Origin of the sequence: Micromonospora sp. NPDC005254 (assembly GCF_042872525.1) — a bacterium.
In the GTDB taxonomy this organism is placed as follows: Bacteria; Actinomycetota; Actinomycetes; order Mycobacteriales; family Micromonosporaceae; genus Micromonospora.
Genome location: NZ_JBIAKM010000001.1, coordinates 56298 through 281223 on the forward strand (window position 1 = coordinate 56298; position 224926 = coordinate 281223).

Genomic DNA, 224926 nt, shown 5'->3' on the forward strand with positions numbered 1-224926 from the left:
GCGAAGGGATCTCCGAGCCGACCGACGGCGGCGACCACAAGCGGTCGGACGCCGCCGGGCAGGTCGAGTTCGGTGGCGAGGCCGGCCCGGTCGAAGCGGACGAGCTGGCGGACGTGCAGACCGAGCGCGGTGGCCTGCAGGGTCAGGTGGGCGATCGCCTGACCGAGGTCGTACGCGGCCCGCTCGGCGTCGCCGCCGGTGTGCGCGCCGACCACCAGGGTCGCGGCGTGCCGGGCCCAGCCCTGGTCGTCGGCGGGAAGGTTGATCAGGATCCGTTTCCAGTTCTGGTCGTCCCGGTGGCCGAGGGCGAACCGCCAGGGCTGCCCGTTGTCCGCCGACGGCGCCCACCGCGCGGCCTCCAGCAGCGAGGCCGCCTCGTCCGAGGTCAGGGTGGCGCTCGGGTCGAAGGCCCGAGGGCTCCAGCGGAAGGCGAGCAGCGGGGTCAGGTCAGCCATGCCGAGAATCGTCCTGTATGGGTGATTCGCCACTCAACGTGGGCCTGCGGGATGTGGGCAAAAGCACCCGTAACGGGATGAAGATCAGGACGTTCCCGCGCTCGGGCTGAGTGTCGGATCGGGCGTCGGAGGGGCCGCCGTGTCGAGGGGTTCCGCGTCCACCACCGGCCCGGCGAGCTGCACGGTGGCGGGCGCCGGGCCGGGCGGGGCCGCCAGCCGCAGCGTGCCGGCGTCGGTCCGGACGCCGGTCGGCGTGCCGTCGGTGTCGTAGCAGTAGATGCCGACGTCCAACGGCGCGTTCAGCGAGGCGGAGGTGGAGTCGACCGAGTAGCAGGTGCCGGTCAGCCCCTTGGGCGTGGCGGCCAGGGCCACCGCGAGCGGCGCGCGCCGGTCGGTCAGCACGTCCAGCCAGTCGGTGAGCGGATGCTGGATCCGGGGGTCCAGCCGGCGCGGGAGGGCGTCGTCACGTTCGCCGAGGCGTACGCAGCGCGCCGGCTCCGGGTGACCGGTCGAGGGCAGCGCGCACTGGAACAGCCCGTCGCCGGTCGCGGCCAGCGAGACGTCGGCGGTGCCACCCAGCGCCCCGCCCGGCACGTCGACCCGCCAACTGCCGTCGTTCGCGCTGGTGAACACGATGCTGCGGTCCGGTTGGCCGGTCCGGGTGAACACGTAGCGCGCCACCAGGTGGCGATCCTGTGCGGCGGCGGCCAGGGCGGCCAGCTCGTCCCGGGTGGCGTCCACCTCGACCGGGCCGGGGTCGGCTGGCGGCGGAGGCGGAGGCCGCTCGCTGGTGCAGGAGACCAGGACTGCCGGCAGGGCGAACACGAGCGGCCCGAGCACGCGGCCGGCCGAGCGAAAGAGGACGGGCACCGGCCCATTCTGGTGGGTGCGGGCCAGGCGCGGGCAGCGGCGGGCAGCCGTCCGCCCCGGCGTGTCGGGCGCGGCCTTTCGGCGTACCGCCCGAACTCGCGGACCTGGCCGCCCGCGTTGCCCGCACGGCCGCGCGGGCCGGATCGTGGGATCACCCGACCCGCCGCCGTGGCCCGCCCGATACCCTCATGGGGTCTGACACGCGCCGCCGGCCCCGGTTCCGGCGGCGTCGGCACGCTCAGGGTCACTGGGAGGGAGTGCACCGTCGTGGCACTCGTGGTGCAGAAGTACGGCGGGTCCTCCGTCGCCAACGCCGAGCGGATCAAGCGGGTGGCCGAGCGCATCGTCGCCGCCCGCAAGGCCGGCGACGACGTGGTGGTGGTGGTCTCCGCGATGGGGGACACCACCGACGAGCTGCTCGACCTGGCCAACCAGGTCAGCCCGCTGCCGCCGGGCCGCGAGCTGGACATGCTGCTCACCGCCGGGGAGCGGATCTCCATGGCCCTGCTGGCCATGGCCATCCACAACCTGGGGTACGAAGCCCGCTCGTTCACCGGCTCGCAGGCCGGTGTGATCACCACCTCGGTGCACGGCCGGGCGCGGATCATCGATGTCACCCCGGGGCGGCTCAAGGGCGCGCTCGACGAGGGCTCGGTGGTCATCGTGGCCGGTTTCCAGGGCGTCTCGCAGGACACCAAGGACGTCACCACGCTGGGCCGCGGCGGCTCGGACACCACGGCCGTCGCGCTCGCCGCCGCGCTGCACGCCGATGTCTGCGAGATCTACACCGACGTGGACGGCATCTTCACCGCCGACCCGCGGATCGTTCCCAACGCCCGGCACATCAAGGACATCACCTACGAGGAGATGCTGGAGCTGGCCGCGTGCGGCGCGAAGGTGCTGCACCTGCGTAGCGTGGAGTACGCCCGCCGGGCGGGGTTGCCGATCCACGTCCGTTCGTCATACTCGACCAACACCGGCACGATGGTCACCGGATCGATGGAGGACCTTTCCGTGGAGCAGGCACTGATCACCGGGGTCGCGCACGACCGCAGCGAGGCCAAGATCACGATCGTCGGGGTGCCCGACGAGCCGGGTGCCGCCGCGCGGATCTTCGACACCGTCGCCGGCGCCGAGATCAACATCGACATGATCGTGCAGAACGTCTCCACCGAGGGCACCGGCCGTACGGACATCTCGTTCACGCTGCCCAAGGCCGACGGCCCGACCGCGATGGCAGCCCTCAGCAAGATCCAGGAGCCGGTCAAGTTCAAGGGCCTGCTCTACGACGACCACGTCGGCAAGGTCTCCCTGATCGGCGCCGGCATGCGCTCGCACCCCGGCGTGGCCGCCGGCTTCTTCGCCGCGCTGGGCGCCGCCGGGGTCAACATCGAGATGATCTCCACCTCCGAGATCCGCGTCTCCGTCGTCTGCCGGGACACCGACCTCGACGCCGCGGTCCGCGCCATCCACGATCAGTTCGAGCTGGGCGGCGACACCGAAGCCGTGGTCTACGCCGGGACGGGTAGGTAGCGCCGATGACGGCGCTGCCCACCCTCGCCGTGGTCGGAGCGACAGGTGCCGTCGGCACCGTGATGTGTGAGCTGCTCAGCGGACGTCGCAACGTCTGGGGTGAGATCCGGCTCCTCGCCTCCGAGCGCTCGGTCGGGAAGCGGGTGCGCTGCCGGGGCGAGGACCTCGTCGTCCAGGCGCTGACCCCGGAGGTGTTCGACGGGGTCGACGTGGCGATGTTCGACGTGCCCGACGAGGTCTCCGCCGAGTGGGCGCCCATCGCCGTCGCCCGTGGCGCGATCGCGGTGGACAACTCCGGCGCGTTCCGGATGGACCGGGACGTCCCGCTGGTCGTTCCGGAGATCAATCCCGAGCAGGTCCGCAACCGGCCTCGGGGCATCATCGCGAACGCCAACTGCACCACCCTCGCGATGATCGTCGCGGTCGCGCCCCTGCACCGCGAGTACGGTCTGCGGGAGCTGGTGCTCGCCTCCTACCAGGCGGTCTCCGGCGCCGGTCAGGCCGGCGTGGACATCCTGCACGACCAGCTCGCCAAGGTCGCCGGGGATCGCGCGCTCGGCTCGCGTACCGGCGACGTCCGCCAGGCGGTCGGCGACGACCTGGGCCCGTTCCCGGCGCCGCTGGCGCTCAACGTGGTGCCCTGGGCGGGCTCGTCGGCCGACGGCGGCTGGTCGTCGGAGGAGATGAAGATCCGCAACGAGTCGCGGAAGATCCTCGGCCTGCCCGACCTCAAGGTCAGCGCCACCTGCGTGCGCGTGCCGGTGGTGACCGGCCACTCGGTGGCCGTGCACGCGGTCTTCGCCACCGAGGTCGACGCCGAGGGCGCCCGCGAGGCGCTGCGCAACGCCCCCGGCGTGATCCTGGTCGACGACCCCGCCGCCGGTGAGTTCCCGATGCCGATCGACGCGGTCGGCACCGACCCGTCGTGGGTCGGCCGGATCCGCCGCGCCCTGGACGATCCGCGCGCCCTCGACTTCTTCGTCACCGGCGACAACCTCCGCAAAGGCGCGGCCCTCAACACCGCCCAGATCGCCGAACTCCTCGCCAAGGAACTCCGCACCGCCTGACCCCGCGCTGCGGCGATCTCGCGGTTTCTGCGCCGGCACGAGGGATCAGAGCGACAAGACGACGACCGGAAGCGCAGGATCGGCGGGAGGTTTCACGCCGCGGCCAGGTGGACTCCGTCCCGGCCCTGGCGCTTCACCGCGTAGAGGGCCTGGTCGGCTCTTCGCAGGGTGCCATCGGGGGATTCGCCGGGGCGGGGCAACGCGACGCCGACGCTGATCGTGCGACCGGTCCGTCGAGCCGCCTCGGTCAACCGCTCGGCGATCCGGACCGCCTCCTCCGGACGGCTCACCTCGATCACCGCGACGAACTCGTCGCCGCCGATCCGGTACAGCTCGTCGCCGTGCCGCAACGCCCCCTCCAGCGCCCGGGCGAGCCCGACCAGCACCTGGTCGCCAGCCTGATGGCCGTACGTGTCGTTGACCGTCTTGAAGCCGTCCACGTCGATCGCCAGCAGAGCCGTACGCCCCGGGGTGGCCGCCGCGATCCGCTGCCCGAACGGGCCGGTGTGCCGCAGCCCCGTCAGCGGGTCCGAGCTGGCCTGCTCCCGCAGCCGGACGAGCGTGCGCAGCCGGTCCAGGCTGGTCCACACCTGCCCGGCGAGCAGCTCCATGAGGCTGACCGTGGTCGGGTCCGGCCGCAGCGCCCGCTCGTCGGCGACGAGCAGCGCCCCACCCGCGTCCGGCGGACCCACCGGAACGGCGATCAGCGTGCGTACCCCGGCCCGGGTCAGCGGCCGGTAGTCCTCGGTCGGCGGGTGCCCCGCCTCGCCCAGCGTGTACCCGGCGCCGTACCGGTGCGCCCGCTCGATCATCCGGCCGAGAGCCTCCGGCCCCGCCTCAGCCAACTCCGCCCGGATGCGGGTCTCCAACTCGCACCCGGCCAGCGGCGGCGGCCCGAGCTGGGCGCCCTCCGGGCCGCCGGTCAGCAGCACCGCGGTGGAGAGGGTGGACACCTCCCGGGCGGCGGAGGTCGCCGCGCCGATCACGGCCTCCTCGGTCGGCGCGGCGGAGAGCGCGGCGGCGTGCCGGAGCAGCTTCTCGCTCCGGCTCTCTGACGGAGGGCCGCCCACTGCGGCGATGCGGGCGCCGAGTCGGGCCGCCAGCCGCTGCGCGGTCTCCCGCCACGGCTCCAGGTCGACAGGCCCACTCCACTGCAGGTCCAGTACGCCGATCACCCGGCCCGCCGGGTCGCGCACCGGCACGCACAGCTCAGCTGTCACGTCCGGGCGTACCGGAAGGTAGTCCGGGTCGGCGGTGACGTCCGGGACCACCGCCGCGACGTCTGTGGCGTACACCCGGCCGACGATCCCGGTGCGCGCCGGGACGGTCGCGAAGACCTGCCACGCGCCGGTCGCCGCCACGCAGCGCAGCCGGTCGTGGGCCTCGAGCAGCACCGAGATGGTGGCCGGGGTGTGGCGCGACAGCGCGGCGACCGTCCGCCGACAGGCCTCCGGCGCGGTCGACGCCATCGACAGGCGGACGGTGACGTCACGGATGACTCGCTGATGATCCACTCGCACGTCGTTCCAGGTAGGGGAGGGTCTGCGCGATCAAGCGTACCCACGCTGAGGGAACCCTCCGGGCTTCGTACACATGTGCTATCCACAGGCTGTGGACGCAGCCTGTGGGAAGAGGCGGCGGGCGATAGCGTGGAACTCCCGTCGCCGAGGAGGCGAGCACTCATGCTCATCGCCCAGCTCAGTGATCCGCACGTGACCACCGGCCTGCTCGCCGCCGAGCCCGCCGCCGGGCTGCACCGGGCGCTCGGCCGGGTGCTGGCCCTGCGCCCGCGACCCGACTGCGTGGTCATCACCGGCGACCTGGTCGACCACGGCCGACCCGACGAGTACGCCGCGCTGCGCGACCTGATCGGCCGGTTCCCGCTTCCGGTGTACCTGGCCGCCGGCAACCACGACGACCGGGAGTCGCTGCTCGACGCGTTCGGCGGCACGCCCTGGCTCGGCGGCGGGTTCTCCGCTTACTACCACGTCGACCACGAGGCGGCGACAGTCGTCGTGCTCGACTCGCTCACCCCCGGCAGCGGCGGCGGCAACCTGGGCGAGGAGCAGCTCGGCTGGCTCGACGGCGTGCTCTCCGGTAGGCCCGACGTGCCCGCCGCGATCTTCCTGCACCACCCGCCGGTCGCGGTCGGCATCCCGGCGGCGGACACCATCCGGCTCGCCGACGGGCCCGCGCTGGCCGAGGTGGTCGGCCGGCACCGGCACGTCGTGCGGGTCGCCGCCGGGCACCTGCACCGCACGGTCACCGTGGGGTACGCGGGCACGGTGCTCACCGTGGCGCCCAGCACCTGGAAGCAGAGCACCCTCACGATGGCCACGGACGAGGTGATCGGCTGGGTCGCCGAGCCGACCGCCTTCCTCCTGCACCGCATCGAGCCAGGCGGCTGCGTGACCCACGTCGTGCAGGTCAGCCACTCGGCCGGCCAGACCTGCGGCTTCTGAGCGCACCGCCCATGCCCGGCACCGTCTGGTACGTCGCGTACGGCTCGAACATGCACGCCGCCCGGCTGGCCTGGTACATCGTCGGCGGCTGCCCGCCCGGCGGCCGGCGGACGTACCCGGGTTGCCGCGACCCTCGCCCACCGAGCCGGTCGGCGCCGGTGTGGCTGCCCGGCGGGATCTACTTCGCCGGCGAGTCCGGCGCGTGGACCGGCGGGATGGCGTTCTATGACCCGCAGCTGCCGGGCGAGGCCGCCGCACGGGCCTACCTGGTCACCATCGAGCAGTTCACCGACATCGCCGCTCAGGAGATGTACCGCCCGACCGGCGACACCGCCGACCTCGTCCCGGCGGCCGGCGCGGCAGTCGACACCGCCGTCGCCGAGGGGCGGGCGACGCTCGGCCCCGGCCGCTACGAGACCCTGATCTGCCCCGGCCTGCGCGCCGGCGTCCCGCTGCTCACCTTCACCGCCCCCGAGCCGGCGTCGGCCGTGCGGTGCCGGCCACCGGCACCGGCCTACCTGCGCATGATCGCCCGAGGGCTGCACGAGTCACACGGCTGGGCCGCCGAGCGGATCGCCGACTACCTGGCACAGCGCCCCGGAGTCGCGGACGGCTGGCCCCTCGACGCGGTGACGACTCTGGTCCGCGACGCACTCACCACCGGCTGACCGGCCAAGCCCGGCTTCCGCCCGGATCGGCGGCGATGATCCACCGGCCGGATCGACCGACGAGATCATCGGACCGGATGGACGGGCCGGTGAGAGTCCGGACGCGTCCGAAGGTCGACCGGTCCGAACTGCCGGGCAGCGTCGCCGCGCACCGACCGGCGCACCACGCTCCACCGCCCGGATCGAGTTGGCGACGCGTCCTCCTCGCTGGCCACGCCCGCCCCGTCCCGCCGCTAGCGTCAGCGCTCCACGTCACACGTGGAACGACTGCGTCGGCGTTCGTCGGCCGGCGCACGGAGTGAGGAGACGGAATGACGAAGAAGATGATCGGTCTCGCGCTCGCGCTCGCCGGGACGCTCGCTGCCACGCTGGCCACCGCCGGACCGGCGCAGGCCGCGACTCCGTCGGTGCAGATCACCAAGGTCTACTACAACTCGCCCGGCAGCGACAACCGCTCGAATTCCAGCCTGAACGCGGAGTACGTCCGCCTCACCAACCGGCGGTCGAGCACCATCAACCTGAAGTCCTGGACGCTGCGGGACAAGGCGCGCCATGTCTACACCTTCAGTGGCGACGTCCGCCTCGCCGCCGGAGCGAGTGTCTACATCCACACTGGAAAGGGCAAGAACACGTCGACCCACCGCTACTGGGGGTCCGGCGCGTACATCTGGAACAACACCGGCGACAGCGCGTACCTGCGCGACTCGGCCGGGAAGCAGATCGACTCCTGCTCCTGGGGCAGCAAGGGCAGTTACACCTCCTGCTGAGCAAGCGGACGCCGCCGGTCGACCGCCGGCGGCGTTCGCCGCGGACGTCGATCGACGAGATGTGGTCGGTGACCGATGGTGGACCAATCGGTGTATTCGCAGCTCTGCTGTGCTGCTCGGCTCGACCTGTGAGCGTCCGGATGAGAGGCTGGCCGGGCGGGCGACGCCCCAACCGCCCGCAAGCGTGATCGATCCTTCCGACGGCGTCGACGGCGGCCGCTCGACCCACAGGCCGGCCACCGCACGCGCCGATTCTCACGAGGAGTTCCATGTCCATACCCGGGATGCGTCGGGCCGCTGTCGGCCTGACCGCGCTCGCGGTGGCAGCGCTCGGCGCGGTCGCCACCACCCCCGAGCAGGCCGACGCGCGACCGAAGCCGGTCGACGTCACCCTGCTGGCGCTCAACGACTTCCACGGCAACCTCGAACCCCCGAGCGGCTCCAGCGGCACCATCGCCGGGCAGACCGCCGGAGGCGTCGAATACCTCGCGACCCACCTGGCCGAGCTGCGCGCCGCCGCCAAGAAGAAGAACACCATCACCGTCGCCGCCGGTGACCTGATCGGCGCGTCCCCCCTGCTCTCCGCCGCGTTCCACGACGAACCGACCATCGAGGCGCTGAGCATGGCCGGGCTGGACTACGCCAGCGTCGGCAACCACGAGTTCGACGAGGGCGCCGCCGAGCTGCTGCGGATCCAGAACGGCGGCTGCCACCCGGTCGACGGCTGCGCCGACGGCACCCCGTACCGGGGCGCCGGCTTCCAGTACCTGTCCGCCAACGCCTTCAAGACCGCCACCGGCAAGCCGCTCATGGCGCCGTACGCGATCCACAAGGTGCAGGGCGTCAAGGTCGGCTTCATCGGGATGACCCTGGAGGGCACCCCGCAGATCGTCAGCCAGCAGGGCGTCGCGGGCCTCACCTTCGCCGACGAGGCGGAGACCGCCAACCGGTACGCCCGCGAGCTGCGCCGCAAGGGCGTGGAGACGATCGTCGTGCTGCTGCACGAGGGTGGTGCCCAGGCGGCGACCGGTGGCATCAACGACTGCGTCGGCATGACCGGGCCCATCGTGGACATCGCCAACCGGATGGACCCGTCGATCGACGTGGTCGTCAGCGGCCACACCCACCAGGCGTACAACTGCAACATCAACGGCAAGCTGGTCACCAGCGCCAGCTCGTTCGGCCGCCTGGTCACCGACATCGACCTGAAGATCGACCGCCGCTCCGGGGACGTGCTCTCGGCCTCCGCGAACAACGTCGTGGTCACCCGCGACGTCGCCAAGGACCCGAAGCAGACCGCCCTGATCGACAAGTACAAGACGGTGCTCGGCCCGGTCGCCGGCCGCCAGGTCGGCGAGACCACCACCGCGATCACCAAGACCCAGGAAACCCTCTTCGGTACGACCCTGGGTGAGTCGCCACTGGGCAACCTGATCGCCGACGCGCAGCTCGCCGCCACCGATGACGAGCAGAATGCGGTCGCCGCCTTCATGAACCCGGGTGGGGTCCGGGCCGACCTCAACGCCGGCCCGGTCACCTACGAGGAGGCGTTCACGGTGCAGCCGTTCGCCAACAACCTGGTGACGCTCGACCTGACCGGTGCGCAGCTCTACTGCGTACTGGAACAGCAGTTCGTCACCGGCCGGACGCTGTACCCGTCGTCGACCGTCGGCTATGTGGTCGACCCGGCCGGCACCACCGGCACCGTCGCCGACCCGTGCGCCGGCACCCGCGTGGTCCGGGGCAGCCTCACCATCGGCGGCACCGCCGTCGACACCGCCGCCACCTACCGGGTGACGGTGAACAACTTCCTGGCCGGCGGGGGCGACGGCTTCAGCGCCCTCACCGCCGGAACCAACCAGGTCACCGGCCAGATCGACCTGGACGCGTTCGTGGCGTACCTGACCGCGAAGTCGCCGGTCTCCGCCCCGACGCTCGACCGCATCCGCACCACCGCCGAGGTCCCCGCCGCCTGACGGCGTACCCCGCAACGATCGGGCCCTGGAGCACCCGCTCCGGGGCCCGACCCGTCCCCGGGCACCGGCCGCTGCTGCAAGGGACGCGGGACGCGGGACGGGTCGTCAGACGGGGGTGGGTGCCGGGGCGGGCGTGGTGATCGTCGGGCGGCCGTCCTGGTCGACGGTGAGCAGTCGGCGCAGCGAGAGCGCGATGAGCGAGGCGATCAGGCAGCCGCCGACCACCACCGCGACCCAGACCATGCCGTTGGCCGCGCCGATGAGCGGGCCGGCGGTCACCGGGCCGATCACACCGCTGATCCCGAAGATCATGGAACTCATGGCGTTGTACCGGCCGCGCAGCTCGTCGGTGGCGAGCGCGTTGGTCAGCGCCGGCATCACCGGCGACAGCAGCGTCTCACCGAGGCCGAAGATCGCCGAGCAGGCCACCACGCACAGGGCGGCCACCAGGGCGTTGCCGGTGCTGATCACGCCGGCGACGCCGAGGACCAGCCAGGCGACGGCGAACACCGCCCCGACCACGGCGAGCGCGCCGGTGCGGCTGCGCCCCTCGATCCGGCGGATCACCAGCAGTTGAGCGAGCACGATCATCACGGTGTTGGCCGCGAGCGCCCACGCCACCACCCGGGGGTTCACCTCGGCGACGCGCACGGCGTACGCGGCGAAGCCGACCTCGACCTGGGCGTACCCGCAGGTGGTGAGGACCAGACCGAAGATCACGAGCCGGCGGAACGGGCGGTCCCGGAGCACGGTCAGGTAGCCGCCGCTCGACGGCCCGTCGCCGGCTAAGCGGTGGCCGAGTCGGTGGCCGACGCCGGGCAGGGTCAACAGGATCAGGGCCGGCATCAGGTAGCTGACCGCATCCAGCAGGTAGATCGTCTGGAAGGTGCCGGGCCGCGCCGTGTCGACGATCGCGCCGGACGTCATGCCGCCGATGCCGATGCCGAGGTTGAGCAGCGCGAAGTTCAGTCCGAAGACCCGTTGCCGCTCACCGTCGTCGGTGAGCGAGGCGAGGATGGTGTTCTGCCCGGACCAGATCGCCGAGCTGCCGACGGCGATCACGGTCATCACGAGCAGGGCCGAGCCGGTCGAGTGGACCAGCGCCAGCGAACCGGTGCCGATCGCCTCGATCACGAAGCACGGCACCACCACCCGGCGCGCGCCGAACCGGTCGATGAGCGTCCCGCCCAGCGGCGACAACGCCAGGGTGACGACGCCGTACCAGCCGATCACCAGACCGGCGCGGGTGTCGGTGAGCCCGCGCACGTCGGTGAGGTAGATGAACAGGAACGGCAGGGTCAGGCCCCGCCCGATCGCCGACAGCAGGGTGCCGAGGAGGATCCGGCGGGCTTCCGGACGACGGGGCAGGGATCGACGCAGCATGTCCGGCATTCTGTTCGGTGGGTGTGACGCCCCGCGAACCGTTTTGCAGCGGCGACGCTGTTCCCGGGCCGCCGGGTGACCAACCCCACGGCGATCGTCGGTGTCCGCCCGGTCTGCGATGCTGGCCCGATGACCGGCACCTGGCGACACCTGCCCGCTACCGCCCGCGCCATCGCGGTGACCGCCACAGCGGCCGTCGCCGCCGCCCAGGCCCGCGACAATCAGGCGTACGACGAGGCGGTCGCCGATCTCGCGGCTGACGACCGGTCCGGTCTGGTGCTCGGTACGGTGGTTCGGCTCCTGCTGGAGGAGGGCCACCCGGAAGGGCTGGCCGGCGACGACATCCGCCAGGTGCTGACCCGCTGCGTGCAGGACGCGATGCGGTGGCGGTCGGACGTCGACCCGCACGTGGTGCTCGTCCTGCTCGCCGGAGCGCTCGGGGTGTACGACCCCGAGGGCGACGAGTCGCGGCCGGACGCGCCCGCCCTGGCCCGGCATGCCCCGTTGCTCGTGGCCGACCTGTTGGCGGTGACGGGCGTGCCGTTGAACGACTATCTGGCCGCCGCGTTCACCGAGATCGAGCGCACCGAACGGCAGGACTGATCCGCGGGGGCGGCCACACCGGTGGCCACCCCCGCGGGGTACGTCAGGAGGCGGAGGCCGCCACGTCGAAGTAGTACCAGTTCGGGTAGTCACTGACCGTGCCGTCGGCGCGGACGGCGTAGACGGTCAGGTCCATGAACCCGCTGGCGGTCGGCGTCCAGGTGATCGTGGCCCGGCCGTTCGCGTCGGCCGCCACCTCGATCGCCTCGGCATTGTTGAAGCTGTACCGGTAGGCCGCGGTGTCCGTCCAGCCCGGCGGCGGGGAGAAGGTGAAGGTGCCCTCGACCCCCACCCCGCCGACCGGCGAACCGTCCGGCGAGTAGTAGACGTCGGACTTCACCCCGGGGCCGGGGTCGAAGTACGTGGACCAGTTGCTCTCCGGTGAGACGAACCCGTTGTCGCTGAGGCTGCGGACCGTGATGTTGTGCCCGTCCACCCTGTTGGCGACGAAGCTGAAGTAGCCCGTGCCGTCCTCTTGGGCCGGCCGCTTCTCCGGGTCCCCGCCGTCCAGGGTGATCTCGTACTCACGGACGCCGGTGACACCGGGTGCCGGTACGAACTTCAGCACCACCTCCTGCCCCCACTCGGGCTGACCACTCTCCACCTGGATCTCAGGTGCGGTCCACGGCACGAAGGTGCGGTACTCGACGGTCTGCGAGACGTTGCCGGCGAGGTCGATGGAACGGACGGTCAATGTCTGTGGCCCGAAGCCGATCGGGTTGACCGTCACGGTCGCGGACCCACCGGCGGTGTTCGCCTTGACCGCCCCCGAGCTGCTGAACGGATCGAAGCAGACCAGTTGACCGTATTCACCGCTGGCCGAGCAGGTGTTGACACCCAGGCCGCGCCAGGAGTACCGGAAGCCGGCCACGTCCTTGTTGCCGTTGCCGGAGAAGGTGAAGACGGCCGGCACGCCGGCCGGCGCATGCTCTCCGGTGCCGTCCGCTGGGTAGTTGGACGAGGTGACGGTCGGCACGCCGGGCGCGGTGCTTGCGTAGGTGAAGAAGCACTTCTTCGACCACGCCGAGGTGTCGGCGCCGTCGGTCACCCGGGCCTGCCAAGCGTACGACTCGCCGTCGGTGAGGGTGCCCTCGGGCAGGTTGACCGTGTTGGCCCGACCGGAGATGCCGTGCTCGCCGATGAACGTCTGGCGAGCGTCCGGCGTGGCCTTGGGCCAGATGGCGACCTCGGTCTTGACGGCGCGCTCGTCGTCCCCGTCGGCGTCGGAACCGACGGCCTGTAGCACCGTGGCGAACCCGCTGATGCGCGGATACGGCTTCAGTTGCGTGCAGGCAAGACCACCGTTGTAGAGGTGGGCGCTGTCGATCTGTGGCACGGAGTTGAACTGGGTGGTCAACTTGACGCCGCGGTACGGGTGCAGCCCTCGGCCGTAGGAGGCGTCACTCTCGAACTGCTCCGGCACCCGGATCTCGAAGGTGATGTGACGCTGCCGGTGCGCCACCGCATCCTGCACCGCCGCGCCGACGTCGAAGGTGATGGAGGCCCCAGGGCAGAACTGTACCGGGGTGAGGACCTCGCCGAGCTTGGTGAGCGGTTCGGGTGCCCGGTTCCAGGTCGGCGTCGCGGTGACCGGCTTCGTCCGCCAGATTTCGACGGCCCGTTTGCTGCAGTCGGCGGCGCTGCGCTCGTCGAGGAACACATTCGCGCCGTAGATCTTCTTGCCCTCGTAGGCGGAGAGGTCGTACGTGGCGTACACCCGGGAGGTGTGGCTCTTGCCCGCGTCGTCCTGCCAGGTGCCGAGCGGAATGTTGGTCTCGCTGTCGATGGGGTATGCCTTCTTCGGCGTCGCCGAGTCGGTCCAGCCGACCTGCACGGCCGGCGGGCCGTCGTAGTGCGGTGCCGCGACGGCGGCGCTCGCGGTGGAGATGAGACTGAGCCCGCTGACGCCCATCGCCAGCGCGAGTGTGCCGACGACGGCACGGCGCGGCCTTGATCTGATCACAGTGGAATGTTCCTCCCCGTGTGCCATCCGCTCCGCTGAACGGATGATCAAGCGCATCAAACCCTGGGAGGTTGACGGGCGGCAACCCCCGTTCGGGCGGCCGGGGAGCCGCCCGAACGGATTGATGATCTTTCAATGGCGTACGCCGCGGAATGTGCAGAGGGCACATCCGTCGAGCGGATGTGCCCTCTTACCTCTGGTCGGGGTGGCCGGATTCGAACCGACGACCTCTTCGTCCCGAACGAAGCGCGCTACCAAGCTGCGCCACACCCCGAGGCGTGCCGACAAATAGTAGCCCACCCGCTCCGATGGTCAAACTCGGTACCCCCGCCGCCCGACCCGGCCGAATCGCGCTCGGAGCCGCCAAGATCCGCACAACTTCCCCGATGTTGCTGCCTCCCGGCACAGCGAGGCAGCAACATCCCCGATACTGCGCGGATCTTGGGGCGACGGCGGGGCGGGCGGGGCGACGGCGGGGCGGGTGGTCAGGGGCGGCCGGGGAGGCGGGGCACGACAGGTCAGCGGGGGATGAGGGTCAGGATGCTCGCCTCCGGAGGGCAGGCGAAGCGGATCGGTGCGGTCGGGTGGGTGCCGAGGCCGGCGGAGACGTGCAGCCAGGAGTCCGACCCCGGCCACCGGTGCAGCCCACGTGCCATCGAGCGGGGCAGGCCGCAGTTGGTCACCAGCGCGCCGTACCCCGGGACGCAGACCTGTCCGCCGTGGGTGTGCCCGGCCAGCAGCAGGCCGAAGCCGTCGGCGGCCATCTGGTCGAGCACCCGTGGCTCGGGGGAGTGTGTCAGCGCGATGGACAGGTCGGCCGAGGACGAGACCGCGCCGGCCACCGCCGGGTAGTCGTCCCGGTTGATGTGGGGGTCGTCCACGCCGACCAGGTCGAGCTGCCGGCCACCGGCCTTGAGGGTGGTCCGGGCGTTGTTGAGGTCCGCCCAGCCGGCGCCGGTGAACACCTGACGCAACTCCTCGTAGGGCAGGTCGACGCCCTCGGTGTACTCCCGGTCGGGCAGGAAGTAGGTGAACGGGTTCTTCAGCACCGGCCCGGTGTAGTCGTTGGAGCCGAACACGAACGCGCCCGGGTAGTCCAGCAGCGGTTGCAGCGCCCGCAGCACGCCCGGCACCGCGCCCGGGTGCGCCATGTTGTCGCCGGTCACCACGACCAGGTCCGGGTCGAGGGCGGCCAGCGACGCCACCCAGCGCTGCTTGCGCGCCTGGTCGGGCATCATGTGCAGGTCCGACAGGTGCAGCACGCGCAGCGGCTCCGCGTCCGACGGCAGCACCGGCACGTCGTACCGTCGGAGGGTGAACATGTTGCGCTCGACGAGCGACGCGTACGCGAGTGTGGTCGCGCCGACCGCGGCGGTTCCGGCGGCGAGGCGGAATAGTGTGCGCTTTCGCATGGCGTTCAGGGTAGTTTGACCGTCCATGAGCACGCTGAAGGACCGCCTCACCGCCGACATGCGTTCCGCCCTCAAGGCGCGCGACGAGTTGACCACCTCCACGCTGCGGATGGCCCTGGCCGCCGTCGGCACCGCCGAGGTGGCCGGCAAGGCCAAGCGCGAGCTCACCGACGACGAGGTGCTCGCGGTGTTGACCAAGGAGGCCAAGAAGCGCCGGGAGGCGGCCACCGCCTTCGCCGACGCGGGCCGCGCCGAGCAGGCGGCGAAGGAGACCGCCGAGGGTGAGGTGCTGGACCGCTACCTGCCCAGGCAGCTCTCCGACGCCGAGCTGACGGAGCTGGTCGCGGGGGCGCTCGCCGCGGGCGGCTTCACCGGCAAGGCCCAGATGGGCCCGGCCATGAAGGCGGCCCAGGCCGCGGTGGCCGGCCAGGCCGAGGGCGGTCGGGTCGCCGCCGAGGTACGCCGACAGCTCGGCCTCTGATCTGCCGGTTCGGACCGACGAAAACGGGCGGGCACCCGCAGTGGGTGCCCGCCCGTTCGTGTGTCCTGCTCGTCGGCTCAGCCGTTCGGGCGGCCGCCGGGTCGACCGGGCGTGCCACCGGGAGGTGCCGGCTTGTTGCCGTCCGGCGGGGTGCCGCCACCGCTGCTGATCTGGATGGTGACGGGGCCGCCCTTGATGGTGCGCCCGTCCGGGTTGGTGCCGGCGGCGGTGCCCGCCGGGCAGGGGGACGCGACCTTCGCCTCGGAGACGATCGGCTCGAAGCCCGCGCCCTTGATCCGGGACTTGGCGGTCTCCACCGGCTGGCACTTCACGTCCGGGATGCTGCGCTGGTCACCCTCGGAGATCTTCTGGCCCGGGGGCTCGAAGTTGATCCGCGGCTTGCCCTTCATGGCGTCCCGCAGCGTCTCGTACACCGGCGGGTTGATGCCGTCCTTCTCGGCGTGCTTCATCTTGACGTTGGTCTGCGGCCAGTCCGGGTCGGCCATGATGCCGGCCACCGCGTACTGCTTGGTCATCGCGACCAGCGCGGCGGTCTTCTCGGAGTCGGTGGTGCCGGACTTGCCGGCCACCGGCGCGTCGACGATGCCCTTCACGACCGCGGCGGTGCGGCTGCTGCCGCACTTGCTGGTCTTGGAGTTGTCGCCGACCGGGCAGCGGGCGGCGTCCACGGCGGCGCGGGCCACGTCGGTGCTGAACCGCTTCTCGCAGCGCGGGTTGGCGATGTCGAGCTTCTTGCCCTCCGGGTCGCGGATCTCCTGCACCGGGATCGGCTCGCAGTACTTGCCGTCCGCCGCGAGGGTCGCGTACGCGTTGGCCAGGTCCAGCGGCGTGGTGGAGGAGACGCCCAGGGTGAAGGCGCCCCACTGGTGGGCCGAGTCCTTGGTGGCGGCGAACTTGGCGTCGTTGCTGGCCCGGAACTGGATGCCGGCCCGCTTGGCGACGTCGACCACGTTCTCGGCGCCGACCTGCTGCTGCAGCGGCACGAAGTAGGTGTTGATCGACTGGGCGAAGGCGCTCCACATGTTCTGCACGCCGCCGGCCTTCTTGCCGGAGTTGGTCGGGCAGTAGAAGTGGGTGCCGGGGCAGGCCGCCGGGCTGCTGCTGTCGATGATGTATTCCGACTTGAACTGCTGCGGCGCGTTGAACGAATAACTGAGCGGGATGCCCTTCTCCAGCGCGGCGACGATGGTGAAGATCTTGAACGTCGAGCCGGCCTGGTAGCCGGCGATGCCGTCGCCGCCGGTGAGCAGCGGGTTGACCGTCGCCGGGTAGTTGCCCTTGATGCCGCGCCTGCTCTTCGCCGGGTCGCTGGAGATCTTGTTCTTCGGGTTCTTCGGATCGTCCAGCTTGAACTGCCGGTTGACCGCGAGCGCCCGCACCCGCCCGGTGCCCGGCTCCACCACGGCGACCATGGCGGCTTCCTTGCTGGTCTCCTTCTTGGCCCGGCGAACCGCCGCGTCCGCGCCCTTCTGTGCCTGGACGTCGATCGAGGTCACGACGGTGTAGCCGCCGCTCTTCAGGCGCCGCTCACGGTCGTACGAGGTCGAACCGAACGTCTCCTGCTGCATCCACCAGCGGTAGAAGTAGTCGCAGAAGAAGCCCCAGCTGTTGACGTTTGTGGCGACGCAGCCGTTCGGGGTGCGCTTGTCCTGCACCTTCAACTTGACCGCCTTGGCGGCGTCGGCCTCCTGCTGGGTGATGGCCTTGGTGTCGACCATGTTCTGGATGACGTAGTTACGCCGGTCCAGCGCCAGCGGGTAGCCGCTCTTGGTGGTCGGGTCGTTGGTCGTCGGGGCCTTCACCATGCCGGCCAGCAGCGCGGCTTCCTCGATCTTCAGCTTGCTCGGCGGCTTGCCGAAGTAGACCTGGCTGGCGGCGTAGATGCCGTACGCGCCGTTGCCGAACGAGGCGAGGTTGAGGTAGCGGGTCAGGATCTCGTCCTTGGAGAACTCCTTGTCGACCTGCAGGGCCAGCCGCATCTCACGCAGCTTGCGGGCGCTGGTGTCCTCGGTCGCGGCGACCACGTCGGCCGGATGCGTGGCCGAGTAGGCGATGGCCAGCCGGACGTACTGCATGGTCAGCGTCGAGGCGCCCTGACGCCCGGCGCCGTCGCTCTGGTTGTTGACGAACGCGCGGGCGACACCGTTGATGTCGACGCCGTTGTGCTTGTAGAAGTCGTGGTCCTCGGCCGCGATGATGGCCTTGACCATGTACGGCGAGATGTCGGCGAGCTTCACGTCGCGGCGGTTCTCGTCGTACATCGTCGCCAGCGGCGTCTTGCCGTCCGACGCCAGCAGGTAGCTGATCTGTGGCGCGCGGGCCACCGTCAGCTCCGTCGGCAGGTTGCCGAATGTCTCTGCGCCGGCCTTGGCGGCCAGGCCGGACATCGCCACCGCGGGGAAGGCCGCCGCAGCGACCACCACGCCAGCCAACAGGCCACATATGAGCAGCGATGCGGCGTTGGTCAGCACATTGTGGTCACGTTTCCGCATCCAGGTCACCTCGGCATGGTACGCGAGTAGGGAACGAGGGGCGCTGGGGCGTTCTTTCCCCATTTCCTGCGTGCGCTGCCCTCGTTGTGCTAAACGCATGACCCCCCGTACGAGGTTGCGTGTGACCTGGCGCGAGTCTCCACCGTTCGGCGGAGGCTCCGCAGCGTTTTCGCCGACCTCGGCGGGGTAACCGGCGGTCGAGAGCCCGGGAAGCCGGGAGTGTCCGGAATGATGGATTTCGCCGACAACGTTGCGTAATCAGCCGACTACAGAGCATGATGATGGCGGCGACAGCGCCACATGTCGTCCGCACCGCCTTGGGGAAGGCGGCCGGGCGACCGGGGGGAAATTGCCGGCTGCCGTGCAACGAGGTCGGTAGGTACTGCAAGGGGGGACGTGTACACATGGGCATGATCACTGACTGGCCGTCGCTGGCGGCGTGTCAGAACGGGGACCCGGACGCGTTGTTCGTACAGGGCGCCGAACAGAACGTGGCGAAGCGGATCTGCCGGAGCTGCCCAGTTCGGTACGAGTGCCTGGCCGACGCGCTGGACAACCGGATCGAGTTCGGTGTGTGGGGCGGTATGACCGAACGCGAACGCCGGGCGTTGCTGCGTCGGCACCCACAGGTGACGAGCTGGCGCAAGATGTTCGAGGCAGCGATGAAGAAGAACAGCAAGGACAAGGCTGGCAAGGACAAGATCCTCGTCAGCGCGGCCACCTGACGCCGGTCACGACCGGCCGATCGCCGCGCCGATCGTCCGCAGCCCGTCGACGTCGTGCACGTCGGCGGGCTGCGCCGTCACCGACACCGCCGGCACCGCCGGGAACGCCTCGGTGAACCGCGCGGCCACCTGCTGCTCGCGTACCGCCTGACGGGCCAGCGCGGCGTGCGCCCGCAGCACGTCGGCGGTGGCCTCGTGCCCACCCAGCTCGGCCAGCCGCTCCGCGGCGGCCCCACTCTGCTCGGCGTCCAGCTCCGGGACCACCGGTCGGTGCACCCGGTTGAGCACCAGGCCGGCCAGCGGCATCTTCTCCTCCCGCAGCCGGCCCGCGAAGTAGGCGGCCTCCCGGACCGCGTCCGGCTCCGGCGCCGCGACCAGCACGAAGGCCGTCTCCCGCGCCTGCAGGATGCGGTACGTCTGCTCGGCCCGCTGCCGGAAACCCCCGAACATCGAGTCGAGGGCGGCCACGAAGCCGGACAGGTCGGTGAGCAACTGGGCGCCGAGCACCTTCTGCACCACCTTCGAGAACATCCCGAACGAGGCCGTGACCAGGCTGAACATGCTCCGTCCGCCGCTGCGCGCCGGTGCCAGCAGCAGACGCAGCATCCGGCCGTCGAGGAAGCGGGACAGCCGGGCCGGCGCGTCCAGGAAATCCAGCGCCGAGCGGGACGGCGGAGTGTCCACCACGATCAGGTCCCACTCGCCCCGGGCATGCAGCTGGCCCAGCTTCTCCATCGCCATGTATTCCTGCGTGCCGGCGAACGTCGAGCTCATCGCCTGGTAGAACGGGTTCGCGAAGATCTCCGCGGCCTTCGCCGGGTCGGTGTGCTGGAGCACCACGTCGTCGAAGGTGCGCTTCATGTCCAGCATCATGGCGTGCAGCTCACCGCCGCTGGCCTCGACGTCGATGCCCTTGACCTGACGGGGTGTGTTGTCCAGCTCGGTCAGGCCCAGTGACTGGGCCAGCCGGCGTGCCGGGTCGATGGTGAGCACCACCGTGCGCCGGCCATGGTGCTCGGCGGCCCGCAGCGCCAGCGCCGCGGCCGTGGTCGTCTTACCCACCCCGCCGGCACCGCAGCACACGACGATCCGCACGCCCGGGTCGGCGAGGATCTGGTCGACGTCCAGCTGCGGCGCCGCGTCTTCGGAAGGCACCAATCGAGCGTATCGGGCCGCGTCGGTCCATGCGCCCGTGCCGAGCTCAGGTGTGAGTCAATCGGCGCTGACGAGGGCGCGGGCCAGTGCCGTGAGGGCCGCCCGGTCCACCCCGTCGGGCAGCAACGGCAGCTCGACCATCGGCAGCCCCAACTCCACCAGGTCGGCGCGGAGCGAATCCTCCAGTTCGCGTCGGATGAGCTGGTCTCGCGCCTCGTCGTGCAACCCGGCCACGATGTCCTGATCGGCCGGCAGCCCGGCGGCGACCAGGCCGCGCCGGAGTTCCGCGGCGGTGACCGCCGGGCCGGCCGGCACCGGAGGTCGGGCGCCGTTGACGATCACCTTCCCGATACCGAAGCCGAGCGAGGTCAGGTCGGCGATGGCGTCCACCGTCTCCTGCACCGGCATCTCCTCCAGCAGCGTGACCACGTGCACGGCGGTCATCGGGGAGCGCAACAGCGCGGACACCCCCTCGCTCTGGGTCTTGATCGGGCCGACCTTGGCGAGCCGCGCCGTCTCGGCCGTGACGTTGAGGAAGCGGCCGATCCGACCGGTGGGCGGCGCGTCCAGCACCACCGCGTCGTACGCGCGCCGCTGCCCCGACGTCCGGGTGGTGGCCTCCTTCACCTTGCCGGTGAGCAGCACGTCACGCAGACCCGGGGCGATGGTCGTGGCGAAGTCGATGGCGCCGAGCTTGCGCAGGGCCCGGCCCGCCGCGCCCAGCTTGTAGAACATGTCGAGGTACTCGAGCAACGCCTCCTCGGCGTCCACCGCGAGCGCGCGCACCTCACCGCCGTCCGGCGTGTCGGCGAGGTGCCGCTCCTCGTACGGCAGCGGTTCGATGCCGAAGAGCTGGGCGATGCCCTGCCGGCCCTCCACCTCCACCAGCAGGGTGCGCCGGCCACCGGCGGCCAGCGCCAGGGCCAGCGCCGCCGCCACGCTGGTCTTGCCGGTGCCGCCCTTGCCGGTCACCACGTGGAGGCGGGCCGACCATCCGGTACCGGCCGGGTCGGACGGCCGCTCAGCTGCACGCACCCGTCGAGCCTATCCAGGCTTGCCGGTCAGGCGACCTCGCAGACCCACCAACCCGTCTTCTGCACCACAGTGAAGCGCAGGTCCTGGTCGGCCACCTTCTCGTCGGCGGTGGTCATGGTGATGCGCGTGGAGACGGTGGCCCGGTCGCCGGTCTGGTTGTCGACCTTCGGGGTGGTCCACTTGAACCGGGGGTTCTGGTACTCGGACGCGTACTTCTGCACCTCGGCCACCTTCGCCGCGATCTTCTTGTCGTCCCGAGAGGCGGCGCAGACGTGACTGGCGGCCTTGGTCGCGTCCCGGTCCTTGTAGACGGCGGTGAGGAACTCGTCGACGGCGACCGCCGGCTCCTTCGCGCCCTCGCCGGATTCGGCGTTGCGCAGGGTCAGGAACGCCACGACGCCGCCGCCCACGCAGAGCACCATGATCACGACCAGCGCGATGGCGGCGATCAGCAGGCCGCGCTTCTTCTTCGGCTCGACGGTGCCCTGGTACGGCGGGTAGCCGGGCGGGGGTGGTGGGATCGCACCCGGGGCCCCGGGGGACTGCGGCGTGCCGGCCGGGTCGTCGGTCTGCGGGACGCCAGCGGGCGGGCCGGGCTGGGTCGGCACGCCCGGCTGCGCGGGGAGCGCCCCCGGCGCGGGCTGTCCGGGATGAGCGGGCTGCCCGGGAAGGGCGAGCTGGCCTGGCTGGGCGGACGGGCCCGCAGCGGCGAACGGGCCCGCAGGGGCGGCCGGGCCGGGAAGTGCGGGCTGGGCGGCCGGGCCGGGTTGGGTGGCGGTCGGCGAGCCGGGACGCTCCTGGACGGTCGCCCCGTCGGACTCCCTCAAGGGGGCGGTCGGGTCGGGTTGCCCGGAGATCGGCTGGCCGGAAGGCGCCGGATCGGACTGGCCGGAGGCCGTCGGGCCGGGCTGTCCGGGGATGGTCGGCGTCTCGGGCTGACCGGCGGAATCCGGGGGCGCCGACGGAAGAGCGCGCGGGCCGGCCTGGTCGCCGCTGGGCGGTTGGGTCATCTCGTTCCCCCGGGGGTGCGGCGCCCGGCCGCCACCCCTGGCGCCGAGCGAGATCGAGCGGGCGGCCGGGCGCTGTGCGACCGTCCGACCGGAAGGGTAGCGGCCAGCCGCCGGTTCGGTGTCGCCCCTACCGCGCGGTGCTTGGCATCGCGCGCACGTCCAGACCGTGAGATCACTCGCAGTCGGGATTCCTGCCCAACATCTGTCGCATATGTGACTGCCGGTGACTGATCGTGCGCGTCCTGTTGGCGGGACTGTCGCCGTGGACCTACCTTCGTCCGGTGCGGGGGCCGGAACGGATGAATGGTCCGGGCCGGAAGCGTGGTCCGAGAGGTACGACCGGAGGCAGTTCATGCGCGATGCGGACAACATCCCTCGCACCCAGTTCCCGACGAACGAGCGGCAACGCCGGCCCGGGTCCGTGGGAGAGGTGGCCGGCGGGCCGTTCGGCAGCCTGCCCATCAACGAGCGGTCGTACCGTCGGGTTCCGGAGCCCCCGGAGGTGATCCGGGGGTCGAGCCGGCCCGGCGAGCGGCTGCGGGACGACGACGAGCCCGGGTTCGTCATCCACCTGCCGATCCGGGTGCCCGACCTGGCCTCGGCGACCCTGCTGGCCGGTCGAGTCGCCGAGTCGCTGGGCTTCCTACCGGAGCTGGACGCCGGCGAGACCACCGTGTCCAACGCCGACGACCAGAACAACCGCCACCGGGTCTTCTGCGACCTGCTGCTGCCCGACCGGTCGCGCTGCCCCCAGGGGTACGAGCACCAGGGGCCCTGTGGAGAGCTGCCGGCCACGCCGGAGCAGCGTCCCGCGCCTCGTCCGGCCAGCGGACCGTAGGCTGTGCCCGACGAAGTCCGCACCACGAGGGAGCCCTCCAGCGATGCAGAAGTGGGAATACTCCACGGTCCCTCTGCTGGTCCACGCGACCAAGCAGATCCTCGACAACTGGGGTGAGGACGGGTGGGAACTCGTCGCCGTGGTCCCCGGCCCCAACCCCGACCAGCTGGTGGCGTACCTGAAGCGGCCCAAGGCATGAGCAACGGCCCCCACGCGAAGCTCGCCGAGCTGGGCCTCGAACTGCCCGACGTGGTGCCGCCGGTGGCCAGCTACGTGCCGGCCGTGCAGTCCGGGCAGCACGTGTACGTCTCCGGCCAGCTGCCGATCGCCGAGGGCAAGCTGCTGGCGACCGGCAAGGTCGGTGCCGGCATCTCCGCCGAGCAGGCCAAGGACCTGGCCCAGCGGTGTGCGCTCAACGCGCTGGCGGCCGTCGACTCGCTGGTCGGCCTGGAGAACGTGGTCAAGGTGGTCAAGCTGACCGGGTTCGTGGCTTCGGCCCCCGGCTTCATCGGCCAGCCCGCCGTGATCAACGGCGCCTCCGACCTGTTCGGCACCGTCTTCGGCGAGGCCGGCCGCCACGCCCGCAGCGCCGTCGGGGTCGCCGAGCTGCCCCTGGACGCCCCGGTGGAGATCGAACTGATCGTCGAGGTCGCCTGACCGCACCGCCACCGTCCCGCGATCGTGCGCCGTCGCGCCCGGAGGAAAGCCCTGAACAGGGATGAATCAGGGGCTGGACCTGCATGATCGCGGGCCGTGGCGGGCGGGGTCGTACGATCGCAGCCATGAGCGGGCACGTGACGGGGGCGACTGCGGCGCTGGCCGACAGGCTGCCGAGCTGGGTGACACTGCTGCGCGCGCCGAACCCCGGCCCGATGACCCTCGACGGCACCAACACCTGGCTGCTGCGCGCGGCACCGGGTGAACCGGCGGTGGTCGTCGACCCCGGGCCGGCCGACGAGGGGCACCTGGCGGCGATCGCCGCGCACGGCCCGATCGCGCTGATCCTGATCACGCATGGCCACCCCGACCACACCGAGGGCGCCGCCCGGCTCAGCGAACTGCTCGGCGGGGTGCACGTCCTCGCCGTCGACCCGGCGCACACCATCGGCGGTACGCCCCTGACCGATGCGCACCTGGGCGGCTTCGGCCTGGGCATCCGACTGCTGGACACCCCGGGGCACACCGCCGACTCGGTCTGCTTCGTCGTCGAGCACGGCGACGAGCGGGCGGTGCTCACCGGTGACACCATTCTCGGCCGCGGCACCACCGTGGTGGCCCACCCCGACGGGCACCTCGGCGACTACCTGAGCAGCCTGGAGCTGCTGTCCGCGTACACCGGAATTCCGGCGCTGCCCGGGCACGGCCCGGCGCTGGCCGACTGCGCCGCCGCCGCCACCTTCTACCTTGCCCACCGCCGGGCCCGCCTCGACCAGGTCCGGGCGGCGGTCGCCGCCGGCGCGCGGACACCGGCGGACGTGGTCGCGGCGGTCTACGCCGACGTGGACCGCTCGCTCTGGTGGGCCGCGGAATGGTCGGTCCGTGCTCAGTTGGAGTATCTGGGCGTCGACACCGGGGAATCCGCGCCGGGGGTCAGTGGGTTGGAGCACATGTGACCTGCCCGGTGTGCGGAACTGTCGCTGTCCCCGGCGCACGGTTCTGCCACAACTGCGGTGCCGCGCTGCCGGCCGCCGCCACGTTGCCGGCGGCCGAGCGTCGGGTCGTCACTGTGCTCTTCGGTGACCTCTCCGAATTCACCTCCTGGTCGGAGGACCTCGACCCGGAGCGGGTCGGAGCGGTCACCGACCGGGTGCTCGCCTCCCTCGCGGGGGCGGTGAAGACGTTCGGCGGGCACGTCGACAAGCTGACCGGCGACGGGATCATGGCGGTCTTCGGGGCGCCGGTGGCACACGAGGACGACGCCGAACGGGCCGTCCGGGCCGCTTTGTCCATGCAGCGGGCCGTGCGCCGGGTGCTCGACGACGAGCGCGGCGGCGGTGCGCCGCTCGGCCTGCGGGTCGGCCTGAACACCGGCGACGTCATCGCCGGCATCCAGGCGGCCATCGAATACACGGTCATCGGCGACACGGTGAACACCGCAGCCCGGCTGGCCGACGCCGCCGCGGTCGGCGCGGTCTACGCCGGCGGACGGACCGCCGCCGCGACCCGGCACGTCGCCTCCTGGCGCGCGCTGCGCCCGCTGCGGCTCAAGGGCAAGCGCGAGCCGGTCGAGGCGTACGAGCTGCTGGGCCTGCTGGACGCGCCGGGCACCCGGTCGGGTCTCGGCGACGAGGCGCCCTACGTGGGCCGGGAGACCGAGATCGGCCGGGTCGCCGGCCGACTCGCCGAGGTGATCGACCAGGGTGACCCGAGGGTGCTGCTGATGACCGCCGAGGCGGGCATCGGCAAGTCCCGGTTCGCCGCCGAGGTCGAGCGCCTCGCCGCCGGGTACGACGTGGGCGCCGGCCGGTACGCCGCGCACACCGGCGCCCGGGTGCTCTCGGTGCGGTGCGCCGCCTTCGGTGAGCGGCGCAGGCTCGCGCCGTTGGCCGACCTGGTCCGTGCTGCGGTCGGTCTGCCCGGTGACGCGGCAACCGCGCTGACCCGGCCGGCCGTGGAGGAGCGGCTGCGGCGGCTCGGTCAGCGGCTCGCCCGCTCCGCCGGCGAGACGCCCGCGATCGCCACCGACCAACTGCTCACCCTGCTCGGGTACGCCGAACTGCCCGTGCACGGCGGCACCGACAACGGCGAGTGGGGCAGCACGACCGCCTCGCCCGCCGATGCCGAGGCGGTGCCGAACGCCGTCGCCGACCTGCTCAGCGGGCTCGCCTCGGAGGCGCCCCTGGTGATCGTGGTGGACGACCTGCACGACGCCACCCCCGAAACCATCCGCGCTCTCGGGGGGACCCTCTCCCGACTCACCGGCCCGGTGCTCGTGCTGCTGCTCGGCCGCCCCGAGCTGGTCCGCACCGCCGGTGCGCTGACCCGCGTCGCGGACGCCGAGGTGCACTCCCTGCCGCCGCTGCGGGGCGCCGACGCCGCCCGGCTGCTCACCAGCTACCTCGGCGGCGGGAAGCTGCCACCGGCCGACGCGGACCGACTGCTCGCCACCGCCCAGGGCAACCCGTTCTACCTCGCGGAGCTGGTCACCCTGCTGATCGAACGCGGCGCGCTGACCGCCGAGCGGCCCGCGTCCGGTGACCCGAGCACGCCGGCCGGCTGGCGCCTCGTACCCGGTTCCCTGGGCAGCCGGCTGCTCTCCCGGGACCTCGCGGCCGTCCTGGCCGCCCGGATCGACGCGCTGCCACCGGACGCCCGTTCCGTCCTGCGGGACGCGGCGGTGGTCGGTGACACGGTGCCGACCGGCGCGCTGGAGGCGCTGCGCGAGCAGCGAGCCGGCCGCGACGGGAGGCCCTCGGCGGTGGTCGCCGTGGAGTTCGACCGGGCCGTCGAGGAGCTGCTGCAACGCCGCATGCTGCACCGCACCCGCGCCGGCTACGCGTTCGCCACCCCGCTCATGCGAGAGGCCGCGTACGCCGGGGTGAGCAAGGCGGAACTGGCCGAGCGGCACGCCGCGCTGGCCCGCTGGGCGGCGCCCGTCGACGGGGTCACGACCGGCGGGGTGGGCGGGTTCACCGAGGAGGCACGCGACGACTTCGTCGCCATGCACGTCCAGCGGGCCGCCACGCTCGCCGACGCGGTGAAACTGCGACCGGACGCGCCGGCCCGCGCCGTGGTCCCGCTCGGGGTCGCCGCGCTCGGCCGGGCCGCCCGCCGGTCGCTGTCCGCCGGGGAGCCCGCGCTCGCCGTCGAGTACGCCGAACGCGCCAGCGAGCTGGCCCGCGACGGGATACCGGCGACCGACCGGGTGGTGCACGCCCGTGCGCTGCTGCAGATCGGCCGGGTCGCCGACGCGCTCGCCTTCGCCGAGAAGATCGCCGCCAACGCGGGGGACGAAGCCACCCGTGCCAGCGCCCTGCTGCTCGCCGGGCAGGCCCAGCAGACCCTCGGCGACCAGGGTCGGGCGGAGGCCGCCTGGCAGGAGGCGTTGCAGGTGGCCACGGCCGGCGGGCTGCCCGCGCTGCGCGCGTCCGCCATGCGTCGGCTCGGCATGGGCGACTTCGTGGCCGGTCGGCTCAGCCAGGCGAGCAGCCGGTTGGCTGCCGCCTACCAGGTCAGCCTCAGCGCACAGGATCGGCGTGGGCAGGCCTGGTCGCTGCAGAACCTGGCCTGGGTGACCACGACCCGGGGTGACTTCGCCGGCACCGATGCCGTCCTCGGCCGGGCCGCCCGGCTCTTCGCCGAACTGAAGGACCCGTACGGGCGGGCCTGGCTGCGGGGCACCACCGCGTTCGCCCGGCTGCTCGCCGGTCGGCTGCGGGAGGCGTGCCGGATGGCGCAGGTCTTCCTGCCCTTCGGCGAGCGGGTCGGCGAGGCGTGGGCGGTGGGCACGCTGCGCGCGGTCGCGGCGTTCGCCACCGCCGAGTTGGGCGAGCTGGCCGAGGCGGACCGGGAGGCCCGCCGGGCGTACCGCGAGTTCGCCGCCGCGTCCGACGACTGGGGGCGCGGGTTCGCGCTGGTCGTCCGGGCCGTCGTGGCCCGTGGGCTGGGCGAGCCGGAGCACGCGGCCGACCTGCTCACCGACGCCCTGGCGTACGCCGACCAGACCTCACACCCGCTGCTCACCGGAATGGCCGGCACGCTGCGCGGCTTCGTGGCGCTGGACATGGGCGACCACGAGACCGCCGAGCAGGCCGCCCGAGCGGTGCTGACGGCCGTCGAACCGCACAACCCGCAGGCGCCGGCGCAGGTCGCGCCCCGGGTGCTGCTGGCCACCGCCCGACTGGCCGCCGGTGATCCGGCGACCGCGGTCGGGCTGCTCGCCCCGGTGGCGACGGCTGCCGCCAACGCGCCCTCCCTGCTCTTCTCCCGCCGCCAGACCATGGCCCGGTACGCGTCGGCGCTGCTCGCCCACGGTCAGCGGGAGCAGGCGCTGGACTGGGCCCGACGGGCGGTCACCGCGCCCGCCGAGGACGTGCGCAGTCAGGTGATCGCGGCGAGCGTGCTCGCCGAGGCGCTGGCGGCCTGCGGCCACGCGGCGGAGGCGCGGTCCTGCGCCGACGAGGCGGTCCGCCTCGCGTACGTCACCGAACAACGCAGCGAACGAACAGCAGCCAAAGCCCTCCAAACCCGCCTAACCCTCCCCTAACCCCTCCCCCGCCCCGGGCCCCCGCCCGGGGTCTCCCGCCCGTTGATCACGAAGTTATTGCGCCGACACGCCGATATCGGTGGCAATAACTTCATGATCGCCGCGGTGGGTGGCGGGTGGGGTGGGGTGGGGTGGGGCGGTTTTGGCGGTTCTGGGGATGTGGTGGTCGGGGTGAGGGGCTAGCGTGTCACCACCGTGCGGTGGTCCACAGTGGCGACCGTCGCCGTGCCTGGGGAGGCCCTCATGAAGCTGCCGCGTTCCGTCGCGGGGTGGACCATCGCGGTCTTCGGCGTACTGGCGCTGGTGATGGGCGCGGTCGGGTTGCTCTGGCCGGAGGCGCAGCTGCGCCTGCTCGGGTTCGAGGTGCCGGCGACGCGTGGCGCCGGCGACTACACCGGCACGTTCCTGCTGGCGTCCTCGATGGCGTCGTTCAACATGGGCGTCTACTACCTGCTCGCGACGGTCACCGAGTGGCGGGCGTTCTACCGGTTCACGGTGGTCTTCCGGCTGGTCACCTTCACCGTGTTCAGCATCGCCGTGCTGGCCGACATCGCCCCGGACCGGTTCTTCGGCGTGGCCGCCTGGGAGGGGTTGGGCGCGGTGGCCACCGCGGTCGGATTGCGGATGGACGCTCGCCGGGGCACCCCGGCCGCCGCCGACACCGCTGCCGACACCGCTGCCGTGTCTCCCGCCCCTGCCGCTCCCGCCGCCTCCACGTCGGCCGATGTCGACGTGCCGGGAGGCGCCGGAGAGGCGCCCGGCGCGGCCGGTGCCGCTCCGGCGGACGCGGCGCGCTGAGCCGCCGGCCGGGTTGGGTATTTTCGAGCGGTGACCGACACCCCGACCGGTGGCTTGCCGGTGCCGATCGTGCCCGGTCTGACTGATTTGCGGGTCTTTGCCCGAGGCGGCTACGCCACCGTCTACCAGGCCACCCAGATCTCGGTCGGCCGAGAGGTCGCCGTCAAGGTCGAGAACCGCACGCTGGACAGCGAGCGCGACCAGGCCCGTTTCCTGCGCGAGGCGCGGGCCGCCGGGCGGATGTCGTCGCACCCGCACGTGGTGGACCTCTTCGACGTCGGCGTCACCGTCGACCAGCACCCATACCTGATCATGGAACTCTGTGACGGGTCGTACGCCGAGCGGATGCGCAGCTCGCCGCTCGGCCCGGTGGAGGCCCGCGATCTCGGCATCAAGATCGCGGATGCGTTGGCGCACTCGCACGGGGCCGGGGTGCTGCACCGGGACGTGAAGCCCGCGAACATCCTCTACTCGCACTTCAACTCGGCGGTGCTGGCCGACTTCGGGCTGGCCGTGCTGGCCGAGGCGCGCGACGCCTCGGTCACCCTGGAGGTGCTCACCCCGGCGTACGCGCCGCCGGAGATGTTCAGCCACAGCCCGCCGTCGCCGGCCGTCGACGTGTACGCGCTCTGCGCCACCCTCTACGCGGTGATGCACGGCCGGCCGCCCCGCTGGCAGTCCGAGCGCAACCCCAGCCTGGTGACCGTGCTGGAGATGTTCAACCAGCCACTTCCCGGCCTCCCGGGCGTACCGGACGAGCTCATCGACGTGCTGCGCCTCGGCATGGCCAACGACCCGGCCGAGCGACCGTCCGCTCTCGAACTGCACGACCTGCTCGCCAACCTGCCGTTCGGCTCGCCGGCCGCCCCGGTGAGCGGCGTCCCGACCAGCGGTGCCCCGGTCAGTGGCTCTCCGGTCAGTGGTGGCCCGAGCCGGTCCGGCCTGTACGGCACCGGTCAGCCAGTGCCGCGCCCCCCGGTCGAGGACTCCCGCCCCAGCATCCCCGGCGGCCGGCGCTGGCGGCGGCGCTGGTTCCTCGGCGGCGCCGGAGTGCTGGCGCTCGCCGCCTCGGCCACCACCGGGGCCTGGCTGGCGAGCAGTGGTTCGCCGCCCGACCCGTCACCGTCGGTGACCCAGGTCGCGGCACCGGCGACCGGGCCGCTGCCCGGCTGCGCGTCCGGCGCCGGGGCACCGACCGCGCTGCCCAGCGGTGCCCGTTGCCTCCCCGAGCTGGAGTGCTTCGGCCCGGTGCGCATCCGCGGCGCCCGCGCCGAGGCGGCCCGGGTCCCCTGCGACGGCCGGCACACCTGGGAGACGTACGCCGAGGGCATCCTGCCGGTGCCGCTCGTCGGCGCGGCCTACGACGAGGTGATCGCCGCCGAGCCGGTACGGCAGGTGTGCAGCGCCACGACGTTCCGACTGACCACGAAGATCGCCGAGCCGGTCGGCTGGCACCTGGAGGTGTTGCCGCCGGTGGACGGCAACGTCGACCGGATCTACCGGTGCCTGGCGGGGCGGGGCGTCGACGCGCTCACCGCGCCCACGCTCACCGGTCGCTGAACCCGCCGCGCGCCCGTCCCCGGTCACGCACCGCACGCAACGCGTCCCGGCTGTCCAGGGCGTCGAGCGTGTCCGCGTCGATCCCGTACGGCATCAACTCCGGCGGCGCGGTGGCGTGCGGTTGGTCCGCCGGCTCTGGTTCGGCGCGCTGGCGGGCGGCGGACACGGCGACCGCGGTGACCATGGCCAGCAGCACGCAGAGCAGTGCGAGAACGACACCGAGAAGGTCCTGCCGGCGCAGAACGACCAGCAGGGCCAGCAGCGCGACGGCACCGGGCGCCGCGACCGCCGCCACCATCCGCGCATCGATCCTGGACAGTCGATTCACCCCTCCAGCATGTCCTGACCGGGCCCGCTGTCAACCGGAGACGCGATCCGCCGCGCCGATCGGCGTTGATCGAACGGACCAGCCGACCCGACCGGTCGGCGTGCACACGCAGTGGACCCAGCTCGCTACTCTCGGTGTCCCGCAGGCTGCTCCGTCAGCGAGGTCGCCCATGAACGTCCACAGTTCCCAGTCCCGGCTCCGCTCGGTCGCGACGACGCTGGCGGTTGCCCTGACCCTCACCCTCTCCGCCGCCGCCGGCTGCGACAGCCGCAAGGAGCCGGACCTGCCGTCGGTGCAGGAGAAGCTGCGCGAGTCGCACATCTACGGGCAGTCGAAGCTGCGCATCGGTGTCGCCACCAACGAGCCGTTGATGGGCGACCTCCGCAACGGCCAGCACGTCGGCTTCGACGTCGAGATCGGTAGGTACATCGCCGCCTCCCTCGGTTACGAGGGCGACCAGCAGTTGGAGTTCGTGTCGGCGGCCACCGAGGACCGGATCCCGTATCTGCAGGGCGGCACCGTCGACCTGGTGGTGTCCAGCTTCTCGATGACCGAGGAGCGCAAGAAGCTGGTCAGCTTCGCCGGGCCGTACTTCGTCACCACCCAGGAGGTGCTGGTGCCGGTCCGGCTGAAGGACAAGATCCGCACCATTGAGGACCTGCGCGACCCGGCCTACAAGGTCTGCACCACCGGCGGTTCCACCACGGAGGGCGAGCTGGAGAAGCGCCAGGTCAAGGCGTTGGTGGTGAAGGACGTCTGGGATTGCGTGACAGGCATCCGCGCCGGCCGGTACGACGTGGTCAGCTCGGACGAGACGATCCTCGCGGGCTTCCTGGCCACGTACCCGAAGGAGTTCGAGATCGTCGACCTGCCCTTCGGCACGAGCGAGCTGTTGGGCATCGGCGTGCCGATCGGCGATCCGGCGCTGCGTGACCTGGTCGCCTTCTTCCTGCAGAAGAGCTACCAGCAGGGCCGCAACGGGCAGGCCAGCCCGTGGCTGACGGCGTACAACCGGACCCTGGGCCCGTGGCTGCGCGTCGAGAAGACTCAGCCGCAACCACTTGAGGTTCCGAAGCTGGTCGACTTCGACGACAAGGCGCCCCGGCGGTGAGCACGGTGCCGACCGCCACCGGTGACGCGAGCGCCGGCGGCGGGGTGCCGCCACCCCGGCCTTCCGTGCCGACCGACCACGTCGAGGTGGACGCCGTTGGGTGGCCGACCGGGGTGCCGCGGGCCGAACCCGCCGTGCCGGTCGCCGACGTCGAGCAGGTGCCGGTGCGGTGGGAACCGGCGGAGCGGCGGGCGCGGGCCAGCCAGTCGTTCTGGACGGCGGTCGTGGGCGTGCCGGCGATCTTCTCGGTGCTCCGGCTCGGCGTGGAGGCGGGTGGGGAACTCCAGACCACGCTGCTGCTGGTCGCCAACGTCGGTCCGGTCAACCTGCTCGCCGGGTTCCTGACCACCGCGGCCCGGCTGCTCTCCACCGGGCTGGTCGCCGTCTTCGCGCTCGGCGCGGTGCTGGCCGTGAGCGTGGAACGACTGCCGCCGGGCACCCGTCGCCGCCCGCTCTTCGCGCGCTGGGCGGACCTCACCCCGGCCTGGGTGGTGGTGGCGAGCTTCCTGCTCGCCCTGCTCACCTGGCCGCTGCTCTACTTGCCGCTGCTGCTGCCGGCGTTCGCTGCCGCGTTCCAGCTTCGTCCGGACCGGCTACACGAGTGGGTCGTACCCCGGTTGTCGGCGATCGTCGCGTTCTTCGCCGGGTACGGCTGGCTGCTGCTGCCGACGCTGCGGGACGCGGGTGGGCAGGGTGAGCTGCTGGTGCTGGCACTTCTCGTGGTGCCGCCGGTGTTGGCGCTCTTCATCGCCGGGCCGCTACCCGGCGTGGTGATCCGACCGCTGGCGTCGCTGACCGAGGTGGCAGTGCTGGCCATGCTGGTCTGGGCCGCGCTGCCGGTGATCAGCACACCGGTGCTCCCGCTCACCGTCACCACTGTGGGCGCCGAGAACGGCCCGACCGAAGACGTACGGGGGCACGTGGTGACCACCGACGACGTCAACATGGTGATCCTGCAGGAACGGGGTGGAGTCCGGTACGTGCCGGTCGGCCTCGTCCGCGCGCAGGTGCTCTGCCCGAGCGAGGAGGAGCTGCCCCGGCACCGGCTGCGGATCCACGACTTCCACATCGAGGATTCGCTGCTGGAGGGGATGGGCCGCCGCGTCCGCCCGGTGCACCGCATCGACGCCGCCTGCCGCGCCCCCGGCTGACCGCTGCTCAGTAGGACTTCTCCTGACCGAGGACGTGTTGGGCGACGAAGTTCAGGATCATCTCCCGGCTGACCGGGGCGATCCGGCCGGCCCGGACCGCGCCGAGCAGGGTGGCCACCCCGTACTCGGTGGTCATGCCCGCCCCGCCGAGGGCCTGCACGGCGGTGTCCACGGCGAGCGCGGCGGCCTCCCCGGCCGCGTACTTGGCCATGTTGCCGGACACCCCGGCCTCCAGGTCACGGCCGGCGTCGTACAGGGTGGCGGCCTTCTGGATCATCAGCCGGGCCAGCTCCACCTGCACCGCCGCGTGGGCGAGCGGATGCGACACCCCCTGGTGCGAGCCGATGCTCCGGCCACCCCACACCTTGCGGGTGGCGGTGTACTCGCTGGCCCGCTCGATGGCGTACCGGCCGGTTCCGGCGCCCATCGCGGCGACCGTGATCCGCTCCGGGTTGAGCCCGGCGAAGAGCGCGGGCAGGCCGGCGTCCAGGGATTCGCCGACCAGCGCGTCGGCGGGCACCCGCACGTCGTCGAGGTAGAGCAGGAACTGGTTCTCCGGAGAGACGATCTCCATGTCCAGCTTGGACCGGGTCAGCCCGGCCGCGTCGGTCGGCACCAGGAACAGCGCGGGCTTCAACTTGCCGGTGGAGGAATCCTCGGTCCGGGCCACCACCAGGACGTGCCCGGCCTCGTCGACCCCGGAGATGTAGCACTTGCGGCCGTTGAGCAGCCAGTCGTCGCCGTCGCGGCGGGCCACCGTGCCGAGCCGGTGGAAGTTGGAGCCGGCCTCCGGCTCGGTGATCGCGAAGACGATCTTCTGCGAGCCGTCGGCGAGGCCGGGTAGGTGCCGCTTGCGCTGCTCCTCGGTGCCGTGCCGGTTGATGACGGTGGCCGCGATGGCGGGGGAGACCACGAGCAGCAGCAGCGGGCAGCCGGCCGCCGCCAGCTCCTCGCAGACGATGGCCAGCTCGGTGATGCCGCCGCCCCCGCCGCCGTACTCGGTGGGGATGTTGACTCCCAGGTAGCCGAGCCGTCCGGCCTCGGCCCACAACTCGGTGGTGTGCTCACCGGCCTTCGCCTTCTCGACGAAGTAGCCGTGGCCGTACCGGCGGCCCAGCGCCCGCACGGCGTCGCGCAGCTGGTCCTGCTCGGGGGTGAGGTCGAAGGTCATCGGGGGTCCTCCTCGGGGTTCGACGGCTCCAGGTCGCCGCTTGCGGGGGAGCCGTCGATGACGGCCAGGACGGTGCCGGTGCGCACCTGACCGCCGGCCGGCACCGGCAGCTCGGTGACCACGCCGTCGGTCGGGGCCAGCACGGGATGTTCCAGCTTCATCGCTTCCAGCGTGAGCAGTGGATCGCCGGCCGTGACCCGCTGGCCGACCTGGACGTGCACCCGGGTCACCGCGCCGGGCAACGGCGCGAGCAGCGACCCGGCCGCCACCGCCGCCGTGGGCAGCGGGAGACGCGGCAGCTCGACGAGGCTCGCCGCCCCGTCCGGGCCGTCCACGAAGACCTCCGACCCCACCCGGTGTACGCGGTACGCCTGCCGAACCCCGTCGACGTCGAGCACCACCCGGTCGGGGGTCGCCTCGACCAGCGCCACGGTCGGCGCGCTAGCCGATTCGGAGGCGTCGCTGACCTTCGGCCGCTCGACGGAGTCATCGGTTGGCAACGTGCTGGACCAGTCGGCGAGCGCGCCGGTCCGGTCCAGGCGGTAGCGGATCTCGATCTTGTCGCCGTCCGACCCGACGAAGCGGGTGGTCTGGGGGACCGCGGGCACGTTGCGCCAGCCACAGGGAAGTCCGGCGAGGACGGGCGCGTCCGTCCGACGCTGCGCGGCACCGGCCAGCGCCGCCGCGAGCGCGGCGACCGGGAGTCGGTCGGCGGGGAGCAGCGGCGCGAAGACCTCCGGGTGCCGGTCCAGGAATCCGGTGTCGATCTCGCCGGCCGCGAACTCCGGGCTGCGCAGCACCCGAACCAGCAGATCGCGGTTGGTCGCCACCCCGTGCAGCTCGGCCCGCGCCAGCCCGCCCGCCAGCGCGCGGGCCGCCTCCGACCTGGTCGGCGCCACCGCGATCAGCTTGGCGAGCAGCGAGTCGTAGTGCACACCCACCACCGAGCCCGCCACGACGCCGGAGTCGAGCCGCAGGCCCGCCCGCTGGATCCAGCCGAACTCGCGGTCCACGCCGGGCACGTCGAAGCGGTGCAGGGTGCCGGTGGCGGGCCGCCAGCCCTGCGCCGGCTCCTCGGCGCAGAGCCGTACCTCGATCGCGTAGCCGCGCGTGGCGGGGTAGTGGTGGTGCTCGGGCAGCGGGGCGCCCTCGGCCACCAACAACTGCATCCGGACCAGGTCCAGCCCGACCGGGGTGATCAACTCGGTGACCGGGTGCTCCACCTGGAGCCGGGTGTTCATTTCGAGGAAGAAGAATTCGCCGGTCGGTGCCAGCAGGAACTCGACCGTGCCGGCCCCCACGTAGTCGACAGCCCGTCCGGCAGCCACGGCGGTCTCGTGCAGCCGCTCCCGCAGCCCCGGCGGGAGATCCCCGGGCGCCTCCTCGATGATCTTCTGGTGCCGGCGCTGGATCGAGCACTCCCGGACACCGAGGGCGGCCACCGTCCCGTGGTTGTCGCCGAAGATCTGCACTTCCACGTGCCGGCCGCGCTCGACGTACCGCTCGATGAAGACCGTGCCGTCGCCGAACGCTGCAGCCGCCTCGCGGCGCGCGGAGGCCACGGCCTCGGGCAGCTCGGCGGCGGCCCGGACGATCCGCATGCCCCGCCCGCCACCACCCGCGGACGCCTTCACCAGCACCGGGAAGCCCGTGACCTCGTCGGCGTCGGTCCAGCTCGGCAGCATCGGCACACCCGCGTCGGCGAGCAGCGCCTTCGCCGCCAGCTTGTCGCCCATCGCGGCGATCACCTTGGCCGGCGGCCCGACCCAGGTCAGCCCGGCGTCGGTCACCGCCGCCGCGAATTCGGCGTTCTCGGCGAGGAAGCCGTAGCCGGGGTGGACGGCGTCCGCGCCGCTGCGCCGGGCCGCGTCCAGGATCAGGTCCACCCGCAGGTACGTCTCGGCCGGCGTGTTCCCGGGCAGCCGCACCGCCTGGTCGGCCTCGGCGACGAACGGCGCGTCGGCGTCCGCGTCGGAATGCACGGCGACGGTCTGCACACCCATCGCGCGGCAGGTGGCGAAGACCCGGCGGGCGATCTCGCCCCGGTTGGCCACGAGCAGTCTGTTGATCATGAGTGGCCCCTCTACATCCGGAAGACGCCGAAACCGTCGGCGCCCTTCACCGGTCCGTTGTGGATCGCCGAGAGGCAGAGCCCCAGCACGGTGCGGGTGTCCCGGGGGTCGATCACCCCGTCGTCGTAGAGCCGGCCGGAGAGGAAGAGCGCGCCGGACTGCGACTCGATCTGCTGCTCGACCATCATCCGCATCGCCGCGTCGGACTCCTCGTCGAAGGAGCGCCCCCGGGCGGCGGCGGCCTGCCGGGCCACGATGGAGAGCACCCCGGCGAGCTGCGCCGGGCCCATCACCGCCGACTTGGCGTTCGGCCAGGTGAACAGGAACCTCGGCTCGTACGCCCGCCCGCACATGCCGTAGTTGCCGGCCCCGTACGAGGCGCCCAGGTTCACCGTCAGGTGCGGCACCGTCGAGTTCGACACCGCGTTGATCATCAACGCGCCGTGCTTGATGATGCCGCGCTGCTCGTACTCGGTGCCGACCATGTAGCCGGTGGTGTTCTGCAGGAAGATCAGCGGGGTGTCCGAGGCGTTCGCGAGCTGGATGAACTGGGCCGCCTTCTGCGCCTCCGCGCTGAACAGCACCCCCCGGGCGTTCGCCAGCACCCCCACCGGATACCCGTGCAGCTCGCCCCAGCCGGTGACCAGCGCGTCCCCGTACGCCGGCTTGAACTCGTCGAAGTCGCTGCCGTCCAGGATCCGGGCTAGCACCTCGCGCGGGTCGAACGGCACCTTCAGATCGGAGCTGACGATGCCGAGCAGCTCCTCCGGGTCGTACTTCGGCGGCTGCGGCACGGCCGTGCGCGGCGACGGGCCCTGCTTGCGCCAGTTGAGCCGGCGGACGCACTGCCGGGCCAGCCGGATGCCGTCGCGCTCGTCGGCGGCCAGGTAGTCGGCGAGCCCGGACGTGCCGGCGTGCATCGCCGCGCCACCCAGCGACTCGTCGTCGGTGACCTCGCCGGTCGCCATCTTCACCAGCGGCGGCCCGGCCAGGTAGACCTGCGACCGGTCCCGAATCATGATCACGTGGTCGGACATCCCCGGCACGTACGCGCCACCGGCCGTGGCGTTGCCGAAGACCACGCTGACCGTGGGGATGCCCGCGGCCGAGAGCCGCGTCAGGTCCCGGAACACCCGGCCACCCGGGATGAAGATCTCCGCCTGGGTGGGCAGGTCCGCCCCGGCCGACTCGACCAGATTGACCATCGGCAGCCGGTTGGCCAGGGCGATCTCACCGGCCCGCCGGGTCTTCGCGAGCGACCACGGGTTGACCGCGCCGCCGCGTACCGTCGGGTCGTTGGCGACGATCAGGCACTCGACGCCCTCGACCACGCCGATACCCGTGACCACGCTGGCCCCGACCGGGAAATCCGTGCCGTACGCGGCGACCGGCGACAGCTCCAGAAACGGGCTGTCGGCGTCCACCAACAGCTCGATCCGCTCCCGGGGGAGCAGCTTGCCGCGCTTGTGGTGCCGGGACACGTACTTCTCGCCGCCGCCCGCCCGGGCCTGGTCCAGCGCGGCGTCCAGCTCGGCCAGTCGCTCCAGCAACGCCGCCCGGTTCGCCACGTGCCCCGGTGCGGCCGGATCGATCGCGCTGTCCAGGATCGTCATAGGCCCATGCCCTTCGCGATGATCTCGTTCATGATCTCGGTGGTGCCGCCGCCGATGCCGAGGATCCGGGCATCGCGGTAGTGCCGCTCCACCTCGGCGTCGCGCAGGTAGCCGAAGCCGCCGTGCAGTTGCAACGCCTGGTCGACGACCTGGTCACAGGCGGCCACCGCGACGTTCTTGGCCATCGCCACCTCGGTCACCACCGGCTCGCCGGCGACTGCTCCAGGTCGCGGCGCGGCGTCAGACGCGCCGAGCTGGAGTGGTCGAGCCACCCGGATGGCCACCTCGTGCACGTACGACCGGGCCGCCTCGGCGCGGGTGTGCATCTCGGCCAGCCGGTGCCGGACCAGCTGCCGGCTGGCCAGCGGACGCCCGAAGGTCTCCCGGTCCCGGCACCAGCGCACCGCCAGCTCGACGCAGCGCTGCGCGGTCGCGTACGCCTGGGTCGCCAGCGACAGTCGCTCGGCGGCGAAGTGCTGCATGATCGCCAGGAAGCCGGTGTTCTCCGCGCCGATCCGGTTGGCCACCGGCACTCGCACGTCGACGAAGGACAGCTCCGCCGTGTCCGAGCAGTGCCAGCCCAGCTTCTCCAGTCGGCGCCCCACCGTGAACCCGGGCGACCCCTTGTCGATGACGAGCAGGGTCAGTGCACCGCTGCCGGGGAAATCGGTGCACACCGCGGTGGTCACGAAGTCGGCCCGGTGCCCGCTGGTGATGTACGTCTTCGACCCGTTCACCACGTAGTGGTCGCCGTCGCGGCGGGCGGTGGTGCGGATGCCGGCCACGTCGGAGCCGCCGTCCGGCTCGGTGATCGCCAGCGCGCCGATCATCGTGCCGGCCAGGGTGGGCCGGACGTACCGCTCGATGAGGCCGTCGTCGGCGGGCGGCGGGGTGCCGCCGAGCCGGCCGCCCAGCGACCCGCCGGTGCGGGCGCCGGCCGCGGCGACCATGTGCGGCAACGCGATGCCGTGCGTGAACAGGGCCGCGACCAGACCGGACGAGCCGCCCGAGCGGATCAGCTCCTCCGTCACGATGATCGAGTCGAGCAGGTCACCGCCGCTGCCGCCCACCGACTCGGGAAAGCCGATGCCGAGCAGGCCGAGCTTCGCGGCGGTCGCGTGCAGGGCCCGGGGGACCTCGCCGGCCCGCTCCCAGTCGTCCAGGTGCGGCAGCACCTCCCGGGTCACGAAGGCCCGGGTCAACTCGCGCAGCTGCCGCCGTTCGGGGGTGTCCACGATGCTCATCGCGCCACCCCCGTCGGCACATCGGCGGGCAGGTCGACGATCCGGGCGCGCAGCAGCTCGCCGAGCGCCTTGGCCTGCGGATCGAACCGGGTCGACGCGGCGACCCCGGCCCCGAGCAGGCCCTCGATCACGAAGTTGACCGCGCGCAGGTTCGGCAGCTCGTAGCGCCGCACCGACAGCGACGCCGTCTCCGGCAACAGCTCGGCCAGCCGCTCGACGGTCAACCAGGCGCGCAGCCACGCGTACCCGGCGTCGCTTCGGGCCCAGACACCGAGGTTGGCGTCACCGCCCTTGTCGCCCGAGCGCGCGCCGACCAGCTCGCCGAGCGCCCCGCGCCGGGTCGGGCCGTCAACCGCCGCGTCGCCGCCCGGTACGGTCTCGTCGTCCGCGGTGGGGACGGTGCAGAACGGCGGGGCGATCGGCACCCGCTCACCGCCGGGCAGGACCGCGACGTGCGCGACCTCGTCCTGCGGCACGGCGTCGGCGGTGAAGACGCCGTACGGTGTCGCGTCGCCCGGGAGGGTGGTCAGCGTGCAGCCCGGGTAGGAGGCCAGCGCCAGCTCCACCGCGGCGGCCGAGAAGGCCCGCCCGGCCCGCGACTTGTCACTGTCGCGCAGGTGTACGTGCAGAAGGGCGCTGGCCACCTCGGTGTCGGCGGCGTCCGGGTGGTCGGTGCGGGCCAGCGTGACTTCCAGCCCGTCCTTGCCCACCGCCTCCTCGATCTGCCCCCGTACCAGGGCCGCCTTCGCCTCGATGTCCAGCCCACAGAGGACGAACGTCATCGAGTTCCGGAAGCCGCCGAGGTTGTTGACGCCCACCTTGAGCGTTGCCGGGGGCGGGGTGCCCCGGACGCCGGAGACCCGGACCCGGTCCGGCCCGTCGGGGCGCAGCGTCACGGAGTCCAGTCGGGTGACCACGTCCGGCCCCAGGTAGGCCGGCCCGCCGATCTCGTAGAGCAGCTGGGCGGTGACGGTCTCCACGGTGACCGCGCCGCCGGTGCCCGGGTGCTTGGTGACCACGGATGAGCCGTCGGAGTGCACCTCGGCGATCGGGAAGCCGGGGCGGTGCCCGCCGTCGGGCAGTTCGGTGAAGAAGCTGAAGTTGCCGCCGGTGACCTGCGCCCCGCACTCCAGGAGGTGCCCGGCGACGGTCGCCCCGGCCAGCTCGTCGAGGTCGTCGCGGCCCCACCCGTATCGGGCGATGGCCGGGCCGACCACCAATGACGCGTCGGTGACCCGGCCGGTGACCACCACGTCGGCACCGGCGTCGAGGCAGGCGGCGATCCCGAACGCGCCCAGGTAGGCGTTCGCGGTGAGCGCGTCGGGCCGCTGGAGCGCGTCGCCCTCGACGTACCCCACCTGGGCCGACAGGCCCAGACGGCCGGCGAGCGCCTCGATGGCGGCGGCCAGGCCGGCCGGATTCAACCCGCCGGCGTTGGTCACGATCCGCACCCCCCGGTCGAGGGCTGTGCCCAGGCACGTCTCCAGCTGGCGCAGGAACGTCTTCGCGTAGCCGAGGTCGGGGTCGCGCAGCCGGTCCCGACCGAGGATCAGCATGGTCAGCTCGGCCAGGTAGTCACCGGTCAGCACGTCCAGTTCGCCGCCGTCGAGCATCTCCCGCCAGGCGGTGAACCGGTCGCCGTAGAAGCCGGAGGCGTTGCCGATGCGGATCACGCCCGTACTCCGTTTTCGCTGGCCGGTGCCCGGCCGGCCCCCGGCGGCCCGGCGAAGGCCTGCGCCACGTCGAGCCACTCGTCGGCGATCGGGCCGGTGGCCACCAGGGCGAGGTCCGCGCGGTGGCGGCGTTGGGTGACCAGGAGGCAGAAGTCCCGGGCCAGGCCGCTCAGCCGGTCGGCGGCGTCCGCCGGACCCCAGGTCCACATGTCACCGCCGGGCCCGACCAGCTCGACCCGGACCGGCGCCGCCGGTGCCGGCCGGCCGTGGGCGGCGAAACCGTGCCCGAGAGTACGCACACCGAGGTGCGCCACGTGCCGGAGCCGGTCGCTGTCGGGGCGGACGACACCGACGGCGTCGGCCACGTCCTCGCCGTGTGCCCAGGTCTCCATCATCCGGGCGGTCGCCATCGAGGTGGCCGACATCCGGGTGCCGTACCAGGGCAGCTTCTCGCCGGCCGGGACGGCGGCCAGGGCGTCGGCGAGTGCCGCCCGCCCGGCGCGCCAGCGGGCGAGCAAGTCGACGGGCGGGGCGAGGAATCCATCGGCACCCGCGTCCACCAGCCGCGTCACGTCCGGAGCGCCGGTCACCGTCGCGTAGAACGCCTCGGTATCGGTGGCGGCCAGCAGCGCCACGTGGTCGGTCCAGGCGAGGTGGGCGATCTGGTGCCCGATGCTCCAGCCGGCCGCCGGGGTCGGGCGGGCCCAGTCGGCTGCCGGCAGCGGCGCCACCAGCGCGTCCAGGTCAGCGGACTCGTCGGCCAGATCCGCGAGCAGGTCACTGAGGTCGACCATGGTGCCTCCGGTCGGTGCTGGGCCGGTGTGGCCGGGGTCAGGGCGTGAGGAGGGTGGCGAGCTGGCGTTTCCAGGTGACGAGCAGGGCGGCACGGCGGGCCGAGTCGTCGCTGAGCAGGTTGGCCACCCCGAGCCCGCGCAGCAGGTCGAGGGTGGCCTGCACCGCTTCGCGGACGCCGGGACGACGCTCGTCGACCCCGAGCAGGGCGACGGTGAGCCGGTGCATCTCCCGGCCGACCGTCGCCTCCAACGGGACCAGGGCGTCGCGGAGCTCCGGGTCGGTGCGGGCGGCCACCCACAGTTCGAGCGCGGCGACGAAGAGCGGCCCGGTGAAGGCCACCCCGAGCAGGTCGATCACCCGGTCCAGCCGCTGCGGGCCGGCCGGCAACGCCTCGGCCTCGGTGCGCAGCTCGTTGGCCCGGCGCTCGGCCAGATGGGCGACGGCGGCCGTGACCAGCGCGGCCTTCGTCGGGTAGTGGTGCAGCTGCGCGCCCCGCGAGACACCTGCTCGCGCCGCCACGACGGTGGTCGTGGTGCCGGACCAGCCATGATCGATGAGGCAGTCGACGGTCGCCTCCAGCAGGCGGGCCTGGGTGGCGCGACTGCGCTCCTGCTGGGGAACACGCGTCGCGCCGGCGGACGTCGCGGCAGCGGACGTCGCGGCGGAAGACGTCGATGCGGCGGACACGGCAACAGCCTGCGGCCTCCGAAACAAACAGTCAAGACTGACTTTTTTATGGCTGGATCGGCGATGTGCTCAGGTCGAGCTGCCCTCGACTGCCCTCCCTGGCCCTGTAGAGCTGCCCCACGAATGGGGCGGCGATGACGCGCCATCTGCCCCTCCTGCTCCGGGGCCCTCCGGAGAGCTGCCCTGGCTCGGGATTGGGCGGCGACGATGCGCCATCTGCCCCTCCACCTCCAGGGCCTTCGTAGAGCTGCCCCGGGGCTGGGGCGGCGACGATGCGCCACCTGCCACTCCCTGGCCCTGTAGAGCTGCCCCAGGAGTGGGGCAGCGGCGACGCCTGGTCTGCCCCAGATCTGGGGCAGCTCTACAGGCAGCAGAGGAGGTCCTCCGACCTCAGCTGATTGGCCTGCGCCGGCTGTCGGCGGCCAGCCGAGGCCGTCTGCAATCTCGAGGCCGTCCGCAACGTCGAGGCCGTCCGCAACGTCGAGGCCCTGTGCAGCGCCGGGGGCATGTGCAGCGCCGGGGGCATGTGCGGGGTCGGAGCGGTGTGGGTCAGCGGCCGTCGCGCGGGCCGAAGACGGCGAGGGCGTCGGCGTCGCTGTGCTGGGAGCGCAGGTACTCGTCGGCCCAGGCGGCGGCGTCGGGGTAGGTCGACTCCGTCGCCACCCGGGCGCAGGCCGCGTCCACGTCGAAGGCGGTGCGGCGCAGCTGTACGCCCGGACCGAGCAGCGCCCACCACGCGCCCGCACCCCCGTACGGCATGCCGATGCTGCCCGGGTTGACCACCAGGCGCCGGTCGACCAGCCGGGTGAACGGCATGTGGGTGTGGCCGCAGACCACCGTCGCGATCTCGGCCGGGAGGCCGGCGAACACCTCCGACCAGCGGGACATTCGGGAGTCGACGAGCACGACTTCCTCGTCGTCACGAGGGGTCGCGTGACAGAACAGTGTCGGCCCGAGGCCGTCGATCTCGAACGTCGCCGTCGCCGGCAGGGCCGCGAGTCGGGCCACCTGGTCCTCGCGGAGCTGCCCGCCGGCCCAGTGGGACACCTCGAAAGCGGCGGGCCGGCCGGCCCGTGCGTCGACCAGCTCACGTTCGCAGTTGCCGCCCACCCAGCAGACCCGGTCACCCAGGTCGGCGAGCACGTCCAGCACCTCGACCGGCTGCGGGCCGGACGCGATGTCGCCGGTCAGCACGATGAGGTCGGCGGCGGCGACGTCCGGCTCGGCCAGCACGGCCTCCAGCGCGGGGAGTACGCCGTGGATGTCGGAGAGCACCGCAACTCTGTTCACCATGGGCCCACCCTCACCGCTGCTGCCGCACCGAGCCAGCATTTCTGCGCCGGGCAGACGAAAACGTCCCCGCCTGCCGTCGGTGACGGCAGGCGGGGACGGGACGTACCGCTCAGACGCGGGCGCGGCGGGCGAGGCGCTCCGGGTCCAGGATGATGATGCTCTTGCCGTCCAGCCGCAGCCAGCCGCGCGAGGCGAAGTCGGCAAGCGCCTTGTTGACCGTCTCCCGGGAGGCGCCGACGAGCTGGGCGATCTCCTCCTGGGTGAGGTCGTGCGTCACGCGCAGCACGCCGCCATCGCGCGTGCCGAACCGGCCGGCCATCTGGAGCAGGTTCTTCGCGACCCGACCCGGCACGTCCGTGAAGATCAGGTCGGCGAGCGAGTCGTTGGTCCGACGCAGCCGCCGGGCGAGCACGCGGAGCAACTGCTCGGCGATCTCCGGGCGGTTGTTGAGCCACGGCCGCAGCGCCTGCTTGCGCAGCCGCACCAGCCGGGTGTCGGTCACCGCGGTGGCGGTCGCCGTACGCGGACCCGGGTCGAAGAGCGACAGCTCACCGACCATGTCCGACGGCCCCATCACCGCGATCAGGTTCTGCCGGCCGTCCGCCGCCCGGCGGCCGACCTTGATCTTCCCGGACAGCAGGATATAGAGGCTGTCGCCGGGCTCGCCCTCATTGAAGACGATCTCGCCCTTGCGGACCTCGATCGTCTCCATCTCCTTGGCGAGCGCCTCGGCAGCTTCCGGGTCGACACCCTGGAAGATCCCGCTGCGGGCCAGTACCTCATCCATCGCGCACCTCCGGTTGCGCGTGCCGTCTTCTCGGCCGGGGCCGCCGTCCGCTGATCCCCTCGCGCGCCGTCAAGTCTAGGCGCACGTGAGCATGAATCAGAGGTCGCCCCTGGAATCTTGATCGGTGGGCGTAACCTGCCCGACGTGCTGAGCGACCCGACTCTGACCAGCCGCGCCGAGGACGGGCGGCAGATTCCGCTGCTCGTCTGGCGGGCCGACGGCCCCTTACGAGCGGTCAGCAGCGGCCCGCTCGGCGGTGGAATCGGCGTCCGGCACTGGGTGCTGAACGCGACCGTACCCATGTCGTACGACCGGGACGACCCCGCCGCCCACCTGACCGCGCTCGCCGCGGACCTGGCCCTCGACGGGCCCGGAGTGGGCCTGCTGACCGGCGTCGACGTGACCGAGGTGGTCGCCCGGACCGACACCGGGGTGCGGGCCTGGGCGACGGTCGGGCTCGGCACCCCGGTGCCCGCCGCCGCGCCGGAACCGGCCGCGCTCGCCCAGCGGGTGGGCACGGTCAACATCGTGGTGTACGTGCCGGCCCGGCTCGCCGACTCGGCGCTCGTCAACGCCGTCGCCACCGCCACCGAGGCGAAGACCCAGGCGATCGTCGAGCTGGGGTTGCCCGGGACCGGCACCCCCACCGACGCGGTCACCGTGCTCTGTCCGGTGGACGGGCCGGAGGTCGCGTACGGCGGCCCGCGCTCCACCTGGGGCGCCCCGCTGGCCCGAGCCGTGCACGCCGCAGTGCGCGCGGGCGGTGACCGGCCGGTCGTTCCCTGGTCAGACCGGCTGACCGGCTGAACTTCCGACCGATCGGCCCTCGTCGGCGGGTTACGGGGCCGGTAGGGTCGCGGGCGATGTACGCTTCCGCCCCCCTCGCGCCCCGCCCGTTCCGTCGCGTCGCCCTCGGCCTCGCGGCGCTGCTGGCCGCCCTGCTCGTCGCCGGCTGTGCCGACAGCGGGGAGGCCCCGGTGTGGCAGCCCGGCGCCGGTGGTGGTGGCACCGGAGCGCCGGTGACCACGTCCGGCCCGAAGGCGAGCGGCGGCGCCGCAACCTCCGGCGGGGGTGGCGCCATCTCGCTCTCCGCCACCGGCGACATCATCATGGGCAACGCGCCGAGCCGGCTCCCCGCCGCCGGCGGCACGGGCTTCTTCGACTCGGTCAAGCAGGCGCTCAAGGCCGACCTGGTGATGGGCAACCTGGAGGAGCCGCTGACGGTGGACACCGGCGCCGGCAAGTGCGGGGCCAACTCCACCCGCTGCTACCAGTTCCGGGCCCCACCGGAGTACGCCGCGCACCTGCGCGACGCCGGCTTCAAGGTGCTCAACCAGGCCAACAACCACGGCTACGACTACGGGCCGAAGGGCTACGAGAACACGCAGAAGGCGCTGGAGAAGTACGACCTGGAGCACACCGGCGCCCCGGACGAGATCACCGTGGTCGACGTCAAGGGCGTCAAGGTTGCCGTGGTGGGTTTCTCGTCGTATGTCTGGTCCAACAGCCTGGTCGACATCGCCAAGGCCAAGACGGTGGTGGCCAAGGCGGCCACCATGGCCGACCTGGTCGTGGTGCAGGTGCACATGGGCGGCGAGGGCGCGGACCAGACCCGGGTGAAACCCGGCACCGAGATATTCCTGGGTGAGAACCGGGGGGACCCGGTGAAGTTCTCGCACGCCATGATCGACGCGGGCGCGGATCTGATCGTCGGGCACGGGCCGCACGTGCTGCGCGGCATGGAGTTCTATCAGGGGCGTCTGATCGCGTACAGCCTGGGCAACTTCGCCGGCGGTAGCAACACGTTGATCAATACCGGCCGGCTCGGCTGGGGCGGGGTGCTGAAGGTGTCGCTCAAGCCGGACGGCAGTTGGGCCGGCGGCACGTTCACCTCGACGTACATGAACTCCACCGGCAAGCCGACGATGGACCCGGACGACCGGGGCCTGGGCCTGGTCACCGAGCTGAGTCGCGCCGACTTCCCGAAGGGCGGGGCCCGGTTCGACGGGCAGGGCAGGATCACCGCGCCGACGGCCGGTTGACCCGAGCAGGAACGTCCGGGGCGCGACGTAGGCTGACCGTCGTGACCAGTAGCCCTCCCGGTGCCAGCGAGACCGATCTCGGGCGCAAACGTCGTGCCCGCAAGATCGGCCGGGTGCTGGCCGAGACGCACCCCGACGCGCACTGTGAGCTGGACCACTCCAACGCCCTGGAGCTGGCCGTCGCCACCATCCTCTCGGCGCAGTGCACCGACAAGAAGGTCAACGAGGTCACCCCGAAGCTCTTCGCCCGCTACCCGAGCGCCGCCGCGTACGCCGGGGCCGACCGGGGCGAGATGGAGGAGCTGATCCGGCCCACCGGCTTTTACCGCAACAAGACCGATTCGCTGCTCAAGCTCGGGCAGGCCCTCCTCGACCGGTACGACGGTCAGGTCCCCGGCCGGCTCGTCGACCTGGTGACGCTTCCCGGGATCGGCCGCAAGACCGCAAACGTCATTCTCGGCAACGCCTTCGACGTCCCCGGGATCACGGTCGACACGCACTTCCAGCGGCTGGTGCACCGGTGGCGGCTGACCACCGAAACCGACCCGGTCAAGATCGAGCACGCGATCGGCGCGCTGTACGACAAGCGCGACTGGACCATGCTGTCGCACCGGATCATCTTCCACGGGCGACGGGTCTGCCATGCCCGCAAGCCCGCCTGCGGGGCGTGCACGCTCGCGAAGCTCTGCCCCTCGTACGGCACCGGCCCGACCGAGCCGGCTGCCGCAGCCAAGCTGCTCAAGGGCCCTCGGGCGCGTGACCTCGCGGTGGCCGCCGGGGTCGATCCGGAGCTGGTGCCCGCGCAGGCGGTCGCCGCGGAGGTGCCGTGAACCGGCGCCTCGCTCTGCTCGTCCTGCCGCTGCTACTGGTCGTTGCCGGTTGCACCGGCAGCCCGGCCGACGACCCCGCACCACGGCCGGCCGCCGCCGAACGGCCGTCGCCCTTCCGCGACTGCGCCGGGCTGGGCACGCCCCCCACGGCCGCGTCGCCCGGCGCCGGCACGACGGCCCCCGCCACGCCCGGCACGGCGACGGCACCCGGCGGGCAGGAGCTGCCGGAGCTGACCCTCGCCTGCTTCACCGGCGGCGCCCCCGTCGCTCTGCGCGACGTGGCCGGGCCAGCCGTGATCAATGTGTGGGCCTCCTGGTGCGGGCCGTGCCGCAAGGAACTGCCCGCCTTCCAGCGGCTCAGCGAGCGCGCCGCCGGGCGACTCCAGGTGGTCGGGGTCAACACCCGGGACAGCCGGGGCGGCGCCCAGTCCATCGGCGAGGACTTCGGCGTACGGTTCCCGATCCTGGTGGACCAGGGCGACGCGCTGCAGCGGGAACTGAAGCGCAACGCCTTCCCGCTGACCCTCTTCGTCGACGCGCAGGGCCGCATACGGCACATCGACGCCACCGGGGCGCTCGATGACGCGCAGATCGCCAAGCTGGTCCGCCAGCATCTCGGCCTGACGGTGCCAGCATGATCCGCCGACCGCCCGAGTGGATCGAGCCGTTGCTGACCCGGCTGGGCACCGCCCGTGCCGAGGACTTCACCCGGCTGACCACCCCCGCCGAGGGCGGCCGGGAGAGCGCCGTGCTGGTGCTGCTCGGTGAGCAGCCCGGCACCGGCCCCGACGTGCTGGTCCTGCAACGGGCCGCCACCCTGCGCAACCACGCCGGTCAGCCGGCCTTCCCGGGCGGGGCGGCCGACCCGGAGGACGCCGACGTCCGGGCCACCGCGCTCCGCGAGGCGAACGAGGAGGTCGACCTCGACCCGGCCAGCGTCACCGTGCTGGCCGAACTGCCGAAGTTGTGGATCCCGGTCAGCGACTTCGTGGTCACCCCCGTGCTGGCCTGGTGGCACGACCCGCACCCGGTGCACCCGCGGGAGCCCGCCGAGGTGGCGCACGTGGCGCGACTGCCGGTCCGCGAGCTGGTCGACCCGGCCAACCGGCTGCGGGTCCGCCATCCCAGCGGCTGGGAGGGGCCGGCGTTCTCGGCGCGCGGCATGCTCGTCTGGGGCTTCACCGCCGGGGTGCTGGCGGCCCTGCTGGAGATGGGTGGCTGGGCCCGCCCGTGGTCGCCCGGCCGGCTGGTCGAGCTGCCGCCCACGGGGGCCACTCCCGCGCCGTCGGCCGGCACCGAAGAGGTCGACGAGACCGCCCTACGCTGACCACGCGGTCACCTTCCGCAAGCGGTGGTCATCCGGTAGGCGCGCTGCCCGTACGCTGGACCCCGTGTCCGTCGTGGATCTCGTCCTGCTGCTGCTCATGCTCGTGTTCGCGATCAGCGGATACCGCCAGGGTTTCGTCATCGGCATCACGTCGCTGTCCGGTTTCTTCCTGGGACTGCTGCTCGGCCTGCAACTCGGGCCGCTGTTCGCCAGGCAGTTCGTCGACGCCGGCACCCGGGTGCTGATCTCACTGGTGGCGATCTTCGGGTTGGCCGTGATCGGGCAGGCGCTCGCCGGCTGGCTCGGCTCGCACCTGCGCAAGACGATCACCAGCGACGTGGGTCGGCGGGTCGACGACATCGGCGGGGCGTTCGTCTCACTGTTCGCGGTGCTCCTGCTGGCCTGGCTCGTCGCCGTACCGCTCGGGTCGTCGTCGGTGCCCTGGCTCGCCGCCGCGGTGCGCAACAGCGCGCTGATCACCGTGGTGAACGGGGTGCTGCCGGAGGAGGCGCACCGGCTCTCCACCGCTCTGGAGGACACCGTCGACACCGACGGGTTCCCGGACGTCTTCGGTGGTCTCGCGCCCACCCGGGCCCGGCAGGTCGACCCGCCCGACCCGGCGCTGGCCGGCTCCCAGCTGGTGGTCAACGGTCAGCGCTCGGTGGTCAAGGTGCTCGGCTCCGCGCCCAGCTGTTCGCGCCGCATCGAGGGCTCCGGCTTCGTGTACGCCGACGACCGGGTCATGACCAACGCCCACGTGGTCGCCGGCACCCGATCGGTGGCGGTGGAGCTGGGCGGGGAGCGGTACGACGGTCAGGTGGTGGTCTACGACCCGAACCGCGACCTGGCGGTGCTGCTGGTGCCGGGGCTGCCCGGCCCGTCGCTGCGGTTCGCCGCCGGCAACGCGGGCAGCGGCTCGGACGCCATCGTGCTCGGCTTCCCGCTCGACGGCCCGTACAACGCGCAGTCGGCGCGGGTTCGGGACGTCGACCGGATCAAGGGGCCGGACATCTACTCCTCCGGCGACGTCACCCGGGAGATCTACACCATCCGGGCTCTGGTGCGTAGCGGCAACTCCGGTGGGCCGCTGCTCTCCGCCAACGGCCTGGTGCTCGGCGTGATCTTCGCGGCGGCGGCGGACGACCCCAACACCGGGTTCGCGGTGACCGCCGCCGAGGCCCGGCCGGTGGCGCTGGCCGGCGCCGAGCGCAACCGGGCCGTCGCCACCGGCGAGTGCACCTGAGCGTCGCGCCGGATCAGGTCCGGGCCGGTGCGGCGAGCGGCAGCTTGGTCCGCCCCCAGCGCAGTCCCCGGTCCAGCACCGCCCGGGCCATGATCGCGACGCAGGCGCCGCCGTTGAGGAAGGACGCCACCACGTCGCTCGGGTGGTGCATCCCCCGGTACATGCGGGTCAGCGCCACACCCACCGGCACCATCAGCAGCAGCGTCCACCAGGCGACCTTCGCTCCGGTGCTGCGCGCCCGCAGAGCCATCAGCACCGCGATACCGACGTAGAGCGCCACGGCCGCCGAGGTGTGCCCGGACGGGAAGCTCGACGTGGGCGGCGAGACATCCATGTGCTCCACCGCCGGCCGCTGCCGGTCGATCACCATCGTGGTGAGCAGGAACACCAGCGCCTGGGCGGTCACCGCCGCGCACAGGAACAGGGGCTCCCGCCAGCGCTTCAGCCAGAGCCGCAGCGCCAGCGCCACCAGCACAGTGACCACGACGATCATCTGGGTGCTGGCCAGCGTGCTGAACACCAGCGAGACGTCGTTCCAGCCGCCGGTGCGGTCACCCGCGAACTCCCGATTCACCGCGTCCTCGACGGTGAACGGCCAGGTCCGGGCGAACACGCGGGTGACCAGCACCCCGAGCAGCACCATGAAACCGAACAGGAGGGACACCGGCAGCAGCACCCGCCGGACGATCTGGACCACGGTGTCGGACATGAGCGGGCCAGTACCCGGTCGGCGTCGTCGTCACGCCTCAGGTCTTGTCCGGCTGCCGCTCGACCTCGGGCGCGACGCCGTCGCGGACCGGCCGGACCGGTCGGAGGCCGGTGTGCGCCCGCCAACTGGTGAACGCCGCGGTGGTCGCCGCGACCACCGCCACGCCGAGCAGCCAACCGCCGAGCACGTCGCTGGTGAAGTGCACACCGAGCGCGACCCTGCTCACCCCGGTCACCACGGTGAGCAGCAGCGCGGCGACCCAGAGCGCGACCCGCGAGGCCCAGCGTCGGACGTACGGCAGGAACACCAGCAGCAGCACCCCGGCGGCCAGGGTGGCGTTCAGCGCGTGCCCGGAGGGGAACGAGTAGCCGGCGGCCCGCGCCACCGGATCGAGCAGCTCCGGCCGGTCCCGGCCGACGAGCAACTTGAGCAGCGGACCCATCAACCCGCCGACCACCATCGTCGTGGTCACCCAGAGGGCCAGCCGCCGAGCCTGCCGGCGCAGCAGCCAGATCACCACGAGCAGGGCCACGACCCGCAGCGGCATGGGCGCGAACACCGCACTCCAGACCTCCATCAGCGCGACCCAGGCCGGGTGGTCCACCGCGTGGTCGTGCAGCGCGTCGGTGATCGTCGTGTCCAGCCGGTGCAGCGGCGCCCACGCACCGAGCACCAGCAGCGCGAGCAGGGCGAACGGCACCAGCACCAGGAACGCCGCCGTCGCCGCCAGGGTCAGCCGCAGACCCAACGAGTGGTCCGGGTCGAGGCGGCGGCGCCGCCAGGACGGGCGCCGGGTGGTGTCGAGGCTACGTGGGGCGGGCGTGCTCATGCGGACGGTTCTACCCCACCCGCCGGGCAATCAGACCTGCCGTCAGCGGCGCTCAGCGAGCGCGCTGACGGAACCGGCGCACCATCAGCGCCGCGCCGGTCACCAGGGCGGCGAAGAGCACAACCCCGGTCCACAGTTGCTCCGGCGCGGATTCGTCCGGCACGCCCGCCGGCCGGGCCGTCCACCCCGTCTGCTGCCGTGGAGCGGTGAAACCGAGCGGGTCGCTGCCGGCGCCGCTGACCGGGCCGTTGTCGCCCGAACCGGGGGCCGGACCGAAGCCGACCACGCCCGGCGAGGTCAGATCGTCCAGCGGATTGGCGGTGACCGGGGGAACGTCCGCGGTCAGCGCCGCCACCGGGTCGACCACCCCGTACCCGAAGCGGTCGTCCCGGCCGGTCGGGCCGAGGTCACGGGCGGTGGCCAGCAACCGGTTGACCACCTCGCCGGCGGGCATGTCCGGAAAGCGGGACCGGACCAGCGCGGCGGTGGCGGCCACCAACGGCGCGGCGAAGCTGGTGCCCTGCACCCGCCAGTACCCGTCGGCCGGGCGGGCGCCGACCAGGTTGGTGGCGGGGGCGGTGAGCACGGTCGCCCGGCCGGTGATCGACCCGGACCACAGGTTGTCGCTGCTGCGCTCCAGCCCGGCGACCGCGATCACGCCCGGCTCGCGAGCCGGGTACCAGACCTTGGAGTCGGTCGACGTGGCCAGGTTGCCGGTGCAGGCGACCACCACCACGTCGCGGGCGAACGCGTAGTCCAGAGCCGCGGCCAGGGCGGGGCTGTCCCCGCTGCCGCCCAGCGACAGGTTGATCACCCGGGCGCCGTTGTCGACCGCCCAGCGGACACCCTTCGCGACGATCAGGGCGTCGTCGTACTTGTTGCGCTCGTCCAGCACGCGGACCGGGAGGATCCGGGAATCCGGCGCCAGGCCGACCACGCCCCGCTTGTCGTCGTTACGCCCGGCGATCAGGCCCGCGACAGTGGTGCCGTGACCGACCGGATCCGGCCCGGCGCCGCCGGCGGGCCCGACCAGGTCGAGGCCGGGCAGCACCTGGCCGGCCAGGTCGGGATGGTTGGCGTCCACACCGGAGTCGACCACCGCCACGGTCACCCCCCGGCCGGTCGAGGTGCGCCAGGCCGTGTCGGCCCGCAACTCGTCGAGCTGCCACTGCTCGTCACGGACCTGGTCGGTGCGGGCGACGCTGTCACCGGGGGCGAGCGCCACCGACGCGCCGGCGAGTTGCCCGCCGCTGCTGGGCGCGGCGACGGGTGCGGCGGTCGGGACCGCGACAGCGAGCATCGCCGCCACACCGAGCAGCGCCCGGCCGGCCCGCCGGGCCACTGCCGGACCGCTGTGCCGAACCCCTGTCACATCCCCAGCCATTCAATCCGACGACGGAACCACGACGATCGGAGATTACCGGTTTCCCCACCCGTCACGGGAGGAACTACCGAGACAGGTCATGGTGGCGGCAGATGTGCGAGCTGAACGAGGCGTACGCCCTCCCGCCGGGTGACGAGCCGACCACGGCCCGCCGGCAGCGGCCCGGGCCGCACCGGGCCGACGAGCGCACCCTCCTCGGGGCTGCCCGCCATCACCAGCCCGGCGGTGGAGAGCTCCCGCAGCCGCTGCACGATCGGCTCGTACTGGGACCGTCCCGCACCTCCGGAGCGGCGGGCCAGCACCAGGTGCAGCCCGACGTCGCGGGCGTGCGGCAGATGCTCCTCCAGGGCCCGCAACGGGTTCGCCGGCCCCGCCGCCACCAGGTCGTAGTCGTCGACCAGCACGAACAGTTCCGGCCCCGACCACCAGGAGCGGTCCCGCAACTGCTGCGGGGTGACCTCCGGCCCGGGAGCCCGCCGCTCCAGGTATCCGGCGGCCGACTCGACCAGGTCGGCGGTGTGCGCGGCGGCGGTGCCGTACCCGATGAGGTGCGGCGTCTCGATGGCGCCGAGCAGGCTGCGCCGGTAGTCGACCAGGATCACCCGGGCCTCCTCCGGCGTGAACCGGGTGGTGATCGAGGCGGCCAGCGCCCGCAGGAACGTCGACTTGCCGCACTCCGCGTCCCCGAAGACCACGAAGTGCGGCTCGCTCGCGAAGTCGAGCAGCACCGGCCGCAGGTCCGCCTCGGCGATCCCGATCGGCAGCCGCAGCCCGGTCGTCGCGGCGAGATCCAGGTCGGCGTACGGCAGCACCGGCGGGAGGAGCCGGACCCGGGGCGCCGCCGGGCCGGCCCAGCTGTCGGCGATCCGTTTGACGAGGTCGGCGGTGCCCGCGCCCGGGGCGGCGAGCTGCGGGAGCGCGGTGAGGAAGTGCAGGCTCTCCGCCGTCACCCCCCGGCCGGGGCGCTCCGGCACGTTCGCCGCCGCCCGGCGGGCCACCAGGGAGTCGGCCGGGTCGCCGAGGCGCAGCTCCAACCGGGAGCCGAACAGGTCCCGGATCGCCGGGCGGAAATCCAGCCAGCGCAGCGCCGTGGCGACCACGTGCACCCCGTACGACAGACCCCGGGTGGCCAGGTCGGTGACCAGCGGTTCCAGGTCGTCGTACTCGCCGCGGACGGTGCTCCAGCCGTCGATCACCAGAAACACGTCGCCGAACGGGTCGGCGCCCGGCTGGCTGGTCGTTCCCGCCGCGGCACGACGCTGCCGGTACACGGCCATCGACTCCACGCCCAGCTCGGCGAATCGGCGCTCCCGCTCGGCCAGCAGGGTCGTCATCTCGCCGACCGTGCGCCGCACGGCGGTCGGATCGGCGCGGCCGGCCACGCCGCCCACGTGCGGCAGACCGCGCAGCGCCGCGAGGCCACCGCCGCCGAAGTCGAGACAGTAGACCTGCGCCTCGGCCGGGGTGTGGGTGAGCGCCAACGCGCAGATCAGCGTACGCAGCGCGGTGGACTTGCCGCTCTGCGGCGCACCGACCACCGCGACGTGCCCGGCCGCGCCGTCCAGGGTCAGCCAGAGCAGGTCCCGGCGCTGCTCCAACGGCCGGTCCACCACCGCCACCGGCACACCCAGCGCGCCGTGCAGCTCGGGGTTGCCCACGGTGAGCCCGCGCGCCGGGTCCACCTCGACGGGGCCCAACAGCTCGTCCAGGGCCGGTGGCTCACCGAGCGGCGGAAGCCACACCTGGTGGGCGGGCGGGCCCTGCCCGACGAGCCGATCGACCAGCAGGTCGAGCAGGGTCTCCCGGTCACTCTCGTCCTCGGCCGCCATGGTCAGGGCCGGGGTGGCCGGCTCGGGCAGCGGCACGGCGTGGGTGGTGAACGTGAGCAGGCGGGCACCGCCGCCGGCAGTGGCACCCGCCGTCGCGGCCCGGCGGCGCACCGTTCCGGAGACGTACGCGGCCTTGAAACGGGCCAGCGGGTCGGTGCCGGCCCGCAGGTAGCCGTGACCCGGCGAGCGGGGCAACTCGTGCGCGTCCGGCACGCCGAGCACCGTCCGGGACTCCAGCGCGGAGAAGGTGCGCAACCCGATCCGGTACGACAGGTGGGTGTCGAGCCCGCGCAGCCGGCCCTCCTCCAGGCGCTGGCTGGCGAGCAGCAGGTGCACGCCCAGCGACCGGCCCAGTCGGCCGATCTGCACGAACAGGTCGATGAAGTCGGGCTTGGCGGAGAGCAGTTCGGAGAACTCGTCGCAGATCAGCAGCAGCGACGGGAGCGGGGCGAGCGGGCTGCCGGCGGCGCGGGCCCGCTCGTAGTCGCGCACGCTGGCGAAGTTGCCGGCGCGGCGCAACAGCTCCTGCCGGCGGACCAGCTCCCCGTTGATCGCGTCGACCATCCGGTCGACCAGGGGCAGCGCGTCGGCCAGGTTGGTGATCACGGCGGCGGTGTGCGGCAGCCGGTCGAACGGCGCGAAGGTGGCGCCGCCCTTGAAGTCGACCAGGACGAAGTTGAGCTGCTCGCTGCTGTGCGTCGCCGCCAACCCCAGCACCAGCGTGCGGAGCAGCTCGGACTTGCCGGACCCGGTGGCTCCGATGAGCAGGCCGTGAGGGCCCATCCCGTCCTGGGCGGACTCCTTGAGGTCCAGCTCGATGGCGCCGCCGTCGACACCCACCCCGATCGGCACCCGCAGCCGGTCCCGGGCCGAGCGCGGCGCCCAGCCCTGCTCGGCGGTGAAGCTCTCCGGATCGCCGAGGCCGAGCAGCTCCGGCAGGCCCAGCTCGACTTGGAGCGGGGCGTCCGGGCCGCGGGCCGTGCCGGCCAGCCGCAGCGGCGCCAACCGCCGGGCGACCGCCTCGGCGTCGGCGAGGTCGAGGTGGTCGGCGGTGCCCACCTCCGCGTGCCCCTGGACCGACCACGAGTGCAGCCGCCGGCCGCGCAGCTCCAACAGCAGCGCGTACCGGTCGAGCAGGCGGGGCGGCGGAGTGTCCAGGTCCAGCACGGTGACCGCGTCGATGCCGCCGTCGCCGGTCAGGTCGGTGGCGCCGGTCAGGTCACCGCCGTCGAGGACCACCACCACGTGCGGGCCGTCGGTGGCCGGTCCGGCCGGGCTGAACCGGGACCGGCTGGCCAGCACGTCACCGAGCAGCCGCTCCAGCTGCGCGGCCGACGAGGTCACCAGCCGCACCGGCCCGAGCGCGTCCGTGCGAGAGGGATGGTGCGCGTGCGGGAGCCACTTCACCCACTCCCAGCCGGCCCGGCGTTCCGGGCCGGCGCAGACCGCGATCAGCAGCTCGTCGGGGGCGTGGAACACGGCCAACTGGGTCAGCACCGCCCGGGCCAGGGCCTGGGCGGCCGGGTCGCCGGTGGGCGGCCCACCGCTGGCCGGGCCACCGGCGGCGGTCCGCACGTGCACCCGGGCGAAGCTGCGCAGCGACAGGGCCACCGGCAGCTCCGGCACCACGGAGTACGCGTCCAGGAAGCGGCGCAGCGCGCCGGCGGTCATCGGCTCCAGCTCCTCGAGCGGTCGGGTGACCGGTCCGACGAGCGGGGTGGCCAGGGTCTGCGGCCCGACGGCGACGCGTACCACAGCGAAGTCCGGGTCGGCGGGGCGGCGTTCCCAGACCCGGCGGCTGTCCACCGTCGACCACAGCCGACCCGGGTCGGGGTGTCGGTAGTAGAGCCCGGCCCGCTGCTGCCCGGCGGTCTGCCGGACCCGGCGGCGCAGCGTGGCCAGGTGGCGCAGGTACTCCCGGCGGGCCGCCATCATCTCCGACTTCTTCGGGGTGCCCGAGGCGCTGCCCCACGAGGTGACCAGCATCGCCAGCGACGAGAGCCCGAACATCCCGCCCACCACGTACGAGTAGGCGCCGCCGCCCCGGCCGAACATCATCGCCATCGCCACCGTGCCGCCGAGCATGGGCAGCACCATCAGCATCTGCTGCCACCGTCCGCCGGCCACCGCGGGGATCTCCGGCGGCGCCTCGACGGGCAGCTCGCCAACGGGGATCTCCGGCGCCGGCCGACGCGGCGGGCGCTTGATGACGACAGTGGACACTCGGCCTCCTGACAGCGCTGGGTAACCCGAGCCTGGCTCATCGTAGGTAAAGTCCTGTCGTCCGCGCAGCCTCCGATCCCCCTCGATATGGAGATCACTCGATGACAACCGGGCTGGCCCGCGTCACCATCAGCGCGCCGCAACGGCGGGTCGACGTCGCACTGCCGGAGCAGGTGCCCCTGGCCGAGTTGCTGCCCGACGTGCTCCGACACGCCGGCGAGGGCCTGGCCGACGACGGCGAGCGGCACGGCGGCTGGGTGCTGCGTCGTACCGACGGGGCGCTGCTGGCGACGGCGCAGGCGCTGCTGCCGCAGGGGGTCCGCGACGGTGAGGTGCTGCACCTGGTGCCGGCCCGCGCCCACTGGCCCGAGTTGGAGTACGACGACGTGGTGGAGGCGATCGCCGACGGCGCCCGCCGACGGGGTGGGGCCTGGTCACCGGACGCCACCCGGGTCGCCGGCCTGGCCGGTGCCGCCGTGCCGCTCGCCGTCGGGCTGTTCGCCCTGCTCGCCGGTGGTCCGACGCTGCCCAGCGGCTGGTTCGCGGCGGCGGTGGTGGCGCTGCTGCTCACCGTGGCCGGCGCGGTCGCCTCCCGCGCCAACGGCGACGGCGCCGCCGGGGCGACGCTCGGCGGCTACGCCCTGCCGTACGCCTTCGTGGCCGGCGCCCTGGCGATCGGCTCCGGTGATCCGGTCGGCCCGCTCGGGCCGATGCGCTGGGTCGGCGCGCCCGAGCTGCTGACCGGCTCGGTGGCGTTGCTGCTGGTGGCGCTGGTCGGTCTGCTCGGGGTGGCCAGCCGACTGCGGGTCTTCGTGGCCGGCGTCACGGTCGGTCTGCTCGGTGCCGGCGCGGCGCTCGGCGCGCTGCTGCTGACCCCGGCGGGCACGGCGGCGGTGCTGCTCAGCGCGCTGGTCTTCGCCCTCGGGGCGATCCCGCTGCTCGCCATCCGGTTGGGCAAGCTGCCGTTGCCGCCGATCACCCTGCCGGCCGCCGCGTCGGGTGCCGAGCCGGAGCGCCCCCGGGACCTGCCGGACCGGGGTCGGGTGCACGCGGCAGTCACCCGCACCGAGGAGGTGCTGACCGGGATGCTGCTCGGGCACGCCGTGCTGGCGGTGGGCGCGGCGGTCGTCCTCGGCGTGGCCGGTGGGACGGCCGGGCCGGTGCTGGTGGCGGTGGTCTCGGCCGTGCTGCTGCTGCGGTCGCGGCTGTTCGTGGCACTGCGGCACCGGGTGCCGACGGTGCTCGCCGGACTCGCCGGCTACGCGGTGCTGGGTGCGGTGCTGGTCGACCGGGCCGACGACACCGGCCGGTTGGCGCTGGTCCTCGGTGGCGCGGCGCTGGGCCTGGTGACCGTGGCCGCCGGCACCGGGTACGCCCGGCGCGCGGTCTCGCCGTACCTCGGAAGGGTCGCGGACCTCACCGACACGGCCCTGGTGGTCGCCGTGGTGCCGGTCGCCTGCGCGGTGCTCGACCTGTACGACCGGGCCCGGGGACTGCTCGGTTGAGCGGCTCCCGGGCCCGGTCGGTAAGCGTTCGTCAGTGGGTGGACTCGCCGCGCGCCTCGGCGTCGCGGGCCCGCTGGTAGGAGGCCCGGATCTCGGCCTCGGCCTCGGTGCGGCCGACCCAGGTCGCGCCCTCGACCGACTTGCCGGGCTCCAGGTCCTTGTAGACCTCGAAGAAGTGCTGGATCTCCAGGCGGTCGAACTCGCCCAGGTGGTGGATGTCGCGCAGGTGCTCCTGGCGGGGGTCCTCGTAGGGCACGCAGAGGACCTTGTCGTCGCCGCCCTTCTCGTCGGTCATCCGGAACATGCCGATGGTCCGGCAGCGGATGAGGCAGCCCGGGAAGGTCGGTTCGGGGACCAGCACCAGCGCGTCCAGCGGGTCGCCGTCCTCGCCCAGCGTCTCCTCGATGAACCCGTAGTCGGCCGGGTACTGGGTGGACGTGAACAGGGTGCGGTCCAGCCGGATCCGGCCGGTCTTGTGGTCCACCTCGTACTTGTTCCGGTGACCTTTGGGGATCTCAACCGTCACGTCGAAATCCATCTGCACGCTCCCTCGTCTGCCCACGCTGGCTAACGGAACCACTGGTGGCGCCCTCCGGACAGGTGAATGCCCACCCGCCGACTCCGGCCACCGCATAGTCTTCGGACCGAAGTAGTGTCACCCAAGCCGATTTTCGCTGGGGGAGGAGGGGGTCGTGGGGAGGGAAGATTCACACTACCGCCCGGACGGGGGCACCGCGCGTGGTACCGGGCGATCCGGCTCCGGCGGCGCCACCGGGCGGGTCCCGGTGCCCGACGCCCACCTTCCCCGGGCGCCCGAGGAGTCGGCGCCGGAGCGGCCTCCGCCGCTGCCGTGGCACCCGTCGGAGGCGACTTCCGCCGGGCCGAACAGCGGTCGCTTCCCGGTCCTGGGCGGTGGAAACCATCCCACGAGCGCCCCGCCGAGCGGCGCACACCCGACCAGTCCCGCCCCGACCAGTCCGGCCCGGGGTGGCGCGCCGTCCGGTGACGGCCCCACTGTCCGCATTCCGACCGGCGTACCGCCTCTGGGCCCGCCGATCTCCGCGCTGCCGGCGCCGGCCGACGCCGAGCCGCCGGTAGCGCCGCCGACCTCGCCGCGCCGCCGGGGGCGGCTGGTGGCCGTGCTGGCAGTGGTGTTGCTGCTGGTGCTGACCGGTGTCGGCGTCGTGGTGACCCGGCCCGGCCCGGTCGCCGGCTGGTTGGGCGAGGATGCGGCGTCCGCGCCGACCGCCGCCGGCCCCGCCCCGGAACCCGCTCCGGCGGACGTGCTGGACGGGCCCGACCCGAACGCCCCGCTGCCCGCGCCCGACGGCGTACGGGCCGCGCTGGACCCGTTGGTCGGTGTCTCCGCCCTGGGCGACCGCGTGAACGTCTCGGTGGCCGACGTGACCACCGGTCAGACGCTGTTCGCCAAGGGTGCGGACGACGGGACGGTGCCCGCCTCGGTGACGAAGCTGGCGACCGCGGTGACCGTGTTGGCCGCCCGTGGGCCCGGGTACCGGATCCCCACCCGGGCGGTGGCCGGCGCCAAGCCCGGCGAGGTGGTGATCGTCGGGGGCGGCGACCCCACGCTCGCGGTGGACAAGAAGGGCTACTACCCCGGGGCGGCACGCCTGGACGACCTGGCCGCGCAGGTGCGCACCGCGCTCGGCGGCACGGCCCCGACCAGCGTCACCGTCGACGGCACGATCTACTCCGGCCCGGTGTACGGCCCCGGCTGGGACGACGACATCCCGACCGGCGGGTACGGCGGCGCGGTGACCGCGCTGATGACCGACGGTGCGCGCAAGGACCCGGGTGCCGAGGCCGGTGGCGCCGAGCGGGTCGCCGAGCCGGACCTCGCCGCCGGCCGGTCGTTCGCCCAACTGCTCGGCGTACCGGCCAGCACCGTCAAGCGGGGCACGGCCCCGGCCCTGGCGACCGCCGCCGGTGGCACCCCGCCTCCCGGTACGGAGCTGGGCGTGGTGCAGTCGCCGCCGTTGATCCGGCTGGTCGACATCATGATCAGCGAGAGTGACAACCTGCTGGCCGAGGCGCTGGCCCGCCAGGTGGCGCTGACCCGCAGCCAGACGGCGTCGTTCGACGGTGCCGCCGCCGCCATGGACGCCGAGGTGGCGGCGCTGGGCCTGCCCGCCGAGGAGATCACCCTCTCCGACGGCAGTGGCCTGTCCCGCCGTAACCGGATCAGCCCGTCACTGCTCACCGACCTGATCCGGCTGGCCGCGAGCCCGGACCACCCGGAGCTGGCCGGCGTCTTCGGCGGTCTGCCGGTGGGCGGCTGGTCCGGCACGCTGGGCGACCGGTACCGGGGCGCTCCCGGCACCGCCGGCGGGGCGGGCGCCGTCCGCGCCAAGACCGGCACCCTGACCGGGGTGCACGCCATCGCCGGCCTGGTCACCACCGCCGACGGCCGACTGCTCACGTTCGCGGTGCTCACCGACAGGGTGCCCGGTGGGACGGACACCGCCCAACCGGCGCTGGACCGCATCGCCGCCGCGCTGGCCGGCTGCGGTTGCCGCTGACGAGCGTCGGGGCGGGGTTTCCGGCCGGCGCCGGGCGCGCGACCGGCGTCGATCGCCGACGCGAGCCCGGGCCGGGGTGTCGCGACGCGGGTACGGTGGGTTCATGGCGCAGTTCGTGGACTGGGATCTGGCCGCCGCGACCGCGGGGGCGTTGAGCAAGTCGGGCCCCCGGGTGTCGTACTCGGAGGCCACCGACGTGGTCGGCGACCTGCGTCGGCTGACCGACGAGGCGGCCGGGCACGTGGCCGACTACACGGGGCTGCGGGCGCAGGTGGCACACCCGCCGGTGCGGGTCGTCGACCGCCGGGACTGGGCGGCCACCAACATCGCCGGGCTGCGTGAGGTGATCACTCCGCTGGTCAGTCGGCTGTCCGGCGACAAGCAACCCGGCGCGCTCACCGAGGCGATCGGGTCCCGGCTGACCGGGGTGCAGGCCGGCACCGTGCTGGCCTACCTCTCCGGCCGGGTGCTCGGCCAGTACGAGGTCTTCTCCGCCGACCCGGGCCAACTGCTGCTGGTGGCGCCCAACATCGTCGAGGTGGAGCGCAAGCTCGGCGCCGACCCCCGGGACTTCCGGCTCTGGGTCTGCCTGCACGAGGTCACCCACCGGACGCAGTTCACCGCCGTGCCATGGATGCGGGCCTACTTCCTCAGCGAGGTGCAGGCGTTCGTCGACGCCTCGTCCAGCGGCGGCGAGCACCTCGTCGAGCGGCTGCGGCGCGGGGTGGCGACGCTGTCCGAGGCGGTCCGCGACCCGGAGAGCCGGACGAGCGTGCTCGACATTGTCCAGACCCCGGCGCAGCGGGCCGTCCTCGACCGGCTCACCGCGCTGATGACCCTGCTGGAGGGGCACGCCGAGTTCGTGATGGACGGCGTCGGCCCGCAGGTGATCCCGAGCGTGGAGCGGATCCGGGCGTCGTTCAACCGCCGGCGCGAGGCGGGTAACCCGTTGGAGAAGGCGATCCGCCGGCTGCTCGGGGTGGACGTCAAGATGCGCCAGTACGCCGAGGGCCGCAAGTTCGTGCACGGCGTGGTCGAGCGGGTCGGCATGGAGGGCTTCAACTCGATCTTCAACTCGCCGCTCACCCTGCCCCGGCTGTCCGAGTTGGGCGACCCGGACGCCTGGGTGGCGCGGGTGCACGGCCCGGCCGGCACCGTACCGGCCGCTGGCTGACCGTCCGTCGATGGGCGCGCTCGCGCCGCCGGTGGCCGCGATCCGGGTGGCGGTCCGCCGCGCGCTGACTCACCTGCCGTCCGGCGGCCCGGTGCTGGTCGCCTGCTCCGGTGGCGCCGACTCACTCGCCCTGGCGGCGGCCACCGTGTTCGTGGCGCCCCGCCTGGGCCGGACCGCCGGCCTGGTGACCGTCGACCACGGCCTGCAGGCCGGCTCGGCGAAGCGCGCGGAGGCGGTGGCCGGCTGGGCCCGAGAGGCCGGGTTCGCGCCGGTGGTGGCGGTGCGGGTGCGGGTGGCCGGGCGTCCGGGTGGCCCGGAGGCGGCGGCCCGGGAGGCCCGCTACGAGGCGTTGACCGAGGCGGCTCGGCAGCACGAGGCGGTCGCGGTGCTCACCGGGCACACCCGCGACGACCAGGCGGAGACCGTGCTGCTCGCGCTCGCCCGGGGCGCCGGTCCACGCGGGCTGGCCGGGATGCCCAGCCGGCGGGAGCTGGCCGGGGTGCCGCTGCTGCGCCCGCTTCTGGAGATCGGTCGGGAGCAGACCCGCGCCGCCTGTGCCGCGCTTGGTCTCAGCGCGTGGCAGGACCCGCACAACACCGACCCGTCGTACGCCCGCTCCCGGGTGCGGGCCGACGTGCTGCCGGCGTTGGTGCGGGCGCTCGGGCCGGGCGTGGTGGACAACCTGGCGCGTACCGCCCGACTGGTGGCGGCGGACAACGCCGCCCTCGACGAGACGGCGGCGACGGCGCTGGCGGCGGCCCGGCACCCCGCCGGTGGGCTCGCGGTGCCGGAGCTGGCCGGTCTGGCCGCCGCCGTACGCGGTCGGGTGCTGCACGCCTGGGCGCGGGAGCTGGGCGCGGTGCCCGGGGCGCTGTCGCACCGGCACGTCGCCGCGCTGGACGCCCTGGTCACCGACTGGCACGGTCAGGGTCCCACCGACCTGCCCGGGGGTGTCCGCGTACTCCGTCGTGGCGACCGGCTGACGGCCCTCAGCTCGGGCTGAGAGCCCCGGTGCCGTCCGCCCGGTCCCGGAAGGTGGTCCGGTAGCTGTGCGGGGTGGCGCCGACCCGGCGGCTGAAGTGGTGGCGCAGGGCGGCCGCGTCGCTGAAGCCGGCCTGGTCGGCGACGGCCTCCACGCTCAACGGGGTCTCCTCCAGCAGCCGTCGGGCGAGCAGCACCCGCTGGTTGGTGAGCCAGTCGTGCGGCGTGGTGCCGGTCTCGGCGCGGAACCGGCGGGCGAACGTGCGCGGGGCCATGGCGGCGCGGGCGGCCAGCTCCTCCACCGTGATCGTCCGGTCCAGGTGCCCCATCAGCCACTCCAGCACCGGCTCCAGGGTCGGCGCCTCGGGGGCCCGGGGGATGGGCGCCTCGACGTACTGCGACTGGCCGCCGTCGCGGTGTGGCGGGACCACCATCCGCCGGGCCAGCCGGGTCGCCGTGGCCGAGCCGTGCACCTGGCGGATCAGGTGCAGGCAGGCGTCGATGCCGGCCGCCGTGCCGGCGCTGGTGAGCAGCCGACCGTCCTGGACGTACAGCGAGTTGCAGCGCACCCGGGCGCGGGGATGCCGGCGTTGCAGCTCGTCGACGTAGCGCCAGTGGGTGGTGCACTCCCGGTCGTCCAGCAGGCCCGCCGCACCGAGCAGGAAGGCGCCGGAGCAGACGCTGAACAGGTGCGCGCCGCGCGCGTCGGCCCGGCGCAGCGCGTCGAGCACCGGGTCGGGAATGACGGTGCCCGCGCTGTGCGCGGGGACGGCCACCAGGTCGGCCTCCTCCAGCGGGCCGAGGTCGGCGTTCGGGGTGAGGTGGAAGCCGGCGGACGTCCGGACCGCAGCGCCGTCGGGGCTGCACACGTCGAAGCGGTACGCGGGGAAGCCGTCGGCCGTCCGGTCGGTGCCGAACACCTCGGCCAGCACACCGAGCTCGAAGGGAGCGACCTGGTCGAGGGCGAGGACGGCGACGGATCGGAGCATGTGACGAGGGTAACCCGAGAGGTGGCAGTAAATCGATGCCCAGCGGCATCTCTGCCACTGTCCGGCCGGCGGGAGTCGGCGCAGACTGGTCTCAGTCCGGTGCGCACCGGCGGCGAAACCGACAGCAACCATGCGAAAGTGAGCGCCGCCATGGAGTTCCTGCTCTTCCTCCTGTTCCTCGTCCTGCTCGTCGCCGCCTCGGCGGCCGGCCTCACCGCGGACAGCCACGACTCGGCCGACTGGAAGCCCAGCGAGGACGGCCGCCGCTGGCGGTCTCGCACCAGCTGATGCGTTTGATGCCCTTTGCGCCGAAGATCCCCGGCGGGACCGCACCAAAAGGTGCGGCCCCGCCGACGGAGGCCATCCGACGTACGGCAGGCTAGGAGTCATGGCTGACGGCTCCTGGTACGACGCCGACATCGACCACGTGATCATCTCCGAGGCGCAGATCCGCGAGAAGACAGCGGAGCTGGCCAAGCAGGTCTCCGCCGACTACGCCCACGTGGGCGACGGACTGCTGCTGGTCTGCGTGCTCAAGGGCGCGGTGATGTTCATGGCGGACTTCGCCCGGGCGTTGGGCCGCAACGGCCCCCCGGCCGAACTCGACTTCATGGCCATCTCCTCCTACGGCCAGGGCACCACCTCCTCCGGAGTGGTCCGCATCCTCAAGGACCTCGACCGGGACATCGCCGGCCGGCACGTCGTGGTCGTGGAGGACATCGTCGACTCCGGCCTGACGCTCTCCTGGCTGCTGCGCTACCTGGAGTCGCGCTCGGCGGCGAGCGTCGAGGTGGTCGCGCTCTTCCGCAAGCCGGAGGCGGTCAAGGTGCCGGTGGCCGTGAAGTACGTCGGCTTCGACATCCCCACCGAGTTCGTGGTCGGGTACGGCCTCGATTTCGCCGAGCGGTACCGGGAGCTGCCCTACGTCGGGGTGCTCAAGCCCGAGGTCTACGCCCGGTCCTGACGCCGACCGACCGTCCCGACGGGTCGCGCCCGGCGGCGTGAGAGCAACTCGCATCGGTATTCGTCAAGCCGACGTTCAGCGGGCTCCCAGCTGTTCCGGTTACCGTGGAGCCCGGTGGCGCGGAGGCAACTCCGTGCCCGGCTCCTCGACCGCGTGACCGGGCGTGCGGGTGGCCGGGCTGGATTCCCCGCCACGCCGGTTCTTGCCCGGACCCGCCGTACGTCCTGGTGCGGGGCTGGCGAGGCCGCTCACGGAGCCCGTCGTCGATGGCGACGGAGAACCGAGGGCGGGGCTCGCGGGCTCACTCCTCGCGTACACGGGGCCTTCGATTGATACACCACTGCGGGGCTCGCAAGCTCACTCCTCGCGTACACGGTGTACCGTCGAATGACCGCGGCGCGGCAGTTTTCGCGCCTCGGGGTCGAGGCCGGCCCGCACGGCGGCTCCGACGCCGCCCAGGGCGGCGACACCATCAGACGGTCAGGACGTCGATCAGGAGGATGCGGGCGCTCCGGCGCTCGACAACAGTATGGAACGTACGCGTTTCTTCCGCCGACCGGTGGTCTGGATCATCCTGGTCATCCTCGGCGCCGTTGTGCTCAGTCAGCTGTTCACCGCTGGTCCCAGCTACCACCGCGTGGACACTTCCGTTGCGCTCGACCAGCTCCACACCGCTCAGATCAACAAGGTCGTCTTCCAGGACAAGGAGCAGACGCTCCAGCTGGACCTGAAGAACAAGACCAAGTTCGGTGAGACCAACACCGACCGGATCGAGGCCCAGTTCCCGTACCAGGCTGGGGACGAGATCTGGAACCAGGTGCTGGACGCCAAGGCGGCCAACCGGGTCACCGGCCCGGCCGACGCCAAGGTCTCGTCGGACAGCATCTGGGTGAGCCTGCTGGTCAACCTGTTGCCGATCGCGCTGCTCGTGCTCCTGCTGCTGTTCTTCATGTCGCAGATGCAGGGCGGCGGCTCCCGGGTGCTCAACTTCGGCAAGTCCAAAGCCAAGATGATCACCAAGGACACTCCGAAGACGACCTTCGCGGACGTCGCGGGTGCCGAGGAGGCCGTCGAAGAGCTGTACGAGATCAAGGACTTCCTGCAGAACCCGGCGAAGTACCAGGCACTGGGCGCCAAGATCCCGAAGGGCGTGCTGCTGTTCGGCCCGCCCGGCACCGGCAAGACGCTGCTGGCCCGCGCGGTCGCCGGTGAGGCCGGGGTGCCCTTCTACTCGATCTCCGGCTCGGACTTCGTGGAGATGTTCGTCGGTGTCGGCGCCAGCCGGGTCCGCGACCTGTTCGAGCAGGCCAAGACCAACGCCCCGGCGATCGTCTTCGTCGACGAGATCGACGCCGTCGGCCGGCACCGTGGCGCCGGCATGGGTGGCGGTCACGACGAGCGCGAGCAGACGCTCAACCAGCTGCTCGTCGAGATGGACGGCTTCGACACCAAGGGCGGCGTGATCCTGATCGCCGCCACCAACCGGCCGGACATCCTCGACCCGGCGCTGCTGCGCCCGGGCCGGTTCGACCGGCAGATCCCGGTGGACGCCCCCGACATGGAGGGCCGCAAGGCCATCCTGCGGGTGCACGCCAAGGGCAAGCCGTTCACCCCCGACGTCGACCTCGACGCGGTGGCCCGACGTACCCCGGGCTTCAGCGGCGCCGACCTGGCCAACGTGATCAACGAGTCGGCCCTGCTCACCGCCCGCAAGGACCAGCGGGCGATCACCAACGACTCGCTGGAAGAGTCGATCGACCGGGTGGTCGCCGGTCCGCAGCGCCGCACCCGGGTGATGAGCGACAACGAAAAGAAGATCACCGCGTACCACGAGGGTGGGCACGCGCTGGTCGCCTGGGCGCTGCCGCACGCCGCGCCGGTGCACAAGGTGACGATCCTGTCCCGTGGCCGCTCGCTGGGCCACACCCTGGTGCTGCCGACCGAGGACAAGTACACCCAGACCCGCGCCGAAATGATCGACACCCTGGCGTACGCGCTGGGCGGCCGGGCCGCCGAGGAGCTGGTCTTCCACGAGCCGACCACCGGCGCCGGCAACGACATCGAGAAGGCCACCCAGCTGGCCCGCGCGATGATCACCCAGTACGGCATGAGCTCGAAGCTCGGCGCGATCAAGTACGGCACCAGCGGGGACGAGCCGTTCCTCGGCCGCAACATGGGCCACGAGCGGGACTACTCGGACTCGGTGGCCGCCGAGATCGACGGCGAGATGCGGGCACTTGTCGAGCTGGCGCACGACGAGGCCTGGGAGATCCTGGTGGAATACCGGGACGTCCTGGACAGCATCGTGCTCGAGCTGATGGAGAAGGAGACCCTCTCCACGGCCGACATGGCGCGGATCTGCGCGCGGGTGGTCAAGCGCCCGCCGCTGGCTCCGTACAACGGCTTCGGCAAGCGCCAGCCGTCCACCGAGCCGCCCGTGCTCACCCCTGCGGAGAAGGACAAGCTCAAGGCGCAGGCCCAGGCCGACGGCGCGCAGGCGTCCGTTGGTGGCGGCTCGCCGTCCAACAACTCGGACGGTACGCACTGAGCGACGACCCGACGGCCAGCTCCCCTCACCGGGAGCTGGCCGTTTCCGCGACCGAGCCCGACGGCGACGACGGGCTGGACTACGTTGCCGCCCGGCTGATCAGCGGCCGGTTGACCGGGCGCCCGATCGAGGACGCAGTCGACCTCGGCCGGATCGAGAAGGCCGTCCGGGAGATCCTGATCGCGGTCGGCGAGGACCCGGACCGCGACGGCCTCCAGCAGACCCCGGCCCGGGTTGCCCGCGCGTACGCCGAGCTCTTCGCCGGCCTGCGGGTCGACCCGGCCCAGGTGCTCAGCACCACCTTCGAGGCCAACCACGAAGAGCTGGTGATCGTCCGGGACATCGACGTGATGAGCCTCTGTGAGCACCACCTGCTGCCGTTCCGCGGCAGCGCGCACATCGGTTACATCCCCGGCCCGGACGGGCGGATCACCGGCCTGTCCAAGCTGGCCCGCCTCGTGGAGGTCTTCGCCCGCCGACCCCAGGTGCAGGAGCGGCTCACCTCGCAGGTCGCCGACCTGCTGATGAGCAAGCTCGCCCCGCGTGGCGTCGTCGTCGTGCTCGAATGCGAGCACATGTGCATGGCGATGCGTGGCATCCAGAAGTCCGGTGCCAAGACCATCACGTCGGCGGTGCGCGGCGTCCTGCAGTCCGACCCCAAGTCGCGGGCCGAGGCGATGGCGCTGATCATTCCCCGCTGACCTCCCGGACGCGACAACGGCCGGCCGCCCTCTTCCGGGACGGCCGGCTGTCGCGTCTTGAGGGTGGCCGGCCGTCGCGTCTGCGGGGTGGTCCGCTCGTCAGCCGGTCAGCCGGTCAGCCGGTCAGCCGGCCAGCAGGGCCAGGAGCAGGCCGGCCGTGACCAGCACCGCCGGCACCAGGCAGACCAGCGCACCGAGGCGCACCGTCCGGTCCAGCCGCTCGTCGGGGCTCGCCTGGAACAGCCGACCGACACCCACCCAGCCGACGACGAAGGCGACCGCCGGCATCGGAAGCCCAGCGATCAGGGCCGTCACGCTGGCCGGGCCCGTACCAGTCGTCGCGTACACGATGACCTGGATCAGCGGCACCAGCAGCGCCAACGGCCCGTACACCAGGAGGTTGCGGGCCCGCGTGGGCCAGGAGGCCGGTCGGAGGCCGCGACGCGCGGCCAACGCCGCGTCCGCGGCCTCGGCCCGACCCCGCGCGGCCCGCAGCGCCGCCAGTACTGCGGCCGGGCCGCCGACCATCGACCGGGCCGCCTCGGTCAGCTCCGGCGGCGACGGCACCAGCGAGATTGCCGGTACGCCTCGCTCCCGCAGCCGCTCCTGCTGACTCGCCAGCCCGGCACGCACGACCGTCAGTTCCTCCCGGGCGGCCTCCGCCGAGCGGGCCTGCTCACCGGCGGCGGCAGCCGCGCCGCGCCGGACCGCATCCAGTTGCCGCGCCGCCGCCAGGTACTCGGCCCAGCCGCTGACGGGTTCCACGGCCGCCGGCGTGCCATCGCCGTCCGCCCCGGCGGTCCGCTGCCGCCCCGGCCCGGTCACCGTAACGTTCGACCCCACACCGACACCTCCCGCGTGCACCGCCCGCTCACCCCACCTTGTCGGCGAACGGCACCAGGACCGTGCCCCGCTCGTCCGGACCGTCCCACAGCGCCGCCCGGTCCGGGTGTGCCCGCCACTGGACCGGCCGGCCGAAGACGGCGGCGAGCTGCGCCGCCGGCACGTCCAGCACCACGACGGCGGCGAGCTTGTCGACCTCGCCGTCCGGCTCCAGCAGCGCGGCGAACGGCGGCACCGCCCGCCACCAGCCCAGCAGGTGCCGGCCCGCCGGCGGCCCGTCCCGCAGCAGCGCGCGCAACCGGTCGGCCGGCAACTCCCGTGGCCCGGGCCGATCCAACCCGAAGACCACCAGGTACGTCGGCAGCTCCCCATCGGTGTCCGCGAGCAGCGTCGGCACGTCCACCAGGCACGCCGGATGGCGGGCGGCCAGCTCGGCCGTCAACGCCTCCGCCAGGGGGCGTGCCCCCTGGTCCGGCGCGGCCACCAGGAACCGGGCGGTGCCCGGCGGATGATGAGCCGCGGTGCTCCGGGCCGCCGTCGCCAACAGGCCACCCGCCGCCGGCCCCGAGCCCAGCACCGCGAGGTTGCGCCCGGCCGCTGGCCCCATCGGAACGGCAACCGTCGTACGGGCCACGTCCACCGCCCGGCCGAGCAGAGCGGCCGGCCCGTGTGCCTGGCCCGCCAGAGCCGCCCGGTGACGCGGATCGTTGCTCAGCAGCGGGCGAGCGTAGCCGGCGAACACCACCGGTGGCGCCGAGCCGGCCGGCCGAGCCTCCCACAGCTCGTGCCGCAGTTGCTCGACGACCTCCGGATGGTCCAGCGGATCCGGGTGCCGGATCAACCGCTCGTGGCCACGGATCGCGCCCCGGGGACCACCGAGCCCTCCGGCGGTGTTCACCACCGCGCTGCCCACCGGCAGCCCCGCGGCCGAGTCGTTGGTCGGCTCCAGCACCGGGCCGCCGCCCGGCAACGCCACCCGCACCGGGAACTGTCCGAGAACCGAATCCCGGTGCCCGGCGTCCGCGCGGCCACTCAATCCCAGCTCGCCCGCGCCGGCCAGCACCAGGTGTACGCCGTACGCCCGACCGGCGCGCGCCAGCCCATCCACCTGCGCGGTCAGCTCGGCGGCCAGCCGATCCCGCTCGGCGAAGAGCAGCGGCACATTGTCCACCACACAGACGATGCGGGGCAGCGAGCGGTGCTGGCGCAGCTCCGCGAAGCGCTGCCCACCGGCCCGCCCGGCGGCCTCCGCGCGGCGCTGCACCTCGGCCGTCAACTGGTCGAGCAGGTCGCGGACGTACTCCCGGTCGGCGGCCATGGCCGCGGCCCGCACCTGCGGGATCCAGGAGCGGTCCCGCTCGGTCTGCAGAAACTCCACGAACGACTCACCGTCGCCCAGATCCGCCAGGTAGAGCGCCAGGTCGTCCGGGCCGTACCGGGCGGCGAGCCCCAGCAGCGCGGTGGTCAGGAACGCCGCACGTCCCGCCCCGGACCGGCCACTGACCAACCAGTGCGGGGTCAACTCGGTGAAGCCCAGCGGCACCGGCCGGCCCCCGGCGTCACCCACCATCGTGGTGAGGCTGTCCGAGGAGTCCGCCTCCCAGAGCCGCTCACCCGTCGCCGGCAGGAGATCGGCCAGTGCCAACCGGGAGCCCGCCTCCACCTGGGCGGCGAGCCGTCGACAGACCGCGTCGACGAGATCCGCCGGCGGGTCCGTCTCCACGAAGACCGGTGAGTTCAACCCGCCCGGTGGCTCGGCCCCGGGGCTCGCGAACGACGCCCCCGGCGGGTCGCCGAGCAGCGCGTACGCGTTGCGCAGCACCAGTGAGGTGGCCTGCGGCAACGGTGCCCGGGACGCGTACGGGCCCGGTGGCGGCCAACCGGCCACCACCAGGTGCAGGCCGGCCATGGGCCCCTGCTCGGCCAGCGCCTCGATCCGCGCCAGGTCGGTCGGACCGGTCAGCTCCGGCAACGCGGCGACCACCAGCAGCAGGGTGCGGTCGTGGCGACGACGCCCGCTCGCACCCGGGGTCACCCACTGCTCCGCCTCCGTCAACACCGCCCGCAGACCCGCCACGTCCACCGCCGGTGGCGGCAGCAGCCCGGCATCGGCCAGCGCGCCGAACGGCGTGAGCACCGCACCCGTGGCGTCCACCGCGCGCACCAGCAGCGCCCCGGCGGGCGCCCCGCCCAGCAACCGCAGCAGCACGGCCCGCAGCAGCCCCGCCACCCGGGGCTCCCGCGCATCGGTGTCCACACTCAGGTGCCCGGCCCCGATCAACGGCACGAGCGCGGGGAAACGGGCGTCATCCAACGGTGCCGCCGTACCCACCCGCACGAAGGGCGGCGGGCCGTCACCCGCCGGAGAATCCACGGTGAGCGAGTCCAGATTGGCCCCGGACCAGCCCGGGGCCAGCCGCGCGGCAACCACCCGCAGTCGGTCGGCCAACTCGTACTGGCGGCGCTGATCCGCGGGGGCCGGTCGAGTCTCGTCGAGGATGCCGGCGGCGGCGGTCACGACAGCTGCGGCCCGGCGGTGCAGCGCCGCCGCTCGGTTCGTGCGTGCCTTCGGACCGGCCACCGTGTCCACCCCCTCACCCGAGGTTGGCAACCCCTCCCCGAGCAGTGACGGTATCCCAGCCGGAGCCGCTCCTCCGGGAGGTACCGCGGTGGTGCGCCGGTGTTGTCGCGGATCTCACCGGTGGGGAGGGGTCCGTCACGATCCGCTGGATCTGAGGCATTGGCTCCGGGCCGTCCAGCCGTTAACTTCAGGAGGTGGAATCAGTGCAGCCCCCCGCCGGTTCCCAGGTCTCCCGCGTACCGGCCCAACGGACTCCGTCCGAGCAGCTGCCGCCGGCCCCGCCAGCGCCGGCGCCACAACCGCGCCGCCGCCGACTGCGTACGGTGCTCACCGTGGTCGGTGGGGTGCTCGCCCTGCTCTGCCTCGGTGCTCTGGCGACGGGGTACGTGCTGTACAACCGCGCGGCCGCCCCCGACCGCAGCGCCCCCGACGTGGCCGTCGACAACTACCTACGCGCCTTTCTCGTGGACCGCAACGACGCACGAGCCGACCAGTACACGTGCGAGGGCGGGACTGAGCTTCGCGCGTTGCGAGAGCTCCGTCTCGAAGTGGAGCAACGCGAGTCGACGTTCGACGTAACGGTACGAATTTCTTGGGGCCCCCTGACTAGGAGCCCGTCGAGTGATGGCGAATCGGTCGCCACGACCCTCACCATTGCCGGTTCTTCCGATGGCGTCCCCAGGAGTAGCCGGCGAGAGGACTGGACGTTCAACGTGGTCGAGGACGATGACGGCTGGCGGGTGTGCACCGGTGCCAAGGCTGGTTAGTTATTCGATCCACAGCAGATGGACCGGAACCTCCAGGGTGGTGGGTGATTGGCCACGCCAGGCCCAGCGGTACCACTCCACTTCGGGCGTGATCCGCACGCAGATGTCGCCTTCGGCCCCCGAGTAGGTCTCGGTGACGGCCCGCATGTCCCGGTGTTCCAGCCCACCCTCGACGTGCACCACCCGGCGTCCGGTGACCGCGTCCGCCTCGAAGACGGGCGTGGGGGACCGATGGGACGGCCCGTCCAGCGAGACCAGCCGGATTCCGGTGTCCCGGGTGCCCTCCGATCCGGGCCTTTCGCAGATCGTCTCCACCCAGACCCGCTCCACCGGCACCAGCGGCGCGAACACCTCGACCTGGTCGGCCTCGGCCCGGTACCACTCGTGCTCGGGGATGACCGGCACGTAGGTCCGGGCACCCTGCACGACGCGGTCGTCCGCGCGCAGATCCCCTCGCCAGCCGAGCCCGGGCAGACCGACCAGCACCCGCTGCCCGCGTAGCTCCACGCGTCCGGTCGCGGGCACGATGGTCAGTGGGCGGGGCGGCCGGGGTGCCCAGTCGGGCTGGTCGGCGAACGGGTCCGGCATCGGTCCGGTCATGCCCGTGACAGCCTCACTCCGCGCCGCGCAGCGGGGCGCCCCGCTCGCGCATGAACGGAATCGGGTCGACCGCGCCCCGGCTGGACCGGTCGTTGCGCAGGTGCACCTCGAAGTGCAGGTGCGGGCCGGACGAGTTACCGCTGCTGCCCACCTGCCCGATCACCTCGCCGGCCGGCACGATCTGATCGGGTGCGACCCGGGGGTGGACGACCATGTGGCAGTACCGGGTGATGTAGCCGCCGGCGTGCAGGATGTCGACGAACCAGCCACAGCCGCCCTTGCCGGGGTACCCGTCCACGTCGCAGCTCCGCCGTCCGCGATTGTCCGGGTCGCAGCGGGCTACCAGCACCCGGCCGGCGGCCGCGGCGCGGATCTCGGTGCCCTTGGCCGCTCCGATGTCGACACCGTTGTGGCTGGGTCGCTCGGCGGTCCGGAAGCCGGAGCCGACGTCACCGGAGATCGGCGCGGTCCAGCCGGAGGCGGCGATCTGGCCGCGCTCGGCGGCGTCGCACACCGCCTTGCCATTGATCTCGACGGTGCGGGCCGCGCCACCGGCCAGCGCGTCCACGATCTTGCTGGCCAGTTCCTCGTGCTTGGCATACGCGTCCGGATAGGCGCTGATCTGCACCTGCTGGGCCACGACGGTCAACGGTCGGCGCTGCCAGCTGCGTACCTTCACGAGCTTTTCGTAGAACTTCCGGGCCGTGTACGCGGGAGTCATCCGCTCGGCGACCGAGCCCCATCCCGGCCGCTGCTGGAACAGACCCAATGAGTCGTGGTCCGCGCCGACGCCCTCGTGCGGCAGGGCGAGAGAGGCGGGCACCCCGGTGTTCGCCAGATTACGCAGCGCGGACTCCTGCATCGCGGTGGCCAGGGCGATCACCCAGCCACGCGAGGGCACCCCCATGTCCTGACCGACCTTGATGATGATCGCCGCGTTGCGGATCTGCGCGTCGCCATACTCGGCAAACCGGGGCAGTTCGCCGGCGATGTCCACCGGACGCACGGGTCCGCAGCCCCAACCGGCCAGGGCATCCCCGTCCTGCGCGTCGCCGCCGAGACCGCTGAGAAAGAACGCCGCGGTGCCTCCGGTGCAGCAGAGCAGGAGCAGCACCCCGGTGAGCACTGAGGCGATCACGCCGACCCGAATCGGGCGGCGAAGAGCACGGCCTGCTCGGCCGGCGGTCACTGTCGCTCCCAGTCCACCACGTCGACCAGCCAACCCTTGTCCGCCACCACCAGCTCCAACCGGAGCCGCCCGGTGTCGAGCGGTAGCAGCACCTCGACGAACGTGTCGGTGCGCGATCGCACCGATGGTGGGCCGGTCACCTCCTCGGCCGGCACTCCGCCGGGCTCGGCGCCGGCCAGCTTTTCGGTCAGCGCCGGGGTCGACAACGGCCGCAGGCCGGCCTGCCACTGTTCCGCCGTCATTCCGGGTCGGCCGAGCCAGGCGGAGGCGAACCGGTCGGCGGTCTGCTCCGGCGTGCGGGCGCCGGGCCGGGTGACCGGCGACGGCGGAGCCTCGGTGGAGGTCACCCCGTCGTCACCGGCCGTCGGGTCGACGGTGGTGATCGGCCGGTTCGGTCGGCTGCTCAAGCCGTCCGCCGGGTCCATCGGGCCGGACGCGAGGCGGGCTGCCCCGATCACCCCGAAGACCAGTACCGCGATCACCACCGCCACTCCCAGTCGGGACCGCAGCGCCCGGGTGAAGAGGAATTCCAGGGCCCGTCGCATCGCGGTCACCGAGCCTCTGAGCGCACCCGCGGTCCGGTGCGGTCCGGCGCACGTTCGGTGGAGCCGGGCCGGTAGACCACGAACGACGGGTTCTCCGACGGCACGTCCGGTTCAGTCCAGGTCGCCGGCTGCCGTCGACGGGGCTGCGGTGGCACCGGACGACCTCGGTTGCCGGTCTCCTTCGTCGGCGCCTCATCGGCGCGTTCCTGACCGTCCGGTCGACCGTCGCTGGCGCCTCGGCCCGCGACCGGGGTTGGCGTCGGCGTCGGGGCCGGGTCTTCACGGCGTGCCTCCGGGCGCAGCCGGGTCTGCTCGGCGTCCGGCGACCGGCGGCGTCCGCCCACCGGTTCCATCGTGCCCCCGGGCTCGGCCACGTCGAGCCGGGCCGCCGTCCGCATGTCCCGGAAAAACCGGCGGTGCCAGGACCCGGCCGAGCTGACCGCCTCGCTGCTGTCCTTACCGCCGAGCTGGGTGATCCGCCGGTACGGCCGCAGCAGCAGCCAGCCGACCACTCCGCACAACCACACCAGCACCACCTGGAGCCAGCCGGGCAGCGTGGGCGTACTCATGATCAGATCGACCGCGAACAGGTAGATGGCGGCGCCGGTGCCGAAGATGGCGATGTTGAAGATCGCGGCGACCACGGCGTTCGCGAGCCGTCGTAGGCCGGCACTGGCCGGACGGAGCAACCCCACCGTGCCCAGGATGGGTGCCGCGATCACCGCCCATCGGAAGATCAGGAAGCCCAGCAGGACCAGCAGCGACGCGGTCAGGTCGAACATGGCGAACAGGACCGAGGCCAGCACCGCGATGAACCCGGCCCCGACCCGGTCCATGTCCCGGACACCCTGGAGGTACTCGTACGCCTCCGGGTCCTCGGTCTGGATCTGCTCGGCCACCCGCGCCCACTGCTGCTGCTTGGCCTTGATCGTCGCCTCCCGGGTGGCCGGGTTGGCGCGCAGCTTCTCGACCTCGTCCCACGACAGCGCCTTGGCGTCGTACAGCGCCGGACCGTACTTACGGGCCGTCTCACTGTCGGCCGAACCGAGCACGCCCCGTAGCCAGTTCCGATAGAGCATCGCCTCGGTGGCGGTGTCGCTGGCTCGCACGGCGGGTGGTCTGTTGTCCTTGCAAGCCTCAGGATTCGGATCGTCGCACTGGCTCGGCGGAGTATCCCGTGCTGCCGGGCCCACCGCGTCGTGCACCACGCCCAGCGAGGTGACCAGCGTGCCGTCCGCGATGTTCGCCGACTTGACCGGCCAGGCGGCGAGGGCGGTGACCGCGACCATCACCAACAGAGCCCAGCCGGCGGTGGTCATGGCGTTGCTCATGTCGGACTGGCGAGATCGCCAGAGCAGATAGAGCCCCACCACGCACAGCGTGACGATCCCGAAGACGCTGAACACCTTCTCGTAGACGGCCTTGGTCGCCTTCTCAACCAGCGGGTCGGCCCAGCCCCACATCGAGCCGGGATCCCAGGCGCGTTCTCTGAGCGCGTTCGACGCACCGATGATCGCCGTGGCGACCATGAACTCGCCGTTCGCCACTGTGGTGGTGAACTTGTAGTCCGGATGCAGGACCGACGACGCGCAGCCGCCGGGGATGTCGTACGTCGGATAGCTGTATCCGGCGTAGCCGTAGTCGCTGTAGAGCCCCTTCGGCCCGAGTTGTTTGGCGGAGTCCGGACGACCGGCGAACCAGCCGGCGAGGCCGGAGTCCGGCGTGCCCGGGGTCGGCGCGTTGCGGCACTTGACCTCGTCCTCGCTGACCGCCTGGAGCTTCCCTACGCAGGCCCGGAAGTCCGCTTGCCATTCGGCCGTCGTGCAGAGGTCGGCTCGGGCCTGGGCGACCGGTGGCGCGGCTGCGGCCGCCTCCGCGCCGAGCAGCGGCCAGCTGAGGGTGGCCCCGGCCAGCACGCCGAGCGCGAGCAGGAACGACGCGATCCGTGCCCGGGGCCCAGCCATGTCACGCCTCCAGATCCGGCAGGGAGATGCTCGGCAGGACTCCGGCCGCCGCGGCGATCGCGGCGGGCGTCGTGTCGAGGTGGTCCAGCAGGCCGTCGACGTACGAGACGTCGACGCGGACCTTCTGCACCCGACCGTCGACGTCGCGCATCACGAACTCCCGGAAGCCGAGGCGGTCGGCCGAGTTGGTGTCGGCGGCGGAGAGCGAGGCCAGGGTGGCCTCGTACCCGTCGTTGACCGGCACCCGCAGCAGCCGAAGCGCTTCGGAGGCGATCTCGGCGTCCTCGGCGATCCGGCCGACGAAGACGGTGGAGACCAGGTTCTGCACGTCGAGGCCGAGGATGTCGCGGGGGTTCTGCGAGGCGACCAGCGCCGCGAGGTTCCACTTCCGGGAGTCCCGGGCGAGCCGGACCAGGAACGAGCGGCCCGACCGCCAGCCTTCCATGAAGTGCGCCTCGTCGAGGCCGACGAGCTTTCGGGACGACATCGACCCGCCGTAGCAGCGGCGGACGGCGAGCCGGTGCGCGGTGTGCAGCATCGGCAGGGCGAGGGCCTCCTCGGCCGACCAGTACTCTCGTTCGATCTTCAGGTCGGGCAATCGGAGCCCGGCCATCGTGATCACGGTGAGCGCCGCGTCGGCACCGAGCAGACCCTCCGGCGGCCGACCGAAGAAGAGCATGGCCAGCGGCATCTCGGCGGTGTCCAGGAGCAGGTTCGCCAGCTCCTTGCCGGCGTCGTCGTCGAGCCGGCCGAGGCAGCTCACCACGTCGTCCAGGGTGGACGTCTCCTCGGCGGGGACCTGCCGGACGGCGTGCCGGAACAGGGTGGCGGTCGACGCCTCGCGGGCCACCTGCGGCGGCACGAGCATCATGCAGATGTCCTGGACCAGCATGCGCCGCTCGGCCCGGGCGTTGGAGACCGCGATCTCGAACTCGCGGTCACCGGGGGCGCCGGTGGCGAACTCACTGCGCAGTGGCGTCGGGATGAGCGAGTAGGGCGCCAGGGTGCCGTGCTCCGACCCGGTCAGGTTCAACACCCGGGAGTACGGCCGCAGCTCGGGCATGGCGCAGAGCCGGGCCAGCGGCCCGGACGGGTCGAGCAGGGTCACCTGGACCCCCCGTCGGGCGGCGAGATAGCCCAGCGCGCCGAGCAGGGTCGACTTGCCACCGCCCGGCTCGGCCACGAAGACCGCGAGCCCGGAGCGTTCGCGTACCTCCATGGGGAAGTGCAGGTCGAGGAAGACCGGGCGGCGGCAGGTGCCGGCGGTACGCCCGATGAGGTCGCCCCGGCGGTCACCGACGGTGGACGCGGCCTGGGGGAGCGCGGCGGCGAGCAGCGGGACCGGCATCCGGCGGACGTAGCCGGTGTTGGCGATGGGCTCGCCGGGGATGAACTCGCGAGCCAGCCAGTCCTGGTTCTTCGGGTGCTGCAGGGAGATGCGCAGCTCCCGGGAGTAGAGCTGGATGAGCCGCCGGGCCCGCTCCAGGCACTCCTCCCTGGTCCGGCCGCCGACCGCGATCCGGTGCCAGCCGTGGGCGCGGGCCGAGTCGACGGGCAGCCCGGTGGTCATCTCGTCGCCGATCACCAGCGCCCGCTTGGCGAGGCGTTCCAGCTCCGGTGGCGCGTCGATGCCGTGCTCGGCGTAGTCGAGCTGCTGGGAGCGGATCATCCGCAGCCGGTGTTCGAGATTGCGGAACGAGTCGCCGGATCCGAGGATGTCGACCCGGGTGGAGATCTCCATCGGCCAGGGCAGTCGCTCGTGGAAGTGCAGCCAGGGCTCGTGCCGTTCCGGGATCTCCAGCGGCTCCATCCGGCCGACGGCGAGCACTGCCACGTGCCGTTCCTCGCCGGTCATCCGGTTGACCAGTTTCACGGTCGAGCCGTACGGGGTGCGGTAGCGCTCGACCTGCTCGGTCAGGGCGAGCAGGTCACCGCGCTCCCAGCGGCCGTCGGTCACCGGGGAGAGCCGGCCCGGGGGCGCCATGCACAGCGCCACCGAGCGGTAGAGCAGCCACTCCAGCTCCTGGGCGGTGACACGTCGGCCGCGCATGCCGAACGCGCCGAGAACCTCGTCGAACTGTTCCACGGTGCGGCCCAGTTTGCGACGCTCGCCCTCGGCGGTGCCCCGGCCGAAGGTGCGCAGCAGGCGTTCGGTCATGGAGTCGCCGAGGGAGCGGCGGGCGAAGGTGACGCCCAGGTAGGTCTGCCCCTCGGCGTGGTTGACGGCCATGAGGTGCCGCTGGGCGGCGACCAGGTGGTCCGCCCAGCCGGTGGTGCCGGCCACGTCGGGTAGCGGTGCCGGGGTGTGCGCGTCGATGGTGCGCGCCCACTCGTCGGCGGGGAACGGGCGGGTGGTCCGGCGCAGGTGCAGCCGGAAACCGGCCAGGCCCGCGTACTGCTCGGAGATCGCCGACAGCAGCGCCTCACGCTCGGCGTCCGGGCGGAAGGCCCAGCGGACCTCGGGCAGCCAGTACCAGGCGGTGACCGTGTTGGGGGTGAAGGTCAGGTGGCCGGCGATCTCGGTGATGGCCAGCTCGACCGACGGATCCCGGTCTCCGAATTTGATCTTCGGGGCGCGGACCCGGGTCGGCTTGATCGGCCGGTCCTGGTTGCTCGCGGCCCGCTGGCGGGGTGGGGCGACTTCCTTTCCGGCCCCCTTGGGTCGTTCCGACCCGGGGCGGCGTGGCGCCCGATCCAGGGCCGGCCGGTCGCTCGGGGCGGCGGTGGCCGGCCGTTCCGCCGGCGCGGCCTGACGCTGCACCGATGCCGTCGGTGGGACGACGGGTGCGGCGCTGGACGTCCGGGGTGCCGGGCCGGTGGCCGTCGACGCGGACGCGCCTGCGGCGGTCGGCTCGGGGTCGTCCGAGGGGTACCGTATCGGGCGTCGGTCGCCTGCCTGATGCGGCACCCGGGATTCACCGGCCGGGTAGGCGTCCGCCCGTCGTGGCTCGACGGGAGGTCGGTCGCTGGTGGACCGGTCGTCGGGCGTCCACGGTGGCTCCAACTCGGGCGCCGGTCGGGCCGGGGTCGGAGCGACCGCGGGTGGCTGCTGCGGGACCGTCGGCTGGCTCCGGGTCGCGGGGCCAGCCGTCACGGCCCGTGGACCACCAGGTCGCGCGCCACCGAACAGGTCCAGGAACGGCGAGTCGATGTCGGCGTTCTCGCCTGCCGAGACCGCGCTGGGCTCGGCGGGTGGCGTCCGGCGGGTGACCGGCCGAGGTGCCTGGAACACACCGACCGCGCCGTGGCCGGGCGAGGTCACCAGCGCGGGGTCGAGCGCCACCTCGTCCTCGGCCTCGGGGTAATCGAATGACTGCGCACGGTGACTGGCCGGCACGGCCGGGCGGCCGGCCGGGGAACCCGGCGTGGAAGAGCGACTCATGCGACCGCCTCACCCGCGTCGTGCAACAGACCGCTCGGCGTACGCCCGGTCATGCCAGCTCCTCCCGGATCCTGATCCGGCTGCCGACCAGACGCGGGTCGCGCTGCTCGATCGCCGGCTCCCGGGTACGTCGCCAGTCGGTCAGCGCGGTGCGGATGACCACCCGCGCCGGCCGATCGGGGTCGACGTGCCGGAAGATGAACGACGTGGTCACGATGGCGAGCGCGATCTCCCAGGCTGGGAAGAGTTCGACAGTCAACGTGAACAGCCAGTGGATGAACATGTAGAGGGGGACCAGCAGCATGAAGAGCCCGTACTGGGCGTAGGGCAGGTGGACCGGAAGGGTGTAGCCGGGCGGCCCGAGGTAGACCAGGCGGGCCCGGTAGATGTCGTCGTCGGTGCGTAGCCGCATCTGGTGAACGCGCCTATTCGAAGATCAGGTCGATCAGGTAATCGCCGACGAAGAAGAGTGTGGCCGCGCCGGCGATGAAGGCCAGCCCGACGATGGCGATCGCGGAGCTGGTCAGCACCTTGGAGATCTCGCCCCGGCTGGCGCGACCGATGAAGATGACGCCCAGGACGGCGAGCAGGATCGGCGCGATCTTGCTGGCGAAGAAGGTGACGACACTGTTGGTGTCGATCCCCTTCGGTGCCGGCTCCGCGAGTGGAGCCGACGCCAGGGTGGAGAGCGCGTGGGCGACGCCGGAAGACGCCGTCTCCATGAGCTCGAAGGCGATCACTGGAACCTCCCCATAGCGCGGCCGGCGGTGCCGCAGCGGTGCAATGGACGAGCCTGGCGGGAAATGTGCTCCACAGGGCGCAGCGTTCTTGACCCTGCGTTCGTTACTCACCACGGAGGGTGGCGAGGTTTGGGCGTTTTTCCCCCGCTTCGGCCCTCCCTCCAAGCTTCGCCATCTCGATGCTGGCCAATTCCAAAGCGTACGGGCCGCCCCGGATTGCGACAAGCCGCGAAGGGACTGCCTGCTGCTGCCCGGATGACCGATCGTACACCTGTTCTAACGAGCACGTCAGGGGTGGTCGACCCGGGCCGCCGGGTACCGCCACCACGACCGGTACCGTCTAGTCGTGACCGATCTGGTACGGGCTCCGGGCCCGGTGGTGATGGGCGTCCTCAACGTCACGCCGGACTCCTTCTCCGACGGCGGACGGTACGCCGACCTCGACGCGGCCGTCGGACACGGCGTCCGTCTGCGCGAGGCCGGGGCGCACCTGATCGACATCGGCGGTGAGTCGACCCGTCCCGGCGCCGAGCGGATCGACGCGGTGACGGAGGCCGAGCGGGTGCTGCCGGTCATCCGCGAGCTGACCGCCGCCGGTGTGCCGGTCAGCATCGACACCAGCCGGGCGCGCGTGGCCGAGGCCGCGTTGGGCGCCGGCGCGGCGGTGGTCAACGACGTCTCCGGCGGGTTGGCCGACCCCGACATGGCCCGCGTCGTCCGCGACGCCGGCTGCCCCTGGGTCCTGATGCACTGGCGGGGCCACTCCCGGCAGATGCGCGACCTGGCCAGCTACACCGACGTGGTGACCGATGTGCGGGGCGAGCTGGCACAGCGGATCGACGAGGCGCTGGCCGCCGGGGTCCCGGCGGACCGCATCGTCATCGACCCCGGCCTCGGCTTCGCCAAGACGGCCACCCACAACTGGGAACTCAGCGCTCGCCTGCCGGAGCTGCTGGACCTCGGGTACCCGCTGCTCTTCGGCGCCAGCCGCAAGTCCTACCTCGGTCGACTCCTCGCCGGCGCCGACGGCACACCGCGACCCACCGCTCAGCGGGAGGCCGCCACCGTGGCCACCAGCGTGCTCGCCGTCGCGGCGGGCGCCTGGGGCGTACGCGTGCACGACGTGCGCGCCACCGTGGACGCGCTCGCCGTCTGGGCCGCCACCGGCAGCCCGCGCCTGGTGCCAGCCAGCCCGGCTGGGCGGCCCGTACGAGCGGCCGCCGGCCGGCGAGAGGGAGACCGATGAACGACCGGATCCAGTTGACCGGCCTGCGTGCCCGCGGCCGGCACGGGGTGTACGACTTCGAGCGCGCGCAGGGGCAGGACTTCGTGGTCGACGCCGTCCTGGAGTTGGACCTCGCCCCGGCGGCGGCCAGCGACGACGTCACCGCGACGGTCCACTACGGCGAGCTGGCCGAACGTCTGGTGGCGGTGGTGACCGGCGAACCGGTCAACCTGATCGAGACCCTCGCCGACCGGCTGATCGCCGTCTGCCTGGCCGACGAGCGGGTCCGCACCGCCACGGTCACCGTGCACAAGCCGGAGGCGCCGGTGCCGCACACGTTCACCGACGTGGCCGTCACGATGACCCGGACGCGTACCCGATGACCCGGGCCGTGCTCTCGCTCGGCAGCAACCTCGGCGACCGCCTGGAGCACCTCCGGATGGCCGTCACCACGCTCGGCGACACCGTGCTGGTGGTCTCCGGCGTGTACGAGACTCCACCGTGGGGGGACGCCGACCAGCCCGCGTACCTCAACGCGGTGCTGCTGGCCCAGGACGCCGCCGCCACGCCCCGCGACTGGCTGGAGCGGGCCCGGGCCGCGGAGCGCGCGGCCGGCCGGGTCCGTGACCCGCAGCGGCGGTTCGGGCCGCGCACCCTCGACGTGGACGTGATCGCGGTCTGGGGCGACGACGACGAGCCGGTGCTCAGCGACGAGGAGGAGTTGACCCTGCCGCACCCCCGGGCGCACCTGCGCGCGTTCGTGCTGCGACCGTGGATCGACATCCAGCCGTACGGGCGGCTGCCCGGCCACGGCTGGTTGACCGACCTGCTCACCGCCGGCCCGGTCGCCGACGACGCGCTGGAACTGCGTCCCCGGCCGGAACTGGCGTTAGAGTCGACGGCATGACCCAGTGGAGCCGGCCGGCATGACGCAGGCGAAGTCCCCACCACCGGGCGGGCCGGGCCCGGACCGGTCGCGGATGGGTCCCACCCGGATCTCGACCCTGGTCGTGGCCGCCCTGGGCGCGGCGGCGGTGGCCTGGCTGCTGATCAGCAGCCTCTACTACAGCGGCATCCCCCGTCTGCCGTGGCTGCCGGTGGTGACGCTTGCCGCGCTCGCGGTGCTGGAGGCGTACGCGGCCGTCAACACCCGCGGTCGCATCGAGCGCAAGCCCGGCCGGGATCCGGTGAACCCGTTGATGGTCGCCCGGTTCGTGGTGCTGGCCAAGGCGTCGGCGCTGGCCGGGGCCATCTTCGCCGGTTTCTACGCCGGGCTCAGCGGGTGGCTCTTCGTCGAGACCACCCGGGCCGCCATCGACGATCGGCCGGCCGCCGGGGGCGGGCTGCTGGCGTCGCTGGCGCTGGTGGGGGCCGCGCTCTGGCTGGAGCGGTCCTGCCGGGTCCCGGAGCGCCCGGACGACGAGCACGAGCCCGACCAGCGCCAGAGCCGTCCCGGCCAGCGCTGAGCAGGGGGTTACGCCTGGCTCCGGGCGCGGGTACGGTGCCTCCGATCGGAGAGCAACGGCCGCCCCCGATCCGTCCGTGCGCCGGACCGGGACGGCCGGCCACTGGGGAGGCGGTGCCATGGGGTACGAGGACACGGGCCGGGACCGGTCGGTCGAACCCTCGTCCGGGGTTCCTGTCGCCGTCCTGGAGAACGTCTTCGACGATCCCACCCACGGCGAGCCGGGCCGGGACCGCGTCGGTGTGCACATGTTGTGGGAATTCCTGCTGCTGGTCGGTCTCGCCGCCCTGGGCTGGCTGCTCTGGCGGGCCGACCCGGACACGCTGCGCGGCGCCGGTCTGCGTACGTTGCTGGTCGGCGCGGTCGGCCTCGGGCTGCTCGCTCTCGCCGCCGGGCTGAGCCTGCGCACCGCCGTCCCCAACCTGGCCGTCGGGCCGGTCGCGGTCGCCGCCGCGCTGCACTACGCGGAACAGGGCGATCGAGGGCTGGCGACGTCCGTGGGGTCGGCCGTCGTGGTCGCCGCGGTGGGCGGTCTCGTGTTGGCGCTGGCCGTGGTGGTGTTACAGGTGCCCGCCTGGGCGGCGAGCCTGGCCGCAGCGGCCGGAGTCGTGGTGTACATCGAACGTCGTTCGACGTCGATTCTGGTGCAGGGGGACTACGACCCGAGGCGTACGGCCGGCTACCTCTTCGCCGGGTTCGCCGCCGTCGCGGTTCTCGGCGGTCTGTTCGGCACGATCAGGTCGATCCGCCGGCTGGTGGGTCGGTACCGGCCGGTGGCCGACCCGGCCCGGCGCCGGGGCGCGCTGGCCGCCGTGGTCGCCGCCGTCGCGCTCGTCGGTTCCACGGTGCTGGCCGCGCTCGCCGGTGTCCTGCTCGCCGCCAACGGCCCCGGGGCGGTCACGCCCACCTCCGGGCTGGACTGGACCGTCCTGGCCATCGGCGTGTCCCTGCTCGGCGGCACCAGCGCGTACGGCCGCCGCGGCGGGGTGTTCGGCACGGTGCTGGCGGTCGGCCTGGTCACCGTCTTTCAGGCGTACGCGCCGGAGCGCGACTGGACGGTGAGTCACTGGGCGCTCGGTGGCGTGGCGCTCGGCGTCGGGCTGCTGGTGACCCGGCTGGTCGAGACGTTCGGGCGGCCCCGGCCGGGCCACGTGGAGAAGATCGAGCCGGTCGGCGACGGCACGATCAGCACGGGATGGAACGTGCCCCGGCAACAGTCGGCCGACAACTGGCCTCCGACGCTGCCGACACCCCTCGCGCCGGAATCGGCCGACCCGTGGCGTGACCCCCGCTGGGAGACCGGCCCGCGGCGCTGGGACGCCGACGACCGGTGAGCCGTGTCCCGTCCGCCGAGCCGGCGCTGATCTCGACCGTTAGGCTCGCCGCATGACCGACACACCTGCCGCCACCCCCGGCGGAACCTCGTTCGAGGATCTCGACGCGCTGTCCACGGAGGAGCTGCGGGAGCGGGCGTTCGCCCGGGCCCGGGAGCGTCGCGACGTGGGGTTCTACTGGTCGGTGCTGCGGCACCTGCCGAACGCGGACGAGGCCACGGTGCTGGACGGCGCGCCGAACTCGATCGGCCCGACCATCGACGAGGCGAACGCCTTGTGGCGGGAGCTGACCGGGCACGGCTACGAGGAGTCGGCGCCGCTGCTGCGGGCCGCCTTCATCGACTACCTGCTGAAGCGCTGAGCCGTTCGGGGCAGCCCAGGTCCGCCCGGCCGGCCGGCACGGGACCTGGGCGGATCATGGGACTCGTCCGTACGGGCCCGGTCAGCGGCTACGGGACGGCCGCCGGCACCGGCGCGCTCGCCGTACTGCTGCTGGTCGGCATCTGTGGCAGCCCGGCGTACACCGGCTGGGCCGCCGCGACGCTTACCGACCCGGACTCGGCCGGCGGCTTCTACCTGCGCCTGCTCGCCTGGCCGGCCTGGCGGCTGGACGCGGACGGGCAGGCCGGCGGTCTGTTCGCCGCCGACCTGCGGGCCGTCGCGCTCGTGGTCCTCGCGGTGGCGCTGCTCTATCTGCTGCCCGCCGCGCAGGTGGCCCGGGTGCCCGGCCCGGTCAGCCAGTTCTTCTCCGGCTGGGCCGCGTACGTGCTGGCCGGCGGGCTCGCCGCCGTGCTGGCGGCGCTGCTCGGCCCGGACCCGTCGCTGCTGGCAGCACTGCGAGACGCCAGCAGCGGCGCCGGCTACGGCTTCCTCACCGGCTGGATCATCGGCACCGCGAGCCTCGGTGGTCGCGCCTGACCCGCGCGACCCCATTCGGAACGGGTGACGCCGCCGGGCCGGTCAGCGGCCGGGTCAGCCCGTCGAGCGGCCCAGGTCGAGCAGACGCTGGCGGCTGAGCGCGCCCACCGGGCGGCCGTCGTCGGTCACGACGAGCTGGTCCCGCCCCGACGTGAGCAGTGCCGCCAGCGCGTCGTACGCCGTGCCGTCCAGCGCCACGGTGGGCAGATCCGCGGCGGCGCCTGGGGGCACCGGCCCCAGGGACTCCCGGTCGAGCGGGGTGACCGCCAGCCGGCGGATGCCCCGGTCGGCTCCGACGAATTCGCGGACGAACGGGGTGGCCGGTGCGCCGAGCAGGGCGGCCGGCGTGTCGTACTGCTCAAGGTGCCCGCCCTGGGAGAGCACGGCGATCCGGTCACCGAGCCGGACGGCTTCGTCGAGGTCGTGGGTGACCAGCACGATCGTCTTGCGGACCTCGGCCTGGAGGCGGAGGAACTCCTCCTGCAGGCGGGCCCGGACGATCGGGTCGACGGCCGAGAACGGCTCGTCCATCAGCAGCACCACCGGGTCCGCGGCGAGCGCGCGGGCCACGCCGACCCGCTGCCGCTGCCCACCCGACAGCTCGTGCGGATAGCGGCGGCCGAACTGGGCCGGGTCCAGACCGACCAGGTCGAGCAGCTCGTCGACGCGGGCCCGGGTCCGATCCCGGGACCAGCGCAGCAGACCCGGGACGGTTGCCACGTTCGCCCGGACCGTCTGGTGTGGAAAGAGGCCGACGTTCTGGATCACGTAGCCGATCCGGCGGCGTAGCCGCACCGGGTCGACGTCGGTGACGTCCTCGTCGCCGAGCATGATCCGCCCGGCCGTCGGCTCGATCAGACGGTTGACCATGCGGAGCACTGTCGACTTGCCGCAGCCGGACGGGCCGATCAGCACCACCAGCTCGCCGGCCTTGACGTCCAGGCTCAGGTCCCGCACGGCCTCGGTGCCGTTCGGGTAGCGCTTCTGGATGCCCTGCAGGGAGATCGACGCCGCGCGAGGGGATTCGGCCACGCTGGCGGCCTCCGGGGTAACGTCCACGTATGTCCTTCCGCCTGAGCTACCGGGCCGACCCGGGTAACCCCTGGTTCTCCTGGCAGTACGTGCGGGACAACTCTGACACGATCCTCGCCGCCATGCGCGAACACGCCTCCCTCACGGGACGCGCGGTGCTGATCGCGGTGCTGATCGCCCTGCCGTTGTCCGTGCTCGCGTACTGGGTCCGCCCGCTGGCCGGCCCGATCCTCGGCGTCACCGGCGTGATCTACACCATCCCGTCACTGGCGCTGTTCGCGTTCATCGCGCCGTACCTGGGGACCGGCGCCACCACCGTGCTGGTCGGGTTGGTCCTGTACGCGCTGCTGCTGATCGTCCGCAACGTGGTGGCGGGGCTCAACCAGGTGCCGCCGGAGGTCGGCGAGGCCGCCGAGGGCATGGGCTACGGCCGCTGGCGGCGGCTCTTCCGGATCGACCTGCCGCTGGCGATCCCCGGCATCCTGACCGGGTTGCGCCTGGCCACCGTGTCGACGGTCGCGCTGGTCACCGTCGGCGTGCTGGTGGGCCACGGCGGCCTCGGCCAACTGATCTTCGCGGGCTTCCAGAACAACCTCTACAAGGCCGAGATCATGACCGGTACGGTGCTCTGCGTGGCGCTCGCGGTGCTGCTGGACCTGCTGCTGGTCCTCGTCGGCCGGCTGGTCACCCCCTGGTCCGCCCGGGGCGTCCGGTGAGCGCCGCGGCCAACCCCGTGCACCAGGCGGTGCTCTGGCTCAACGACCCCCTGAACTGGAGCAACCCGGGCGGCATCCTGGACCGGCTCGGCGAGCACCTGACGATCTCCGCCCTGGCGGTGGCGCTGGGCTGCCTGGTGGCCTGGCCGGTCGGGCTGTGGCTCGGGCACACCGGCCGCGGCGGCGGTCTGGTGGTGCTGGTGTCCAACGCCACCCTGGCCATTCCCACCCTGGCGCTGCTGACCATCCTGCCGCTGACCTTCCTCGGCTTCGGGCGTACGCCGGTGGTGGTGGCGCTCGCCGTCTTCGCTATTCCGCCGCTGCTGGCCAACGCCTACACCGGCGTACGCCAGGCGGACCCGGAGGCGCGCGACGCGGCCCGCGGGATGGGCCTGTCCGGCGGGCAGTTGCTGCGTCGGGTGGAGCTGCCGCTCGCGGTGCCGTACCTGGCGGCCGGCTTCCGGACCGCCGCCGTGCAGGTCATCGCCACGACCGCGCTGGCCTCGTTCGTCAACGGTGGCGGTCTCGGCGAGATCATCCGTACCGGATTCGGTCTGAGCATCGCCGCCGGTGGTGGGCAGATCGTGGCCGGTGGTGTGCTGGTGGCCGGGCTGGCATTGCTGGCCGAGCTGCTCCTCGGGATCGTCGAACGCCTGGTCACCCCCCGTCCGCTGCGACGCGGACGGCAGCGCGCGGGCCGCGCCCGGCCCGCCGACGCCACCGGCCGCGCCTGACGCGCCGTCGCGATCCGTCCGGGTGAGCGGACGCCGAAGCGGCGACCAGCGGCGGGCCGGTCGGTGACGATGCGGTGACGAAGCCCATCCCGGGTTGTCGGTCGCTCGCGGACCATGTTGGGTGGAAGTCGCGGGCGGCCGACAGCCGGGATCGCCCGTCGGACACGCGGCCGGCCCGGGACGGGTCGCGCCGGGACACGGAAGGCGGGCGGCACACATGCGCGCACGTACACGTCTGGCGATGGGCGCCATCGGCGCCATCGCCGGAGCAGCACTCCTCACCGGGTGTGGCGACGCCGGCTCGTCCGGCACCGACGCCCCCCAGACGAACGCCTCCGGCGCCGGGTGCGCTCCGGTCGCCGGTCAGCAGCTCATCGCTCTGACGGACGACAAGAAGCTCCAGAACTCCGACAACGTCATTCCGGCGGTCAACAGCAAGGTGGCCAACCCGCAGCTGATCGCCGCGCTGGACAAGGTCTCCGCGGCGCTCGACACGCCGAAGCTGATCCAGCTCAACAAGGCCGTCGACGCCGACCGCAAGACCCCCAAGGTGGCCGCCGAGGAGTTCGCCAGCGCCAACAACATCACCGCGGGAATCGCCAAGGGCCCGGGTGGCGACATCGTGGTGGGCGCTGGCAACTTCAGCGAGAGCCAGACCCTGGGCGAGCTGTACCGGATCGTGCTCACCGCCGCCGGTTACCAGGTCAAGGTGCAGCAGATCGGCAACCGGGAGCTGTACGAGCCGGCGCTGGAGAAGGGCGAGATCCAGGTCGTCCCGGAGTACGCGTCGACCATGGCCGAGTTCCTCAACACCAAGGCCAACGGCAAGAACGCCCAGCCGGTGTCCTCGCCCGACATCAACACGACGGTGACCAAGCTCAAGGCCGAGGGCGACAAGGTGGGCATCACCTTCGGCACCCCGGCCGCCGCGCAGGACCAGAACGCGTTCGCGGTCACCCAGCAGTTCGCCGACAAGTACGGCGTGCGGACCCTCTCCGAGCTGGCCGCGAAGTGCTCCGGCAGCGCGACGGTGCTGGGCGGCCCGCCGGAGTGCCAGCAGCGTACGTTCTGCAAGCCGGGCCTGGAGAAGACGTACGGGCTCTCGGTGGGCTCGTTCTCCTCGCTGGACCAGGGTGGGCCGCTGACCAAGAACGGGCTGCGTGAGGGCAAGATCAGCGTTGGTCTGGTCTTCTCCTCGGACGGTGCCTTCGCCACCAGCTGAGGTTCCTTTCGGGTGTGCCGTGGACGCCCCCTCCCCATCTCGGGGCGGGGGCGTCCGCGCGTCCGGGGACCCGTTCCCTCCGCTGGGGATCGTCGGTAGGCTGCACAGCCATGCCAGCCCCGGTCACCCCCGACGCCCGGCGTCAACCGCTGTTGCTGACCGTGCTCTTCTGGGGCGGCGTGGCCCTGGCCCCGGTGGCGGCGCTGATCCTTCTGGTCGCTGACGGTAACGGCCCGCTGCGCTTCGCGGCGGTGCTCGCCATCGTGGCGGTGGTCCTGATCGGCCTCTCCATCGCGTTGCGTCCCGACGGTGACGACGGTCGGGCCGATGAGCTGCTGGACGAGATCGAGGAGCTGCGCCGGGAGTTGCGCGCCGAGATCGTGGCCGCCGCGCAACGCGGCAACCAGGCGCTCGACCAGGCGCAGCGAGCCCAGGAGGGGATCGCGGCGGTCCGCCGCCGCCTCGATGCCACCGGAGCGGCCCTCGCCGGCGCCACCCCGCTGGCCGAGCCGGCAGGCGCCGGGCGGGTGCGGGTGCCGGCCGCCGACCCGGTGGACGAGACTCCGCCCGCCCGCAGCCGGGTACCGGTCCCCGGCGACGCCCCGGTCGCCCGGGTCCGGGTGCCCGCTCCGGAGGAGGCCGCCGGCCGGGTTCGGGGCCCGGGTCCGGGCGAGGTGGCTGGTCGGGTTCGGGTGCCGGCCCCGGACGAGGCCGCCGATCGGTGGGGTCGCGACGAGCGCGCCGACGACGAACCGGCGTACCGCCACCGTGCCGCCGCCGACGCGCCCCCCGAGCCAGCCGCCGGCGGTGTGTACGGCGCCGAGCGGTCCGCGGCCGGATACGCCGCCGCTCCCCGCCCGCGTGAGCACGACCGCCCCCGTGAGCACGACCGCTCGGAGCCGGCGCACCGGCCGGTGGGCGTGGTCCGGCACACCGAGACCGTGCACGTCACCACCCGGCACACCGTCGTCGACGGCGGACCAGCCGAGCCGGGCGGGCGCTACGGCGGCGGGTACGCCGGCCAGTGGACCCCGCCGGCCCAGGAATGGACCCGGGGCGGCGGCCCGGAGGGACGTGCCCGGCCGGCCGACCGTTCGTGGGGCGAGCCGGAGAATCCCCGGTCCACGTACGCCGACGACCGCGCCCGCCCAGCCGACGACCGCGCTCGGCCCGTCGACGACCGGTCCTGGGGTCAGCCGCCTGCTGCCCGGGGTGAGTCCGGTTGGAAGGGCGCACGGGACGGCTCGGGCTCCGACCGGAACGGGCCCGACCGCGGCGACGAGGAGCCGGGCTGGACGGCTCGCCGCGACGAGCCGGAGTGGACCGGCCAACGCGACGTGTACGCCCAGGCCGACGAGCCTGCCTGGGGCGGCCGATCGCAGCACGACGACCGTGGCTGGTCGGAGCAGGCCGAGCCCGACCACGCCGGTGCGCCGCAGCCCGGTCCCGCCCTGCGGGCGGACGACACCGGCGAGTACTGGTCGCAGTTGCGGGCCGGCGACCGGTGGGCGGCCGTCCGGGACGACGGGAACGGCCGTGAGCTGCACGTCGGTGAGCGCCGGGCCGAGGTGCACGCCGACGCCACGGGGACCGAGTACCGGATGGCGGACCGCTGGGCGTCCGTCCGCCAGGAGGACCCACGCCGCCACGAGGACCCGCGCCGCCACGACGAGCCACGCCGCCACGAGGACGCGCGCCGCCACGAGGACTCACGCTGGCAGGACGAGCGCGAGTCGTACCACCGATCCGAGCCGGGCGGCCGGCCGGCGCTGCCGGTCGGCGGCGTGCCCGTGCCGGACGAGTGGCGCCCGCCGCGCCAGCGCGGTCACGAGCCGGAGCCCGCCCCCGAGCGGGCCGGCCGCCGCCGGGTCGAGGAGCGGTACGGCTACCCGCCGCAGGACGACGTGCCGCGTGCCGGCGGCGCCCCGGTCACCGACCGCTGGCGCTGACGCGTCACTTGTCGATGTCGCCGACCACGAAGAACATCGAGCCGAGGATGGCGATCAGGTCCGGCACGAGGCAGCCCGGAAGCAGGGTGGCCAGCGCCTGCACGTTCGCGTACGAGGCGGTGCGCAGCTTCAACCGCCAGGGGGTCTTCTCGCCGCGCGACACCAGGTAGTAGCCGTTGATGCCGAGCGGGTTCTCCGTCCAGGCGTACGTGTGCCCCTCGGGCGCCTTGAGCACCTTCGGCAGGCGGGTGTTGATCGGCCCGGTCAGCCGGTCCACCCGGTCCAGGCACTGCTCGGCGAGATCCAGCGAGACGTACACCTGGTCGAGCAGCACCTCGAAGCGGGCGTGGCAGTCCCCGGCGGTCTTGGTCACCACCGGCACGTCCAGCTCGTCGTACGCCAGATAGGGGTCGTCGCGGCGCAGGTCCAGGTCGAGTCCGGAGGCTCGGGCCACCGGCCCGGACGCGCCGAACGCGGCGGCGTCGGCGGCGGACAGCACGCCCACGCCCACCGTGCGGGCCAGGAAGATCTCGTTACGCCGGATCAGGTGGTCCAGGTCGGGCAGCCGCCGACGGACCTCGCCGATCGCCGCGCGGGCCCGCCCGGTCCAGCCGTACGGGACCTCCTCCTTCAGCCCGCCCACCCGGTTGAACATGTAGTGGATGCGGCCGCCGGAGACCTCCTCCATCACGGCCTGGATGGTCTCCCGTTCCCGGAAGGCGTAGAAGACCGGCGTGATGGCCCCGATCTCCAGCGGGTAGGAGCCGAGGAACATCAGGTGGTTGAGCACCCGGTTCAGCTCGGCGAGGGCCATCCGCAGCCAGGTGGCCCGCTCCGGCACCTCCATGCCCATCAGGCGTTCCACCGCGAGCACCACGCCCAGCTCGTTCGAGAACGCCGAGAGCCAGTCGTGCCGGTTGGCCAGCACGATGATCTGCCGGTAGTCGCGCACCTCGAAGAGCTTCTCCGCGCCTCGGTGCATGTAGCCGACGATCGGTTCGCAGGCGATGACCCGCTCGCCGTCGAGCACCAGCTTCAGGCGCAGCACGCCGTGCGTCGAGGGGTGCTGCGGGCCGATGTTGAGCACCATGTCGGTGCCGAGCTGCTGATCGCCGGTGCCGGCGACCAGACCGGCCCCGGTGCCGACGGTCAGTTCACGGAGGGCCCCGGCGTCGGTGGTCATGCCCGTCATCGTGCCACGGCGGCGGTGCCCCGGGTCATGGCGACCGCTCAGCGCCACCGCGTCGGCCAATCGGCTCATGTGGTCGTCGGACCCCCGCCGTAGCATCCCGATTCATGGAGCGGACGGAGATCGACGGAGTGCCGGTTCGGTGGAAGCAGGGGCCGGCGCCGCTGAGCGCCACCCTGCTGTTCGGCTGCGGCGCGCGGGACGAGACGTTCCGCACCATCGGGGTCACCCACCTGATCGAGCACCTGGTGATGAGCACCCTGCCCCGCCTGCATCACGAGCACAACGCCTCGGTGGACCTGCACGTCACCGAGTTCACGGCGACCGGCCGGCCGGAGCAGATCGTGGCCTTCCTCGCCGCCGTCTGCGACGGTCTCCGGGCCCTTCCGCTCGACCGTCTCGAGAAGGAGGCGGGTGTGCTGGCCGCGGAGGGTGGCCACTGCACCGATCCGACGACGGCCGCGCTGCTCACCCAGCGGCTCGGCGTGCAGGGCGCAGGGCTCGCGCCGTGGACCGGTCCGGGCTACGACCGGCTGACGCCGGAACAGATCCGCGAGTACGCCGCACGTTGGTTCGTGGCCGGCAACGCGGTGCTGCTGCTCACCGGCCCACCGCCGGAGGGCCTGCGGCTGCCGCTGCCGGCCGGGCCTCGACCGGATCATCTCGCGCCGACGCCCGTGGCGACCGCCGAACCGATCTGGTGTGAGCACCTCGTGCCGTCGGTGGGGGTGTCCCTGGTCGGCGACGACGACGCGGCGATGGCGCTGGGCTGCCAGGTGCTCTCCCAGCGGCTGGAGCAGATCGCCCGGCGCACGCACGGCCTGAGCTACGAGGTGGGCGGTGACGTCGTCCTGCTGGGCAACGGACAGCAGTTGGTGACGGTCACGGTGGACGCCCGTGAGGGCCAGGAGCCGCAGGTGGCCGCCCTGCTCTGGGAGGAGCTGAATCGCCTGGCCACGGAGGGACCGACGGCTGCCGAACTGGCCGAGGAGTGCGCCGCCGCCCGCGAGATGATCGAGGACCCGCGCGCCGTCGAGGCTTATCTCCACCGGTCCGGCTTCCGGGAACTGCTGGGCCTGCCGCAGATCACCCCCGAGCAGCGGCTGGCCGACTTCCTGGCGGTCACGCCGGAGGATGTCCGCGTGCGGTTCCAGGCCGCGCTGCCCAGCGCGCACCTCGTCGTACCGTGCGGAGTGACCCTCTCGCTCCCCGGGCTGACCGAAGGCGGCTGTCCTCGTCTTCCCGAGCAGCCCGAAGGTCGGGTGTTCCACCCGCCGATGCTGGCGAAGGTGCTCGCCCGTGAGGCGCGCGGTCTCCGGCTGATCCTCACCGACGACGGGGTAGCGCTCCGCGACCCGGACGGCGACGTGCATTTGGTCCGCTTCGACGAGGTGGTCGGTGTCGAGGAGGACGGCGTCGCGCGTACCGTCTTCGGCCGCAACGGCTGCCACATCCTGGTCGATCCGGACATGTTCCGCGGCGCCGAGCGGGCGGTCCGCGCGGTCGACGCGGCGGTCCCGGCCTCCCTGCGTTACCGGCGCTCGGAACTCGTCGGGCTGGACTGAACGACGTCGGCGATGCCGACCGGTTGGCGCAGCCACCAGTGCCCGCCGAGCCCGGCCGGGTCGGTCAGCTCGGCCACCGCCGACGCGGCGGCCAGCGCCCGCACGTAGCCGACCGGGTCGGTGCCGGCCAGGCTGAGCGGCGGTCGTCCACCGTCGGCCCCGAGCGCCCGCAGCGCCTCGGCCTGCGAGACCAGGGAGTACGCACACCGGGCGACCGCCGCGCCGGCGGAGGCGACCGAGTCCATGGCCACGTGCGCGGTGACATCGCTCGACCCGTCCGGCACCGGAGGCACCTGCCGCCCGCCCCGATATCCGGTCAACGTCCCGTCCACCGGTCTGCCGTCGCGCAGGTGTCCGTAGTCGACCGCCACCGCCAGCCCTCGGCTGATCCTGCCCACCGCGTGTGCCCAGGCTTCGTCCCTCGGCCTTCCTATTTCTGCCCGGTTGCTGTGGGGGTTCGGTTGGTCGCGTTGGGGGGTCTCCGGGCAGCCCGGCCGGCTCCGGGCGGTCAGGATTGATCCCTGCGCCGGCCGGGCTGCCCGGAGACCCGACTCGCTTCCGCCAGTCGCATCAGTCGAGGTTGAACCACCGGTCACGGCACGGTCCGCACCGCGCGGGCTCGCGGGACCGGGCCACCATGTGGTCAGCCAATCAAGATCAGCAGGGTCGACTGGCCCGCCTATCGTCTCCACACCGCTCTCGGGTTCGACAAGTACATACCGCCAGCCACCGGTGGTGTGCAGTGCCACGTCCAACGGCACGTTGTCCAACCACTCGGTAGCCAGCAGCACCCCCGTGATCTCACCGGGGATCTCGGCGGTCCAGTGGATCTCCTCTGGGAGGTCGTCGGGTCGGGGCGCCAACTCGACAGCGGTGAACCGCACCCGTTCCGCCAGCGAACGGGCGGTGATCGACGACCGCTCGCCGGGTGACTGACGGACGGCGGTCGTTGGAGTCAGGGTTTCGGGGGAGCCCGCCCACGCAGGGATCAAGCCTGACCGCCCGGAGTGGGTGGGCTCCCCCGAAACCCCCACCGCGAGCCCGACGGCATCTTCAGACGCGAGAAGGCGGTGCAGGGCCAGCAGCAATTCCCCCCGCCCAGCCCCAACGTCGACCACGTCCAGCCGTGATGGATGGCCGAGGGCAGAGTCCACCTCCGCGACAAGGCGCAGGAGCGCGGCGGCGAAGGCGGGGGAGGCGTGCACGCTGGTCCGGAAGTGGCCGGCCGGCCCGGCGCCGGCCACGAAGAAGCCGTCCGGCCCGTAGAGGGCCTGGCTCATCGCGTCCCGCCACGGGATCGGCGTTCGGAGCGCAGGAGACGTCACCGTGCCGACCCTACGGCCACCGGTCCGGTGGCGACTCCCGATCCCCGTCGCGGTCCGCGGGTGGCCGCGGTCACCGTCGCCCTTCGGGCTCGGGTCAGCAGATCTTGGACAGTTTCCGTTAGCTGCTAACGGAAACTGTCCAAGATCTGCACACGGGGCCGGTGGTGGTGAAGGTTTTCACACATGCTTGTCCCGGTTCGGCGAGCCGGGCGCATACTTGCGATCGACCGGTACCCCTTCTCGAGGACTGGATCGTCGTCATGAGCGCACCGCTGCGCCCGCGTCCGGCCGCCCAGCTTGGGCCTGCCGCACCGCGGGATTCCGCCGTCACCGGCGCCCCAACCTCCCGTCTGCTCACGGTCGGCGTCGTCGGCGCCGGTCGGGTCGGTGCCGTCCTGGGCGCCGCGCTCGCCGCCGCCGGCCACCGGGTGGTGGCTGTCGCCGGTGACTCCGGGACCAGCCGCGCGCGGCTCGCCCTGCTGCTGCCCGAGGTGCCCCGCCGCCCGGTCACCTTCGTCGCCCGCGCCGCCGCCGACCTGCTGCTGATCGCGGTGCCGGACGACGCGCTGGCCGGAGTGATCGCCGACCTCGCCGACCGGGGTGCCCTGCACCCGGGCCAGGTGGTCGCGCACACCTCGGGCGCGCACGGTCTCGCCGTGCTGGCGCCGGCCGCCGCGGTCGGTGCCCGGCCGCTGGCCCTGCACCCCGCCATGACCTTCACCGGTACGCCGGACGATCTGCCCCGGCTGGCCGGCATCTCGTACGGAGTGACCGCCCCGGCGGACCTGCGCCCGCTGGCCGCCCGGCTGGTCACCGACCTCGGTGGCGTGCCCGAGTGGGTGGCCGAGGCGGACCGCCCGCTGTACCACGCCGCGCTCGCGCACGGCGCGAACCACCTGGTGACCCTGGTGAACGAGGCGACCGACCGGCTGCGGGACGCCGGCGTGGCTCGCCCGGAGAAGGTGCTCGCCCCACTGCTGCGGGCCGCCCTGGAGAACGCGCTACGCCTCGGCGACGACGCGCTGACCGGTCCGGTCTCCCGGGGCGACGCGGGCACGGTCGAGCGGCACCTGGCCCGGCTGGCCGCCACCGCGCCGGAGTCGGTCCCCGCGTACCTGGCGCTGGCCCGGCGTACCGCCGACCGGGCGATCGCCGCGGGCCGTCTGCGCCCGGTGGACGCGCAGCCGCTGCTCGGTGTGCTCGCCGGGACGAGCCGGGAGGTGGCGGCATGATGCAGCTTGTCCACACGCGCGCCGAGTTGGCCGAGGCCCGGGCCGCGTTGAAGGGCACCGTCGGCGTGGTGATGACCATGGGCGCCCTGCACTCCGGGCACGAGACGCTGCTGCGCGCGGCCCGGGACCAGGCCGACCACGTGCTGGTGACGATCTTCGTGAACCCGCTGCAGTTCGGGCCGAACGAGGACTTCGACCGCTATCCGCGCACCCTCGGCGCCGACCTGGAGGTGTGCCGGCGGGCCGGCGCCGACCTCGTCTTCGCGCCGTCGGTGGCCGACATGTATCCGGACGGACAGCCCCGGGTGCGCCTCGACCCGGGTCCGCTCGGCGGGGAGCTGGAGGGCGCGAGCCGCCCCGGCTTCTTCCACGGCGTGCTCACCGTGGTCCTGAAGCTGCTCCAACTCACCCGTCCCGACCTGGCCTTCTTCGGCGAGAAGGACTATCAGCAGCTCACCCTGGTGCGGCGGATGGCCCGGGACCTGGACGTCCCGGTCGAGGTGATCGGCGTACCGACCGTTCGGGAGCCGGACGGGTTGGCGCTGTCCAGCCGCAACCGTTACCTGAGCGAGCCCGAGCGGGCGGCGGCGCTGAGCCTGTCCGCCGCGCTGCGGGCCGGGGCCCGGGCCGCCGACGACGGCCTGGACGCGGGGGAGGTGCTGTCCGCCGCGCACGCCGCGTTCGGCGCCGGTACGCCCGGCGCTCAGCTCGACTACCTGGTGCTCACCGACCCCGAGCTGGAGCCGGGGCCGGTGTCCGGGCCGGCCCGGCTGGTGATCGCCGCCTGGGTCGGCGCCACCCGGTTGATCGACAACGCGGCGATCCACCTCGCCCCTCGTCCCTGACCCGGCCGCACCCACCACCACTCTTTCGCGAAAGGCGAGCCCGATGCTGCGGACCATGCTCAAGTCGAAGATCCACCGGGCCACGGTGACCCAGGCCGACCTGCACTACGTCGGCTCGGTGACGGTGGACGAGGACCTGCTCGACGCCGCCGATCTGCTCCCCGGCGAGCAGGTCGCGATCGTGGACATCACCAACGGCGCCCGGCTGGAGACGTACGTCATCCCGGGCGAGCGGGGCAGCGGCGTGATCGGCATCAACGGCGCCGCCGCGCACCTCGTACACCCCGGTGACCTGGTCATCCTGATCTCGTACGGGCAGATGGACGACGCCGAGGCCCGGTCGTACCGGCCGCGGGTGGTGCACGTCGACACCGACAACCGGGTCGTCGAGCTGGGAGCGAACCCGGCGACGGCGGCCCCGGGCACGGCCGGCGACCCGGTGCCCAACCCGTTCGCCGTGTCCGGAGTCTGATCTCGCGCGAGCCGATTCCGGTCTGTCACCGGAAGGTCATTTGCGGTTACCCTGGGCACGCTGGCGGAAGCCGGTAGGTGGCTGGGGGAGGCCGCGATGCGCCGTGCCATGACGACCCTGTTCGCCACTGCCGTCACGGCAGTGTTGCTGGTCGGCTGCGCCGGGTCCGGTGGTCTGGACGGTGACCTGACCGACGACTGGGCGGCGCTGCCACCGGCCACGGCGTTCACGCCGGCCGTCGGGGTGTGTCAGGCCGCCGACTTCGTCGAGGTGGTCACGCTGGCCGCCTACCAACCCATGGACTGCGCCGGCCCGCACCGGGTGGAGACCGTGCACGTGGGGGCGTTCCCGGCCCAGCGGGCTGCCGCCCCGGCCAACGGGTCGGTGGAGCTGCGCGGCGCGTTCACGGAGTGCGACACGAGGGCCTCGGCGTACGTGGGCGACGACTGGCGGGCCGGGCGACTGCGGCTGTCGGTGGCGCTGCCCTCCGGGCCGGGCTGGGCAGCCGGTTCCCGCTGGTACCGGTGCGACCTGACCGAGCTGACGACTGTCGAGGCGGCGGCCACGGTGGTGGTCCGGTCGGGCAGCCTGCGGGACGCGTTGAAGGGGGCCTCCGGGCTGCGGTTGGGCTGCCAGCAGACCCGCGCCGGGGCGGGCCGGGGCGTGCAGACGCTGGTCCCGGTGGAGTGCGGCGGCCGGCACGACGCCGAGTTCGTCGGGGTGTGGCGTGCGCCGGACAAGCCGTACCCGGCCAAGGATGCCGACTGGGCGCCGCTCTACACCGGCTGCCGCAGCGTCCTCGGCCGGTATGTGGGCGTACCGGACGACTCCGACCTGCGGTTCCGCAGCGGCGTGGTGGTGCGCCCGCCCGGTGCGGGGCGTTGGCGGGTCGGTGACCGGGGGGTCCGCTGTTACCTGTGGCTGAGCGACCGTACGGTGAGCGCGTCGTTGAAGGGCGCGGGCCCGGCCGGCCTGCCGGTGCGGACGAAGTGACCGCGGCCGACCGCTCGGCGCGGCGCGGTCCGCGCCGGACGTGGTAGCCCAAACCACTCGTTGAGCCCCCGCCTCCCTCGGCGAGGATCGTTCGGGTTGACTGGTGGGATGGACGTTCCGACGGTCGACCTGCCGGCCCTGCCCAGACTGCTGGCCGCGCCCGAGCCCGGCTGGGTGGAGACCACCGACGTGATCGTGGTGGGCTCCGGGGTGGCGGGGTTGACCGCTGCGTTGCACCTGCGCGAGGCGGGCCTGCACGTCACGGTCGTCACCAAGGTCAACATTGACGACGGCTCGACCCGGTGGGCGCAGGGCGGCATCGCCGCCGTGCTCGACCCGACGGACACTCCGGCGGCGCACGCCCGGGACACCGAGATCGCCGGAGTGGGGATCTGCGACCCGGCGGCGGTCCGGGTGCTCGTCGAGGAGGGGCCGACCCGGCTGCGGGAGCTGATGCGGATCGGCGCCGAGTTCGATCGCCACCCCGACGGTTCGTTGATGCTGACCCGGGAGGGTGGGCACCGCGCGGACCGGATCGTGCACGCGGGCGGGGACGCGACCGGCGCCGAGGTGCAGCGGGCCCTGCACGCCGCCGTGCAGCGCGACCCGTGGATCCGGTTGGTCGAGCACGCCCTGGTGCTGGACCTGCTGCGGGCGCCCGGCGACGGCCCGGACGGGCTCGGTCCGGCCTGCGGGATCACCCTGCACGTGCTCGGTGAGGGCAGCGAGGACGGCGTCGGCGCGCTGCTGGCCCGGGCGGTGGTGCTGGCCACCGGTGGGATGGGCCAGATCTTCGCGGCCACCACCAACCCGGCGGTGTCTACCGGCGACGGGGTGGCGCTGGCGATGCGGGCCGGCGCGGCGGTGACCGACGTGGAGTTCGTCCAGTTCCACCCGACCGCCCTGATCACTCCGCCCGGCGCGGGGGTGCCCGGCGCCGGGCACGCGCAGCAGCCGCTGGTCTCCGAGGCGCTGCGCGGCGAGGGCGCGTACCTGGTGGACTCCGACGGCAAGCGGTTCATGGTGGGGCAGCACGAGCTGGCCGAGTTGGCCCCCCGGGACGTGGTGGCCAAGGGCATCCACCGGGTGCTGCTGGCCAGCGGTGCGGACCATGTCTTTCTCGACGCCCGCCATCTGGGCGGCGATTTCCTGGCCGGGCGGTTCCCGACCATCGTGGCGTCCTGCCTGGCGATCGGCGTGGACCCGGCCACCGATCTGATCCCGGTCGCCCCGGCCGCGCACTACGCCTCCGGTGGCGTCCGCACCGACCTGCGCGGCCGCACGTCGATCCCCGGCCTGTACGCCTGTGGCGAGGTCGCCTGCACGGGCGTGCACGGCGCGAACCGGCTGGCCAGCAACTCGCTGCTGGAGGGGCTGGTGTTCTCCCGGCGGATCGCCGACGACATCGCGGCCGGCCTGCCCGAGCAGGCCCAACCGGCGGACGTCGGCGCGTGGCGCGGCGGCGCGGGCTGGGTCCTGCCGGCCGGGGTGACGCCGACGCTCCAGCAGGCGATGACCCGGGGCGCCGGGGTGCTCCGGTCCGCGGCGACGCTGGCGGAGACGGCCGGGACGCTGACCGAGCTGGGCGCGGCCCGGGGCCGACCGCGAACCGCCGACTGGGAGGCGACCAACCTGCTCACGGTGGCGTCGACGCTGGTCGCGGCGGCGTACGCCCGCGGTGAGACCCGGGGTTGCCACTGGCGGGAGGACTTCCCGACGGCCGACGAACGGTGGCTGGGCCACCTGGTCGGGTCGGTCGGGGCGCAGGGCCGGGTGACGGAGCAGTGGGAGGGGAAGCCATGACGGGGTCGACAGAGGCGGCGTTGCGGGCGACCGGGCTGGACCCGGAGCAGGTGCGGCGGGTGATCGAGACCGCGCTGGTCGAGGATCTGGGGCCGGGTTTCCTCGACGTCACCAGCGTGGCGACCATTCCGGCCGAGCAGACCGACACCGCCGACCTGGTGGCCCGCGCCGACGGCGTGGTGGCCGGGCTGGCCGTGGCCGCCGCCGTGTTCGAGCTGGTGGGCGAGGTGACCGGCTTCGGTCGTACCGTCGAGGTGTCGGTGCTGGCCCGCGACGGTGAGCGGGTGGCCCGCGGCGACGTGCTGGCGACGGTGACCGGCCCGACCCGGCTGCTGCTGACGGCCGAGCGGACGGCGCTCAACCTGCTCTGCCGGATGTCCGGGGTGGCCACCCACACGCGTGCCTGGGCGGACGCCCTGGCCGGCACGAAGGCCATGGTGCTGGACACCCGCAAGACGACGCCGGGCCTGCGGGCGCTGGAGAAGTACGCGGTGCGAGCCGGCGGAGGCACCAACAAGCGGATGGGCCTCTACGACGTGGCCATGATCAAGGACAACCACAAGCTGGCGGCCGGGGGCATCACGGCGGCGTACCGGCGGGTCCGGGAGGCGTTTCCGGAGGTCCCGGTGCAGGTCGAGGTGACCACGGTCGCCGAGGCGGTGGAGGCGGTGGAGGCCGGCGCCGACTTCCTGCTCTGCGACAACATGACCTCGGAGGTGCTGGCCGAGGCGGTGACCGCGGTGGGCGACCGGGCGGAGCTGGAGGCGACTGGCGGGCTGACCCTGGAGGTGGCGGGCCGGTACGCGGCCACCGGCGTCGACTTCCTCTCGGTGGGCGCGTTGACCCACTCGTCGCCGATCCTGGACATCGCGCTGGACCTGCGTACGGAGTAGTTGTCTAGGCTGCGTGCGTGCTGCTCTGCATCGACATCGGAAACACCAACACCGTGCTGGCGACCTTCGACGGCGACAAGCTGGTGCACTCCTGGCGGATCAAGACCGATGCCCGCTCGACGGCGGACGAGTTGGGCCTGATGTTCCGGGGCCTGCTCGCCGGGGACAACGTCGAGATCACCGGCGTGGCCGCCTGCTCCACGGTGCCGGCCGCGCTGCGGTCGCTGCGGACCATGCTCGGCCGCTACTACGCGGACCTGCCGAGCGTGATCGTCGAGCCGGGCGTGCGGACCGGGGTGCAGCTGGCGATCGACAATCCGAAGGAGGTGGGCGCCGACCGGGTGGTGAACACGCTGGCCGCGTTCACCCTCTACGGCGGGCCGTCGATCGTGGTGGACTTCGGCACCACCACCAACTTCGACGTGATCAGCGGCCGGGGCGAGTTCCTGGGTGGGGCGTTCGCCCCGGGCATCGAGATCTCCTTCGACGCGCTGGCCGCCCGCGCGGCCCAGCTGCGCAAGGTCGAGGCCACCAAGCCCCGCTCGGTGATCGGCAAGAACACCGTGGAGTGCCTCCAGGCCGGTCTCTACTTCGGGTTCGCCGGGCAGGTGGACCGGATCGTCGAGCGGATGACCGAGGAGTTGGGCGAGGTGAAGGCGGTGATCGCCACCGGCGGTCTCGCCTCCCTGGTGATCAACGAGTGCAGCACCATCACCCACCACGAGCCGATGATCACGCTGATCGGCCTGCGGATGGTCTACGACCGCAACCTGTGAACCCCGGCCGCCGTCGAGGCCGGCCTCCGTGCGGGCCTTCAGCGCCGCCGGGCCCGCAGCACGATCGTGCGGTACGGCAGCTCGACGGTTTCCCGCCCGGCCAGCTCGGGATGGCCCGCGAACAGGTCGCGCAGCTCCCGGTCGATGCGCGCGCGCCGCTCGGGTGGGGCGGTGAGCCAGTACGAACGGGTGTGCAGCATCGCGACCACCTCGTCGGGTGTGAGCGTCGTGTGGTGCGTGAACTCGCCCAGCTCGACAGGTGTGAACGCGGAGCCGAAGTCCTCGTACCGTCCGACGACGTCGCCGGCGTTGTCACCGAGGTGGGCGATCCGACCCAGCTCGGCCACCCACGCGACCCGTTCGTCCCGCATGTTCCAGATCGGGGCGAACGTCCCACCCGACCGGAGCACCCGCGCGATCTCGGCGTGCGCCCGCTCCCGGTCGAACCAGTGGTACGCCTGCCCCACCACCACGGCGTCCGCGACCCCGTCGGGCAGCGGCACCGACTCGGCGCCGCCGGCCAGCGCGGTGACGCCGGGGGTGGCGGCGTCCAGTTGGGCGCGCATCTTGGGGTCCGGCTCCACCGGGGTCACCTGGTGGTCGAGGGCGAGCACTCCCCGGGTGAGAATGCCGGTGCCGGCGCCCAGGTCGACGACCTGGGCGGAATCGCCCAGCCCGTCGAGCGCCCACCGCACGGCTGCCACCGGATAGCGGGGTCGAAACCGGTCGTAGTCGGCCGCCGCCGCCCCGAACGAGAGGGCCTGAGTGTGATCCGCCATGGCGGGCAGGTTATCCGGTAACGACCACCTGAGGGCTTGAGTACGCTCGGGCCTGACCCCGCCGACAATCCTTCGTTGAGGAAGCGTGCCGTGACCGAGCAGAACGCCGTGCCAGTTGACCCCGCCGACGACCTTCCCGAGCAGATGAAGGTCCGCCGGGAGAAGCGGGACCGGATGCTCGCCGAGGGCGTGGAGCCGTACCCGGTCGGTTTCCCCCGGACCAGCACGCTCGCCGAGATCCGCGCGAAGTACGCGGATCTGCCCACCGACACCGCCACCGGCGACGAGGTCTCGGTCACCGGCCGGGTGATCTTCGTACGCAACACCGGCAAGCTCTGCTTCGCCACCCTGCGCGACGGCGACGGCACCGAGTTGCAGGCCATGCTCTCCCTGGACCGGGTCGGTCCGGAGCGGCTGGAGGCCTGGAAGCGCCTCGTCGACCTGGGCGACCACGTCGGCGTGACCGGTGAGGTGATCACCAGCCGCCGGGGCGAGCTGTCCGTGCTCGCGCAGCGGTGGGAGATGACCGCCAAGGCCCTGCGGCCGCTGCCGGTGGCCCACAAGCCGCTCTCCGAGGAGGCTCGGGTCCGGCAGCGCTACGTCGATCTGATCGTCCGGCCGCAGGCCCGGCAGATGGTCCGCACCCGGGCGGCGGCGGTGCGTAGCCTGCGCGATTCACTGCACGGCCAGGGCTTCATCGAGGTGGAAACTCCGATGCTGCAACTCCTGCACGGTGGCGCGGCGGCCCGACCTTTCGTGACCCACAGCAATGCGTTGAGCACCGATCTGTATCTGCGAATCGCTCCGGAACTGTTTCTGAAGCGCGCGGTCGTTGGTGGTGTGGACCGCGTCTTCGAGATCAACCGCAACTTCCGTAATGAGGGCGTCGACTCCTCGCACTCACCGGAGTTCGCGATGCTGGAGACGTACCAGGCGTACGGCGACTACGACACGATGGCCGAGTTGACCCGCAATCTCGTGCAACAGGCGGCGATCGCGGTCAGCGGCTCGACGGTGGTGACCCATGCCGACGGGCGGGAGTTCGACCTGGGCGGCGAGTGGCGATCGGTGACCCTGTTCGGGGTCCTTTCCGAGGCGCTCGGCGAGGAGGTCACGGTCCGCACCGAACGTTCCCGGCTGGTGGAGTACGCGGACAAGGTGGGATTGGCCGTGGACCCGAAGTGGGGCCTGGGCAAGCTCGCCGAGGAACTGTTCGAGGAACTGGTCGTCCCCGGCCTGCAGGCGCCCACCTTCGTACGCGACTACCCGGAGGAGACCAGCCCGCTCACCCGGGCGCACCGCAGCGAGCCGGGGCTGGCCGAAAAGTGGGACCTCTACGTTCTCGGCTTCGAGCTGGGCACCGCGTACTCCGAGCTGGTCGACCCGGTGGTGCAGCGGGAACGGCTGGTGGCCCAGGCGCAGCTGGCCGCCCGTGGCGACGACGAGGCGATGCGTCTCGACGAGGACTTTCTCCGGGCCATGGAGTACGGAATGCCGCCGGCCGGGGGTATGGGAATGGGAATCGACCGGCTGTTGATGGCCCTGACCGGCCTCGGAATTCGGGAAACGATCCTCTTCCCGTTGGTCCGCCCGGAGTAGTCGTCCGCCGACTCCCAGCGAGTCGTAACGGCATCCTATTGACGGGGCGAGCAGCACGGGGGTTATTGTGCTCTCGTTAGCAGGAGCGCCCTGCTCGAAAGGAATGTGGGACGTGGCCAAGCAGATCATTCACAAGCTGGTCGATGACCTGGACGGTGGGGACGCTGACGAGACCGTCAAGTTCGCGCTCGACGGTGTTCAGTATGAGATCGACCTGTCCGGCGCCAACGCCGCGAAATTGCGCGACGTATTCGCGCCGTACGTCGGTGCCGGCACCAAGGTGGGTCGCGGTGGCGTGGTGATCGGTGGGCGGGCCGCCCGCGGTCGCGGTGGCGCCACCGCCGACCGGGAGCAGAACAAGGCGATCCGGGAGTGGGCCAAGAAGGCCGGCAAGGACATCTCGGACCGGGGCCGTATCCCGCAGGAGATCGTCGACGAGTACCACGCCAAGCGCTGATCCGTTCAACTGACCGGTGGCAGCCGCCACCGCAGGGCGACACCGACGCCGGGCCGGAGCATTCTCCGGGCCGGCGTCGCCGTATCCGCGCCCGGACGGGCCGGTCGGAATGTTTCCCGGGCCGACCGGCGTTGTCCACAGGCAGTGGAGTAACTATCCACAACCTGTGGACAACTTCCCGAAAGGGTCGGGTCCGGCCAGTCCGCAGGCTGCCAGATCGGCGCTCGCTTTCTGCGATCCGCCCCTGGAGGCCGTCGCAGACCCTCCCCGGCCCCTGCGGAGCCTTCCGTGGGGTCGGTCAGATTTCGCTCTGCGCGTAGCGCCAGGGGTACCGGAACACCTCCTGAGCGCGGACGGTTGTGCAAAACGACGTGGAACTGACCCAGACCGGAGAGACACGACCTCAGCCGAGTCGGTCAGCGACGATAGAGTAAGGAGGCACGGACGCCCGTCCTGGACGTTCGTGCACCGGCCCCGCCGAGATCTAGACCATCAAGGCGCACGGCACGTGAGGAGCACGAGGGCATGTTCGAGCGGTTCACCGACCGAGCGCGACGGGTTGTCGTCCTGGCCCAAGAAGAGGCCCGGATGCTCAACCACAACTACATCGGTACGGAACACATCCTGCTGGGCCTGATCCACGAAGGTGAAGGCGTCGCGGCAAAGGCCCTGGAGAGCCTCGGCATCTCCCTGGAGGGCGTCCGCCAGCAGGTCGAGGAGATCATCGGCCAGGGCCAGCAGGCGCCGAGCGGGCACATCCCGTTCACGCCGCGGGCCAAGAAGGTGCTGGAGCTGTCGCTGCGCGAGGCGCTGCAGCTCGGCCACAACTACATCGGCACGGAGCACATCCTGCTCGGGCTGATCCGCGAGGGTGAGGGCGTCGCCGCCCAGGTGCTGGTCAAGCTCGGCGCCGACCTCAACCGGGTCCGCCAGCAGGTGATCCAGCTGCTCTCCGGCTACCAGGGCAAGGAGCCCGCCGCGGCGGGTGCCGCGCCGGGTGAGGCCGCGCCGTCGACCAGCCTCGTGCTGGACCAGTTCGGCCGCAACCTGACCCAGGCCGCCCGTGAGGGCAAGCTCGACCCGGTCATCGGGCGCGAGAAGGAAATCGAGCGGGTCATGCAGGTGCTCTCCCGCCGTACCAAGAACAACCCGGTCCTGATCGGTGAGCCCGGCGTCGGTAAGACCGCCGTGGTGGAGGGGCTTTCCCAGAAGATCATCAAGGGCGAGGTGCCCGAGACTCTCAAGGACAAGCAGCTCTACACGCTCGACCTCGGTGCGCTGGTCGCCGGTTCCCGCTACCGCGGTGACTTCGAGGAGCGCCTCAAGAAGGTGCTCAAGGAGATCCGCACCCGCGGCGACATCATCCTGTTCATCGACGAGATCCACACCCTGGTGGGTGCGGGTGCCGCCGAGGGCGCGATCGACGCCGCGAGCATCCTCAAGCCGATGCTGGCCCGTGGTGAGCTGCAGACCATCGGCGCCACCACCCTGGACGAGTACCGCAAGCACCTGGAGAAGGACGCCGCTCTCGAGCGTCGGTTCCAGCCGATCCAGGTGGGTGAGCCGTCGCTGGCGCACACCATCGAGATCCTCAAGGGCCTGCGCGACAGGTACGAGGCGCACCACCGGGTGAGCATCACCGACGCCGCTCTGGTGGCTGCGGCGACGCTGGCCGACCGGTACATCTCCGACCGCTTCCTGCCGGACAAGGCGATCGACCTGATCGACGAGGCCGGCGCCCGGATGCGGATCCGTCGGATGACCGCGCCGCCAGACCTGCGTGACTTCGACGAGCGCATCGCCCAGGTGCGTCGCGACAAGGAGTCCGCGATCGACGCGCAGGACTTCGAGCGCGCCGCCCAGCTGCGCGACAAGGAGAAGCAGCTCCTCGGCCAGAAGGCTCAGCGGGAGAAGGAGTGGAAGGCCGGTGACCTGGACGTCGTCAGCGAGGTTGACGACGAGCAGATCGCCGAGGTGCTCGGCAACTGGACCGGCATCCCGGTCTACAAGCTGACCGAGGAGGAGACCTCGCGCCTGCTGCGCATGGAGGACGAGCTGCACAAGCGCGTCATCGGCCAGGAGGACGCGGTCAAGGCGGTCTCGAAGGCGATCCGGCGTACCCGGGCCGGCCTGAAGGACCCGAAGCGCCCGTCGGGCTCGTTCATCTTCGCCGGCCCGTCCGGTGTCGGTAAGACCGAGCTGTCCAAGGCGCTCGCCGAGTTCCTCTTCGGCAGCGAGGACGCCCTCATCCAGCTGGACATGTCCGAGTTCCACGACCGGTACACGGTGTCCCGCCTCGTGGGTGCTCCTCCCGGCTACGTCGGCTACGACGAGGGCGGGCAGCTGACCGAGAAGGTGCGGCGTCGGCCGTTCTCGGTGGTCCTCTTCGACGAGATCGAGAAGGCCCACCCGGACGTGTTCAACACGCTCCTGCAGATCCTGGAGGACGGTCGGCTCACCGACGGTCAGGGCCGGATCGTGGACTTCAAGAACACGGTCATCATCCTGACCACCAACCTGGGCACCCGCGACGTGGCCAAGGCGGTGTCGCTGGGCTTCCAGGCGTCGGAGGACTCCGAGTCCAACTACGACCGGATGAAGCAGAAGGTCAACGACGAGCTCAAGCAGCACTTCCGGCCTGAGTTCCTCAACCGGATCGACGACACCATCGTCTTCCACCAGCTGCGCCAGACCGAGATCCTCTCGATCGTGGACATCATGATCCAGCGGATCGAGTCGCAGCTGCGCAACAAGGACATGGGTCTGGAGCTGACCGACAACGCCAAGAAGTACCTGGCGGCGAAGGGCTTCGACCCGGTGCTTGGTGCCCGTCCGCTTCGTCGCACGATTCAGCGCGACATCGAGGACAACCTCTCCGAGCGGATCCTCTTCAACGAGCTGACCCCCGGTCAGATCGTCGTGGTGGACTGCGAGGGCGACCCGAACGACATCGACAAGTCCAAGCTCGTGTTCCACGGTGCGGACAAGCCGGTCGAGGTTCCGGACGCCGTCCCCGCCGACCTCGGTGGCACCGCCGCCGGCACCGCCGCGGCGAGTGCCGACGAGTAGCACTACCAGCAGCAAGGGGCGGGGCCCCGGTGGCGCAAGCCACCGGGGCCCCGCCTTTTCGTCGTCGGGGGCACTGGTCCGCTAGGTGCCGGACGACAGGCAGGCATCTCTGTGTCGCAGGCTTTGCTCTGCTTCAGCGGACGCAACACCATGTGTCCGTTATCCGGACACCGAGTGTTGCGTGGGTTGAAGCAGAGCAAAGGTGACGGGAGCACCCCTGCGAACCGGCGGCCGGTTCGCAGGGGTGTCAGGCGTTCAGGTCGGCGGTTGGTGCGGACGGGCCATCGCCGGCGAGCCGGAACGAGTCGGTGCCGACCGGTTCCACAAGCCCGTCCTGTACGAGGCCGGCCAACGCCCGGGCGCGCTGCACGTCGTCGGTCCAGACCTGGTCGAGGCGCTGGTGCGGGACCGGCCCGGTGGTCTCCCGGAGCACCCCGAGCAGCAGTCCGCGTACCTGCCGGTCGGTGCCCGCGTACCGCTGGGGACGGCGGGTCGGGCCGGTTGCCGGCTCCTGCCCGGAGGCCCGCCAGGCGCAGACCGACTCGACCGGGCAGGCCGTGCAGCGTGGTGACCGGGCCGTGCAGAGCACCGCCCCCAGCTCCATGAACGCGGCGCTGGCCAGTGCCGCGGCGGCGGGCTCCGCCGGCAGCAACTCCTCGGTGGCGACCAGGTCGGCGGGCCGGGTGACCGGTCCGGCGTCCGGTTCACCGGCCACGGCGCGACAGACCACCCGCCGTACGTTGGTGTCGACCACCGGATGCCGCTGCCCGTACGCGAAGGCGGCCACCGCACGCGCCGTGTAGGTGCCCACGCCGGGCAGCGCCAGCAACTGCTCCAGCCGGTCCGGCACCTGACCGCCGTGCCGGTCCACGATCGCGACCGCGCACTCCCGCAGTCGGACCGCCCGGCGGGGATAGCCGAGACGCCCCCACATCCGGATCGCCTCGGCCGGGGTGTCGGCCGCCAGCGCGGCCGGGTCGGGCCAGCGGGCCAGCCAGGCGTGCCAGGCCGGCACCACCCGGACGACCGGGGTCTGCTGGAGCATGACCTCGCTGACCAGGATGGCCCACGGGCTGACCCCGGGTTCCCGCCACGGCAGGTCACGGGCGTGCTGCTGGAACCACCGGCTGACCAGGGTGGCGAAATCGGGTTGAGTCATGGCGACGTCGATGATGTCACGCGGTCCGGTCCCGCTGGATGGGCGGCTCGGGCGGGGTGTCGCGGTGGCGGTGGGCGGATCGGGCAGAATGCGCGGATGAACGAGCTCGCGATCACCGTCATCGGTCGGGACCGGCCGGGCATCGTGGCCGACGTCGCCGAGGTGCTGGCCCGACTGGGCGCGAACCTCACCGACAGCACGATGACCCGGCTGCGGGGGCATTTCGCGATGACCCTCATCTGCACCGGCCCGGATGCCGCCGGGGTGGAGGCGGCGTTGGCGCCGCTGGCCGCCGAGGGTCAACTGCTGGCGACCGTACGCGCGGTCACGCCCGACGGTGAGGTGGCCCCGGCCGGCGAGCCGTACGTGCTGGCGGTGCACGGGTCGGACCGGATGGGCATCGTCGCGGCGATGACCCGGGTGCTGGTGGACGCCGGCGGAAACGTGACCGACCTGAGCACGCGGTTGGCGGGTTCGCTCTACGTGGTGTTGGCCGAGGTCGAGTTGCCGGCGGGGGTCGCCGAGGCGGTGACCGCACGGCTGCACCGGACGGCCGCCGAGTTGGGGGTCGAGGTCACCCTCCGGCCGGCAGACCCGGATCTGCTGTGAGCGACGGGCGGGGCGGGGCGGACGCCGGCCGGGACGTCGAGGCGTACGCCGGTCTGGGGGACTGGACGCCGGAGTCGCTGGCGGTGGCGGGCGAGGTGCGGGCCGTCGTCTCGGCCCCGCATCCGGTGTTGAGCCGGGCCGGGGACGATGTCGATCCGACGGCCGAGGAGACGGTCCGGCTGGCCGCCGACCTGGTCGCCACGATGCGGGTCTCGCCGGGCTGCGTGGGGTTGGCGGCGCCGCAGGTCGGTGTGGCTGCCCGGGTCTTCGCCGTCGACGTGACCGGGCATCCGAAGGCGGTCACCGTGCACGGCACCTTCGTGCTCTGCAACGCACGGGTGGTCGAGGCGACCCGCTGGAAGCCGGGCCGGGAGGGCTGCATGTCGGTGCCGGACCTGACCGGGGATGTGAAGCGGGCCAGTCGGCTGGTGGTGGAGGGTGACCTCCCGGGCACCGGCGCGGCGGTCCGGTTGGTGACGGACGGCTTCGAGGCGCGGGCGTTGCAGCACGAGATCGACCACTGCGCGGGGCTGCTCTTCCTGGATCGGGTGGCCGGCGCGCACGCCGTCTACCAGCGCAAGGTCTACCTCTGAGCGGGTGGCGGAAGGTCGGCGCGTCCGTCCTCAGTGGAGTTTCGCCGCGCTGCGCCGGTGGCGCTCCGGCGCGTCGTGACGTGCGGGTGGGCGCCGCGCGGCTACGGTGGGGGGCATCATGCGTCTGACGGTCGGCCCCCTGCCACCCGCCGTGTACTGGCGGCGTCGCGCCGTCGTACTCGGAGCGGGGCTTCTCTTCCTGATTGTCCTGCTCTACTCCTGCACCGCCTCGGGCCGCTCCGGCGCTCGACCGAATGCGGGGGCGAGCCCGACGTCGACTCCGACGTCCACGGCGAGTCCAGGGCCGGGTGGTCCGGTGTTGAGCCCGCAGACCGGGGTGCCGTCGGCGTCCGGGTCCGCCGATCCGAATGCGGACCGGTCGGCCGGTCCGAACGCCACGGACCCGAGCCCCGAGACCACCAGCAACGACCCGTCGCTGGGCTCGGCCGGGTCGGTCGACGACGGCACCTGCACCGACGCGGAGATCAGCGTGACCTCGGTGGCGCGGCCCACCTCGGTACAGCGCGGCGCGGTGGTCGACCTGCAACTGAAGATCAAGAACAACTCGGAGCGGACGTGCAGCCGCAACGTCGGCGCCGACCTGCAGGAGATCTTCATCAAGGCCGGTGCCGAGAAGGTGTGGTCCTCGGACACCTGCGGCAAGGTCCAGGGCTCGGATGTGCAGTCCTTCACGCCCGGGTTCGAGCGCTCCTACCAGGTGGGCTGGAACGGGCGAGACACCACCCGCTGCGATGGCACCGGGCTGGCCGCCGGCCCCTTCCCGCCGGCCGGGACGTACCAGGTGTTCGCGCGGGTCGGCACCAAGTACAGCGCACCTGTGAAGATCACTATCACCGGCTGAGCTGGGTCAGACGTACCGCTCCAGGATGGACGCCTCGGCGAGCCGGGACAGGCCCTCCCGGACGCCCCGGGCCCGGGCGTCGCCCACGCCCTCGACGGCCTGCAGGTCCTCCACCGTCGCGCCCAGCAGCCGCTGGAGGCTGCCGAAGTGCAGCACCAGGCGGTCGACCACGGCCACCGGCAGGCGCGGCACCTTGGCCAGCAGTCGGAAGCCACGCGGGCTGACGGCGGCGTCCAGCGCGTCCGATGCGGCCGGGTAGCCGATGGCCTTGGCGACCGACACCAGGTCGATCAGCTCGGTGGCGCCGAGCAGGTCCAGCTCGACCAGCGCCTCGTCCAGCGTGCGGGACTTGCGGCCGACCGGGAGGTAGTCCCGGATGACCAGGGTGCGGTCGGCGTCGACGCCGGCCATCAGCTCGTCGAGCTGGAGGGCGAGCAGTCGCCCGTCGGTGCCCAGTTCGACGACGTAACCGGCGATCTCGTCGGCGATCCGGCGGACCATCTCCAGCCGCTGCACCACGGCCACCGCGTCCCGCACGGTGACCAGATCCTCGATCTCGAGCGCGGAGAGCGTGCCGGAAACCTCGTCCAGCCGCAGCTTGTACCGCTCGAGGGTGGCCAGCGCCTGGTTGGCTCGGGACAGGATCGCCGCCGAGTCGTCCAGCACGTGCCGCTGGCCGTTGACGTAGAGGCTGATGATCCGCATGGACTGGCTGACCGAGATCACCGGGTAACCGGTCTGCCGGGCGACCCGCTCGGCGGTGCGGTGCCGGGTGCCCGACTCCTCAGTCGGGATGGACGGGTCGGGCATCAGGTGCACGGCCGCCCGGACGATGCGGGTGCCGTCGCTGGAGAGCACCACGGCCCCGTCCATCTTGCACAGCTCCCGGACCCGGGTCGCGGAGAACTCGACGTCCAGCGGGAAGCCGCCGGTGCAGAGACCCTCGACGACCTTGTCGTAGCCGAGCACGATGAGCGCGCCGGTGCGCCCCCGCAGGATGCGCTCCAACCCGTCCCGCAGCGCGGTGCCGGGTGCCATCAGGGCGAGGTTCGCCCGCAGCGGATCGCCGGCGCTCCCGGCAGCGGTGGTCACGCTCACGCTGATCGGGCGGGCTGGCGAGCCCACGGCGCCGGTGCGGGCCTGGGGCGGCGCGCCGGCAGGCTTGGTGGTATCGCGGTCGATCGGCACGGGCACAGTCTACGGACTGCCGTGCGGTGGGTGCTGTCGTGGTTACTGTGATGTGTCACGATGCCGCCCTTCCAACCGTTTCCACTTGCGCCGATGCTGTCCGGTATCGCCGCCCGCGTCGGCACGCTGGGTCACTCGGCGGACGCGCGGGCCGCATGGTGCAGCGCCGAGCGGACGTCAGTGACCTCGGTCACCCGCATCCCGTCGGGCCCGGCGCCCGTGCTGGCCGGGCCACAGCCCGGCGGGACCAGCGCCACCTTGAACCCCAGGCGGGCCGCCTCGGCCAGCCGGCGCGGCACCGCTCCGACCCGGCGCACCTCGCCGGTCAACCCCACCTCACCGATCGCCACGAGGTGCGGCGCGATCGCCAGGTTGAGCCCGCCGGAGGCGACCGCCAGCGCCACGGCCAGGTCGGCCGCCGGCTCCACCACCCGGATGCCGCCGACGGTGGCCGCGAAGACCTCGCGATCGTGCAGGGTCAACCGCTCGGTGCGCCGTTGCAGGACCGCGAGCACCATCGCCAGGCGCGCGGAGTCGAGGCCGGAGACCGTACGACGGGGTGAGCCGGCAACCGTCGCGCCGATCAGGGCCTGCACCTCGGTGACGAGGGCCCGCCGTCCCTCCATGGCCACGGTCACGCAGGTGCCGGGCACGGGTTCCGAGTAGCGGGTGAGGAACAGCCCGGACGGATCGGCCAGGCTGCTGATGCCGCCCTCGTGCATCTCGAAGCAGCCGACCTCGTCGGCCGCGCCGAACCGGTTCTTGACGCCGCGGACCAGCCGCAGCGAGGAGTGCTTGTCGCCCTCGAAGTGCAGCACCACGTCGACCAGGTGCTCCAGCACCCGGGGCCCGGCCACCTGGCCGTCCTTGGTGACGTGGCCGACCAGCACGGTGGCGATGCCCCGCTCCTTGGCGACCGAGACCAGCGCGGCGGTGACCGCGCGTACCTGCGTCACGCCACCGGGCACGCCCTCGGTGCCGGTGGTCGAGATGGTCTGCACCGAGTCGAGCACCAGCAGGCCGGGCTTGACCGCGTCGAGGTGCCCGAGCACCGAGGCCAGGTCGCTCTCGGCCGCCAGGTAGAGCTGGTCGTGCAGGGTGCCCATCCGCTCGGCACGCAGCCGGACCTGGCTGACCGACTCTTCCCCGCTGACCACCAGGGAAGGGCTGCCGGCGCCCACCGCCCACTGCTGCGCCACATCGAGCAGCAGGGTCGACTTGCCCACGCCGGGCTCGCCGGCGAGCAGCACCACCGCCCCGGGCACCAGCCCACCGCCGAGCACCCGGTCGAGCTCACTCACGCCGGTGGGCCGGGCGCGGGCCGGAGCGGCGCTGATGGTGGCGATCGGCCGGGCCGGCTCGGCCGGCAGCCGTGAGCTCACCACCCGACCGGAGACGGTCGGGCCGGTCACCGTGGACTCGACCACCGAGCCCCACTCGCCGCACTCCGGGCAGCGACCCACCCACTTGGGCGGCTGGTGCCCGCAGGCGTCGCACTCGTACGCCGGACGCGGCTCGCGGGTGGCGGACCGGCCGCGGGCGGCACCGGCCGTGCCGGCACGGCCAGAGGTCGATCGGGAGGTGGTCACATCAGGACGCTAGCCCTCTCGTACGACGAAAACACCCCGGCGTGGTGGTTCCCACGCCGGGGTGTTCGTCGATGTCGGGGTCGGGTCAGCCGTGGGTGGCGCCGCCCTCGTCGCCCTCGTAGCCGCCCTCACGCTCGATGATCGGCGAGGGGGGCGCGGCCGGGGTGAGCGGGACGGCGATCGGCGCCTGGCCGGTGACCGTGCTGCCGTTGCCGAAGTCGAAGGTCACGACGACGTTCTGGCCGGAGCGCAGCGCCTCGGTCAGGCCGATCAGCCGCAGCTGCGTGGTGGCCTCCGAGTTGAGCTGGAGGTAGCTCAGCGGAGCCAGCTCGATCCGGGCGGGCTGGCCCGGCGCGGCCGCGCTCGCCGAACCCGACGCCCGCGCCGACTCCGGGGCGGACGGCGTCGCCGACGACGAACCGGTCTCGGACGGGGTCGCCGACGGGCTGCCCGAACCCGACGGGGTGGCGGACTCCGACTCGGAGGCCGACGGCGTCGGGCTCGCCGAGCCACCCGAGATCAACACCTCGCGCGCGCTCTGGGTGGTGACGGTGACCGTCACGGTGCTCTTCGAGTCGTTGTAGATCACGGCGTTGAGCGGGGCGTCCTGGCCGGCCCGGTAACCCTCGGTGCCCGGGTAGGTGACCAGCAGACCACGCACCGAGTAGGCGCCGTTGGGGGTCGTGAGGTTGACGCCCTGGACCGACGGCTCCTTCAAAGCCGTCTCGGCGACCTGACCGGCGCCGCATCCGGACGCGAGCAGGCTGGTAGCCGCCGCCATCCCGGACAGCAGCAGGGCCGCCCGCCGGGATCCCCTGATCGAGCGCGTCACGTCGGTCCTCCTCGTTACGATCCCCACCCGGCCGTACGCCGGGCACGGTGGCCATACCCGCGCAGACCGCGCTCCAGGGTAGTTGGAGCTGATCGAGGCCCGCACGGGGACCCGGCAATGCCACCGTCCCGGGTGCCCCTCACACCACCCGACCGCTCGCCACCAGCAGAACGACGTCGATGAGGGCCACCAGCATGACCGCCCGGAAGGCGGACACCGGCCGCCGGCCGGCCCGGGCCGCCGTGCGCCCGGCGTACCAGCTCAGTGGCGGCACGACGGCGGCCGTGCCGACCGCCGCCAGCCCGAGGGCCGACGGCGGCCCGGGCGGCCCCAGGACCAGGATGGCGGTCGCGGCGAGGAGCAGCCCCGCCGCGGCCGCCCGGCTGCCCGCCGCGCCGAGGCGGTGCGGCAGGCCGCGTACCCCCGTCCGGGCGTCGTCGGCCAGGTCGGGCAGCACGTTGGCGAAGTGCGCGCCGGCCCCCAGGCAGGCCGCCGCCGCCAGCAGCCAGGCCGGCGGGGTCGGCTCGCCGGGCAGCGCCAGCACCACGAAGGCGGGCAGCGCGCCGAAGGACACCGCGTACGGCAGCACCGAGAGGACGGTGGCCTTGAGCGGCCAGTCGTAGAGCAGCGCGGAGACCAGGGCGACCGTGAGCCAGAGCGCCGCCGGAGGGTTCGTGGTCAGCGCCAGCAGCGGGCAGGCCAACGCGGCCGCCGCCGCGGCCCAGGCCGTGACGCGCCGGCCCACCGCGCCGGCGGCGACCGGCTTGTCGGTACGCCCCACAGTGGCGTCCCGCTCGGCGTCCAACGCATCGTTGGTCCAGCCGACGGCGAGCTGGCTGGCGAGTACGGCGAGCACCACCGAGACGATTCCCGACGGCCGGTGCCCCACCCCCCAGGCCAGCAGACCGGACACCGTGGTCACTGCGGCGGCCGGTTCCGGATGGCTCGCTCTGACCAGCCCTAACACCCTGGACGACATAAGGGAAGTCTGGTCGTTACCGAGCAGTCGTGCCACGCTCGGTGCCATGCGAGACGTGGCTGCGGCCGCGGCGTCCACCGGTCCCCGGGTGCTGCCGCGCAACGACCCGCGCCAGTACGACGACCTGGCCGGCGAGTGGTGGCGGCCCGATGGCGCGTTCGCGATGCTGCACTGGCTGGCCGAGGCCCGCGCGGCGCTCGTGCCGCCGGCGACCCGCCCGGATGCGGTCCTGGTCGATCTGGGCTGCGGCGCCGGACTGCTCGCGCCGCACCTCGCCGGTAAGGGATACCGGCACGTCGGTGTCGACCTGACCCGCTCGGCGCTGGTCCAGGCCGCCGGGCACGGGGTGCGCGTGGTCCAGGGTGACGTCACCGCGGTGCCGCTGTCGGACGGGTGTGCCGACGTCGTCTCGGCCGGTGAGCTGCTGGAACATGTGCCGGATTGGCCGCGCGCGGTGGCGGAGGCGTGCCGGCTGCTGCGTCCGGGCGGCCTGCTGGTGCTGGACACGCTCAACGACACGGCGCTGGCCCGGCTGGTCGCGGTACGGATCGCCGAGCGGCTGCCGACGGTGCCGCGTGGCATCCACGATCCACGGTTGTTGGTGGACGCTCGCGCACTGGTGGCCGAGTGTGCCCGGCACGGTGTCGAGCTGCGCCTGCGCGGCATCCGTCCGCAGGTCGGCGGTCTGGTCGCCTGGCTGGTGCGCCGGGCGCGCGCGACGCGGACGCCGGGCGCGACGTCGACGGGCCGTGCCCCGCGCATCGTGCCGACCCGGTCCACCGCCGTGCTGTACCAGGGCCAGGGGGTCCGCAGAGGATAGTCGGCTCGTGGCGGGGTATGGGACGCCGAGAAGGGAGCGATATGACGGTGCATGCGCTTGAGGCGGCCCGCCGGTTGGCGCCGCGGTTCGCCGCGCGGGCGGCGGAGCACGACCGGGACGGCTCCTTTCCGGTCGACGACTTCCGTGACCTGCGGGAGGCCGGCCTGTTCGGGCTGATGGTGCCCCGCGCGCTGGGTGGCCTGGGCGCCAGCTTCGCCGAGTACGCCGCGGTGGCCACCGAACTTGCTCGGGGCAACGGCGCGACCGCGCTGGTGTTCAACATGCACGCCTCGGTGACCGGCGCGCTGGGCGCGGTCACCGAGGAGTTGGCCGAGGCCCTGGGTGTGCCGGACGAGGCACTGGCCGCCCGGGACCGCCTGCTCACCGCCGCCGCGCAGGGCTCCTGGTACGCCGTCGCGATGAGCGAGCGCGGCGCCGGTGCCCGACTCTCCCAGTTGAGCACGGTCTACGAGCCGACCGACGAGGGGTGGCACCTCAAGGGCAGCAAGACCTTCTGCTCCGGGGCGGGGCACGCCGACGGCTACCTGGTGGCCGCGCGCAGCTCCGCCGACCAGTCGGTGGTGTCGCAGTTCCTGGTGCCGGCCGGTGACGGTCTGAGCGTCGAGCCGACCTGGGACGCCCTCGGCATGCGCGCCACCTCGTCGCACGACCTGCACCTGGACGCCACCGTCCCGGCCGACCGGCTGCTCGGCGGGGTGGAGGGGCTGGCGCTGGTGGTCGCCCAGCTGATGCCGCACTGGCTGGTGGCCAGTTACGCGGCCGTCTACGTGGGGGTGGCCCGGGCGGCGATCGACGCGGCGGCCGAGCATCTCAACGCCCGCAACCTGGCCGGCCTGCCGGCGGTGCGGGCGCGGCTGGGCCGGGCGGACGCGGCGACCGCGGCGGCCGAGCTGGTGGTGGCCGAGGCGGCCCGCCGGGTCGACGACGCCCCGGGGGACGCGGAGACCAACCGCTGGGTGTGGCGGGCGAAGCTGCTGGCCGGCACCACGGCCGCCGAGGTGGCGGCGTCGATGCTGGAGGCGGCGGGGACGTCGGCGACCCGGCGCGGTCATCCGTTGGAGCGGCTCTACCGGGACGCCCGCTGCGGCTCACTGCACCCGGCCACCTCGGACGTCTGCGCCGACTGGCTGGGGATCGCCGCTCTGGGCGGGGACCCGGACCGCGACGGATCGGCACCGCGTTGGTGAGCCCGCGCGGCGGCACACGTACGGGGGAGGGGCCGGCCGAGGTGGCTGGTGGGACGGCCAGGGGGAGGACAGCGTCTGACGAGAGGTGGGGATCGTGTCCGTACCAGTGATCGCGGGGCTCGGGACAGCGCAGCCGCCGTCCGCTTCGCAGGACGAGTTGTGGGAGGGCTTCTTCTCCCGGCACTTCTCCGGCACCACCCGGTCGTTGGCTCAGCGGATCTTCGCGAACTCGGGGGTGACCCGCCGCCAGGCCGCGGTCAACCCGCTGATCGAGGACGTCTCGGACTGGCCGACCGAGCGCCGGATGCGTCGCTACCAGGTGGAGGCGCTGCCGCTCGGCAAGGAGGCGGTGGGGCGTGCGCTGACGGCGGCCGGTCTGGACGCCAGCGACATCGGGCTGTTCATCGTCTGCTCCTGCACCGGGTACGCCACCCCGGGGCTGGACATCCTGCTCGCCCGCGACCTGGGCATGGCACCGGACACGCAGCGGATGTTCGTCGGCCACATGGGCTGCTACGCGGCGCTTCCGGGGTTGGGGGCGGCGAGTGACTTCGTGACCGCCCGGGGCCGGCCGGCGCTGCTGCTCTGCGCGGAGCTGACCAGCCTGCACATCCAGCCGTCCACCGCCCGGGTGGACACCCAGCAGATCGTGTCGCACGCGCTCTTCTCGGACGCCGCGGTCGCCGCCGTGGTGGTGCCCGACGGCCGGGGGTACGCGTTGCGCGAGGTCACGTCGGTCACCGACACCTCGACCGCCGACCACATGACCTGGGACGTCACCGACGCGGGGTTCCGGATGGGGCTGTCGCCGAAGGTGCCGCAGGTCCTCTCCCGGCACGTTCGCGGGTTGGTGGACGACCTGTTGGCCCGGCACGGCGGCGTCAGCTCCGACGTGGACGGCTGGGCGGTGCATCCGGGTGGGCCGCGCATTCTCAACGTGGTCGAGCGGGAGTTGGCCCTGCCGCCGGAGGCGTTGGCCGCGTCCCGGGCGACGCTCGACGAGCACGGCAACTGCTCGTCGCCGACCGTCCTGTTGATCCTGGACCGGTTGAGTCGTTCGACGCCGGCGCCCCGACGGGTCGTCATGCTGGCGTTCGGTCCGGGCCTCACCCTGTACGCCGCCCTGCTCGATCGACAGGACTGAGCGCCTCTCGACCCGACCGGTACGCTCACCACATGGATGCGGCGGACGACCGGCTGCGGTCGGCGGTGCTGGCCGGGGTGACCCTGGCCGCGCTGGCGGTCGGCGGTTGGTGGTGGCGTGCCGCAGCGCCCACCCCGGCGGCCGGGCCGGTGAGCCCACCGGTGGCCGCGCCCAGCGTCAGCACCGAGCTGGAACGTTTCCTGGCCAACGGCGTGCCCGAGGGACGGGTGACGCTGCAGGTGGATCCCGAGACGGGCGAGGCCGTCCGGGTGGAGGGCCGACCCTCGCTGGTCGACCCGGAGACGGGCACTGTCATCGATCTGGGCGACGACCAGGGCGTGCTCTCTCCCGGGAGTGACCTGCCCTCGTTCCGGGCCACGATCTGGCGGGAGCAGCGGGAGTTGACCCCCGGCCAGGGGCTGACGCGTCAGTCGTCCGGCGACGGCTCCCGCTATCTGCTGCAGTACCGGTGCACCCGGCCGGGCACGCTGGCGGTGACGAGCACCGGGGCCGAGCTCGCCGGCCCGCCGCGCATCGATTGCGACGGCACGCTCGCCTCCGCTGAGGTGGTGCCCACCGACGGGCCGTTCCGGGTGTCCCTGTCGGCCGTCGGTGACAAGCCCATTGACGTCCAGGCGCAGCTCGTCGCGCTGCCCCCGTCGTAGGACGACCGCTCAGCCGGCCAGGGCGCTCAGGTCGTCCTGGTACGCCTCGACCGGTCCCGGGTCCGGTAGTACCCGGGTCACCACGCCGGTGCGGTCGACAAGCAGCGCGTTCGCGGCGCCGGGCCCGAGAAACGAGCGCAGCCCGCCAGCGGGATCGGCCAGCGCCCGGACGCCGTTGACCGGCGGTGAGGTGGCGACAGCCCGTTGTTCGGTCACCGTGACGACGGTGACGCCGGCGGGCGCCGCCGCCACGGCCTCCGTGACGACGTCCGGGCAGCCGCAGTCGTCCACGAGGATGATCATGGCGGGCAGCAGGCCGCGCAGCGGCACCGGCGCCTGCCCGGCATCGACCAGGTCCAGCGCGGGCAGCGCCTGACCGGCGAGCGCCACGGGTGGCGTGGAGGGCGCCGGGGTGGGTCGGTCGGTGCCCCGGCCGGCGCGGGGCCAGGTCACGGCGACCAGGCCGGTCAGGGTGGTGAGCACCGCCACCAACAGGACCAGCAGCGGCAGGGTGAGGGCGCGGTGCCCGGTGTGGTGGCCGGCCGCCCGGCGCAGCTCGCGGCGCACCTCGGCGGCCTCACTCGCCAGGGTCGAGGCGTCGTCGGGGACGACGATGCGGCCCCACTCGGGTGGCAGGTCGGGCAGGCCGTCGGGCGGCCCGTGGCCCTCTGCGTCCGGCTTGCCCATCGGACCCCCAGGAAGCGTCTCGAGAGCGGCGTGTGACTCGGACTCCAGCGTCCCGCACCGGGGGCAGCTCCCGCTACACCTGGGCGCGTTTCCGCTGGGCGGGATACCATGGGGGAGCGCATAGCCCTTGATCTCGACGTTCTGTTCACCCGCATCGGGAAGTAATCCGTGCGTTACGGAGCGTGTTCAAACCATCGGTTTGACCGCCTGTCAAGCTGAAGAAAGACCTCTCACAGGGCCCCTGAGCTGCGCCAACGGTCAGGACATCGGTGAGACATCGTTGCCTGAGCGTGTTACCCTAGACACAGCGAAAGGGGTTTCGAACCTATGGTTTTCAGTGTCGGCGAGACCGTTGTTTACCCCCACCACGGGGCCGCACTCATCGAGGCAATCGAGACTCGGATCATCAAGGGCGAGCCTAAGAAATACCTCGTCCTGAGGGTTGCGCAGGGTGACCTGACGGTCCGGGTGCCGGCCGAGAACGCCGAGATCGTGGGCGTCCGTGAGGTGGTCGGCGAAGAGGGCCTCGGTAAGGTCTTCGACGTTCTCCGGGCTCCGCACACCGAGGAGCCGACCAACTGGTCGCGGCGTTACAAGGCCAACCTGGAAAAGCTGGCCTCCGGCAACCCGCTGAAGGTCGCCGAGGTCGTGCGTGACCTGTGGCGCCGGGAGCGGGAGCGGGGCCTCTCCGCAGGCGAGAAGCGGATGCTGGCCAAGGCCCGCGACATTCTCGTCGGCGAGGTCGCGCTGGCTGAGAAGAGCACCAAGGACGAGGCGGAGACGCTGCTCGACAAGGTCCTCACCGAGGCCTAGTCCGCACAGCATCGTCGTACCCACTTCGTAGCGAAGAAACCACCGAGGACCGCGACGTGACCGCGCAGCTCAACCCGCGCGGTGACGTCGCGGTCCTTGTGCCTGCGGCGGGTGCCGGCGTACGGCTCGGTCCCGGCCGACCCAAGGCGCTGCGCCTGCTCGCGGGCGAGCCGCTGCTGGTGCACGCCGTACGCCGGCTCGCCGCCGCCGCGTCGGTGCACACGATCGTGGTGGCCGCGCCCGCGGCCGAGGTGGCGGGTGTCCGTGAGCTGCTGGCTCCGGTGGCGCCGGTGATAGTGGTGCCCGGTGGCGCCGAGCGGCAGGCTTCGGTCGCCGCCGCGCTGGCAGCGGTGCCGGCCGGCCCGACGATCATCCTGGTGCACGATGCCGCCCGTGCGTTGACCCCGCCCGAGTTGGTCGAATCGGTCGCCGCCGCGGTCCGGGGTGGCCGGGCCGCGGTGGTTCCCGTCCTGCCGGTCGTCGACACGATCAAGGAGGTCGGCGCCGACGAGGTGGTGCTGGGCACCGTCGACCGAGCTGCCCTCCGGGCGGTGCAGACCCCGCAGGGCTTCCGCCGGTCCGTCCTGACCGCCGCGCATGCCGCGGCCGGCGACCCGCTCACCGACGACGCCGGCCTGGTCGAGAAGCAGGGCATCGCCGTGAGCTGCGTGCCCGGCTCGGAGTACGCCCTGAAGATCACCCGTCCGTTCGACCTGGCGTTGGCGGAGCACCTGCTCGCCGCCGGCGGCTGACGCGTAACCTCTGTTCATGATCGTTCCTCGGGTCGCCATCGGCACCGATGTGCACGCGTTCGAGCCGGGTCGGCCCTGCTGGGTCGCCGGGCTGCTCTGGCCCGACCAGGACGGTCTGGCCGGGCACTCGGACGCCGACGTCGCCGCCCACGCCGCCTGCAACGCGCTGCTCTCCGCCGCCGGCCTCGGTGATCTCGGCGCCGCCTTCGGGGTGGACCAGCCGGAGTGGTCCGGGGCGTCCGGCGTGGCGCTGCTGACCGAGACGGCCCGCCGGGTGCGGGCGGCCGGCCTGGAGATCGGCAACGTCTCCGTGCAGATCGTCGGCAACCGTCCCAAGATCGGCCGCCGTCGGGACGAGGCCCAGCAGGTGCTCTCCGACGCCGCCGGCGCCCCGGTCACCGTCTCCGCCGCGACCACCGACGGGCTCGGTTTCACCGGCCGGGAGGAAGGTCTGGCGGGCATCGCGGTGGCCCTGGTGTACGACGCGCCGGCCGCCTAGGCTCGCCGCGATGTCCACCGAACCCGCTCCCGACCAGTTCGCCGGCGACGGCTATCTCGAACGCGCTCAGCTCCTCGCCGAGCTGGGACGCCACGACGAGGCGGCCGGCGAGTTGACCGAAGGGCTCGCGCTGAAGCCCGCGGATTCGCAAGCCCTCACCATGCTGGCCCGGGTGCATCTCGTCGCCGACCGGCCGGTCGATGCGCTCGCCGCCGCCGACGCGGCCGTGGCCGCCGCGCCGGAGGCACTGCCGGCGCTCGTCGTCCGGGCCATGGCACTGCTCGACCTGGGGCGCTACGCCGATGCGGCGACCACCGCCGACCGGCTGCTGGCGCTCGGGCCGACCGACGCGTACGCCCAGCGCAGCGCGGCGGCGATCCTGGCCGACTCGCGCAACGGGCAGCCGGCGCTGAACGCGGCCTGGCGTGGGGTTGAGCTGGCCCCGCAGGAGGCGCAGGCGCACCTGGTGCTCAGCCTGGTCGCGGCCCGACTGGAGCTGTTCGACCTGGCCGAGCGGGCCTACCGGGAGGCGCTACGGCTCGATCCGCGCCTCACCGAGGTCGGGCACGACGTCGGTGTCCTGCACCTGGAGCAGCGCCGCTGGTCCGAGGCGCTGGAGCACGTGGCGGAAGCGGTGGCGATCGGCCCGAGCCGGATCGACTCCCCGCGGACCCTCGCGTACGGCCTGCACCGCCTGGTGCTCTACGGCGCGGGCTGGTCACTGGTCGCCGCGGTGGTGGTGGCGTTCGCGGCCTCGACGAGCGACGGGTTCTCCCGTGTCCTGGCGGTGCTCGCGGCCCTTACCGGCGGCGTCGTGGTCTGGCAGCTCGCGGCGCGGCTGCCGGGGCTCACCCGGACCGTCCTGCCCGCCATGCTGCACGCGGACCGCACGATGGCCCTGGCGATCTACGCGGTGGCCGCCGCGCCGGCGCTGCTGCTCGTGTACGCGGTGGTCGGCTCGCCGTGGCCGCTGGTGCTGGCGATCGTCGCCACCGCGATAGCCGAGTTCGCCATCTTCACCAGAACAGCCTTCCGCTGACCCAACCTCCGGCAACACCACAACAGCGACTAGACAGAACGCGCCCAAGTCCAGGCGTACCCCTCGTCCTCGCAGGCGCGCGCCCCGTCGCACAGGTCGAGGGGCCGGAAGGTGTCCACCATGACGGCCAACTCGTCGAAGTAGTCCGCGCCGATGGAGCGTTCGGCGGCGCCCGGCTGGGGGCCGTGGGTGAAGCCGGACGGGTGCAGTGAGATGGAGCCCTGCTCGATGCCGGAGCCGCGTCGGGCCTCGTAGTTCCCGCCGGTGTAGAAGAGCATCTCGTCGGAGTCGACGTTGTGGTGGTTGTACGGCACCGGGATCGAGTCCGGGTGGTAGTCGACCTTGCGGGGCACGAACGAGCAGATGACGAAGTTGGGGCCCTGGAAGGTCTGGTGCACGGGCGGGGGCTGGTGGATGCGGCCGGTGATCGGCTCGAAGTCGTGGATGGAGAACGCCCACGGGTAGAGGTGCCCGTCCCAGCCGACCACGTCGAACGGGTGGTTGGCGTACACGTAGCGGGTCCAGCCACGACGGTGGCGGACCAGCACCTCGACCTCCTCGCCGTCGACGAGCAGCGGGGCGTCCGGGCCGCGGACGTCGCGCTCGCAGTACGGCGAGTGCTCCAGGAACTGGCCGCGGACGGAGAGGTAGCGCTTGGGCGGGCCGATGTGCCCGGCCGCCTCGACGGTGAGCAGCCGCACGGGCTGGTCGCCGGTGGGCACCAGCCGGTGGATGGTCGAGGTGGGGATGATGACGTAGTCGCCGGCGACCGCGTCCAGCGCCCCGAAGGGCGACTCGACCCGCAGGGTGCCCGCCTCGACGTAGAGGCAGTGGTCACCGGTGGCGTCGCGGAACAGCGGGGAGGGCCGGTCGGCGAGCACGTACCCGATGCGGACGTCGTCGTTGGCGAGCAGGTACTGCCGGCCGAGGATCGGGTCGGCGCCGCCCGCGTCGAGCTTGTGGGTGCGCAGGTGGCGCGGCTTGAGCGGCAGGTTCGGCGCCCGGGTGAACGTCGGCGGGGTGAACTCGTCGGCGGCCAGGATCGCCGTGGGGGCGTGCCGGTGGTAGAGCAGGGACGAGTCGGAGGAGAAGCCCTCCTGACCCATCAGCTCCTCGGCGTAGAGGCTGCCGTCGGGCTGGCGGAACTGGGTGTGGCGCTTGCGCGGCACCTCGCCGACGCTGCGGTAGTACGGCATTTCGCCTCCCGATATATCCCGTTCACCGGCCGAAGGCGTCCGATAATCGGACGCTGTTGTCCGTTCCTTGTAGCGTCCCGTACATTCTTGTTCCGTGTCAACGCAGGTGCCCGCGCTCCTCGACGGCCTGGTGGACGACGCCGCCGTCTTCCCTCCGGGCAGCGCCGCGCTGCCCGACGCCCTGACCGCCCACCGCCGGCACCGCGCCGCCTGGTACGCCGACCTGGTGGGCCCGCTGCTCGTTCCCGCCTCGACCGTCGCGGCCGGCGAGCTGAACGGTCTCGTCGACCCGGCCGAGGGCCTGGTGATCGGGCTGATCGGTGACACCGGGATCGGTCCTCTGCCCTTCGCGCTGTCGTTCCTGGCACCCGACGGCGTGACCGCACGCCAGGTCGAGGTGGCCGTCGCCAAGCGGGGCGAGAACCCGCTGCCCGGCATCGCCGAGCTGCTGCGGCTGACCGAGGACCTGCCGGACGTCGAGGCCGTGTACGCCGAGCTTCCGTTGACCTTCGGGCTGATGGGCGCGCTGGACGCGATCGCCGCCTCCCGCGCCGACGGTGTCCCGATCGCCGCGAAGTTCCGCACCGGCGGGTTGGCCGCCGAGCTGTTCCCCACCCCGGCTGAGCTGGCCGCCGTGATCTGCGCGTGCCGGGACCGGGACCTGCCGTTCAAGCTCACCGCAGGGCTGCACCAGGCCGTGCGTCACCTCGACCCGGAGACCGGGTTCACCCACCACGGGTACGCCAACGTGCTGGCCGCGACGCTCGCCGCCGCCGACGGCGCGAGCGCGCGGGTGGTCGCCGAGCTGCTGACCGCGCTCGACCCGCGCCCGCTGCTCGAACGCGCCAACGAACGGCTGGACGCGCCGCGCCCACTGTGGGTCGGCTTCGGCTCGTGCAGCATCCTGGAACCACTTACCGATCTGATCCGGCTGGGGCTGGTGAACGGGGGGCACGACGCATGACCTGGGTGACCGGCGTTGACGGTTCACCGTACGGGGTGACGAACCTGCCGTACGGGGTGTTCTCCTCGGGTGGGGGCCGGCCACGGATCGGCGTACGGATCGGGTCGTGGGTGTTCGACCTGGCCGGTGCCGAGACCGCCGAGCTGGTGCTGGCAGCTGGCGCGCTGTGCCGGCCGACCCTCAACGACTTCATGGCGCTGGGCCGTCCGCAGTGGACGGCGGTGCGTCAGCGGATCGTCGAGCTGCTGACCGACCCGACGCACCGGCCGGCGGTCGAACCGCTGCTGGTGCCCCTGGCCGACGTGGAGCTGCTGCTTCCGTTCGAGGTGGCCGACTACGTCGACTTCTACTCCTCGGAGCACCACGCCTCGAACGTCGGGCAGATCTTCCGCCCCGGTCAGCCGCCGCTGCTGCCCAACTGGAAGCACCTGCCGATCGGCTACCACGGACGGGCCGGCACCGTCGTCGTCTCCGGCACGCCGGTGACCCGGCCCACCGGCCAGCGGGCGTCCGCCGAGGGTCCGGTCACCGGCCCGTCGGTACGCCTCGACATCGAGGCCGAGGTCGGCTTCGTGGTCGGTGTGCCCAGCCCGCTGGGCGCCCGGGTGTCCGTCGACGACTTCGCCGACCACGTCTTCGGGGTGGTGCTGGTCAACGACTGGTCGGCCCGCGACATCCAGGCGTGGGAGTACCAGCCGCTCGGTCCGTTCCTCGGCAAGTCCTTCGCCACCTCGGTCTCGGCCTGGGTGACGCCGTTGGACGCGCTGGCCGACGCCTTCGTGCCGGCTCCGGAGCAGGACCCGCCGGTCGTCGACTACCTGCGCGACGTGCCGCACCTGGGGCTCGATCTGCGGCTGGCGGTCGAGTGGAACGGCGAACGGGTCAGCGAACCGCCGTTCGCGAGCATGTACTGGACCCCGGCCCAGCAGTTGGCGCACCTCACCGTCAACGGCGCGTCCCTGCGGACCGGCGACCTGTACGCCTCGGGCACCGTCTCCGGCCCGGACCGTTCCCAGGTCGGCTCCTTCCTGGAGCTGACGTGGGGCGGGGCCGAGCCCGCGAAGGTCGGCACCGAGAGTCGTACCTTCCTCGCCGACGGCGACACCGTCACCATCACCGCCACCGCGCCCGGCCCGGACGGCACCACCATCGCCCTCGGTGAGGTCACCGGAACGGTCCGCCCGGCCCGCTGAGCCGGCCCGCTGAGCCGGCCCGTCCCGCGGGCCCGCGCCCGGCGCGCCTGCCACCTGGCTCGCCCTCGGCTTCCTTTGCTCTGCTTCACTCCACGCAACACCTGGGGCCGCTCGCTGTTGCGTCCGTTGAAGCAGAGCAAAGGGTCCGCTGGTTCACCTCGGCCCGCTTCGGAGCCGTCTGAGCGCCTGCCCGTCGGGCCATCATCGATGAGACTCGTGATCGCACCGTCTGTGCGATCACCAAGCCTGGTTACCCCGTTGGTCACGCGGATCATGTCGCCCCGCCACCCGTACGGCCGGATCTCGCCCGGCCGCGGGTGGTGGGGCATCCCGACGCACACGGAGGTAACGACGATGCACGATCTCACCGGAGCGCTCTGGCGCACCAGCAGCCGCTCCAACGACCAAGGGCTCTGCGTGGAGGTGGCGGACAACCTGGTCGACGTCCTCGGTCTGGTCGCTCTCCGCGACTCCAAGGACCAGGCCGGCCCCACGCTGGCCATCAGCCCGCCGGGGTGGACAGCGTTCATCGGCGCGATCAGGGGTGGTCGCTTCGACCGCTGACCGGTACGCCGGGCGCCGGTCGACGATCGGTGCCAGGCGACCGCCGAAACGGACAGCGGGGCCTCCGGTTGGTGAAAATTCCGTCCGGGGGCCTCGTCCGGCCCTCACCGCGCGTACCGTCGACGACACGGGAGGGCGGCATGTCGACGGTGGCGGTTACCGGTTTCATCGAGGCGCACGCTGTCGATGTCTGGCGTCTGCTGACCGACCTGCCCGGCCGTGCCACCCGGCTGACCGCGGCCGGCCCGGTCGAGGTGCTGACCCCGGGCCCGTTCGGGCCGGGCACCGCCTGGCGTGAGGCGCGCGCCCAGCCGGGCGGCGGCACACTCACCGAGGAGTTCCTGGTGGTGGAGGCGTTCGCGCCGCAGCGGCTGGTGCTCTGTTCCTCCGGTGCCGGCGCGGACTACCGGATCACCTGGAGCCTGCGGCCGGTCCGGCGTCGCCGCCGCGCCCGCACGGCGATAACGGTCACCCAGGAAGCAGTGCCCACCGATCCGTACGGCCGGGTGGTGGCCCTGCTGCTCGGTGGCCTCGCCGCTCGGGCGGTCGAGGTGGCGCTCCGGCGTGATCTCGCCGACCTGGCCGTCGCGGCCGGCACCCTCGGCTCGGTCGAGGCGGCCTGACCCGCTCACCCGCGCACCGCGGCCCGTCCAACCTGGCCGGGGTCCGGTCGGTTGCGCTGGGTAGGGTGCCGGGCGGAGGTGCGGCATGGGGTTCCCGAGGGGCCGGCGACGGCTCGTGCTGGCGGTGGCGGTGGTGCTGCTCGCCGTGGCAGCCGTCGCGGTCGTCGTCCACCGGGTGCTCGCGCCGGCCGAGGTGAGCACACCGGCGCGCGGCGCATATCCAGCCGCGCCCCGACCGCCCGCCGGTGTGGTCGGTCGGCTGCCGGTCGCCCCGTTGATCGTGGACGGAAGACTGCGGGTGTACGCCGCCCACCGCCAGGTCTACGCCGACCGACCGGTCGACGGGCGGCACCGGACCACGCCCTACTGGTCGTACCGGCGCTGGCCGGCGGAGCTGACCGGGGTGGTGGCGAGCGGCAGCACCGTGATCAGTCGCTGGTCCGACGGCCGGCTCGTCGCGCTCGACGCGTCCACCGGGCGGGTGCGGTGGCGGGCCGACGGCCCGGTGCCCGCCGCGAGCGCGGCGGTGATCCGGCGGACCGGGGCCGCCACGGTCTGGGACGCGCGCGGGCTCCTCCTCACCGACCTCGCGGACGGCCGGACGGTGCTGACGGTCACCGGGGACACGCAGGCCCGCGGGGTGGAGGTGGCCGGCGGCCGGGAACTGTGGCGAGCCGATCTGCCCGGCGCCTGCCGCAGCGACCTCGGCACCACGACGACCGGGCAGTTGATCGGCCTGGACACCTGCGCCGGGCCGGCCACGATCGAGTTCCGGGATGCCGCGACGGGCGTGGTGGGTGAGCGTTGGCGACCGCCGGGCGGCCCGGATCGGCTGGTGGTCACCCCGCTCGGTTGTCGTACCGGCCGGTCGGGCTGCCTGGGCCTGCGGACGGCCGGCCCCGGGGACGCCGGTGGCCGCGGCTGGCTGCTGGGCGACGGCGGGCCGCTGGCCGCGCCCGCGCTGGACCCGGCCGGGGCCACACTGGCCGGTGACCAGGCCGTCGCCGTCGTCGACGGGGCGGCGGTGGGCCGATCGGCGCGAACGGGCGCCGAGCTGTGGCGTTTCGCCGGCCTGGGACCGGCGCGGGTGCTCGCGGTGCAGCCCGGCCGGGCGCATCTGCTGACCGAGGCCAACGAGCTGGTGACACTCGACCCGGTGACCGGTGTGCTGCTCTCCCGCTACACGCTCAACGTGGGCTCGGACGGCACGGGCTGGGCGCCCGGGGCGGTCTGGGCCGAGGACGGCTACGTCGCGGTGGAACGGCTGCGCGAGCCGGTCGACCCGAACGGCGACGACCAGCGCTACTACCTGACCTCCGAAGCGGTGATCCTGGCCGCCACCTGATCGGGGCACCGACTGACCAACCTTGTGTCACTGGTTGGTCATACTCCGTCCGCTCAGGTAAGCGCCGCCTCCGCGGCGGCCAGGAACGCGTCGTTCTCGGCCGGAGTGCCGATGGTGACCCGTACGCCGTCCCCGGCGAACGGTCGGACGATCACCCCGCGCGCCTCGCACGCCTTGCCGAAGGCCACGGCCCGGTCGCCCAGCGGCAGCCAGACGAAGTTGGCCTGGCTGGTCGGCACGTCGGGCACGAACTTGCGCAGCGCCTCGGTGACCCGGTCCCGCTCGGCGACGACCAGCGCGCAGCGTCGCTCCATCTCGCCGGCCTGGGTCAGCGCCGCGAGCGCGCCCGCCTGGGCGGCCGTGCTCGTGGAGAACGGCGTGACCACCTTGCGGATGGCCGCCGCCACCACCGGCTGGGCGACCAGCCAGCCGATCCGCAGCCCGGCCAGACCCCACGCCTTGGACAGGGTGCGCAGCACCGCGACGTTCGGCCGGTCCAGGTAGTCGAGACCGTCCGGCACCTCGGCGTCGGTGACGAACTCCCGGTACGCCTCGTCGATGACCACCAGCACGTCGTCCGGCACCGCGTCGAGGAACCGGTCCAGCTCGGCCCGGCGTACCGCAGTGCCGGTGGGGTTGTTCGGGTTGCAGACCAGGATCATCCGGGTCCGGTCGGTCACCGCCGCCGCCATGGCCGCCAGGTCGTGCCCGTGCCCGGCGTCGTTGGGCACCCGCACGCTGGTCGCGCCGCTGGTCGCCGCGATGATCGGGTACGCCTCGAACGACCGCCACGAGTAGAGCACCTCGTCACCCGGCAGGCAGGTGGCCCGGACGAGGTGCTCGGCGAGCGCCACCGACCCGCAGCCGGTGGCGATCCGGTCCGCGTCCACGCCGTACCGCTGGGCCAACGCGTCGCGCAGCGCGACCACGCCCATGTCCGGGTAGCGGTGCGAGGCCATGACCGCCTCGGTGACCGCCTCGACCACACCCGGCAGCGGCCCGTACGGCACCTCGTTGCTGGCCAGCTTGATGGCCTCCGGCAGACCCAGCTCGCGCGCCAGGTCGGCGGGGCTGCGCCCCGGCACGTAGTTCGGCAGCGCGTCCAGGTCGGCGCGGGTCAGGCGCAGCGCGGGCTCGTGACGTCCGGAGTCGGTCATGGGGTGTCTCCCGAGGGCTGGGGGTGGTCGTCTGGGGCGGGGGAAGCGGCGGTGTGGGGGACCTCGACGACCACCGTCTGCGCGCGCTTGTCGTGCAGCGCCCGGCGCAGCGGGTGGTCGAAGAGCGGGGACAGGGAGTCGACCAGTTGCAGCAGCAGGCCGAGCCCGGCGCAGTACCAGAGCAGGGTGGGCAGGCCCAGTGTCGTCCACCGGGTCAGCGCCCGGCCGAAGCCCAACGGCTGGTCGGCGGCGATCGGGACCGCCTTGATCCGCATCACCCGTTTGCCGATGGTCTGCCCGTTGGCCGCCATGGCGGGCACCTCGTACGCCAGCCACAGCGCGGTGGCGATCACCACGATCACCACCTGGAGGAGCCCGGTCTGCTCGCTGATGGGTGGCATCCCCTCGGTGGAGGTGTTCCCCTCCATGCCGCGCCGGAACGCCTCCCGCCAGTATGGCATCAGCTCGTCCAGCCACCGCCAGACGAACCAGCCGTTGACCAGCACATTCAGTGCGAACACGAGACCGAAGTCGATCAGCCGGGCGACGAGCCGGCGGCCGTAACCGGCCAATCTGAGCCCGTGCGGCCGAGGCTCGGGCGGTCGGCCGAGCCAGCCGGGGGGACCGCCGGGCGGGGCCCACCCGGGCGGCACGCCCTGCGGCGTCCAGCCGGGAGGACCGCCCTGCGGCGTCCAGCCGGGCGGCGTGCCCGGTGGCGCCCAGCCGGGCGGGCCGGCCTGCGGGCCCCACCCCGGGGCGGCCTGCGGACCGTGCCCGGGTTGCGGGGCCGGCCCGGAGTGCGGGGGCCAGCCCGGCGCGGTGCTCACCGGGTGGGCAGCGGCAGGTGCGGTCGGGGTGACCGGTGCGGGCGGCGGCTCGGCCGGCGGCGGTCCGTCCGGCGGGGTGGCGTCGACGGGAATGGGCGCGCCGAGCCAACCCTCGCCGTCCCAGTACCGCCGGGTCTCGGTGTCGGCGGGGTCGACATACCAGCCGGGTTGCACGCTCACGCCGACGCTCCGCTTCGCTGCGCGTCGGCGTGCGGCGCCACGCTGCTGGGCCTGCTGGTTTGCTCGCTCACGAGGCCACCTTAACGACGATCGTTTCGGCTGCCTTGTCGTGGAGGCACTGCTGCCAGGGCTTGTCCCAGAGCTGCCAGAACCCGTCGAGGTAACTGCCCCCGGGCACCAGGCCGGCGAGTTGCTGCACCAGGTACCGCTTGGCGGCGGTCCAGCGGTCGAGGGTGCGGGTCGGATCGAGCGGCACGACCCGCAACTTCATGATCTTCTTGCCGAGGGTCTGGCCGGTCCGGAACATCATCTCGACGTAGTACACGTACGAGAGCACGAGCGAAGCGGCGATGATCGCGAGGTCCAGCCACAGCAGGGGCAGCACGAGGTCGTGGTAGAAATCCGGCTCCGCCATGGTGCCGTCCGACGCGACCTGGAAGAGGTCCGGCGCGATGACGACGAAGAAGTAGATCATCGCGGGCACGGTGAACACCAGGCCGACCACCATGAAGACCGCGCAGTCGATCAGGCCGGCCAGCAGCCGGTCGCTGAAACTGGCGAGCGGCTGCCCACCCGGGCTCAGCGTCGGCGGCGGGGCCATCGGCCGGGGAGGGCCGGGATACCACGGCGGTGGGCCGTAGCCGAGCGGCGCGTACTGCGGTGGAACCGTGTACCCGGGTGGGGCGTGGTGCGGTGGCACGGCGTACCCCTGGGGGATCTGTCCGGGCGGCGGCGCGACGCCGCCGGCGGCGGGCGGAGGCCCACCGACCGGCGGCGTCGGGTACGGCGGAGGCTGCGTCACGCTCGACAGTGTTACAGGTTGCCGCGGGCTTCCTGCTCCCGCTCGATGGCCTGGAAGAGGGCCTTGAAGTTGCCCTTGCCGAAGCCCAGCGAGCCGTGCCGCTCGATCAGCTCGAAGAAGACGGTCGGGCGGTCCTGCACCGGCTTGGTGAAGATCTGGAGCAGGTAGCCGTCCTCGTCCCGGTCGACGAGGATCTTGCGGGCCTTGAGCTCCTCGATCGGCACCCGCACGTTGCCGATCCGGGCGCGCAGCTCCGGGTCCTCGTAGTACGAGTCCGGGGTGTCCAGGAACTCCATGCCGGCGGCGCGCATCGCGTCGACACTGGCCACGATGTCGTTGGTGGCGACGGCGATGTGCTGGGCGCCGGGGCCCTGGTAGAACTCCAGGTACTCGTCGATCTGCGACTTCTTGCGGGCGATGGCCGGCTCGTTGAGCGGGAACTTCACCTTGCGGGTGCCGTTCGCCACGACCTTGCTCATCAGCGCCGAGTAGTCGGTGGCGATGTCGTCGCCGATGAACTCCGCCATGTTGGAGAAGCCCATCACCCGCTTGTAGAACTCGACCCACTCGTCCATCCGGCCCAGCTCCACGTTGCCGACCACGTGGTCGACGGCCTGGAAGAACCGCTTCGGCTGGAGGCCGGCGTCGATCATCGGCTGCCGGTCCACGATCGGGCCGCGGGCCACGAAGCCGGGCAGGAACGGGCCGCGGTAGCGGGAGCGGTCGACCAGGGTGTGCCGGGTGTCGCCGTACGCCGCGATGGCGGCCATCCGGACGGTGCCGTTCTCGTCGCTCACCTCGTGGGGCTCGACGACGCCGGTGGCGCCCTGGGCGACGGCGTGCGCGTACGCGGCGTCGACGTCCGGCACCTCCAGCGCGATGTCGCTGATCCCGTCGCTGTGCTTCGCCACGTGCTCGGCGCCGTCGGCGTCCGGGCGGACCGCGCCGGTCAGCACGAACCGGGCCGAGCCGCTGGTCAGCACGTACTGGGCGTGGTCGCGGTAGCCCTGCTCCGGGCCCCGGTACGCCACGCAGGTCATGCCGAAGGCGGTGGAGTAGTAGTGGGCGGCCTGCTTGGCGTTGCCGACCAGGAAGTGCACGTGGTCGAGCCCACGGACGGGGAACGGGTCGTGGCTGATGTCGTGGTCGACAGCGCCGACGAGCCGGTCGACGTCGACGTCCTCGGTCGACTGGGGTCGGTCGATCGCCTGGGTCATGGTGGCCTCCCTCGCGTACCGGCCGGCCTCGTGGGCCGGTTCTTGACCGAAGGATCGCGTTGCGGGCGTCGAGTGGGCAACTGTCGGTGTAAATGCTGGTCAGGTTGTGCATTCGGTATGGTCTTGACCCGTGAAGGGTGAGCAAGCTGTGCAGCTCGACGCGCTCGACGTGCGATTGGTCGAACTGCTCGCCGAGGAGCCGCGGATCGGGGTGCTGGAGTGCTCCCGGCGGCTCGGCGTGGCCCGGGGCACCGTGCAGGCCCGGCTGGACAAGCTGGTCGACCGGGGTGTCATCGGTGGCTTCGGCCCGGAGATCTCGCCGGCCGCGATCGGGTTCGGGGTGACCAGCTTCGTCACGCTGGAGATCAGTCAACGGCAGGGCCACGACCCGGTCACCGCTCACCTCGCGGCGATCCCCGAGGTGCTGGAGGCGCACACCATCACCGGCTCCAGCGACCTGCTCTGCCGGATCGTGGCCCGCTCCAACACCGACCTGCAACGGGTCATCGACCAGATCGTCTCGTCCGCCGGCATCACCCGCGCGTCGACGATCATCGCGCTGGCGGAGCAGATTCCCTACCGCACGCTGCCCCTGGTGCGCAGCGCCGTCCGGGCCGAGGGACGAACACCCACGTAACACCTCCGGGCCCAGAAAGCGCGGCGACACGGCGGCGCGGGGCGTACGGAAGATCCGTGATCGTGGCTACGGTGTGCGGGTGGCGAAGGGGAGCGTGCGCGGTGGGCTGCTGCTCGGCCTCGCCGTGGTCGTCGCCCTCGCCGCCACCGGCGTGTGGAACCCGTTCCCCGGCCTGTGGGAGTGGGTGGACCGCAGCGAACCCCTCTCCGAGCCGGACGTGGTCTGGCAGCAGCGGGTCGGCGGCACCCCGCGCAGCGTGACCATCGCCGGCGACGCCGTCGTCGTCGAGCAGCGCACCCGGGTGGAGGCCCGCAGCCTGGCCACCGGCGCCCAGCTCTGGGAACGCAAGGCGGACTGGTCGGCGGTCGCGGGCGGCGACCGCGACCCGGTCGTCGCCGTGGGCAAGCTCCTGGTCAAGGGGTACGAACTGCTCGACCCGACCACCGGGGCGACCCGGCGACGCGACGACGACGCCGTGGCCGTGTGGACGTACCGCAACCTGCTGCTGGACGCCCGCTGCACGGATGCCACCGACTGCACCCTGAGCGCGTGGGACCCCCGGGGCACCGCCCCACTGTGGACGGCCTTCCTGCCCGGCGTGCACAGCGGCCTGCTCGCCGACAACCCCGGCCTGCGCGGCACCCGCCGGCTCACCGCCACTCGCGTCGACGACGGGGTGGCCGGGCCGGAGCCGGTGCCTCCGCTGCTCGGCTTCCCGGTCGACGGCCGGGTGCACGTCGTGGACACCGCCACCGGCCGGGTGCTGCAGAACGTCGAGCCGGGCCGGGACGAGCGGCTCTCCGTGGTGGGCGGCCGGATGCTGCGGATCGCCGCCCGCTCCCAGGACGGCACCTGCTACTTCGCCATCTCGGCGCGGGACCCGGCGACGGGGCAGGAGGCGTGGCAGCGGGCCGGGGTCAACCTGCGCACCGCCGACACCGCCGGCTGCGTCCAGCGCGAGGACCCGCAGGGAGCGCGCAACGTCCTGATCGGCGTGGGTTCGGACGGCCGCGAGGCGGTCATCGACGGGTACGACGGGCGGCTGCTCTGGGTCGGCGAGGCGAGCACCAAGCTCGTCGCGGTCGACGACCGTTACGCGGTGTTCCGCTCCGCGGACAAGCGCTCGGTGGTGTCCCGTGAACTCGGCGCCGACCGGGTGCGGTGGACCCGCCCGGCCAGTGCCAAGGCCGGCGCCGCGCTCACCCCGTACGCGGCGGTGCTCGCCGACGAGAAGCCGTCGAGGTTGGTCGCCCTCGACCCGCGCAGCGGCCGGGAACTGGCCGTCCTGCGGACCTCCGCGAACGCCCTCGCCGTCGGTTCGCAGGGAATGATCATCGGTGAGGGGCGGGAGATCGGGTACGTCCGCTTCGGCGCCACCGGAGGCACCCCCGTCCCGCCTCCCGGCGACGGTGGCAACCCCGGCCCCGGCGGCACCGGCCCCGGGCGGGGCAACGACGGCGACGGTGACTGCGGGCCCAAGGGTGAGCTGTGTCCCGATCCCGACGGCGGCAAGGACGGCTGAGCGGGCGGGACGTCGGTGCGCGGAGCGCGGCGGACCTCGGAGGATGAGAGCGGCGTCCCAGACCCAGCCCGGCGGGTGGGAATGATCGACCGGTCTGCCCTAGGCTTGCCGCTCATGAGCAGTGCCGCCGCATTCTCGTACGCCCCTCTGCTGCCGACCGGTCCCGACCAGACGGACTATCGCCTGGTCACCGACGAGGGCGTGGACGTCGTACACGGCCCGGGGGGCCGTCGTTTCCTCACCGTGGAGCCGGCCGCGCTCACCGCGCTGACCGCCGAGGCGATGCACGACATCGCGCACTTCCTGCGCCCGGCGCACCTGGCCCAGCTCCGGGCGATCATCGACGACCCGGCCGCGTCGCCTAACGACCGGTTCGTCGCGCTGGACCTGCTGCGCAACGCCAACATCGCCGCCGGCGGGGTGCTGCCGATGTGCCAGGACACCGGCACCGCGATCGTGATGGGCAAGCGTGGCCGGCACGTGCTGACCGACGGCGCCGACGCCGAGGCCATCTCCCGGGGCGTCTACCAGGCGTACACGAAGCTCAACCTGCGCTACTCCCAGCTCGCCCCGCTGACCATGTGGGACGAGCGGAACACCGGCAGCAACCTGCCGGCCCAGGTCGACCTGTACGCCGAGGACCCGGACGGGCACCCCGACGCGTACAAGTTCCTGTTCATGGCCAAGGGTGGCGGCTCGGCCAACAAGTCGTACCTCTACCAGGAGACCAAGGCGCTACTCAACCCGACGCGGATGATGCAGTTCCTGGAGGAGAAGCTGCGGCTGATCGGCACGGCCGCCTGCCCGCCGTACCACCTGGCCATCGTCATCGGCGGCACCTCTGCCGAGTACGCGCTGAAGACCGCGAAGTACGCCTCCGCGAAGTACCTGGACGCTCTCCCGACGCAGGGTTCGATGAGCGCCCACGGCTTCCGGGACCTGGAGCTGGAGGCGGAGGTGCTGGAGCTGACCCGTAACTTCGGCATCGGCGCGCAGTTCGGCGGCCGGTACTTCTGCCACGACGTGCGGGTGGTCCGGCTGCCCCGGCACGGTGCCTCGTGCCCGGTGGCGATCGCCGTCTCCTGCTCGGCCGACCGGCAGGCCGTCGCCAAGATCACCCCGTCGGGCGTCTGGCTGGAGCGACTGGAGACCGACCCGGCACGGTTCCTGCCCGACGTCACCGACGACTCGCTCGACTCCGAGATGGTCGTCCGGGTCGATCTGAACCGGCCGATGGACGAGATCCGCGCCGAGCTGTCCAAGTACCCGGTGAAGACCCGACTGTCGCTGTCCGGCCCGCTGGTGGTGGCCCGCGACATCGCCCACGCCAAGATCGCCGAGCGGTTGGACGCCGGTGAGCCGATGCCGCAGTACCTGCGCGACCACGCGGTCTACTACGCCGGCCCGGCAAAGACCCCAGAGGGGTACGCGTCCGGCTCGTTCGGCCCGACCACGGCCGGGCGGATGGACGCGTACGTGGAGAAGTTCCAGGCCGCCGGTGGCTCGCAGGTGATGCTGGCCAAGGGCAACCGGTCCGGTCAGGTGACCCGCTCCTGCCAGCAGCACGGCGGCTTCTACCTCGGCTCGATCGGCGGCCCCGCGGCCCGCCTCGCCCAGGACTGCATCAAGCACGTCGAGGTGCTCGAATATCCGGAGCTGGGCATGGAGGCGGTCTGGAAGATCGAGGTGGAGGACTTCCCGGCCTTCATCGTGGTCGACGACAAGGGCAACGACTTCTTCGCCGAGGTCACCAAGCCGGTGCTCACCGTCGGCCGCCGCTGACTGACGCGTACGCGAAGGGGTGCCGGGCGAACTCGCCCGGCACCCCTTCGGTCGTCCGTGCTCTGCCGACATCGGTGCGCCCCGCCCCTGGGGTGGGAGGGCGCACCGCCCCCGTCGGATGCCGTCACCGACAACCCGGATCGAGTCTGCGGCGCACCGCACTCGATCCGCTCTCAGATCACTATCACCAGACTGCGGCGATCTGTGATCGTCGGGCTACGCTGCTGGAAGTTGCGCCATCGACGCGGGGGAGCAGATGCGGTTCGGGATCCTGGGGCCTCTGCGCGTCGGCGGTGGCGAGTCCACCGTCACCGCTGGCCGGGACCGGGTCGTGCTCGCCATGCTGCTGCTCCGTGCCAGCCGGCTGGTGCCGATCGAGGAGCTGGTCGACGCGGTGTGGGAGGAGCGCCCTCCGGCGACCGCCCGGGCCCAGTTGCAGACCTGCGTCTCCCGTTTGCGTCGCCGGTTCACCGAGCTGGGGCTCGCCCCGGAAACCATCATCACCGATCCGGTCGGGTACGGCGTTCGCACCGCCCCGAGCGACCTGGATGCCGAGGTCTTCGCCCGCAGCGTCGAGGAGGCCCGGGCGGCCGCCGCGGCCGGTCGGCTGGCCAACGCGGGTGAGCGGTACCGCTCAGCCCTGGCCCTCTGGCGCGGGCCGGCGCTCGGCGGTATCCCCAGCCGCAGTGTTCGTCGCCGCGCGCAGGCGCTCGATGAGCAGCGCCTCACCGCCCTGGAGGAGTGCGTCGACGTCGAGCTACGCCTCGGGCACGCCGCCGAGCTGATCGACGAGCTTGCCGAGAGCGTCGACCAGCACCCGCTGCGGGAGCGTCTGCGGGGCCAACTGATGGTGGCGCTGTCCTCGGTCGGCCGACAGGCGGACGCACTCGCGGTCTACCGGGAGGGCCGGCGCTCCTACGCGGAGGAACTCGGCATCGAGCCGGGCGCCGAGTTGCAGGCGCTGCATCAGCGCGTGCTCGCCGGCGACCTCGCCCTGGCCGGTCGGGAAACCCGACCGATCGCGCCGGTCCGGTCGCTGCCCCGGGCGATCGGTGACTTCACCGGCCGGCAGGAGACGGTGGCCCGCCTGGTCAAGGAGATCGAGGAGGACGGCACCCGGATCCAGGTGATCGATGGCATGGCCGGCAGCGGCAAGACGACTCTCGCCGTGCACGTCGCCACAGCCCTGGCTGACCGCTACCCGGACGCCCAGCTCTTCATCGACTTGCACGGGCACAGTGCCCGTCGTCCGCTGACACCGGCCACGGCCGTGGCCGCCCTGCTGCGACAGCTGGGCGTGCCAGCCGAGCGGATACCGGAGGACACGGACGACCGACTGGCGCTGTGGCGGACGGAGCTGGCCGACCTGCGCGCCCTGGTGGTGCTGGACAATGCGTTCGCTGCCGACCAGGTCGCGCCGCTGCTGCCCAACGGCTCGCACTGCCAGGTGTTGATCACCAGCCGTCGTCGACTGATCGGGCTCGACGAGGGCCGCCCGTCGTCGCTGCCGGTGCTCGACGCGGACGAGGCCATCGAGCTGCTCGGACGGGTGGTCGGCGCGGAGCGGGTCGCCGCCGAACCGGAGGCGGCGGCCGAGGTGGTGCGGCGCTGTGGCCACCTGCCGCTGGCGATCCGGCTGGCCGGCGCCCGACTCGCGCACCGGCCCCGCTGGCGCGTCGCCGACCTCGCCCAACGGATGCACGCCGGAGCGGGAGCGCTGGCCGAACTGACCGCCGGGCAGCGCTCGGTGGGGCAGGCGTTCGCGCTGTCGTACGAGCAGGTCTCCCCTGCGGCGCAGCGGCTGTTTCCGCTGCTCGGCCTCTACCCCGGCGGACGGCTGGACAGTCGGGTGGCCGCCGCCCTCGCCGAGCTGCCCTTGACCGACACGCAGGAGCTGCTGGACGAGTTGGTCGACGCCCATCTGGTGGAGGAGGTGCAGCCGGGCCGGTACCGGTTGCACGACCTGCTCCGCGAGTACGCCCGCCTGCTGCTTGCCGCCCCCGAGCGGCAGGCCGAGCGTCGGGCCGGCCTGGAGCGGCTGCTCGACTACCACTTGGCCGTCACGTTGGCGATCGCCCGGACCATCGAGGCGGCGGGCAGTCGGCGCAACATTCCCGTGCACACGCCCGGCCGGCCCGACCTGGTGGCCGTCCCAGCAGCGCAGGGTCGGGCGTGGTTCGAGGAAAATCTCGTCGCGCTCACCGCCCTGATCCGGCTGGCCGGCGAGGAGGACTTCCCGGCTCAGTGCTGGCAGCTGGCCCGAGCCGGCTGGCGGCTCAACTTCGACGGCGGGCACCTTGACGAGCTGATCGAGACCCACACGATTGGCCTACGGGCCGCGGAACGGCTGGGCGACGAGGCGGCGGTAGCCGCGATGCTGAACTACCTCGCCTCTGCGTATTTCCGACTGGCCCGCTTTCCGGAGGCGATCAGGGTGATGGAGGTGGCGCTCGAGTTGCGCCGCCGGCTCGGACTGCGTGGCGACGTGCTCAGCACCCTGTGGAACCTGGGCGCCTCGTACGCCGCGAACGGTGACTTCCGGCAGGGCAAGGCGAAGTTCGACGAGGCGCTCGGCATGATCAACGGCCAGGGTGACGGCAACGAACTGACCAACCTGCTGAACAACCTGTGCTTTGCGCTGATCGGGTGGGGTCGGTACGCCGAGGCGCTGCCCATCGCCCGGCAGCACCTCATTCTGGCCCGACAGACCGGAGACATGGCACAGGTTGCGCATGCGTTCGGGCACCTCGGCATGATTCGCCACCGGCTCGGCGATCTGGGCCCGGCTCGTCGAATTCTGCGGCTTGCGCTGTACCTGAGACGCAAGGCGAGCAATCGATTCGGTGAGGGCGAGGTGCTCAACGAGATCGGTGTGATGGAGCGCGACGCGGGGAGGCCGGAACGTGCCGCGGCCCTGCACCGGGACGCACTGATGGCGATGATGGAGGCCGGCGACCGGATCGGTCAGTGCGCCTCACGTAACCTGCTGGCCCTGGCGATGCTGGAGCAGGGAGATGCCGCCAGCGCGCTCGACCTGCATCGCAGGGTGCTCGTCGACGCCGGCCGGCTGGGTGCCCGCTACGAGCAGGCGAGGGCGCTCCAGGGGATCGCCCGGTGCGTACGAAACACCGATCCGGCTGCCGCCCGACTGCACCTGACCCGTGCGCTGGGCCTGTACCGGCAGATCGACCTACCGGACCAGCACGAGGTGGAACGGCTGCTCGCCGAGCTGGGCTGACGGATCATCTGCGGGTCGGCCACCCGCGCGGCAGGATGGTACGCGTGACGACTCCAGAGACGACCGGCTACCGGATCGAACGCGACTCGATGGGCGAGGTGGAGGTGCCCGCCGAGGCGCTGTGGCGGGCGCAGACCCAGCGCGCGGTGCAGAACTTCCCGATCTCCGGGCGGGGCATCGAACCGGCCCAGATCAAGGCCCTGGCCCAGATCAAGGGTGCCGCGGCCGAGGTCAACGGCGAGTTGGGCGTGATCGACGCCAACGTGGCCGCCGCGATCGCCGCCGCCGCCGCGCACGTCGCCGACGGCGGGTACGACGACCAGTTCCCGGTCGACGTGTTCCAGACCGGTTCCGGAACGTCGTCCAACATGAACGCCAACGAGGTGATCGCGACCCTGGCGAGCCGGGAGCTGGGCTCGCCGGTGCACCCGAACGACCACGTCAACGCCTCCCAGTCCAGCAACGACGTGTTCCCGTCCTCGATCCACCTGGCGGCCACCCAGTTCATCGCGGAAGATCTGCTGCCGTCGCTGACCCACCTCGCCGAGGCGCTGGAGGGCAAGGCGGCCGAGTTCGAGACTGTGGTGAAGGCGGGGCGTACGCACCTGATGGACGCCACCCCGGTCACCCTCGGGCAGGAGTTCGGCGGGTACGCCGCCCAGGTCCGCTACGGCATCGAGCGGTTGGAGGGCTCGCTGCCCCGGCTGGCCGAGCTGCCGCTGGGCGGCACCGCCGTGGGCACCGGGATCAACACCCCGCTCGGCTTCGCCGCCGCCGTGATCGGCAAGCTTCGCGAGTCGACCGGGCTGCCGCTGTCCGAGGCGCGCAACCACTTCGAGGCGCAGGGCGCCCGCGACGCGTTGGTGGAGACCTCGGGGCAGTTGCGGACCATCGCCGTGGGTCTCTACAAGGTCGCGAACGACATTCGCTGGATGGGTTCCGGCCCCCGGGCCGGCCTGCGGGAGCTGCGCATCCCCGACCTCCAGCCCGGCTCGTCGATCATGCCGGGCAAGGTCAACCCGGTGGTGGCCGAGGCGATGCGGCAGGTCTGCGCCCAGGTGATCGGCAACGACGCGACAGTCGGTTTCGCCGGTTCACAGGGCGACTTCGAGCTGAACGTCATGCTGCCGGTGATGGGCCGCAACCTGCTGGAGTCGATCCGGCTGCTGGCCGCGGCGAGTCGGCTGTTCGCCGACCGCCTGGTGGCCGGCCTGGTCGCGGACGCCGAGGTCTGCCTGGCGTACGCCGAGGGGTCGCCGTCGATCGTCACCCCGCTGAACCGCTACCTCGGGTACGACGAGGCCGCCTCGATCGCCAAGGAGGCGCTGGCCAAGCAGGCGTCCATCCGGGAGGTCGTGATCTCCCGAGGTCACGTCGACTCGGGCACGCTCACCGAGACCCAGCTCGACGAGGTGCTCGACCTGCTCCGGATGACCCACCCCTGACCTGCGGGTGCCCCGCTCTGTGCGGGTCGCTGCGGTGTCGGTCAGCGGGGTCGCTCTGCGCGGGTCGCTGCGGTGTCGGTCAGCGGGGTCGCTCTGCGCGGGTCGCTGCGGTGTCGGTCAGCGGGGTCGCCGCGGTGTCGCTCTGCGCAGGTCGCCACCCGGTGTCGCTCTGCGCGGGTCGCTGCGGTCGCTCAGTGCGGGTCGCCACGCGGTGCCGCCCAGGCGAGGAACCGGGTGAAGAGGGCCCTCGGGTCCGGGCCGCCCTGGGGGTTGAGCCGATACAGGTCAGTGGCCGCGTCGTGCAGGACCGTGCACAGGTAGATGCTCAGGGCGATCTGGTCGTGGGCGTACTCCTGGCGGAGGGTGAGTCGGGCCACCGGGCACGGCCACGGCGCGGCGCAGACCCGGCAGAGCCAGAGTGGACGCAGCGGCAGGTGCGGTCGACGGGGCGTGGTCGCGCGGTCGTCCGGGGCGGTCCGGCACATGGTGTGGGAGTCCCTTCGAGCTGAATCGTCTCTGACGTCACCTCCCCGCGGACCGTCTCGCTTCGGCCGCGACGTCGCCGAGATCGTGGCCGATCGCGCGATGACCGCCATCCGTCTCAACCGACCTCAACAACCTCAACCCGCCTCAGATCTTGGACAGTTTCCGTTAGGCGCTAACGGAAACTGTCCAAGATCTCGAAGAGTTCGCTCAGACGGCGCCCGGATGGCGCGGCGCTGCGCCAAGATCGCGCCGGATCGGGGTGCGATCGGTGTGGCCCGGCCGGTCGTGGTCGGGTCGGCGTGGTCGGGTCGGCGTGGCCGGGTCGGTGTTGTGGGGTTGGGTCGGTGTGGTCGGGCCGGGTCGGTGTGGTCGGGCCGGGTCGGTGTGGTCGGGCCGGGTCCGTGTTGTCGGGTCGGGCCTGGTCGGTGTGGTCGGGTCGGGGTGGCCTGGTCGGTGTGGTCGGATCGGTGTGGTCGGGTCGGTGTGGCCTCGCTGGGGTGGTCGGGTCGGTTGGTCGGTTGGTCGGTCTGCTGGGTGGGGTGGGACCGCCCGGCACGGGGGATCGGGCGGTCCCGTGCGGCGCCGCCGGGCCCGGGGGACGGGGAGCGGTGCCGCACTTCACAGTCTGGTGATCGGGCGACTACGGTCGGAAGGGTTTGGCCGGGTCGTCACAGCCGTCCTGTTTCCGGTGGTGACGCCGCTGGCGGCCGGCTGGAGTTGATCGTCGACGGGGTGGAGAGGCGGCAGGTCATGGGCGATGGGCAGATGACGGCGGCGGCGTTCCTGGTCGCGGAGCTGCGCCGGGCGCGCGTTCGCCGGGGCTGGAGTCAGGACGAGCTGGCCAAGGCGGTCAACTACTCGCCGTCCATGGTCAGCGCCGTCGAGTTGGGGCAGCAGCCGCCCACCGGCAAGTACCTGGAACTCGTCGACCGCGCCCTGGACACCGGCGGCCTCTTCGGCCGTATGGCATCCGAATTGGTCAGCCTGGACAAAGCGCAGGTCTGGCTGCGCGGTTGGCGTGCAATCCTCGCGGAGGCGCGGGCACTGCGATGGTTCGACCCGCTGCACGTCCCTGGCCTGCTGCAAACCGAAGGCTATGCCCGCGCTGTCTTCGAATCGGACAGACTGCTCGATACCGATGAGGTGGAGCGGCGACTGACGGATCGGATGGACAGTCAGCAGGTTCTCTACTCGGACCGACCGCCGCACCTCGTCGCTGTGCTCGACGAGTCCGTGCTTCGGCGACGCGTCGGCGGGCGGAAGGTGATGTGCGAGCAGGCTCTGCACCTGGCGCGGTTGGCAACCGAGCATCCGCGAGTCCAGCTACATGTGGTGCCTCGCTCGGCCGAGGAGTATCCAGGTCTGAACGGACCGTTCATCCTCGCCACCGTGGCCGACCACAGCGACCTTGCCTACCTCGGTGGCCAGATCGGCGGCCAAGAGCTGGACGGACCAGCGGATCTGCTGCGTCTACAGCGGACTTGGGAGGCTACTCTCGGGCAGGCGTTGCCACCGCAGGAGTCGGTTGAGGTGCTGAGGGAAGTGGCGGAGTCGTGGAGTTGACCCGAGCTGTGTGGCGCAAGAGCATCCGGAGTGGTTCCAACGACCAGTGCGTCGAGGTGGCTACGAACCTTGGGGGCGTGGTCGGAGTGCGAGACAGTAAGGACCCGGACGGGCCCGTGCTCGTGGTCGACGCGTACTCCTGGCGGCTCTTCGTGGTCGCGCCCCCGCGCTGACGCGACCGCCCTGCCCGCGACGGTGGTCGCGGGTCGGAAAAGACGTCGACGGGGTCGTCGGGCGGGCGCGATGATCCGGTCATGGATGGCGATGACCTGGTTCCTCCGGGGACCGAGCGGCTGCGGTTGCGGCGGCTGAGCGTGGCCGATGTGGACGCGTTGGTCGAGTTGGACAGCGACCCCGAGGTGATGCGTTTCCTCACCGGCGGCGTCGCAACCCCGCGTGCCACCGTCCGGGACGAGCATCTGCCGAAGCTGCTCGCCCAGTACGACAGTCATCCCGGTCTCGGTCGGTGGGCGGCCGTCGATCGGGAGACGGGTGACTTCCTGGGCTGGTTCGCCCTCGACCCGTCCAAGGACGGCACCGAGGCCGAGCTGGGCTACCGGCTGCGCCGCTCGACGTGGGGGCGCGGCCTGGCCACCGAGGGGTCGCGGGCGCTGGTCCGGTACGCCTTCGACACCGTGGGCGTGCGTCGGGTGTGGGCCGAGACGATGGCGGTCAACGAGCGGTCCCGGCGGGTGATGGTGAAGGCGGGGCTGCGCTACGTGCGCACCTTCCACCTTCAGTTCGACGACCCGATCCCGGGGACCGAGCACGGCGAGGTGGAGTACGAACTACGGGCCGACGTCGCTCAGGGCCGACCGGCGGCCCTGCGGGCCCGGTAGGCGGTCACCGCCGCCCGGTTGCCGCAGCCGGCCTCGCAGAACCGCCGTGACCGGTTGCGGGACAGGTCGACGACGACGTTGCCGCAGTCCGGGTACTCGCAGATCCGCAACCGGCTCAGCTCGCCCATGCGGACCAGGTCGGCGATCGCCATCGCCGCCTCCACCGCCATCCGGGTGGCCAGCGGCGCGTCGCGGGGCACGGCATGCAGGTGGTACGGCTCGTCGTCGTGCTCGATGAGCTGCGGCAACGCCCGGTGCTCCAGCAGCAGGGCGTTGACCATGGCGACGACCTCCGGCGGTTCGGCGTGCCAGATCCGGCGCAGCCGGGGGCGTAGCTGCCGCACGGCGCGCAGCTCGGCGTCGGTGTGCTCGTGCCGCCCGCTGTAGGCGTGCCGGGTGAAGAACGCGTCCAGCGCGGCGACGTCGGGCAGCAGCTCGCCGTCGCGGCCCGCGGTGTTGACCAACGCGGTGGCGGCGATCAACGAACATTCGGTGTCATGAGCGAATAGCAACTTGACTCCTGTCACGATGGCCGCCTAGCGTCATGAGCACAAGGATAGTTTGCTCATGACACCGTGTCGTCCCCGAGGAGCGCGAGATGCAGTCACGACCCACCGCCGGCGCCGCGCTGGCGCTGCTCTCCGCGGTCACGTTCGCCACCTCGGGCACCTTCGCGCGGTCGCTCATCGAAGCCGGCTGGTCGGCCGAGGCCGCCGTCGTCGCCCGGGTCGGCGTGGCCGCCCTGGTGCTGGCGATCCCCGCCCTGCTGTCCCTGCGTGGCAGGTGGCACGTGCTGCGGAGCAACAGCGCGGCGGTCGTGATGTTCGGGCTGCTCGGGGTGGCGCTGGCGCAGGTGTGCTTCTTCAACGCCGTGCGGTACCTGCCGGTCGGCATCGCGCTGCTGCTGGAGTACCTGGGCATCATCCTGGTCGTCGGCTGGATGTGGCTGCGGCACGGCCAGCGCCCCCGGCGGCTCACCGTGGCCGGTTCGGCCGCCGCCCTGTGCGGGCTGGCCTTCGTCCTGGACCTCACCGGCACCGCCGGCTTCCACCCGGTCGGCGTGGTGTGGGGGCTGGGTGCCGCGTTCGGCCTGGCCGGCTACTTCGTGCTCGCCGGCCGGGTCGACCCCCGACTGCCCTCGGTCGCCATGGCCAGCGGCGGGATGGCCGTCGGCGCCGCCGTGCTGCTCCTCGTCGGGCTGACCGGTCTGCTGCCGCTGCGTGCCACGTTCGGCGAGGTCACGTTCGCCGGGCACCGCACCACCTGGCTGCTGCCCATCGTCGGGCTCACGCTGGTCGCCGCCGTGATCGCGTACCTCGCCGGCATCGCCGGCACCCGGATCCTCGGCCCCCGGCTGTCGTCGTTCGTCGGGCTGACCGAGGTGCTGTTCGCGGTGCTGATCGCCTGGCTGTTCCTCGACGAACTGCCGACCGCCTGGCAGCTCTTCGGCGGTGCGCTGATCGTCGCCGGGGTCGCTCTGGTGCGCCTCGACGAACTGCGCGGTACGCCCGCGCCGGCCAACCTCGAGCCTGCGCTGGCAACCACCTCGCGGTGAGAGAGTGGTTGCCGTGCTGACCACCGTGGTGTTCGACGCCGACGAGACCCTGCTGGACCTGCGGCCGGCGGTGACCGCCGGGCTGGTGACCGTCCTCGACGAGATGCGGCGTCGTACGCCGGAAGCCGCCGACGTGACGCTCGCCGAGCTGGAGTCCGACTGGGGCGCGGTCTTCGGCGAGCTGAGCGCCGCCCCGGTGCTGGAGATTCGCCGAGCCGCGCTGGCCCGGTCGCTGGCCCGCGCCGGGCTCGACGACCACCTCGACGAGATCGCCGCCCTCTTCTTCGCCCGCCGTTTCGCCCTCACCCGACCCTTCCCGGACGTCCCGCCGACCCTGGCCGTGCTGCGCACCCGGTACACGCTGGGCTTCGCGACCAACGGCAACAGCCGCGCCGAACGCTGCGGGCTCGCCGGGGAGTTCGCCTTCGAGCTGTACGCGCACGAGAACGGCCTGCCCAAGAAGCCCGCCCCGGAGTTCTACGCGGCGGTGGTCGCGACCGCCGGGGTCCCCGCCGAGCAGATCGTGTACGTCGGTGACTCGTGGGAGCACGACGTGGTGGCACCCCGGCGGGCCGGCCTGCGGTCGGTGTGGCTGAACCGGCAAGGGCTGCCCCGCCCGGCCGGTTTCACCCCCGACGCGGAGGTGTCCACCCTGGCCGACCTGCCAGTGGTCCTGTCGGATCTGTCGGCGGGGTCGTCCGACCGGGTGGACGTGGGCATCGAGCTGGGCGGATGAAGGAGAGATTCACCGCCATAACGGACGTTCACCTGGCGTAAACCGGGCGGGTGTTGTGTGATGGCTGCCACGTCCCTCAACGAGAGGATCCGATGTGGTGAGCAAGCGCTTCACCGCCGGTGCCGTCGCGACCGCGGCAGCACTGGCACTTACGGCAGCGGGCCTGGGTGTACCGGCCAGCGCCGCGCCGAGCACCTCCCGCACCTTCACCGTCGTCGCCGAGGACGGCTTCGCCGCCGACACGGCCGTCGCCGCCATCCAGGCAGCCGGCGGCACGGTGGTGTCCCGGTCCGACGAGGTCGGCATGTTCCAGGTCACCAGTGATCGGGCCGACTTCGCCGCCAAGGCGACGGCAGCCCCGAGCCTGATCGGTGCCGCCGAGCAGAAGGCCATCGGCCGCAAGCCGAAGCTCGACCGGGTCGAGCAGGAGCACCTGATGGCGGCGTCGGTCGCAGCGGGCACCGCAGCCCGGCGCGGCGCAAAGATGGACCCGCTCGACGACAAGCTCTGGGGCCTGGAGATGATCCGGGCCGACAAGGCCCGCAAGGTCGAGCCCGGCGACCGCCGGGTGACCGTCGGCGTGCTGGACACCGGCGTCGACGCCAGCAATCCGGACATCGCGCCCAACTTCAACTGGGCGTTGTCGCGCAACTTCGCGCCCGACCGGACCGACGTGGACGGCCCGTGCGAGGTGCCGAGCTGCCTCGACGCGGTAGGCACCGACGACGGCGGGCACGGCACCCACGTGGCCGGCACCATCGGCGCGGCCGCCAACGGCTTCGGCCTCTCCGGTGTCGCCCCGAACGTGTCGCTGGTCGAGCTCAAGGGCGGCCAGGACTCCGGCTACTTCTTCCTCGACCCGGTCGTCAACGCGCTGGTCTACGCCGGCCGCTCCGGGATCGACGTGGTCAACATGTCGTTCTACGTCGACCCGTGGCTCTACAACTGCACCGCCAACCCGGCCGACTCCCCGGAGGCGCAGGCCGAGCAGCGGGCCATCATCAAGGCCATGAAGCGGGCGCTGGTCTTCGCCCACAACAAGGGCGTCACCCTGGTCGGCGCGCTCGGCAACAACCACGAGGACCTGGGCGCGCCGCGTACCGACACGTCCAGCCCGGACTACGGCGCCGACCCGTACCCGCGCCCGATCGACAACAACAGCTGCTGGGACCTGCCCACCGAGGGCCCGCACGTCATCGGTGTGTCGTCGGTCGGCCCGTCCGGCAAGAAGTCGGACTTCTCCAACTACGGCACCGAGCAGATTTCGGTCGCCGCGCCGGGCGGCTGGTTCCGCGACGGCTTCGGCACGGACACGTTCCGCACCTACGCCAACGAGATCCTGTCGTCGTACCCGAAGCATGTGCTCCAGGAGGAGGGCTCGGTCGACGCCGACGGCAACGTCGTCGCCGGCTTCGAGGAGTCCGTCTTCAAGCAGTGCAAGCCCAACGGTGAGTGCGGCTACTACACCTACCTCCAGGGCACCTCGATGGCGTCCCCGCACGCCGCCGGCGTTGCCGCGCTGATCGTCAGCCGGTACGGCAAGCCGCAGGGCCGGGGTGGCTTCGGCCTGTCCCCGGACCAGGTGGAGCAGCACCTCTACCGCACGGCGGCCGAGCACGCCTGCCCGGAGCCGCGCCTTCAGCAGTACCGCAACGAGGGCCGTGACGAGTCCTTCGACGCGTACTGCGCCGGAGGGCTCAACTTCAACGGCTTCTACGGGTACGGGATCGTCGACGCGTACGCGGCGGTGACGACCCCGCTCAAGCCGAACGCCCGCCCGTAAGACACCACCGCGAGGCCCGGTCGACGCTGGTCGACCGGGCCTCGCCGTCATCCCAGCCTCCGCGTCGACCGGGTGGCACGCTCGCGGTCGTGATCGGCTCCAGCTCGCCGATATGGCTGTATCAGGTGGACGGGACACCCCCACGTCGGCGAGCTGGAGTCGATCACAGCCTGGGGCGATCAGCGTCGCCAGCCGCGGGAGATCAGGGCCGACCGAACCTCGTTGAGCACGGCAGGGAACTCGTTCTGGAGCCGCCTGCTCGTCACGTGCAGCACCAGCCAGCCCGCACCAACGAGAAGGTTGAGTCGTCGGCGGTCGCGGTGCAGTTGCTCGGGGTCGGCGTGCCATCGGCCGTCGTACTCCACCGCCACCCGGAACTCGGGCCAGGCCAGGTCGGGATGGAGCACGAGCCCTCCCGGCAGCCGGATCGGGTGCTGGGTGACCGGTCGGGGGAGCCCGCCCAGTACCAGACGCACCCGTAGCTGCGACTCGGGTGGTGACTGCGCCCCCGCATCGGCGACGTCGAAAATCCAGCACGCGCGTCGTCCGCCGGGCCGGTCGGCATTGGCGGCGGCGACAGCGGCCAGCGCCGCCCGGGTGGTCAGACCGGTCGCGAGCAACGAGTCGACAATTCCGACCGCGCGCAGCGGGTCCAACCAGACCGCCGTCTCCCACGCCGCAGATGCCGGATCGGTTCGGCGGAGAGTGGCACCGCCCCGCTCGCCGGGCAGTGCGTTGATCGACGTGGACGGTGGCGCTGGCGTCGGCGGTGACGCTGGCGTCCGCCGGGGCGGTGGCATCGGCGGTGACGGTGGCGTCGACGGCCGTGCGACGGGCAGGGCGTCCATCGCCACGGCCGGCTGCCGCGCGATGGACAGAGCGGGGTTCGGCGTCGCAGCGGGATCGCCATTGACCACGTGCACGTGAAGGCCGCGTTGAGAGTCGACGCGGGCGATCTTCGGCACCAGCACGTGCACGTCGTCGTCGAACCCGGCGGCGTGCTCGATACCGTGCAGATAGGCCGACGAGGGCCCGGCGATCATCGCCTGCGGCGGTAGCCGAAGGGTTGCGGCACGGCAGGCCAGCTCGTGTGTGCGTTCGAGGCGCGCGTCTGCGTACACGTCATGGCGAAGTCGGACCCACGACGAGCCGCGCAACTGATGTCTGGTGATCAAGCCCTGTCGAATGACTGCGGAGCCACGAAAAACCTGCCAGGCAAGGGCCGGAGGCCGGTGCGGGTGCGGAGGCATGCGGCCAGCGTCCGACGCTCGAGGCACCTGCCGATACCCCTGTGGACAGCGTCGGATGGTCGCCCTGCAGGTGCCTGTGGACAACCGCCAAGAACCTGACGAACGTGTTATACGGCGAGATCATCACCAGCTCGGCGTTGTGGCGCTATCCAAGGCTTGCGATGACGCCAGGTCGGCGATCTGGAGTCGATCAAGCCCCAGGCCGCCAGGCGGTCGGCGGGGAGGTCAGCGGAGGGCGGCGGTGACGGCTGTGGCGGCGGCGAGCACCTGGGGGCCGATCAGGTCGACGTCCAGCGGGGCGAGCGCGACCACCCCGACGCTGGCCTCCAGACCTGGTACGCCGAGCACCGGCGCGGCCACCCCGTACGCCCCGGACTGCAGCTCCCCGCTGCTGCTCACCGGCTCGGCGGCGCCGCCCCGACCGGCCAGGATCGCCCGACCCGCGGCACCCCGGTCCAGGGGATGCCGCGCCCCGGTCCGGTACGCGACGTGGAACGACGTCCAGCTCGGCTCGACCACGGCCAGGGCGACGCCCTCGCCGCCCTCCACCACGGTCAGGTGTGCCGTGGCGCCGGCCTGCTCGGCGAGCCGGCGTAGCGCGGGCAGCGCCCCCTCGGCGAGCAGCGGCTGGGCGCGTCGGGCCAGGTGCAGGACCCCGGCGCCGAGGCGGAGCCGGCCGTCGCTGTCGCGGCGCAGCATGCCGTGCCCGGTCAGCGGGCCGACGAGCCGGTAGACGGCCGCCCGGCCGATGCCGAGTCGCGTCGCCACCTCGGTGACGGTCAACCCGGCCGGCGCGTCGGCGACCAGGTGCAGCAGTCGCAGACCCCGGTCGAGAGTCTGGGACGTCTCCCCGGCCCGGCCGGACCCCGCCGTCTCATCCACAGCACGCAGCGTACGACCCGGCACCGGCGGGCTCGGACAGGCGCGGACGGCTACCCTTGTACGGTGACGCTACGCCTGTATGACACCGCCACCCGATCGGTGCGGGACTTCGTCCCGCGGGAAGCCGGCAAGGTGGGGGTCTACCTGTGTGGTCTCACCCTCCAGGCGCCGCCGCACATCGGCCATCTTCGCTCAGGCGTCAACTATGACGTGCTGCGCCGCTGGTTGCTGGCCGCCGGCTACGAGGTCACGTTCATCCGCAACCTGACCGACATCGACGACAAGATCCTCGTCAAGGCGGGGGAGCGGGGTCGGCCGTTCTGGTCGATCGCGTACGCCAACGAGCTGGTCCTCGCCGAGTCGTACCGGGCGTTGAACGTGCTGGCGCCCACCTACGAGCCGCGCGCCACCGGGCACATCCCGGAGATGCACGAGCTGATCACGAAGTTGATCGCGGACGGGCACGCGTACCCGGCCACCGACGGCTCCGGTGACGTCTACTTCGACGTGGCGTCCTGGCCGGCGTACGGGTCGCTGTCGGGTCAGTCGCCGGACGCGATGCAGTCGGCGGGGGACGCCCCCGACCGGGGCAAGCGTGACCCGCGCGACTTCGCCCTCTGGAAGGGCGCCAAGCCGGACGAGCCGGCGGACGCGTACTGGCCGTCGCCGTGGGGGCTGGGCCGCCCGGGTTGGCACATCGAGTGCTCGGCGATGTGCTGGCGCTACCTCGGCCCGGAGTTCGACATCCACGGCGGTGGTCTGGACCTGACGTTCCCGCACCACGAGAACGAGATCGCCCAGTCCCAGGCGGCCGGGTTGCCGTTCGCCCGCTACTGGGTGCACCACGGGCTGCTCAGCATCGGCGGGGCCAAGATGGGCAAGTCCGCCGGCAACGCGCTCGACCTGGCGTACGTGGCTTCCCTCGGCGTGCGGCCGGTGGAGCTGCGCTACTACTACGCCGCCGCCCACTACCGCTCGGTGATCGACTACTCGGAGGACTCGCTGCGCGACGCGGCCACCGCGTACCGGCGGATCGAGGGTTTCGTGCAGCGGGCCGCCGAGCGGGTGGGCACCGGGCAGTTCGGTGAGCTGCCGGCCGGCTTCGTCGCGGCCATGGACGACGACCTCAACACCTCCGCCGCGCTGGCCGTGCTGCAACAGCATCTGCGCGACGGCAACACCGCGCTGAGCACCGGCGATGATGTGACCGTCCGCACCACCCTGGCCGCGGTACGGGCGATGCTGGATATCCTCGGCATCGACCCCTTCGACGAGGCCTGGACCGGTGGCGGCAGCTCGAACGATCTGCGCGCCGTGGTGGACTCCCTGATCGCGCTGGCCCTGGAGCAGCGCGCGCAGGCCCGGGGCCGCAAGGACTGGGCCGCCGCCGACGCGGTACGCGACCAGCTCAAGCTGGCCGGCGTGGTGGTCGAGGACACCCCCCAGGGCCCCCGTTGGACTATTGGAGAGCAGGACTGATGGCCGGCAACTCGCAGCGCCGTGGCCGGCGTCTGACGCCGAAGGCAGGTGCCCCCAAGGGCACCGGCGGCAAGAACAAGGACTCCCTCGCCGGACGCGGGCGCACTCTGCCCGCCGACGAGCGGCCGTGGCACAAGGGTTACTCGGGCACCGAGAAGCTGCCGCAGCGCACCGCCTGGAAGCAGGACAAGGAGCGCCGGGCGGCGGCCGAGGAGGGGCGTGCCCCGAAGATCGGTCAGCCGGGCAGCAAGGACACCACCTGGGGCAGGGGCGGTGGCCGGGGCGTACCAGCGAGTCGGGGTGGCGCCGCGGGTCGGGGTGGTCGGCCGACCGCCGGCCGGACCGGTCCCCGGGTCGCGCCGGGGCGCAAGTCCAACCCGTCCAAGGACACCCCGGAGCTGCTGGTCGGGCGCAACCCGGTGCTGGAGGCGCTGCGCGCCCAGGTGCCGGCGACGGCGCTCTACGTCGCCCAGGGCATCGACATGGACGACCGGATCAACGAGATCATCCGGACGGCCGCCGACCGGGGCATCGCCAACCTGGAGATCAGCCGCGCCGAGCTGGACCGGATGACCGGCGGCGTGCTGCACCAGGGCGTCGGCTTGCAGGTGCCGCCCTTCGCGTACCAACCCTTCGAGGACATGGTCGCCGCGGCCCTGGAGCAGCAGGCGCCGCTCCTGGTGGCGCTGGACGGGGTCACCGACCCGCGCAACCTGGGCGCGGTGATCCGTTCGGCCGCCGCGTTCGGCGCGCAGGGTGTCTTCGTACCCGAGCGGCGGGCTGCCGGGATCACCGCGACCGCCTGGCGGACCAGCGCCGGCGCGGCCGCGCGGGTGCCGGTGGCGCAGGTCACCAACCTGACCCGGTCGTTGAAGGCGTGCCGGGACGCCGGCTTCATGGTGGTCGGCCTGGACGCCGACGGCGACACCGACCTGTACGACCTGGAGGCCGCTGTCGGGCCGCTGGTGGTGGTGGTCGGCTCCGAGGGGCGCGGGTTGTCCCGGCTGGTCGGCGAGACCTGCGACCTGACCGTGAGCATCCCGATGATCTCCGAGGTGGAGTCGCTCAACGCCAGCGTGGCCGCCGCGGTCACCCTCGCCGAGGTCGCCCGCCGCCGCTCGGTCGAGCTGTAACGACGTCGACGAGGCCCCTTCCCGCCCGGTGCGGGAGGGGGCCTCGTCGTCAGATCTGGTGGGTCCAGGCGACGAAGAGCAGCGCCCCGGCCACCGCGATCAGCAGCGTGACCGGTATCAGCCACGCCGGAGCGCGCTCCCCGTCGAGACGTCGGGTCAGCCGCTGGTGCACGGCGGCGATGCCGATCAACGCGAGCAGGGCTGCGGCGGCCATCGGCAGGCCGACGAGGAAGTGCGCCAGCCACGCACCGGCCCGGGTCGGACCACCCCAGGAGTGGTCGTACGGACCGCTGTCGACGATGCCGTACAGCACGCCGCGCAGCACCATCAGCAGCTCGACGCCGAGTGGCACGAGGGCCACGACGCCGAGCAGCAGACTGAGCAGCCCGTGGCCGAGCACCGCGACCGGGCCGGGCCGCCGGCCGGTTGCGGGCGTCGGCGGCGCTCCGAGCAGCCCGGTACGCAGGGTCCGCCACCGCGCGGCGGCGGCACCGGCCCCACCCACCGGGGCGGTCACCAGCGCGAGCAGGGCGACCGGCGCCAGCGTCGCGCAGTAGGCGAGGCTGCGGCCGGCCAGGCGGGCGGTCCGGTACGGCCGGGAACGGATGGTCGGGTGAGCGGTGGCGGTGGCGGACACGGCGTCTCCTCGGGTTGAGCGTGCCGCGACGCTACGGGCGCGGCCCGCCCTGCCGAGTCACCCCGCGGAGCCACATTGGTGCTGGCACCGCGGGGTGAGAAGCCGTCCCCGGGTACGACGAAAGGGGCGGCCCGCCGAAGCGGACCGCCCCTTTGCGGTACGGCGTTACGTCAGATCCGGCTGCCGGTGGCGGCGTGGAAGACGTGGCTGCGGCCGGTGCGCGGCTTGACGAACACGGTGTCACCCATGTTCGGCATGGTGCGCCGGTCGGTGCGGACGACGAAGCGCTCCGAGTTGCCACCCAGCGCGGCGTGCCCGTAGACGTTGGCGTCCGAGCCGAGGTCCTCGACCAGCTCGACGACGACCGGCATGCCGCCCTCGGTCGGGCTGACCAGGTCGCAGTCTTCCGGGCGGAAGCCCACGGTCACGTTGCCGTCGCCACCCTCGGCGCGGGCCGCGGCGACCTGCTCGCGGGTCAGCGGGATGTGCAGCTCGGCGAACTCGGCGCCCTGCTCGTTCAGCGGAACGGTCTTGATGTTCATGGCGGGGGAGCCCATGAAGCCGGCGACGAACACGTTGGCCGGGGTGTCGTACAGCGCCCGCGGGGTGTCCACCTGCTGGAGGACACCGTCGAGCAGCACGGCGACCCGGTGGCCCATGGTCATGGCCTCGACCTGGTCGTGCGTGACGTAGACCGTGGTGACGCCCAGCTTGGCCTGCAGCGAGGCGATCTGGGTACGGGTCTGCACCCGCAGCTTGGCGTCGAGGTTCGACAGCGGCTCGTCCATGAGGAAGACCTGCGGCTCGCGGACGATCGCCCGGCCCATCGCGACACGCTGACGCTGACCGCCGGAGAGCGCCTTCGGCTTGCGGCTGAGGTACTCCTCCAGCTGGAGCAGCCCGGCCGCCTCCTTGACCCGCCGGTCGATCTCCGACTTGGAGGTCTTGCGCAGCTTGAGGGCGAACGCCATGTTCTCGTACACCGTCATGTGCGGGTAGAGGGCGTAGTTCTGGAAGACCATCGCGATGTCGCGGGCCTTCGGGGGCAGGTGGGTGACGTCGCGCTGGTCGATGTAGATCGAGCCGGCGTCCACGTCCTCCAGGCCGGCGAGCATGCGCAGGCTGGTGGACTTGCCGCAACCGGAGGGGCCGACGAGAACGAGGAACTCGCCGTCGCCGATCTCGAGGTCCAGCTCGTTGACGGCGGGACGCTCGGTGCCCGGGTAGATCCGGGACGCCTTGGAATAGGTGACCGTAGCCATGGTGGTGCGCTTCCTTTCACCGGCAGGAACGTGCCGGACGATCCGAGTGAAGGAGCGACCGGCACGTACCCGTGCCGGTCAGCGGACGGCGGGTCGGCCGCGGGGGCGGCCGTGGTGTCGTCCGTGTCACTGCACGGTAAACGGGTTTCCCCGTGCTGCCAAGGCGAGCGGCCCGCGGAGGTGATCCGTTGCCCACGCATTCCGGGCACTCGGGCACGGGCAGGCATCAATCGACGTCTCCTCGAAGCGACGGGCGTCGGGTTGTTGACGTTTCCCATGCTCGGGAGCCCTCGCGATCGGGATATTCAGACGTCAGTCGCTATGCTGACCTCGACGCACGCGCCCCTGTAGCTCAGCTGGCCAGAGCACTCGCCTTGTAAGCGAGATGTCGCCGGTTCGATCCCGGCCGGGGGCTCCAATTCCACCAGGCTTTTCCCGATGGGCGCTACCACGAGTTGCCCGGTTGACAGCAACGCTGACAGCAACGGGACTCACGAGAGCTTCCCGTCGAGCTTGCCGAGCGCCTGACGCATCGCGTCGAGGTTGGCGTGAGCGTAGACCTTGAGCGTGATCTTGACGTCGGCGTGCCGGGCGATGGCCTGGACGACGTGTGGCGGAACGCCCAGCTCCATCAGCAGCGATACGACGGTGTGCCGTAGGTCGTGCAGGCGGACACCAGGCAGGCCGGCGGTTTCTCGGAGCCGGGCGAAAGAGCGGCTGAGGTTGGTGGGCTCCATGGGAGTGCCCCGTTCCGAGGGAAAGACGAGATCGTGGTCCTCCCATACCTCGGCCACGACTTCCCGCTCGGTCTGCTGCCTCTCCTGGTGTTCGAGCAGCGTCAACCACGTGATCTCGGGCAGCGGCAACACTGCCTCTGAATCCTCGGTCTTGGCGTCCTGGACGTGGAGCTGCCCCGCGACCCGCTGCACGGTCTGCTGCACCCGTAGCGTGCCCTCGTCCAGGTCGAGATCCGACCAACGTAGGCCGACCAGCTCACCACGACGAAGGCCCATGGTCGCCGCCACAACATAGAGCGCATGGAGCCGGTGGCCCGACGCGGTTTCCAGGATCTTTCGCACCTGATCGACGGAGAGCCCCTTACCGACCTTGTAACGAGGCGAAGGGATACGAACCAGCTTGGCGACGTTGCGCGACACCAGCTCTTCCCGCATGGCGTGCTGAAGCGCGTTGCGAAGCACGGCGTGCACGAACTGGATCTGGCGGGCGCTGGGGTAGTGCTGGCAGCAGCAGCCGACAGAGCAACAGCGGCGTTCAGCCGGTCGAATCTTGTCGAGGCCGTTGGTGCAGCAGAGGCACTTACGGCGGAACTCGTCCATGAACGCCTTGACGTGCTGGACCTGCAACCCGTCGAGACGCTTAGTGCCGAGCGCGGGGACCAGGTGGAGCCGGACAGCGCTTTCGTAGCCCCGAGCGGTGGTGGGCTTGAGGTCGCTGACGTATGCGGTCAGCCAGTACGGAAGGTAGTCGGCCAGCTTCCAGGCCCGGTCGGGGACAGGGATGCCGCGCTGCGAGCGGGATTTCAGGTCGACGAGCCTGGTGTGAGCTTCTTCCCAGGTCGCGCCGTAGACGAACTTGCGCTTACGGGTGCCCTCTGTGGTGAGCACGTATGCCTGCCCGACCCAGCGGCCGTCGCTGGACCTCTGGTAGATCGAGCCTTCGCCGTTGGGATTGCGACGAGCTGCGGACTGACGTTGCTTGGGCTCTCTGGGCATCAGGCGGCTTCTTCCGTGAGCGTGGTGATGACTTCGTCGATGGCGACAGCGGGGATGAGTCGGCGGCTTCCCACCTTGAAGGAGCGCAGCCGGCCGGAGCGGATCAGGTCGTAGACGAGCGAGCGGCCGATGCCGAGCGCTTGGGCGGCTTCCTCGACGCGCAGCACGCGAGGAGTGATGGGAGTAGGGGCGTTCATCGGTTGGCCTTCCTCGTGTGGCGTGGCGGGGTCAAGCAGCAGCCGACACGGTGCCGGCGGTGGCGAGTTCGTGGGCGAGTTCTTCGCGGCCGGTGGTTCGTCGCTCGCGGGCGAGGGCGGCGGCGGTGTTGGCGAGGAGTGCGTCTCCGGTGGTGTGCCAGCCGACGCCGGCGAAGGTGAGGGTGCCGACGATGAGCGTCGTGTCGTCCTCGTCGAGGTGGTCGACAGCGCGGAGGGTGCCGGGCTGCTCGTCGGCCTGGTCCTCGTGCTCATGGCGTCGGTAGCTGACGCGGGTGTCGCGCAGGAGTTGGAAGGTGACGGAGTAGCGGCGGGCTTTGGTGAGGAAGTGGCCGCCGAAGCCGAGCATGTGCGCCCAGCGGCGTAGCCGGGCGTAGGGATTGGTGGCTTGTGGTCTGCTGGCTGGTTGGGTGTCAAGGGCGGCTTGACGCTGGGCGATGCAGACGGGGCAGGCGGGGTAGCGGGTGTGGGTGCCGCAGTCGGGGCATTCCCAGCGGTCGACGAACCTGGGCCGGGGTCGGTGGTCCCGGGGCCGTTCCGAGAGCGGGACGGGGGTGCTGGTGGGTCGGCCGGTGTGCCAGCAGGCGTCGATGAGGCGGGCGGTGTGGTCGCCGTCGGGGTCGGCGTAGTCGCCGATGCTGTCGGCGTCGAGCCTGACGGAGCGGTGCCCGGTTACCTCGGTGCTTTTGGTGGCGTACTTGGCAAGGTAGCCCGCGACCATGCTGTCAGTGACCTCACCGCCCCCGGTCAGGCTGATCGGGCGGATGTCGAGGCCCTTGCCCGGGTCACCCCACACGATCGGCCACCCTTCGGGCCGGTCGGGATGGGTCGGGGTGGTGAAGGCGACCTGCTCGACGGCGGCGCGGATCGCGTCGTCGAGGTCGGCGACGGTGAAGACGGCCGGTGGTGGGATGACGGCGGTGGGGTCGGTGGGGTGGACGCCGTCGAGGCGCACCAGGGCGTGGAAGTGCACTGCCCCGCGTGCCTGAAACTCGGCCACTTTCCCGTGCGACAGCCGGACCGGCGGGACGTTGCGGACGCGACCCGAGGCGGTGGTGATGGGGACGCGGGGGATTCCTCGGCGGCGGGCGAGTTTGGCGAGCGATCGTTCCGCGGCTTGTTTGGTGCGGTGCCACAGTTCGCCGGAGAAGAGGTTCCAGACGACTTGGTGGGTGTGGTCGTAGCAGTCCAGGCACAGCGGCTGCCCGAGCACCTGGTCACCGGTTTCGTGCCTGGCCCAGCAGACGGCGGGTCGGCCGTGTTCGCAGAGGCCGGTGTCGCGGCGGGCGTGGCAGGGTTCGGGTCGGCAGTCGCAGCGTTTGCGGTTGCCGCAGGTGTGCCGCTTGACCACCCGGCTGTGCACGCTGCCGAACGATGGTGCGGTGAAGGTGGCGAAAACGGCCGGGTGTTGGGTGACGGTGTCGGGGACGCCTTTGCCGCCGATGAGGCCGGCGCGTAGGAGTTGGTAGGCGTCGCGTTGGTAGGTGTGGGCGCAGGCGGGGCAGACGGTGGCGCGGCGGTTGCCGCAGGCGGTGTAGATCGCGGCGTCGGGCATTGCGTCGGTGTGCCGCTGGTCCAGGACTCGGCCCGTCGACGAGTCAAGGGTGAGGAGGCTGCCGGCGAGGCGGATGGGGCGGGTGCAGCCGGCGGCGGCGCGGACGTGTTCCAGCCATCCGAAGTAATCCGGCTGTGTGGCGCGATGGAAGGCCGAACCGGTGGCGGTGTAGTCGTAGACGGGCGTGACGGTGTCGGCGTTCGAGCCCACACCCCGGGCCAGAGCGGTCCGGGGTGTGAGGTCCAGCGTCGAGGCCATCAGCCGCGAACCTCAGTGGTGAGGGTGCGGGTGGTGATGGTGCGTTCGGTGACGATGACCCGGCAGGCGCCGCACTGACGCTTAGCCGGTTCGTGCCGGCGGCACGGAATGGTGGCGATGGTGTCGCCGCAGCGGATGGTGACCGGTGCCCGGCAAGGGCCGCCGGGAATGACGTCGATGAGGGTTCGGCGGATGTCGAACGGGTGCGCGTCGGGAAAGGCGGGGCAGGTGTGGGTGACCTGCTCGATGTCGACGAGGTGGATGCTCATCGGGCACCACCGGTGATGGTGGCCAGGAGTTGCCCGGCGATGGCCGGGGTGACGTCGAGTCGGTCGACCAGCTCGGCGGTGGTGATGGGTCGGCCGGTGGCCTGTTCGTGCTGCATCGCCGCGAAGCGGGCGGTGGGCAGCAGATGGGCGGGGACGTCGACCGGCTCCGAGGCTGCCACGGCGACGGACTCCGGCTCGGGGGTCGGTGTGATGGCGGCCGGTGGTGCCGGCTCGGCGGTGACCTGCTCGGCCACCTGAACCCTGATCGGCTCGACCGGCGCAGCGGCCGACGGGATGTGCTCTGAGGTGGTTGCGGGGGCGAGGACGAGTTTGACCAGGGCCATGAACGCCAGCGCGGGAACCGCCGAGAGGAGCCACCCGGAGGGGCCGGGTTTGGCGACGGCGAGTTGGGCTGCGAGGGAGAGGCCGGCGGAGCCGATGAGCAGCAGCATCGGGTAGGTGATGGACGCGCCGAGGCGTTGGCGGCGGCGGATGGTGAGCAGGGCGGCGATGGGGACCAGTTCGGAGATGACGGCGTTGGCCCATCCGAACCATGCCCCGGTGCCGGTCGGGGAGTTGGCGAGGGTCCAGTCTTTGACGTGGGTGAAGGAGGCGGCTCCGGCGAAGCCGGCGACGGTGAGCAGGATGAGGACCAGGGCGACGCCCTCCAGGCGGGTGCCGGCGGTCGGGGTTTTGGCAGGCATCAGTGGCCTCCGTGGCAGTCGAGGCAGCAGCCGTAGCGGCGGGGGATGTAGTAGGGCTTCACCTGCTCGCAGTGCCGGCACGTCCGGCGAGCAAGCAGCGCTTTGGCGATGGCCTCCCGCTGCGCCGGGGTAGCGGTGCGCTTGGGTGCGGCGAGGTCGGTGCGGTAGAGGTAGGCGACCCGCCGGGTGCTGTGGTGTCGCCAATAGATCTGCGCGACCGGGTCGTGTCCTCCGGGGCGAAGGCCGGCGGCGCGCAGTTGCCGCAGGGTGGCCAGGCCGGTGGGGGCGCAGTGGTAGGGGAAGGTGGGGAATCCGTAGCGGGTGCCGAGCGGGTCGTAGAATTCGACCCGGATGCCGGTGCGGTCGGCCAGGTTGTCGAGGTCGACGGCGCGAAGGTCGGTCATGGCTTGTCACCGCCCCAGCGCTGTTGGGCGGCTTGGCGGGAGATGCCGAGGCGGGAGCCGATTTCGGCCCAGGAGTAGCCGAAGGCCCGTAGGCCGATCACGGCTTCGCCGATGGCGTCGTCGATGACGCTGGAAAGGGCGATGAGGTCGCGGAGGGCTTCGACGTCGCCGGTGGCGACGCGTCGGCCGTGGGCGCGGATGATGCGCCGAGCGAACGAGGCGAAGGCGTCGTTCTCGACGACGTCCCGACGCCGTTGCCGGGGCAGGTTTGGCGTCAAGGCCTTCTTGACGGTGTTCATCGCGTCTCCCCTTCCGCCTTGCGGAGGGAGTTCCACTCGTCAGCAGCGGCCTCAAGGGCGGTGATGACCTGCTCGGCGGTGCGGGCCGGGTCGTCGTTCCACGAGTAGGGGGAGGTGTGCTCGTCGAGCAGGTAGCCGTCCTCGTCGACGAAGAACACGGGCGCGGTGGTGTCGAGGTAGTCGACGAACACGCCCAGCGCGTTCAGGTAGTCGGCGAGGGCGTCGGGGTCGAGCTGGGAGAAGTGCTCGACGCGGTGTCCGGCGCAGGCGATGCCGATGGCCCCGGCGGCGCAGGCCGGCGGGGTGAGGGTGTCGGTGGTGTGGGCGTAGTAGGTGCCCTGGTGCCAGCCGTGCCGGCGCAGGTAGAGGGCAGCCATCCGCAGCAGGTCAGCAGGACTGTTGACCGGTGCTGTGGTGGGTGGGTTCTGGGTAGCCTTCATGGCAGCCACGTCCTTTCAGAAGGGCTTGGTGGGAGGTCGGCAGGACCGGCGAGCTTGCGAGGCAGATCCGGTCCTGTCGGCCGATCAGTGAGTGCGCAGCCGCAGGTAGCGGCGGTGGCGGTTGTCGTCGCCGCCCATGGGGGTGGGCGAGGACAGGTAGACGAGTCGGCCGCTGGCCGAGGCGGCGCGGACCATCACCGCGATGTCCTCGGGACGCCCGACGATCCACAGTTCGGTGAACTGGGCGGCGCGCTGGTTGTTGGCCTTGGCGTAGGCGCGTTCGCGGGTGGTCATGCCGCCATCTCCCACTCGGTCGGGTTGACCGCCGGAGTGCTGGTGCCGTTGGGGCGGCGGGTCCACGCGGCGTAGTCGGCGATGTTGTAGATGTCGGTGTCGGTGAGGTAGGCGGCCTTGATGCGGCGGGGAACGCCGCCTTCGGCCAGGAGGTAGGCCGCGCCCTGGTTGGTGGGCGCAATGTCGGAGGCGGTGTAGCCCTGCTCGGCCCAGCCCTGACCGAGGATGATGTTCGAGCTGTTCAGCGAGGTGCACCGGAACGCGGCCCGGTAGCCGAACAGGTCCCGCAGCGAAGCGGGGATGATGTCCCACGACGGGCGCTGAGTCGCGGCGATGACGGGCATGCCGCAGGCGCGGCCGAGGGAGACGAGCCCTCGTAGGAGGGTGGAGAACTCTTCCTGCTGGGCTTTGGTGCCGAGCACGGTGGAGTACATGGCGAGTTCGTCGATGATGGTGACGATGACGGACATGCCGTCGCCGTCGGCGAGCTTGCGGCGCCGGTTGGCCAGGAGCCAGGCGTAGCGGTTGGTGGCGACGACCAGGAGGCGACGCAGGACGTCGATGCCCTGGTCGATGTCGGGGCCGATGAACGCGTCGGCGAGGTCGCGCCAGGGGCCGAGTTCGACGAGTTTGGCGTCGAAAAGCACGAGGCGGGTGTTGTCGGCCAGGGCGGCGTGGCCGCAGATGTTGTTGATGAGGCCGGATTTGCCGCCGCCGGGTTCGCCTGCGGTGAGCAGGTTGCGGTAGATGACGTCGAGGTAGACGGGTTGGCCGAACTCGTCGATCCCGATGAAGATCGGGTCGAACATCGACAGGTCAGGACCCACCGGAACCGCCTCAGCGGTGGTGGGAATTGTGGTGGTCATGAGGTGCCCTCCTGGGCGTTGTGGGCGCGAGGAGCCACACGAACGAGCCGCCATGGCTCCTCGCGTCCGGGATGGGCAGGGGTTAGATCCAGTCGGCGACGTCGTCGGTGTCGTCCGACGCGGAGGAAGCCGCGGGCTTGCTGCCGTTGGCAGTGGTGGCCGGCTTGCGCGCCGGCTTGCCCTGGGTCGGGAGGGTGACCGTCGGCATGTCGATGTCCGGCAGGTCCAGGGCGGTGGGGACCGTCAGCGGCGAGGCCGAGACGGGTGCGGTCGGGTCGATCACGTCGACCAGCGGGGAACCGACGTGGGCGGTCAGCACCTCACGGCGTTTGATGTCGAACCGCAGGTAGGCGGCGTTGTTCTCCGAGGCGCGCTCGATGAGCACGGTGGAGGCGTGGCAGGTGACCGCGATCTTGTCGAGGCGGCCTTCCAGGTCCTTGGCGGACAGGCCGGGGCGCAGGTAGACCCAGACGCGTTCGCCGACCGGGGTGGGCTTGGCCCAGAGGATCAGCGGCAGGCTGCCGGACTGGTTGGCGATGATGAACTGCGCGAAGCACACGCGCAGCCGATGCCTCACCACGAGGCACCAAATCCAGGCTTTGACCTGGCGACGGACCGGGCGGATGGCGGCGGGGACGCCGACGACCAGGGCGACCACGAGCAGGGTCACCACGGCGGGGGTGTGGTTGGCGAGCTGCACCCAGCAGGTCAGCAGCAGGACACCGAGGACGGTTTCCGGGGTCCACCACCACAGCAGCCGAATCACCGGCCAGATCCTGACCAGCAGCCAAACGAGCCCGCCGGTGGGAACGCCGATGAGCGCGCCGACGAAGACGGCGAGGATCGGGTGAATGTAGGAGGCGGCCACCACGGCCGACAGAAGGCCGACGATGACCGCCGTCAGGATGAACGCCATCTTGGCGTTACGTGCGGAGGAACGGTGGACCTTGGCCTCGATGACCGTCACCGTTCCGGTTGACCTGCCGGCGAACCGGCGGGGGCTAGACTTGGACACGACGAGTCCTCCCAATCGCGAGTTGGGTTGGATGAGTTGGAGGGCACGGGGTCGGCAGATGTAGGAGTCGGACCGACCCCGCGCCAGCTCTTGCGGGGATGTCACCACCACTGGTGGTGACGGGCCGGGAATGTAGGAGTCGGAACCACTCCCGGACTTGGATCTCAGATCAGCGGACCGTCAGGCCGCTTTCGCGCGTCAGACACCAGGGCTCACACAGTGCGGTGAGCGAGGGACCTACTTGGCCGCCGAGTTACCAGCCTTCGGCTTCAGCGTGATCGCACGGAACGCGACGCCGTTACGCCCGTTGGTCGCCCACGGAATGGCCTCCAACTGCTCGACAGCGACGAGCTGTCCCACCGTCACGCCCGGCTTCTCACCCGCCGTGGTGATGGTGATGATCTCGCCGCCAGTCTCGTCGAGCACGAAGACCTGGGTCGACCACATGAGCCGGCCAGTGTTCTTCTCCGACCGCTGATTGCCGTTCTGGTCGTTCTTCGGCTCCGGGTCCTTCGTCACCTGAACCTGCTTGCTCTGGGTGTCCACGTACAGCTTCACAACAAACCTCCTGGAGTCTCGGGCCAGGTCCTTGAGCTAGTTCCCGGTGGACTGTTGCTCGTGGCCTCTGGGGATAAGACTCCTGTTTTCCGGAGGACAGCCCATCCGTTGGGCTGGACGGCTACGGACGTCTGGCCTACCCTGAACACGTCCCTAGTCGTCCCTTGAGGAGCGTTGGATGGCGAACGAGCGGCTGCGAGATGCGATTCTGCGTAACGGCCTGACCCCGGTTGTAGTCGCCGAGAGGATCGGGGTCGACGCGAAAACTGTGGAACGATGGATCACGCAGGATCGGGCTCCGTACCCACGTCACCGGCACGCCATTGCGGCAATGGTGCGGGAAGACGTGCCGTACCTGTGGCCCGACGCGGTGACCCCGGAGAAGGCGTCGCAGATCGGGCAGAGCGAAATGGTCCAGCTCTACTCACGGCGTTCGTCAGTGCCGTTCGACCTGTGGCGTCGACTAATCGAACGCGCCACGGAACGCATCGACGTGCTCGCCTACGCCGGGCTCTTCCTCGTCGAACAGGATCCGAGACTGATCGACGTCCTACGTCAAAAGGGCGTTGACGGCGTAACGGTCAACATCCTGCTCGGTGATCCGACCAGCCCTGCGATCGAGCGAAAGAGCGTCGAGGAAGGCACGCCCGGAGTAATGGCCGCGAAGATTCGACAGGTTCAGCAGTACTACAAGCGGCTTGATGATGCACGCGGTGTCAAAGTGCTCTACCACGACACGACCCTCTACAACTCGATCTACCGCTTCGATGACGAGATGTTGGTGAACATGCACGTCCTCGGCTTCCCGGCGCCCCACGCGCCCGTGATGCATCTGCGCAAGCTCAACGGTGGGGAACTGTTCCGCACCTACTCTGACAGCTTCGACCGGGTCCTCGGTGTCTCGAAGCCCTGGCCAAGCAATGAGGTGGCAGCCTAGAGACATGGCAAGAACCGAGCACTACCACGACCCGAACGCGCCGAAGGCGAACAGCATCGTCGTTGCCGTCTCCGTGTTCGTGCGGGACGAGCATGGCCAGGTGCTGCTCATCCAGCGCACCGACAACGGCCTGTGGTCTCTGCCCGGCGGTGGCCAGGAGATCGGCGAAACCGTCGCGGAGACGGCGGTCCGAGAGACCCGCGAGGAGACCGGCATCAGTGTTGAGGTGACCGGGATGGTCGGCGTCTACTCCGACCCCGATCACATCATCGAGTACTCAGATGGCGAAGTGCGGCAGCAGTTCTCGCTCTGCTTCCGCGCCGAACCGATCAGCGGTACGCCGACCCCGAGCGACGAGTCACATGAAGTCCGGTGGGTGGCCCGCGACGAGCTGGCCGCGCTCGACATCCACCCGTCGACTCTGCTTCGGATCAACCACGGCTACGAGGATCGCCGCGAGCCCTACATCGGCTGACGGACGCCGGCGAGCCGGCGCTGAGTCCGCTGCACGGCAGCGACCATCTCCGGTTCGGCCCTGCCGATGAATCGGGTCACCAGGTGCTCCGGCCCGTACCGGGACCGAATCTCCGCCAGCCGGTCCAGCACTTCGAAGTCTTGACCATCTGGTCCGGTCGTCATGTCGGCACAGCACAGAGCATCGGTTACCGCGGTTTCCTCCCGAGGGAACTCGGCGGCCAGGTCCTCACCGAGCCCACGTTCGTCGGCTTCCAGCCAGGCACAGGAGTGATGAGCCACAAGGGCAGCAATGCGCTCGTTAAAGCGCTCGCGGCGTAGCCAGCGGCCACCATCGAGCGAGTGAAATCCGGTGTCGACCAAGTCTGGGCTGTAACCCACGTCGTGTAGCCAGGCGGACGCTACGAGTACCTCTCGATCCTCGCTCGGGACTGCCCTGCTGATCCGGTCCGCCTTGGCGGCGACTGCCTGGACGTGACTCCACCGACGGGGTAGCTGCGTCTCCAGCAGATGTCGCGCAACTTCCTGGGCAGTGTCGACGAGGGCGGCCATGACGTCAGGGTACGGAGCGACCACCCTGCTCGCTATCCCGTGACCAGCCGACCGATGAGACGAGGGTGGCCGGGCTGCCGGCAAGTGGTTCAAAGTTTCTGTACGTCTTCAAGGCGGCCCGCAACGGGCCGCACGCGCCGCCGCCTCGGCGCGTGTCCGTCGCTTCGCTGGCGCTCCGACTCCGGCCACGCAACACGCCCGGCGGCTGGCGCGGAGAGCGGGAGGCCCAGGGGCCGCAGCTGACGGTAGCGCCGAGGGTGGTGGAGTTTCGTGGGCCGGCCGCCGGCCGGGCCGCGCCCGATCGGCGCGGCGCAGGGGAGGGCACGCCGGGTCTGAACGGCGAGGAAGCGGCGGCGGGTCGGTCGCGGTTACCGCGCCTCCGGCGGGGGCGCAACGACTCCGAGATGGTCGGGGGTCCGTCGGCGGGTCGCGGTCCGTGGGTGGTTGCGCAGGGCCATCCCGCCAGCCGTCAACCCGGGCGAGCCGAGCAGACCACCGCCCGGCCCGCCAGCGTCCGTACGTGCGTCAAGGTCCGCTTGACGTGGCGGGCCGGGCGGTGGCCTGCTCCCCAGGAGGGCGGGTCGGCGGCAGACGGGATGGCATTCCCAAGTAATCGGCCTTAGGTAAGCCAACTATGCCTTGATGACCGTGACACCCGTTAAATTGCCTTAGTTAGAGTACCTTGTAGCTGCGGCCGGTAAATGGCAAGGCTGCCACGGTCTGGAGCTTATACACGTAATAGCTGCTGCCCGTGCAGTTGCTGTTGCTGTAGGAGACGTAGGTTCTGGACGAATAGTTATCAACAGAGCGAATGCCTTGGTAAAGCCCCTCGAGAGTGCACGACTTCGCACCCGGGTTCTTGGTGGTGGACTTTGATCCAGTGAAGTTCGTGCCAGACCACTTGCAGATATCGAACATCCCGCAATCGGTTGCCGCATGGCTTGGCGTAGCAACAAAGGTCGTAGCAATAATGCCGACGGCAATTCCAGCGGCAATAACACGCAGGCGTGACTTTGACATTGATCTCCTTCGTGGCTGTGAGTGAAGATCACTCTACCTTGGAGTAAGGCCGTGTCAAGGGGCTGCCAGCACCGGATCGCCGTCGAGGTCGCAGATAAGTACGGACGCCTGCGGACAGGGTCGCCAATTTCTCACACGCGAGCGACCATGCCATTGGGCCGCCACTGGGCCGCCTGGGTCGTCTCCGGCTCGTGAAATGCCGACCAGCGATGACCGACACCGACCAGCAGAAACCGATGAAACACCAGGCCAGCTAACGTGTTGTGGCGGCTGACCTGGTGGCGACGTACGAGTCGACCTGTACGCCAAATACTTTTGGTGTGTACGAGGATCTTCCGAAGGTCACCCTGAATCTCTGGCGGGCCGATGCGCTTGGACTGTTTGACTGGCTCCAGGACGTCGACCTGAACGCGGGGCCGATCAGCGATCCCGCTCAGAAGCAGGCGTTTATGGACCTCCTGACCCGTCTGCAGGAGACGAGCGCGGCGGGGGCCTCGCCCGACGAGACCGAGGCGGCGAAGGTAGAGGTAAGTCGAGACATGGGCTGGTGAGCTCAGATGAGACTGTGCGGAGCTGTCGACAGCAACGCTGACAGCAACTGACGCGGACTGGGGTAACCGTCGGCCGCCGGCCCTGGACAGCCGTCCGAGGTCGCGGACGAGGGCGGACAACTCCGAACGGAGTGCTCAAAACTTGTAAGCGAGATGTCGCCGGTTCGATCCCGGCCGGGGGCTCCGAATATTTCGGCGGTCCGGCCGTCCCCCGACGGCTCGTCGGCAGGGGCATCGATGGTTGGCCACTCCTATAGTTCGGGTATCACCGACCGTCGAGGAGTCGCATGAGCCCGGTCGTCGCTATCGCCGGTAGTGCCCAGGCGGGCCGCTCCTACTCGCCCGCCATCCGCGACCCGGAGGGTGCGGCTGCCGCGGCGGCCGAGCTGGGTGCGGCACTCGCCAACCAGGGCTGCCGCATCGTCGTGTACTCCGGCGATCCCGAGTACCTGGAACGGGACGTCGTGCGCGGCTACATCCGCTCCGGCCGGGCGATGCCCGGGTCGATCCTGGTCCGTGGTCGGTACCAGCAGGACGTGGACTTCGAGGAGGTCCAGCGGCACCCGGAGCTGTTCACCGTCGTGCCCGAGTCGACCGACGACTGGGAGGTCAGCTTCTACCGGTCGCTGCTGACGGCCGACGCGCTGCTGCTGGTGGGCGGCGAACGCTCCACGTTCATCGCCGGGCTCATCGGACTGTCCCGGCGCATCCCGGTCGCCGCGGTCGCCGCGTTCGGCGGAGCCGCGGAGAAGGTCTGGCAGCGCCTCAGCACTGAGCGTGGCGTCGCCACCGAGGAGGAGGTGGCGTTGCTGGCCCGACCGTGGCAGCCGGGCGCCGCCGAGCCGATCGTCGCCGCGCTCTGCGCTCAGGTGCAGCGCCGCGCCGAGCAGGAACGCGCCTCCCGCGAGGCCGAGCGGGCTGCCGGGCGGCGTACGGTGGCGGGCCTGGTCACCGCGCTGGTCCTCCTGCTGCTCGCCCTCGCCACGATCCCGCTGGCGTACGCCGCTCCGACCGGCGGGTGGCAGAACGTCGCGGTTCTCGTGGCCGCCCCGCTGTTCGCCTCGGTGTGGGGTGCGATCGTGCGTAACGCGTACGACGGCAGTGGCAACTGGCTGCGGGCGGCGGCGTTGGGCTCGGCCGCCGGTGTCATCGCCTTCCTGCTGTTCGTCGCGGCGCAGCTCTCCACCAACCCGGGCCTGCTCGACGGTGATGCGGCGCGGCAGTTGGTCTTCTTCGTCCTGGCCATCGGGTTCATCGGCGGGTTCACGTCCGAGGTCGTCTACGCCAAGCTGCGCGACCAGGACGTGACGCAGACGTCGGTCCTTCCGCCGGGCGGCCCGCGGTGAGCCGGGCCGTGGAGGAGTCCAACCGGGCGATGCTGCGTGCCCGCGACGCGATGGACCGGGCGTACGCCGAGCCGCTGGACATCCCTGCGTTGGCCCGGATCGCGTACGTCTCCGAGGCGCACTTCATCCGGACGTTCCGGGCCACCTTCGGCGAGACGCCACACCGCTACCTGCAACGCCGCCGCGTGGAGCGGGCCATGGCGCTGCTGGTGGAGACGGACCGGGACGTGACCAACATCTGCTACGCGGTCGGCTTCGGCAGCTTGGGCACGTTCAGCCGGACGTTCCGGCAGATCGTGGGGGAGTCCCCCTCGGATTTCCGGCGTCGCCGCGCGGCGCCGGGCAACGTGCCGTCCTGCTTCACCAAGGCCTGGACGCGTCCCAGCAGTTTTGGATAAGCAGCAGGTCAGGGCCACCCTCTACGGTCGTGGCATGACGATGAACGCGATCAGCCGCTCCCAGATCTACGTCCTCGACCAGGACCAGGCGCTTGACTTTTACGTCAACAAGCTCGGCATGGAGGTCAACACCGATCAGGACCTCGGCTTCATGCGCTGGTTGACGGTGAACCTGCCCGGTGACCCGGAGCGCGAGATCCTGCTGGAGAAGCCGGGCCCGCCGGCCATGGACCCGGCGACGGCCGAGCAGGTGCGGGAGCTGCTCACCAAGGGTGCCCTGGGTGGCTACCTGTTCATGACCACCGACGACGCCCACAAGACCCACGAGGAGCTCGTGGCGAAGGGCGTCGAGATCACCGACGAGCCGACCGAGCGCCCGTACGGGATCGACTTCGGCATCCGCGACCCGTTCGGCAACAAGATCCGCATCGGCCAGATGTTCCCCCGGGCGTAGCGCCAAGATCAAGAAACCGGAAGGCGCGGGCCAGTCCCGCGCCTTCCGGTGTGTTTGGGTGTACGGCATGCGAACGCGGCTGTTGTACCTGACCCGACATGGCGAGCAGGACCTGACCGGGCACGCCGACACGGACTCGACCGAGCCGGATTCCGGCCTGTCCGAGCGCGGCCGGCGGCAGGCCACGCTGCTCGGTGAGCGCCTGCGGGGCCGGTCGTTCGCCGCCGTGCACCACGGGCCGTTGCGCAGGGCCGCGCAGACCGCCGAGGTGGTCGCCGCAGCACTGCCCGGCGTTCCGGTGTACGCCACGGAGCTGGCCGGTGACCACCTCCCCCACGACACGGACCCGGCCGGCCTGCCGTCGGCGTACGCCAATTTCCTGGCCGGATTCTCGACGGCCGAGCGGGCCGACGGGCCGCGGGTGACGGCGGCGGCGGTGCGGCGCTTCACGGGTCCGGTGGCCGCCGACGAGGGAGCAGCCGAGGGCGAGCCGGTTCGTGAGCTGGTGGTGACGCACACCTTCCTGATCGCCTGGCTGGTCCGGCATGCCCTCGACGCGCCGGAGCGGCGGTGGCTGGGTTTGAACCACCACAACGCGGGGTTGACCGTCATCCGGTACGGCCCGGCCGGGCCGCCGAACCTGATCACCGTCAACGACGTGGCGCACCTGCCGGCGGAGCTGCGCGGCACCGGCCTGCCCCCGGACTACCTGGTCTGAGCTGCCGGTCGGTCAGCCGGTGACCCGCAGCAGCAACTCGACGAGCGCACGGGTGGCCGGCGGCGGCGCGGGATCGGCGGGGCAGTCGACGTACCCGGTCTCGACGACGCCGACGGTCAGGCGGTAGCTGAACGCGTCCGCGCAGCTCGTCGCGGTGGCCGTGCGGCGGGCCTCGGTGGTCAGTCGGGGGTCGGCCGCCAGGCCGCGGAACCGGCCGAGGTCGGCGGCGGCGAGTTTTCCGTTACGACGGCTGCCGGCCCGGTCCACCACCGTCCACCGGCCGTCCGGTTCGACTGTCACGGTGTCGCCGCGTCCGGCGAAACCGCCCGAGCGGAACAGCGTCACCCGCCCGGCCGCGGCGTCGGTGGCACCCGGTCCAGGCGGCACGGGCCCGGTCGGCGCGGTGCCGTTCGGAGCGGTAGGTGTCGCGGTCGCTGGCGGCGGGGTGCCGGTGGCCGATGGTTGGTCGGCGGGGCTGGCGGCCCGGTCGGTGCCGGTGCAGCCGGCCAGGAGGGCGGCCAGGAGCGCAATCGTGACGCCGGTCGTCGAGGCGGGTCTCATGTCCGTCGGACGTGCCGTTGCCAGCGTTGGTTCCCCTGTCAAGGCCCTCATCCGTTCGGCCAGTCTCAATGTCTGCGAGCGGTCCAAGCCTTCTCTTTTCTTGAACACATCGCTATATCTACATGCGTGACCACCCCCGTCACACCCTTTCTCCTTTCAGGAGGGCACGTGAAACGACCCCTCGCGGCCGTCAGCGCAGCGCTGCTCACCAGCGGCCTGTTGACCTGCGTCGCCACCGCGGCGCACGCCGCCCCACCCACCGCTCCCGCGCCGGACGCCTCCGCCGCGGCCCGAGCGGCGACCGTCTTGCAGACGAACCCCGGCGCCGTCCAGGGTTCGAGCGCCGAGTCCTACCAGGTGCTGAGCACCAAGGTGGACGCCACCGGCGCGGCGCACACCCGCTACGCCCGGACCTACCAGGGACTCCGGGTGTACGGCGGTGACTTCGTCATCCACACCGCCCCGAACGGCACCTACGCCGGCAGTTCGGTCGGACTCGCCGCACCGCTGACCCTCCCCACCACGGCCCGGGTCACCGCCGCCGCGGCGAAGAAGACGGCCCGCGCCGGGTTCAGCGGCAAGGCCGAGACCGTGGGCGCTCCGGAACTGTTCGTCGACGCCAGCTCCGGCAAGGGCCGGCTGGCCTGGGAGACGGTGGTCAGCGGCTGGCAGCCGGACGGGCAGACGCCGTCGCGGCTGCATGTGATCACCGACGCCACCTCCGGCGCGACCATCGGGTCGTTCGACGAGATCGAGTCGGTGGTCGGCAGCGGCCAGGGCATCTACACCGGCGCGGTCAGCATCGATACGACGCTCTCCGGCAGCACGTATCAGATGATCGACCCGTCGCACGGCAACGGCCGCACCTGCGACATGAACAACGGCACCTCCACCTGCACCACCTTCACTGACGCCGACAACGCGTGGGGCACCGGCGCCAACTCCAACCGGCAGTCGGCCGGCGTGGACGCCCACTTCGGTGCGGCGAAGACCTTCGACTACTTCAAGAACGTCCACGGCCGCAACGGCATCTTCGGCAACGGCAGCGGCGTGCCCAGCCGAGTGCACTACGGCAACAACTACGTCAACGCGTTCTGGGACGGCGCCCAGATGACCTACGGTGACGGCTCCAGCAACTCCCGCCCGCTGGTCTCGCTGGACGTGGCCGGGCACGAGATGAGCCACGGCGTCACCGAGGCGCTGGCCGGCCTGGTCTACTCGGGTGAGTCCGGTGGCCTCAACGAGTCCACAAGCGACATCTTCGGCAACATGATGGAGTTCTACGCCGCCGCGCCGAGCGACCCGGGCGACTACCAGGTCGGCGAGAAGATCAACATCAACGGCAACGGCACGCCGCTGCGCTACATGTACAACCCGTCGCTGGACGGCTCGTCCGACAGCTGCTGGTCCACCAGCACCAAGAACAAGGACGTGCACTACTCCTCCGGCGTCGGCAACCACTTCTACTTCAACCTCGCCGAGGGCACCGGCGCCACCTCGTACGGCACCTCGCCGGTCTGCGGCTCCGCCCCGGCGGTGACCGGCATCGGCCGCGCCAAGGCGGAGAAGATCTGGTACCGGGCCCTGGACGTCTACTTCACCTCCAACACGACGTACGTCAACACCAGCAACCCGGCGAACACGGCGCGCGCCTACAGCCTGCGGGCCGCGACCGACCTGTACGGCAGCTGCTCGACCGAGTACAAGGCCGTGCAGGCCGCCTGGACGGCCGTGAACGTGGCCGGCAACGACGCACCCTGCTCCACCGGCAACGACTTCTCCGTGTCGCTGTCGCCGACCGCCGGCTCGGTGAACCCGGGCAGCGCGGCCTCCACCACCGTGTCGACCGCCACCACCAGCGGTACGGCGCAGACCGTGACGTTCTCCGCGTCCGGCCTGCCCAGCGGGGCGAGCGCCGCGTTCAGCCCCGCCTCGGTGACCTCGGGCGGCTCGTCCACCCTCACCATCAGCACCTCGGCGAGCACCCCGCCCGGCACCTACTCGGTCACCGTGAACGGCGCGGGGTCGGTCACCCGCAGCGCCACCTACACGCTGACCGTGAACGGCACCGGGGGCGGCTGCACCGCGCCGGGGCAGAAGCTGGCCAACCCGGGCTTCGAGTCCGGCGCGACCGGCTGGACGGCCAGCTCCGGCGTGATCACCACCGACAGCGGCCAGGCGGCCCACGGCGGGTCGTACAAGGCATGGCTGAACGGGTACGGCACCAGCCACACCGACACGCTCGCCCAGTCGGTGGCCCTCCCGTCGGGCTGCTCGTCGTACACGGTCAGCTTCTGGCTGCACATCGACTCGGCCGAGACCACCACCACCGTCGCGTACGACAAGCTCACGGTGCAGGTGCTCAACTCGGGCGGGACGGTGCTGGCCACGCTGGCGACCTACTCCAACCTGAACAAGTCCACCGGCTACAGCCAGAAGTCCTTCTCCCTGGCCGCGTACGCCGGCCAGACCGTCAGCCTGAAGTTCACCGGCGTCGAGGACTCCTCGTTGCAGACGTCCTTCGTGGTCGACGACACCGCTCTCAACGTCTCCTGATCTGACCTGACCTGACCTGACCGACAGCCGGGCCCGGCGGCCATCCTCAACGGTGGCCGCCGGGTCCGCGCCGTCAGGTTTCTGGCAATCTTGGACAGTTGCCGTCAGCTCCTGACGGAAACTGTCCAAGATTCGCTTCAGCGTGGAATTCGGGGTGAACGTGTCGGACGCGGAACTGACAGTCGCGGTGACCGGACCGGTGGCGACCGTGGTGATCCACAACCCGGCCCGCCGCAACGCGATGACGGCTGCCATGTGGCGGCAGCTCCCCGAACTGCTCGACCGGCTGGAGCCCGACCCCGACGTACGGGCCCTGGTGCTCACCGGCGCGGGCGACGCCTTCTGCGCCGGCGCCGACCTCGGCGACCTGGCCGAGCTGCTGGACGCCGGCGACACCAGCATCGCGGTGGCCGCCGAGGAGCGGCTGGCCGGCTTCGCCAAGCCGACGATCGCGGCGATCCGGGGCGCCTGCGTCGGGGGTGGCGCTCAGCTCGCGGTCGCCTGTGACCTGCGGATCGCCTCGGATGACGCCCGCTTCGGCGTACCGCCGGCCCGGCTCGGGCTGGTCTACCCCGCGCTGACGACGCGGCGGCTGGCCCGGCTGGTCGGCCCGTCGGCGGCGAAGCACCTGCTGTTCACCGCCGATCTGATCGACGCCGACCGCGCCCTGCGGATCGGCCTCGTCGACGAGGTGCTGCCGGGCGACCGGCTCGCCGCACGGGTGGACGACCTCACCGCCACGATCGCCCAGCGGTCGCCGCTGAGCGTCGCCGCTGCCAAGGAGATCGTCGACGACCGGGCCGGACCGGCACGGATCGCCTGGTGGCACCGGAAGGTGGCGGACAGCGGCGAGGCCCGGGAGGGCGTGGCGGCAATGGCGGAGCGCCGGGCACCCCGCTTCGCCTGGCGAGCGCCGACCGAGCGCTGAAGCTCGTCGCCTACGCCTCGTCGTCGCCGTACGCCGACGAGCCGAGACTCCTCACGCTCGACATGGCCTCGTGCCTGTTCGAGGCGAGCGTCGATCTGGCCCACCTCCTGCCGGACCCGCCCGACCCCGTCGAGTTGTACAACCGCTTCATGGGCTTCGCCCGCCAATTCGTCATCGGTACGCCCCGCCGGCCAGGTCGCCGCAAGTGGTTCGAGCCCTAGACGAGTAATTCCTAGCCTTTGGGGCGGTGGGCGCAGCGGGCGGCCAGCGGTGACCCTCGGTCACCTCGGTGGGGGCGGATGCGGTGGTAAGCGGTATACCTCAGAGTCATATTCATACCTCTGAGGTATACCGCTCAACAGCACATCGACACGGCGGGCAGCCAAAGTGGATGGCCAGAGCCTTCGCCGCAGCCACCGCGGACCCATCCATTGCGAAACCTCGATCCCGGGTGGTGTCCGCTGCGGGCCGTACGGCAGGCTGTCCGTCGTGCAGCGTGATCGGTTGCTTGCGGGCCGCTACCGGCTCCTGGAGCGCCTCGGCAGCGGCGGCATGTCCGCGGTCCACCGGGCGTACGACGAGGTGCTCGAACGGGACGTGGCGGTGAAGGTGCTCGTCGCCTCGGACGCCAACGCCCGACAGCGGATCCGGGCCGAGGCCAAGGCGGCGGCCCGGTTGTCGCACCCGTACGTCACAGGCGTCTACGACTTCGGTGAGTCGGTCGTCGACGGCGTCCAGGTGCCGTTCGTGGTGCTGGAACTGCTCAACGGCGTCACCCTCGAACAACGGTTGGCCGCCGGTCCGCTGCCACCCCGCGCCGCGCTGCGGGTCTGCGCCGAGGTGGCCACGGCACTCGCGGCCGCGCACGCCCAGGAGCTGGTGCACCGCGACGTGAAACCGAGCAACGTGATGCTCACCCCCACCGGCGCAAAGGTGCTCGACTTCGGTATCGCGGCGGCCGTCGGCGACCCCGAGATCGACTTCGATGGACGGCTGCTCGGTACGCCCGCCTACCTCGCACCGGAGCGCTTGGCGGTCGGCGAGGTCCTGCCGGCCTGCGACGTGTACGCCCTCGGCCTGCTCCTGCACCGGACGCTCACCGGTCGGCTGCCCTGGGCCACCGAGGCACAGACCGCGATGCTCCGTGCCCACGTCCACGTCGAACCGGACCCGTTGCCCGAGATCGACGGAGTCCCCGCCGAGATCCACCGGCTCTACCGCTGGTGCCTGGCCCGCGATCCCGCCGACCGGCCCTCGGCCGCCGACGCGGCCCGCATCCTGCTCGGAGCTGCCGCCGGGCCGGCGACGGCGGATGTAGCCGCAGCCGCGGGCGGAGCGACCGAGGGCGGGCCGGCGGCTGACGAGGATGAGTCGGTCGACGACGCGCCGTCCGAGCCCTCCGCCGGTGTCACCGCCGACCCGACCGACGCCTCCCAGCGACACCCCTGGCGTCGGCGTCGGGTGGCGCTTGCGGTCGGCGGCGCGGTGATCGCCGCGGTGGCGGTGGCCGGGTCGCTGGGCGACTACGGCACCCGGCAGCACGACGGGCCCATTCCACGAACCGGCATCGGCACGGGTGGCACCACCACTGTGGGGCTGCCGCAGACCGTCGCACAGCCCGAACCGTCCGCCGCCCGTCCGCCGGCCGGCCCGTCGGCCCGGAACACCCCGGCCGTTCCCCGGACCAGCCCATCGACGGGTTCGGGCGGAAGGTCCACTCCGGCACCGACCCCGTCCAGGCCGACGCCCACACCCACGCCCACGCCCACGCCCACGCCCACCGACCCTGCGGTGGTCACGGTGCAGGCCCAGGGCGGAACGGTCACCGTCCGCTGCCTCGGGGGATCGGCTGAACTGCTCACGGTGACGCCCGCGTCGGGCTATCGGGCGGCGCCCTACGACCCCGGCCCGGCGAAGCAGGTCCAGGTCGAGCTGACCTCGACTGAGCACAGCAGCGAGATCCGTGTGCACTGCGCGAGCGGCCGCCCGAAGCCGAAGGTCAAGGAACGCGGTCTCTGACCGGGGCCGGCGGGTGCCGCGCCGGGGCGTACCCCGACGCGGCCCCCCGTTCCCGCCGGCCGGTCGGTCACCGCCCGGCCAGCGACGCCCAGCCCGGGTTCACCGGCTCCCGGCGCAGCGGCATGCCCGCCTCCGCCGGGGTGCGGTCGCCCTTGCGCTGGTTGCAGCCGTAGCAGGCGGCGGTGGTGTTTCGCCAGGTGTTCCGGCCGCCCCGCGAGCGAGGCAGGATGTGGTCAATGGTCGACGCGACCCCGCCGCAGTACGCGCAGCAGCGCTCGTCGCGGCGCAGCACCCCGGCCCGGGACCAGGCCGGCCCGGAGCTGAACCGCCACCGGGTGACCACGTAGCGGACCAACCGCACCACTCGGGGCAGCGGGAAGACGCCGATCACCTGGTCCGGCTCCGCCTCATGGATCTCGGCCACCCGACGGCAGAGCATCCGGACGGCGTGCTGAACGGTGACCCGGTGCAACGGGCCGAGGTCGGCGTTGATGACGAGAACGGCGTCCACCGGGACTCCTTTCCAGCTGGTGACGGACAGCGAAGAGCCGCCCGGTCCGGCGTTCGGACGGGGCGGCTCGGCGCGTACGGGTACGCGTCAGTCCGGCCGGCCCGCCCGAGGGCCTTTCGCTCGCCAACCGTCGCCGGGCAGCGTCGACGACGGCACGGTGGTGACGTGCGACCTCGTCATGATCTGCTCCCGCGGCGGTGGTTGACCTTGCGCGATCACGGTAGGTCGGCACGGGAGAGTGGGGCAACGTATTTCGATGGGCTGCCCGGCTCCTCGGGACGACCCTGACGCCGGGTCCGGGGAGCGCGCCGGGTCCGGGGAGCGCGCCGGGTCGGGGTAGCGATCCCCGCCGCGCGGCGGGCGTTGGCCAGTGGCCGGTCCAGCCGCAGGGCCATCCGTGCGGTGAGTTCGCTGTCCAGGAGCGGCCGGTTGACCTCGCCCGCGACAGCCAGCGCGGGACCGGAGACGGAACGCCAGATGGCGGCCAGCCCGGCGCCCAGACCGAGCAGGGCGACGGTGGCCCGCGTGGTCGGTGAACCGGCCGCGGCGGCGGCGCTCACCCCGACCACCGCGAAGAGCACCACCAGCAGGGGCACCAGCACCGGCCAGAAGATGCCCCGGGCGGCCTGGGCCACCAGCCGTCGGTCCCGGATGATCAGGTTCCGGGCGACCACCGCGTAGTCCTCCTCGTCGAGCAGGTCGCGCGGATGCAGGCCGCCGGTGAGCACGCCGCGCCAGAGGTCACCCTGGTTGCGCAGCTCGCGGCTCAGCTCGGCCGGTTCCGGTTCCGCCGGATCGCCCTGGCCGGCCCGTTCCACCGCGACCGCCCAGGCGGCCAGCGAGCGGCGTACCACCGCGGCCGAGTACGGCGGCAGCACGCTGGCCAGCTCGTCCAGCCACCGGCTGAGCTGGACCTGCCGGCCGTCGAAGCGCCGCAGCAGTTGGGCGGCGTCGCCGGGCCGGACCGTGTCGGCCAGGGACCGGCCCAGCCGGTAGGCGAGCCCGACCCGGAGGTTGGTGGCCATCGCCCAGCGCAGCACGTCCACGTTGAGGTCGTCGAGGGCGAGCAGCAGCGGTTCGGTGTCGGCGGTGTCGGGCTGTTCCAGGTCGGGCAGCCGGTCCAGGTCGGGCAGCCGGGTCCGGGCGGCGGACGTGTCCGGCAGCGGCCCGGTGTGCCGGGTGAGCGCCGAGATCTGGGCCAGCGCGACGTCCACGCCGTCGAGGTACATCCGCATCCGGCGCGGGAGCGACATCTCGGTCAGGTTGGAGAGCTTGGCCGGTGGGTGGGCCGGGACGGTCGGACCGGGTTCGGCGTGCTGCCCGTGGTGGTACGCGTCCGCCATCCACCAGCCCAGCCGCAGCGCGGTGACGACGCAGGCGCGCTCGTCGCGGAGCAGCGGGTACGCGTCGTCCCGGCCGGTCTCCTCGGTCAGCGGAACGCTCTGGGCGCCGACGCGGTGCAGTGGTGACATCGCCGCTGCCCTCCCGCCCGGCCGATCGACGGATGATCATTCGAGCGTACGGCAGCGTACCGTCGCTTATGTTGCTTTTTGTCGGTTTGGGGTGGCCCGCCCGGCCAGCAGGCCCCGAGGCCGGATCGAGCGCACCGGCTCGGCCGCGGCGCCCTCCGCGCGCAGGATGTGGTTCGCCGCGATGATCCCGGTGGCCGCAGAGCGTTCCATCAGGGCGCTCGGGAAGTCCGTGGCGATCCCGTCGCCGGCCAGATAGACGCCGGGCGCCTCGGTGCGCACCCCCGGACGCCAGGCGTGGCTGCCCGGCGTGAACGCCGGCGCCTGCGCCTCCACCCGGGCGCGCAGCTCCCGGACCCGCAGGTCAGCCGCCTCCGGCCAGAGCGCCACCAGCTCGCGGCGCATCCGCTCGGCCAGCTCCTCGGCCGGCACACCGGGCTCACAGGCGTACGCGTGCAGCTCGACGACCGAACCGCCGGTCTGTCGCGCCCAGCGGCGCGACTCGTTCTCCAGCCGGTGGTAGAGCGTCACCGAGTCCAGTGTGGGCTGGCGCGACACGCCGCTGAACACGGCCCGGTCGGCCGCCACGTCCCCGTCGCACCAGTACCGTGCCACCGCGTACGGCGGCCCGGGCGTGCCGAAGCGGGGCATCCGCGCCGCCAGCTCCGGTGCCCGCCCGGCCAGGTCGGGGGAGGCCGCCACAAGCGCGGCCAGGGCCGGCGGATCCACCGCGAGCACCACGTGGGCCGCCGGGTGGCTGCCGCCGTCGGTGGTCGTCACCCGCCAACCCTCGCCGTCGCGGTGCACCCCCGTGGCGCCGGACGCGGTGAGCACCCGACCGCCGTGCTTCTCCACGTGCCTCGTCAGCGGCTGCCAGATCGCGGTCGCATAGTCCTCGTCGGGGCAGTCGAAGGCCAGCCCTTCCGGATTGCCGAGCAGGTAGAAGTGGAACTGGGCGACCATCTCGGCCGCCGACATCTCCGCCTCGTGGTTGAAGAACGAGTGCGAGAAGACCTCGAACAGCATCGCCCGCGCCCGGTCCGGCAGTCGCAGCGAGGCCAGCAGCTCGTCGGCGGTGGTGTCGTCCAACTCCGCGTAGGTGCGGACCGGGTCGTAGGTGAGCAGCGGCAACGCCGCGTCCCGGTCCATCGACCGCAGATCGGCCAGGCGCAGGCTGGGACTGCGCAGCAGCAGCGCCAGCAGGTTCGCCGGCGGCGCGGGCGGCAGCCTGCCGAACTCCTCGGTCGGCCACTGTGCACTGAGGATCGGGTAACCCGGAATCGGCTTGAGGAAGCCCAGGCCGGGCTCGACCCGACGAAGGATGGAACGCCAGTTGTAGTACTGCCGGAAGAACGCGTGGAACCCGTGCTCGTTCTGCTGCTCGCCGTCGCCGAGCGCCTCGGGCCACGCGCCGAGGCGCCCGCCCAACGTGGGCGCCGCCTCCAGCACCGTCACGGCCACACCCCGCTCGGCCAGCACGACCGCAGCCGACATGCCGGCGATCCCGCCGCCGACCACCACCGCCGCGACCGGTCCCGGCACGCGGTCGGCGCCACCTCCGCCCGGGTCCACCTGGTGCTGACGTACGCCGATGAGCCGACCCACCACACGCGACAGCGCCACGCGCACCTCCCTCTTCCGGCCCAGTCTCCCCTACGGCAGGCAGCGGCGCTGGCGGTCGGACGCGGGCCAGACGTACTCCAGATCCTCGGGGACGTCGGCGCCGAAGATCGGGCGGTAGTGCGCCGGGTCCTTGCGCAGCAGCGACGAGCGGTGGCTCAGGTGCAGGTCGTCGCGGCCGAGCCAGGGCGGCAGGTCACCGGCGCGGGCCAGCTCGTCCTGTGTGCGTACGACGCCGGCCCCGCAGGCGGCGGCGAGGTCGACGGTCAGCGTGGTGGCGCAGGTGTCGGCCCGTCCCGGCTCGGTCCAGACGGCACACATGTCCAGCCCGTAGCGGGTGAGCGCCTCCTCGTACCCGGCCCACATCTTCACCGCCGGATGGTTGCGCCACCCGTACCCGGGTCGGGTCAGGCCACGGAGCACCTGGATGGCCTCCACCCGTTGCTTGCCCAGCCGCTTCTGGTCCAGCACGCGGGCGCTGGCCAGAAAGTCCGGGTACGGCAGGAAGGTCTGCATCCCGGTGCTCTACCCGCCGCCCCGGTCGACATGCCTGGTCGACATGCGTGCTCGGGATGATCCGGGCGGGGTCGCCCAGTGTGGTCGTGCTGGTTACGATCCGGGCATGGCGGAGCCGTGGCGGGACCGGGCGCGACGGGCGGTCGAGTGGAACTGGCGGCTACGCGCCGCCGGTGATCCGCGTCCGCACTATGTGATCTGCGGCCGGGACGCGCTCGCCTACTACGTGGCCCGTGCGATGGTCGAATCCGACCTCCCGGCCGGCGGCGTCCGGGTGACCGTCGTGGTGCCGGAGCGCTACCGCCGCAACGGGCCGGACGTGGCCGGGCTGCGTGGGGTCCGCGTGGTCCGCTCGGAGCGTCTGGACGTGGCGACCTTCGAGGCCGCCGGGCTGGCCGGGGCGACCGGCCTGGCCCTGCTGCACCAGGACGACGTCGGCAACCTGCACGCCGCGCTCTGCGCCCAGGCCGTCGACCAGCGGGTGCGCCAGGTGCTGCGGATGTTCAACGGCACCCTCGCCGATGGCGTACGCAAGCTGCTCAAGGCGCCCGTCGAGGTGCTCTCCGACGCCGAGATGGCCGCGCCGGCGTTCGTGGCCGCCGCGCTCGGCGAGGTCGACCCCAGCTCCTTCCAGCATCGGGACAAGACGCTGCGGGTGGCGCGGCGGGCCGACGTCCGGCCGCAGGACGTGGTGTGCGCGCTGGCTCGCCCCGACTCGGAGCAGGGCATGGAGCTGCTGCCGGCCGAGCAGGCCGGCGCCGACCTGGTGCTCGCCGAGGCGACCGGGCAGCCGCCGGGCACCGAGGTCGCCGCCCGGCGGCTGGTCCGGGCGCGGCGGCGTCGCCGCCCGGTCGCGGTGCTGCTGCGGGCCGTACGCGGCTTCGCCACCCGCAAGATCGGCATCGCGGTGATGCTGGTGCTCGCGGTCATCGTGGTGCTCGGTGCGCTGATCTCCCGGGCCGAGGACGTCTCCCCGCTGGAGGCGCTCTACCTGACGCTGGTCACCACGCTCAGCGGCGCCGACCCGGACACCGGCAAGGCGGCCGACGCGCAGATCATGCAGGTGGTGCTCAACCTGGCCGGGCTGGCGCTGATCCCGCTGATCACCGCGGTCGTCGTGGACGGCATCGTCAACGCCCGGCTGGCCCTGCACACCGGCCGGCTGCAACCGGCCCGCGCCGGGCACGTGGTGGTGATCGGCCTGGGCAACGTCGGCACCCGGGTGATGGCACAGCTCCGCGAGTACGACGTCGAGGTCGTGGCGATCGACAAGGATCCGGAGCCGCGCGGCGCGACCCTGGCCCGCCAGTTGGAGGTGCCGCTGGTCGTCGGCGACGCCGCCCTGCCCGAGACCCTGACCGCCGCGTCGGTGGCCGACTGCCAGGCGCTGGTGGTGGCGTCCACCGACGACGTCGCCAACCTGGAGGCGGCCCTGGCTGCGCGCGACCTCCGGGACGACCTGCGGGTGGTGCTGCGGCTCTTCGACGGTGACTTCGCCGAACGGGTGGAGGAGACCTTCGCACTCGGGGTGTCCCGATCGGTTTCCTACCTGGCCGCACCGGCCTTCATCGGCGCGCTCACCGAACGCGCGGTGATCACCACGATCCCGGTCGACAGGCACGCGCTGCCGGTTGCCGAGGTGCCGGTCGCCGCCGGCTCCGAGCTGGACGGTCGACCCCTGGACCTGGTCAACCGGGACGGGCAGGTCCGGCTGATCGCCCGGACCCCGGCCGGCGGCGCGAAGACGATCTGGTGGCGGGACCTCGACCCGCGACAGGTGATCTTCGCCGGTGACCGGCTCACCGTGGTCGCCCGCCGACGTGGCCTGGACTGGCTGACCACCCAGTGCGCCCCGCCCGCCCGCACCGGTCCGGTTCCCCGGCCGACCGGGCCTGCGCCCGGCGGCGAGCCGATCCCGCCGTCGGCGACGAGGTCGGTGCCGCGCCCGGCGGACCCCTCAGCGACTCCGCTGCCGCAGGCCGTACCCGACGACGCCCGCGGCGAGCACGCCGAACCCGGTGAGGACGCTGCTGAGCGGCAGGTTGACCGCGAGCAGCAGGCAACCGACCAGCCCCAGGCCGGCGAGCACCTGCACCGGTAGCGTCCGCTCCCGATCCCGGCCCAGCGTGAGCGCCGCCGCGTTGGTGATCGCGTAGTAGACCAGCACCGTGCAGCTGGAGAAGCCGATCGCCTCGCGGACGTCACCGAGCAGCACCACCACGATCACCACGGCGGCGACGGCCAGCTCGGCGCGGTGCGGCACCTGGTGCACCGGGTGCACGGCGGCCAGCGCGCCAGGAAGGTCGCGGCGGCGGGCCATCGCGAGGGTGGTCCGGCCGACTCCGGCGACGAGGGACAGCAGCACCCCGACGACGGCGATCGTGGCCCCGGCGCGGACCACCCAGGCCAGGCCGGGCAGTCCGGCGGCGGTCACCACGTCGACCAGGGGCGCTGCCGAAGCGGCCAGCCGGTCGGCGCCGAGCACGCCGAGCGTGACCACGGCCAGCACCAGGTAGATCGCGAGCACCGCGCCGAGTGCCAGCGGCACCGCGCGGGGGATGGTCCGCTGCGGGTCGCGGACCTCCTCGCCGAGCGTGGCGATCCGCGCGTAGCCGGCGAAGGCGAAGAACAGCAGCCCGGCGGCGGTGAGCACACCCCGGGCGGAGCCGCCCGGGTCGCCGAGCCGGTCCAGGTGCACCGGCCCGCCCACCACGCCGACGACCGCGACCAGGGTCAGCACCACGAGCACCAGCCCGACGAGGGCCTTCGTGGCGGTGGCCGTCTTGCCGATGCCGCGCAGGTTCACAGCCGTCACCGCGAGCACCGCGCCGACCGCGACCAACCGCGCCTGCCCCGGCCACAGGTACGCCCCGATGGTCAACGCCATCGCCGCGCAGCTCGCCGTCTTGCCGACCACGAAACCCCAGCCGGCCACGAAGCCGGCCAACGGTCCGAGGCGTTCCCGGCCGTAGACGTAGGTGCCGCCGGATTCCGGGTAGCGGGCCGCCAGCCGGGCCGAGCTGGTCGCGTTGCAGAAGGCGACGAAGCCGGCCAGCACCAGCGCGGGCAGCAACCCGGAGCCGCCGGCCGCCGCCGCGGCCGGGCCGAAGACCACGAAGACGCCCGCGCCGAGCATCGAGCCCAACCCGATGACAACCGCATCGGGTACGCCGAGCCGCCGCGCCAGTTGATCCACGGACCGAAACCCTAGGGGTACGAGGTGAACGGCCGGTCCCATGTGCGTAGCCGGCCGGGGAGCGGCACATCGTCCCAGGGCACCCGGTGCAGCAGCCGGTCCAGGATCAGCCCCAGCAGCAGCCCGGCCACCGAGTCGGTCAGCCAGTGCCAGCCGAGATAGGTGGTGGTGGTGAGGACGACCAGCGGCGGCACGATGCGGATCACGGTGATCAGCCGGCCCGGCAGGTGCCGGCCGAAGCTGCGAGCCAGCGGGGCGAGTAGCAGCGCGATGACCCCGTACCAGACGATCGCGTTGGCGACGTGCCCCGACGGGTAGGACTGGGCGAATCGCACCGGCAGATCGTCGTGGAACAGCGGCAGGGTCTGCTCGGGCGGCAGGAACGGTTCCTTGACGCTGGCGCTCGGTGCGGCGCGCGCGGTCCACACCTTGAACGGGCCGATGGTCAGATAGGTCAGCACGAACGCGACCACCGGCGGCAGGATCGGCCGCACCGAGCGGAGCCGAACGGCCAGCAGCACGCCCAGCCCGGCGGCGATGAGAGTCAACGGGGTGCCCTGGCCGAGCAGGTTCAGCACCCGGGCCACCCAGTAGGCGACGGTCGGTCGGTGCGCGTCGGCCCAGTCGGCGACGGCCCGGTCCAGCCCGAAGAGCTGGTGGCCGACGAGGGCGACGGTCAACCCGACCAGCCCGGCCAGCAGCAGGGCGTCGAACCACCAACCGGCCGGGCGGACGGGCCGTAGCCGCAGGTCACGTCGTACCGCCGTGGGTTTGAGCACGGGACCACGCTACCGGGCCGACGCGAGGCCGGGGTGTTCGGCGCTGTGGGCCCAGCCACGATGTGAGGCGGATGCGGGGGGCGACCCGTCATGCTTGTGCCCGTGCGGATCACGTCTGCCCTCGTGGACCCGGCGCTGCTCGACCTGCCCTGGTCGACACCGCTGGAAGAGTGGCCTGCCCAGCACCTGGTGGCCCTCCCCCAGGGCATCTCCCGACACATCGTCCGCTTTGTCCGCCTGGGCGACTACGTCTACGCGTTCAAGGAGACCCGCGAGCGGATCGCCGAGCGGGAGTACGACCTGCTCCGGGCCCTGGAGCGCATCGACTTCCCGTCGGTCGAGGCGGTGGCGGTGGTCGCCGACCGGCAGACCGAGGACGGCGAGCCCCTCGAATCGGTGCTGATCACCCGGCACCTGCAGTTCTCGCTGCCGTACCGGGCGCTCTTCTCGCACACCCTGCGCCCGGAGACGATGAGCCGGCTGCTCGACGCGCTCGCCGCCCTGATCGTGCGGATGCACCTGACCGGCTTCTTCTGGGGCGACTGCTCGCTGTCCAACACGCTGTTCCGCCGCGACGCGGGCGCCTTCGCCGCCTACCTGGTCGACGCGGAGACGGGCGCCCTGCACACCTCGCTCTCCAACGGGCAGCGCGGCGAGGACCTGGAGATCGCCCGGGTGAACATCTTCGGTGAGGCGCTGGACCTGCAAGCCGCTGGCCTGCTGCACGAGTCCATCGACCCGGAGGTGGTCTGCGAGGAGGTCGTGCAGCGCTACGAGCGGCTCTGGCACGAGATCACCTACGAGCAGGCGGTCGAGCGGGAGGCCCGGCACGACATCGAGGGCCGCATCCGCCGGCTCAACGAGCTGGGCTTCGACGTGGCCGAGGTCGCCATGTCGACCATCGACGACGGGCGTTACCTGGTGCGACCGAAGGTGGTCGACGCCGGCTACCACACCCGGCGGCTGCTGCGGCTGACCGGTCTGGACGCCGAGGAGAACCAGGCCCGCAAGCTGCTCAACGACCTGGACGCGTACCGGGCGGAGAGCGACCTGACCGACGAGCAGCAGGCGGCGCACCGCTGGCTCACCGAGGTCTTCGAGCCGGTGGTCCGGGCCGTGCCCGCGAACCTGCGCCGCAAGCTGGAGCCGCAGGAGCTGTTCGCCCAGATCATCGAGCATAAGTGGCTGCTCTCCGAGCAGGCCGGCCGGGACGTCGGGATGGCACCCGCCGTGCAGTCGTACCTGGCCGACGTGCTGGTGCACCGCCCCGACGAGCAGGCCGTGCTCGGCGTCGACGTCCCCGCCCTGGGCTGACCCGGCCTCCGCTTCGCGGCGACCGCCGTGCCTGCCGCCGCCCGTCGCCGTCCGGTGCCGCCCGCCGCCGCCCGCCGGCCTCGGCGCTTCACTCCACCCAGGAGCCGCCGCGCAGCACCCGCACCACGTTGAGGTCGTCGTCGAGCACGACGAGGTCGGCGCGGAGGCCGACCTGGAGGGCGCCGACCCGGTCGCCCAGGCCGATGGCGCGGGCCGGGGTGGTGGCCACCATCCGGGCGGCGTCGGCCATCGGGATCCCGGCGTGCACCGCGTGCCGCAGCGCCGCGTCCATGGTCAGCGTGCTGCCGGCGATCGCGCCGTCGCGGGCGAGCCGGGCCACCCCGTCGGTCACCGTGACGGCCTGACCGCCCAACTCGTACTCACCGTCGGCCATCCCGGCGGCGGCCATGGCGTCGGTGATCAGCGCGACGCGGTCCGGGCCGGCGGTCGCGGTGGTGAAGGTCAGTATGCCGTCGTGCAGGTGCACCCCGTCGGCGACCAGTTCGCAGATCACGGTCGGCGCGTCGAGCAGGGCCACCACCGGGCCGGGCTCGCGGTGGTGCACGGGCCGCATGCCGTTGAACAGGTGCGTACCCACGCTCGCGCCGGCCGCGATGGCGGCGCGGGTCTGCTCGTAGGTGGCGTCGGTGTGGCCCACGGCCGCTACCACGCGGTGGGTGGTGAGCAGCTTGATCGCCTCCAGCGCGCCGTCGCGTTCCGGGGCGAGGGTGACCATCCGGATCGCGCCTCGACCCAGCTCGATCAGCTCGGTCAGCTCGTCCGTGGACGGGTCGCGCAGATACTCCGGGTTCTGCGCGCCGCAACGGGCCGCGGAGAGGTAGGGGCCCTCGAAGTGGACGCCCGCCAGTACCCCCTCGTCGACCAGCGGCGCGAACGCCTCGGTGGCCGAGCGCATCACCGGAAAGGGCGCGCTGACCAGGCTGGCCAGCAGCGTGGTGGTGCCGTGCGCCAGGTGGAAGCCGGCCGCCGCGCGCGCCTGGTCGGCGTCCCCGGTGGTGAAGGTGTGCCCGCCGCCGCCGTGGGTGTGCATGTCGACGAAGCCCGGCAGGATCCAGTGCCCGTCGCGGACCGACGGATACTCGGCCACGGCCGTGATCCGATCGCCGTCCCACTCGACGCAGCCCTGCCGGATGACACCGGTCGGGGTCACCACTCGGCCGTTCACCCGTACGGTCATCGCTCCTCCTGATGGTCAAGGACGCGGGCGGCGTCCGTGTCCCGGACGCCCGCGGCGTCCAGCGCGAGCAGGGCGGCGCCGAGGCAGCCCGCCTCGTCGCCGAGGGCCGCCGCGACCACCCGCGGCTCTCGGTGGAAGGTCATCCGCTCGTGCAGCGCCGCCCGCAGCGGGCCGAGCAGCCCGTCGCCCGCCTGGGCCAGGCCACCGCCGAGCACGATCGTCGACACGTCGAACAGCGCCTGCCCGGTGGCGAGGCCGTCGGCGAGGGCCTCGACCGCCTCCTGCCAGACCTGGACGGCGAGGGGCTCACCGGCGGCCGCTCGCTCGGCCACGATGGCTGCCGTCACGGCGGCACCGGGTGTCCGCACCGCGCCGTCGCCGGCCAGCTCCGTGTAGCGGCGGCCGATCGCGGCCGCCGAGGCGATCGCCTCCAGGCAACCGGGCCGCCCGCAGCCGCAGCGCGGGCCGTCGGGACGGACCATGATGTGGCCGATCTCCCCGGCGGCGCCGTGCGCGCCGACGGCGGCCACGCCGTGGACGACGTGCGCGGCGGCGATGCCGGTGCCGATCGCCACGAAGAGCACGTGGTCGGCGTCGCGCCCGGCGCCGAGCCGGGCCTCGGCGAGACCACCGACGCGCACGTCGTGGCCGAGGGCGGTGGGCAGCCCGAGCCGCGTCACCGCCAGGTCCCGCAGCGGTACGTCCCGGAAGCCCACGTTTGCCGACCAGACCGCGACCCCGCGTGCCTCGTCCACCACTCCGGGGACGGCGATGCCGATCGCGACCGGGGTGAGGCCGTCGGCTCGGGCCTTGCCGATCAGCCCGTCGGCCACGTCGAGAATGGTGTCGATCACGGCGGCCGGGCCACGCGCGGCGTCGGTGGGGTGCCGCTCGGTGCGTACGGCGACGCCGTCCGGCCGGACCAGGGCGCACTTCATGCCGGTGCCGCCGACGTCCAGCGCCACGACCACCCGGTCGTCGCTCACGGCACCGCTCACGCCAGCACCACGGACCGGCTGAGGTGTCGGGGCGCGTCCGGGTCGAGGCCCCGGCTGGTCGCCAGCGCGACCGCGAAGCGCTGGGCCAGGATCAGGTCGGCCATCGGGTCCACCGGCGTACGACCGGCAGACCAGCTGCCGAGCACCGTGCGCCAGCCGTGCGTACGGCTGTGCACGAAGGCCGCGCCGGTGGCGGCCACGTCCTCGGGCAGCCCGTCGGGCAGCTCGCCGAACGCCCAGACGAGCCGGCCGGGCGCGGCGATCGAGATGGGGCCGTGTCGGTAGTCCATCGCCGGGTACGCCTCGGCCCAGAAGGTGGCCGCCTCGCGGCACTTCAGCGCGGCCTCCTGAGCGAGGCCGACCGTCCAGCCCCGACCGAGGAAGGTGGCCTGCTCGATGGTGGCCGGGTCGATCGGCAGCGGGGAGCGCACCGCCACCTCGGCGTCGGCGGCGAGCGCGGTCACCGGGTCGCCGAGGTGCGCCCGGAGCAGGGCAAGCGCGGTCGTCGCGAAACGGGTCTGCACCACCGACCGCTCGTCGGCGAACGGCATGGTCACCGCGGCGGTGGCCAGGTCGACCGCCGGCGCGGCCGGGTCGCCGACGATGACGGTGGTGGGTGTACGCCCGCGCAGCGCGGCGAGCAGATCCAGCACCTCGGTGGTGGTGCCGGAGCGGGTGATCGCGATCAGCCGGTCGTAGTGGCGGCCGGCGGGGAACTCGGACGCCTGGAACGCGTCGGTCTCGCCCTGGCCGGCCTGCTCACGGCGGGCGGCGTACGCCATCGCCATGAACCACGACGTGCCGCAACCGACGACGGCGACCCGCTCGCCGGGGCGGGGAAGGTCGCCGCGCACGACGCGGGACAGCTCAGCGGCCTCCCGCCAGCAGTCGGGCTGGCTCGCGATCTCCGCGTCCACGTACGCCATGGGAAACTCCTCGCCGGGCCGACCTGTCTGCGCAATACGGCTCGTTACACCCGTATTTCGCGCGTTATTCTGCGCGAAGTGGGGCGGCCGTGGCAACCGACCGGCCGATCGCGCAGAACAGCCTTTTGCGCCAGGCTAGTTTCGCGCACTAGTGTGCACGCAATCAATCACCGATCGTGCAGTCACTGGGAGGGCCCCCGAGGTGGACCGGTACGCCAGATGGAACGCCCTGCTGGAGATGCTGACCGACAACGGCCGGGTCAGCGTCGAGGCGGCCGCCGAGCGGCTGGACGTCTCCCAGGCCACCATTCGGCGCGACTTCGACCAGCTCGCCCAGCAGCAGATGATCACCAGGACCCGGGGCGGCGCGGTCGCCAACGGCGTCTCGTACGACCTGCCGTTGCGCTACAAGACGGCCAAGCACTCGGCCGAGAAGCAGCGAATCGGCGCCGCCGCCGCGGCGCTCGTCACGCCCGGCACCGTGGTCGGCCTGAACGGCGGCACCACCAGCACGGAGGTGGCCCGGGCCCTCGCCGTGCGGCCGGACCTGAACACCAGCGCCGAGGGTGCCCAGCTCACCGTGGTGACCAACGCGCTGAACATCGCCAACGAGCTGCTCGTGCGGTCGCGGATGAAGGTGGTGGTGGCCGGCGGGGTGGTGCGCCCGAAGTCGTTCGAGCTGGTCGGCCCGCTGGGCGGTGCGCTGCTGCGTGAGGTCACCCTGGATGTCGCGTTGCTCGGCGTGGACGCGATCGACCCGCAGCTCGGCGCCGCCGCCCACCACGAGGGTGAGGCGGCCATGAACAACCTGATGGTGGCCCGCGCGAAGCGGGTCGTGATAATCGCGGACTCGTCCAAGTTGGGCGGTCATGCCTTCGCCCGGATCTGCCCGGTCGAGCGGGTCGAGACGCTGGTGACCGACTCCGGGGCGGACCCGGAGGTGGTGGACGCCTTCCGGGCGGCCGGCGTGCAGGTCGTCTGCGCCTGATCGGTAACTCTCCGTCGATAAAACGCATCGATCGGCGTGTCGATGCATACCGGGTATTGCGCGGCGCTGCATACCGCGTATGGTGTCGGCTGTCACGCCCACCATCGGGGGAGGTGCAGCTTGCCAGCTGTCCTGGAGATCGAAGGTCTACGTAAGACGTACAAGAGTCGTCGACGCGGCACCCGCAACGCGCTCGACGGCTTCGACATGCGGGTCGACGCGGGGCAGGTGCACGGCTTCCTGGGCCCCAACGGGTCCGGCAAGACCACCACGCTGCGTACGCTGCTCGGCCTCATCCGGCCCGACGGCGGCCGGATGACGCTGCTCGGGCACGAGGTTCCCGCCGCGCTGCCCACCGTCGCCGGCCACGTCGGCGCCATCGTGGAGAGCCCGCAGTTCTTCCCGCATTTCTCGGCACGGGACACGCTGTCCCTGCTGGCCGGGGCCGGCGAGGTGCCCGCCACGCGGGTCGACGAGGTGCTTGAGCTGGTCGGGCTGCGCGACCGCGCGGGCGAGCGCGTCAAGACGTACTCGCTGGGCATGAAGCAGCGGCTCGCCGTCGCGTCCGCCCTGCTGAAGAACCCGACGCTGCTCATCCTCGACGAGCCGGCCAACGGCCTCGACCCGGGCGGCATCCGGGAGATGCGCACGCTGATGCGGACACTCGCCGAATCCGGGATGACCGTGCTGCTGTCCAGCCACATCCTCGGCGAGATCCAGCTGATCTGCGACTCGGTCACCATCATCTCGCTCGGCCGCCGGGTCGCCTTCGGCCCGGTCGACGAGGTGCTCGCCCAGCACTCGTCCGGCGCGGTCCGGGTCCGCCTGGAGGCGGTCAGCGACCTGCCGACGGCCGCCGAGGCCCTCACCCGGGCCGGGGTCAAGGTCGCCGGGCACCCGGACCACCTGATGCTGACCGGCGTCGACAAGCCGGCCACGGTGACCCGGCTGCTCGCCGAGCACAACCTGTACGTCAGCGAGCTGGCCCCGATCGCGGTCGACCTGGAGAGCGTCTTCCTCGAACTGACCGCCACCGCGCCGGTCCCCGGCCAGAACCGCCAGGTCGACGAGTCCATGAAGGTTGGTGGGACGGGTCAGCCCGGCGCCACCGCGGGAGGGTGGGGCGCGTGAGCCTCTTTCGGACGGAGCTGCGCCGGCTGGTCAAGCGGCGCTTCACCCGCTACATGACGCTGCTCGGCCTGCTGGTGCTGGCCGCGGTGGTGGTCGGTGTCTTCTTCACCAATCAGAAGATCGACGCCGGTCAGCTCGCCAAGGCCGAGCGTCAGGCCGACCAGCAGTACCAGGAGCAGATCCGCTGGAGCGAGCAGGAGCGGGTCAACTGCGAGCAGGCCAAGACGGCCGGCACGCCGAACGACGGCGGCCGCTACCCCGACGACTGCTCGATGATCACGCCGCCGTCGCGGGACCAGATCCAGGCGGAGTGGTTCCTGCCCTCGACGTTCAATTTCCGCAAGACGTTCGACGAGACGCTGGTCCCGTTCGCGGCGATCCTCGCCCTGGTCGGGTTCGTCGTCGGCGCCTCCTTCGTCGGCGCCGAGTGGAGCACCGGCGGCATGATGAACCTGCTGCTCTGGCGGCCGAAGCGGCTTACCGTACTGCTCACCAAGCTGGCCGCGCTGCTCACCGGCATCCTGGCGGTGACGCTGCCCGCCGCGGTGCTGTGGTTCGCCGGGTTCTGGGCGGTGGCCAGCTTCCGGGGCAGCACCGAGAAGATGACCTCGGGCGCCTGGCAGTCGTTCGCTCTGACCGGGGTACGCGGCGTGGCGCTGGTGCTGGTGCTCACCACCATCGGCTTCGCGCTGGCCTCGCTGGGCCGGCACACCGCGATGGCCCTCGGTGGTGTCGTGGCGCTCATGGTGGTCGGCCAGTTCGGCCTGGGCATCCTCCTGTCGATGGCCAGCGTGAAGTTCGCCGAGGCGTGGCTGCTGCCCACGTACGCGCTGGCCTGGATGACCAAGAAGGTGACACTGCAGGACTGGAACGCCTGCAACGCCACCTACTCCGGGGAGTGCAAGCCGGACACCATGGACATCACCTGGCAGCAGTCCTCCGTACTGTTCTCGATCGGGCTCGTGGTGATCCTCGGAGCGGCGCTCTGGACGATGCGTCGACGCGACATCTCCTGATCGACGCCAGGGAGTCAACGGCGCGGCCGGCCCCACCGTCGGGTGTTTCCGACGTACGGAGCCGGCCGTGCCGGCTGCTGCGACAGTGGTCGGCCCTGGCTAGGCTGAACGTCATGCCCGCCGACGCCGCCCCGACCGCTCCCGAGCCGTCCACCGACGCTCGTCCGGGCGCGACGGCCGGCGGTGTCGCGCCGAGCGTCCCGACCCCCCGGCCGGCGCCGCCCGTCGAGAGCACCGACGACGCCACGCCGGCCGACGCCGAACCGCCGGACGACGAGACGGCCGCCGAACCGGCCGCGCCCCCGGCGGGCCTGACCACACGCGAACGGGCCATCCTCGCCTTCGAGCAGCAGTGGTGGCGGCACGCCGGCGCCAAGGAGCAGGCCGTGCGGGACACCTTCGGCGTCTCCTCGACCCGGTACTACCAACTGCTCAACGGGCTGCTGGACAATCCGGCGGCGCTCGCCGCCGACCCCGTGCTGATCGGCCGGCTCCGCCGGCTGCGTTCGTCGCGCGCCCGCAACCGCCGTCGCTGACCCCGCCGGCCCTACTTCTTCTCGTACCCCTGCAGGCCGTTGCCGATGGCGAAGAACGTCGGCGCCCACTCGCCGATGAAGATGCCCCACCGGTCCGCGCGTGCCACACCCGCCCGCTCCAGGTGCCTGGAGAGGAACCAGCTGGTGAACGACAGGCCGATGCTGGCGAAGCCGGCCATGTACATGTGTTCCGCCTTGAGCCCCGATTCGTGCAACCGCTTCAACATCTGCGATCCCCCTGTCGCGACGGACGACCCCGACTCGCGTTCCCACCTGCGGAAGCGCAACTCGAAGGCCAGACGTTGTCACGCTACCGCCGGGCCGCCGCCGGCGAACCGGGTTGCCGCGATACCGGATACGGCAGGAATGCAGCCGGGGCGGAGGGGTACGCGGGCTATCGTCCCGGTCGACGTCACGCGGGCCACGGGCCGATGGAGGGAGCAGGCTATGAAGGGCGCCATGCCGAGGCGGCCACGCCGGTGATGCGGGTACGCTCCGCCTCCGCGCCGGCCCCGGGCCGGTCGGTCAACGAGGACCTGGTCTTCCAGTTCGGCCCACTGGTCGGTGTCCTGGACGGCGCGACCGTGCCGGACGGCTTCGACACCGGCTGCGTCCATGGGCCGGAGTGGTACGTCCGACACCTGGCCGCCCGGCTCGGTGTGGCCGAGGCGGCCCGTCCGGCGGCCCGCCTGACGAGCAACCTGGCCGCGGCCATCCTCGCCGTGCGCGCCGATCACGGTGGGCAGTGCGACCTCGATCATCCGGGCACCCCGTCCAGCACCGTCTGCCTGCTGCGCGACTGCGGCGACCAGGTGGACTACCTGGTCCTCTGCGACAGCCCGTTGGTGCTGGACGTCGGCGGGCAGGTCAGCGTGGTGAACGACGACCGGCTGGACACGGCGATGGCCGACCTGCGGCAGACGGTCGCGACCGTGCCGGCCGGTGCGGCGGACCCGGTCACGCGGTTCCGGCACGCGGTGAGCGTCCAACGGGAGCGGATGAACCGCACCCACGGCTACTGGGTCGCTGCCGCCGACCCGGACGCGGCCTTCCACGCGGTGACCGGGACAGCGCTCCGGCAAGGCCCGGCGGCCCTGCGCCGGGCCGCGCTGCTCAGCGACGGCGCGTCCAGCGCGGTCGAGCAGTTCGGGCTGACCGACTGGGCGGGGCTGCTGGACCTGCTCAGCGTCGAGGGGCCGGCCGCGCTGCTGGGTCGGGTCCGGGACGCCGAGCGCGATCATCCCGACCGGCTGCGCCGGCACAAGCCCACCGACGACGCCTCGGTGGTGTTCTGCGAGTTCGGATCGGTCGGGCCATCGGCCAGATGACGACGGAGCGTGAGGAGAAACACCCTGACCGCCCGACCGGCCGGTACCGGTAGCCGGACCGCCAGTGGATGTCCAATGGGGTGGACTTCGGCCGATGAGGCCGGCAGACTGCGGCACGTGGCGGGTGCGGTCCGGCTGGAGCCGGTGGACGAGCGGAATCTGGAGCCATTGCTCTCCGTAGCGGCTGCCGAGGCCGAGCCGGGCGAGGTGATGCCTCCGGTCGAGGCTCCCGCTGGCTGGTCGCTCGCCCGCCGGGAGGCGTTCCGTGAGTTCCACCGGGCGAGCTTCGCCGGCCTGGACGGCCCGACCGGCTCACAGATGTACGCGATCCTCGTCGGCGGCGAGGTGGTGGGCATGATCCGGATGACGCGCTGTGACGAGCCGGGCACTGTGGAGACCGGCATGTGGCTCGGCCTCTCGGCGCGCGGGCAGGGAGTCGGCGCGGCCGCCCTGCGGGAACTGCTCAACCTCGCCGCCCGTGCCGGTATGCGTGCCGTGGTCGCCGACACGACGTCGGACAATGTCGGCGCGGTCGCCGTTCTCGAAAAATGCGGTGCGAAACTGCGCGAGGACGGCGGAAAGGTGCACGCCGAAATCTGCCTCGATTCGACGCCTCCCGCTCTCTGAATCGGCTCTACCCCTTCGTCTTTCTTGGCGTATTCCCTGCTCAGGATCGTCTGAACGTCCTGTCTGCGTCGTTGGGCGTCGTTCTTCCGAATGTCTCTGCGCAGTGCCGACGGAAATTGTCGCAGCGGTTTCGTGGCAATTCCCCGGGGTACTGCCCGCCGGGTCCGCAGATACGGGACGTCTGATCGAGGGCGTGGCGCGCGCTATTCCCCGGTAGCCCTTCTCCGGCCCCTGCGCGGCAGACGCCCCGGACCCACCGGGGAGCGAGGGAGACCTGATGAAGACCGGAACACGAATCGGGCTGGCGGTGGGCTTCGGCTACCTGCTGGGCCGTCGCCGCAAACTGCGTACCGCGCTGACTCTGGCCGCGGCGGTGGCCGCCGGCCGGGCGAGCCGCGACCCGGGCGGTCTGCTGAAACGGGGTGGTGACCTCCTGCAGTCGTCCCCGCAGCTGAGCAACCTGAGTCGGCTCGGCGGGCCGCTGGTCAACGCCGGTCGATCCGCCGCGACCGCTGCGGCCGGCAGCGGCGTCGACGCGCTCACCGGCCGGCTGCGCGGCTCCGCCGACGCGCTGCGCCGCCGCACCGGCGACCAGAGCGGCAACAGCAGCGGCGGCGGCAACCAGGGCGGCAACGGCAACCAGAGCGGCGACGGCAACCAGGGCGGCAGCGGCAACCAGAGCGGCGATCGCGGCGCGACGAGCGACCGGAACGACGCGGCCGGGCAGCGACGGGGGCGGTGACCATGGCGGGAGACACCAATCCGGGCGGCCTCGGCGACAAGCTCCGGGGCCAGTTGGCCGACGAGGTGCGCAACCTGGCCGGGGCGATCGGCGACCGGGCGATGAGCGTGGTGACGGAGCGGATCACCGGCGCGACCGGCCGCCTGAGCGAGTACGCGCGCCAGGGCGGAGGGCCGGGCCTGATCGCCGCCGCCACCGGCGCGCAGAAGCTGGCCGAGGGCGGCTCACCGGTGAAGGCGATGGTGCATGCCGGGGTGGCCGGCGGTAAGGAGAAGGTGATGTCGGCTCTCGGCCGCGTGGGCGGCAAGGGCGGTAAGGGCGGCAAGAAGCAGAAGGTCACCAACATCGTCGAGACGATCGAGGTCGGTGTCCCGGTGCGGGCCGCGTACAACCAGTGGACGCAGTTCGGCGACTTCCCGAGCTTCATGAAGAAGGTCGAGCAGGCGGAGAACGACTCGGCCGAGAAGATGACCTGGAAGGCGCAGGTCTTCTGGTCGCACCGGACGTGGGAGTCGACGATCATCCGCCAGGTGCCGGACCGGCTCATCCACTGGCGCTCGAAGGGCGAGAAGGGCTCGGTCGACGGCACCGTCAGCTTCCACGAGATCACCCCCGATCTGACCCGCATCCTGGTGGTGCTGGAGTACCACCCGCAGGGCCTCTTCGAGCACACCGGCAACCTGTGGCGGGCCCAGGGCCGGCGGGTACGGCTGGAGTTGAAGCACTTCGTCCGGCACGTCATGACCGAGGTGGCGCTCGACCCGGATCAGGTCCAGGGCTGGCGCGGCGAGATCCGCGACTCCCAGGTGGTCAAGGACCACGAGACCGGTCTGCGCGAGGAGCGGGAGCGGCGGGAGCGCGGCCGGGAACGGGGCGGCGAGGCCCCGACCGAGCCGGAGGACGAGGAGTACGCCGAGGAGGAACCGCCCGAGGAGGAGCCGCGCCGCCGGCCCGGCGGGCGGCTGCGTCAGCGGCCGCCCCGGCGACCGGCCGAGCCGGAGTACGACGAGGAGTACGAGGCGTACGAGGACGGCTACGACGAGGGGTACGCGGACGAGCCCGATGAGGAGCCGCCACCACCACCCCGTCGTCGTGCCCCGGAGCGGGCCCGCCGACCTCAGCCACGCGAGGAGCCGCAGCGGCCCCGGCCGCCGGTCCGCCGGGGAGCGGAGCCGCCGCGCCGACCCGTGGTGCGCCGCCGCCGGGAGGAGGGCGAGTGACGCTCGCCTCCGGCGGTGACGCCGTCGGCGGAGCCCTGGAACGTGTGGGCTCCGCCGGCGGGCTCGCCGACGTCGTGGAGACGGTGCTCGACAAGGGCATCGTGATCGACGCGCAGGTGACGGCCGGGGTCATCGGGATCCCCCTCGTGGAGCTCAACGCCCGGGTGACGGTGGCGAGCATCGAGACGTACCTGCGGTTCGCCGAGGCGGTCGACCGGCTCGACCTCGCCCTGGATGAGGGCGAAGGGCTGGCCGGCCTCGTCGGTGGCGTCACCGGCGCGGTCCGGGACGTCACCGGTTCGGTGCGGGGGCTCACCGACGACGCCACCGGCACCGTGCGGGACCTCGGGAGGAGCTGACATGGCGGACGAGACCGGACTGTTCATCTACGGGCTGGTGCCGGCGGACGTGGAGGCGACGCCCGACGCGGCGGGGGTGGGTGACCCGCCCGGCGAGGTGACCGTCATCCGGCACGGTGACCTCGCGGCCCTGGTCAGCGAGGTGCCGCTGGACGCGCCGCTGGGCCGGGCGGCGGACCTGCGGGCGTACCAGGAACTGCTGGACGGGACGGCGGTCGTGGCGCCGGTGCTGCCGGTGCGGTTCGGCACCGTCGTCACCGGCCCGGACGCGGCGCTCGACCTGATCCGGCCGCACCACGACCGGTTCGCCGCGGCGCTCGCCGAGTTCGAGGGCCGGGTGCAGTACGTGGTGCAGGGCCGCTTCGAGGAGCGGGCGTTGCTGCGCGCCATTCTCGACGAGAATCCGACCGCCGCCGGGCTCGCCGACCAGGTGCGGGGGCGTGCCGAGGCGGTCAGCCGGGAGCCCCGCATCCGGCTGGGGGAGCTGATCAGCCAGGCCGTCGAGTTGCGCCGCGAGGCGGAGAACCGGCGGCTGCTCGACGTCACGGCCGAGTACGTGGTCTCCACGCAACTGCGCCCGCCCACCCACGAGATGGACGCGGCCCACGCGGCCCTGCTGGTGGACACCGACCGGGAGGACGCCCTCATCGAGGTGCTCCAGGCGTACGCGCAGGACCGTCGGGGCCTGCTGCGGCTGCGGCTGCTCGGGCCGCTCGCCCCGTACGACTTCGTCGACGCCCACCAGTTGGCGGGCTGACGGTGGACCTGCTCTGGGCGCTGCTGACCCTGCCGTACGCCCCGGTGCGCGGGTTGACCGCCGTGGTCAAGGTGGTGGCCCGGGAGGCCGAGTCGCGTCAGCGCAACCCGGTCAACGTCCGGCGCGAGCTGGAGGAGTTGGACGCCGCCGTGGCGGCCGGCGAGCTCAGCGCCGAGGAACGCGACCGGGCCGAGCAGCGGGTGCTGGACCGGCTCACCGGGGGCGCGGGCCGGCGTTCCGCGGGCTCGGCGCCCGCTGACGGACGATCTCGTGGCCCCGTCCGGGAGAGGGGAGAGCGCCATGACCGATGACGCGAGGGCCCGCGAGCGTGAGCTGGCCGACGAGGAGTACCTGCAACCCGTGTCGGCGGCCGAGGCGGCTCGGGCGGGCCTGCGGCAGCTCGTCGAGTTGACCGGCCGGGAGCCCTCCGTGACCACGTCGCTGGAGCCCATCGAGGACGGCTGGCTGGTCGGGGTGGAGGTGGTGGAGGCACGCCGGATCCCCAACTCGACCGACCTGCTCGGCCTCTACGAGGTGGAGTTGGACATCGAGGGGAACCTGCTCGGCTATCGGCGGGTGCGCCGCTACCAGCGCGGAAAGGGTGAGGTGGGCTGAGATGACCGCTGCGCAGCCGCCCTCGGTGGTGCAGAACTCGGGCCAGGTGCTGCCCGCCGGCCACGAGCCGGCCAACCTGGGCGACATCCTGGAGCGGGTGCTCGACCGGGGCATCGTCATCGCCGGGGACATCCGGGTCAGCCTGCTCGACATCGAGCTGCTGACGTTGAAGCTGCGGCTGGTCATCGCATCGGTGGACACGGCACGCCAGATCGGCATCGACTGGTGGGAGCACGACCCGTGGCTGAGCTCCCGTGCCCGCCCTCCGGTGGAGCCGGGACCGCGCGATCCGGAGCAGGTCGAGGCGGAGCGGCGACCCCGGGTGGCGGCCCGGGCGCGACGTCGCGACGCCGAGGTGGAGGAGTGGGATGAGTTCGACGGCTGAGGTGGCTTCCGACCGGCGTGCCGCGGTGGCCGGGGTCTGGCTGCACGGTGTGGTGCGGGACGTCGATCGGGCGGCGCTGGCGACGGTCGCCGGGATGGGTGGTGTTCCGGTCCGCGCGGTGTCCGCCGCCGGGCTGGTCGCGGTCGTCAGCACCGCGCCGCTCGACGAGTACGGCGAGGAGCCGCTGCGCCGCAACCTGGAGGACCTGGCCTGGTTGGAGCGGGCCGCGCGGACGCACCATGCAGTGGTCGAGGCCCTCGCCCGACAGGGTCCGGTGGTGCCGGCCCGACTCGCCACAGTGCACACCGACGACGGGCGGGTCGCCGCGTCGCTCGCGGCCCGGCGGGCCGAGCTGTCCGCCACGCTGGCCCGATTGACCGGGCGCGGCGAGTGGGGCGTCAAGGGCTACCTGGTGCCGGGGGCGCCCGTGCCGAGCGTCGCCGGGGCGGGCAGCGGCGGGGTGGGGACGGCGTACCTGCGCCGCAGACGTGCCCAGTTGACCGCCCGCGAGGAACACCAGCAGGTGGCGAGCGCCGCCGCGGACGCCGTGCACGTCGCCCTGTGCGAGGTGGCCGTGGCGGGCCGCCGGCACGCCCCACAGGACCGGCGGCTCTCCGGCGTGCCCACACCGATGGCGCTCAACGGTGCGTACCTCGTCGACACCGCGACGCTGCCCCGCTTCACCGACCTGGTCGGCTCGTTGGGTTCCCGTCATCCGGGCCTCCGGCTGGAGCTGACCGGGCCGTGGCCGGCGTACTCCTTCGTGGCGGAACGGCCGGAGCCCACCGGCGCCGGTCGGGGGTCGCGGTGACCGCCGCCCTCGTGCCGAGCAGCGCGGACGGTCCGCTGGCCTACCGGCCGGTTGCCCTGGTCGACCTCCTCGACCGGGTGCTCGCCACCGGCGTGGTGATCAGCGGCGACATCACGTTGTCCATCGCCGACGTCGACCTGGTCCGGATCTCGTTGCGGGCGCTGGTCGCGTCGGTCGGCGCGCTCGCACCACCGGAGGACGTCCGATGACCGGCCGGGATGACGCGGGCGAGTTGGTCGCCGCGCTCGCCGCGCAGTCGTGGCAGCCACCCCGGGTCACGCCGCTGGACCGCCGGATCGCGGTGGACCGCGACTCGGTCGAGCGGGGGCTGGCCAGCCTGGTGCTCACCGTCGTCGAGCTGCTGCGCCAGCTCATGGAGCGGCAGGCGCTGCGCCGGGTCGACCTCGGCGACCTCACCGAGGAGCAGGTCGAGCGCATCGGAGTCACCCTGATGGCGTTGGAGGAGCAGATGGTGGGGCTGCGTGAGCACTTCGGTCTGGCCCCGGAGGACCTGAACCTGGACCTCGGCCCGCTCGGCCCGCTCCTCCCCACGGACTGACCCGTACCGGACGGTGAGGAACACCGCCTGTCGTCGAGTGGATCTCTCCACCGAGGAATGTGCCGCTCTGGTAACGCGCCGGGTACGACAAAAGGTTGGGTGGGGCGCTCAGTCCCGGCCGGCGGCGTACGCGGCGAGCCAGGCGACCTGGGCCGGGTCGAGCGACGGCCGGACCCGTTCCCGGGCGACCGCCACGTGCGCGGCGGTGACCGTGGCGGCGGCCAGGGATTCCCGCATCGCCGCGAGCGCCGCCTCCCGGACCACCGCCGCGCAGTCCGCCGCCGAGAAGCCGGACAGCTCCGCGCCGAGGGCGGCCAGGTCGACGTCGGGCGCCAGCGGCACGTGCCGGGACGCGGCCCGCAGGATCTCGGCGCGGGCCGGCCCGTCCGGCGGCGGCACGTAGACCAGTCGCCCCAACCGGCCGGGTCGCAGCAGCGCCGGGTCGACCAGGTCCGGCCGGTTCGTGGCGCCGACCACCACCACGTTGCGCAGCGTCTCCACCCCGTCCAGCTCGGTGAGCAGCGCGGCGACCACCCGATCCGTGGTGCCCCCGTCGGTGGCCTGCCCGCGTACCGGCGCCAACGCGTCCACCTCGTCCAGGAAGATCAGCGTCGGGGCGGCCTCCCGGGCGCGGCGGAACAGCTCGCGTACCGCGCGTTCGCTCTCGCCCACCCACTTGGAGAGCAGCTCCGCGCCCTTCACCGAGAGCACGTTCGCCCGCCCCGACCCGGCGAGCGCGGTGACCAGGTACGTCTTGCCGCAGCCGGGTGGGCCGTAGAGCAGCACGCCGCGCGGTGGCTGTACGCCGAGGCGGGCGAACGTGTCCGGATAGGTCAGCGGCCACAGCACCGACTCGGTAAGCGTCTGCTTGACCTCGTCCAGGCCGCCGACGTCGTCCAGGGTCACCGACGCCAGCTCCAGGGTGGACGCGGCCATCGTCGTCGGCCGGACCACCTCCAGGGCGGCGGTGAAGTCGGCCATCGCCACCGTGGGCGTCCGCGCGGTCTTCTGCCGCAGCGCCGCGCGTACCCCGGCCTCCCGGACCAGCGCGGCCAGGTCCGCCGCGACGAACCCGGGGGTACGCCCGGCCACCTCGTCCAGCCGGACGTCGTCGGCGAGCGGCACCTGCCGGGTCAGCACGGTGAGCTGCTCACGGCGCAGGGCCGGGTCGGGCAGCGGAACGCTGATCCGCAGCGACAACAGGTCCGGTGCGCGCAGCGCCGGGTCGACCGCCTCGGGTCGACCGGTGGTGCAGACCACGGCGACGCCGGCGTGGACGGTCTCCGCGAGCACCTGCCGGAACACCGTGGCCAGCGGGCCGGGCTCCTCCGCCGGGGCCAACGCCTCCACATCGGTGACCATCAGCACCGCCGGTCCGCCGGCACGAACCGTCGTCGCCGCGGCGCGCAGCCGGTCGGCGGCCGCCTGGTTGGTCAGCGCGGCCACCTCGGGCGCCCACAGCGGGTGGACGCGGGCGCCCACCCGGGCCGCGACGGCCCGGACCAGCGCCGACTTCCCGGAGCCGGCCGGCCCGGAGAGCAGCACACCCAGCGAGATCGTGGTGCCGAGCCGGCCCAGCACCTCCCGGTGGTGGAAGCCGAGATCCAACAGCTCGGTCAGCTCCTCGGCCTGGGCCCGCAGGCCGGGCAGCTCGTCCACGTCCGGCGCGTCGCCGGTCGCGTTCACTGCCGGGGCCGCGCCGAACCCAGGCGCCCCAACGGGCTCGCCGTGGGTGGCCGGCCCGTGCTCCCAGGCGACCACCGTGTCCATGGTGACCAACGACCCGGCGGACTCCTCGACGGCGACCACGGTGAGCAGGGTGCTGGTCCAGGCGAAGCCGACGGTGGTGGCGAGGCTGCGCCGGGCCGCCTCGACGAGGCTGCGCGTCGAGGCGTCCGGCAGCACGTCCTGCGGCAGCAGCGACACGTCGTCGCCCGCCGTGACCACCTTGCCGAGCAGGGCGAGCCGGAGCATCTCCGGGCTGACCGCCGCCACCACCTGCACCGGCCCGGTCAGCGTGACCCGGCCCGCCGGGGTCAGCGGCAGCGGCGACACCCGCACCGAAGCGCCGTCCCGCAGGCCCAGGTTGCCCAGCGTCAGGTCGTCGGCGTACAGCAGGGCGCTGCTCGCGCCCGCCCCGGCCGCCGCGACGATCCCCGCGGTCTGCCGGCGGCCCGTCAGTCGCACCGGGTCGCCGGGGCGCAGCCCCAGCGCGGTCAGCGCCTCCGGGTGCAGCCGCACGATGCCCCGTCGGGCGTCCAGCGCCGCGGGCCGCAGGCTCGCCGTCAGGGTCAGGTCGGGTTGGGCCACCGCCCGACCGTAGCCGGCGTCAGCTCGTCGGGGCGGTCAGCGCCGCGGATCCAGCTCATCCAGCAGCGACGGATCCCGCCGGATCAGCTCGGCCAGACGGGCCGCCGGGTCCGGGGTCAACCCGTCCGGGCCGGGTGCCCACGCCGGCACCGTCCGACCGGACAGCGGCCAGGACGGCGGGGGTTGCACCGGCGGCTCCGGGCCGACCGTGACGTCCGGGCCGTCCCAGGAGACCCGCAGCGGGTACGTCCGACCGTCGTGCTCGACGCGGACGGTCACCGCCAGGCCCGGGTGTGCGCCGACGACCTGGCGGACCGCCTCGGCCACCTCCTCGACCGGACCCCACCCGACGACGTCGCCGGGGCTCTCCCGTTCCGCGTGCCGCCCATCGTGCCGGGCGGGCCCGGCGTTGCGCCCACCCGTGGCGGCGCCCTGCCCAGCGGTCGGGCCCGGCGGTGGCGCGGTGTCGTCCCGATCGGTGACCCGCCGGCGCAGCGCCTCCTCGCGCCGGGCCAACCGGGCCAGCGTCTCGTCCAGGTCGCCCCTCACAGATCACCCCTTCCCGCCACGGCCGGAGCCGGTCGACTCAGGCCTTCCTGTCCCGGGTGGCCCGGTCCAACGCCCGGTCCAGGACGACCAGCAGGGCGTCCCGCACTGAGAGCCGGTCCCGGGCGTCGAACTGCACCAGGGGAACATGATCGCCGATGGCGAGCGCCCAGCGGATCTCGCCGAGTTCCAGGGCCAGTCGCCCGTCGAACGCGTTGACCCCGACCACGAACGGCAACCCGGCCCGCTCGAAGAAGTCGATCGCCGGGAAACAGTCGTCCAGCCGGGAGCTGTCGACCACCACCAGCGCGCCGAGCGCACCTCGGGCCAGGTCGTCCCACATGAAACCGAACCGTGCCTGCCCAGGGGTGCCGAACAGGTAGAGCTTCAGGCTGCGGTCGATGGTCACGCAACCAAAATCCATCGCCACCGTCGTGGTGGTCTTGCTCGACCGTACGCCGGGGTCGTCCACGCCGATCCCGGCGCTGGTCATCTCGGCCTCGGTGGTCAGCGGCGCGATCTCGGAGATCGCCCCGACCGTGGTGGTCTTGCCCACGCCGAACCCGCCGGCGACGAGAATCTTGACCGGCACGGGTGGCGCCGCCGGTGGCCGGTTGGTCAGCGCGGCGTCGGCCGGTGGCCGGTACGGCGGTGGCGGCCCGGTCGGCGGCGGCGCGGCCCGTCCGAGCGCCGGGGGAGTCCCCGGGGCCGTGCTGTAGCGGGCGGTGGCGCTGTTGCCGGCGAGCCCTCCGAGCGGGACGCCCGGCCATTCAGGAGATCGCACGAAGTCCATCAATCACTCGCAGGATGAGGTCGGGGTCGAAGGCGTCGTTGGCGTCGGTGACGTGCACGTCCAGGTGCCCGGCGGCCCGCAGGTCGCCGACCAGGACCCGGGTCACGCCGAACTGCAGCCGGGCCCGGGCGGAGAGTTCGGCCACCGAGATCGGCTCGGCGCAGAGCGCGATGATCGCCTGGAGTTCCGGCGCCAGCAGGCCGACCGGTGGGTCGGTCCACCGGCCGCCGTCCGGGCGCAGGGTCACCTGCGTCTCCAGCCCGATCGCCGGATCCGCGCCGGCCACCCGCCCGGAGGTGAGCACGAACGGCCGCGGACCTGTCGGGCCGCCACCGCTCGGCTGCGGCTCTGGCGCCGCCGGAGCGCCGCCCCCACCCGGGTGCGGCGTGCGCAGGTAGGGGCGGATCCGGGTCCCGGGCTCCGGGTCCGGGTCCTCGCCGGCGACGTCGGGGGTCACTGCTGGACGGCGTTCTTCAGCTCGACGATCAGTCGCGGGGTCAGCGCACCACCGGCCCGACCGGCAAAGAGCGTCATCTCGTACGCGACGGTGCCCAGGTTCGCCGACCGGTCGGCGACGACGCCGAGCACGGAGCCACTGCTGATCGCGCTGATCAGCAGATAGCCGTCGGCCATGTCGACGATCACCCGGTTCAGGCCGCCGAGCGCGTACCAGCTGGCCGCGCCGCCGGCGAGGCTGGTCATGCCGGAGACCACGGCGGCCAGCCGCTCCGCGTTGGAGCGGTCCTTGATCGCCGACATGGCCATCAGCAGCCCGTCCGAGGAGACGGCGATCGCCTCCAGCACCCCGGCCGTGCTGGAGGTGAAGGAGTCCAACAGCCAGTTGAACGTGCGCGCTTCGGGACTGAGGTCCCCGACGGCGCCGGGCTGGCTCTGGTGGTCGACGTTGTCGTGCAGGAAGGGGCTGGTCACCGTGATGATCCTTCTTCGTTCCGACGGTCTGGGCTGACTTCGCGGAGAGCACGGGCGACGCCCGCCTCGAACTCGGTGATGAGGTCGCGTACCTCGGCCGGGTCCCCGGGGTGCGGGCTGAACGGCTGGCAGGGTGGGGAGACCGTGAGGTTAGCGCCGGGCACCCGGCGGCTCAGTCGGGGACGGCCCCGGGTGAGTCCGGCGGTGTCCGCCACCGTGGGGCCGAGGCCGCCCGGGGTGGCGGGCAGGTCGACGGTCTCGCTCGGATCCGCCAGCGTGGGGCCGGCGCTGGTGGCCGGCTCGGTGGCTGTGCGCATCGACCACTGCCCGACCGGGCGGCCGGCGGCCGGCGGGACGCTCAGCTCGGCCCGGCGTACGCCGGACTGGAACGCCTCGACCAGCGCGCGAGCGGCGTCCGGGTCGCCGCCGGTGGCGTCGACCGGCCGGGTCGGCGCGGCGGTGGCGGGGAGGCTGGCTCCGGGCACCCGCTGCCGGACCCGGGGGCCGGCGGTCGGACCCGGCGCCGCCGTCGCCGGGCTTTCCGCGGTGGCGGCTGGACCCTGTGCCGTAGCGGCGGAAACGCCGGTGTCGACCGGTTCCCGAGCGCCGAACGCGTCCCAGGACTGGCCCGACTCCAGGCTGCGGGTGGCCCGGCTGAGCAGGTCCGTGTCGAATCCGGCCGGTGCCGCGACGGCGGCGCGGGAGCGGGCTTCGCGGGCGGAGTCGAGAGCCGGCCGTCGGCCCCGGTCCGGCACGGCTGCCCGGGCGACCGTCGCCCCGGCCCGGTCGGCGCGGCGCAGCACCAGCGACGTCTGCGGGATCTCCACCTGCGCGGTCACCCCGCCGCCCACGGTGGCGGCGAGGCTCACCTCCCAGCCGTGGCGGCGGGCCAGCCGGCCCACCACGAAGAGACCGAGCACCTCGGTCGGCGCCAGGTCGAGGCGTTCGCGCCGGGTGAGCCGGGCGTTCTCCTCGGCCAGTCGCTGCTCGCTCATGCCGATGCCGTTGTCCACCACCGTGATCCGGGCGCCCCGCCCGGACGTCTCGCCGGCCACCAGCACCCGGGTGTGCGGCGGGGAGAAGACTGTCGCGTTCTCCATCAGCTCGGCCAGCGCCAGGACGAGGTCACCGACGACCGCCGGAGCGGCGGCGATGCCCGCCGGCACCTGCACCTCGACGCGGGTGTAGTCCTCGATCTCGCCGAGCGCCAGCCGGACCACGTCGGCCAGCGGCACCGGCGCGGTGTGCGCGTCGGCGCCGGCCGAGCCGGAGAGCACCACCAGGCTGCCGGCGTTGCGCCGCAGCCGGCTGGAGATGTGGTCGAGCCGGTACAGGTGCTCCAGGCGGCCCGCGTCGGCCTCCTGCTGCTCCAGCCGGTCGATCAGCGCGAGCTGGCGGCTCACCAGATTCTGCGTACGCCGCCCGACGTGGCCGAACATCTGCGCCACGTTGCGCCGGCCGGCGACCTGCCGCTCGACCAGCTGGGCCGCGGTGTTCTGCACCCGGTCGAAGGCCCGGGCCAGGTCACCGATCTCGTCGTTGGACCGGATGACCACCGGCTCCAACCGGACCGCCTGGACGTGCTCCGTCTCGTCGTCGGTGACCCGGACCAGCTCGGCCTCGGCGACCCGGGCGACCCGGTCGGCGGAGCGGGTGAGCTGGCTCAGCGGTCGGGCGACCGTCCGCGCGACTGCCACGCTGAGCAGCACCACCAGCGCCAGGATCAACGCCGCCGCGGCACCCACCAGGTACGCGGCGGTCAGCGCCCGCCGCTGGTCGGCCTTCACCTCGGCGAGAACGTCGGCGACGAGCTTCTTCTCGACGAACTGGCCGAGCTGGATCATCGTGCGGACGGCCGGAAAGAGCGCGTCCATCGGCACGTCGCGGACCGCGGCGGCCGGGTCCCGGGCGCTGGTGATCAGGAAGTCGGGGCTGGTACGCGCGGCCACCGCCGCGTCGTTGAGCTGGGCCACCTTGAGCTGCTCGGGCGTGATCAGAGTGCGGAAGCGCAGGTTGTCGACCTGAAGGGCGGCGATGCACGCCACGTACCCGGCGGTGGTGTCCGGGCTGCCGATCGCCTTGACCAGGATGCTCAGGGTGGCGCAGGCGCCCAGGCCCTCGTCGGCGCGCAGCAGCCCGTCCAGGGCGAGCACCTGGCGGCCCGGCAACGTCTCGGTGTCCACGCTGAAGACCAGCCGCAGCGATTCGATCAACCCCCGGTTGACCGGGCCGAACGCGTCCATCACCTGGCCGGGGTTCGCGGCTCGGGCCAGCACGGCCGTCCGCAGGTCGATGAGGCTGGACACCCCGCTGAGCGCGTGGTCGACCCGCTCGGTCAGCGCGTCGCCGCCGTCGGCCCGCAGGTCGGCCACCCGGTCGTCCACGTCGGCGGCCTTGCGGACCAGCTCGGAGCGTTCGACCCGGCCGAGGAGGTAGCCGACCGACAGGATGCGTTCCTGTTGCAGGTCCTGGACGAGGCTGCCGACCCGGCTGGCGAGCCGCACCTGCTCGGTGATGTCGGCGGCGCGTTGCGCGGCGGCCACCCGGTCCAGCACCACGGGCACCGCGAGGCCGACCATGCTGAGCAGGGGGATCACCACGAGCAACGCGAGCTTTCCGCGGATCCGAAGCCTACCGAGAAGCATCGAACGGCCCCCACTGCGCGAGGATCGGCTCGTGGGCCGCGCCGACCGGTTGCAGCGGTCGAGGGTCGGCCGGTTGGCCGGTCGGGGCTGGCGGTTGCCAGGGGTCTCCGGGCGGCGGGGCGGCGGGGCTGGCGGCGTCCGACGTGGCGGCCCGCCGACGTGCGCGTCGACCGGCGGCGATCAGCATGCCGGCGAGCCAGGCCAGCAGCAGGAAGGCCAGCGCGCCCGCCCCGGCGGCCAGCCAGCGGTCCCGGGCCAGCCCGTCGATCCGCTCGGCGAGCAGGGCGTCCAGTTCGCCGAGGATGACCGGCTGGAGCTGCCGCGCGGCGTTGCGCGAGTTGAGTGCGGCAGCGGTCAGTTGGCCCTGGTCGATGGTGCCGGTGGCGCTCGGGGTCGAGTACAGGGCCAGCGCCTCCACCGACCGCTGATAGGCGTCCAGCGGGGTCAGCACGTTGGCGCCCAGGTCGGTGCTCTCCGAGCTGTCCACGGCGGAGCGCAGGTTGTCGACCACGTCCCCGGCCGGCGACAGGGCGGACACCCGCATACCGGTCAGCTCCATGAGGCTGCGGGCCCGTTCGGCGGCCGGTCGTCGGGTGGCGAGCGCGCCCAGGTCGGCGAGCCGGCCGGCGCCCACCACCGCCTCGGGCAGCTCCTCGCCGGCGCTGTCCTGCAGGAAGAACGAGTCGGCGCCCGGGTCACGGCCCAGTCCCGAGCTCTCCCGGATCTTGCGGTGCAGGGCGAGCAGCAGGTCGGTGACCTCGCCGTACGCGGTGTAGGCGGCCTCCGGGTCGGCGGGGCTGCGGTCGCGCAGCGCCTCCACCTTGGCCCGTAGCCCGGCCCACCGTTCCTGGCTGCGCAGTTGCCCGCCGATGCGGGCGTCCACCGTGGCGGCCTGCTCGACGGCGCGGCTCAGCGGCTCGCCCGGGACGGGGCGTCCGGCGACGGCCGCGGACTGGGCTTCCACAAGCGCCTCGGTGACCGGGGCCAGGGCGCGCAGGTACTGCACGCCGAGCCGTTCGCGGTCGGCCAGGCTCCGATCGTCGCCGGTCTGCCGCCAGGTGGATGCGAAGAGCAGCCCCACCGGCGCCAGCAGCGCGACGATGAGCAGCAGCGGCAACGACCGGCCCAGCATGGACGTCCGTCGACGGGCCCGCGGCGCGGGGACTGTCATGGTGTGTCTCCTCCGGCGTCGGGCGGGGGAACAGCGCGGCGTCGGGCTCGCCGACAAGTCCCGTCTACCGGACCGGAAAACTAACCGAACCCTGTGGGGGCCGACCGGTTGCCGGTGAGTCAGTTTTGCGTCAGTTCGAGCGATGTCACCGTTCGTCGGGGTTCCGAGCACGCTGTGTCCCGTCGATGCGTGTGACATGAAGGGATCGATGGGGATATCCGCGGAAGATCGGAATTCACGGGATCCGAACTCAACTCACCCGGCCGCGCCGGAGGATGCGCGGTCGCACCGGGATGGATCACCGATCGGAGCAACCGGACGGACGTACGGCGGATCTCAGCCAACGCTCAGCCTGCGGCCCGTACCGTGTGCCGCATGAGATCGCCGTCGCCGGCCGCGTGGTTCCGGCGTGCCCTGCCCACCCGCCGCCGCGCGATCGCCGCGGCGGCGGTCGTTGTGCTGCTGGCGGCCGCCGTCGGTTGGGCGGTGTGGCCGCGGAAATCGGGCGTACGCACCCAGAGCGCGATGCTCACCGTCCGCTCCGGACCGTCCGGAGACCAGCCCGTCGACCTGGACACGACCCTCTACCTCCCGACCGGGGCGTCGTCCGGTCGGAAGGTGCCGGCGGTGCTGCTGGCGCACGGGTTCGGCGGGACCAAGGAGTCGGTGCGCTCGGACGCCGAGGAGTTCGCCGGGCGCGGCTACGCGGTGCTCACCTGGACCGCGCGGGGCTTCGGCCGCAGCGGCGGCGAGATCCACCTGGACAACCCGGACTACGAGGTGCGCGACGCCGAGCGGCTGCTGGATTGGCTGGCCGCCCGGCCCGAGGTGCGCACCGACGCCCCCGGCGATCCGAAGGTCGGCGTGGTCGGCGGCTCGTACGGCGGCGGGTTGGCGCTGCTGCTGGCCGCCCAGGACCGTCGGGTGGACGCGATCGTCCCCATGATCACCTGGAATGACCTGTCCCGGGCGTTCCTGCCGGAGAGCACCGGTGCGGCACCGACCGAGGGCGTGTTCAAGAAGGGCTGGGCGGGTCTCTTCTTCGGTGGGGGCGGCAACGTGGGCAGTGGCCCGGCCGGGCTCTCCGGGGCGACCGCAGCCCAGCCCGAGGGGGCGCCGGCATCGGCCGGCCCGCCCAGCCCGGGGCCGGGCGAGGGCCCGGGCACGGCTCCCGGTGGAGCCCCGGCCGGCGCCGCCGACCCGTCCTGCGGGCGATTCGCCGCCGACGTGTGCGCCGCGTACCTGCGGATCGCCACCGCCGGCCGCGCCGACCAGGCCGCCGTGGACCTGCTGCGCCGGTCCAGCCCGGCGGGCGTGCTGGACCGGATCAAGGCCCCCACCCTGCTGGTGCAGGGTGAGGCGGACACCCTCTTTCCGCTCGGTGAGGCGGACGCGAACGCGAAGGGCATCGCCGCCGCCGGCACCCCGGTCCGGGTCGCCTGGTTCACCGGGGGGCACGACGGTGGCAGTGGACCCCGCTCGGACGAAGACCGGGTGAAGTTCCTGACCGTCCAGTGGCTCGACCACTACGTCAAGGGCGAGGGGGACGCGCCCGGCGACGACTTCACCTGGTCGCGGATCGCCGGCTTCGACGCGCTCGACCGGGGCCTGGTCGCCACCGGTTTCCGCCGCGCCGACTATCCGGGCCTGGCCGGCAACGCCCGCCGGGAGGTGACTGTCGCCGGTCCGGCGCAGCCGATCGCGAACCCGCCGAACGGCAACCCGGCCGCCATCTCCTCGATCCCCTTCGCCGGTGGCCTCACCTCGCTGCTGGACGGGGTGGCCGGCGACGTGCCCGGCCAGCACGCGCGCTTCGAGTCGGCGCCGCTGACCGAGGCGGTGGACGTGGCGGGCGCACCCACCGTCACCGTGCGGGCCGCCTCGCCGACCGGGGAGGCGGTGCTCTTCGTCAAGCTCTACGACGTCGACCCCGAGGGCGCGGCCACGCTGCCGAACGGGCTGGTCGCCCCGGTCCGGCTCACCGGCCTGCCGCAGCGGGTGCAGGACGCCCGCCCGGTCACCGTGACGCTGCCCGGGATCGTCCGCCGCGTCGAGGCCGGGCACCGGCTGCGACTGGTGGTGGCCAGCTCCGACCAGGCGTACACCACGCCCGCCGAGCCGACCGTCTACACGGTGGCCGCGGACGGCGCGGTCAGCCTGCCCACGGTCAGCGGGGAGCCGATCCCCACCGCGGCGACGCTCTGGCGCTGGGTGCTCGCCGGCCTGCTCGCCGCCATCGTGATCGGGCTCGTCGTAGTCGTGGCCGTGGTCCGCCGCCGGCACCGCCGCCAGGACCGCTCGGTGCATCCGGAGTACGCGGACACCCCGCTGGCCGTGCGCGCGCTGCGCAAGGAGTACGCGGACGGCTTCGTCGCGGTGTCGAACGTGGACTTCGAGGTGCACCCCGGTCAGGTGGTGGGTCTGCTGGGGCCGAACGGCGCCGGCAAGACCACCACCCTGCGGGTGCTGATGGGGCTGACCCAGCCGACCGCTGGGGAGATCTACGTCTTCGGTCGTCGGCTGGTGCCCGGCTCGCCGGTGCTGTCCCGGATCGGCGCGCTGGTGGAGGGGCCCGGCTTCCTGCCGCACCTGTCCGGTCTCGACAACCTGAAGGCGTACTGGAAGGCCACCGGACGGCCGGCCGAGGACGCGCACTTCGACGCGGCCCTGGAGATCGCCGGGCTGGGCGACTCGGTACACCGAAAGATCAAGAATTACAGCCACGGCATGCGCCAGCGGCTCGCCATCGCCCAGGCCATGCTCGGCCTTCCCGAGCTGCTGGTGCTGGACGAGCCGACCGACGGGCTCGACCCGCCGCAGATCGCCGAGATGCGCCGGGTCCTCCAGCGGTACGCCACCGACGGCCGCGCGGTGCTGGTCTCCAGCCACCTGCTGGCCGAGGTGGAGCAGACCTGCACGCACGCCGTGGTGGTGAACAAGGGCCGGATCGTGGCGTCCGGGCCGGTGCAGGAGATCGTCGGCGAGTCGCCGAGCGTGCTGTTCGACGTCACCGATCCGGTGGCGGCGCGGGCGGTGCTGGACCGGCTGCACGGCGTACGGGTGCTGCCGGAGAGCGACGGCCAACTGGTGGTCGACACCAACGGCACGGCCCGCAGCGAGGTGGTGGCGGAGCTGGTGCGCGCCGGCATCGGGGTGGACCGGGTGGTGCCCCGGCGGCGCCTGGAGGACGCGTTCCTCGCCCTGGTGGGCGAGAACTCTCGGGGAAGCGGTGACCGGTGATGGCTGGATCTCCCGTCGAGGCGCCGGTGGGCGTCACCGACCCGGCCGGTGCGGCCCGGGGCTACCGACCCTCGGCCACCATGCCGTTCGCGGCGGAGTTCCGCCGGCAGGCGGCGCGGCGGCGGACCCAGCTGGCGCTCGGGTTCATGGTGCTGCTGCCGCTGATCATCCTGGTCGCCTTCCAGTTCAACTCGGGTGGCGACGACGACAACGGCAACAACGAGTTCGCCAGCCTGGTCGACCTGGCCACCTCCGGCGGGCTCAACTTCACCCTCTTCTCGATCTTCGTGTCGGCGTCGTTCCTGCTGGTCGTGGTCGTCGCGCTGTTCTGCGGCGACACGGTGGCCAGCGAGGCGAGCTGGGGCAGCCTGCGCTACCTGCTCGCGATCCCGGTGCCCCGGGCCCGGCTGCTCACGGTGAAGCTGGTGGTCGCGCTCGCGTACTCGGGGCTGGCCCTGCTGCTGCTGGCCGGCACCGCCCTGCTCGCCGGGACCCTGCGCTACGGCTGGTCGCCACTGCGCAGCACGGTCGCCGCCGAGCTGGAGCCGACCGAGGGGCTGCTCCGACTGCTGGCCGTGCTCGGCTATCTGGCGGTCGTACTCCTGGTGGTGGCCGGCCTGGCGTTCCTGCTGTCGGTGACGACGGACGCCGCGCTCGGCGCGGTCGGCGGAGCGGTCCTGCTCTGGATCCTGTCCAGCATCCTGGACCAGATCACCGCCCTGGGGGGCCTGCGCGACTTCCTGCCCACCCACTTCAGCACCGCCTGGCTGGGGCTGCTCTCCACGCCGGTGCAGACCGACGACGTGGTACGCGGCTGCATCTCCGCGATCAGCTACGCGACGCTGTTCTGGGGGTTGGCGTTCTGGCGGTTCACCCGCAAGGACATCACGTCGTAGCCTTCCGCCAGGCGCTGACGCCGATCCGGCCCGTGTTGCCCACGTCGATCGGGCCGTCCGGGTCGACCTCCTCGGCCGGCTGACCGGCGGCGGGCGCGACCGTCAGGTACGCCCCGGCGGTGGCCACCACTGTCGAATCGGTGACCAGGTTGCGCCAGAGGACTGTGGCGACGGCCCTCTCGCCCTTGCGCAGCGTGACCGGCTGCGGCGGCTGATCGAAGCCCGAGGTGATCTCCTTCGCCCCGTTCACCACCCGCAGGATGATCGGCTTGCGCTGCTCGTTCAGGACCCACACCGCCGGGTAGCCGTTGAGCCGGTAGGGGCGGTCGCCGCAGTTGACCAGTTCCAGGCCGAGCGCGCGCAGCCCCATCGCCGCGTCCCCACCGGTGGACCGGATCCGAACGCCGGAGGCCGGGCACTCGGCGACCGGCTCGGCGCTCGCCGACGGGGTCGTGCCGGGCGTGGTCGGTGGCCGGCCCGTGGGATCACCACCCTGGCCCCGATGGTCGCCGGGTGTGCAGGCGGCGAGCAGGAGAGCTACTGCGGCCACCGCGACCACCGCGCTGGCCCGTCGCCGTGCTGCCGTGCCGAGGGAGATCATCCGCCGATCCTCGCCCACGCGGGCGTCCCACCGCCGCCCGGCCCCGCAGCTCGCCCTGGCCCGCTCTCGTGCGACCCGCCGGCCTACCGCTCCACGGCGGACCGGTGATCCACCCCCACTCCGCCGACGTGGCGGTATCCCGCGACGTGGAAAGCCCCATGTCGGCGATACGGAGTGGATCATCGTTCGTGCGTCAGCCGACGGGGCACTTCGTCTGGGCGTGATGGCGTTGTTCGGCACGCCGGATGACCAGAGCGGCCCGCCGGCATCGCCGCGCTCAGGGCGCGGTGGGCTCTACGCCCCACACGTGGGGCAGCTCGACAGGCGCTGCGGGCAGCTCGACAGGCTGTACGGCCACCTCGGCTGGCGGTACGTTCTGGGCGGGAGCGCTCCCACACGGGCGATATGTTCCGAGCGGGGATCTTCCCACTAGCAAGGAATTTATTAACTTCGATACATTCATGTCCCACCATTGAAGAGATCTGTCCCCTTCGATGGAGGTCTCCATGAACGTCTCTCGGCTCGGCGGGCCGACCCTGTCCCTGTTCCGCATCGTGACCGGCCTGCTGTTCATGCTGCACGGCCTGTCCTCGATCTTCGGGTTGTTCGGCGGCAACCCGATGACCGGCTCGGCGATACCGTTCGGCTCCTGGCCGGGCTGGTGGGCCGCGCTGATCCAACTGATCTGCGGCGCGCTGGTGCTGGCCGGGCTCTTCACCCGGCCCGCCGCGCTTCTCGCCTCCGGCTCGATGGCGTACGCCTATTTCGTGGTCCATCAGCCCGAAGACCTGCTTCCGCTGCGCAACGGCGGTGAGCTGTCGGCGCTTTTCTGCTGGTCGTTCCTTCTGGTCGCGGCGCTCGGCTCGGGCCCCTGGGCGCTCGACGCGCTGTTCGCCCGGCGTCGCGCCGACGCTCCACCGGCCTCGGTGACCGACCCCGCCCCGGTTTCCGCCTGACCGCACCCGTACCGCGCGTCGCCGGAGCCTCGACGAGGCGGCTCCGGCGACGCGCGCCCGTTCGAGGTCGGTCGAGGTCGGTCGAGGGTCGTTCGAGGTCGGTCGGATCGGGCGAAGGCGGCGGCGTCAGGCCGGAGGGCGAGGCGCGAGGACCGCGTCCAGCAGGCCGGGGTAGAGCTTGTCCACCTCGTCGCGGCGCAGTCGGACCAGGCGGCTCGTGCCGGCGGCACGGGTCCGGGTCAGGCCGGCCTCGCGCAGCACCTTGAGGTGGTGACTGCGGGTCGCCTTCGAGACGCCGAAGTCGAAGCTGCCGCACGCGGCCTCGCCACCCTCGGCGAGCGCCCGCACGATCTGTAGCCGCACGTCGTCGGCGAGTGCGGCCAGCACGGCGGTGACCGGTACGACGGTCAGGTCGGGTTCGTGCGGCTCCATGTGACCAGTGTAACCCTTGTTCGACAACTCTCGAACAACACCCTATGGTCGGTGTCGTTGGTTCGAAAATACTCGAACAAGGGAGCTGCCGATGCGATCCCGCGCCGCCGCCTATCCGCTGCTCGCCGTGCTCGCCTGGGGCGCGATGTTCCCGATCCTGGCCAGCGCGCTGAGCCGGGTCGATCCGCTCAACCTGACCACCGCCCGCTACCTGTTCGCCACAGTCATCCTGGTCGCCATCCTGCTGGTCCGCGAGGGCCCCGCAGCGCTGCGGCTCGGCGGTCGGGGAGTCGAGGTGGTGGTGCTCGGCGTCGTCGGCTTCGCCGGCTTCAACCTGCTCACCAACCTGGCGCTCGAACACGCCGCCCCGCAGCAGATCTCCCTCTTCGTGGCCACCACGCCGGTCATCACCCAGCTGGTCCGGTGGGCCCGGGACGGCGTACGACCGAAGCCGCTCCTGCTGGCCCTCTCCCTGGTGGCGCTCCTCGGAGTCGGCCTGGTGATCACCCGCGGGAGCCTTGTCGGGTTCGGCCAGTTCGGTCTCGGCGGGCTCATGATGATCGGCGCGGTGCTCGGCTGGGGCATCTACACCCACGGCGCCAGCCGGTTCGGCGCCTGGTCGCCGCTGCGCTTCACCACGCTGACCGCGCTCGCCGGCACGGCCGCCATGCTGGCCGCGAGCATCGGCGCCGACGCCGTCGGGTGGCAGCACGCGCCGGCCGCCGCCGACCTCGTGGCGGTCACCCCACAGTTGGCGTACGCCGTGATCGTCGCCGCCGTCGTCGCGGTGCTGGCGTGGAACACCGGCGTGCAGCGGCTGGGCGCGGCCAACGCCGCCCTGTTCATGAACCTGGTCCCGGTGACCACCTTCGTCGTGCAGATCGCCCGCGGCTACCGGCCGGAGGCGATCGAGCTGGTCGGCGCCGCGATCACCATCGCCGCCCTGGTCGCCGCGAACCTCGCCACCAGGGCACGGACCCGGTCGTCGTCCCTGCCGCGACCCACCGCGGTCACCGACCCGGCCGCGGTGGTCGACCCGGTGGCGGTGGCCGCCCGCTGACCCACTCCCTGGGATACCCGGTGGAGGCGACAGGCAACGTTGCCTAGACTCGACGGCACAACTGCATACCTCATCCAGAGGGGCTGAGGGATACGGCCCGACGACGCCCCGGCAACCACCCCGCGCGCTCACCGCTGAGCGACCCGCGGGGCAGGTGCCAATTCCGTCCCCGCCGCACCGTGCGATGCGGGGAAAGATGAGAGGACTCTCGACATGACGTCGACGCTCGCCGCCTCCGGCATCGACACCTCCGCCAGCCCCGCCCGCGCCCTGGTCTGTCGCGCCTGTTCGGCCCGCTACCCGCTCGCCGCCCAGCACGCCTGCTACGAGTGTTTCGGCCCTCTCGAAGTGGACTACGACACCGCGGCCCTGGCCACGGTCACCCGGGAGCAGATCGAGGCGGGCCCGAAGAACATCTGGCGGTACGCCGCGCTGCTGCCCGCCGGCCAGGACCCGGCCACCCGGGTCACCCTCGACCCGGGGCTGACCCCGCTGGTGGCGGCCCCGCACCTCGCCGCCGAGCTGGGCATCACCGCACCGCTGTGGGTCAAGGACGACAGCGCCAACCCGACCCACTCGTTCAAGGACCGGGTCGTCTCGGTGGCGCTGACCGCCGCGAAGGCACTCGGCTTCACCCGGTTCGCCTGCGCGTCGACCGGCAACCTGGCCAACTCGGTGGCCGCGCACGCCGCCCGCGCCGGTGTGCCCTCGGTGGTCTTCATCCCCAGTGACCTGGAGCAGGGCAAGGTCATCACCACCGCCGTGTACGGCGGCGAACTGGTCGCCATCGACGGTTCGTACGACGACGTCAACCGGCTCTGCGGTGAGCTTGTGGAGACCGACGAATTCGAGGACACGGCGTTCGTCAACGTGAACGTCCGGCCGTACTACGCGGAGGGCTCCAAGACCCTCGGCTACGAGGTGGCCGAGCAGCTCGGCTGGCGCATCCCGGCCCAGGTGGTCATCCCGATGGCCAGCGGTGAGCTGCTCACCAAGATTGACAAGGCGTTCTCCGAACTGGTCGAGATCGGCCTGGTCGAGGCGCCGGCCGGCGGCTGGAAGGTCTTCGGGGCCCAGTCGGCCGGCTGCAACCCGATCGCCGCCGCGCTGCACGCCGACACGGACACGATCACCCCGGTCAAGCCCACCGGCATCGCCAAGTCGCTCAACATCGGCGACCCGGCCGCCGGCCTCTACGCCCTGGAGGCGGTCCGCCGCACCGGCGGTTGGATGGAGTATGCCGACGACGACGAGATCCGCGCCGGCATCCGCCAGCTCGCACGCACCACAGGCGTCTTCGCCGAGACGGCGGGCGGGGTGACCGCGGCGGTGCTGCGCAAGCTGGTCGAGTCCGGGCGGCTCGACCCGACGGCCGAGACTGTCGTGTTCAACACCGGCGAGGGCCTGAAGACCATCGACGCGGTGGCCAGTCAGGTCGGCCCGACCCACCACATCAAGCCCAGCCTTCGCGCCGCCCGCGACGCCGGCCTCCTCGGCTGACTCTGGGGCCGCGCCGGGCCCACCGGCCAGTAACTGGGTTTTCGCTGTGAGTATGGAAAACCCGCCGGTCTGGACTTGACGGCAGGAACCGGACGGCGCAAGATGCTCCGTGCGGGAGGGCATTTCGCCGGAGACTTTTGAAGTTCTTGCGACCCAACGCCGGAGGCGTTGTGCGAGTGTCCCTCCCGACCACGTCCGATGGGGCCAGCGAATAATTCGCTGGCCCCATCGCTTTTCCGCCTGTCAGGCTCCCCGGCATGAGCATCACCATCACGTCGTTCGACGGCGCCGACCGGGCCGCGGTCGACGAGGCGTACCGGGTCGGGGTGGCGGCCAACGAGGTCGACCTTCCGGACTTCCCGCCCTTCTGCCGGCGTCGCTTCGACGCGCTGTTCCACACGCCGGCACCCGGCACCCGATCGCTCTGGGCGCTGGCCCGGCTGGACGGTGTGCCGGCCGGGTACCTCCAGCTCGACCTGCCGCAGCTCGACAACACCGACAACGCCACCGCCGAGCTGACGGTGCGTCCCGAGCTGCGGCGGCGCGGCGTCGGCCGGGCACTGCACGAGTACGGGGTGCGTCTGCTGCGCCAGCACGGCCGCAAGCGGGTGGTCGCGATGACCGTCCGCGCGCTGCCCGGCGGTGCGGCCCGTTCCGGGGCGGGCGACGCGTTCGCCGCCTCGACCGGGGCGCAGTCCGCCCTGGCCGAGGTGCGACGCCGGCTGGAGATCGCCGACATCGACCGGGTCGCCCTGCGGGCGGCGCTCGCCGAGGCCAAGCCGCGGGCGGAGGGCTACCGGTCGGTCTGCTGGCAGGGCACCACGCCGCAGGAGTACGTGGCGGACATCGCCTACCTGGACAGCCGGCTGTTGATGGACGCGCCGATGGGTGACGTGCAGTGGGAACCGGAGCAGGTGGACGCCGAGCGCATCCGGGGCAACGAGCGCGCGTTGGACGCCCGGGGCCGGCGGCGCTACCACCTCGGGATGCGGCACGAAGCGTCCGGTCGGTTGGTCGCCTGGACCCTGCTCGACGTGGGCGCCTCCGCCGACTGGCACGCCTTCCAGCAGATCACCATCGTCGACCCGGCCCACCGTGGGCACCGCCTGGGCCTGATCGCCAAGGCGGAGAACCTGCACCACCTGCTCACCCACGAGCCGGCGGTACGCGTCATCGACACCTGGAACGCGGCCAGCAACAGCTACATGGTGGCCATCAACGAGCAGCTCGGCTTCCGCCCGGTGGACGCCTGGAACAACTGGCAGCTCACCCTCTGACGGGTATCGGCGCTACTGCTCGCGGACCTGGCTCAGGCATGAACCTCTGTCTGGCATCCGCCCCTACTGCTCGCGGACCTGGCTGTTGCATGATGGCTGGCATGACGGAGACCCCGCATCCCCTGTACGACAGGCACGCCGACACCCTCAACCGAGCGCTGACCGCGATCACGGAGCGGGGCTACTGGTCCGCCTATCCCGAGTCCCCCAGCCCCCGCGTGTACGGCGAAACCGCCGCCGCCGACGGCAAGGCCGCCTTCGAGGCGTACCTCGGCGGTGATTTTCCGCTCGACCAGCCGGGCGCCGGCGAGCGGATCGCCACCGAGACGAGCCCGTTCGGGGTCGAGCTGGCGGTGCGTTACCCGCACGCCGGCACCGACGAGCTGATCGCCGCCGCCTCCGCCGCGCTCCCGGTCTGGCGCGACGCCGGCCCGCAGGCCCGCGTGGGCGTCTGCCTGGAGATCCTGGACCGGCTGCACAAGCACATCTTCGAGCTGGCCAACGCGGTGCAGTTCACCAGCGGGCAGGCGTTCGTGATGGCCTTCCAGGCCGGCGGCGCGCACGCGCTGGACCGGGCGCTGGAGGCGCTGGCGTACGCGTACGCCGAGATGACCCGGCACCCCGGCACGGCCGGCTGGGAGAAGGCCGCCGGCAAGGGCGACCCGCTGCGGATGACCAAGACGTTCCACGTGGTCCCGCGTGGGGTGGCGTTGGTGATCGGCTGCAACACCTTCCCGACCTGGAACTCGTACCCCGGGCTGTTCGCCTCGCTGGTCACCGGCAACCCGGTGATCGTCAAGCCGCACCCGCGCGCGGTACTGCCGCTGGCCGTCACGGTGAAGTACGCCCGGGAGGTGCTCGCCGAGGCCGGCTTCGACCCGAACCTGATCATGCTGGCGGCCGAGGCGCCCGGTGAGAAGCTCGCCAGCGACCTGGCCCTGCACCGGTCCGTCAAGATCGTCGACTTCACCGGCTCCACCGAGTACGGCGACTGGCTGGAGACGCACGCCCGGCAGGCGTCGGTCTACACCGAGAAGGCCGGCCTGAACACGGTGGTCATCGACTCCACCGACGACTTCGCCGGCATGTGCCGCAACCTCGGCTTCACGCTGACCCTCTACAGCGGGCAGATGTGCACCACCTCGCAGAACATCCTCATCCCCGCCGGTGGCATCGAGACCGACCAGGGCCACAAGAGCTTCGACGAGGTGGCCGGCGGGATCGCCGCGGCGGTCGGCAAGCTGACCGCCGACCCGGCCCGGGGCGTCGAGCTGACCGGCGCCATCGTCAACGACGGGGTGCTGGACCGGCTGGCCGAGGTCACCAAGGTGGGTGAGCTGGTCCTGGAGTCACGGGCCGTGGCCCACCCGGCGTACGCCGACGCGGTGGTGCGTACCCCGACCATCGTGAAGCTGGGCGCGGACGACGCCGAGACGTACGGCCGGGAGTGGTTCGGGCCGATCTCGTTCGCCATCGCCACCGACTCCACAGCCCACAGCCTGGAACTGCTGCGCCGGACGGTCGGGGAGAAGGGCGCGCTCACGGCGGCGGTCTACTCCACCGACGAGGCGGTGCTGGACGCCACCGAGGCGGTGGCGGTCGAGGTCGGGGTGCACCTGTCCTGCAACCTCACCGGCGGGGTCTTCGTCAACCAGTCGGCGGCGTTCTCCGACTTCCACGGCAGTGGGGCGAACGCGGCGGCCAACTCGGCGCTGACGGACGGGGCGTACGTGGCCAACCGGTTCCGGATCGTGCAGTCGCGGCGTCACGTCTGATCTTTGGTTGCGGTTGGGGGTTTCCGGGGCAGCCCGCCCCGCTCCGGGCGGTCAGGCTTGATCCCTGCGCGGGGCGGGCTGCCCCGGAAACCCTCACGTGGACGCGGTCGTCGCTGACGCGTCCGGCTTTTAGACATCACCGGGGTTCTGCCTTGGGATGGGTTCTCTTGTTTCTAGGCTGTTCGGCGCATCTGTAGTTCGTTCAGGGCGGGGATCGTGGGGTGGGGGACTCGCACGCCGGTGTCGGTGAAGCCCAGCCGCCGGTAGGCCCGGTAGGCGCGGTCGTTGCCTACCACCACCTCCAGCAGCAGCTCCGGTCGGCCGCAGGCCCGGGACCAGGCGGCCACCCCGTCGATCAGCTCGCCGAGCAGCCCGCTGCCCCGCCAGGCCGGCGTGACGTACACGGCGTAGATGACGGTCAGCCCCGGCTCGTTCGGCGCGACCGTGCCGCCGGCGTGCCCGACCAGACGGCCGCCCGGGTCCGCGACGAACTGCGCGTTGTGGGGGCCGGCCGACGTGTACGCCACCCGCGCGGCGAACTCGCGGTGCGGTCGGGCCGCCGCGTCCGCCACGGTCTCCAGGAAGGCCAAGGGCGCGTCGGCGAGCATCTCCAGGCGCAGTGCCCGCATCCGGGCGGCGTCCTCCGGCCGGACCCGGTGGATCTCGGCCTGCCGAACGGCGGCTGAGCCGATATCGGTGGTCATGTCTGCATGCCTACCACAGGGGCGGGAGCTGCCTCGGGGCGTGCCCCGCCCCGCCGCCGGGCCGCCGGGCGGCGAGCCGGGACCGGTCGTCCGTGGCCCGTTCCGGTCCGGCCCCCGGGCCCGGTCGGATCGCCCGGGAATACGCCCGATTTGGGGTCGTGCGCGGCCGTCACTCCTCGTGTAGCGTGCGATTTCGGTCACCCTTTCAGCGGCCGTCGTCGATCGCTGAGGCGGTGGTCCGAGGGCGTCCGGCCGTGCCGCGCGCCCGGGCAGGCAACGCTGCGCAAGAGTGAGGGAAGTGCACCGTGGCACAGGGTTCCGTGAAGTGGTTCAACGCCGAAAAGGGCTACGGCTTCATCGCCGTCGACGGCGGTCAGGACGTGTTCGTCCACTTCTCCGCGATCGAGATGGACGGCTACAAGGCGCTCGACGACGGCCAGCGGGTGGAGTTCGAGATCGCCCAGGGCCAGAAGGGCCCGCAGGCGGAACACGTACGCGTCATCGCCTGAGCGAATTCCCGACCTTTTCGCTCGCGGATCACCCCCGATCGGCTGGCGGGTCGGGGCTGCGGTGCGGACGCCCACCCGGGAAGATCGTGAGCCGTTCCAGCCGATGCTGAGGAGGGTTCATGACCGACCAGCCGCCCCCACCCACCACGCCCTCCGGGCCGGGTGAGCCGGGCCCGTCCGACCCCACCTCACCCATCTCCGGCGCGGCCCCGGGCACGCCACCGGCCTCCGGCGCAGACCCCGGGCCGCCACCCGGACACGACCCCGGCCCTGCGATGCCGCCCGGATACGGCCCCGGCCCTGCGATGCCGCCCGGATACGGCCCCGGCCCTGCGATGCCACCCGGATACGGCCCCGGCCCTGCGATGCCGCCTGGATACGGCCCCGGCCCTGCGATGCCGCCTGGATACGGGCCGCCACCCGGCCCGATCCCCCAGGGTTGGGGGCAGGCCGGTCCGGCGGGTACGCCGGATCCCACCGCGCAGGGCGGTTGGGGTCCACCGGCTGGGCCGCCGCCCGGTTGGGATCCCGCGCGGGGCGGTTGGGGTCCGGCCGGTGCGCCGCCGCAGGGCTGGGTCTTTCCGCCCACCGGCGGCTACCCGCCGGGGTCTGGTCCCTACGGTGGGCAGCCGTGGTATCCGGGGGCGCCGGTCAGCTGGTACCCGCCAGGTCACGGGTTCGATCCGAACGACGCCCTGGTCACTCCGCCCGGTGCCGGCATTGGGGCCTGGTTCGAGCGGTGCGGGGGCGCGCTGCGCCGAAGCTGGCGGCAGTTGGTGCCGATCATGCTGCTCACGCAGGTCTTGCCGGCGGCGGTGCTCTCGGTCATCTCGCTGGGTGTGGACCCGTCGCCCGGCTGGGAGGCGCAGGCCGAGATGGATCCGGCGGCCGGACTGCCGGACAACTTCGCCGCCACCCTGGCAACCCTCGTCGCCGTGCTGGTCGGCGGCAGCCTGCTGATCGGTCTGGTGCAGGCGGTGGGGTGGGCCGCCGGCAGTTGGGTGATCACCCAGCAGGCGACCGGCCGGCCCGCCAGCCTGGATGCGGCGCTGCGGTACGGCCTGCGCCGGGCGCTCGGCCTGTGGGGCTGGACGTTGCTGGTCAGCGTGCTCATCGGTATCGGCTTCTGCTTCTGCGTCCTGCCGGGCATCTATCTGGCGTTCGCGTTGAGCCTGGCCGGCCCGGTCTACCTGTTCGAGCGGCAGAACCCGATCGGCCGGTCGTTCGGGATGTTCCACGCCCGGCTCGGGCTGCTGCTCGGCCGGGTGGCCGTGGTGGGCGGGGCTGTGATCGTCGGCACCGTGGTTCCGGGCTTCCTGGAGTCGGTGGGCACCGGCGCGTTGGGCACGGACCCGTTCGCGTCCCCGGGCGCCGCGGTCGGGGTGGTGGCGGTGATCGGTGTCGCGGCGCTGCTGGCGCTGCCGGCCCACCTCGTCCAGTTGATCGGTCTGCTGGTCACGTACACCGAGCAGCGGGCCCATGAGGGGCCGGTGAACAGCGCCGGACTGGCGGCCGAACTCGGCTGAGCGGCGTCATCGTGCTTGCACTCGGCAGGTGAGAGTGCTAAACAAGTCATTGGCACTCGCGTACCGTGAGTGCCAACGGTCGGGACGGTGGGGCCAGGTTGCCCAGGCGTGGAGACGCCGGGGCGGCACATGGCCGGTCGTCGCGGGCTATCCGGCCCGGCCGGAGGACGTCGTCGTCGCCTGGTGGCGGCGTCCCAAGGTGCGTAAACCAGGCGGCCCATCCGGGACACACACTCGGGTGGCCGTGAGTGTCCAGGAGGACAACGCCGTATGGCAAAGATGATCGCGTTCGACGAAGAGGCGCGCCGCGGCCTCGAGCGGGGCATGAACCAGCTCGCTGACGCCGTAAAGGTGACCCTCGGCCCGAAGGGCCGCAACGTCGTGCTCGAGAAGAAGTGGGGTGCCCCCACCATCACCAACGATGGTGTGAGCATCGCCAAGGAGATCGAGCTCGAGGACCCGTACGAGAAGATCGGCGCCGAGCTGGTCAAGGAAGTCGCCAAGAAGACCGACGACGTCGCCGGTGACGGCACGACGACGGCGACCGTCCTGGCCCAGGCCCTGGTTCGCGAGGGCCTGCGCAACGTGGCCGCCGGCGCCAACCCGATGGCCCTGAAGCGGGGCATCGAGGCTGCGGTCGCGAGCGTCTCGGAGGAGCTGTCCAAGCTCGCCAAGGACGTCGAGACCAAGGAGCAGATCGCCTCCACCGCCTCCATCTCCGCTGGCGACAGCACCGTCGGCGAGATCATCGCCGAGGCGATGGACAAGGTCGGCAAGGAAGGCGTCATCACCGTCGAGGAGAGCAACACCTTCGGGCTGGAGCTGGAGCTCACCGAGGGTATGCGCTTCGACAAGGGCTACATCTCGGCCTACTTCATGACCGACCCGGAGCGCATGGAGGCCGTCTTCGACGACCCCTACCTCCTGATCGTCAACAGCAAGATCTCGTCGGTCAAGGACCTGCTTCCGATCCTGGAGAAGGTCATGCAGTCGGGCAAGTCGCTGCTGATCATCGCCGAGGACATCGAGGGCGAGGCCCTGGCCACCCTGGTCGTCAACAAGGTCCGGGGCACCTTCAAGTCCGTCGCCGTCAAGGCGCCGGGCTTCGGTGACCGCCGCAAGGCCATGCTCGCCGACATCGCCATCCTCACCGGTGGCCAGGTCATCAG

210 protein-coding genes, 2 tRNA genes, 4 pseudogenes and 1 riboswitch (2 of these 217 only partly in view) are annotated in these 224926 nt (G+C 72.4%); of the genes and pseudogenes, 124 read left to right on the forward strand and 92 right to left on the reverse strand.

The features are described 5' to 3' along the window. Both ACFYPR_RS00270 and ACFYPR_RS00275 read right to left on the reverse strand, forming a co-directional pair. On the reverse strand, positions 1-455 hold the 5' portion of the coding sequence (locus ACFYPR_RS00270) for a nitroreductase family protein (RefSeq protein WP_354856475.1). The gene continues 76 nt to the left of window position 1, outside the view; only the first 455 of its 531 coding nucleotides appear in the window; the start codon lies at positions 453-455; the stop codon falls past the left edge of the window. An 84-nt stretch (positions 456-539) separates the two neighbouring features. Continuing rightward, a complete protein-coding gene (locus ACFYPR_RS00275; RefSeq protein WP_355135846.1) occupies positions 540-1325 on the reverse strand; it encodes a hypothetical protein in 786 nt (261 codons plus the stop codon). Positions 1326-1592: 267 nt separating this feature from the next. On the opposite strand from ACFYPR_RS00275, the gene ACFYPR_RS00280 reads away from it, so the two are divergent. Then, positions 1593-2858, forward strand: a complete 1266-nt coding sequence (locus tag ACFYPR_RS00280; protein ID WP_354856481.1) for an aspartate kinase — start codon at positions 1593-1595, stop codon at positions 2856-2858. A 5-nt stretch (positions 2859-2863) separates the two neighbouring features. Further along, positions 2864-3925: an aspartate-semialdehyde dehydrogenase gene (locus ACFYPR_RS00285; RefSeq protein ID WP_387258116.1), complete on the forward strand. Its 1062-nt coding sequence runs from the start codon at positions 2864-2866 to the stop codon at positions 3923-3925. 92 nt (positions 3926-4017) lie between these two features. Here the strand turns inward: ACFYPR_RS00285 and ACFYPR_RS00290 are convergent, their stop codons facing one another. Beyond that, entirely contained in the window at positions 4018-5439 is a 1422-nt protein-coding gene (locus ACFYPR_RS00290) for a diguanylate cyclase (protein ID WP_387258118.1), read from the reverse strand. Positions 5440-5607: 168 nt separating this feature from the next. Here ACFYPR_RS00290 and ACFYPR_RS00295 point away from each other — a divergent pair, with 168 nt between their 5' ends. The 4 genes from ACFYPR_RS00295 (at position 5608) to ACFYPR_RS00310 (ending at position 9798) form a co-directional block, all read left to right on the forward strand. After that, positions 5608-6387: a phosphodiesterase gene (locus ACFYPR_RS00295; RefSeq protein WP_387258119.1), complete on the forward strand. Its 780-nt coding sequence runs from the start codon at positions 5608-5610 to the stop codon at positions 6385-6387. An 11-nt stretch (positions 6388-6398) separates the two neighbouring features. Then, the gene (locus ACFYPR_RS00300) at positions 6399-7055 is read left to right on the forward strand and encodes a histone deacetylase (protein WP_354856493.1); all 657 of its coding nucleotides are present in this window, start codon (positions 6399-6401) and stop codon (positions 7053-7055) included. Between the two features lie 311 nt (positions 7056-7366). Continuing rightward, complete coding sequence (locus tag ACFYPR_RS00305) at positions 7367-7822, forward strand: lamin tail domain-containing protein (protein WP_354856495.1); 456 nt, start codon at positions 7367-7369, stop codon at positions 7820-7822. A gap of 269 nt (positions 7823-8091) precedes the next feature. Next, positions 8092-9798 carry a bifunctional metallophosphatase/5'-nucleotidase gene (locus ACFYPR_RS00310; RefSeq protein WP_354856497.1) on the forward strand — a complete coding sequence of 569 codons (1707 nt, stop codon included), beginning with the start codon at positions 8092-8094 and terminating at the stop codon, positions 9796-9798. A 105-nt stretch (positions 9799-9903) separates the two neighbouring features. On the opposite strand, the gene ACFYPR_RS00315 is transcribed toward ACFYPR_RS00310, so the two are convergent. Beyond that, entirely contained in the window at positions 9904-11181 is a 1278-nt protein-coding gene (locus ACFYPR_RS00315) for an MFS transporter (RefSeq protein ID WP_387258121.1), read from the reverse strand. A 129-nt stretch (positions 11182-11310) separates the two neighbouring features. Between ACFYPR_RS00315 and ACFYPR_RS00320 the strand changes: the two genes are divergently transcribed. After that, entirely contained in the window at positions 11311-11784 is a 474-nt protein-coding gene (locus tag ACFYPR_RS00320; RefSeq protein WP_387258123.1) for a hypothetical protein, read from the forward strand. Between the two features lie 43 nt (positions 11785-11827). Here the strand turns inward: ACFYPR_RS00320 and ACFYPR_RS00325 are convergent, their stop codons facing one another. From ACFYPR_RS00325 to ACFYPR_RS00335, 3 genes are all read right to left on the reverse strand, one after another. Continuing rightward, positions 11828-13747, reverse strand: a complete 1920-nt coding sequence (locus tag ACFYPR_RS00325; protein WP_387258124.1) for a hypothetical protein — start codon at positions 13745-13747, stop codon at positions 11828-11830. A 197-nt stretch (positions 13748-13944) separates the two neighbouring features. After that, a tRNA-Pro gene (locus ACFYPR_RS00330) sits at positions 13945-14021 on the reverse strand. 244 nt (positions 14022-14265) lie between these two features. Further along, entirely contained in the window at positions 14266-15159 is an 894-nt protein-coding gene (locus ACFYPR_RS00335; RefSeq protein ID WP_387258126.1) for a metallophosphoesterase, read from the reverse strand. Positions 15160-15184: 25 nt separating this feature from the next. On the opposite strand from ACFYPR_RS00335, the gene ACFYPR_RS00340 reads away from it, so the two are divergent. Further along, positions 15185-15640, forward strand: a complete 456-nt coding sequence (locus ACFYPR_RS00340) for a GatB/YqeY domain-containing protein (RefSeq protein WP_007466213.1) — start codon at positions 15185-15187, stop codon at positions 15638-15640. 77 nt (positions 15641-15717) lie between these two features. On the opposite strand, the gene ACFYPR_RS00345 is transcribed toward ACFYPR_RS00340, so the two are convergent. Next, positions 15718-18153: a transglycosylase domain-containing protein gene (locus ACFYPR_RS00345; RefSeq protein ID WP_354856514.1), complete on the reverse strand. Its 2436-nt coding sequence runs from the start codon at positions 18151-18153 to the stop codon at positions 15718-15720. Positions 18154-18557: 404 nt separating this feature from the next. On the opposite strand from ACFYPR_RS00345, the gene ACFYPR_RS00350 reads away from it, so the two are divergent. Continuing rightward, positions 18558-18878, forward strand: a complete 321-nt coding sequence (locus tag ACFYPR_RS00350; RefSeq protein WP_007466209.1) for a WhiB family transcriptional regulator — start codon at positions 18558-18560, stop codon at positions 18876-18878. Between the two features lie 6 nt (positions 18879-18884). Here ACFYPR_RS00350 and ACFYPR_RS00355 read toward each other — a convergent pair whose 3' ends face one another. The 3 genes from ACFYPR_RS00355 to ACFYPR_RS00365 are packed head-to-tail and all read right to left on the reverse strand — an operon-like array spanning position 18885 to position 21676. Beyond that, a complete protein-coding gene (locus ACFYPR_RS00355; RefSeq protein ID WP_354856516.1) occupies positions 18885-20036 on the reverse strand; it encodes an ArsA-related P-loop ATPase in 1152 nt (383 codons plus the stop codon). A 54-nt stretch (positions 20037-20090) separates the two neighbouring features. After that, a complete protein-coding gene (locus ACFYPR_RS00360; RefSeq protein WP_387258128.1) occupies positions 20091-21068 on the reverse strand; it encodes an ArsA-related P-loop ATPase in 978 nt (325 codons plus the stop codon). A 26-nt stretch (positions 21069-21094) separates the two neighbouring features. Further along, entirely contained in the window at positions 21095-21676 is a 582-nt protein-coding gene (locus ACFYPR_RS00365; protein WP_354856551.1) for a hypothetical protein, read from the reverse strand. A gap of 754 nt (positions 21677-22430) precedes the next feature. On the opposite strand from ACFYPR_RS00365, the gene ACFYPR_RS00370 reads away from it, so the two are divergent. The 7 genes and pseudogenes from ACFYPR_RS00370 (at position 22431) to ACFYPR_RS00400 (ending at position 30480) form a co-directional block, all read left to right on the forward strand. Beyond that, positions 22431-22916 carry a hypothetical protein gene (locus ACFYPR_RS00370; protein ID WP_354856521.1) on the forward strand — a complete coding sequence of 162 codons (486 nt, stop codon included), beginning with the start codon at positions 22431-22433 and terminating at the stop codon, positions 22914-22916. A gap of 43 nt (positions 22917-22959) precedes the next feature. Next, positions 22960-23115: a DUF4177 domain-containing protein gene (locus ACFYPR_RS00375; protein ID WP_007466198.1), complete on the forward strand. Its 156-nt coding sequence runs from the start codon at positions 22960-22962 to the stop codon at positions 23113-23115. Beyond that, entirely contained in the window at positions 23112-23573 is a 462-nt protein-coding gene (locus tag ACFYPR_RS00380; RefSeq protein ID WP_007466196.1) for a RidA family protein, read from the forward strand. Before ACFYPR_RS00375 ends, ACFYPR_RS00380 begins: the two co-directional genes overlap by 4 nt. A gap of 125 nt (positions 23574-23698) precedes the next feature. Further along, positions 23699-24529, forward strand: coding sequence for an MBL fold metallo-hydrolase (locus ACFYPR_RS00385; RefSeq protein ID WP_387258130.1), 831 nt, complete (start codon positions 23699-23701; stop codon positions 24527-24529). Then, positions 24526-28122: an adenylate/guanylate cyclase domain-containing protein gene (locus ACFYPR_RS00390; protein WP_387258132.1), complete on the forward strand. Its 3597-nt coding sequence runs from the start codon at positions 24526-24528 to the stop codon at positions 28120-28122. Before ACFYPR_RS00385 ends, ACFYPR_RS00390 begins: the two co-directional genes overlap by 4 nt. Before the next feature lie 243 nt (positions 28123-28365). After that, positions 28366-28833, forward strand: a pseudogene (locus ACFYPR_RS00395) (hypothetical protein); the annotation flags it as partial. Between the two features lie 117 nt (positions 28834-28950). After that, positions 28951-30480, forward strand: a complete 1530-nt coding sequence (locus ACFYPR_RS00400) for a serine/threonine-protein kinase (protein WP_355064892.1) — start codon at positions 28951-28953, stop codon at positions 30478-30480. On the opposite strand, the gene ACFYPR_RS00405 is transcribed toward ACFYPR_RS00400, so the two are convergent. Beyond that, entirely contained in the window at positions 30467-30808 is a 342-nt protein-coding gene (locus tag ACFYPR_RS00405) for a hypothetical protein (protein WP_354856530.1), read from the reverse strand. The two genes, ACFYPR_RS00400 and ACFYPR_RS00405, sit on opposite strands and share 14 nt — an antisense overlap. A gap of 169 nt (positions 30809-30977) precedes the next feature. On the opposite strand from ACFYPR_RS00405, the gene ACFYPR_RS00410 reads away from it, so the two are divergent. Both ACFYPR_RS00410 and ACFYPR_RS00415 read left to right on the forward strand, forming a co-directional pair. Further along, positions 30978-31919, forward strand: a complete 942-nt coding sequence (locus tag ACFYPR_RS00410; RefSeq protein ID WP_354856532.1) for a transporter substrate-binding domain-containing protein — start codon at positions 30978-30980, stop codon at positions 31917-31919. Continuing rightward, on the forward strand, positions 31916-33070 hold the full coding sequence (locus tag ACFYPR_RS00415; protein ID WP_387258135.1) for a hypothetical protein: 1155 nt from the start codon (positions 31916-31918) through the stop codon (positions 33068-33070). The genes ACFYPR_RS00410 and ACFYPR_RS00415 overlap by 4 nt, the downstream gene beginning before the upstream one ends. A 7-nt stretch (positions 33071-33077) precedes the next feature. Here ACFYPR_RS00415 and ACFYPR_RS00420 read toward each other — a convergent pair whose 3' ends face one another. The 9 genes from ACFYPR_RS00420 to ACFYPR_RS00460 all read right to left on the reverse strand — a co-directional run bounded on the left by ACFYPR_RS00420 (position 33078) and on the right by ACFYPR_RS00460 (position 44405). Further along, positions 33078-34241: an acyl-CoA dehydrogenase gene (locus tag ACFYPR_RS00420; RefSeq protein ID WP_354856537.1), complete on the reverse strand. Its 1164-nt coding sequence runs from the start codon at positions 34239-34241 to the stop codon at positions 33078-33080. Next, positions 34238-36313: a biotin carboxylase N-terminal domain-containing protein gene (locus ACFYPR_RS00425; protein WP_387258137.1), complete on the reverse strand. Its 2076-nt coding sequence runs from the start codon at positions 36311-36313 to the stop codon at positions 34238-34240. Before ACFYPR_RS00425 ends, ACFYPR_RS00420 begins: the two co-directional genes overlap by 4 nt. Positions 36314-36324: 11 nt before the next feature. Further along, positions 36325-37926 carry a carboxyl transferase domain-containing protein gene (locus ACFYPR_RS00430; RefSeq protein ID WP_354856542.1) on the reverse strand — a complete coding sequence of 534 codons (1602 nt, stop codon included), beginning with the start codon at positions 37924-37926 and terminating at the stop codon, positions 36325-36327. After that, complete coding sequence (locus ACFYPR_RS00435; RefSeq protein ID WP_387258139.1) at positions 37923-39170, reverse strand: acyl-CoA dehydrogenase family protein; 1248 nt, start codon at positions 39168-39170, stop codon at positions 37923-37925. Before ACFYPR_RS00435 ends, ACFYPR_RS00430 begins: the two co-directional genes overlap by 4 nt. After that, the gene (locus ACFYPR_RS00440; protein WP_387258679.1) at positions 39167-40783 is read right to left on the reverse strand and encodes an acyclic terpene utilization AtuA family protein; all 1617 of its coding nucleotides are present in this window, start codon (positions 40781-40783) and stop codon (positions 39167-39169) included. Before ACFYPR_RS00440 ends, ACFYPR_RS00435 begins: the two co-directional genes overlap by 4 nt. Positions 40784-40839: 56 nt before the next feature. Next, complete coding sequence (locus ACFYPR_RS00445) at positions 40840-41637, reverse strand: TIGR03084 family metal-binding protein (protein WP_387258141.1); 798 nt, start codon at positions 41635-41637, stop codon at positions 40840-40842. A 37-nt stretch (positions 41638-41674) separates the two neighbouring features. Next, positions 41675-42325 (reverse strand): TetR/AcrR family transcriptional regulator, encoded by a 651-nt coding sequence (locus ACFYPR_RS00450; protein ID WP_387258143.1) that lies wholly within the window; start codon positions 42323-42325, stop codon positions 41675-41677. A gap of 549 nt (positions 42326-42874) precedes the next feature. After that, the gene (locus ACFYPR_RS00455; RefSeq protein ID WP_355064908.1) at positions 42875-43618 is read right to left on the reverse strand and encodes a metallophosphoesterase family protein; all 744 of its coding nucleotides are present in this window, start codon (positions 43616-43618) and stop codon (positions 42875-42877) included. A 109-nt stretch (positions 43619-43727) separates the two neighbouring features. Further along, positions 43728-44405 (reverse strand): Crp/Fnr family transcriptional regulator, encoded by a 678-nt coding sequence (locus tag ACFYPR_RS00460; protein WP_007466162.1) that lies wholly within the window; start codon positions 44403-44405, stop codon positions 43728-43730. 144 nt (positions 44406-44549) lie between these two features. Between ACFYPR_RS00460 and ACFYPR_RS00465 the strand changes: the two genes are divergently transcribed. The 6 genes from ACFYPR_RS00465 to ACFYPR_RS00490 all read left to right on the forward strand — a co-directional run bounded on the left by ACFYPR_RS00465 (position 44550) and on the right by ACFYPR_RS00490 (position 49847). Beyond that, a complete protein-coding gene (locus tag ACFYPR_RS00465) occupies positions 44550-45212 on the forward strand; it encodes an adenosylcobinamide amidohydrolase (protein ID WP_354860828.1) in 663 nt (220 codons plus the stop codon). Between the two features lie 56 nt (positions 45213-45268). Beyond that, positions 45269-46447: a CapA family protein gene (locus ACFYPR_RS00470; RefSeq protein WP_387258146.1), complete on the forward strand. Its 1179-nt coding sequence runs from the start codon at positions 45269-45271 to the stop codon at positions 46445-46447. 41 nt (positions 46448-46488) lie between these two features. Then, entirely contained in the window at positions 46489-47277 is a 789-nt protein-coding gene (nth, locus tag ACFYPR_RS00475) for an endonuclease III (RefSeq protein WP_354860824.1), read from the forward strand. Beyond that, positions 47274-47915, forward strand: a complete 642-nt coding sequence (locus tag ACFYPR_RS00480) for a redoxin domain-containing protein (protein ID WP_354860823.1) — start codon at positions 47274-47276, stop codon at positions 47913-47915. The genes nth and ACFYPR_RS00480 overlap by 4 nt, the downstream gene beginning before the upstream one ends. Beyond that, positions 47912-48604 carry a CoA pyrophosphatase gene (locus ACFYPR_RS00485; RefSeq protein ID WP_354860821.1) on the forward strand — a complete coding sequence of 231 codons (693 nt, stop codon included), beginning with the start codon at positions 47912-47914 and terminating at the stop codon, positions 48602-48604. Before ACFYPR_RS00480 ends, ACFYPR_RS00485 begins: the two co-directional genes overlap by 4 nt. A gap of 64 nt (positions 48605-48668) precedes the next feature. After that, the gene (locus tag ACFYPR_RS00490) at positions 48669-49847 is read left to right on the forward strand and encodes a MarP family serine protease (RefSeq protein ID WP_354860820.1); all 1179 of its coding nucleotides are present in this window, start codon (positions 48669-48671) and stop codon (positions 49845-49847) included. 13 nt (positions 49848-49860) lie between these two features. Here the strand turns inward: ACFYPR_RS00490 and ACFYPR_RS00495 are convergent, their stop codons facing one another. From ACFYPR_RS00495 to eccCa, 4 genes are all read right to left on the reverse strand, one after another. Beyond that, complete coding sequence (locus ACFYPR_RS00495) at positions 49861-50556, reverse strand: phosphatase PAP2 family protein (protein ID WP_354860819.1); 696 nt, start codon at positions 50554-50556, stop codon at positions 49861-49863. A 37-nt stretch (positions 50557-50593) separates the two neighbouring features. Then, entirely contained in the window at positions 50594-51385 is a 792-nt protein-coding gene (locus ACFYPR_RS00500; protein ID WP_354860818.1) for a phosphatase PAP2 family protein, read from the reverse strand. Between the two features lie 52 nt (positions 51386-51437). Then, positions 51438-52769, reverse strand: coding sequence for a type VII secretion-associated serine protease mycosin (gene mycP / locus ACFYPR_RS00505; protein ID WP_355064917.1), 1332 nt, complete (start codon positions 52767-52769; stop codon positions 51438-51440). Positions 52770-52846: 77 nt separating this feature from the next. Then, a complete protein-coding gene (gene eccCa / locus ACFYPR_RS00510; RefSeq protein WP_387258149.1) occupies positions 52847-56821 on the reverse strand; it encodes a type VII secretion protein EccCa in 3975 nt (1324 codons plus the stop codon). Positions 56822-56922: 101 nt separating this feature from the next. Here eccCa and eccD point away from each other — a divergent pair, with 101 nt between their 5' ends. Then, a complete protein-coding gene (gene eccD / locus ACFYPR_RS00515; protein ID WP_387258151.1) occupies positions 56923-58326 on the forward strand; it encodes a type VII secretion integral membrane protein EccD in 1404 nt (467 codons plus the stop codon). 31 nt (positions 58327-58357) lie between these two features. Here eccD and ACFYPR_RS00520 read toward each other — a convergent pair whose 3' ends face one another. Further along, a complete protein-coding gene (locus tag ACFYPR_RS00520) occupies positions 58358-58864 on the reverse strand; it encodes an inorganic diphosphatase (RefSeq protein ID WP_039907066.1) in 507 nt (168 codons plus the stop codon). A 526-nt stretch (positions 58865-59390) separates the two neighbouring features. On the opposite strand from ACFYPR_RS00520, the gene dacB reads away from it, so the two are divergent. The 3 genes from dacB to tilS all read left to right on the forward strand — a co-directional run bounded on the left by dacB (position 59391) and on the right by tilS (position 63043). Then, a complete protein-coding gene (dacB, locus tag ACFYPR_RS00525; RefSeq protein ID WP_387258681.1) occupies positions 59391-60866 on the forward strand; it encodes a D-alanyl-D-alanine carboxypeptidase/D-alanyl-D-alanine-endopeptidase in 1476 nt (491 codons plus the stop codon). A 103-nt stretch (positions 60867-60969) separates the two neighbouring features. Continuing rightward, positions 60970-62040: a zinc-dependent metalloprotease gene (locus ACFYPR_RS00530; RefSeq protein ID WP_354860810.1), complete on the forward strand. Its 1071-nt coding sequence runs from the start codon at positions 60970-60972 to the stop codon at positions 62038-62040. 10 nt (positions 62041-62050) lie between these two features. Further along, positions 62051-63043, forward strand: a complete 993-nt coding sequence (gene tilS, locus ACFYPR_RS00535) for a tRNA lysidine(34) synthetase TilS (RefSeq protein WP_387258153.1) — start codon at positions 62051-62053, stop codon at positions 63041-63043. Here the strand turns inward: tilS and ACFYPR_RS00540 are convergent. Then, a complete protein-coding gene (locus ACFYPR_RS00540; RefSeq protein ID WP_387258155.1) occupies positions 63030-64010 on the reverse strand; it encodes a GlxA family transcriptional regulator in 981 nt (326 codons plus the stop codon). The two genes, tilS and ACFYPR_RS00540, sit on opposite strands and share 14 nt — an antisense overlap. A 138-nt stretch (positions 64011-64148) precedes the next feature. Here ACFYPR_RS00540 and ACFYPR_RS00545 point away from each other — a divergent pair, with 138 nt between their 5' ends. The 4 genes from ACFYPR_RS00545 (at position 64149) to folE (ending at position 68223) form a co-directional block, all read left to right on the forward strand. Further along, positions 64149-64298, forward strand: a complete 150-nt coding sequence (locus ACFYPR_RS00545) for a hypothetical protein (protein WP_234587421.1) — start codon at positions 64149-64151, stop codon at positions 64296-64298. Positions 64299-64398: 100 nt separating this feature from the next. Further along, on the forward strand, positions 64399-64974 hold the full coding sequence (gene hpt, locus ACFYPR_RS00550) for a hypoxanthine phosphoribosyltransferase (protein ID WP_354860805.1): 576 nt from the start codon (positions 64399-64401) through the stop codon (positions 64972-64974). Between the two features lie 529 nt (positions 64975-65503). Next, a complete protein-coding gene (gene ftsH, locus ACFYPR_RS00555; RefSeq protein WP_387258157.1) occupies positions 65504-67522 on the forward strand; it encodes an ATP-dependent zinc metalloprotease FtsH in 2019 nt (672 codons plus the stop codon). A 35-nt stretch (positions 67523-67557) separates the two neighbouring features. Further along, positions 67558-68223, forward strand: a complete 666-nt coding sequence (folE, locus tag ACFYPR_RS00560) for a GTP cyclohydrolase I FolE (protein ID WP_355135933.1) — start codon at positions 67558-67560, stop codon at positions 68221-68223. Positions 68224-68346: 123 nt separating this feature from the next. On the opposite strand, the gene ACFYPR_RS00565 is transcribed toward folE, so the two are convergent. Continuing rightward, positions 68347-69048, reverse strand: a complete 702-nt coding sequence (locus ACFYPR_RS00565; RefSeq protein WP_387258683.1) for a hypothetical protein — start codon at positions 69046-69048, stop codon at positions 68347-68349. Between the two features lie 46 nt (positions 69049-69094). Then, positions 69095-71656, reverse strand: a complete 2562-nt coding sequence (locus ACFYPR_RS00570) for an FtsK/SpoIIIE domain-containing protein (RefSeq protein ID WP_387258158.1) — start codon at positions 71654-71656, stop codon at positions 69095-69097. A gap of 194 nt (positions 71657-71850) precedes the next feature. Between ACFYPR_RS00570 and ACFYPR_RS00575 the strand changes: the two genes are divergently transcribed. After that, positions 71851-72414, forward strand: a complete 564-nt coding sequence (locus ACFYPR_RS00575) for a hypothetical protein (protein WP_387258685.1) — start codon at positions 71851-71853, stop codon at positions 72412-72414. On the opposite strand, the gene ACFYPR_RS00580 is transcribed toward ACFYPR_RS00575, so the two are convergent. From ACFYPR_RS00580 to ACFYPR_RS00610, 7 genes are read right to left on the reverse strand one after another with little or no spacing between them, the layout of a single operon-like run. After that, positions 72415-73014, reverse strand: coding sequence for a hypothetical protein (locus tag ACFYPR_RS00580; protein ID WP_387177897.1), 600 nt, complete (start codon positions 73012-73014; stop codon positions 72415-72417). A gap of 13 nt (positions 73015-73027) precedes the next feature. Then, the gene (locus ACFYPR_RS00585) at positions 73028-74203 is read right to left on the reverse strand and encodes a M23 family metallopeptidase (protein ID WP_354861087.1); all 1176 of its coding nucleotides are present in this window, start codon (positions 74201-74203) and stop codon (positions 73028-73030) included. Further along, a complete protein-coding gene (locus ACFYPR_RS00590) occupies positions 74200-74757 on the reverse strand; it encodes a hypothetical protein (protein WP_363936159.1) in 558 nt (185 codons plus the stop codon). Before ACFYPR_RS00590 ends, ACFYPR_RS00585 begins: the two co-directional genes overlap by 4 nt. Then, complete coding sequence (locus ACFYPR_RS00595; RefSeq protein WP_387258160.1) at positions 74754-76712, reverse strand: MFS transporter; 1959 nt, start codon at positions 76710-76712, stop codon at positions 74754-74756. Before ACFYPR_RS00595 ends, ACFYPR_RS00590 begins: the two co-directional genes overlap by 4 nt. A 1-nt stretch (position 76713) precedes the next feature. Then, positions 76714-80094 (reverse strand): ATP-binding protein, encoded by a 3381-nt coding sequence (locus ACFYPR_RS00600; RefSeq protein ID WP_387258162.1) that lies wholly within the window; start codon positions 80092-80094, stop codon positions 76714-76716. A gap of 49 nt (positions 80095-80143) precedes the next feature. Beyond that, complete coding sequence (locus tag ACFYPR_RS00605; RefSeq protein ID WP_007466101.1) at positions 80144-80506, reverse strand: hypothetical protein; 363 nt, start codon at positions 80504-80506, stop codon at positions 80144-80146. 13 nt (positions 80507-80519) lie between these two features. Beyond that, a complete protein-coding gene (locus ACFYPR_RS00610; RefSeq protein WP_030327982.1) occupies positions 80520-80834 on the reverse strand; it encodes a hypothetical protein in 315 nt (104 codons plus the stop codon). Positions 80835-81180: 346 nt separating this feature from the next. Here ACFYPR_RS00610 and folP point away from each other — a divergent pair, with 346 nt between their 5' ends. The 7 genes from folP (at position 81181) to ACFYPR_RS00645 (ending at position 85776) form a co-directional block, all read left to right on the forward strand. Next, a complete protein-coding gene (gene folP, locus ACFYPR_RS00615; RefSeq protein WP_387258164.1) occupies positions 81181-82080 on the forward strand; it encodes a dihydropteroate synthase in 900 nt (299 codons plus the stop codon). Beyond that, positions 82077-82442, forward strand: a complete 366-nt coding sequence (folB, locus tag ACFYPR_RS00620) for a dihydroneopterin aldolase (protein ID WP_355064941.1) — start codon at positions 82077-82079, stop codon at positions 82440-82442. The genes folP and folB overlap by 4 nt, the downstream gene beginning before the upstream one ends. Then, the gene (folK, locus tag ACFYPR_RS00625) at positions 82439-82966 is read left to right on the forward strand and encodes a 2-amino-4-hydroxy-6-hydroxymethyldihydropteridine diphosphokinase (protein WP_387258165.1); all 528 of its coding nucleotides are present in this window, start codon (positions 82439-82441) and stop codon (positions 82964-82966) included. The genes folB and folK overlap by 4 nt, the downstream gene beginning before the upstream one ends. Before the next feature lie 19 nt (positions 82967-82985). Continuing rightward, positions 82986-83525, forward strand: a complete 540-nt coding sequence (locus ACFYPR_RS00630; RefSeq protein WP_355135781.1) for a DUF3180 domain-containing protein — start codon at positions 82986-82988, stop codon at positions 83523-83525. Positions 83526-83643: 118 nt separating this feature from the next. Next, a complete protein-coding gene (locus ACFYPR_RS00635) occupies positions 83644-84858 on the forward strand; it encodes an ABC transporter permease (RefSeq protein WP_387177909.1) in 1215 nt (404 codons plus the stop codon). A 52-nt stretch (positions 84859-84910) separates the two neighbouring features. Next, entirely contained in the window at positions 84911-85219 is a 309-nt protein-coding gene (locus ACFYPR_RS00640) for a hypothetical protein (RefSeq protein WP_387258167.1), read from the forward strand. Positions 85220-85275: 56 nt separating this feature from the next. After that, the gene (locus ACFYPR_RS00645) at positions 85276-85776 is read left to right on the forward strand and encodes a hypothetical protein (protein ID WP_354861103.1); all 501 of its coding nucleotides are present in this window, start codon (positions 85276-85278) and stop codon (positions 85774-85776) included. A 54-nt stretch (positions 85777-85830) separates the two neighbouring features. Here ACFYPR_RS00645 and ACFYPR_RS00650 read toward each other — a convergent pair whose 3' ends face one another. Continuing rightward, on the reverse strand, positions 85831-86835 hold the full coding sequence (locus ACFYPR_RS00650) for an ABC transporter ATP-binding protein (RefSeq protein ID WP_387258169.1): 1005 nt from the start codon (positions 86833-86835) through the stop codon (positions 85831-85833). Positions 86836-86837: 2 nt separating this feature from the next. On the opposite strand from ACFYPR_RS00650, the gene ACFYPR_RS00655 reads away from it, so the two are divergent. From ACFYPR_RS00655 to ACFYPR_RS00670, 4 genes are all read left to right on the forward strand, one after another. Then, positions 86838-87524: an ABC transporter permease gene (locus ACFYPR_RS00655; RefSeq protein WP_354861107.1), complete on the forward strand. Its 687-nt coding sequence runs from the start codon at positions 86838-86840 to the stop codon at positions 87522-87524. After that, positions 87521-88258 carry an ABC transporter permease gene (locus tag ACFYPR_RS00660; RefSeq protein ID WP_355135777.1) on the forward strand — a complete coding sequence of 246 codons (738 nt, stop codon included), beginning with the start codon at positions 87521-87523 and terminating at the stop codon, positions 88256-88258. Before ACFYPR_RS00655 ends, ACFYPR_RS00660 begins: the two co-directional genes overlap by 4 nt. A 241-nt stretch (positions 88259-88499) precedes the next feature. Beyond that, positions 88500-89480 (forward strand): glycine betaine ABC transporter substrate-binding protein, encoded by a 981-nt coding sequence (locus ACFYPR_RS00665; protein WP_355064950.1) that lies wholly within the window; start codon positions 88500-88502, stop codon positions 89478-89480. A gap of 110 nt (positions 89481-89590) precedes the next feature. After that, on the forward strand, positions 89591-91429 hold the full coding sequence (locus ACFYPR_RS00670) for a hypothetical protein (RefSeq protein WP_387258171.1): 1839 nt from the start codon (positions 89591-89593) through the stop codon (positions 91427-91429). Positions 91430-91433: 4 nt separating this feature from the next. On the opposite strand, the gene ACFYPR_RS00675 is transcribed toward ACFYPR_RS00670, so the two are convergent. Continuing rightward, complete coding sequence (locus ACFYPR_RS00675; RefSeq protein WP_007466075.1) at positions 91434-92621, reverse strand: NADH-quinone oxidoreductase subunit D; 1188 nt, start codon at positions 92619-92621, stop codon at positions 91434-91436. A 104-nt stretch (positions 92622-92725) separates the two neighbouring features. On the opposite strand from ACFYPR_RS00675, the gene ACFYPR_RS00680 reads away from it, so the two are divergent. Then, entirely contained in the window at positions 92726-94183 is a 1458-nt protein-coding gene (locus tag ACFYPR_RS00680) for a M16 family metallopeptidase (RefSeq protein ID WP_387258173.1), read from the forward strand. On the opposite strand, the gene ACFYPR_RS00685 is transcribed toward ACFYPR_RS00680, so the two are convergent. Further along, the gene (locus tag ACFYPR_RS00685) at positions 94150-95463 is read right to left on the reverse strand and encodes an SAM-dependent methyltransferase (protein WP_387258688.1); all 1314 of its coding nucleotides are present in this window, start codon (positions 95461-95463) and stop codon (positions 94150-94152) included. The two genes, ACFYPR_RS00680 and ACFYPR_RS00685, sit on opposite strands and share 34 nt — an antisense overlap. 305 nt (positions 95464-95768) lie before the next feature. Here ACFYPR_RS00685 and ACFYPR_RS00690 point away from each other — a divergent pair, with 305 nt between their 5' ends. The 7 genes from ACFYPR_RS00690 to ACFYPR_RS00720 all read left to right on the forward strand — a co-directional run bounded on the left by ACFYPR_RS00690 (position 95769) and on the right by ACFYPR_RS00720 (position 102522). Continuing rightward, the gene (locus ACFYPR_RS00690) at positions 95769-96740 is read left to right on the forward strand and encodes a Rossmann-like and DUF2520 domain-containing protein (RefSeq protein WP_387258175.1); all 972 of its coding nucleotides are present in this window, start codon (positions 95769-95771) and stop codon (positions 96738-96740) included. After that, positions 96737-97585, forward strand: a complete 849-nt coding sequence (gene panC, locus ACFYPR_RS00695) for a pantoate--beta-alanine ligase (RefSeq protein ID WP_387258177.1) — start codon at positions 96737-96739, stop codon at positions 97583-97585. Before ACFYPR_RS00690 ends, panC begins: the two co-directional genes overlap by 4 nt. Before the next feature lie 43 nt (positions 97586-97628). Beyond that, positions 97629-98057, forward strand: coding sequence for an aspartate 1-decarboxylase (gene panD / locus ACFYPR_RS00700; protein ID WP_387258179.1), 429 nt, complete (start codon positions 97629-97631; stop codon positions 98055-98057). Positions 98058-98153: 96 nt separating this feature from the next. Next, complete coding sequence (locus ACFYPR_RS00705) at positions 98154-99050, forward strand: septum formation family protein (RefSeq protein WP_387258181.1); 897 nt, start codon at positions 98154-98156, stop codon at positions 99048-99050. A gap of 108 nt (positions 99051-99158) precedes the next feature. Next, on the forward strand, positions 99159-100853 hold the full coding sequence (locus ACFYPR_RS00710) for an L-aspartate oxidase (protein ID WP_355135763.1): 1695 nt from the start codon (positions 99159-99161) through the stop codon (positions 100851-100853). Next, positions 100850-101746: a carboxylating nicotinate-nucleotide diphosphorylase gene (nadC, locus tag ACFYPR_RS00715; protein WP_387258182.1), complete on the forward strand. Its 897-nt coding sequence runs from the start codon at positions 100850-100852 to the stop codon at positions 101744-101746. Before ACFYPR_RS00710 ends, nadC begins: the two co-directional genes overlap by 4 nt. A gap of 17 nt (positions 101747-101763) precedes the next feature. Beyond that, positions 101764-102522 carry a type III pantothenate kinase gene (locus ACFYPR_RS00720; protein ID WP_234587497.1) on the forward strand — a complete coding sequence of 253 codons (759 nt, stop codon included), beginning with the start codon at positions 101764-101766 and terminating at the stop codon, positions 102520-102522. Between the two features lie 38 nt (positions 102523-102560). On the opposite strand, the gene ACFYPR_RS00725 is transcribed toward ACFYPR_RS00720, so the two are convergent. Further along, a complete protein-coding gene (locus ACFYPR_RS00725) occupies positions 102561-103301 on the reverse strand; it encodes a class I SAM-dependent methyltransferase (protein ID WP_387258184.1) in 741 nt (246 codons plus the stop codon). 90 nt (positions 103302-103391) lie between these two features. On the opposite strand from ACFYPR_RS00725, the gene lysS reads away from it, so the two are divergent. The 3 genes from lysS to ACFYPR_RS00740 all read left to right on the forward strand — a co-directional run bounded on the left by lysS (position 103392) and on the right by ACFYPR_RS00740 (position 108426). Next, a complete protein-coding gene (lysS, locus tag ACFYPR_RS00730) occupies positions 103392-104900 on the forward strand; it encodes a lysine--tRNA ligase (protein ID WP_387258186.1) in 1509 nt (502 codons plus the stop codon). Between the two features lie 112 nt (positions 104901-105012). Continuing rightward, complete coding sequence (locus ACFYPR_RS00735; protein ID WP_007466057.1) at positions 105013-105357, forward strand: Lsr2 family protein; 345 nt, start codon at positions 105013-105015, stop codon at positions 105355-105357. A 525-nt stretch (positions 105358-105882) separates the two neighbouring features. Further along, positions 105883-108426: an ATP-dependent Clp protease ATP-binding subunit gene (locus ACFYPR_RS00740; RefSeq protein ID WP_354861611.1), complete on the forward strand. Its 2544-nt coding sequence runs from the start codon at positions 105883-105885 to the stop codon at positions 108424-108426. 247 nt (positions 108427-108673) lie between these two features. On the opposite strand, the gene ACFYPR_RS00745 is transcribed toward ACFYPR_RS00740, so the two are convergent. Further along, the gene (locus tag ACFYPR_RS00745) at positions 108674-109585 is read right to left on the reverse strand and encodes an A/G-specific adenine glycosylase (protein ID WP_354857475.1); all 912 of its coding nucleotides are present in this window, start codon (positions 109583-109585) and stop codon (positions 108674-108676) included. A gap of 96 nt (positions 109586-109681) precedes the next feature. Between ACFYPR_RS00745 and ACFYPR_RS00750 the strand changes: the two genes are divergently transcribed. From ACFYPR_RS00750 to ACFYPR_RS00760, 3 genes are all read left to right on the forward strand, one after another. Beyond that, entirely contained in the window at positions 109682-110194 is a 513-nt protein-coding gene (locus ACFYPR_RS00750; protein ID WP_354857473.1) for an ACT domain-containing protein, read from the forward strand. Next, positions 110191-110787, forward strand: coding sequence for a peptide deformylase (locus ACFYPR_RS00755; protein WP_387258188.1), 597 nt, complete (start codon positions 110191-110193; stop codon positions 110785-110787). Before ACFYPR_RS00750 ends, ACFYPR_RS00755 begins: the two co-directional genes overlap by 4 nt. A 118-nt stretch (positions 110788-110905) precedes the next feature. Further along, positions 110906-111649, forward strand: coding sequence for a hypothetical protein (locus ACFYPR_RS00760; protein ID WP_387258190.1), 744 nt, complete (start codon positions 110906-110908; stop codon positions 111647-111649). A 6-nt stretch (positions 111650-111655) separates the two neighbouring features. Here the strand turns inward: ACFYPR_RS00760 and disA are convergent, their stop codons facing one another. The 4 genes from disA to ACFYPR_RS00780 all read right to left on the reverse strand — a co-directional run bounded on the left by disA (position 111656) and on the right by ACFYPR_RS00780 (position 116237). After that, entirely contained in the window at positions 111656-112837 is a 1182-nt protein-coding gene (gene disA, locus ACFYPR_RS00765; RefSeq protein WP_354857469.1) for a DNA integrity scanning diadenylate cyclase DisA, read from the reverse strand. A gap of 131 nt (positions 112838-112968) precedes the next feature. Then, positions 112969-114426 carry a DNA repair protein RadA gene (gene radA / locus ACFYPR_RS00770; RefSeq protein ID WP_354857467.1) on the reverse strand — a complete coding sequence of 486 codons (1458 nt, stop codon included), beginning with the start codon at positions 114424-114426 and terminating at the stop codon, positions 112969-112971. An 85-nt stretch (positions 114427-114511) separates the two neighbouring features. After that, positions 114512-115258 (reverse strand): hypothetical protein, encoded by a 747-nt coding sequence (locus ACFYPR_RS00775; protein WP_355064973.1) that lies wholly within the window; start codon positions 115256-115258, stop codon positions 114512-114514. A 139-nt stretch (positions 115259-115397) separates the two neighbouring features. Next, a complete protein-coding gene (locus ACFYPR_RS00780; RefSeq protein WP_387258192.1) occupies positions 115398-116237 on the reverse strand; it encodes a UbiA family prenyltransferase in 840 nt (279 codons plus the stop codon). 46 nt (positions 116238-116283) lie between these two features. Between ACFYPR_RS00780 and ACFYPR_RS00785 the strand changes: the two genes are divergently transcribed. From ACFYPR_RS00785 to ACFYPR_RS00800, 4 genes are all read left to right on the forward strand, one after another. Beyond that, the gene (locus ACFYPR_RS00785) at positions 116284-117057 is read left to right on the forward strand and encodes a class I SAM-dependent methyltransferase (protein WP_387258194.1); all 774 of its coding nucleotides are present in this window, start codon (positions 116284-116286) and stop codon (positions 117055-117057) included. Between the two features lie 41 nt (positions 117058-117098). Then, positions 117099-118265: an acyl-CoA dehydrogenase family protein gene (locus ACFYPR_RS00790; RefSeq protein ID WP_354857458.1), complete on the forward strand. Its 1167-nt coding sequence runs from the start codon at positions 117099-117101 to the stop codon at positions 118263-118265. Between the two features lie 85 nt (positions 118266-118350). Next, positions 118351-119409, forward strand: coding sequence for a type III polyketide synthase (locus ACFYPR_RS00795; RefSeq protein ID WP_387258196.1), 1059 nt, complete (start codon positions 118351-118353; stop codon positions 119407-119409). A gap of 32 nt (positions 119410-119441) precedes the next feature. Beyond that, the gene (locus tag ACFYPR_RS00800) at positions 119442-120074 is read left to right on the forward strand and encodes a hypothetical protein (protein WP_387258198.1); all 633 of its coding nucleotides are present in this window, start codon (positions 119442-119444) and stop codon (positions 120072-120074) included. A 9-nt stretch (positions 120075-120083) separates the two neighbouring features. Here the strand turns inward: ACFYPR_RS00800 and ACFYPR_RS00805 are convergent, their stop codons facing one another. After that, positions 120084-120761: a hypothetical protein gene (locus tag ACFYPR_RS00805; RefSeq protein WP_387258200.1), complete on the reverse strand. Its 678-nt coding sequence runs from the start codon at positions 120759-120761 to the stop codon at positions 120084-120086. Positions 120762-121088: 327 nt separating this feature from the next. Between ACFYPR_RS00805 and ACFYPR_RS00810 the strand changes: the two genes are divergently transcribed. From ACFYPR_RS00810 to ACFYPR_RS00825, 4 genes are read left to right on the forward strand one after another with little or no spacing between them, the layout of a single operon-like run. Further along, positions 121089-121574 carry a CarD family transcriptional regulator gene (locus ACFYPR_RS00810; protein ID WP_088950500.1) on the forward strand — a complete coding sequence of 162 codons (486 nt, stop codon included), beginning with the start codon at positions 121089-121091 and terminating at the stop codon, positions 121572-121574. A 56-nt stretch (positions 121575-121630) separates the two neighbouring features. Next, the gene (gene ispD, locus ACFYPR_RS00815) at positions 121631-122326 is read left to right on the forward strand and encodes a 2-C-methyl-D-erythritol 4-phosphate cytidylyltransferase (protein ID WP_387258201.1); all 696 of its coding nucleotides are present in this window, start codon (positions 121631-121633) and stop codon (positions 122324-122326) included. A 16-nt stretch (positions 122327-122342) separates the two neighbouring features. Beyond that, positions 122343-122825, forward strand: a complete 483-nt coding sequence (gene ispF, locus ACFYPR_RS00820; RefSeq protein WP_354857446.1) for a 2-C-methyl-D-erythritol 2,4-cyclodiphosphate synthase — start codon at positions 122343-122345, stop codon at positions 122823-122825. 10 nt (positions 122826-122835) lie between these two features. Beyond that, the gene (locus ACFYPR_RS00825) at positions 122836-123864 is read left to right on the forward strand and encodes a tetratricopeptide repeat protein (protein WP_387258203.1); all 1029 of its coding nucleotides are present in this window, start codon (positions 122836-122838) and stop codon (positions 123862-123864) included. A gap of 29 nt (positions 123865-123893) precedes the next feature. Here ACFYPR_RS00825 and ACFYPR_RS00830 read toward each other — a convergent pair whose 3' ends face one another. Continuing rightward, positions 123894-125060, reverse strand: a complete 1167-nt coding sequence (locus ACFYPR_RS00830) for a homogentisate 1,2-dioxygenase domain-containing protein (protein ID WP_355064991.1) — start codon at positions 125058-125060, stop codon at positions 123894-123896. 94 nt (positions 125061-125154) lie between these two features. Between ACFYPR_RS00830 and ACFYPR_RS00835 the strand changes: the two genes are divergently transcribed. From ACFYPR_RS00835 to ACFYPR_RS00855, 5 genes are all read left to right on the forward strand, one after another. After that, a complete protein-coding gene (locus ACFYPR_RS00835; protein ID WP_354857439.1) occupies positions 125155-126024 on the forward strand; it encodes a hypothetical protein in 870 nt (289 codons plus the stop codon). Beyond that, the gene (gene fahA, locus ACFYPR_RS00840; RefSeq protein ID WP_354857436.1) at positions 126021-127217 is read left to right on the forward strand and encodes a fumarylacetoacetase; all 1197 of its coding nucleotides are present in this window, start codon (positions 126021-126023) and stop codon (positions 127215-127217) included. The genes ACFYPR_RS00835 and fahA overlap by 4 nt, the downstream gene beginning before the upstream one ends. 354 nt (positions 127218-127571) lie before the next feature. Then, complete coding sequence (locus tag ACFYPR_RS00845; RefSeq protein WP_354857433.1) at positions 127572-127781, forward strand: DUF397 domain-containing protein; 210 nt, start codon at positions 127572-127574, stop codon at positions 127779-127781. A gap of 140 nt (positions 127782-127921) precedes the next feature. After that, positions 127922-128404: an SRPBCC family protein gene (locus tag ACFYPR_RS00850; RefSeq protein WP_354857430.1), complete on the forward strand. Its 483-nt coding sequence runs from the start codon at positions 127922-127924 to the stop codon at positions 128402-128404. A gap of 85 nt (positions 128405-128489) precedes the next feature. Beyond that, positions 128490-129749, forward strand: coding sequence for a PQQ-binding-like beta-propeller repeat protein (locus ACFYPR_RS00855; protein ID WP_363939898.1), 1260 nt, complete (start codon positions 128490-128492; stop codon positions 129747-129749). 53 nt (positions 129750-129802) lie between these two features. On the opposite strand, the gene hisC is transcribed toward ACFYPR_RS00855, so the two are convergent. The 4 genes from hisC to hppD all read right to left on the reverse strand — a co-directional run bounded on the left by hisC (position 129803) and on the right by hppD (position 133932). After that, complete coding sequence (gene hisC, locus ACFYPR_RS00860) at positions 129803-130906, reverse strand: histidinol-phosphate transaminase (RefSeq protein WP_354857425.1); 1104 nt, start codon at positions 130904-130906, stop codon at positions 129803-129805. Beyond that, positions 130903-131913, reverse strand: a complete 1011-nt coding sequence (locus tag ACFYPR_RS00865; protein ID WP_354857423.1) for an RDD family protein — start codon at positions 131911-131913, stop codon at positions 130903-130905. The genes hisC and ACFYPR_RS00865 overlap by 4 nt, the downstream gene beginning before the upstream one ends. Positions 131914-131980: 67 nt before the next feature. Continuing rightward, positions 131981-132715, reverse strand: coding sequence for an RDD family protein (locus ACFYPR_RS00870; RefSeq protein ID WP_387258206.1), 735 nt, complete (start codon positions 132713-132715; stop codon positions 131981-131983). A gap of 11 nt (positions 132716-132726) precedes the next feature. Further along, positions 132727-133932 (reverse strand): 4-hydroxyphenylpyruvate dioxygenase, encoded by a 1206-nt coding sequence (gene hppD, locus ACFYPR_RS00875; RefSeq protein ID WP_354857418.1) that lies wholly within the window; start codon positions 133930-133932, stop codon positions 132727-132729. Positions 133933-134062: 130 nt separating this feature from the next. Here hppD and ACFYPR_RS00880 point away from each other — a divergent pair, with 130 nt between their 5' ends. The 5 genes from ACFYPR_RS00880 to ACFYPR_RS00900 all read left to right on the forward strand — a co-directional run bounded on the left by ACFYPR_RS00880 (position 134063) and on the right by ACFYPR_RS00900 (position 142556). Further along, complete coding sequence (locus ACFYPR_RS00880; protein ID WP_355065001.1) at positions 134063-134569, forward strand: Lrp/AsnC family transcriptional regulator; 507 nt, start codon at positions 134063-134065, stop codon at positions 134567-134569. 79 nt (positions 134570-134648) lie between these two features. Further along, positions 134649-136091, forward strand: coding sequence for a PQQ-binding-like beta-propeller repeat protein (locus ACFYPR_RS00885; RefSeq protein WP_387258207.1), 1443 nt, complete (start codon positions 134649-134651; stop codon positions 136089-136091). Positions 136092-136205: 114 nt separating this feature from the next. Beyond that, positions 136206-137873: a fumarate hydratase gene (locus tag ACFYPR_RS00890; RefSeq protein ID WP_355065003.1), complete on the forward strand. Its 1668-nt coding sequence runs from the start codon at positions 136206-136208 to the stop codon at positions 137871-137873. A gap of 256 nt (positions 137874-138129) precedes the next feature. Beyond that, positions 138130-141111, forward strand: a complete 2982-nt coding sequence (locus tag ACFYPR_RS00895; protein ID WP_387258209.1) for a BTAD domain-containing putative transcriptional regulator — start codon at positions 138130-138132, stop codon at positions 141109-141111. A gap of 35 nt (positions 141112-141146) precedes the next feature. Continuing rightward, the gene (locus ACFYPR_RS00900) at positions 141147-142556 is read left to right on the forward strand and encodes a class II fumarate hydratase (RefSeq protein ID WP_354857410.1); all 1410 of its coding nucleotides are present in this window, start codon (positions 141147-141149) and stop codon (positions 142554-142556) included. A 191-nt stretch (positions 142557-142747) separates the two neighbouring features. On the opposite strand, the gene ACFYPR_RS00905 is transcribed toward ACFYPR_RS00900, so the two are convergent. After that, on the reverse strand, positions 142748-143041 hold the full coding sequence (locus ACFYPR_RS00905) for a hypothetical protein (protein ID WP_354857409.1): 294 nt from the start codon (positions 143039-143041) through the stop codon (positions 142748-142750). Positions 143042-143792: 751 nt separating this feature from the next. On the opposite strand from ACFYPR_RS00905, the gene ACFYPR_RS00910 reads away from it, so the two are divergent. The 3 genes from ACFYPR_RS00910 (at position 143793) to ACFYPR_RS00920 (ending at position 145444) form a co-directional block, all read left to right on the forward strand. Beyond that, a complete protein-coding gene (locus ACFYPR_RS00910) occupies positions 143793-144605 on the forward strand; it encodes a Scr1 family TA system antitoxin-like transcriptional regulator (RefSeq protein WP_387258689.1) in 813 nt (270 codons plus the stop codon). Then, the gene (locus tag ACFYPR_RS00915) at positions 144596-144778 is read left to right on the forward strand and encodes a DUF397 domain-containing protein (protein ID WP_357574981.1); all 183 of its coding nucleotides are present in this window, start codon (positions 144596-144598) and stop codon (positions 144776-144778) included. Before ACFYPR_RS00910 ends, ACFYPR_RS00915 begins: the two co-directional genes overlap by 10 nt. 81 nt (positions 144779-144859) lie before the next feature. Next, positions 144860-145444 carry a GNAT family N-acetyltransferase gene (locus ACFYPR_RS00920; RefSeq protein ID WP_355065011.1) on the forward strand — a complete coding sequence of 195 codons (585 nt, stop codon included), beginning with the start codon at positions 144860-144862 and terminating at the stop codon, positions 145442-145444. Here ACFYPR_RS00920 and ACFYPR_RS00925 read toward each other — a convergent pair. Next, positions 145411-145956 (reverse strand): CGNR zinc finger domain-containing protein, encoded by a 546-nt coding sequence (locus ACFYPR_RS00925; protein WP_354857403.1) that lies wholly within the window; start codon positions 145954-145956, stop codon positions 145411-145413. The genes ACFYPR_RS00920 and ACFYPR_RS00925 overlap by 34 nt on opposite strands. A gap of 86 nt (positions 145957-146042) precedes the next feature. On the opposite strand from ACFYPR_RS00925, the gene ACFYPR_RS00930 reads away from it, so the two are divergent. The 3 genes from ACFYPR_RS00930 (at position 146043) to ACFYPR_RS00940 (ending at position 149518) form a co-directional block, all read left to right on the forward strand. Further along, positions 146043-146999, forward strand: a complete 957-nt coding sequence (locus ACFYPR_RS00930; protein WP_387258211.1) for a DMT family transporter — start codon at positions 146043-146045, stop codon at positions 146997-146999. 13 nt (positions 147000-147012) lie between these two features. Next, positions 147013-147735: an HAD family hydrolase gene (locus ACFYPR_RS00935; RefSeq protein WP_354857399.1), complete on the forward strand. Its 723-nt coding sequence runs from the start codon at positions 147013-147015 to the stop codon at positions 147733-147735. 97 nt (positions 147736-147832) lie between these two features. Further along, entirely contained in the window at positions 147833-149518 is a 1686-nt protein-coding gene (locus tag ACFYPR_RS00940; RefSeq protein ID WP_387258213.1) for a S8 family serine peptidase, read from the forward strand. Between the two features lie 179 nt (positions 149519-149697). Here the strand turns inward: ACFYPR_RS00940 and ACFYPR_RS00945 are convergent, their stop codons facing one another. Both ACFYPR_RS00945 and ACFYPR_RS00950 read right to left on the reverse strand, forming a co-directional pair. Beyond that, positions 149698-150561 carry a DUF559 domain-containing protein gene (locus ACFYPR_RS00945; protein WP_363941225.1) on the reverse strand — a complete coding sequence of 288 codons (864 nt, stop codon included), beginning with the start codon at positions 150559-150561 and terminating at the stop codon, positions 149698-149700. 432 nt (positions 150562-150993) lie between these two features. Continuing rightward, a complete protein-coding gene (locus tag ACFYPR_RS00950; protein ID WP_387179294.1) occupies positions 150994-151659 on the reverse strand; it encodes an IclR family transcriptional regulator in 666 nt (221 codons plus the stop codon). Positions 151660-151713: 54 nt separating this feature from the next. Here ACFYPR_RS00950 and cysS point away from each other — a divergent pair, with 54 nt between their 5' ends. Continuing rightward, on the forward strand, positions 151714-153129 hold the full coding sequence (gene cysS / locus ACFYPR_RS00955; RefSeq protein WP_387258215.1) for a cysteine--tRNA ligase: 1416 nt from the start codon (positions 151714-151716) through the stop codon (positions 153127-153129). After that, positions 153129-154262, forward strand: a complete 1134-nt coding sequence (gene rlmB, locus ACFYPR_RS00960; protein WP_354857391.1) for a 23S rRNA (guanosine(2251)-2'-O)-methyltransferase RlmB — start codon at positions 153129-153131, stop codon at positions 154260-154262. The genes cysS and rlmB overlap by 1 nt, the downstream gene beginning before the upstream one ends. A gap of 49 nt (positions 154263-154311) precedes the next feature. Here the strand turns inward: rlmB and ACFYPR_RS00965 are convergent, their stop codons facing one another. Together ACFYPR_RS00965 and ACFYPR_RS00970 are read right to left on the reverse strand one after the other, a co-directional pair. Continuing rightward, entirely contained in the window at positions 154312-154899 is a 588-nt protein-coding gene (locus tag ACFYPR_RS00965; protein ID WP_355064361.1) for a hypothetical protein, read from the reverse strand. 170 nt (positions 154900-155069) lie between these two features. Then, on the reverse strand, positions 155070-156161 hold the full coding sequence (locus tag ACFYPR_RS00970; protein ID WP_354857386.1) for a sn-glycerol-3-phosphate ABC transporter ATP-binding protein UgpC: 1092 nt from the start codon (positions 156159-156161) through the stop codon (positions 155070-155072). 341 nt (positions 156162-156502) lie between these two features. Here ACFYPR_RS00970 and ACFYPR_RS00975 point away from each other — a divergent pair. Beyond that, positions 156503-156579 (forward strand) — tRNA-Thr (locus ACFYPR_RS00975). 73 nt (positions 156580-156652) lie between these two features. On the opposite strand, the gene ACFYPR_RS00980 is transcribed toward ACFYPR_RS00975, so the two are convergent. The 12 genes from ACFYPR_RS00980 to ACFYPR_RS01035 form a co-directional block, all read right to left on the reverse strand. After that, positions 156653-157894, reverse strand: a complete 1242-nt coding sequence (locus ACFYPR_RS00980; RefSeq protein WP_387258216.1) for a tyrosine-type recombinase/integrase — start codon at positions 157892-157894, stop codon at positions 156653-156655. Beyond that, the gene (locus ACFYPR_RS00985) at positions 157894-158061 is read right to left on the reverse strand and encodes a helix-turn-helix domain-containing protein (RefSeq protein ID WP_387258218.1); all 168 of its coding nucleotides are present in this window, start codon (positions 158059-158061) and stop codon (positions 157894-157896) included. The genes ACFYPR_RS00980 and ACFYPR_RS00985 overlap by 1 nt, the downstream gene beginning before the upstream one ends. A 61-nt stretch (positions 158062-158122) precedes the next feature. Beyond that, positions 158123-159922 (reverse strand): replication initiator, encoded by a 1800-nt coding sequence (locus tag ACFYPR_RS00990; RefSeq protein ID WP_387258220.1) that lies wholly within the window; start codon positions 159920-159922, stop codon positions 158123-158125. Next, complete coding sequence (locus ACFYPR_RS00995) at positions 159922-160191, reverse strand: hypothetical protein (protein ID WP_387258221.1); 270 nt, start codon at positions 160189-160191, stop codon at positions 159922-159924. Before ACFYPR_RS00995 ends, ACFYPR_RS00990 begins: the two co-directional genes overlap by 1 nt. After that, positions 160188-160895 carry a hypothetical protein gene (locus ACFYPR_RS01000; RefSeq protein WP_387258223.1) on the reverse strand — a complete coding sequence of 236 codons (708 nt, stop codon included), beginning with the start codon at positions 160893-160895 and terminating at the stop codon, positions 160188-160190. Before ACFYPR_RS01000 ends, ACFYPR_RS00995 begins: the two co-directional genes overlap by 4 nt. Then, positions 160895-161299, reverse strand: coding sequence for an RRQRL motif-containing zinc-binding protein (locus ACFYPR_RS01005; protein ID WP_387258224.1), 405 nt, complete (start codon positions 161297-161299; stop codon positions 160895-160897). Before ACFYPR_RS01005 ends, ACFYPR_RS01000 begins: the two co-directional genes overlap by 1 nt. Further along, positions 161296-161598 carry a hypothetical protein gene (locus tag ACFYPR_RS01010; RefSeq protein ID WP_387258225.1) on the reverse strand — a complete coding sequence of 101 codons (303 nt, stop codon included), beginning with the start codon at positions 161596-161598 and terminating at the stop codon, positions 161296-161298. The genes ACFYPR_RS01005 and ACFYPR_RS01010 overlap by 4 nt, the downstream gene beginning before the upstream one ends. Next, a complete protein-coding gene (locus ACFYPR_RS01015) occupies positions 161595-162038 on the reverse strand; it encodes a DUF6197 family protein (RefSeq protein ID WP_387258226.1) in 444 nt (147 codons plus the stop codon). Before ACFYPR_RS01015 ends, ACFYPR_RS01010 begins: the two co-directional genes overlap by 4 nt. Positions 162039-162122: 84 nt before the next feature. Then, a complete protein-coding gene (locus ACFYPR_RS01020) occupies positions 162123-162332 on the reverse strand; it encodes a hypothetical protein (protein WP_387258228.1) in 210 nt (69 codons plus the stop codon). Then, positions 162329-163198 carry an FtsK/SpoIIIE domain-containing protein gene (locus tag ACFYPR_RS01025; protein ID WP_387258230.1) on the reverse strand — a complete coding sequence of 290 codons (870 nt, stop codon included), beginning with the start codon at positions 163196-163198 and terminating at the stop codon, positions 162329-162331. Before ACFYPR_RS01025 ends, ACFYPR_RS01020 begins: the two co-directional genes overlap by 4 nt. Before the next feature lie 82 nt (positions 163199-163280). Beyond that, positions 163281-164165: a hypothetical protein gene (locus ACFYPR_RS01030; RefSeq protein ID WP_387258690.1), complete on the reverse strand. Its 885-nt coding sequence runs from the start codon at positions 164163-164165 to the stop codon at positions 163281-163283. Between the two features lie 285 nt (positions 164166-164450). Next, on the reverse strand, positions 164451-164771 hold the full coding sequence (locus ACFYPR_RS01035; RefSeq protein WP_112681382.1) for a hypothetical protein: 321 nt from the start codon (positions 164769-164771) through the stop codon (positions 164451-164453). Positions 164772-164949: 178 nt separating this feature from the next. Here ACFYPR_RS01035 and ACFYPR_RS01040 point away from each other — a divergent pair, with 178 nt between their 5' ends. After that, on the forward strand, positions 164950-165708 hold the full coding sequence (locus tag ACFYPR_RS01040) for an XRE family transcriptional regulator (RefSeq protein ID WP_387258231.1): 759 nt from the start codon (positions 164950-164952) through the stop codon (positions 165706-165708). A gap of 4 nt (positions 165709-165712) precedes the next feature. Then, positions 165713-166183 carry an NUDIX hydrolase gene (locus tag ACFYPR_RS01045; protein ID WP_387258232.1) on the forward strand — a complete coding sequence of 157 codons (471 nt, stop codon included), beginning with the start codon at positions 165713-165715 and terminating at the stop codon, positions 166181-166183. On the opposite strand, the gene ACFYPR_RS01050 is transcribed toward ACFYPR_RS01045, so the two are convergent. Further along, complete coding sequence (locus ACFYPR_RS01050) at positions 166171-166734, reverse strand: HD domain-containing protein (RefSeq protein ID WP_387258234.1); 564 nt, start codon at positions 166732-166734, stop codon at positions 166171-166173. The two genes, ACFYPR_RS01045 and ACFYPR_RS01050, sit on opposite strands and share 13 nt — an antisense overlap. A gap of 672 nt (positions 166735-167406) precedes the next feature. Further along, entirely contained in the window at positions 167407-167754 is a 348-nt protein-coding gene (locus ACFYPR_RS01055; RefSeq protein WP_387258236.1) for a peptidase inhibitor family I36 protein, read from the reverse strand. A 320-nt stretch (positions 167755-168074) separates the two neighbouring features. On the opposite strand from ACFYPR_RS01055, the gene ACFYPR_RS01060 reads away from it, so the two are divergent. The 5 genes from ACFYPR_RS01060 to ACFYPR_RS01080 all read left to right on the forward strand — a co-directional run bounded on the left by ACFYPR_RS01060 (position 168075) and on the right by ACFYPR_RS01080 (position 171221). Continuing rightward, entirely contained in the window at positions 168075-168305 is a 231-nt protein-coding gene (locus tag ACFYPR_RS01060; RefSeq protein ID WP_387258238.1) for a hypothetical protein, read from the forward strand. A gap of 287 nt (positions 168306-168592) precedes the next feature. Beyond that, positions 168593-169651 carry a hypothetical protein gene (locus tag ACFYPR_RS01065; RefSeq protein ID WP_387258239.1) on the forward strand — a complete coding sequence of 353 codons (1059 nt, stop codon included), beginning with the start codon at positions 168593-168595 and terminating at the stop codon, positions 169649-169651. Beyond that, positions 169648-170049, forward strand: coding sequence for a helix-turn-helix domain-containing protein (locus ACFYPR_RS01070; protein WP_387258240.1), 402 nt, complete (start codon positions 169648-169650; stop codon positions 170047-170049). Before ACFYPR_RS01065 ends, ACFYPR_RS01070 begins: the two co-directional genes overlap by 4 nt. Positions 170050-170083: 34 nt before the next feature. Continuing rightward, positions 170084-170503, forward strand: a complete 420-nt coding sequence (locus tag ACFYPR_RS01075) for a VOC family protein (protein WP_354857380.1) — start codon at positions 170084-170086, stop codon at positions 170501-170503. A gap of 67 nt (positions 170504-170570) precedes the next feature. Next, the gene (locus ACFYPR_RS01080) at positions 170571-171221 is read left to right on the forward strand and encodes a histidine phosphatase family protein (RefSeq protein ID WP_363939119.1); all 651 of its coding nucleotides are present in this window, start codon (positions 170571-170573) and stop codon (positions 171219-171221) included. 12 nt (positions 171222-171233) lie between these two features. Here ACFYPR_RS01080 and ACFYPR_RS01085 read toward each other — a convergent pair whose 3' ends face one another. Next, a complete protein-coding gene (locus ACFYPR_RS01085) occupies positions 171234-171782 on the reverse strand; it encodes a hypothetical protein (RefSeq protein WP_387178002.1) in 549 nt (182 codons plus the stop codon). 168 nt (positions 171783-171950) lie between these two features. On the opposite strand from ACFYPR_RS01085, the gene ACFYPR_RS01090 reads away from it, so the two are divergent. The 4 genes from ACFYPR_RS01090 to ACFYPR_RS01105 all read left to right on the forward strand — a co-directional run bounded on the left by ACFYPR_RS01090 (position 171951) and on the right by ACFYPR_RS01105 (position 177285). Further along, entirely contained in the window at positions 171951-174338 is a 2388-nt protein-coding gene (locus tag ACFYPR_RS01090) for a M4 family metallopeptidase (protein WP_387258242.1), read from the forward strand. A 154-nt stretch (positions 174339-174492) separates the two neighbouring features. Beyond that, a complete protein-coding gene (locus tag ACFYPR_RS01095) occupies positions 174493-175266 on the forward strand; it encodes an enoyl-CoA hydratase/isomerase family protein (protein ID WP_363939126.1) in 774 nt (257 codons plus the stop codon). Positions 175267-175328: 62 nt separating this feature from the next. Then, positions 175329-175487, forward strand: a complete 159-nt coding sequence (locus ACFYPR_RS01100) for a hypothetical protein (protein WP_354857371.1) — start codon at positions 175329-175331, stop codon at positions 175485-175487. Between the two features lie 268 nt (positions 175488-175755). Continuing rightward, on the forward strand, positions 175756-177285 hold the full coding sequence (locus ACFYPR_RS01105; RefSeq protein ID WP_387258244.1) for a serine/threonine-protein kinase: 1530 nt from the start codon (positions 175756-175758) through the stop codon (positions 177283-177285). A gap of 67 nt (positions 177286-177352) precedes the next feature. On the opposite strand, the gene ACFYPR_RS01110 is transcribed toward ACFYPR_RS01105, so the two are convergent. The 4 genes from ACFYPR_RS01110 to ACFYPR_RS01125 all read right to left on the reverse strand — a co-directional run bounded on the left by ACFYPR_RS01110 (position 177353) and on the right by ACFYPR_RS01125 (position 181401). Next, complete coding sequence (locus ACFYPR_RS01110) at positions 177353-177796, reverse strand: HNH endonuclease (protein ID WP_355064380.1); 444 nt, start codon at positions 177794-177796, stop codon at positions 177353-177355. Between the two features lie 215 nt (positions 177797-178011). Further along, complete coding sequence (locus ACFYPR_RS01115) at positions 178012-179268, reverse strand: hypothetical protein (protein WP_387258246.1); 1257 nt, start codon at positions 179266-179268, stop codon at positions 178012-178014. A 66-nt stretch (positions 179269-179334) separates the two neighbouring features. Beyond that, positions 179335-180888: an FAD-dependent oxidoreductase gene (locus tag ACFYPR_RS01120; protein ID WP_387258247.1), complete on the reverse strand. Its 1554-nt coding sequence runs from the start codon at positions 180886-180888 to the stop codon at positions 179335-179337. 30 nt (positions 180889-180918) lie between these two features. After that, positions 180919-181401, reverse strand: a complete 483-nt coding sequence (locus tag ACFYPR_RS01125; protein WP_387258249.1) for an MSMEG_6728 family protein — start codon at positions 181399-181401, stop codon at positions 180919-180921. A 106-nt stretch (positions 181402-181507) separates the two neighbouring features. Between ACFYPR_RS01125 and ACFYPR_RS01130 the strand changes: the two are divergent. Further along, positions 181508-183424 (forward strand): annotated as a pseudogene (locus ACFYPR_RS01130) (NAD-binding protein); the annotation flags it as partial. Here the strand turns inward: ACFYPR_RS01130 and ACFYPR_RS01135 are convergent. Then, on the reverse strand, positions 183359-184597 hold the full coding sequence (locus tag ACFYPR_RS01135) for an APC family permease (protein WP_355135689.1): 1239 nt from the start codon (positions 184595-184597) through the stop codon (positions 183359-183361). The pseudogene ACFYPR_RS01130 and the gene ACFYPR_RS01135 overlap by 66 nt on opposite strands. A gap of 11 nt (positions 184598-184608) precedes the next feature. After that, the gene (locus ACFYPR_RS01140) at positions 184609-185346 is read right to left on the reverse strand and encodes a phosphatase PAP2 family protein (protein ID WP_387179299.1); all 738 of its coding nucleotides are present in this window, start codon (positions 185344-185346) and stop codon (positions 184609-184611) included. Positions 185347-185466: 120 nt separating this feature from the next. Between ACFYPR_RS01140 and ACFYPR_RS01145 the strand changes: the two genes are divergently transcribed. Next, a complete protein-coding gene (locus ACFYPR_RS01145; protein ID WP_007465906.1) occupies positions 185467-186690 on the forward strand; it encodes a DUF4032 domain-containing protein in 1224 nt (407 codons plus the stop codon). Between the two features lie 88 nt (positions 186691-186778). On the opposite strand, the gene nagA is transcribed toward ACFYPR_RS01145, so the two are convergent. The 3 genes from nagA to ACFYPR_RS01160 are packed head-to-tail and all read right to left on the reverse strand — an operon-like array spanning position 186779 to position 189812. Beyond that, positions 186779-187888, reverse strand: coding sequence for an N-acetylglucosamine-6-phosphate deacetylase (gene nagA / locus ACFYPR_RS01150; protein ID WP_354858081.1), 1110 nt, complete (start codon positions 187886-187888; stop codon positions 186779-186781). After that, positions 187885-188886 (reverse strand): ROK family protein, encoded by a 1002-nt coding sequence (locus ACFYPR_RS01155; protein WP_387258250.1) that lies wholly within the window; start codon positions 188884-188886, stop codon positions 187885-187887. The genes nagA and ACFYPR_RS01155 overlap by 4 nt, the downstream gene beginning before the upstream one ends. After that, positions 188883-189812 carry a sugar isomerase gene (locus ACFYPR_RS01160; protein ID WP_354858075.1) on the reverse strand — a complete coding sequence of 310 codons (930 nt, stop codon included), beginning with the start codon at positions 189810-189812 and terminating at the stop codon, positions 188883-188885. The genes ACFYPR_RS01155 and ACFYPR_RS01160 overlap by 4 nt, the downstream gene beginning before the upstream one ends. Before the next feature lie 202 nt (positions 189813-190014). Here ACFYPR_RS01160 and ACFYPR_RS01165 point away from each other — a divergent pair, with 202 nt between their 5' ends. The 4 genes from ACFYPR_RS01165 to ACFYPR_RS01180 all read left to right on the forward strand — a co-directional run bounded on the left by ACFYPR_RS01165 (position 190015) and on the right by ACFYPR_RS01180 (position 193483). Further along, positions 190015-190800 (forward strand): DeoR/GlpR family DNA-binding transcription regulator, encoded by a 786-nt coding sequence (locus tag ACFYPR_RS01165; RefSeq protein ID WP_007465896.1) that lies wholly within the window; start codon positions 190015-190017, stop codon positions 190798-190800. Between the two features lie 120 nt (positions 190801-190920). Then, positions 190921-191931, forward strand: coding sequence for an ATP-binding cassette domain-containing protein (locus ACFYPR_RS01170; RefSeq protein WP_354858073.1), 1011 nt, complete (start codon positions 190921-190923; stop codon positions 191929-191931). Then, a complete protein-coding gene (locus ACFYPR_RS01175; RefSeq protein ID WP_355064393.1) occupies positions 191928-192947 on the forward strand; it encodes an ABC transporter permease subunit in 1020 nt (339 codons plus the stop codon). Before ACFYPR_RS01170 ends, ACFYPR_RS01175 begins: the two co-directional genes overlap by 4 nt. Positions 192948-193060: 113 nt before the next feature. Continuing rightward, a complete protein-coding gene (locus ACFYPR_RS01180; RefSeq protein WP_354858068.1) occupies positions 193061-193483 on the forward strand; it encodes a DUF3263 domain-containing protein in 423 nt (140 codons plus the stop codon). Positions 193484-193494: 11 nt separating this feature from the next. Here the strand turns inward: ACFYPR_RS01180 and ACFYPR_RS01185 are convergent, their stop codons facing one another. After that, complete coding sequence (locus ACFYPR_RS01185; RefSeq protein ID WP_234583345.1) at positions 193495-193710, reverse strand: hypothetical protein; 216 nt, start codon at positions 193708-193710, stop codon at positions 193495-193497. Between the two features lie 255 nt (positions 193711-193965). On the opposite strand from ACFYPR_RS01185, the gene ACFYPR_RS01190 reads away from it, so the two are divergent. The 12 genes and pseudogenes from ACFYPR_RS01190 to ACFYPR_RS01245 all read left to right on the forward strand — a co-directional run bounded on the left by ACFYPR_RS01190 (position 193966) and on the right by ACFYPR_RS01245 (position 200886). Next, positions 193966-194811, forward strand: a complete 846-nt coding sequence (locus tag ACFYPR_RS01190) for a hypothetical protein (protein WP_355064395.1) — start codon at positions 193966-193968, stop codon at positions 194809-194811. A 117-nt stretch (positions 194812-194928) separates the two neighbouring features. Next, the gene (locus tag ACFYPR_RS01195; protein WP_354858066.1) at positions 194929-195438 is read left to right on the forward strand and encodes a GNAT family N-acetyltransferase; all 510 of its coding nucleotides are present in this window, start codon (positions 194929-194931) and stop codon (positions 195436-195438) included. Between the two features lie 277 nt (positions 195439-195715). After that, entirely contained in the window at positions 195716-196180 is a 465-nt protein-coding gene (locus ACFYPR_RS01200; RefSeq protein WP_387258253.1) for a hypothetical protein, read from the forward strand. 2 nt (positions 196181-196182) lie between these two features. Next, entirely contained in the window at positions 196183-197400 is a 1218-nt protein-coding gene (locus ACFYPR_RS01205; protein ID WP_387258254.1) for an SRPBCC family protein, read from the forward strand. Further along, positions 197397-197612 (forward strand): annotated as a pseudogene (gene gvpJ, locus ACFYPR_RS01210) (gas vesicle protein GvpJ); the annotation flags it as partial. The gene ACFYPR_RS01205 and the pseudogene gvpJ (ACFYPR_RS01210), both read left to right, overlap by 4 nt. Before the next feature lie 148 nt (positions 197613-197760). After that, positions 197761-198516 (forward strand): GvpL/GvpF family gas vesicle protein, encoded by a 756-nt coding sequence (locus tag ACFYPR_RS01215; RefSeq protein ID WP_363939083.1) that lies wholly within the window; start codon positions 197761-197763, stop codon positions 198514-198516. A 2-nt stretch (positions 198517-198518) separates the two neighbouring features. Continuing rightward, positions 198519-198827, forward strand: a complete 309-nt coding sequence (locus tag ACFYPR_RS01220) for a gas vesicle protein GvpG (protein ID WP_387178042.1) — start codon at positions 198519-198521, stop codon at positions 198825-198827. After that, entirely contained in the window at positions 198817-199131 is a 315-nt protein-coding gene (locus ACFYPR_RS01225) for a gas vesicle protein (protein ID WP_355135673.1), read from the forward strand. The genes ACFYPR_RS01220 and ACFYPR_RS01225 overlap by 11 nt, the downstream gene beginning before the upstream one ends. Positions 199132-199177: 46 nt before the next feature. Continuing rightward, positions 199178-199333: pseudogene (gene gvpJ / locus ACFYPR_RS01230) on the forward strand (gas vesicle protein GvpJ); the annotation flags it as partial. 166 nt (positions 199334-199499) lie between these two features. Next, positions 199500-200327, forward strand: a complete 828-nt coding sequence (locus ACFYPR_RS01235) for a GvpL/GvpF family gas vesicle protein (protein ID WP_387178045.1) — start codon at positions 199500-199502, stop codon at positions 200325-200327. After that, positions 200324-200536, forward strand: coding sequence for a gas vesicle protein (locus ACFYPR_RS01240; RefSeq protein WP_355135667.1), 213 nt, complete (start codon positions 200324-200326; stop codon positions 200534-200536). The genes ACFYPR_RS01235 and ACFYPR_RS01240 overlap by 4 nt, the downstream gene beginning before the upstream one ends. After that, a complete protein-coding gene (locus tag ACFYPR_RS01245) occupies positions 200533-200886 on the forward strand; it encodes a gas vesicle protein K (protein WP_387178048.1) in 354 nt (117 codons plus the stop codon). Before ACFYPR_RS01240 ends, ACFYPR_RS01245 begins: the two co-directional genes overlap by 4 nt. Positions 200887-200994: 108 nt before the next feature. Here the strand turns inward: ACFYPR_RS01245 and ACFYPR_RS01250 are convergent, their stop codons facing one another. Genes ACFYPR_RS01250 through ACFYPR_RS01280 form a run of 7 tightly spaced genes read right to left on the reverse strand, consistent with a single transcriptional unit; the run spans position 200995 to position 209281 of the window. Further along, positions 200995-203196: an AAA family ATPase gene (locus ACFYPR_RS01250; RefSeq protein WP_387178051.1), complete on the reverse strand. Its 2202-nt coding sequence runs from the start codon at positions 203194-203196 to the stop codon at positions 200995-200997. A gap of 36 nt (positions 203197-203232) precedes the next feature. Next, positions 203233-203745, reverse strand: coding sequence for a hypothetical protein (locus tag ACFYPR_RS01255; RefSeq protein ID WP_354858049.1), 513 nt, complete (start codon positions 203743-203745; stop codon positions 203233-203235). Positions 203746-203782: 37 nt separating this feature from the next. Beyond that, positions 203783-204535, reverse strand: a complete 753-nt coding sequence (locus ACFYPR_RS01260) for an ATP/GTP-binding protein (RefSeq protein ID WP_387178054.1) — start codon at positions 204533-204535, stop codon at positions 203783-203785. Continuing rightward, entirely contained in the window at positions 204513-204992 is a 480-nt protein-coding gene (locus ACFYPR_RS01265; RefSeq protein ID WP_354858044.1) for a DUF742 domain-containing protein, read from the reverse strand. The genes ACFYPR_RS01260 and ACFYPR_RS01265 overlap by 23 nt, the downstream gene beginning before the upstream one ends. After that, positions 204989-205465: a roadblock/LC7 domain-containing protein gene (locus ACFYPR_RS01270; protein WP_007465863.1), complete on the reverse strand. Its 477-nt coding sequence runs from the start codon at positions 205463-205465 to the stop codon at positions 204989-204991. Before ACFYPR_RS01270 ends, ACFYPR_RS01265 begins: the two co-directional genes overlap by 4 nt. Further along, a complete protein-coding gene (locus tag ACFYPR_RS01275; RefSeq protein ID WP_387178058.1) occupies positions 205462-208110 on the reverse strand; it encodes a nitrate- and nitrite sensing domain-containing protein in 2649 nt (882 codons plus the stop codon). The genes ACFYPR_RS01270 and ACFYPR_RS01275 overlap by 4 nt, the downstream gene beginning before the upstream one ends. Further along, entirely contained in the window at positions 208097-209281 is a 1185-nt protein-coding gene (locus ACFYPR_RS01280; RefSeq protein ID WP_387178061.1) for a hypothetical protein, read from the reverse strand. The genes ACFYPR_RS01275 and ACFYPR_RS01280 overlap by 14 nt, the downstream gene beginning before the upstream one ends. A gap of 375 nt (positions 209282-209656) precedes the next feature. On the opposite strand from ACFYPR_RS01280, the gene ACFYPR_RS01285 reads away from it, so the two are divergent. Beyond that, positions 209657-212521 carry an alpha/beta fold hydrolase gene (locus ACFYPR_RS01285; protein ID WP_355064421.1) on the forward strand — a complete coding sequence of 955 codons (2865 nt, stop codon included), beginning with the start codon at positions 209657-209659 and terminating at the stop codon, positions 212519-212521. Then, positions 212521-213417, forward strand: coding sequence for an ABC transporter permease subunit (locus ACFYPR_RS01290; RefSeq protein ID WP_355064423.1), 897 nt, complete (start codon positions 212521-212523; stop codon positions 213415-213417). The genes ACFYPR_RS01285 and ACFYPR_RS01290 overlap by 1 nt, the downstream gene beginning before the upstream one ends. Here ACFYPR_RS01290 and ACFYPR_RS01295 read toward each other — a convergent pair. Continuing rightward, positions 213407-214018: a DUF4232 domain-containing protein gene (locus tag ACFYPR_RS01295; protein WP_355064425.1), complete on the reverse strand. Its 612-nt coding sequence runs from the start codon at positions 214016-214018 to the stop codon at positions 213407-213409. The two genes, ACFYPR_RS01290 and ACFYPR_RS01295, sit on opposite strands and share 11 nt — an antisense overlap. A 506-nt stretch (positions 214019-214524) precedes the next feature. On the opposite strand from ACFYPR_RS01295, the gene ACFYPR_RS01300 reads away from it, so the two are divergent. Then, positions 214525-214974, forward strand: a complete 450-nt coding sequence (locus ACFYPR_RS01300; RefSeq protein ID WP_355064427.1) for a DoxX family protein — start codon at positions 214525-214527, stop codon at positions 214972-214974. Positions 214975-215100: 126 nt separating this feature from the next. Here the strand turns inward: ACFYPR_RS01300 and ACFYPR_RS01305 are convergent, their stop codons facing one another. After that, positions 215101-215406, reverse strand: coding sequence for a metalloregulator ArsR/SmtB family transcription factor (locus ACFYPR_RS01305; RefSeq protein WP_355064429.1), 306 nt, complete (start codon positions 215404-215406; stop codon positions 215101-215103). A gap of 91 nt (positions 215407-215497) precedes the next feature. Between ACFYPR_RS01305 and ACFYPR_RS01310 the strand changes: the two genes are divergently transcribed. From ACFYPR_RS01310 to paaN, 4 genes are all read left to right on the forward strand, one after another. Continuing rightward, positions 215498-216466: a DMT family transporter gene (locus tag ACFYPR_RS01310; RefSeq protein ID WP_355064431.1), complete on the forward strand. Its 969-nt coding sequence runs from the start codon at positions 215498-215500 to the stop codon at positions 216464-216466. Between the two features lie 67 nt (positions 216467-216533). Continuing rightward, positions 216534-216669: riboswitch (SAM riboswitch) on the forward strand. Between the two features lie 10 nt (positions 216670-216679). Further along, a complete protein-coding gene (gene thrC, locus ACFYPR_RS01315; protein ID WP_355064433.1) occupies positions 216680-217966 on the forward strand; it encodes a threonine synthase in 1287 nt (428 codons plus the stop codon). 257 nt (positions 217967-218223) lie between these two features. After that, positions 218224-219243: a GNAT family N-acetyltransferase gene (locus tag ACFYPR_RS01320; protein ID WP_355064435.1), complete on the forward strand. Its 1020-nt coding sequence runs from the start codon at positions 218224-218226 to the stop codon at positions 219241-219243. A gap of 101 nt (positions 219244-219344) precedes the next feature. Continuing rightward, positions 219345-221018 (forward strand): phenylacetic acid degradation protein PaaN, encoded by a 1674-nt coding sequence (gene paaN, locus ACFYPR_RS01325; protein ID WP_355064437.1) that lies wholly within the window; start codon positions 219345-219347, stop codon positions 221016-221018. Between the two features lie 173 nt (positions 221019-221191). On the opposite strand, the gene ACFYPR_RS01330 is transcribed toward paaN, so the two are convergent. Then, entirely contained in the window at positions 221192-221722 is a 531-nt protein-coding gene (locus tag ACFYPR_RS01330; protein ID WP_354861453.1) for a GNAT family N-acetyltransferase, read from the reverse strand. 305 nt (positions 221723-222027) lie between these two features. On the opposite strand from ACFYPR_RS01330, the gene ACFYPR_RS01335 reads away from it, so the two are divergent. The 3 genes from ACFYPR_RS01335 to groL form a co-directional block, all read left to right on the forward strand. Beyond that, positions 222028-222231: a cold-shock protein gene (locus tag ACFYPR_RS01335; RefSeq protein ID WP_088950422.1), complete on the forward strand. Its 204-nt coding sequence runs from the start codon at positions 222028-222030 to the stop codon at positions 222229-222231. A gap of 785 nt (positions 222232-223016) precedes the next feature. Continuing rightward, positions 223017-223757 (forward strand): hypothetical protein, encoded by a 741-nt coding sequence (locus tag ACFYPR_RS01340; protein ID WP_387178084.1) that lies wholly within the window; start codon positions 223017-223019, stop codon positions 223755-223757. 270 nt (positions 223758-224027) lie between these two features. Continuing rightward, on the forward strand, positions 224028-224926 hold the 5' portion of the coding sequence (gene groL / locus ACFYPR_RS01345; RefSeq protein WP_354861457.1) for a chaperonin GroEL. The gene runs 724 nt beyond the window's last position; only the first 899 of its 1623 coding nucleotides appear in the window; it begins with the start codon at positions 224028-224030; its stop codon lies beyond the right edge, outside the window.

Coding starts and splice junctions, on each gene's coding strand:
- ACFYPR_RS01320 (WP_355064435.1), top strand. CDS start 218,224: ATGAGCATCACCATCACGTCGTTCGACGGCGCCGACCGGGCCGCGGTC.
- ACFYPR_RS00600 (WP_387258162.1), bottom strand. CDS start 80,094: ATGAGTCGCTCTTCCACGCCGGGTTCCCCGGCCGGCCGCCCGGCCGTG.
- ACFYPR_RS00690 (WP_387258175.1), top strand. CDS start 95,769: ATGAGCGCACCGCTGCGCCCGCGTCCGGCCGCCCAGCTTGGGCCTGCC.
- thrC (WP_355064433.1), top strand. CDS start 216,680: ATGACGTCGACGCTCGCCGCCTCCGGCATCGACACCTCCGCCAGCCCC.
- ACFYPR_RS00750 (WP_354857473.1), top strand. CDS start 109,682: ATGAACGAGCTCGCGATCACCGTCATCGGTCGGGACCGGCCGGGCATC.
- ACFYPR_RS00380 (WP_007466196.1), top strand. CDS start 23,112: ATGAGCAACGGCCCCCACGCGAAGCTCGCCGAGCTGGGCCTCGAACTG.
- ACFYPR_RS01115 (WP_387258246.1), bottom strand. CDS start 179,268: ATGTCACCACTGCACCGCGTCGGCGCCCAGAGCGTTCCGCTGACCGAG.
- ACFYPR_RS00805 (WP_387258200.1), bottom strand. CDS start 120,761: ATGGGCAAGCCGGACGCAGAGGGCCACGGGCCGCCCGACGGCCTGCCC.
- paaN (WP_355064437.1), top strand. CDS start 219,345: ATGACGGAGACCCCGCATCCCCTGTACGACAGGCACGCCGACACCCTC.
- ACFYPR_RS01200 (WP_387258253.1), top strand. CDS start 195,716: ATGAAGACCGGAACACGAATCGGGCTGGCGGTGGGCTTCGGCTACCTG.
- ACFYPR_RS00995 (WP_387258221.1), bottom strand. CDS start 160,191: ATGAGCATCCACCTCGTCGACATCGAGCAGGTCACCCACACCTGCCCC.
- ACFYPR_RS00430 (WP_354856542.1), bottom strand. CDS start 37,926: ATGACGATCCTGGACAGCGCGATCGATCCGGCCGCACCGGGGCACGTG.
- ACFYPR_RS01275 (WP_387178058.1), bottom strand. CDS start 208,110: ATGCTTCTCGGTAGGCTTCGGATCCGCGGAAAGCTCGCGTTGCTCGTG.
- ACFYPR_RS00310 (WP_354856497.1), top strand. CDS start 8,092: ATGTCCATACCCGGGATGCGTCGGGCCGCTGTCGGCCTGACCGCGCTC.
- ACFYPR_RS01075 (WP_354857380.1), top strand. CDS start 170,084: ATGACGATGAACGCGATCAGCCGCTCCCAGATCTACGTCCTCGACCAG.
- nadC (WP_387258182.1), top strand. CDS start 100,850: ATGACGGGGTCGACAGAGGCGGCGTTGCGGGCGACCGGGCTGGACCCG.
- ACFYPR_RS00485 (WP_354860821.1), top strand. CDS start 47,912: ATGATCCGCCGACCGCCCGAGTGGATCGAGCCGTTGCTGACCCGGCTG.
- fahA (WP_354857436.1), top strand. CDS start 126,021: ATGACCTGGGTGACCGGCGTTGACGGTTCACCGTACGGGGTGACGAAC.
- ACFYPR_RS00910 (WP_387258689.1), top strand. CDS start 143,793: ATGGGCGATGGGCAGATGACGGCGGCGGCGTTCCTGGTCGCGGAGCTG.
- ACFYPR_RS00635 (WP_387177909.1), top strand. CDS start 83,644: ATGGGGTACGAGGACACGGGCCGGGACCGGTCGGTCGAACCCTCGTCC.
- ACFYPR_RS01045 (WP_387258232.1), top strand. CDS start 165,713: ATGGCAAGAACCGAGCACTACCACGACCCGAACGCGCCGAAGGCGAAC.
- ACFYPR_RS00905 (WP_354857409.1), bottom strand. CDS start 143,041: ATGTGCCGGACCGCCCCGGACGACCGCGCGACCACGCCCCGTCGACCG.
- ACFYPR_RS01260 (WP_387178054.1), bottom strand. CDS start 204,535: ATGGACTTCGTGCGATCTCCTGAATGGCCGGGCGTCCCGCTCGGAGGG.
- ACFYPR_RS00900 (WP_354857410.1), top strand. CDS start 141,147: ATGGTACGCGTGACGACTCCAGAGACGACCGGCTACCGGATCGAACGC.
- ACFYPR_RS00350 (WP_007466209.1), top strand. CDS start 18,558: ATGGGCATGATCACTGACTGGCCGTCGCTGGCGGCGTGTCAGAACGGG.
- ACFYPR_RS00895 (WP_387258209.1), top strand. CDS start 138,130: ATGCGGTTCGGGATCCTGGGGCCTCTGCGCGTCGGCGGTGGCGAGTCC.
- ACFYPR_RS00320 (WP_387258123.1), top strand. CDS start 11,311: ATGACCGGCACCTGGCGACACCTGCCCGCTACCGCCCGCGCCATCGCG.
- ACFYPR_RS00780 (WP_387258192.1), bottom strand. CDS start 116,237: ATGTCGTCCAGGGTGTTAGGGCTGGTCAGAGCGAGCCATCCGGAACCG.
- ACFYPR_RS01205 (WP_387258254.1), top strand. CDS start 196,183: ATGGCGGGAGACACCAATCCGGGCGGCCTCGGCGACAAGCTCCGGGGC.
- ACFYPR_RS00410 (WP_354856532.1), top strand. CDS start 30,978: ATGAACGTCCACAGTTCCCAGTCCCGGCTCCGCTCGGTCGCGACGACG.
- ACFYPR_RS00500 (WP_354860818.1), bottom strand. CDS start 51,385: ATGAGCACGCCCGCCCCACGTAGCCTCGACACCACCCGGCGCCCGTCC.
- ACFYPR_RS01290 (WP_355064423.1), top strand. CDS start 212,521: ATGGCTGGATCTCCCGTCGAGGCGCCGGTGGGCGTCACCGACCCGGCC.
- rlmB (WP_354857391.1), top strand. CDS start 153,129: ATGGCCGGCAACTCGCAGCGCCGTGGCCGGCGTCTGACGCCGAAGGCA.
- ACFYPR_RS00945 (WP_363941225.1), bottom strand. CDS start 150,561: ATGATCGCCGGGCCCTCGTCGGCCTATCTGCACGGTATCGAGCACGCC.
- ACFYPR_RS01015 (WP_387258226.1), bottom strand. CDS start 162,038: ATGAAGGCTACCCAGAACCCACCCACCACAGCACCGGTCAACAGTCCT.
- ACFYPR_RS01085 (WP_387178002.1), bottom strand. CDS start 171,782: ATGAGACCCGCCTCGACGACCGGCGTCACGATTGCGCTCCTGGCCGCC.
- ACFYPR_RS00340 (WP_007466213.1), top strand. CDS start 15,185: ATGAGCACGCTGAAGGACCGCCTCACCGCCGACATGCGTTCCGCCCTC.
- ACFYPR_RS00790 (WP_354857458.1), top strand. CDS start 117,099: ATGACGGTGCATGCGCTTGAGGCGGCCCGCCGGTTGGCGCCGCGGTTC.
- ACFYPR_RS00890 (WP_355065003.1), top strand. CDS start 136,206: ATGAGCAGTGCCGCCGCATTCTCGTACGCCCCTCTGCTGCCGACCGGT.
- ACFYPR_RS00470 (WP_387258146.1), top strand. CDS start 45,269: ATGTACGCTTCCGCCCCCCTCGCGCCCCGCCCGTTCCGTCGCGTCGCC.
- ACFYPR_RS00580 (WP_387177897.1), bottom strand. CDS start 73,014: ATGACCGGACCGATGCCGGACCCGTTCGCCGACCAGCCCGACTGGGCA.
- ACFYPR_RS00435 (WP_387258139.1), bottom strand. CDS start 39,170: ATGAGCATCGTGGACACCCCCGAACGGCGGCAGCTGCGCGAGTTGACC.
- ACFYPR_RS00495 (WP_354860819.1), bottom strand. CDS start 50,556: ATGTCCGACACCGTGGTCCAGATCGTCCGGCGGGTGCTGCTGCCGGTG.
- ACFYPR_RS00375 (WP_007466198.1), top strand. CDS start 22,960: ATGCAGAAGTGGGAATACTCCACGGTCCCTCTGCTGGTCCACGCGACC.
- ACFYPR_RS00520 (WP_039907066.1), bottom strand. CDS start 58,864: ATGGATTTCGACGTGACGGTTGAGATCCCCAAAGGTCACCGGAACAAG.
- ACFYPR_RS01310 (WP_355064431.1), top strand. CDS start 215,498: ATGCGATCCCGCGCCGCCGCCTATCCGCTGCTCGCCGTGCTCGCCTGG.
- ACFYPR_RS00855 (WP_363939898.1), top strand. CDS start 128,490: ATGGGGTTCCCGAGGGGCCGGCGACGGCTCGTGCTGGCGGTGGCGGTG.
- ACFYPR_RS00285 (WP_387258116.1), top strand. CDS start 2,864: ATGACGGCGCTGCCCACCCTCGCCGTGGTCGGAGCGACAGGTGCCGTC.
- ACFYPR_RS00675 (WP_007466075.1), bottom strand. CDS start 92,621: ATGACGGGCATGACCACCGACGCCGGGGCCCTCCGTGAACTGACCGTC.
- nagA (WP_354858081.1), bottom strand. CDS start 187,888: ATGACCGTACGGGTGAACGGCCGAGTGGTGACCCCGACCGGTGTCATC.
- ACFYPR_RS01025 (WP_387258230.1), bottom strand. CDS start 163,198: ATGACCACCACAATTCCCACCACCGCTGAGGCGGTTCCGGTGGGTCCT.
- ACFYPR_RS00540 (WP_387258155.1), bottom strand. CDS start 64,010: ATGCTCCGATCCGTCGCCGTCCTCGCCCTCGACCAGGTCGCTCCCTTC.
- ACFYPR_RS00980 (WP_387258216.1), bottom strand. CDS start 157,894: ATGCCCAGAGAGCCCAAGCAACGTCAGTCCGCAGCTCGTCGCAATCCC.
- ACFYPR_RS01305 (WP_355064429.1), bottom strand. CDS start 215,406: ATGGAGCCGCACGAACCCGACCTGACCGTCGTACCGGTCACCGCCGTG.
- ACFYPR_RS00680 (WP_387258173.1), top strand. CDS start 92,726: ATGGAGCGGACGGAGATCGACGGAGTGCCGGTTCGGTGGAAGCAGGGG.
- ACFYPR_RS00630 (WP_355135781.1), top strand. CDS start 82,986: ATGACGCAGGCGAAGTCCCCACCACCGGGCGGGCCGGGCCCGGACCGG.
- ACFYPR_RS01215 (WP_363939083.1), top strand. CDS start 197,761: ATGGCGGACGAGACCGGACTGTTCATCTACGGGCTGGTGCCGGCGGAC.
- ACFYPR_RS00385 (WP_387258130.1), top strand. CDS start 23,699: ATGAGCGGGCACGTGACGGGGGCGACTGCGGCGCTGGCCGACAGGCTG.
- ACFYPR_RS00315 (WP_387258121.1), bottom strand. CDS start 11,181: ATGCTGCGTCGATCCCTGCCCCGTCGTCCGGAAGCCCGCCGGATCCTC.
- ACFYPR_RS01235 (WP_387178045.1), top strand. CDS start 199,500: ATGAGTTCGACGGCTGAGGTGGCTTCCGACCGGCGTGCCGCGGTGGCC.
- ACFYPR_RS01065 (WP_387258239.1), top strand. CDS start 168,593: ATGAGCCCGGTCGTCGCTATCGCCGGTAGTGCCCAGGCGGGCCGCTCC.
- ispF (WP_354857446.1), top strand. CDS start 122,343: ATGATCGTTCCTCGGGTCGCCATCGGCACCGATGTGCACGCGTTCGAG.
- ACFYPR_RS01000 (WP_387258223.1), bottom strand. CDS start 160,895: ATGCCTGCCAAAACCCCGACCGCCGGCACCCGCCTGGAGGGCGTCGCC.
- ACFYPR_RS00800 (WP_387258198.1), top strand. CDS start 119,442: ATGGATGCGGCGGACGACCGGCTGCGGTCGGCGGTGCTGGCCGGGGTG.
- hisC (WP_354857425.1), bottom strand. CDS start 130,906: ATGACCGACTCCGGACGTCACGAGCCCGCGCTGCGCCTGACCCGCGCC.
- ACFYPR_RS00990 (WP_387258220.1), bottom strand. CDS start 159,922: ATGGCCTCGACGCTGGACCTCACACCCCGGACCGCTCTGGCCCGGGGT.
- ACFYPR_RS00440 (WP_387258679.1), bottom strand. CDS start 40,783: ATGCTCGACGGCGGCGAACTGGACGTGCTGACCGGTGACTACCTGGCC.
- ACFYPR_RS00930 (WP_387258211.1), top strand. CDS start 146,043: ATGCAGTCACGACCCACCGCCGGCGCCGCGCTGGCGCTGCTCTCCGCG.
- ACFYPR_RS01330 (WP_354861453.1), bottom strand. CDS start 221,722: ATGACCACCGATATCGGCTCAGCCGCCGTTCGGCAGGCCGAGATCCAC.
- ACFYPR_RS00745 (WP_354857475.1), bottom strand. CDS start 109,585: ATGACTCAACCCGATTTCGCCACCCTGGTCAGCCGGTGGTTCCAGCAG.
- ACFYPR_RS00740 (WP_354861611.1), top strand. CDS start 105,883: ATGTTCGAGCGGTTCACCGACCGAGCGCGACGGGTTGTCGTCCTGGCC.
- ACFYPR_RS01285 (WP_355064421.1), top strand. CDS start 209,657: ATGAGATCGCCGTCGCCGGCCGCGTGGTTCCGGCGTGCCCTGCCCACC.
- ACFYPR_RS01005 (WP_387258224.1), bottom strand. CDS start 161,299: ATGACCGACCTTCGCGCCGTCGACCTCGACAACCTGGCCGACCGCACC.
- ACFYPR_RS01040 (WP_387258231.1), top strand. CDS start 164,950: ATGGCGAACGAGCGGCTGCGAGATGCGATTCTGCGTAACGGCCTGACC.
- ACFYPR_RS00305 (WP_354856495.1), top strand. CDS start 7,367: ATGACGAAGAAGATGATCGGTCTCGCGCTCGCGCTCGCCGGGACGCTC.
- ACFYPR_RS01295 (WP_355064425.1), bottom strand. CDS start 214,018: ATGATCTCCCTCGGCACGGCAGCACGGCGACGGGCCAGCGCGGTGGTC.
- ACFYPR_RS00825 (WP_387258203.1), top strand. CDS start 122,836: ATGTCCACCGAACCCGCTCCCGACCAGTTCGCCGGCGACGGCTATCTC.
- ACFYPR_RS01050 (WP_387258234.1), bottom strand. CDS start 166,734: ATGGCCGCCCTCGTCGACACTGCCCAGGAAGTTGCGCGACATCTGCTG.
- ACFYPR_RS00595 (WP_387258160.1), bottom strand. CDS start 76,712: ATGGCTGGGCCCCGGGCACGGATCGCGTCGTTCCTGCTCGCGCTCGGC.
- hppD (WP_354857418.1), bottom strand. CDS start 133,932: ATGACCCAGGCGATCGACCGACCCCAGTCGACCGAGGACGTCGACGTC.
- ACFYPR_RS01160 (WP_354858075.1), bottom strand. CDS start 189,812: ATGGCGTACGTGGACGCGGAGATCGCGAGCCAGCCCGACTGCTGGCGG.
- ACFYPR_RS01185 (WP_234583345.1), bottom strand. CDS start 193,710: ATGTTGAAGCGGTTGCACGAATCGGGGCTCAAGGCGGAACACATGTAC.
- ACFYPR_RS00640 (WP_387258167.1), top strand. CDS start 84,911: ATGACCGACACACCTGCCGCCACCCCCGGCGGAACCTCGTTCGAGGAT.
- ACFYPR_RS00705 (WP_387258181.1), top strand. CDS start 98,154: ATGCGCCGTGCCATGACGACCCTGTTCGCCACTGCCGTCACGGCAGTG.
- ACFYPR_RS00605 (WP_007466101.1), bottom strand. CDS start 80,506: ATGCGGCTACGCACCGACGACGACATCTACCGGGCCCGCCTGGTCTAC.
- ACFYPR_RS00425 (WP_387258137.1), bottom strand. CDS start 36,313: ATGATCAACAGACTGCTCGTGGCCAACCGGGGCGAGATCGCCCGCCGG.
- tilS (WP_387258153.1), top strand. CDS start 62,051: ATGGGCGCGCTCGCGCCGCCGGTGGCCGCGATCCGGGTGGCGGTCCGC.
- ACFYPR_RS00530 (WP_354860810.1), top strand. CDS start 60,970: ATGGCGCAGTTCGTGGACTGGGATCTGGCCGCCGCGACCGCGGGGGCG.
- ACFYPR_RS00455 (WP_355064908.1), bottom strand. CDS start 43,618: ATGGTGAACAGAGTTGCGGTGCTCTCCGACATCCACGGCGTACTCCCC.
- ACFYPR_RS01245 (WP_387178048.1), top strand. CDS start 200,533: ATGACCGGCCGGGATGACGCGGGCGAGTTGGTCGCCGCGCTCGCCGCG.
- ftsH (WP_387258157.1), top strand. CDS start 65,504: ATGGAACGTACGCGTTTCTTCCGCCGACCGGTGGTCTGGATCATCCTG.
- ACFYPR_RS00970 (WP_354857386.1), bottom strand. CDS start 156,161: ATGGCTACGGTCACCTATTCCAAGGCGTCCCGGATCTACCCGGGCACC.
- ACFYPR_RS00345 (WP_354856514.1), bottom strand. CDS start 18,153: ATGCGGAAACGTGACCACAATGTGCTGACCAACGCCGCATCGCTGCTC.
- ACFYPR_RS00460 (WP_007466162.1), bottom strand. CDS start 44,405: ATGGATGAGGTACTGGCCCGCAGCGGGATCTTCCAGGGTGTCGACCCG.
- mycP (WP_355064917.1), bottom strand. CDS start 52,769: ATGGCTGGGGATGTGACAGGGGTTCGGCACAGCGGTCCGGCAGTGGCC.
- ACFYPR_RS00810 (WP_088950500.1), top strand. CDS start 121,089: ATGGTTTTCAGTGTCGGCGAGACCGTTGTTTACCCCCACCACGGGGCC.
- ACFYPR_RS00670 (WP_387258171.1), top strand. CDS start 89,591: ATGCCAGCCCCGGTCACCCCCGACGCCCGGCGTCAACCGCTGTTGCTG.
- ACFYPR_RS01180 (WP_354858068.1), top strand. CDS start 193,061: ATGCCCGCCGACGCCGCCCCGACCGCTCCCGAGCCGTCCACCGACGCT.
- ACFYPR_RS00335 (WP_387258126.1), bottom strand. CDS start 15,159: ATGCGAAAGCGCACACTATTCCGCCTCGCCGCCGGAACCGCCGCGGTC.
- folB (WP_355064941.1), top strand. CDS start 82,077: ATGAACGACCGGATCCAGTTGACCGGCCTGCGTGCCCGCGGCCGGCAC.
- ACFYPR_RS00665 (WP_355064950.1), top strand. CDS start 88,500: ATGGGCGCCATCGGCGCCATCGCCGGAGCAGCACTCCTCACCGGGTGT.
- ACFYPR_RS00850 (WP_354857430.1), top strand. CDS start 127,922: ATGTCGACGGTGGCGGTTACCGGTTTCATCGAGGCGCACGCTGTCGAT.
- ACFYPR_RS00370 (WP_354856521.1), top strand. CDS start 22,431: ATGCGCGATGCGGACAACATCCCTCGCACCCAGTTCCCGACGAACGAG.
- ACFYPR_RS01300 (WP_355064427.1), top strand. CDS start 214,525: ATGAACGTCTCTCGGCTCGGCGGGCCGACCCTGTCCCTGTTCCGCATC.
- ACFYPR_RS00655 (WP_354861107.1), top strand. CDS start 86,838: ATGTCCTTCCGCCTGAGCTACCGGGCCGACCCGGGTAACCCCTGGTTC.
- ACFYPR_RS01080 (WP_363939119.1), top strand. CDS start 170,571: ATGCGAACGCGGCTGTTGTACCTGACCCGACATGGCGAGCAGGACCTG.
- ACFYPR_RS00445 (WP_387258141.1), bottom strand. CDS start 41,637: ATGGTCGACCTCAGTGACCTGCTCGCGGATCTGGCCGACGAGTCCGCT.
- panD (WP_387258179.1), top strand. CDS start 97,629: ATGCTGCGGACCATGCTCAAGTCGAAGATCCACCGGGCCACGGTGACC.
- ACFYPR_RS00295 (WP_387258119.1), top strand. CDS start 5,608: ATGCTCATCGCCCAGCTCAGTGATCCGCACGTGACCACCGGCCTGCTC.
- ACFYPR_RS00300 (WP_354856493.1), top strand. CDS start 6,399: ATGCCCGGCACCGTCTGGTACGTCGCGTACGGCTCGAACATGCACGCC.
- ACFYPR_RS01340 (WP_387178084.1), top strand. CDS start 223,017: ATGCTGCTCACGCAGGTCTTGCCGGCGGCGGTGCTCTCGGTCATCTCG.
- ACFYPR_RS01190 (WP_355064395.1), top strand. CDS start 193,966: ATGCGGGTACGCTCCGCCTCCGCGCCGGCCCCGGGCCGGTCGGTCAAC.
- ACFYPR_RS01145 (WP_007465906.1), top strand. CDS start 185,467: ATGCTTGTGCCCGTGCGGATCACGTCTGCCCTCGTGGACCCGGCGCTG.
- ACFYPR_RS00830 (WP_355064991.1), bottom strand. CDS start 125,060: ATGCCGTACTACCGCAGCGTCGGCGAGGTGCCGCGCAAGCGCCACACC.
- eccD (WP_387258151.1), top strand. CDS start 56,923: ATGACAACCGGGCTGGCCCGCGTCACCATCAGCGCGCCGCAACGGCGG.
- ACFYPR_RS01280 (WP_387178061.1), bottom strand. CDS start 209,281: ATGACAGTCCCCGCGCCGCGGGCCCGTCGACGGACGTCCATGCTGGGC.
- ACFYPR_RS01125 (WP_387258249.1), bottom strand. CDS start 181,401: ATGCAGACCTTCCTGCCGTACCCGGACTTTCTGGCCAGCGCCCGCGTG.
- ACFYPR_RS00920 (WP_355065011.1), top strand. CDS start 144,860: ATGGATGGCGATGACCTGGTTCCTCCGGGGACCGAGCGGCTGCGGTTG.
- ACFYPR_RS01100 (WP_354857371.1), top strand. CDS start 175,329: ATGGCCTCGTGCCTGTTCGAGGCGAGCGTCGATCTGGCCCACCTCCTG.
- ACFYPR_RS00710 (WP_355135763.1), top strand. CDS start 99,159: ATGGACGTTCCGACGGTCGACCTGCCGGCCCTGCCCAGACTGCTGGCC.
- folK (WP_387258165.1), top strand. CDS start 82,439: ATGACCCGGGCCGTGCTCTCGCTCGGCAGCAACCTCGGCGACCGCCTG.
- ACFYPR_RS01020 (WP_387258228.1), bottom strand. CDS start 162,332: ATGACCACCCGCGAACGCGCCTACGCCAAGGCCAACAACCAGCGCGCC.
- ACFYPR_RS00420 (WP_354856537.1), bottom strand. CDS start 34,241: ATGACCTTCGACCTCACCCCCGAGCAGGACCAGCTGCGCGACGCCGTG.
- ACFYPR_RS01010 (WP_387258225.1), bottom strand. CDS start 161,598: ATGAACACCGTCAAGAAGGCCTTGACGCCAAACCTGCCCCGGCAACGG.
- ACFYPR_RS00785 (WP_387258194.1), top strand. CDS start 116,284: ATGCGAGACGTGGCTGCGGCCGCGGCGTCCACCGGTCCCCGGGTGCTG.
- ACFYPR_RS01225 (WP_355135673.1), top strand. CDS start 198,817: ATGACCGATGACGCGAGGGCCCGCGAGCGTGAGCTGGCCGACGAGGAG.
- ACFYPR_RS00845 (WP_354857433.1), top strand. CDS start 127,572: ATGCACGATCTCACCGGAGCGCTCTGGCGCACCAGCAGCCGCTCCAAC.
- ACFYPR_RS00645 (WP_354861103.1), top strand. CDS start 85,276: ATGGGACTCGTCCGTACGGGCCCGGTCAGCGGCTACGGGACGGCCGCC.
- panC (WP_387258177.1), top strand. CDS start 96,737: ATGATGCAGCTTGTCCACACGCGCGCCGAGTTGGCCGAGGCCCGGGCC.
- ACFYPR_RS00725 (WP_387258184.1), bottom strand. CDS start 103,301: ATGGCGGATCACACTCAGGCCCTCTCGTTCGGGGCGGCGGCGGCCGAC.
- ACFYPR_RS00760 (WP_387258190.1), top strand. CDS start 110,906: ATGCGTCTGACGGTCGGCCCCCTGCCACCCGCCGTGTACTGGCGGCGT.
- hpt (WP_354860805.1), top strand. CDS start 64,399: ATGGCTGACGGCTCCTGGTACGACGCCGACATCGACCACGTGATCATC.
- ACFYPR_RS01055 (WP_387258236.1), bottom strand. CDS start 167,754: ATGTCAAAGTCACGCCTGCGTGTTATTGCCGCTGGAATTGCCGTCGGC.
- ACFYPR_RS00685 (WP_387258688.1), bottom strand. CDS start 95,463: ATGAGCCAGGCCCTCTACGGGCCGGACGGCTTCTTCGTGGCCGGCGCC.